Raw genomic sequence first — 230686 nt, forward strand, 5'->3', positions numbered from 1 at the left:
TTTGCGTTGCCCGAAGCAGCGCCTGCCTGGCTGCGTACCCTGATCGACGGGCGCGACGCGGCAGGCGCTTCCGCCGCCCTTTGGAATGCTGTCGAGATTTTCGAGAAGCGCGCCGATGCGCAATTCATGCGTGAGATGGATTTGGCGCTCCCCGTCGAACTGACGCGGGAACAGAACATCGAACTCGTGCGTGCGTTCGTATCGGAACAGATCCTTCCACGCGGCATGGTGGCGGACTGGGCCTATCACGATAGTCCCGGCAATCCGCACATCCATCTGATGACGACGTTGAGGCCGCTCACCGAAGAGGCGTTCGGCCCAAAGCGGATCGCGGTGCTGGACGAAAACGGCAACCCGCTCCGGATCAAATCGAAGCTGCATCCTCGGGGGAAAATCGTCTATCGTTTGTGGGCTGGCGACGACCAGACACTGAATGAATGGCGCGAAGCTTGGGCCGCCCTTCAAAACCTGCATCTCGCCAGACAGGGACTCGACATCCGCGTCGATCACCGCTCCTTCGAGGAACGGGGACTCGATCTGTTGCCAACCTCCAAGATCGGCGTCGGCGCAACACATATCGCGCGTGAGGCAGAAGCCAGGGAGCGTGAGGTCGAGCTCGACCGGTTGCGCCTCTTCGAGGACCAGAGACAGGAATCGGCGAAACGGATTGTACGTCGCCCGGAGATCATCCTCGACATGATCGCGCGCGAACGCAGCGTGTTTGACGAGCGCGATCTGGCAAAGCTCGTGCATCGCTATGTCGACGATCCGGGCACGTTTGCGAACGTCATGGCGCGGCTGATGACGAGCCCCGAATTGGTACGGTTGCTGCGCGAAACGCTAGACTTCGAGACCGGCGAGCGCATGCCGGAAAAGCTTGCCACAAGAACGATGATCCGCACCGAAGCCGACATGGCGCGGCAGGCTTTGCATCTGTCGGGGGAGGAGACTTTTGCCATCTCGAACGACGCGCTTGCGGTCACGTTCCACGAGCATGCCTATCTGCACGACGAGCAACGCGCCGCGGTTGAATACGTCACGGGCGCATCCCGCATCGTGGCGATCGTTGGACTCGCGGGCGCGGGAAAAACCACCGCGTTGAAAGCGGCGCGCGAGGCTTGGGAACGCGAAGGTTTTCGTGTCGTTGGCGGGGCACTCGCCGGCAAGGCCGCCGAAGGCCTGGAGAAGGAAGCGGCAATCCCGGCGCGCACATTGGCGTCATGGGAGCTTCGCTGGGGGAGGGGTACTGACCTTCTCGACGCGAAGACCGTTTTCGTCATGGACGAGGCCGGCATGGTTGCATCGAGGCAGATGGCGCTGTTCGTCAATTCAGTCGCCCGCAGCGGCGCCAAACTCGTGCTGGTCGGCGATGGCGAGCAGCTTCAGCCAATCGAAGCGGGAGCCGCCTTCCGGGCCATCCATGACCGTGTCGGCTATGTCGTGCTCGAAAATGTCCGCCGCCAAAAGCAGGACTGGATGCGCAAAGCGAGCGTGGATTTCGCGCGCGGCAGGACGGGGGATGCGATCAACGCCTATCGCGCCCGTGGCAAAGTTCTCGCCAGCCAAACCAAGGCTGAAGCGATCAAGATGCTGATCGCCGACTGGAACCGCGATTTCGATCCGGTAAAATCGTCGATCATCCTCGCACACCTTCGCCGCGATGTGAGGACGCTGAACGAGCAGGCCCGCGCGGCACTCATCGAGCGCAACTTGATCGGCGAAGGGTTTCAATTTCAGACCGAACAGGGGGCACGCTACTTCGCAGGCGGCGACCAGGTCGTGTTCCTGCGAAACGAGATTTCGCTCGGTGTGAAGAACGGCATGATCGGCCGGGTCGCTGAGGCGAAGCTTGGTCGCATCGTCGTCGAGATCGGCGACGACAAACGCCGGGTTGAGATTGCCCAGGCATTTTATCGGGCTGTCGATCACGGCTACGCGACGACGATCCACAAGTCGCAAGGCGCGACTGTTGATCGGGTAAAGGTGCTGGCCTCGCTCTCGCTCGACAAGCATCTTTCCTATGTTGCCATGACCCGCCATCGCGAGGATGTCGCGCTCTATTACGGGCGCCGATCCTTCGAGAAGGCGGGCGGCCTGATCCCGCTCCTGTCACGCCGCAACGCCAAGGAAACAACGCTCGATTACGCCGGCTCGCGCGAATATCTCGATGCTCTTCGCTATGCGATCAACCGTGGCCTCCACGCGTTCCGTGTCGCCAGAGCCTTGCTCGACGACCAGCTGCGTCTCATCGCACGCGCCAGGGAGAAGGTGGCGAGACTGGGTGTCAAGCTCGCGGCGTTCGCCTCAAGCGTCAGCTTGCGACCGGTCGAACAAGCGTTGGCTCTGAATGCGTCCCGCTCGTCGATCCTGAGACCCGCTTCCACCGTCAACGCGCCCACCTACGTCGTGGAACCACTGCTGCGCGGCGTGACGCTATGGGTGCGATCGATCACTGAGATTGTGAAGGAGAATGCCTTGTCCGAAACGTCAGTGCAGCTGCAATGGCGCGAGGTGTCGGACCGCTTTGCTCAAATCTATCAAGATCCGCATGCGGCCGCGAACGTCATGAAAATCGAGGCGGTGGTCGAGGCGCCCGATCGTCATCGCGCCGTGCTCGATCGACTTGCAGTCAACCCCGAAACCTTCGGCGAGCTGCGCGGTAACGTCGGGCTCTTCGCCTCGAAAGCGCAGAAGCAGGAACGGCAGATGGCGATCGAAGGAGGTGCCGCGCTCAGGGCGGAGATCGAGCGCTACATCCGCCTTAGGTCCGAGGCTTCCAATCGGCTTGAGATCAAGGAAACCGAAGCGCGTCAGCGTGCATCGATCGACATACCAGCGCTGTCCCAGTCCGCGATCGTCGTCATGGAACGGGTGCGCGATGCGATAGACCGCAATGATCTACCGGGTGCGCTCGGCTTCGCACTCGCCGACAGGATGGTCAAGGCCGAGATCGATCGCTTGAATGTCGCCCTCGGCCATCGTTTCGGTGAGCGCGCTTTGCTCGGACTGGACGCACAAAAAATCGAGGGTCCAGCCTATAAGGCGCTGGCAGCGAATATGCCCGCTGCCGACAAGATGAAACTCGCGGAAGCCTGGCCGACGTTGCGAGCGGCACAGCAGCTCGCCGCGCATGAGCGGTCCGTTCAGGCAATCAAGCAGGCGGAAACCGCCAAGCTCGTTCAACGCCCGACCCTTAAACCCGGTTCGTGACGATGCGCCGCCAACGTCGAAACGCTTTCATCATTCTTGGCGCCGGCGCCGCGCTGGTTCTGTCTCTCGCCGCGGCTGGCGGATGGGGTGGGTATCGGCTGAACATGACACCGAGCTATCCGCTTGGCCTCTGGCGGATCAAAGCAATTCAGCACGAGCCGAGAGTAGGTGACATCGTCTTTGTCTGTCCGCCCCAAACGCAGGCCTTCGACCTTGCGGTTGTGCGTGGCTATCTCCCGCGCGGTCTGTGCGCCGGCGGAACCGGTCCGCTGATCAAGACGGTCGCAGCAATCGCCGGACAGGAGATCGTCATCGACGGTCGCGTGTATATCGACGGCAGCCGCCTCGGGAATTCCGAACTTCGCACAGTCGATACCGAGGGCAGGGTCCTCACAGCCTTCGTCGGCGGCGTGGTTCCGACGGGGGATGTCTTCCTTCACTCCAGATATCCAGGTTCATATGACTCGCGCTATTTTGGGCCGATTCCGGTCGACGGCATTCTCGGCCTTGCAAGGCCGATCCTCACCTTCACGCCTTGAAGCGCTGCGTTCGCTTGGGTTCATAACAGGCGGTGTGGTCGCTGGCGCGATCGGCTGGAGCGGAAATCCGCTCGCCCTTCCAGCAGCCATGGCGTTCCCAGGGCTGTGGGCGTTTTCGCCCTCGCGAATGATCGCCGCCTGCGTGTCGGCAGGGTATTTCCTGGCCGCCTCTCGCGGCCTGCCGCAGGGCGCAGCGAACTTCTATGCATCGCAGTTTGTGCTCGGCATCGCGCTTTGGTTTGCTGCATCGCTCGCCTTCGTAGCCGTCCATGCGGTCCTCTGGACGTCGAGCCAGGGCAGGCGACGGGCCTTGCGCTACGCGATCGCTGCGGTGGCGATGAGTATCCCGCCCTTGGGTGTTGTCGGCTGGGCGCATCCGATCACGGCCGCCGGAATTCTGTTTCCAGCATGGGGTTGGTTCGGGCTGGCTGCGGCTGCAATCCTCATGCTCGCCATGACGACAAAGCGATGGTCGATCTCGGCCGCGCTCCTGGCATGTTTTTGGGCCTGGTCCGCCGCGAGTTGGACGCCGCCAAATCCGCCGGAAGGTTGGGTCGGCATAGACACGCATTTCCGAGGTTCTGCCAATCGGTATGCCGACTATACACAGCAGCTTGAGACCATCGCTCTCGCGAAGACGGCGGCCGTGGGCGGGGCAAACGTCGTGGTCCTGCCCGAAAGCGCCGCCGGCCGCTGGACGCCGACCGTCGAACGGCTCTGGGCAAGAGAGCTGACTGGGAGCGGCGCAACTGTCATTGCCGGGGCTGCCGTGATCGACCAAGATGGCTATGACAACGTCATGATGCGGATCTCGGCCGCGAAAAGTGAAATCCTCTATCGTGAGCGCATGCCGGTGCCGATCTCCATGTGGCAGCCATGGCTCGCCTGGATCGGGCAGCGCAGTGGGGCGAGGGCGCATGTCTTTGCCAATCCTGTGGTCGAAATAGAGGGCGTGAAGGTTGCGCCGCTGATCTGCTACGAGCAGCTCATCGTCTGGCCGGTGCTACAATCCATGCTCCATCGCCCGGACATCATCGTCGCGACTGGAAATGGCTGGTGGACGTCAAGCACCAGCATCCTCGCGACCCAGGAGGCGAGCGCACAAGCCTGGGCGTCTCTGTTCGGCTTGGCGATCGTCTTGGCGGTCAATCGCTGACGGAAGACGGCCCCGTCATATCGAGGACTAGTCGATCGCGCTAGGCTACGGCCTTCTTGTCAAGACCCGCCCCATAAGCTATATGACTACTTTGGTCACATGGTTATGAAGATGAAAGAGATTCAGCTCAAAGACGTGAAGGCGACGTTCTCGCATGTTGTCGACGAAGCGGTTGCAGGCGCACCGACGGTTGTCACCCGTCACGGCAAAAGAGAGGCTGTCGTAATCAGCTATGCGGACTACGAGCGCCTTTCCCGTGTGCCATCGCTGGGTTGGCTGCTAACAAACTCGCCCTTGGAGGACGGTGACCTGCCGGCGCGAAGCCGAAAGCCCGCACGGGCTCTGCGTGATCCGGCGTTCTGACGTTGTACCTTCTGGATACGAATGTCGTCAGTTTGCTTGCCCCGTCGAGACGCAGGACACTCTCCGACGAAAGACTCGTTGCCTGGATAGTTGAGCGATCGTCCGATCTTTGGCTGTCCGTCATCACCTCGGCTGAGATCGAGGACGGTATTGCAAACGCTAAGCGAACCGGGGCCACCAAAAAAGCGGCAGCGCTCGCTGAATGGTGGGGAGAAATTCGCCACTACTACCGTAGCCGCATTCTGCCCCTTGATCTTGAGACGGCAACGATAACCGGGCAACTCATGGCAGTCGCCCGCGGAGCTGGCATCTCGCCCGGTTTCGAGGATATCGCGATTGCTGCCACAGCTAAGCAACACGATCTGATCGTGCTCACGGACAATGAAAAGGATTTCAGACCGCTCAGAGTTCGGTATCAGGATCCGTTCGTGGGGCTTCCAGTCTAGCGCAACGTCCCGGATATGGAAGACACGATCACCAGTCGCAATACGGCGATCGTGGGTAAGTAGCTCAGTTTGAAATCTGGCCTTTGAAGTGACGCTATCGCAATGCCATATAGGATCAATGACTGACTCTCCCTATGATGGCTTTCGCTTCGAACACAGCCGTCCCGATATGGGCATGCCCAACGGCGTGCTCAAAGTCCACATTATTGCTGTGGCGCGAAGCCTCGACGAAGCCGAAGCCTTAGCCGGCGATATTTTGCCGGAGCAAGGACTCCGTCTGATCGCTGAAGGTCCGGACGTTCTGAAAGCTGCAAGACTAGTCCATCTGAAAGATGGCGAGGCCAAGGTTCTATGAGCGGCCACCGAAAGCGTTGATGCTTGGCTCTTCCAATAGGTCAGGTTGTATAAGTGTCTGAATAACATAGATTAATTGTAGTTCCATAATGTATGTTATGCAACTTTAAGTAGACTGTTATATTCTCAACCGTGATGCTGGAGTTGTGCGGTTACGCCCAAACTAAAAAGGGCGGCTGATCAGCCGCCCTCGTTCCAATTGCTACAGGCTTTGATCAGCCCTGGCGCCAAACCACCTTGCCTTCACTGACGCCAACGGACTTCCGTATTCCATGGGACTCATAGGTCACTGTCTCAGTTGGACCGGAGGCCGGTGGCCGTGGCTTTCCCACGAGCACGCTATCTTTGCTGACACCCACATTGGAGGGTGCTGCAGACCCTAGGTATTTAGCTTTAAGGACTTCACTGGAAGGCATAACCGCATCCGCCGAAATCCTCGTAAAGCTATCCCGCTGAACGGAAGGGCCCGACACACGGGTCCACCCCTTCATGGCCTGATCGGCCTTGGTATCGTCGAGCTTTTCCTTTTTCGAGGCCATAGCTGAGTTCCTTTCACTAGACCCATTTTACCACGCCAAGCCAAGGCATGTAAATTGTCGGTATATCTTACGCTCGATTGCAACGTGATATGGCTGTGACAACCCATGCGGTAATGCGGCTAGATAGGCCTTTCGGGCATTATATAGGGCGGTTGCGGGAGGGTCGCCAGCATTTATCCGCGTCCAAAAGGCCTTGTGCATTGGTGCTCCAAAACAATCCTCGCCTTCGCCCGGAGAGTAGTGGGCTCCGGTCGAGCCCACGAAAGCGTTTGCGCCAGATTTCAGCAGGCTCAGAGCCATCGACTGTCCGGGTGTCTTAACTCCCAAGGCCCCGGTCGTTCTGGACGCGAGCTGATCCACGGTCAAAGCGCCCCAGCAACATCCTGCAAAGACGAGTCCAGGGCCCGACGCAGGCAATTTTGAGACATTGATGGCCTCTATCGCGCCCCCGCTTTCTCCCCAGAAACGTGAACCGTCGGCAAAGTCTCCGTGGAGCATGAAATAAAGATTTCGTTTTGCAACGGCGGCTGGGTCGAGGCCCGCCACCACGTCCGGCCCTGATGTAGAGCATAACTCTCGGCCGCCAATCATCGGCCAAATCGCTCGCGCGAAAGGTCGCTCCCTGTTGATGAGCCCGAACCGCCCGGCTTGCGTCGTTTGCGATCCGCCCAGTATTGCTAGCAGCAACTGGGAAGAACGACCATCCGGGATACGCGTCACCGGGACCTCGGCAAGACCATCACCGTCCGTGTCACCGTAGATGTCGTCGCTCCAAACGATGAATTCATCCGGATCATCGCTGACTTGGTTGCCCACGCGGCGACGGAGGTCCGGATCGAGGACATCAACACGCTGCGAGGGCACAACGTCATAGCCCCCTAGTAGAACAACGCCTGGCCTGCCCACAGCATTTTTCCGAACCGCCTCTTCGATCTTACGCTCGCCATCGATGTCCAACAGTCGGTGGCCTGCTGAGACAACCATGCCGATGGCCCTTTGGGCTTCCTGAAGACCGACGTTGGCGGCGAGCTTCTTGCTGTTCGTCACAAAAAGCAGGTCGGGAAGGTGGCGGCCGCCAGCCAACTGCAGGCTTGCTGGGTCTGGCTTGCCATTGACGGGCAAGCCTTCGTCAAAAGGGCCGCGGGACTTTCCTCCAATGGTTATTGGCACCCCTCCGAGCGAAAAGGAAAGCGGCTTGTTCGGCACCTTGACGTAAACGAATTCGAGAAATTCGGGCTCTTGCTCAGTCTCATGTAGGAGGGGTTCTTGTCCTTGCGATTCTCGCACCTCCGGCTGAATGTCGCGGGAGGCATTGGGCGAAAAATCATTAAGTTCGCCTTCGACGGTAAATTTTCCCGACAGCTCGTACTTGATCAAGCCATTGCGGTCTGTGCGCGCAAACTGGATGTCGTCGATCATGTCGGACAAGACCTTGAGCACGCCCTTGTCGGGGTGACCGCCATCGTTGCGGCCTCCCGTGTGGACGAGGAACTTGGGACTACCGATCGCCGCAAGAACCTCTGCGTTAGCGCCATTGTAGCTGGAATGATGGGGTAACTTGAAGAATTGATAGGGACCGGCGTCCGCTATTACGGTGCGCAAGGCCACCATGCTCGACCCAAGCCCGGTCACTTCAGGCTTTGCAAGCTGCATATCGCCGACGAGCAATGTCTTTTGCGGACCCGTTCCTATCGTAAGAATAATGCTTTGGTTGTTGATCGCGGCCCCCTTGCCGGGCCTGTCGAGCAACGCCACTGCGTCCCAGGGAGCTTGACTTAGGGCCCGGTATATTTGGATCGCAGCGTCTGGGCTGTCTGCGCGAAAGCGGCTGCTGAGTTCGTCTTTGGCAGCCTTCGTCGATTTGGAGATGGCCTCGGCGCAGATAAGCAAATGGTCCTGTGTCGGGCCCAGGATGTTCAGGTCAAGATCGCCGAAGGCGGCAACGAGCTCGCCATGATCGTCCCGACCGTAACGGACAACCTTTGTGCCGGCATCTTCGAGCTGACCAAGCATGTCCTTGTATCGCGACTCCAGCGTAGCGGCGTCCGTCAAAAAGTCAGCGAGTTCGGCGGCGTCCATCTGCGAACGGTCCTCCTCGCGCAAGGCCGCAAGGACCCCTTGCAAAGGAAATGACAGCGATGCATCCGAATTCGGGTCATCGCCGATCGCGCGGCCAAATCCTAGCTTCTCGTCTGCTACCAATGCCCATGATGCCTTCAGCATGCCTGAGCTGACCATGTCCGGCAAAGCTCCGATATGGTCAGAATGGCAATGCGTGACAACGAGTAAGCTCACTTCAAACGGTCGCGGCCCCAAGACGGTTTCCAGCTGTTGGGGGATGGACATATACCCCGGCTGACCGTCGAAATCCTTGGAATGGCCGCCATCGATCAGGACTTTCGTGTTGCCACTTGTGACAAGCAGGCAATCTCCATACATCTGATCGCCCATGTCTAGAGCGTAGACCACAATGTCGTCGCTGCGGGCGGGTTTCTTGCGTGGTGCTCGTGCCATCCGTTCCCTCCGATGCTGAATTGCCACAAGGATGACTTTATAATTCTTCTTCCATAAAAGTATACGCTTTGAATTTGAGTTATAAACTTTGCCCCAAATTGAGGCAGATGCGTCTTAGACTCTCGAAGTTCCGGCAAAATCAAGCATGACCAGCCGACCTGTTCAGCGATCGGCGAGAATTTTTTGACACCTCGCCAAATCGATACCCTAGCCGCGGACGAACGGGAAAGGCGAGGGTCCAAGGCCCCTCGCCTGTTTATCAGACAACCCTTGACTGCAGGATGACAGCCTGGAAGACGCGATAGTGTCGCGCTATGAGTTCCATTTGTCGAGCCGGTTGACGGGGCGGCGCGCATTCTTGACGTATGGACAGTATTTTTTGCGTGCGTGCGACGTGAGCTCCATAGGAGCCAGGGTGGCAAGCTTTACGAAAACCGGTTCAACCCGCCTAGCTGTTGAACACACAAGAAGGCCAAAATGGAGGGCGGCACGGACGACTGGGCAATCTTGCGGCTGCAAAAAGTGCTTCGATTGATTTCAGACTGACCCACCGCCCCAAAGACACCTGCCTGGACCGAGTTGACCATCCTTGCTCTGCCACCGACGAACACCGGCGGGCGAGTCATCGGGTAAAAAACCAAATGCCCACCTGCGAGCGCATGGTTCACGACTTGTATGCTCGTGGGAATACCATGTCCTGATCGACCAGAATGTTGAACTTGTAGCCCGGTCGAATTTCGAGTGTCGGCTGGACGTCGATGTTCTTCGAGATCGTGCGCTCGGCCACACGGCCGAAGGTTTCCGCGAACGAACGCCTTGCTGAATTTTCGGCACTGTTTTCGGAGCCGAGTGCGTTGCGATCTTCGGGGATCGCCATGTCGACCCCGGCGCCGATAGCTGCAACCAGGATCGCGGACCCGAATATTTGCAGGTAGTGATTGTTCACCCTGTCCTTGAAGCCGCCGTATCCTTGAGCATCTGTGCCAGCCATGCCGCCGATCTGCAGCGTCGCGCCATTCGGGAAAATGATATCAGTCCACACGACCAGCACCCGCTTTTGGCCGAAGGTGACGCTCGAATCGTATCTGCCGAACAACTTTGCCCCCTGCGGAATGAGCAGGCGATGACCGGTGGCGCTGTCATAGACGTTTTGCGAGACCTGCGCGGCGATGCGTCCCGGCAGATCCGAGTTGACGCCCGTGACCAGCGTGGCGGGAATAACCGAACCTCGCTTGAGCTCATAGGGTGAGAGCTGAGGGACGACCTGGTTTGGCAGGTAGCCGAGATCCTTGATGTCCTGGTTGAAGAACTCGGCCTTTGCGCCCTGGCCGTTCGCGTCGCCCCCGGCTTGGTCGGCAAGACCGGCGCGCATTGCCGCGGCATAGAGATTTGCGGCACTGGCTCCGGACGGGTTGGTTGCGCCAGCATCAGCAGGGTTCTCTTTGACTTGATCCTGTTGACCTTGCCGGCCGATGTTGACGGCGATAGGTGAATCATAAGCTGCATCGTTCGCTTGAACACGAGCCATGCGCTGGCGATGCCGCTCGCGCAGATATTGTTCATCGAGTTCACGATCGAGCCGGGCCCGCCAGATGCGCTCCGGTTCAATCGCCGGCTGCGGCGCGACAACAGTTTCATTTGTCGCCGGCGCCGGCTTGAACGGATTGGCCAGCTGGGCGGTGGTAGGCTGTGACGGTGGCGCCGGTTGGAAGACAGAAGGTTCGACTGGCACATCGATGACGCCATTGGTTACGCCCCGCTTGAGTTGGTCGGCAAAATCGCGCGCGGGCGGAGAATTCGACGCCGAGCCGACGCCATCATCCCCACGAAAGGAGAGGCCCCGGGTCGAGAGCCCATAGATGATGACGCCGAAGAACAGGACGGCGATAACGATTGCCGCGATCACCGGCAACCGGTTGAGGCGCCGGATGCGGCGCGCGCGGTCGCCATCGCCAGGCGTCCTTGGCGAGATATCGAGTGAAGACATTCGATCTCCCTTTCCTAGTTGCGCCGCAGGATGGAGAGCGGGCTCGAAGGCACGGCTCCGGTACCTGTAACCGTGTAGCCACGGCCAAGATCGAACCTTGGCGTCGACAGACGCACGAGCACGCTGCCCTCGAAGCTGTCGACGACGTAAGCGAGTTGAATGAGCTTACTGCTGTCTGCCTTCTGGTCAGGTGTCGCCACCGCATAACCCCAACGTTTCAGGGCGGACAACAGAGCCTTGCTGAAGGGTGAACTGTTGGCCTTGAGGACCACGGTTCCGGTTGCCGGACCGACCAATTCGGCGAGCCTGCTCACCATGTCACCGGCAATGGAATTGGCAGCGGCCTCAGAAAGCTCCGCCTTGTCTGTACTTGCAGTAGGACCGGCCTCACCCGCCGTCTGGCAAGCGCCGATACTGGCGCATATCACCGCGACCCCAGCAATCCGGGCGAGCGATTTGAATGATCCGATCACGCGAAAAGTGGCCATGATCATCCTTCCCGCTTGATGGTGATCTTCTCCTGCTTCCAGCCGACGCCAGAAATCAGAACGGCGCGGTCGACCATGTAGTCGACGACCATCATCGTGCCTTTCACGCGGTAGTTGACGATCCGGTTCTCGCCTCCCGAGACGACGAAGAGGACGGGTGCATCCTGACTGCCAAAGGATGACGGGAACTGGATGTAGGTCTTGGTCCCATCCGAATAGACGCGGGTCGGTTTCCAGCGTGCCCGCCCGCTCGTCCGATAGCCAAAGTTGAGGTTCTCCGCCGGGACGCCGGCGCCCGGAATCGTGCTCGCCTCCATCCGTGTTTTGATTTCGGCGAACTTCTGATTGACGTCCTCTGGATATTCGAACCCAACGCGGGCCATGTACTGGGTCTGGTGTGATTTTAGCTGGATATGATAGGTCCGCCGCGACGTTGTCACGACCATCGACGAGACAAGGTCGGGTTCGGAGGGCTTGACGATCAAATGGACCGACTGGCCGCCGACCGCGCCGGATGTTGCTGGTTCAACCTTCCAACGCACGGTGTCGCCTACCAGGACATCGCGAACAACCTCGCCAGCCTGCAATTCGACGTCACAAACCTGCAGCGGTGAGCAGACAACGGACGGCTGCACCTCGCCAAAAAGGAAGATGACTTTTCCATCGGCGCCCTTGGTCACCAGACCGCGCGAGCCCCGCCACTTCCCGGATATGCTGGTGCCCTTCGTCTCGTTGGCGCTCATGTCTTGAGCCGCTGCGATCGGGGCCCAGATTGACGCCGATGACAGTGCGAGCATAGCGATGCGGGCACCAGCACGCACGAAGGGTGGGATCATGATGAAACCTCAGAGACGTCATAGTTGAGCGGTCCAATCGAAATCGCGGAGATACAATCCGATTGGGTTCAGGCGGATGATTTCCTCATCCTGCGGCGGGGTGAGCGTAACGGTGGCAATGCCGCGAAAACGGCGGGTAGCTGTCTCCTTGCCTTTCCGATCGCGTTCGAATTCGGTCCAGTCGACCTGGTAGCTCTGGTTTGATAGGGCAACGACATTGTTCACCTCGATGGCCACCGTCGCGCTCCTGGCTTTCTCGAACGGCGAATTTCCTCGAAACCAGCTGTTGATCTTTTCCGTAGCGGGATCCGACGTCCGCAGCAGAGCGTAGGTGCGGTCGATGTATTGTTTCTGGACGACCGCATCCGGCGTGATCGACCGGAAGGATGTGATGAAGCCGCCAAGGGTCGCGCGAACGACGCGGGGGTCCGCGTACTCGATCTGCTGCGGATAGCCGGCGACGGCCGCCGCGCCGAGCTTGTCGACCTCGACGATATAGGGCACCAGCTTTACCTGTGAAGCCTGATAGAGCGCATAGGAGAAGCCGATCACCGCCATGGTCATGCCGGTGATGCCGACGATGCGCCACGCGCTCGCAGCCTTCACATAGCTTCCGTAGCGCTCGTTCCATTCCTGACGGGCGGCAAGGTAGGGATTGTCGGGATGGTCGCTTCTGGCCATCTGTGCTGGTCTCGATCCTGTGAGAGGAGGTTATTTCTTGGGGGCCGAGCCGGAGCTACCGGAACCGGGACGTTGTTTGGGCGCCAAGCGACCGGCATCGAGCTTGGCGTTGGCCAAACCGAGTGTTGACGTGCCGTAGGACCCTGGTGCGCCGATCGCCTGTGCCTTTGCGGCGGATGCCAATGCACCGCCTGCCGATCCGACACCTGAGAACACGCCCTTTACTGCCGCGGCACCGAACGATGCGCCCGACTGCCGGGCTTCGGAGTAGGTGGAAGCGCCGGCTCTCGCACCGCCATGGGCAAGAGCAGCAGCGCCAAGACCAGCCGAGGTCGCCTGCCCTCCGTGACGTATCGTTTCCATGCCGCCGGTGACAGAGACGCCCTGGACCACGCCTTGAATTATGTTTGGCACGTACATGGCGATGATGAAGATCACGACTGATATACCGGCGATCGCAAGCGTTGTGATGAACTGGTCCGATGTCGCGGTTGGTGCTTCCGCTAAACCGAGCAGCACCTCGGACCCGATACGGGCTATCATGACCAGGGCCATCAGCTTCATGCCAACCGATAAGGCGTAGACTAGATAGCGAACAGCGAAGTCCTTGGTGAAAGATGAGCCCCCAAGGCCAAGCATGATCATGCCAGCAAGCAAGCCGACATACATCTCGACCATGACCGCAACGAAAATCGCGGCGACAAGGGAGAAAGAGACGACCACCACGATCATGGCGAAGACCGCGGCGATCGCCAGTGCGTTGTCCTCGAACAAGCCGAACTTTGCCTGCTCAGACATCTTTGAAGCGACACGTATGCCGGCGTCGAAGACATTGGCGGGCGACGCTGATCCACCGTTAGCACCTATCTGAAAGAGGCTGTCGACGATTGCTTTGGCGAAGCTTGGACCTCGTTCGAGCACGAACGCGAAAAGCCCAACGAACATGATCCGTCGAACCAGCTCGGCGAACCATAAATCGAGGGAGGCAGCATTTATGGCAAGCCACACCGCGGCGATGCTGATCTCTATGCCAGCCAGGATCCAGAACAGGGAACGGGCGGCATCCATCACAGTCGTTTCCCAATCCTTGGCGGCGGTGACGACGGAGTTCTCCAGCGTTGTTAGCACCGAGCCTTCCTGGGCAAGGGCGGGAGCGCACGCCAACAGTAAAAGGGCAGCGGCGGTTACGGCGACGAACCCGAACTCACGCCTTGATTTCGTTACCATCGCGGCTTCATCTCCTGTCCATTTCGGACATTGCGACCCTGGTCACCGTGAAAGAATTTCTCCAATCGGTTGGGGTGTTCGGCATCCGATGCTGATGGTGTTGTAGGAGACGACGAACCTGTTGCAGGCATCTTGGTTGTCGTCGCCCATGCCCACACAACAATACCTCCCGCGAAGAAACTGAATAGGAACGCGAGGGCCAAACCGAGGTATGGACGGTTGCTCACCAGCGCGGCTCCATGGTCTGGCCGCTGCGAATGTCACGCGTTGGGGCATTGAAGAATTTTTCACGTCGCGCTTGTGCGAGGTCCTTCTCGGCCTGCTCGGACTGCAACCAGGTTCCCATCATCGTCGTTTGTTGAGCCAGCAGTCCGCGCAGCTTTTGGGTTTGAGCGACCTGTTGTGTCGCTATCTGATGGCCAACCTGGAGAGCCTTCATCTGCCCATCAGCCGTCTCCGACATCGAGCGGAGTTGTCGCATTGTGCCCTCCTCGCTGGAGAACTGTTCCGCGGTTAGGTTGGCTCCTTTCAATGTGCCGGCTATGGTGTCGCGGTTGGTATCTGACCAGCTTTGCCACGCGCTCGAAAAGTCCTTTCCTTCCGGCAGATTGGTCTTGAAGTCGGAATAACTCTTGAACCGCTGCTTCAGTACATCGTCGATGTTGCCCATTGAAAAGGCGATCCCCTGCCCCTGGTCCACGACGCCTTGGAGTTTGCGGAGATCGTTCTCGACTTGACCCCAAACCTGGGAAGGAAGTTTCGCCGTATTTTGCAGCATGTTTTCATAGATGCGGATCTGGTTCTGGATCTGCTCGGCAAGCTGCGTGATCTGCGTGACTTGGTTCTGGACTTGCTCGGCCGATTGGCCGACGAGGCCGACGAGTTCTGAATTGTTGAGCAGCTGGGTCCATTCCGTTGCGTTGCCAGTCGCTGCGCCCGCATTGGCAGGGATAGAAGCTACCGACGTTGATGCTACGCTTGCCGCAAGGATCAAGGCCAATGCACCAAGTGAGCTTCGCCGTGCGCGGGCGTTACCTTTGGAGCATAGTGTCGGCATTCTCGATTCCTCTTTGCTTTAGCCAAAAGGCGGGCCAATGCTGGCCGTGAACGTCGCGCAATTCTTGGATGCGCTTGAGGTCGTCCTTGCCGGCAGCGCCGACGAAGGAGAGCGTGACCGGACCAAGTGTCATATCGAACAGTCGGCGCCCTTCGGGTGAGACGACGTAATATTCGCGTTTGGGAAGGGCGGTCGCGACGATCTCGATCTGTCGCTCGTTGAACCCTATCCGTTCGTAGAACTCCCGGGTGCCGCTCTCGCGCGCAGCCCCGTTGGGCAAGCAAATCTTCGTTGGACAGGATTCCTTCAGCACGTCGATGATCCCAGACTGCTCTGCGTCAGAGATCGACTGCGTCGCGAGGATGACCGCGCAATTCGCCTTGCGCAGGACTTTGAGCCACTCCCTAATCTTGCCACGGAACACGGGATGGCCGAGCATCAGCCAGGCCTCGTCGAGGATGATGAGACTGGGCGATCCAGTGAGGCGCTTCTCGATGCGGCGGAACAGGTAGAGCAGAACCGGAATGAGGGTCCGGTCGCCCATATTCATGAGCTGCTCGATCTCGAATGTCTGGAATGACGACAGTGTCAGACCGTCGGCTTCGGCGTCGAGCAGGTGCCCCATCGGACCGTCGACCGTGTAGTGGTGAAGCGCGTCCTTGATCTCCCGCAATTGCACACCTGACAGGAAGTCCGAGAGGGATTTGCCTTCGGACCTCGCCATGAGGCCCAACTGCCGGGATATGGCATTGCGATGCTCTGGCGTAATTTTCACGCCTTGCAGCGCGATCAAGGTCTCGATCCACTCCGCGGCCCAGGCCCGATCGCCGTCGGTTCCGAGCTCCGAAAGTGGGCAGAAGGAGAGCCCCTCTCCTGCCCCGACATCGTGATGATCACCGCCGACAGCGAGCGTCAGCGGCAGCATCGACCTTCCCTTGTCGAACGCGAAGAGCTGTGCGCCCTTGTATCGCCGGAACTGCGCTGCGATCAGGCCGAGCAGCGTCGACTTGCCAGAACCGGTAGGGCCGAAGATCAGGGTGTGACCGACATCGCCGGAGTGAAGGTTGAGCCGGAATGGCGTCGAACCCGATGCGACTTGACACAGTGGCGGGGAATTCTCCGGGTAGAAGGGACAGGGAGCAACAGCACTTCCCGACCATACTGCGTTCAGCGGGATAAGGTCGGCGAGATTGCGCGTGTTGATCAGCGGCTCGCGGATGTTGGCATACCAGTTGCCTGGCAGGCTGCCGAGAAACGCCTCTGTTGCATTGAGCGTCTCGATGCGCGCGCCGAAGCCTTCGGCTTGAACAAGCCGACGCACGGCTTCCGCTTTGTCGCGAAGCCGCCGCTCGTCCTCGTCGAACATGACGATGACCGGGGTGTAGTAGCCGTAGGCGACGAGCTGCGATGACGATTCAGCGATCGCATCCTCAGCCTCGGTGACCATCATGGCGGCATCCTGGTCGATTGATCGGGAGTTCGTCTGAAAAAGCTGGTCGAAGAAAGGGCGCACCTTCTGCTGCCACTTCCTGCGGGTTCGTTCGAGTTTTTGGCGAGCCTCTATTGCGTCGAGGAATACGAAGCGCGACGACCAGCGATAGGTCAGCGGCATTAGGTCGAGCGAGTTGAGGATGCCGGGCCAGCTTTCGGCTGGGAAACCGTCGATCGCCACCACCGCGAGATACCGGTCATCGACCAGTGGCGACAGGCCATGGTGGAAATCGGCCGTCACCAGGAAATCGAGATACATCGGGATCGCCGGCAGCTTGATCGGATGGTTCTCGCCGACGATGCAGAAGCGGACGAACTGCAGGAGTTCGTCATACTTTGCGATCCGGGTCCCGCCGCGCTCGCGTGTTTCCTGCGTGACCATCCGTCTGATTGAAAGCACATTCGCCATGTACTGTTCGAACTCACGGATCGCGCTCCGGAAATATCCCAGCACGGTGTCGGCGAAGCGCTCATTTCGCGAGGCGTCGTCGGAATAGACATACTTGGCTAAGGCCGATTTACTCTTCTCGGCGGGGCGATAGGTGAGGAGGATCGCGTGCTGGCTTTCGAAGTGCCCGCTCTCTGCCTCGAAATGCCTTCGGCGCTCGTCGTCGATGGAGGCGCTCACCGGGTCGGGGAAATGTGCGTCCTCGCGCTGCGGGTAGCTAGTGGTGGGCACGCGCACGGCTTCGACCTGGATCATCCAGCCTGTGCCGAGGCGAGCCAGGATCGCGTTGATCTGGCGCGAAATCTCGTTGCGCTCGAAATCGGTCGAGCTTTCGGAATCCGGCCCGGCAAAGTACCAGCCGGCAAGCAGCGAGCCGTCCTTGAGGAGAAGGATGCCGTTGTCCACGAGACCCGCGTAGGGGAGCAGGTCCGAAAACGATGGACTGGAACTGCGGAATTTCTTGAGCGCAACCATGATCGACGCCGTGCTCAGTATGCCCGCCAGGGCGTCGAGGTCGGCCGGTAGTGCGGCCTGTAGCGGATGTGGCGCGTATAGACGGACCGCATCATGGGATCGGCCTTGGCCATCATCCGAAGTATGCCGACGATGAAGATCCAGATCGCCATGCCAAGCAGCACGGAGAACCAGGTAAGAACGACGAAGATCAGGATGACGCTTGCCAAGCCCGTTACAAGCACGAGCTCCCGGTCCGCGCCGAACATGAGGTTCGGTCGGGAAAGCGCGCGATGGATCCTCACGCGGTGGAGGTGGCTGACACGCTCAGTCATCAGTAGCGGCCGTCGAGAACGTGGACTTCCGTCCATCAACGGTTGCTTCCATGGACGGGCCGACCGATGCGCCGCCGGCGCCGAACAGCCCGACAATCTGCGTCGCGCCCAGAAGGATGCCTGCAACAAGTACGACATAGACCAGCCGTCGTGCGAAATCGTTCAATTCGCCGCCAAAGATCAGCATCGCCCCGGCGATCGCCACGGCTGCCAGTGCAATTGTCCCCGCGACCGGTCCGTTGATCGACTGCTGAATCTGTTGGAGCGGACCTTCCCACGGTAGTCCACCCCCTCCCCCAGCGGCGAATGCTGGTCGGCCGAGTAAGGTAGAAAATCCGATCAATCCATATGCTGCTTTGATCGCTTTACGCGACATGGCGGTGCCCCTCTTCGCTGCCGTGGGATTCGATGCGGTACTGACGGTCGCGGTATCCTTCGATGACCAGCAATTCTCGAACACGGCGGCCCTTTGGCGTTCGTTCGATCGAGATGACCAGGTCAACCGCCTCGCCGATGATTTCTGGCATCGGGTTCGAGCTGACCTCGGCTGTCAGTTGCTCGAGACGCGTCAACGCTGAAAGCGCGCTGTTCGCGTGAATGGTGGCGATGCCGCCGGGGTGGCCGGTATTCCAGGCCTTGAGCAATGTCAGAGCTGCCCCATCACGGACCTCGCCGACGATGATCCGATCCGGCCTCAGACGCATCGTGGATTTGAGGAGCCGGCTCATATCCACGGCGTCCGTCGTATGGAGTGCGACCGCGTTTTCAGCCGCGCATTGGATCTCTGCTGTATCCTCGAGAATGACCAGCCGGTGTTCGGGCGTGAGGCTGACGATCTCGCCAATCACAGCGTTGGTGAGCGTGGTTTTACCTGTTCCTGTGCCGCCGGATACGATGATGTTCATGCGGTTCTCGACGGCGTTGCGGATGACCGAAGCCTGGTACCCGGTCATAATTTTGTCGCGCACGTAACTATCGAGCGGGAACACTCGCGTGGCGCGCTTGCGGATCGTGAAGACCGGCGCTGCGACCACTGGCGACAACAGTCCCTCGAACCGATGGCCGCCGATCGGCAACTCGCCGGAGATGATCGGCCGGTTTGGGGTCACTTCGGTTCCGAGTGCGTGCGCAACCGTGCCGATAATCGTCTCGGCTGCCTGCGGCGCCAGGCTGCCGGCCAGCGTGATCGGTTCGCCGATCCGTTCGACGAATAGTTGGCCATCGGGATTGAGCATGATCTCGACGACGAGCGCATCATCGAGCGAGTTGCAGATCGTGCTGCCCAATGCCTCGAGGAGTTTGCGGACGAGACGATCGTGTGATTGCGACGTGGGCATCGGGATGCGATCTTTTCTGGATGCTATGTGTGATGGCCGATCCTCACGCCGCGAGCGCGAGGTGATTGGTGAATAGTGGTTGGTAGCCCTCCGGCTGGACGCGAAGGGCATTCTCGGGAGTTGCGGGAATGATTCCGGCGATCGCGATGGTGTTTCCAATGGGATGCGGCGCGCCAAGCCGCTTGAACGGCAGACCCGCCCTGCCGAGAATCCTTTCGAAACGAAGGTCGGTGACGGTCGCGACTTCCGTGTAGCCATTGGCCAACGACCATTGCAGAATGCCTGCGAACAGCGCCAACGTCGCCTTGTGGAGTCCTCGGGCCGCATTTTTCATGCCAAGCTCCGTGTCCACGCAGAACCGGGAACTTTCGACCATTCCAGGATGGCAAGGCACCGGGCGGCCATCAAGAAGGATCGGAAACGTTCTGCCCAGCATTGTCGGCCCGGTGCCTGGGAGAAGCCTGGCGCAGCCGACGACAGCGTGTAGATCATCCGTCACGGCGAGGAGGTAGGTCGGATCGAGTGCATCGTACTCGTCGACTTCGCGCCCAGCCTCGACTGTTACAGTCCAGTCGAGGCGCTGCCTGAACACGCGCGCTCGTAGCGCGTGCATTTGATCAATGAGCCTGTTGCCTACGCTGTTTTCGCCGTTCCGGACCTCAACAAGCCGCATGCCTTTTTCTCCGCGTTGCTTCGACGACGCGAAAAAAACAGGGTTCGAGCAGGCGGGCCATTTCGGGTTTCCGAAGGTCGTTCAGGTTGCGAAGGGTCCCCAGCGGATGACTGGTCCTCTAGCGGGGGTTGTATTTTGGAGGTTGATCTCACTCCTTGAACTTGAATAAGAGAACCACCTTATGAGGCTGGGGCAGCACGAAAGGAGAGTTGATGAAGTCTCTGAAGCCACAGTTTGAAACGCTGCGGGACTGGTTGAAATTAGCGCAAGATAAGTCCGCCATTGACCAGGCTTTGCGCAGGTTCGCAAACGCCCAAGGCTATGAATGGTTCACCTATCTTTCAGTCCACGAAGCTGACGTGTACGGCATGTCGAACTATCCGGTGGAGTGGCAGAAGCACTATCTCGACAGCGGACTCGCCAAGGTGGACCCTGTCGTGGAAGCGGTATCCCCGAGACGCGGAGCCTATGCCTGGTCGGAGAACGGGTTGCCCGTTCCCGCAAGAAAGTCTCACCGAATATTCTTTGGCGAAGCCCGAAATTTCGGTATCCGTTCGGGGATCTCTATCCCGATCTTCGACGGGTTCGGAAGGCGTGCCCTCTTCACCTTCTCGTCCCGTGACAGGAAACCGGATACGACGATGCTGGCGGACGGTTACTCCGTTCTGACACTTGGTGCCTTCGTTGATGGCTATCTGCAGAGCCGCAGTGACCATGACCTGATGAGCACAGCGCCCTCCCCTCTAACGAGCTATCAGCTGGAATGCCTGGCGTGGCTCCTGCAGGGCAAGACCAACGACGATATCGCAGCACTGCGCAACGTCAGTCGGCGAGCTGTCGAGTTTCAGTTGCAAAACATCCGTCGGAAGCTCAACGTCGTGACCACCTACCAGGCCCTCGGCATAGCGATAAAGCGCAAGTGGATTTGAGGTTTCGCTCAGATGGCTCCTATCAGGAGGCTCTGCTGCGGGATGATATGCGTGAGCCGCGCCGCCCGAAATCAGACCTGCTTGGCATCGAGCGTGCACAGATTTCCCGCCGTTCATCGGTCTCGTCGCGCAGCCAGGTGTGCGCCGCCTGCACGGCGTCGCCTCCTCGCTGCATATAGTCCAGCGCAAAGCTCACAATGACGGCCAGTTCATCGACGAACGTCGGTCGAAGCGAGATTTGATGCAATCGGTGACGGGTTGTTGCAATCCTCAGAGTTAAGCTAGGATGGTTACAATTCTTCCAGACTATCAAGAAGTAATATGGTATGTTGGCCAAGCAAGGCTACGTAAGCGTGCGTCAAAGCACCTCGGCAAGGTGGAACGGGTCGGCAGTAGCTGAAAACGGGGGGCAAGATGGTCGGCAAACGCGAGGACGCCTGGAAGCTGGGCGCAGGTTGGAACGAAACGTTCCTTTGGTACGCAAAGGCCGTGAACGAGCTAAAGACACGCCCCGTCACGGACAGGACGAGCTGGCGCTATCTCGCCGCGATGCATCAGTTTGACCGCGATCTTTGGGTCGACCTCAAAATCATCGACAAGAAGACGCCGCTTCCACCTGCCAGTGACACCGATGTCGCCTGGAACCAGTGCCAGCATTCCTCCTTCTACTTCCTCCCCTGGCATCGCGGCTATCTCGCGCGCTTTGAGGAAATCATCGCGGCAACCGTCGTCTCGCTTGGCGGAAAAGCTGGCTGGAAACTGCCTTATTGGAATTATCTCGATGCGACCAACCCTAACGCGCGCAAGATACCCGAAGCATTTCTCCTGAAGTTTCTTCCCGATGGCAAGACGCGGAACCCGCTTGAGGATGTTCCGCGCTATGGCCAGAAAGTCCTCGGCCCAGAGCCGAAGCTGCAGATCGATGACATCGACCTGTCTGCGATGGGCGAACCCGATTTCACCGGCTCAGTTAGTTTTGGGGGCAGCAGGACGCTCTTCTCCAATCCCGATATCGGCGTACGGGGCCAACTGGAGAATGCGCCGCATGGTTCGGTCCATGTCCTTGTCGGTGGGGCCCGTCCGGCCAACGCGGGCGAAGGCTTCCTTTCCGCCTTCGAGACGGCCGGACTGGATCCCTTGTTCTGGCTTCACCACTGCAACATAGATAGGCTGTGGGCCGCTTGGATGACCAAGCCTGGGGTTCGGATGGAGGCGGGCAAGCAATGGCTCGACGGTCCGTCCGACCGCGCCTTCGCCGTTCCGAAGGCCGATGGCTCGGGATTGGAAAACTACACGGCGCGCGATACTCTGGCCGGCGGCAAATTCTATCCTGAGTATGACGACCTGCACGCGGGTACCGGTGTTCCGATCCCGCCCATCGGCGGCGTAGCCGTCAGCGTCGCACAAGGACCAGCGGCAATGGCTGAACCAAAGGTCATAGGAGCAAACAGCGAGAAGGTTACGGTCGGCGATAAACCAGTCGAAACTGCCGTGAAGATCGCCCCGGTAGAGGGCAAGGCGATGGTTACAGCCATGGGACCGAATGCGCCCGCAGCGGCCGCGGGCAAGCGGACGTTCCTCAAGTTCGAGAATATCCGCGGCGTGAGCATCGCAGGCGGCCTGAAGGCCTACGTCAATGTTCCGGCCGGCGCCGAAGATGCTCCGCCACAGGATCATGTCGCAGGCAGCGCCGCGCTGTTCGGCCTTGCCAGCGCCTCCAAGGTCGACGGCCAGCATGGCGGCAACGGGCTCACTCTCGTTTTCGACATCTCTGATCTTGCCCGACGCCTTGTTGACAAGGGCGATTTCGATCCCGCGCATCTGCGGGTGAAAATCGTCTCGGCACACGACGGCGGTGACGCGGCCCCAATTACGATCGAACGCGTTAGCGTCCTTCGAGGCTGATGCGGCCGCCCTGCTCTTTTTGTGGCGTAAAGGGGGCTTCGTGCGATTAATGTTGCTGAAAAGCCTGCTCGCGCCGCCCTTCAGGACTCCGGTTTTGGTGGCGGGCGCTGCTCTGGTAATGTCGTCAGCGATCGACATCCACGCGGATATGACGCTTCTGTGTGGAAGCACTGCCGATCATTTGCCATTCGACGCGATCGTCGCCAGCGTGCAGTTCCTGATTGCGACCAATCCACCGGCGATGCTGGCACTGTCGTGGCTTGCGATGCTGGTCGGGATGATGACGCCGCTCATAGCCTTGCCGTTGTTGCATGTCCGTGCCTCCAGCCTCGTCAGCCGACGATGGCGTGCCGCGGCGGCTTTTCTGCTGGGTTATTTCGGCGTTTGGTCTATGGCGGGCATCCCGCTTCTCGCGCTTGCGCTCACGCTTCGCATTCAGGCCGGCAGCGCGTTGGCCGCCTTCATGATGGCGTGCCTGCTGGCGCTGCTGTGGAGCGCAAGCCCGCTGCAAATGGCCGCGCAGAACCGGGCGCACCGGCTGCGGCGTATAGGCCTGTTTGGGCTTGCGGCCGATCGCGACTGTATGGCGTTCGGGGCGGCTCTGGGCGGATGGTGTTTTGCTAGTTGCTGGGCCTGGATGCTGGTTCCGATGTTTGTCTCGCACGGACACATCCCTGCAATGCTCGCAGTCGCCGCCATCGTGATGGCCGAGCGACTGAAAGGCCCCGGACCCTTGCGGTGGCGCGTCCCCGTAGTCTTGGCGGCATCGGTCGCCTGGACAGGACGCGCGATAATCCGCGGCCGGCGTGAAGGGACCTTGGATTATGTCTAGGAAGTGTCTTGCCATCGGAGTCAGCAGTGTCGATCCCGTGGACGCCGCTGCTGACGAATTTCCCTATCTCGATGGAGCCGTCGTCGCCGCAGAGACGATCGGCCAATGGGCGCTCCATTCGGGCTTTGCGGCCTCAGACGTCGTGGTCCTGACCGACAAAGGCGCCAACCGCATCACGGACAGGTCGCTCCAGGATGCGTTCGATCAGCTGGTGCCCGCAGGCACGCAGGTCGACCATTTTGTGTTGGCATTCACCGGTCATGGTCTGACCGGCATCAATGATGACACGACCTACTGGCTGCTCAGCGATTCCCTCGGCCAGGGCTATAATATTTTCGTCGAGGAGTTGCGGCGCCAGCTTTACGCATACGGCATCCAGCACCTAACAATCTTCAGCGATGCGTGTCGTGCCATTGCCAATAGCCGCGATCTTCGTGGCTTATTGCCTCGGCCCGGGGTGCGCAAACGCCACCAACAGCCTGTCGCCGATATCGAGGTCGCGCGTTTCAACGCCTGCCAGGACGCGACAAGTGCTTTCATGGTCCGGGTGCCTGGTGCCGCTGCGCCAGGTAAATGTATCTTCTCGGGCGTTTTGGCCGAGGCCCTGTGGGGTCGCGTACCGGCCGCGTTTGACGGTTCGGTGGTAGACAGTTCCTCGCTCGGCCGCGGGCTTCGGGCCGCAGCCAAGGAACGGGCAACGCAATACAACTTGACACTGGTCCCAGGCGGCAGCGCCTTCTTCGACAAGGTCGTCTACTTCGATCAAGCGTCGCCGCCATTGCCGCCCGATCCTGATCTCGCCCCCTGGCCGCCCACCGAAGATGTGCAGGCTGCCTCAGCCGGTGCTGTCGCAGCTGGAGCCAAGCTGCCGTTAGCTCCGAACGTCTTCAAATCCGTGCTCGAAAACGTGGCAATCCGCACCACCATACTTGGGCCTTCGTTTGGCGAATGCCATCCCGACATCGATACCAGGAAGGCCTTTCCTGGCTTGCCGAAGATTGCAAAGCCGCTCGTCGAAAGCGTGAGTCAGGCGCGCCGGCGTCTAGCCTCGCCAGATGTATCGAATCCGGGCAGGAAAGTGCTTTCAGATCAGGTCGCGGATCAGTTGAAGACGCTGGAAGCGCTCGCTGCCGGCGAGGCTCGCAAGAAGAAGGCCAATACCCTACGCACGTCCTTGGAACGAGCCGCTTTGCCTCCGCGCGACGAAGAAGTGCGCCTCGTCGTCAATGGCGCGGTAAAGCAGATATGGTCTGAAAAACCGATCCATCGGGTTGGTCGCGGAACGAGATCGATTGAGTTTGCGCCTTCCAGTCGCGACGACGAAGGCTTGCGGATGGTTGAATTCGCGGACGGCCTGCTCGCTCCGGTCTGGCTCTATCCCGATCTGGTTTGCACGCTGCTGCGCGACCGCGATGGCGTCGCAGCCATCAGCTATCGTCACGTTTACGGCGGCAACACTGGAACCAGTGTCGCGGCGAGAGCGATCAGCCGGCTGGTGACGGGCGGTCTGTCAGTTGCGGAAGTCGACAGCCTCGCGACCGAACTGAGACATGAGAAGCATGTCAATCCCACGTTGGGCGCAATCGCGGCCTACTGTTACGATGTAACTGGAGATCTGAATTCCGTCCGCCGTATGGCGGCCTACTACGGCCAGAAGGGTCAGGCTGCCCCGTACGACATCGTGTTCCTTGGCATGATCGAGAATAATGGAGAAATGGCCCAGGTGCCTGACGTTCCCAAGGACAGGACCCGTGCTGAGGCTGATGGACCTGTTTGGCTGATGGCCAGGACCAACGCAGTCGATGTCCGTATTGCCGGCCTTTGCCCTTGGCTTCGTCAGGGTTGGGATTATCTCGCCGCACCGGAGGATGCGGAACGGCCGCTCGTCGACGGTCTGGACCGGTTCCGTCCCCATCTCACCCGCTCTGTATTCACCACGTTGGGCAGGATCGGTGGCAGAGCACTCGCCGAAAAATGGCAGTTGATGCCAAATCTACAGGTATAAATTCACCGCGGCATCGCATGGTCTTCCCAGCTGCTCAGCGGAATCTTCGTCGAAGCGTGCCTACAGGTGCTGGCCTCTGTGTTGCTACCAAGTTCCGCGAAAACCGCACACCAGAAACGATAGTCGGCTTGGCGCCCCGTCGAAGTGTGCGATAAAGCGCACGTGCTGCGGCAGTTGTCGCGCTTGAACCATGAGCTCGATAGCTGCTTATACCGTCGCCGGTTCATTGGTCAGTTTCCAGACGGACAGATTGCTGTGTTCGGCTGCGTCAAAGCTGAAGGAATCTGGGCTAACTTTGGCACGCCAACGCCCTCCCGCGGGTTGGTCCGGCGAGGGCAGCGGAGCGCACTACCAGGCCGACCGTTAATGTACTCCCGCCCAAGGGCTTGGCGGGGTCGAGCCTTCAGATCCATACGGTGCCATCATGTATCGGTTGAAAGGCCCTGTGAATGAATGCCATATGGCATTGGCTATTTTGGGGGCGAACTATGAAATGTCTTGGGGCAACCGTATTGGTTTTCTGCGGCATTGCGTCGGCCAGCGGGGCACAGGCTTCCTGCTACGACATCTCGAAAGGCCAGCCGTCGCAGCTGAGTGGCGAACTCTATCGTCGGATACTTCCTGGGCCGCCGAACTACAAGGACGTGCAGGCAGGAGATCAGCCCGAGCCGACCTACTTATTGGAACTGGATGCCGACATCTGCCTTGAGGGCGAGCACTTGGCGGATCCCGAATCCAGTTTCCGCGAAGTCCACGTCGTCCCGATCGGCGGCATGGACGGCGCCATGGCGTCGTTAATCGGACGCCGCGTCACTGTCGGCATCGTTGATCGATGGGCTGCGGAGAACGCACACCACCGAGCCCCACTCATGGCCATTGTCGGGAGCATCGCGCCTGAAGAGGACAATACTGAACAGAACGGCACAGCGGCGACTGTCGTGAGGGCGTTTTACCTGGCCCTCGGGAGTGGGGACGGCAACGAGGCGGCCCGGTATGTCGTTGCTGGAAAGACCGCCAAGGGTCCTCTCTCCGCGGCCGCCCTGAGCGGATTCTACGGAGGGATGCAGGCGCCGCTTAAGCTTCTCGGCATCCGAGCGAAGTCAGAAGACTTGTTCCTCGTCAGCTATTCATTTAGGAAGGGCGCGATCACATGCACCGGCCGCGCCGAAGTGAGGACCGTGAACGAGGGTGGCAAGGACTACATCGAAGGCATAAATGCACTCGACGGCTGCTGATTGATCGGGCGATTGCCCATCTTGCGGAGCTTGCGCTCGCACATCAACGTTGAAGGCTTGGGACACTCCGATCAGAATAGTTTGGCTTATCCCCCACCTGCCTTCGGTTCGGGTTCACTGCTCCGCCGACCCGCAGTGAAGCCAATGAAGTTATTCGTGACTAAGCCATACGTCGATGCGGTAGCGGTCTGATCCTTGCATGGGCAATAGGCCGTCCGCGCGCGTTCCCACTCCGGCGGCGCGAAGGATCGCACGCATCTCCTCCAGCGCCGCTCCGATCCTCCACTCCTCTACGCTCGATGAGGCATAGCCAAGGGCCTTTGGGACCTGCGCGCATTGCGGTGTGGTGCTCCTGTCAAACTGTTCAATTCTGCCCGGTATGAGACGCAATGATTCAAAAACAAATTCGTTGATGGACCTTCGAAGGGAGTCTGCATCGACCGGGGCTCCACTGCAGACATTGATATAGACCCAGCCTATCGGCCTCGGGTCGCCGGGAATTGGCCGATACCTCACCTTGCGACCGCTGATGTCCGGCGGCTGCGCGTGCGCGACTGCGGGTTTGGGCTGGGCGGTGGAAGGCTCCTCGGGCGGGTTTGAGGGAGGACGATAGCCGGCAATCACGTTTCTCGTGGCCGCCATCGAAAGGCGATTATCGCTGGCGGAGCTGACGCTCGCCAAAAGCCGACAAATGCCGCTCACAGACGAGTGGTCAAAACCGATACAGCCAGAACGCGAGGTGCAGAGGGATCGACATGCCTGTAGGGGTGCGATGACCTCCGCGCTGACGCTCCCGTTCAGTGCGGTCCCAGGATACTCGAAGAGCACCGTCGCGGTCTGTGCGCCGATCGGTTGAACCCCAACGAGAAGGGCGAGAGCTGCCAGAGATGAGCCGGCGGCTCCAAGCAGGAGCTCTCGGAAGCCGCCGCGAAAAAAATACGCAAACATGTTTCCTCGGTGCTGTTTCGAGTGCTGCTAACGTCGCCTAATATCTTTTCCTCTGGGTGAAACCCTGCGGGTTCGGCAATATATCCCGCCCCGACCATATCCTGCAGAATTTGCAATTCCAGTTCAAATGCAGGAGGCGCAAAGCGAAATCAGACTCAAACTGGAAACTGTTGATAAACAGGGGAAATACGCAGCCCTCCGTCAGAGGTTAAGCATCTGAGTAGAATCTACTTGAGGGCTCGTTGACACTGGGTTTTTTCCGTCGAAGTATGCCGGCCGGGACGCCGCATGGTTAACGATTTCTTGCGGCTTGGGGAAGGTGCCTAATGGCTCGAGGGGGCAATGTCCACTTCGTTCGTTCAACATCGGCGCGTGCCGACGACGTCTTGGCAATTGCCGGGAAACCGCTGTGGCGCGACTGCGAAACGACATTCGCCCGCATAGATGAGCTGTGCGGGGACAATACGTCGCGCCTGTTCGCCGAACCGAACGCCAAGGAGCAGGAGGGCGGCCGCCTGGTGGTGGCTTGGTTCAGCAGCTTCGACGATGAGCCGAAGCGGCTGGGGGAGCTCGACCGCGCAAAGCGGGCCAGGATCGAATCGATCTTGGCCGCGCGGATAGAGGCGCTTCGTCCGGCGTTAGCGGATCGCGAAATCGGCGAGAGCGTAGGCGCGATGCTCAACGTGGCGGACGAAAATTCCATTGTCGCCGTCGGCGAGAATGCTGTCCTGACCAATTGGGGGATCCTGCCCGAGGAAGCCCGCTCCTCTCGCGGGGCGTTTGTGCGGCACAGCGAGAAGGCAATAGGTCCCTACCTGCCAAGCGGCATATCGCCACGGGTTCCGGGCCAGACGTGGGTTGTAGCCGGTGGTTCCGCCACGGCCGGACTCTCTCCCCCGCGGCGCGCGATTGCGCCAGAGGCGGCAGCAGCACCCACGCAAGAGGCTCAGTCAGCGGCTTCCGCAAGGTACAGGCAGGCTTGGTTTTGGCCAGTCGCCACGCTTTCGCTCGTGTTCGCAGCCGGTCTGATTTACGCGGCTTGGCCAGGCCACCTCGTTTATCCTGAGGCGCTACCTGCTCCACCGACAGCTCCCCTCGTGAACAACGAGGAGGTTAACAGGAGCCTTGAAGAGCGGATCGGCAAGATGAAAGCCGAGCTTGCACAACCTGCATGCGACGCGGATTCCTCTGTTCTCGGTCCTGCACTCCACGACGCCCGACATTCTACGGAAGGCGGCGCTTCAGGGGCCGCCGGTGGACAGGCGCCTGCACCCGCGTCGACACATTCGCTTCTCGCCACGCTGGACTCCGCCACGGTCCTCGTGCTGGCCCCTTCGGCTGACTCGCTCAGCACCGGGAGCGGGTTCTTCGTGAGCCAAAGGGAAATACTGACCAACAATCACGTGGTCGAGGGCGCCGGGGAGACGGTATTCGTCGCCAGCAAGGCGCTTGGGCGCGCGGTTCCTGCCCGCGTTGTCGCGAGATCGGGGGATAGTGAGACCGGAAAGCCGGACTTTGCTCTCCTGCGGGTCGACGAGGCACCTGCCACGGTAACCCCTCTGCCGCTTTCTACGGAAATAGGGAGGCTTGACGGCGTAATTGCAGGAGGCTTTCCATCCTTCGTCATGTCCATGGACAGCACCTATCGAGCGATCCTCAATGGCGATATCACAGGGATCGGCCATCTCGAGATGGTCGTCACGCAGGGCAACGTGATGGCCATGCCTCAAGGCGGGGCGGCGAAGGTCATAACCCATTCGGCGAACATTTCTCCCGGCAATAGCGGAGGTCCCCTTTCTGATGCCTGCGGCCGCGCTGTCGGAGTGAACACCTTCATTGTCCTCGACGGCGAGAACGTTCAGAAGCTGAACTTCTCCCTTGGTGCGAGCGACGCCATCCGATTCCTGGCAGCCAACGGCGTGACGGTGGCCACCGCCGATCAGCCGTGCAACGCGGCTACGGGGATCGCCGCGTCGGCAGGGCCAACGGAAAGCCCTGTCCAATGAGCCAGTTCGTCGCCACCACAACGCTCAGCCTGATGCGTTCCCTCGGGTCTACCGCGGAGCGATCGGTCCATCGGCTTCAGGCAGTGCTGGGACGGGAATTTCCCGGCGGCATAGGGCTCGAACTGGCCGAACCAGTGCCGCGCAAAGACGGCTCGGGGATCGACTGGTATACCGAGCGTGACGAGTCTCTTGTTCGCCTCACGGATCTCCCGCCCGAAACGGCGGCCGTCTACAAGGCGCGCCTGGACCAGTCCGTCCGTGCGGTTCTTCGCGCGGCCGCCGCGCACGAAGCCCGGACCGACCCAGCAGCACGCTCGACGGCCGCCGCTTTGCGCAATGCGGCGACATTCCCCGACGACGAGAACGTATGGGTCTCCGGAGGCTCCGATGGGAGCGGCGGAGTGCTAGTCCTTACGGCATGGGGCTACGAAAAGCATGACGCCGAGACCAGTGGCAGGGGACAGATCGCTGAAGTTGCCCGCGACCGCCCGCCGACGGCGTCTGTTTCGGACAAAGCCACTGAGCGGCCGATGCGGGCTGCCGAGCCTTCCTGGTGGCGGTCGGTAGCTCGAAGGCTTCTTTGGCTTATTCCAATAGCGCTAGCGGGGGCAACCGCATGGTTGCTGCTTCCTGCCTGCGGCCTCATCCTTCCTTTCGGCGTCACCGCCTTCGGAAAGGGCGGAGGCGCTTACTGTGCTCTTTCAGCGCCGCAGCCATCCGTCGATAAAGCCAGCTTGCGAACGCGGGAACTCATGTCGGAAGAAGCGGTGATCGAGGAACAGCTGAGGCGGCATCTGAATTCATGTCAGCCGCCCATTACACAATCAGGGACGCCTGATCCTGCGCAGGAGGCAGACAAGCGCGTCGAAAGCGCAGGCGGCGCAGAAGGTCAGACACAGGTGACGCTCATCTGGAACAACCGGACTGACCTTGACCTTTTCGTGAAGTGCCCAGACGGCGCAATGGTGCTCCTGGACGGTCAGCCGAAATGCGGCGGCGTGCACGACATCGATATGAATCTCAATGGAGAGAACAACAAGCCGGTCGAACACATAACGTGGGCGAATAAGCCTCCGCCCGGGCATTACGAGGTCTATGTGAGGTTATTCGACAAGCGCGCAGATCCGGCCCAGCGTACCGACTTCAACGTCATTCTCAACAATGGTGGGGCCACGCAAAGCTACCCAGGCAGCCTGACCCAAGAATCCCACGATGCGTCGCAGATGAAAGTCACGGAGTTCGATGTTCCATGACAGCACGCCGACGCCAGCCTGACAGGACGACTGAATGCTGACCAACCTCGCCGATTTCAGCGACGGATTTACGCTGGTGCCTGACAGCGGCATCCAGTTCGTCGAGTTCGGGTTCGACTTCGACGCCTCGCCGCGTCTGTCGAGGTCGTTCATCGAGCGGTTGTCGCCGGGCGAAACGGGTTCGGATGGAAAGACACTGATCCGCCTGCTTCCGAACTGGAACGATGACGATCCCGACGCCGACCAACCCCCCTACACCCCAAAAGGCGACGACGTGGTGTACGACATCGCCAAATCGAGGGCGCTCGAGACCTTCCTGGATCGTTGGGTTCCTGTGCCGTTCTTCAAGATCGAGCCGGGAAAAGATCCACTGGGCAACGAAATATACGCCCAAGGCCCGACTGACTGGGTCCGGGTCAGGGTTACAGAGACCCGCAACGCCCATGGCGACCGGAAGGGAACACATAGGGCAATCTTCGCCTTCGACAGCTCGCTCGCGCCCCGCAAGCCCAACCGTCCCTATCTCGCGCCTTGTCCGGAAGATGCGATGCGGACCGAATCGTTCCGTTTCGTCAGCCAACTCCCCGACATCATCTCGTTTCTTTCGCACAAGGTCGACGTTGCGGGACAAGGGCCCGTGGACGCGCAGAAGTGGCTGGATGACTGGCTGAGGGACATTCTTCACTCCTTCAAGAAGCTTCAGAGAAAGGGCAAGGAGCTGAGGCCCGATGACTTTCCTTTCCAGTTCGAACATCTCGCCCGGTACATAACCTTCGTCCAGTTTCTCGCCAGCGTGATCAAGCCCGTTCGCGTCACCCTCATCGACACGGTCAGCGACAACAGGAACGTCCATCCGGTCGACGTCGACCTGGTGCTCGACATCGGGAACTCGCGGTCGTGCGGGCTTCTGATCCAATCGTTCCCCGACGACGTGAATGTCGATCTCAACAACTCCGTAGTCCTGGAGCTACGCGATCTCTCCAAGCCCGAACTCGTCTATCGCGATCCGTTCGAAAGCCAGTGCGAGCTGGTGGCCGGGGAATTCGGCGCGGAAGACATCGCCAGGCGTTCTGGCCGCCCTCGGGCGTTCTTCTGGCCAAGTCTGCTTCGTATTGGGCCCGAAGCCTCGCGCCTTCGCGGAGAGTCGGAAGGCACCGAGGCGGCGACGGGGCTTTCTTCGCCCAAGCGGTATCTGTGGAGTTCCGATCCGGTCCTTCAGGAGTGGAAGTTCCGCTCCGCCTCCCCGGGCCATGCGGGAACGGAGCCGCTGATCGAGCGCTCCATGTATCGCTTCATAAACGACCGCGGAGACGTCCTCGAACAGCTGGAGAGCGACAGGCGCCAGTTCAAACTGAAAGTCAAAGAGAGCGAGCTGCAGACAGCGAGCCGCTTCTGCTTCTCGAGATCGTCCTTCTTCACCTTCATGCTCGTCGAAATCATCGCGCAGGCAATGTCCATGATGAACAATCCTGGCACCCGACGGGAGAGGAGGCTCAAGGATTCTCCACGTCGCCTGCGGAGGATCATCCTGACGATACCGTCAGCCACCCCGATTCAAGAGCAGCGCATTCTACGGTCGCGCGCGGAAGCCGCAGTGAAGCTTCTGTGGTCTCTGTCGGGATGGGGCGACAGTGACAGCGGCATAAACAGCCAGCGTCCGGAAATCCACTGCTCCTGGGACGAAGCGAGTTCGGTACATCTTGTTTATCTGTACGGGGAGGCCGTGCACAAGCTGGGCGGGTCGATCAGGACGCTGTTCGACATGCTCGGCAAGGACCGGGAGAGGCCGAAGACGCTTCCGCGTCCCAAGTCCAAGGAGAAGCTCGAACGTTCCCTGCGCGTCGCCAGCGTCGACGTAGGCGGCGGCACCACCGACCTCATGGTCACGACCTACTTCCAGACCGACAACGTCGCCCTTTTCCCCGACCAGAATTTTCGGGAGGGGTTTCGCATCGCGGGCGACGATCTCCTCAAGGTGGTCATCGAACGGCTCGTAATACCGCGCCTTGAGGAAGGGCTCGCCCAAGCGGGCCTTCCCAGCGCGCGAAACTATCTCAAGGACCGCTTCGCTGGCGACAATCCGAACATGTCCGAGCAGGAAAAACACCTGCGCCGCCAATTCGTGCTGCAGGTCCTGCAGCCCATCGCCATTGCCGTCCTCTCCGAATGCGAAGCCATGCCGGCGACGAGCCGCAAGACCGAAATTCGCAAGGCTGGCAGTTTCTTCGAGACCGGCGGCCGAACGACGGCCGGAGGCGACATCCCAGTGGACGCGCGCATCCTTGGCTACCTCAAGGACAGCATAGGCGCGCTCGGAGCGGGCGAGTTCACGATCGCCGACTGTGACATTGCGGTCGATCCGCTCGCAGTCGAAGAATGCGTCCTGTCGATCTTCGATGGCGTGTTCGACAACATCGCCGAAGCGATCAATCATCTGGACGCTGACGTCGTGCTTCTGACCGGGCGGCCGATGCGCCTGCCGCAGATGATAAGCCTGTTCATGAATAAGATGTCGGTCCTGCCCGATCGCGTCATCCCGATCAAGGACTATCGCGTCGGTACGTGGTATCCGTTCCGAGGCGTCAGCAACACGCACATCGACGACCCAAAGACGACCGCGGTCGTAGGCGCCATGCTCTGCGCTCTCTCAGAACGACAGATTACCAACTTTACCCTCTACTCCCAGTACCTCCGCATGAAGTCGACGGCACGGTACATCGGGCGGCTTCAAGGCAGCTCGTCGCTGCCGGACGAGACCTTGCTTTTCTCAGACATCGACCTCGATGCCGCAACGGCGGAAGCCGAAGCGGAGTTCGATTACCACAGCCCGCTTCGCATCGGCTTCAGGCAGCTTCCACTGGAGCGTTGGGTGGCGACGCCGCTCTACAAGCTGACGACTGCGCAGACGCGGTCTGCGCGCAGCGTACGAAAGCCAGTCCGCGTCACAATCGCGCGAAATGTGCAGGCGCCGGAAGATGATGAGGCGAACGAGATAGCGCTCCTTACGAGCGAGGCGACCCGCGAGGAATTCGTGATCCAGGACGCTGAGGACGCCGACGGCTCTCCGGTCAAACGTATCATGGAGCTGAAGCTTGACACGCTCGCCGTCGAGGCGGGTGACGGCTACTGGCTCGATACCGGAATTATCTCCATCCAGTGAAAGCTGAAGGCATGCGTAAAGACTTGAAGAAGACCTGCGACACGGCGCTGAAATCGGCGCAGGAGGGCCTCGCCTGGATAGGAACCGCCGCAAACGCGGAGCGCGTCGGCAGCACGCGCTCGGGCGCAGAGCAGCAGCTCAGGAAGTCCATCGTCGCCACACGAAAGGCAATGTTGGCTATCGACCGCCCCATGTGCGTGGGGGTGTTTGGCCCCAGCCAGGCTGGCAAGTCCTATCTGGTGTCGGTCTTGGCGCGCAATGGAAGCGCGCCCTTGATGGCCCGCTTTGGCGATCTCGGGCGGGAGGTCGACTTCATCCGGGAGATCAACCCCGGTGGCGATCGCGAGTCAACCGGGCTTGTCACCCGCTTTTCGGTTCGAGAAGAACCAAGTCCGCCCGGCGCGCCCGTTGTGCTGAGGATGCTGAGCGAGACCGACGTTGCCAAGGTGCTGGGCAACAGCTTCTTCCTCGACGGAGACGCGAAGAAACGCGCGCCCCTGACTTCCGACTCAGTCCTGTCCACCCTCGAAAGAGCGAAGAGCCGGGTGATGGCGCAGGCAGCTTCGGATGGCCTTGCCGAGGAGGACGTGTGGGACCTTCAGGAATATTTCGAGAAGCAGTTCGCAGGGTTGTCGAACATCGAGACGCTGGGGGCCTACTGGGAGGAAGCGTCCTTCCTTGCCTCCCGACTTTCCATTGCCGACCGCGGCGACCTTTTTTCCGTGCTATGGGGCGGGCTGCAGGAATTTACCGACCTCTACGTTGAACTTGTCACCGCTCTTGAGAGCCTTCAGTTCGCCAAAGATGCATACTGCCCGGTCGAAGCGCTTGTCCCGCGGGAAAGCAGCATCATCGACGTCGAGACGCTGCGGGGGCTGGGGAAGTCCGGCCAAGACAAGCTGCAGATCAGGCCGATGAAAGGATCGGCGGTTTCGCTGCCACGACCCGTGATCGCTGCATTGGTGGCTGAGCTGCGGATTGCGATATCTGAACAACCATGGCCTTTCTTCGAGCATACCGACCTCCTGGACTTCCCGGGCGCTCGCAGCAGACAGAAGGTGGACCTACAGGCCTTCATCGAGGGCAACCCCGACGCGCTCAAGGAACTCTTCGTCCGCGGCAAGGTCGCCTACCTCTTCGACCGCTACGTGGCGGAGCAGGAGCTCTCGAGCATGCTCCTCTGCATCAAGCCCTCGAACCAAGATGTTGCGACTCTTCCTGACATGATCGACGACTGGATCAGGGCTTCGCACGGGGAAAGCCCGCTCGACCGCACAAGGACCGAGACCGCGCTGTTTCTGGTGCTGACGATGTTCGACATGCACTTCAGTGAAAAGGCCGGCGAGGAGGGACAGAGCCTGTCGGATCGCTTCAGCGCCCGCCTGGGGGCCTCACTGACGCGCTTTTTCGGAAAGGCTCACAAGTGGCCGTTTGAATGGATGCCGGATAAGCCTTTCAACAACTCGTACTGGCTGCGCAACCCAAATTTCAAGGCAGAGTCCCTAATCAAGTACAAGGGCAGCGCCGAGATCGGGATTTTGCCCGACAAGGTTGCCAAGGTCGCCGCCCTGCGGGAGGCCTATCTTGAGGTCAGTGAAGTCCAGCAGCATTTCCGGGAGCCGGCCAAGGCCTTTGACGAGGCCCTCAGGCTGAACGATGGCGGCGTAAGCTATCTGGCGGAGAACCTTGCTGCCATCTGCCGTCCCGACATCAAGTATGGACAGATACGAGGGCGCGTCGGGAACATTGCCCACGATATCCGCCGCGTGCTCGCCCCGTATTTCATAGAAAGTGACATCAACAAGCGCATCGCCGAGCGCCGGGAAGTCTCCGACCAGATTCTCGCCAACCTCACCGATGTCTGGGAGCGAGACCAGTTCGGGACGGCCATGAAGATGTTGCAAATATCCCAGAACGGGATCTCCGAGCATCTTCATATCGAGTATGGGAACCGTCTCAAGCGCCAGAGCCATCCTGACGATGGGGCCGAAGGACGGACCGATGTCGGGACGAAGAAGCGCCAGCCGCCTCCGCGTCCCGGTGCTCCTCCTTTGCCCGGCGCCAAGAAGAAGACGGTTGCGGCAGCAGGTGCCGCCGGAGAATCAGTTTCGCAGAAAGCCCTGCCGCGCGAAGCCTATCTCGCCCGCTCAGCCATCCGGCATTGGACTGACAGCCTTTTCGCCCTCGCAAGAAATGACAACGCGCTGCAGGTCATTGGCTTCGGGCAGGAGTCGGCGAGCGAGCTGGTCGCCGAGCTTACCGCCGCGGCGCGGCGGGTGGGGCTCGAAGAACGCATAGCCGGGGATCTCGCCAAGCTCTCGGGAAGTTCAGTCGAAAGATCAGACATCCTTCTCGAGAAGGCTGGTTTTCTAGCGACGAGCCACATCAACCGTTTCGTCAGCACACTCGGCTTCGACGCGATGCCCGAAAACAAGCGGCCACTCGCTCCAGACGGCACCGAGAACGGAGAAGTCAGAGTGTTTTCTCGTCGCCCGAGCGTCTCCGACTGCGACGGGCTAGGCGTGGAGCGCCGGAATTTCTCCTACCTCGCGCTCTCGGAATGGATGTACGCCTTTCACCAGGTGGTTACCGACAATGTCCTTTCAGGGGAAGGCATCACCATCAACGTCGAGGAGAACGAGCGCCTGAAAGCCATCCTTGACACGCTCGATCAGTCGGTGCCGCTGGTTGGTGCGCCCGTTGGGACTGCTCGATGAAAAAGGTGGCGCTCAAAGTCGGTGAGGACGAGTCGCGCCTGTTCGGGCACGCCCTGATCACATTCCCGCAGGAATTGGGCAGTGCTCCGATGCTGCGTCTGTCGATCATGCGCAAGTCCAAGGATGCTCCCTACCTCGGCGACGCCGGATGGCAGGCGCGTCCGGCGACTGTAGATGCAGCGGTCGTCAGCCGTAGAGCGGATTCAGCCACGGTGGTAGTCGGGCCAGAGGTCTGCGACCAAATCCCGGTTGACCTACAAGTGAGGATCGAGGTCGAAGGCCATGACATTGAGGGGAGCGCCTTCTGGCCGCCGATCCCGCCTAGCCCGGGAGCTTGGTCACAGGAGCTGACCCCTTTCAAGACACCCAATCCTCAGGTCATCGAACGCGAACTCACAGAGGCTCTCGAACAGGCCATTGAGCTACCTCGGATTGTGGATACACAGGAGCAGAACCGTCAGCCCGACCAACCTCCAGTGAAGAGGAGGCGCTACCTATACCTTCTCATCCCGTTGGCGCTGCTTATGGCGGGCGCAGGATACTACATCGCCGACAGCAGGGGTTGGTTCATCAAGCCCGAGACTTTGCTCGCGCGTTTCGAGAAGCTGAAGCTGACGGATACCAACGGCGCTGGACTATTCGCCCTAAGCGACGAGGCTTACCGCGCTGGCGACGGCGGAATCGGCTTGCAAGCGATCAATCTTGCAATGGAGCGGGGCAACAAGGACGCAAAACTTGAGATCGCGCGCTGGTATGATCCAAGCTCCTTCGATCCCGCCAAAGCAGATCGTCCGGACGCGAACAGGGCGGCTCGGGCCTATTTCGAGCTGTCGGTGGAAGGTCAGGCAACGGCAAAGGAACTGCTCCGCTCCCTCTGCGCGAAGAGTGCGAGTTCTCCTCAGGACCCCGGGTTCAGCGGCTTCCTGACGGACACTTACTGCGAAGGGACGCTGGAATAATGGTTGAGAATCAAATGGCCCGGCCATGCGCCGCCTGTGGAACGGTCAGAGGGACAATGGCATGTTGAAGCGCAGCTTGAACAGATATCTCCTGCCCTTCGCAGGACTCCTGGCGGCCGTGGCGGCGGCAATATTGCTGGTCACGCCCATGGCGGGAGCGCAGGAAAATTCCGCCGCGAACGAGCTTTTCAACTACCCGGACACGGTACTTAACGGGATAGTCAGCGCACAATTTTCCAAGCCGATGGAAGAATGCCGAAAACTGTGCGAGGCGCGTTCCGGATGTCAGGGATTCGACCATTCTCAAAAGGATGAGTGCCGCCTTTTCGCCAGCGTGGGAGCCGGACGCGTCAGCGTGGGCTCGACCGCCGCGACGCGCAGTCTGCTTTCGAACTACACCGATCCGACCAATCCTCCGCTTGCAGCGAGGCTGGCGAAGCTCAAGGAGACCGACACTGACGGCCATGAACTCTTCGCCCTGAGTACGGAGGCTTTCAAGCGCGGAGACCGAAGCGTCGGGCTGCAGGCGATCAATCTCGCGATGCAGAGGGGCAACCAGGACGCGAAACTTGAAATGGCGAGATGGTACGATCCAAGGACCTTCGCGCCGGACCGCGTCGACGCGATCGACTCCAACAAGGCGGCGCGTTCGTATTTCGAACTCGCGCTGGAGGGCAATGCGCAAGCCAATACCCTGCTGAGCTCGCTGTGCCTCGACGCCAGCGACACGGGTTCCAATCACGCCAACGCGTACGAGAATTTCCTTCGCACTACATACTGCGAAGGATCGATCAGTCCTTGACCCAGCCGCGCCTTCATATCGGTTTCATGCGTTGGGAAACGGGGACAGCAAGAATGCGGCAGAGGGGTCGTTGGTTGCGCTTGGCCTCGGCGGGAATAGCGTGGTCCGCGCTGCTGCTGGCATTTTTGCTTGTGGTGCCTGGAATTGCTCCGCAGGCCTCAGCGCAGGCGTCAGGTGGAGAATTTCTCGACTATCCAGCGACTGCACTGAGCGGAAGCCCCAGCGCCGAGTTTCGGCGGCCATTGGACGACTGCCGAAAAATCTGCCTAGAGCGTTCGGGCTGCGCCGGCTTCGATCACTCATCCGCAACCAACCTCTGCCGCTTGTTTCCAGCGGTCGCCTCAGCACAATCTGACCCGCTCTCAACCAGCGGCACGCGCCAGCGGATTCCAGGTTACCGTGACCCCGCCAATGCCGAGTCCTGGTACTACGCCTCATTCAGCGGCGTTGACCTGTGGGGCGGCGATCTCGTGTGGAAAGGCATAGATGCGCCTAATGCTGAAAGCTGCTCGGCTCTGTGTGACAGTCGATCCTCCTGCCGCGCCTTCACTTACAATCAGGAGGTGAACCGATGCTTTCTGAAATCGGGCTTCGATTTCGTTCAGTCCTACCCTTTGGGACAGTCCGGCCTCTATTTCAAGGCCAAGCCATCAGCCCCTCCTCCGACCTTAACTGCCGATTGGGAGCTATTCACCACGAGTGGCCTCATTGGAAATGGCATGGAGTCGCCTGCGGTCTCGTACCAGGACTGCTTGCAGAAATGTGAATCGGATAGTGGATGCGGCGGGTTCACTTGGGTCGCCGCGAAACCCAACCGATGTTTTCTGGTCCAGGGAACCAACCTGTATCCGGTGCGAAGAAAAGGCATGACGTCGGCGCGAAAAAACAGCCGGACGGTCACCCCCGACTTTGTACATCCCGTCGCCCCGAGGGACTGAAAAATGCCGCCGCAGATCGCATTTTTCATCGCTATGGCGTGCGCCCTCTTTGGCCTTTGCTCGCCGCTGAAGGCTGACCCAATACCTGGCGCCGGTCCCCCAAACCCTAACCTACATCGCATAATCGAGGACGCTAGGCTGCGTCAGATGATCGGGCAGATGGTGCTGGTTGGCTTCGTTGGTAGCGAGCCGGATGCCGAGGGCTACGCGAGGGTCGTCAGGCAAGCAGAGGAAGGAAAGATCACTGGCGTGATCTATCTGGGGCGCAACATCAACAGCCTGAAGCAAGTGCGGCAATTAAACGAGGGCCTGCAGCGCTTCGCGGCGACCCCGCTGCTCATCGCTGTCGACCAGGAGGGCGGCCGGATCCAAAGGCTCACGGGTGCCATCGGGTTCAAGGAGACGCCGAGCGAGGCGACTGTGGCTAAGTCCATGAGTCCAGACGAGGCCGGCGTGGTTTACCAGAACATGGCTTCCGCTCTCTCGGATTTGGGGTTCAACCTCAATCTGGCTCCGGTCGTCGATGTGAACGTCAACCCGGGAAATCCCATCGTTGGCAAGCTTGGCAGGAGCTTTTCGGCCGATCCGAACACGGTCGAGGCCTACGCGAAGGTCTTCGTGGAAGCGCATCGGGCGAAGGGAGTGCTAACGGCCTTGAAACACTTCCCGGGACACGGTTCGAGCACCAAGGACAGCCATAAGGGCATGGCCGACGTTTCCAAAACTTGGAGCGCCAAGGAACTTCTCCCCTACGAGAACCTGATCGCAGCGGGAGATGCCGACATGGTCATGTCGGCGCATGTGATAAATGACAAGCTGTCCTTTTCGAACGAAATCCCCTCCTCGCTTTCCCGCGCGACGTTGACCGGGCTGCTGCGAGACAAAATGCATTTTAAGGGCGTGGTCATCAGCGACGACATGCAGATGCAGGCCATCACCGACAACGTCACCTTCGAGGAATCAGTGCGCCGAGCCGTTCTGGCAGGGAACGACATCCTAATATTCGCCAACGACAAACAACCAGATCCCTTGGTCCCGGAGAAGGTCGCCGCCCTTTTGGCTGAAGAAGCGCGTAAGGATCCTGAAATGCTCGAGCGGATAGAGAAATCCTATGAAAACGTCATGCGCCTAAAAAGGAAGCTGACACCAGCCGTTTCCGAGGAAACGACCATTGTACAAAAACGGTAGCGCGAGGCTGACCAAGCAAGGAGGAAACATGCTGGCGTACCCGCGAACGTTCGTTGATCGCATTCGGCGTCGGCAATTTAGCGGCAGAACCGTTGGACTACTCCTAGGGTGGGTAGTCACAGTTGCGGCTGGTATTGTTCCGCCGGCCGGCAGTCGGCCCGCGAACGCGCAATCGGCCCAGGAGCTCTTCCGCTACCCGCAGACCTTCCTGAACGGGGCCGTCAGCGCCACGGTCAGCGTGCCGCTTGAGGCCTGCAGCAAGCTTTGTTCCGCGCGATCGGGGTGCACGGGCTTTGACCATTCGTCGGATGGCGGCGTGTGCAGGCTGTTCGCGAGTGTAGCAGGCGCGATGCAAAGCCAAGGACATACGGCCGGCACTCGCAGTTTGGTCATTGGCTATGGTCCGCCAGTCAATCCACCTGCCTCTCTACCGGCTGCAGAGCCGCCGTCGCAGCCTGGCGAACTGGAACAGGAGGCGGTGGCCGTCACCCCACCTCCCGCATCTTTCAGGCGGTTCCTCAACAGGGATCTGAAGAGCAGAGCCGCAGAGACCCGTCAAGCTGATACCGTGGAACAGTGTGAATCCATGTGCCGAGCTGCGGAAACCTGGTGCAGGGCTTTCACTTACGACGCATGGAACCGAAAGTGCTTCCTCAAAGAGCGACAAGGCCAACTCTTGATGAACGCCCGCGCTACTAGCGGCGTTATCTCGGGAGACGACATGCCCCCGGAGTCGAGCGCGGCTCCCTATTTCGAGTATTTTAACGGCAAGGCTTTTTCAGGGAACGGGTTCAGGGTGTTGAGCGCCCGCGCTCGCGACGAGTGCGAACGGGACTGCTCGGCACTGGATCAATGTATCGCTTTCGGATTCACCCAATCTCAGCGCCGTTGCGTCCTTTTCGAACAGCCAGGCGAATATTCAAGCAGTCGTGGGACTGACAGCGGCGCAATACGTCAAGACTGATTGAAATGCGAGCCACAGAGTTTTCAGTCTGACCCTTGACGGCAGGACTGACTGACCCAAAAAAACGGGGCGTATCGAATGTGGCTTTGAGCAAATTGCGATCTGACCGATCGCGCACCTACCGCCCAGGTTTCTTTGCGCGGTGGTTTCCGGCGGGAAAATGGAAGCTGGCCCTAGACCCGAAACTGTCGGGACGTTTCCGGCTGACTCAAGATCGCGAAGTCGAGCTTAGTTGCCTTGACACCGTGTCGATTTCGATCAGCAAGGCCCTTTTGTGGCATGCGGTCGAGATCCGTGCTCGCGGCAGAACAGACACGCTGGCGGCACTATCGGGTAACGCGGCCACACAACTCGCCGCAGACCTTCACGCCTTCATCAACACTCATCTCTTTGGTCTGATTGGTACAGAGAAGAAGCACTTGCTCGATGTCGAAGACAGACTTCGGGAGATCACTGAGGGCAATAGGCAGTATGTTGCCCAGGCGGATCTCGGCAGAGCGATCTCCAGCGTTCCTGGCGCCGTGGCAGCCGCCCTCTCTCACCCGCTTCTCGACCCAAACTTGATGCCTGCGGGGCTTAGGGCATCCCTACCGGCCTCATTCGCCATGATAACCGATCCGGCTGTTCGCCACGCCTACAATGAAGCTTTCGTCAGGTCTGAACTGCAAAAGTTCCAGACATTCTTCGACGACCTCGACGGACGTTCGTTTTCCGACCAACAGCGTGAGGCCTGCATCCGCCTTGAGGACAACAACCTCCTCGTCGCCTCGGCAGGGTCCGGCAAATCCGCGACAATGGTCGGCAAGGTCGCCTACGTCTTGGAGAAGAAGCTCTTTCGGCCTGACGAGATCCTGCTTCTGGCCTACAACAAGAGCGCAGCCGATGAGCTCAAGAGGAGGATCGCCAGCCACCTACAGGTCGCCGAAAACGCGTTGGAGTGCCGCGTCACAACGTTTCATGCGCTTGGGCGCGGAATCATCGAGGAAGTCGAAGGTCGGCCGCCCCAGCTTGCCAACTGGGTGGATCATCCCGGTGGTGAAACGAGGGTCATTGAGGCGATCATCCAGAGCCTTGTAGAGAGTGAACCCGAATTCGCCCGACTGTGGAGCGACCTCCTCGTGGTGCATCCCAAGGCCGACATCCCGGTCGAGGTTTTTGACCTCGAGGCCGACTATCGCCGCTATGTCTCGGATAGCGTCAGGAAGGGCAAGGCCACGATAGGCTCCCTGCCAGGCGTGATCGTGAAATCGTTGCAGGAGCAAAAGATTGCTAACTGGCTTTGGCTGCATTCCGTCAGCTTCGAATATGAACGGCAGATCGCGGTAGAGGAAGATGACGGCGCGGTCCGCCATCTGCATCCCGATTTCTATTATCCCGTGACCGATACTTTGCACGAGCACTTCGCGCTCAACGCAGATGGAACCTCACCTTTCGCCGACTATGCCGAGCACGCCGAGAAAAAACGGCAGGCATATCGCCGTAACAAGATCGATTTCTTCGAGACAACTTCAGCGCAGGCCAGCAACGAGACGCTGATTAGCACGCTCGAATCGGAACTGGAGCAACGCTCCATGCCTTTCGAACGCAAGAGCTACGCCGAAATCACCAAGGCGCTCGATCCTGTGGTGATCAAGCACTATCACCAGCTGATATCTACCTGCCTGAAGCATATACGGGCCAGCCATCTCACCCTCGAAATGCTGCTAGAGCGCGCCAAGACCCTCCGCGACAAGGAGCGTGCAACACTATTCGCCCGCGTGGTTTGGATGATCACGAAGGAATATTCCCGAAAGCTGGACGAATCCCGACGGATCGACTTCGATTCGATGATCGCGGATGCGGGTCGGCTAGTCGAGACCGGCCGATATCAAAGCCCCTACGCCCTGATCCTGGTGGACGAGTTTCAGGACATTTCCGAGCCGCGCGCCAATCTCATCAAGGCTCTCAAACAACAGAAACCGTTCAGCAAGGTGTTCGCGGTTGGAGATGACTGGCAGTCAATCTATCGTTTTGCCGGATCGGACATCACCATCTTCACCCAGTTCGAAGCGAATTTCGGGACTAGCTGGCAGGGTCGCCTCGAACAGACTTATCGCTGCAACCAGCTCATTGCCGAAACGGCGGCAAAGTTCGTTCAGCGGAATCCCGAGCAGATCAAGAAGTCCGTCCACTCGACACGACCGGCCATCTCTCGGTCGATCCGTGTCATTCCCATCGATGGTGAACGCGGCAAGCTGGACTTCGCGGTGGCTTGTCAGCGCCTGCTCGAACGGCTCGACGGTGCTCTGGGCGGCATCGTCACGCTGTGGCGCAGCGAAACGCGCGACAGGCTTAAGGTCCTGGTGCTGTGGCGCTACAACGTCCTGGATCCCTTCGAAGGAAAACCACCTTCCTTTGCCCATATCGAAGTATCTGGGCTGTCGTTTCACCGGGCCAAAGGCCTTGAGGCTGACTACACGGTGCTACTCGATGTGAGCGAGGGCAATTATGGCGTACCAAGCCGTATCGAGGACGATGAACTGCTCAATCTGGTCATTCCTCGCCCCGAGACCTTCGCCTACGCGGAAGAGCGTCGCCTGTTCTACGTGGCGCTGACACGTGCCAGCCGAGGCGTTTATCTGATCACCAATCGCCGTCAGCCATCTCGCTATATCGGTGAGCTTTGCGAGATCGCCAGCGACGAAGTCCGCTTCGAGACGGTCGACGGCGTCGCCCTAAGGCAATGTCCTGCTTGCCTCGTCGGCCAATTGGTAGAACGGCGCAATAAGGACGGATCGATGTTTTGTGGATGCGATCAGTTCCCCGAGTGCAAACACACTGAGCTAGGGGCTGCCGGTGGTTGATAGTCGCGTGCATCGCATGCGCTCCAAATTTATTGGAGTTCCTCGCCCGAGTTACGGTCGAAACTTCGCTAGTTCCCGCACTGCCAACGCAAACAAGTGAAAAGCCCTTAGATCTGTCTTGATCGCAGACTCACAGCTATCCGAGCTCGTGGATCATGACATCGGGCACAACGGACTTGGCGATCTCGCACAGGTGCTGGTGGTGCGTGAGGTAAATCACCTGGCCGGCACTCGCCATCTCCCCGAACAACCGGAAAACTTCCTCGGACCGGAAATGGTCGAAGGTCTCCATGATGTCGTCGGCGATGAACGGAACTGACGGTCGAAACTGTGCGAATTCGTAGTACCCGGCAAGTCTGAGCGCCAGGTAGAGCTGAAAACGCGCGCCCTTTGACAGCGCGTCGGCGACCTTGGATTGCCCGTCCCGCTGCATTGCTATGAGCACTTCCCCACCCTTCACCGGCTGGGTTGTCAGGCCGGAGTACTGGCCGCGTGTCATCAGGGCGAACGCGTCAGACGCCCGCGCCATCATCCCGGAGCGGTGGCGCTCGCGGTAGATGCGCAGAGCGTTCCCGGCCGACATTACTCCCAGTTTTAGCTCGATGTAGCGGACAGCCTTTTCCTCGATCTCCAGAAGGACGGTGCGCCTTTCGGCATCTATGCGGGCCACAGCCGCGTCGCCGCCGATGGCGTCCAGCTTGTCGGTCGCGCGCGTCTGCCGAATGAGCTGCTGTTGTAATGCCTCGTCAAGATCGTGAAGCCGTTGCTCGGCTTCGGCCTTCTCGATCGCAAGGCTGTCGAGATCGACAGCATCCAATGTCGAATGCGCCTGCTCGAACCCATCGACCGCGAGCTCGGACGACACCTGCTCCTCAAGTTCGGCCACGGCTGTGCGCAGGCGGTCCCTGTCGCGCAGCAGTTCGTCGCGTTGCACGACCTCCGCCAACGTGGCCACGCCAAAGACGCTCAGAACCTCGTGTTTTCGCCGCTCATGCGCCGAAACCTCTGCATCGAGGATCTCACGCCCATCCTGTAGGCGCTGCAGGTCATTGACGAGGCTTGCCTTGGCCTCAAGCGTGCGCTCGGCGCGCTCCAGGCGCTCGGCAAGTCGAATCGCCAGCTGTTCAGGTTCGTCGTCGGCCGCCTCACCCGCTTCGGCTGCAACAGCGGCAACCTCGCCCAGGAAATTGTCCCTGTCGGCCTCCATCTTCTCGATACGAAGTTGCATGGCGTCCCGGTCCTGAAGACATTTGGACAGTTCAGCCAATTGATCGAGGACCCCGCCGACGCCGGGCGCCGAGATGCCGCTCTCTAGCCAGGTGCCCTTAAGCGCCTCGGCAACGCCAACTAGCCATTCATCGTCACGCCGCTCTGCGACTTCGATGGCTCGGCGCCTGGCGGCCAAATCCTCTTGCCTTGTGCCGACGGTCTTGAGCGCCTCGGTGCGCTCAGCGTCCACCTTGAATTGCCGTTCAAGGAACAGCTCCGCCACGGCCATGACCGTCTCCAGGCTGTCATCAGGATCCGAGCCGACACCGACGCTCGCCAGCGCACTGCTCAGCTCCACGCGTATTCGGCCTTCCTGATCAACCGCGCGTTCGGTCTTCTTGCGAGAAAGCTCTATCTCCTCCCAGGCCGCTAGCGCATCGCTCCGGGCACCAATGCGATCCTCGATCAGTTCGATCAGCCGTTCGGGGGACGTCTCCGGGATTTCTCCAAGCAGATCTCTTGCGGCTGCAGAAATTTCCGAGAGCAGAGCCTCGCGATCTGAGCTGTTGCGTTCAAGTTGGCTGCGCACATGCGCGATGGTGGCCGAGGTCTCTGCGAGGTTGCGGTTTGTGCTGCGGATATCAACGAGCTCCCGAGCGTTGGCGAGGCGGCCCGCTGTGACGCTGTCGTCTCGATCCAGTGCTGCCGCGAAATCATCCGCCGTTTCCCCAGTCAGGTCATGGCGATGCCTTGCCCACGCCTCGTCCCGGACGCGCCGAATGGCGTTCGCTGCCTCATCGTCGGCGACATCGACCGAGGCTCGAAGGGCTTGCAGCTGCGCCGCAAGCAAGTCGTGATGACCCTGGTGCTCGGCAAGACGTTCGGAAAGAATCCCCCTGCTCTTGCCCTGCTCTGCTGCAAGCGCCTTCCATGCGCGGAGCTGTCCAGCATTCGGAACGGCGACCCTGGCCAACGCCTGAGCATCTCCCGACCAGGGATGCAAGCGTGCAATCGCGGCCTCCCATCGAATTTCACCGGCATCCGCGGCCTCGCGTGCCGCCTTGGTCTCCCCCAGATGCCCGCTGGTCTTTGCCGCCGACAAAGCCGAAACTAGCCTTGCCCTGGCAGGCTCGGGCACCGCCCGTTCCTCGCCGACCCGTTCGCGTGCCGCCTGGAGCGCGTCAGCAGCGGCCGCGGCCTCCTCGCGCGCGACGCGCACGCTGGTAACGATCCCGGATCGCTGCTCGACCATGGCGCGCACCGCGCCGATGGTTGCAGCAGGCAAGAGCAGGTTGGCGGGGTGTGGCTCGGAGGACCTACCAAGCGCGGCAAGGCAGGTCGCTACGGCATTGTCGAGGATTTGCAGCTCCGTCCTGCGACTTGGCAGGTCGAGGCCGGCCGAGACGTGGCGCACCTTGCGGTCGGCCAGGCCGCGAACCCGTTCGGAGATCGCAAGGATCACCGCGTCCACGTCGACGGACGCGATTTTCGTCGTGACCCGCTCGAGCTCGTCAACACTCGCGGATAGCCGCGTTCTCAGACTGGCGTCGGTCTCGATCATGTCGGCAACGCTGCCGGTCCAGGTCCGTGACGGTGAATCGATCTCAGGCAACTCGGCCAGTTGGGCTTCCTTACGTCGGATGTCGGCGAGGATCGGGATCGCGCGAAGATACTTCGCGATTGTATCGAGCCGAGCCGACAGCACCGACCGTTCGGCGATGCTGCGATTGTATTTTTCTGTCGCGTCGAGACGCTCGGCTTCAAGGCTCTCATAAGTCGACGCCAAGGTGTCGATCGCGTCCTTACCGGCCTTCAGTTCCGTAAGCCGCTTCTTGAGCAGCGCAAGCTCGGTTCCGTGTGCCTGCTTGCGATAGAGCCTGTCCGCTTCGGCCTCCAGCACGCTCAATGTATCACTTGCGTGCCCGAGGCCGGCGCTGGCCGTGAACAGCAGCTTGCCCAGGTCGCCGCGCGATTCCAGGATTGATTTTCCACCTGCTTCCAGCGTTTCGTCGTCCAACGAAAACATGGTCTCGTATGAGTCGCGAGAAAGCCCCGCGAGATGGGCTGATATCGCCATTTCGCTGACCGGTTGGCCAGTCGCGTTCAGCAATGAGTTGGCGCGCTGTTTCGTGCGTGTGAACGTGTGCTCCGCGCCGCCGAGTTCGAGCACCCCGCCGATGCGCATAGCGCTGTACTCGTGCAGGAAATTGTAGCGGCTGCGTTCCTCGATACCGAACAGAAGGTCGAGATAGGCCGAAAGCGCGGTCGACTTGCCGGCTTCGTTCAGACCGAAGACGATATGCAGGTCCGGACCGGATTCCGGTTTTGGCCCGAAGTCGATCGTCCTGTCGGTGAACTTGCCATAGCGGACGAGATCAAGTCGCCGGAGCCTCATTGTGATCCACCGGCCTTGAGGCGCGCAGTAACCAGGTCAGCGCCGTTGGCAAGCACCCTGTCGAGGAACAACTCCAGCTCGGCCTCGTCCTTGCCCGCGAAATCACGCCCCTCAGGCGGAAGATCCGCGATCATCTTCTGGACCAACGCCCTCGCCTCGGCACGGAAAGGTTCCGAGCTGGCATCGGCGCGCATGGATTGAGCGAGTTCCAAAATCGGATCAGCGACGCCCTCGGATGCTTCGGCTGCGGCTGGAACAACGCTGAGCTCGAGCTTCTCCACCCATGTGTCCCCCGTCTGTTCCGCGACCTGCTCAGCTTCTGCGAGCAGCAGGTCGCGGTCACGGATCAATGCCCAGGACAAAGGTGACGCCCCAGCCACGCCGAGGCGTATCACGGCATGGCGGGATCTGACGGCCGTCCGGATAGCTTCGAGCGCGGAGCGGACCCGCGCGACGACTTCGGACCATTCCACCGTTTCGGCCAGGTCGACGTTCACCCGCTCGAATTGCGCGATACTGGTCAGCCTCTCCTCGATTTCGACGCTGCGATCGTCTCGTATCGTCACCAGCGTGACGGATTTCTCTCCAGCCTCATTGATGTCCCTGCCCTGCGGAATTCCTGGCATCACCACCGTGCTCGCCCCGGGATGGACTTGGCGGACATGGATGTGCCCAAGTGCCCAGTACTCAAAGCCATGGCTGTGCAGGTCAGCGACGCTGCAGGGGGCATAGACGTCGTGGCCAGGCGATCCAGCCAGGCTCGTATGCATGATGCCGATATTGACCGCGCCTTCACGCGGAGCTGAATACTTGGGGAGCAGACCGTCCGGTGCCTTGGAGCTGGCAAAGCTCAAGCCATGGAACATGACGTCGAGCCCGCCGGCTGTCTGCAGCACTGACTGGGGACGGCCGCCGAAAATCGTGACCGTGTCCGGGAACACGAGCTGTTTCGATATCCGCGACATGGCGTCATGATTGCCACGGATCTTGAAAACCTTGATCCCGGCTTGGTGAAGTCGTGTCATCTGTGACGCCAGAAACCGCGCCGTTTTCATCGACGTCTGGTCGCCATCGTAGAGATCGCCGGCAATGACCAGCGCGTCGGCCCGTTCCGCAAGGCAGAGGTCAACTATGGAGATGAATGCCTGGCGGCTGGCGTCTCCGACAAGTTCGGCAAGGTCGCCGTTTCGCATCGCCAGCGAACGCAGCGGCGAGTCGAGATGAATATCGGCCGTGTGTACGAATCGAAATGCCATTGAGCGGTCTCCGGCTGCGAACATACCGATGTTCGATTGAGGCCCGATAGAAGAATTTCACCGCCCGAGACGGCGAAAAGGCTGCGCGACAAAGCCCCGGTGTATTTAATCGGCTCGGTTCGCTGTGGGGAGCAGGAAACAACGGTCAGGAAAGGCTTCGACTAGTCCTAAGCGTGAAAGACCGAGGAGAGTGGGGTCGTTGTGCCATCGGCATGGCGCAGCGAACGACAGCAGACGATACGGCAAATCCATGCGATGTCGAATTGCCTAGCTGTCACCAATCTGCGCACACTTTTATCTATGCTGAGAATCGGCTCCCAATTACAGCTTAGCGCCTCCGATCTGGTCGGCTACTTGAACTGCGGCCATCTGACCGTTCTTGACCTTCAGGTTGCGGACGGCGCGCTCGAAAAGCCGAAGATCTGGGACCCACTGCTCGAGATTCTGCAGCAGCGCGGGGCCGCGCATGAGGCGGCCTATGTCGATCACCTGCGGGCGTCGGGCCTTGCGGTCGTGGTCATCGAGGGCAAGGGCATAGATAACGGCTCCGTGGCCGCCACGATCGAGGCGATGCGTGCCGGCGCGCAGATCATCGTGCAGGCCGCGCTACGCATGCCGCCGTTCACGGGCCGGGCCGACATCCTCCGGCGCGTCGAGACACCAAGCGATCTTGGCGCCTGGTCCTATGAAGTCATCGACACCAAGCTCGCCCGCGAAACCAGGGGTGGGACGGTGCTGCAGCTCTGCCTCTATTCTGACCTCGTCGGGCACGTGCAGGGGCTCGTGCCAGAATGCGCCTACGTTGTCGCACCGCTCACCGGCTTCGAGCCGGAGGCTTTTCGGGTCAGCGACTATGCCGCCTACTACCGCAATGTACGGGAACGCTTCACTGCGTCCTTGAACGGAGACGTCCGCACCTATCCGGAGCCGGTCGCCCATTGCGACATCTGCCGCTGGCGCGGCCGATGCGACGACCAGCGCCACCAGGACGACCACCTCTCCCTTGTGGCCGGGATCACGGCCGTGCAGCGCGGTGAGCTCGCCGGCCACGACGTGCCCACCATTACAGCACTAGCCGAGCTCCCCCTGCCGCTGCCGTGGAAGCCGGAGCGCGGCGCCGCCTCGTCCTACAATCGCATCCGGGAGCAGGCGCGGATCCAGGTTGCGGGGCGCGCGGCCGGGCGGCTGCTCCATGAAGCCCTGCCGATAGAACCGGGCTTTGGCCTGTGCCGGCTACCGGAGCCGAACGACGGCGATATCTTCTTCGATCTCGAAGGCGACCCCTTCGTCGGCGATGGCGGCCTCGAATATCTCTTCGGCTATGCCTTCAAGGACGCAGAGGGCGCGCTCACCTACGTCGCCGACTGGTGTCTCACGCAGGCCGATGAAAAGGCAGCCTTTGAGCGCTTCGTCGATTTCGTGATCGAGCGGCGAGCGCACCATCCCGGCATGCACATTTATCATTACGCGGCCTATGAGGTGGGCGCGCTCAAACGCCTGATGGGGCGCTACGCCACGCGCGAGGAAGAGATCGACACGCTGCTGCGCAGGCAGGTCCTGGTCGATCTCTACGCGGTGGTCCGCCACGCCATCCGCGCCAGCGTCGAGAGCTATTCCATCAAGAAGCTGGAGCCGCTCTACGAATTCACGCGCGCGGTGTCGCTGGCTGATGCCAATCATGCCTTAAGCAAGGTGCAGGCCCGCCTGGAGCTCGGGGACGCAGACGGCATCAATGCCGACGATAGGGCCGTCGTTGCGGGTTACAATCAAGATGACTGCGTCTCGACGGCGCGGCTTCGTGACTGGCTGGAGCGCCTGCGGACTGACGCGATCGCCTCAGGCGTGGAGGTTCCACGGCCGGCTCCGCCTGGAGAGGATGCTTCCCCGGAGATTACAGCTTGGCAGGCGCGGATCGATACAGTGGTGGCCGTGCTGGCTGAAGGCATTCCGGTGGACCCAGCGGAGCGCAGCACCGAGCAGCAGGCGCTCTACGTGCTGGCGAACGTACTTGACTGGCATCGCCGGGAAGAGAAGGCGATTTGGTGGGAATATTTCCGGCTGGCAGCGCTGTCCGCGGACGAGCTGGAGGACGAGCGGGCAGGCATCGCCGGCCTCGAGTTCGTCGATACCGTGGGCGGAACCGACAAGGCCCCTATCCACCGCTACAGATTTCCCTCGCAGGACGCGGAGTTTCGCGGCGGGGAGGATTTGCGCAGCGTTGGCGGCGAGCGGTTCGGCAAAGTCGAGGCCGTCGACCTGGAACATCGGTTCGTCGACATCAAGAAGCGGGGCGACACTGCCGGTTTTCACCCCGAAGCGATCTTCGCCCATACCTACATCGATACGGCTGTTCTGGCCGAGTCCCTGGTGCGGATCGGCGAGTACGTGGCCGATCATGGCATCGGCGGTCCCGGTGCCTACAAGGCGGCGCGCGATCTGCTGCTGCGGCGGCCGCCCGATGCCGGCGGCGCGGCGCTGCGCCAGCCAAGTGAGAGCCCGGTCGATGCGGCCTGCCGCCTCGTCCCGGCCTTGCAGGGCGTGCTCGCAATCCAGGGACCACCGGGCGCGGGCAAGACCCATACCGGCGCCTACGCGATCCTTGCGCTGGTCAGGGCCGGCCTTCGCGTGGGGGTGACCGCAAACAGCCACAAGGTCATTCGCAACCTGCTCGCAAAGGCCGCCGAGGAAGCAAAGAAGGAAGGCTTCGACCTGCAGTGCCTGCACAAGGTCACGGATGTAGAAGACAATGTCCCGCACCTCACCTTCACGACGAAGAACCCCGAGGCCCTCGGCGCCTTTGCAAGCGGCTACCACGTCCTCGGCGGCACCGGGTTCCTGTGGGCCCGGCCGGATGCGGCCGGACTCGTCGACGTGCTGTTCGTCGATGAGGCCGCGCAGATGTCGCTCGCCAACGTGCTTGCCATATCGCCGGCCTCAGCCAGCCTTGTCCTGCTCGGCGATCCCCAGCAGCTTGAGCAGCCGACGCAGGGGTCGCATCCCGAGGGGACTGAGGTCTCGGCTCTCGATCACCTTCTCGGGGGGCGGCAGACCATTGCCGAGGACCAGGGCCTGTTTCTTGATCAGACCTGGCGCCTCCACCCTGTGACATCTGCCGTTTCACCTCCGAACTGTTCTACGAAAGCCGCCTCCTTCCCCGTCCCGGTCTCGAGAACCAGGCCATCCTGATGGACGGCCCGCTTGGCGGGAGCGGCTTGCGCTATGTCGGGGTGCAGCACAGCGGCAACGCGAATTCCAGCCCGCAGGAGGCCGACCGTATCCGCAGTATTGTGCTGGGGATACTTGCTTCAGGTGCAGGTTGGCGCGACCGCGAGGGCAACGAGGCGTCGCTCACCCCGAAAGACATCCTGGTAATCGCCCCCTATAACGCGCAGGTCTTTGAAATCCAGGCGCGCCTCCCCGGCGCGAAAGTAGGGACGGTTGACAAGTTCCAGGGACAGGAGGCGCCCATCGTGATCTATTCCATCGCGACCTCCAGTCATGGCGACGCCCCGCGTGGCATGGAGTTCCTCTACAGCGCGAACCGCCTCAACGTGGCCATCTCCCGCGCCAAGGCACTGTGCATTCTCGTGGCCAATCCGGACGTGTTCGAGCCGGAATGCCGGACGCCGCGTCAGATGCAGCTTGCTAACGGCTTCTGCCGCTACCTAGAAATGGCCGTTACGGTCGATCCGTAGGTCCTCGCCGGGCGGCATCAATGTCCGGCCAAGCGGTGTCGACGAGGAACATGGGTCGCGATGCGCAGCCTGAATATGAGTTGCGGCTGCAACGAGCCAATTCATGGCCTGGCCGACGCCGATTTGGGCAATTGCGATGCCGTGGCGGCAGAGGGCCAAGACCGGGTCGATGTCCGCTCTCTCTCTCTCTCTCTCTCTCTCTCTCTCTCTCTCTCTCTCTCTCTCTCTCCTCTCTCGTCGCTCCGCATTGGGTTTGAATCGGCCGGACAACACGTGATTACATTCATGCGGGAAGCCGCCCCGTCTTACGAAGTTTCTGGCGCAGCACGGCAAGGGCGGCGTTTGCTGCCGCATCCATGTCATCGTAGCGTCGCGTGGCCCATGTCACCTCAGTATCGCCGGCCAGCTGGTAAAGCCCGCCCCACTTACCGTCGGGGCGGCGAAAAATCTGGACGCGATCGTTGTGCGAGGTCGTGAACTGTTGCCCCTTGGGCGTCTGCCACCAGACCGGATGCTTCAATTCCGAGGCAAGTTGCTCGGCTCGCGCCTGAGCCAGCAAAGTCTTCAGGCGCTCCTTGGCAGTCGTGATTGCCAATTCGACCTCAGCCAGAAAGTCGGACTGCTCAATGTGCTCTAAGATGTAGTCATGATCCTTCGCATCCTTCCCGGCTTCGCGGACGCGACGAGCGACAACTTTGCGCAGCCGTTCCAATGTCGGGATCACTAGCAACGACATCTGGTCGTGACTCCTCGTTCCAACATCGATCTGACCGAGTTGGGTCCGAGCTTTCACCAGTGCTTTATCACGGCGTGCGACACGCTCCGCCGCTCGCTTGCGATCGTCGTCGCGCGCCCTGGCAGCGGCAAGATTGCCTTCCATGTGACCCGCACAGATACAGCCAGCCTCAAGTTCAAGGCCTGCCGGATGCCGCATGATATGGACGAAGCGAATGTGGATCGCCTCGCACATTTCGCAGGTCTTGTGACGGCCTTTGCCCGGACCCAGGTCTCGGACATATGCGCAGGACCAGCCGTTCTTCGGAACGTCCGGGTCCGACCACTTGCCGCAACCACGCGCTACGAGTTCCTGTTCGGGTTCGATCATCTGTTTGCCCCTTCCGATGTATACCACAGGCTGACCAAGCTATGGCGATACCCGAGTTGGCGGGCCTGCGGTGGGCTGACCCACACCATATTGAACGGCCGATAGCATCCTCCAAGGCAGAGTTGCCGACTGGGTAAGTTCGCGTTATGTTCTCGCTTTCCCAGTTGCGGGACGAACCGATTTGACTAAGGTGCGCACGATGGTGGGGTCATCTCCGGAATATTCGCAGAAGCGATCGGGCGCATACTTCACGCCCGATGGCGTGAGTGCGGCATTGGTCGCTTGGGCCTGCCGCAAATCCACCGACCGCCTGATCGATCCCTCGTGCGGGGAGGGTCAATTCTTGGCCCTTCACCGCAACAGTGTCGGCATCGAGCAAAACCCGGTCTCGGCGCACCGTGCGATCGAGCACGCGCCGGGTGCCTTGGTGCACGAGGGCGATTTTTTCACTTGGGCCATCGAAACCCGCGAGCGGTTCGAGTGCGCCGCAGGCAACCCCCCCTTTATTCGGTACCAGACGTTCAAGGGCGATATGCGGCGGCGGGCACTGGATCTGTGTCTTCATCTGGGCGTGCGCTTCAGCGGGCTGTCCTCGTCTTGGGCGCCGTTTATCGTTGCGACCGCCGGCCTGTTGAAGCGCGGAGGCCGCATGGCGTTCGTAGTGCCGGCGGAGATCGGCCACGCGCCCTACGCCGCGCCCCTGCTCGACTATCTCGTAGCGTCATTCTCGATCGTGCAAATCGTCGCAGTGCGCAAGAAGTTGTTCCCGGCGCTCTCGGAGGATTGCTGGCTACTCTATACCGAGGGCTTTGGCGGCAAGGCTGACAAGATCGACCTGACGGTTGTCGACGAGTTCGTGCCGGCAAGGACGCCGCCCAAGCCGACAATGCAGGTCGACGTTGGAGAATGGCGCACCGTCTGGAACCGGCGCCTGCGCCCCTATCTGCTGCCTGCGTCGGTGCGCGGCCTGTATGCTGCTACGCTTGCCGATCCGCACACGCATCGGCTTGCTGATTTCGCGACCGTTGGAATCGGCTATGTCAGCGGCGACAACGACTTCTTTCACCTCAGGCCCTCAGACGCTAAGCGCCTGCGTATCCCGTCCGCATTCCTGCAGCCGTCGCTTCGCAATGGTCGTGCTATGCCGGACAAGCAGATTACCAGGGCCACGGTTGAAGACTGGAAACGCAACGATGATCCGGTGCTGCTGCTGAGACTGACGCGCGATCAGCAGCTTCCGACGGCCGTAAGCAACTATCTCGACAGCAGTGCTGGACGCGAGGCGAGGCAAGGGTACAAGTGCCGCAACCGCGCACCTTGGTATGCGGTGCCTGATGTCCAGATTCCCGACTTCGTGATGAGCTATATGTCGGGGCGCAATGTGAACCTGGTCAGGAACGCCGCTGGCGTATCCTGCACCAACAGCCTCCACGCGATCCGTGTGCGAGACCAGGCACTCGCAAGCAAGCTGTTGCCACAATGGTCGTCGCCCTTCGTAAGGTTGAGCTGCGAACTCGAAGGTCATGCGCTCGGTGGTGGGATGTTGAAACTGGAGCCCCGCGAGGCCGGAAGGATTGTCTTCCCGTCGGCTGCGACAATCCGGAAGACAAATGACGACCAATGGGAAGACGCGATCGGATCGCTCCAGCGCTGGCGGCACTACGCTGATTGACCCTTCCGGTCGGTGGCAAAGGCTTATTGGACAAACAGATCAACTGAATGCGGCAAATGCGAACAAAGTTTGCTATCCGCCGCAACGTGAGAGCTCTTAATGGCCGCCAGACCGTCCGCGAAAACCGAAGCCTGGGTCCTTTTCGATCATATTGTCGCTCACGCGGCGCCTGGGGGCTTGCATAGCAATCCTTGGGTCATCGGCCCAGATGGACAGTTGGGCTTCGAACCGGACTACGAGACACTTGAGCGGTTGCTTGGCGTTCCCCTGCATCTGAAGGCGGCAACCCAATCCGGTGTTCCGGCGCTAGCCCTCGATGTATGGCTGAGCTATGAACTCCGCAGGGCGGGTTTTGAACGAGATCAAGTGTGGCCCAGACCGACAAATCCGCGCATCCTTCCCGCTGCAGTCTCAGCGCTTGTTAACTCGCTACCCAGCAACCTGCGAGCGCAAGTAGCGGATCGCATAGCAAAAAAGACATCGATACCCGGCGTTACCTCATCGTCTGCAGCCATCCTTGGGAAGAATTACCTAAAGCAAGTTGACGTAATTATTACAGATTGGCCAACAGGTCCCGAGTTGCTTGTCTCAACCAAGCGCATGGACTCTTCGTACGGCAAGAACGCCCCAAATCGGATCGAGGAGTCGTACGGCGACGCCAAGAACCTGCGACTGCGGCACCCGCTCGCAGCCCTCGGCTTCGTTTTCGGTGTCCGCTCGGACATCTTGCAGAAGGAGCCCAAGACAGCGGATTGGTTATTCGATCTACTCGTCAAGCTTGGACAAGAGGATGACGCGTACCACGCCACGTGCCTGGTCCTGATGGAATATGCCGACGATGTCTCGCTGCCAGAGGAGCCGATAGAACCACCCCCAGCTGGAATATTGGAACCCGGTCCGGAGCCTGAAGGCGAGGCGGAGGAAGTACCTGCATCAATCCCCGATGCCACGGCCGACCAAATCATCCGGCGTCTTCCGAAGGTGAGAATCCTCAAGGATCGCACTCCGGCGGAACTGGCGCCTGGTCGCTTTCTGGCTGCGATGGTCATGCGGGTCATTGGCACCACACCTGTGAACATGCACGAGGAAGCGCGACGCCGCCGCGCCTCGGTCTTATCCAAGTGATAGCCGGACGCATTCTTAGCACCGATCCTTTCCAGCTGCGACGCCCTGGACCGCTCCTTGTTCTTTCGCCCCTAATCTTGCGTTGGGGCGCGAACGGCGGCGCCCGGCCAACATGATCGGTAGGCTCGACGGGACTTTTGTAGTGCACGACATCCGCCAGTTTCGCATCCGTGTCGACGCGTACGGCATCGAGTGCCTGCGGAACGAACGGATGCCGCGACGCGTGTCATAACAATGATGACGGATCGCCCCCAAATCGACCTCGCCGCCCGGGAAGAGCCGATGCAGCTGGCTTGGCCGACGCCCGGCAATCCCGGTGGGTTTGTTCTGTTCGAAACCCCAGCCGAGTGGCGCACCTTCGTCGAAGGCCTTGGGATCGACGCGCGGACACCCGAAATTGTGCGGGCGAAGTTCGCTCGCGCGCAGACGCTTTACCTGCTGGGCTGGGTGGATTTTGGCTTGGTCAAGGCCGGCGAGCTCGCCGCCCTGATCGCTTTGGAGGTGGCGGTGATGGATCGCTATGGCGCCCAGATATCCAAGGGCAGGCAAAACTTCGCCAGCCTCCTCAAGCACATGGTCGATGCAGACAGCCTGACCGACGCGCAAATCCCGATGGTGACGCGCTGCGGCGGGACGGCGGTGGGCCAACTGACGGGCGTGACGCGTCCGACCCTCGCCGAGCGGAGAAACACTCTAGCCCATGGCGACCCGTTCGAGGGACTGCCGACCGGCGGCCTCCTCGAACTGGTGCGAGACCTCATCAACTTCGCCTATCGCGACTACATAGCTGAGGCGGCGAGACTTGGAGGTTGAGCTGACGCCCTTTCGCTGGAAGAATTGCTATGCCGACGTTTTGACGTCGAAGCACGACCTGACGATCAGTCCTATTTTCGAAGACGTTATCGTGCCGGCGCTCGACACCCCAAAAGAAAGATCGAGGCGCTGAACACCGGTGATTGGCCCTGCGCCGTCTTCGCACGCGCCGACATGAAGGACATGCTGCGCGAGTCAAAGCTTGCCTTCGGCATTGCGATTCAATCGATCTGGGAGCGACAGCTTCGCGCTTAGCCACCGCTATGTCGCTGTTGATAGAGGAGGACCTGGCCATCTCTAGATATAGGTCGCAAAAGCTTGCAAGAATCTAGGAGACGAAAACGGTTCGTATCGCCGAGGATCGGAATGTCGCTCAACACGATTGTCGACGTGCACGTTGGGTAAATACCCTAGGACTACTGGCGATTAATTGTTTTGGGCAACGTAGTTATGTATAAACCTTGTATCTTTCACGCGGTTGAATCGGGTGGAACAATGATTCGATAAGAAAAAAATGCGGGAGGCACGGGGCTTGGTAATCAGCATTCACAATCCAGATCGCTATATGGCGGACTTGCGAACGATCGTCGCGCAAGGTCGAAAGCGTATTGGATTTCTTATTGGCGCGGGTGCAGCAGCCGGCCTGATGGACCCTAGTACCGGCAAGCCCCTTATAGCTGCGGTGCAGGGCCTTACGAAGGATGTACTAACCGCCTTGGAGCCCGACTATGGTGCTGTGATTGCTGCGATACAAGCCGTGCATCCCGGGGCAAATATTGAGACGGTACTGTCTAGGGTTCGATCACTCGCAAACGTGCTGGGAGGCAGTAAAGTAGATGGCCTCGACGGACCGAATTATACAAAATTTAGCCAGCGTATTTGCGACGAGATTGGGTCAGCTGTCAGTGTTAAATTGCCACCTGGGGATACGCCCTACAAAGATCTCGTGAACTGGATTGTCGGAACGGATAGGGATCATCCTGTCGAGGTATTCACAACAAACTATGATTTGCTTCTTGAAGAGGCATTTGAGGCAGCGCACGCTCCTTATTTCGATGGCTTTACGGGAGGGCGAGAGCCTTTTTTCGATCCGGTGAGCGTCGCTACTAATGACCTACCATCTCGCTGGACTCGGCTTTGGAAAGTCCATGGGTCGCTGGGTTGGCAAGCGAACAGCTCTGGCGAGGTCATCCGTACCGGCCTTACGTCTGCCACCCACCTAATTTATCCCGAGCATCTTAAGTACGACCTCACACAGAAAGCACCCTACGCTGCATTGTTTGACCGCCTTCGCGCCTTCTTGACAACCAAAGACACACTCCTGATTTCCGTGGGGTTCTCCTTTGCTGACGCACATGTTGCAGCTCGGGTTGATGAGAGCCTAGCCGCCAATCCATCCGCCAGCTTGTTCGCGTTCCAATACCAGGAACTGGCATCTGAGAAATTTGCCGAAGCACTGGCGGAGAAGCGGCCTAACTTCAGTGTCTATGCGCGGGACAGGGCTATAATCAACGGCGTGGCTGGAGACTGGCGTCCCGGTGACCCGCCGGCCCGTGATTGGGAACCCATACGAAAGACATATTGGGGTTCGGTCGGCGGAGGAAGTCCAAGGTTCCTTCTCGGCGATTTTTCTAGCTTCGCCCGTTTTCTCGTGATGTCACGTTCCGGTCAAGCTCTTGACCCCCCGTCTGCTGTCGCCGTTCCTAGCTCGGTAGTTGGCTCGACTAGTGCAGCAACGCCAGCACCGATTGCGCCATCGGCAGCGTTAGGCTTGACGCCATGACTCCTACAATTCTCGGTTCTGTCGGCGCCGTGACAGGTGCCACGATAAGCGTGAGGCTTGCATCAAGCGTTGCCTCAGGCATCGCCATTATTGGAGGCAGAAGCTATCGCATCGGTCAGGTCGGTAGTTTTGTGCGGATACCGCAAGGCTACCATGATCTGTACGGTATTATTTCTGAAGTTGGTGCCAGCGCTACTCCAGCCGCGCTCATCGACCTGCGCGATCGCGGCGAGAGGTGGATGACCGTACAGCTAGTAGGTGAGATTGTAGAAGCATCTTTTGAACGTGGAATTAGCCAATACCCAAATATCAACGACGACGTGCATCTGGTTACGGAAGACGATTTGGCCATCATCTACGGTGTGGAGACAACCGGACAGGTTGTTGTAGGCCGCCTGGCCAATGCCGAAAGCGTCCCAGTTCGACTGGACCTAGATAAACTACTCACCCGTCACAGTGCCGTCCTAGGCTCAACCGGTTCAGGAAAATCTACTACCGTTGCAAGCTTACTGAGGTCGCTCTCCACACTTGGCAATGAAGGTTTTCCGAATGCCCGAATCCTGCTGCTAGACATACATGGAGAGTACGCTCGCTCCTTTGGTGAGGTGGCAGAAGTTTTTCGGGTCGCGCCACTGCAAGGTGAGAATAGACTAGTCATTCCGTACTGGGCATTACCGCCTTCAGACATCTTAGAGTTTTTGATGGGCAAGTTGGACGATCGGGCGTCGACTGCGATCCTGGACAAGGTTTTCGCGGCCAAGCAAGCACTGGTAGCTGCCGCGCCGGTCGCTGGCGTTGACCCCAGCTCGATGACCGTCGACAGCCCACTCCCCTACAGCCTTCGTCAGCTGTGGTTTGATCTGATCGATCCTGAAGTCAGAACGTGGTCTGACACGGGCAAATCTGTTCGTGCGATATTGGTGGAAGGTGATGCGAGTTCACTGCAGCAGCCCAATTACCAGCCGGCAACCACAAACAACACTGCTCCATACCTGAATAACATAAACGTGCTTGGCATCCGACGTCAGCTGGACAGAATGCGATCTCGGCTTCTGGACAAACGCTTCGAGTTTCTTCTGACTCCAGGTGAGTGGAATCCAGACACAGCTGGTGTCTCAGCTAAAGACCTCGCGGAACTGTTGGAGGGTTGGCTGGGGCACGACAAGCCAATTACCGTGCTAGACCTGTCTGGCATACCCAGCACAGTCCTGGTGCAGCTAATAGGTTCTATCCTGACGATTATCTATGAAGGACTCTTTTGGGGTCGTGAACGCCCCGAGGGGGGTCGTCAGAGACCTCAACTGGTTGTCATGGAAGAGGCGCATCGCTACCTCGGCAAGGATGCTGACAGTCCTGCACGCAATATGGTTCAGAGAATTGTCAAGGAAGGACGCAAGTTCGGCATAGGGGCTATGATCGTCAGCCAACGGCCATCTGAGATCGATGACACCATACTATCGCAATGCGGGACGTTCATTGCCCTGCGTTTGAGCAATAGCGCGGATCGCACTAGGGTACAGGCCGCTCTGCCCGACAACTTGAGCGGCATTGCTGATAGCCTGCCCGTACTCCGAACCGGAGAGGCGATCATAACAGGTGAAGCAGCCAGATTACCTGTACGATGCCGCATCACACTTCCCCCAGCCGACAGCAGACCAAAAAGCGAAGACCCGCAAGTAGCGGCGAGTTGGCGCAAAACGCGCACTCCTGAGGAGTACGAAAGCATGGTGGCATCATGGCGTGCTCAGGACCCGAATTGGACTGCCGACGATGGCCCCGAGGAGAACATAAATGGATAGATCTCCAGTCACATCTGGAAACTTGGCTGAGGTTGGCTATGAGCCTAACTCAGAGACATTGGAGATAATGTTTCGCCACGGAGGAGTGTATCAGTATTATAATTTCCCCAACTTCATGTACGACCGCTTCATTCAATCTGAGTCTCTTGGGACGTTCTTTAACGCCGAAATCAAGGGTCGATTTCCCGAGGCGCGAATTTAGCCTCAGGTGACTAGGCGTTAGCAGCAACTCGTTCCTTTCTCTCGCTTCCCATCCCATCTGCGCTTGCGCCAAGGTGGGGCCATGCCGTCCTACTCTCTGGTACGCCGCCGCCCTCGGCTCTTACGCTCCTCACTGTTTGTGCTCATGAGGCCGTCAAGCGATCAGTCGTTGAGCCATTCGCTCCAGATGCTCGAGGCAAATCTGTGCTGCGCTCTTTTGAAGTACCGCTGTCTGTTCGCCCAACCAGACAAGCGCGTCCTCGCTGATCTCGTAGCGCGTGGAATACCGAGCCTTCACATAAGCTTCGTTCAGCGTGTTGAACCAGGCGCGAACACGCTGTTGGTCGCGTGGCCAGGCCTGGGACAACCGTCGATCCTGGTCCTCAGCCAAGGCCCGCAGAAATGTGAGTTTGTGGGAAGGTGGACTGTAGTTCGTCAGCACGAGCAGTAGCGTTGAATATGTGTGCTCAATCGCCTGATGAAGTTGAAATGCTGCCTCTTTCTGTCGGCCCTGCTTCAGGACGTATTGAAATGTGTCGAGAAACCCTATCGCGCCTGGAAGCCTGCTCTCATAATGTCCTTTGGCATTCTCATAGGCAGCCTTTGGAGTGAGCGGCTTGGGCTCGGCCAGCGGCTCATCGTCGAGTTCGTAGAGGACAATGCCCTCGCGGCGGATGTCGGTGAAGAAGTACTGCCCTTGGCGCAGCGCCGTGTTCACGAAGCGGCGGCTGTGCACGATGAAACTGGTTGGCGTCTTGATGGCGCGATCACGATCGAGCCGATCTTTCGCTTTGTACCAGTAGGCGAAGTCGGCAAGCTTGTTGTTGTTGACGACCACCAGCAGATCGAAATCGCTGCGATAACCCTTCATCGTGAGCGGCTCGTCGACCCAGTCGCCGCGGGCATAGGATCCGAACAGGATGATCTTCAGGATGCGGCCGCTCTTCTTCCAGTCCGCGCTGCTCTCGGCCAGCGCGTCCTCGAATTCGGCATGCAGGATTTCGACCACGCGGGCCAGTTCCTCCTGCTTGTGCTCCGGCAAGTGATCGATGCTGGTTTTCATCCTGGTCGGTTCAAATCTGGTGAACGCAGGAGCGCGTCGAAGGGCTCGTTATAGCAGGCTTGGCTATATGCGAAAGGGTGCCAATGCGGGCTGCGAGCAATTGATTCTGTTGGTTTATGTCACTTTATGCGTCCTGGGATTTTCCAGTGCGTTGGCGACGATCAGGGGCAAGTCCTTGGCGCTGATTCTCTCCACCATTGTGACCAGTGTCATCAGGTCGTTTGTGAGGAAATTGTCGAATTTTGCCAATGCTGGTTGCGCTAGTCGTACGACAAGGTCTTTTCCGTCTGGTGCCGGCGAACCAGCTATATCCTGCAGAGTTTCGATGGCTTTCTGGACCTCGCATTCCTGAAGCTCAATGGCATGGCCGAAATGCGATGCTTTGAACTCGCGCGCCAGCAACGCCAGGGTTAGCGTCTGCAGCTTCCTGGTTCCGACCCAGGGGAATATCAGGACTCCCTCCCCGTGCGCGATGATGGAACGGCGATCCAGCTGCAGGTCCAGGAAAGAACTGCGCGCGTCGTCCAGCAGGCGATTGGCTGCAGGATCGAGATAGGGGTAGGCCTCGTCGGATGCGAGAACCGTGCGCATCGTTGCCACCACGTGATCGTGGATGGCTGCCCCCTTGCCATTGAAATGCGGTGGCTTTCCAGCCCGTGTCGGCTTGACCATGATAACCCGAGCGCGATCGTCGATTTCGATGACTTGCCAGCGGCGTCCGGCAAAAATGATGGTTTCGCCCCGTGCAAGCGGAGAGCTCAGCGGATAGGTGCCGAGCGTGCGTGCATCGTTGATGATCCGGTATTCCCGTTCAGTAGCGAAAACAGCATAGAATTCGTACGATTGCGTGATCTTTTCACCGGTCTCTCCCATCATGAGCAAGCCTTCTGGGGACTGCTCTATCAGCTGGTTTTCAGGCGTGGCCATGCACCGAAGCAATTCGGCAAACAGCGTCCTGTCCACGGCTCGGAACGGGCCGCGCTCACACAACAGTTTCCAGGCGACTGTCGGGCTTACGCCCCCGGTCTGCACGATCAGCGCCATCACTTGATGGAGCAGCGTTGAGAGATGCAGCCCAGCTGGCGATGGCGGTTCGCACCATCCCGCCCGCAGGCACTCAACCATCGCAATCGACTGAACCAGATCGAGGCGAAGCCGGTCAATTGGGTGTCTTCCCTTGCCGACGGCAGGCTCGATGACGAACATGCGCAGCGTTGCGGGCTTTCCGGCCCTGCGGCCGGATCGGCCGAGGCGCTGGCGAAGTGACGAGACCGAAAAACCCGGCCCGATCTGCGCGATTGTCTCAACCTCGCCAATGTCGATTCCGAGTTCCAGCGTGGTGGTCGCGACCGCAGTGGTCGGGCGCGGATCGTCTCGAAGCCGCGCTTCGACCTCCTCGCGCATGGCCCTTGCAAGATTGCCATGATGCGGGAAGAACTCATTTGGAAAGCTCGCTTCGTCGCACATGGAACGCAGCATGTCGGCATAGACCTCGACATTGGCGCGAGATCCGGCAAACAGCAGATTGCTCTGGCCGCGCAGCAGGCGAAACAAATCGACCGCAAGCGTTGCTGGCACCGTCGATTGTTCGAAAAGTTCGGTCGACTTTTCGGGCGGATCGCCATCGTCTGTGGTGACCGTAAGATCGCCCGGGGCGGTGCCGTCCAGCAGATAACCCCGGATCTGCAAACGGACCCCGTTCCCCTCGTCTTCGCCTTCCACGATCGTCACGCTGGCGCCCTTGCCGGGCCGCAGCGCCTCGGCAGCCAGGCTCATGTCGCCGAGTGTTGCTGAAAGCCCTATTCGATCGATGCGGTCTCGCTTGGTCGCGACCTCGATCCTGTTCAGAATCGATTGCAGCTGCATGCCACGCTCAGTGCCGATGAAGGCATGCAACTCATCGATGACCACCGCATCCAAACGCGAAAACATCTGCGCTACCTCACCGCCCCTGCGGACGAGCAACGCCTCCAGCGATTCCGGAGTGATCAGCACGATACCCGAAGGTCGCTTTCGTGCGCGGGTTTTGGCGTCCGCCGACACGTCGCCATGCCATTTGTGCAGGAGAACGCCGCTGCCTTCGCAGAGGCTTTCCAGCCGCCGGTGCTGATCATTGATCAGCGCCTTCAACGGGCTGACATAAAGGATGGCGAACCCATCGGCGCTGCCTGCGTGTTCGGCATACCGGGTCAACAATGGGAGAAAGGCGGCTTCGGTCTTGCCGGCGGCAGTGCGTGCGGAGATCACGACATCGCCGCCCGCGAGGATGACCGGGATAGCTTTTTCCTGCACGTCCCGAAGCGCCGGCCATTTCCGCTGCCATATCCAGCGTCTGACCGGCTCGGAAAGCGCGTCAAATGCGGAGGGTTGCAAGCTCGTCGTCCGCTCCCCCTTCGACGTCGTCGATGGGCAGGTCGCCTCCACCGCCTCGATCTTCCGCGACGTCCAATGCGCCGAGCATGTCTTTCCAATCTGTGCCGGGGTTTTGCTGAAGGATCGCGAGCAGATCGACGAAGGCCTTCACCGTGTTGCGCGGGGTCCGAAAATAGGCCTCGCCGATCCGGTTGGCGCAATGGTCCATGAAGGCGTGGAGTGCCGCGTCCGGAACTAGCCATTTTTCCTGATCGCCCGCCGCGAAGACGTCGCGTAGCCGCTCCAGCAGATGGTAGAGTTCCTCCGGCGTCAGGTTCGGCAGATTGATCACCGGGCCGGAGTAGTCGGCCAGGCCATTGCCCGCAAAACTGTTTCCGGCAAGGCGGGACTGCAAGGCCTCGTAGGAGTAAAGGCCGCGCCGCGTGTCGAGCAGGAATTCCGGCGTCCCGCCCAGAATGAAGCCGATGCCCTGAGTCGTCCCCTGCAGGACATCGTTGAAGATGCGCAGGATCTGTTCGTAATTCTGTTTGCGGGCCTGGGCGCTCTGCAGTTTGTAAAGATTGACGAGTTCGTCGAGACAGACCAACAGGCCGCCAAAACCGGCGAGCCTTGTGAAACGGGCAAGCAATCTCAGGCCATCGTAAAAGGACGCGTCGTCGATGATGGTGCGCACGCCCAGATCGCCTCGCGCCTCTGTCTTAGTCGTGTATTCGCCGCGCAACCACCGCAGCGCGGCGTCCTGCAAATTACTGTTTCCTTCCTCGTAGCCCCGCGCATAGGCAACGATAACATTTGCGAAATCATAGCCACCGACCATCTCGCGAAGATCGCCAAGGCCATCCTTGATGGCGATTTCAATAGTCGTCCCGCCTGAGGAAGCGCGTTCGGAGGCTTTCTGGATGTAGCTTTCCAGAATGTTTCTGAGCGCCCCTCCATCCGGAGCGGTACGGGTCGCAAGGCTGGTGGCGAGCTCGGCATAGAGCGTACGTGCCTGCCCGCCGGTGGCGTGGATGCGGCGATCCGGAGAAAGGTCGGCTTGGCAGACCGCAAGCTTGCGCTGAAGTGCGATCTGCCTGATGAGAAACAGGAAGAAGGTCTTGCCGGCACCATAGGCGCCTATGACGAGACGGATACTCGACCCGCCGTTGCCGATCCGCTCGATGTCCTGGATGAGCGATTCAATCTCGCGCTGGCGCCCCACCTGAATATGCTGGAGACCGATGCGCGGGACCACGCCGGCACGCAAGGCGCTGATGATGGTGTCTCGATCTCTTGGTTTGATAGGTGGAGGTTTTGTCGTCATGCAGACATTCCTTCGACAGAGACGGTAAGCGACGGAGATTGGGGAGTAGCCTCGGAAAACAGGCTGGCGTTGACGATGACAGGAGCCTCGCCATCCAGGACCAGTTCGTCGAAGCGGTCGAGGGACCAATCGTTGATTGCCTGCTTCGCCGCACCGGGCATCAGATCGGCACCGCGCACCAAACGCTCAAAATCCGAAGCCGTCCAGGTTTCCTGCTCAATCAGTTGCGACAGAAGCCACGCATAGCGTCGCTCCAGCCCATCGAAGCGCGCGTCCCCATTGGATGTCTCGATTTCCTCGGTCGCGGGCTGAAGCTCTATTGCCGGCTCTGCCTCGTCCACGAAGATATCGGCAAGGACGCTGGACGTCGTCCGGGTTTCGCGCCGGATCGCTTCGAGACGAGAGATGTCGACAAGCGTCGTAGGCGCCCTGGGAGGCGCCGGCGACACCGGGATGCCCGGCGGTTGGATTCCGGCTGGGATAACAAGGGGAAGATCGTCATTTCCGTCGCGCGGCCTGTTCTGCGGCGCGACACTCCCCTGCAGTCGCGAATATAGCGAGTTTTGGTCCAGATCCATCTGTCTGAACAGCTTCTCGAGCTGCGACACTTCTCGTGGATGGAGGGTCCCGTCTGCCGCAGCGACAGCCACTAATTCATCGGCGAGGTCTTCACGGCGGTCATTTGGCACGTCGCTTATGCGCTTGGTCCAATCCACGACGCGGCTGGCATCGGCGGCGCAGACCTTGATCTCGGCTTTGAGGCGGACGCGTTCGTCCCTTGACAGGCCGGGTGCTCCGTCGACCCTGTCGAAGAGCCTGCGTTCTTCCATGGGGTGGAGCAGACCGTCGGCGAAGGCAATCACCATGCCGAGCATGATTGACAGTTGCATGGGGCGGTAATGCTGGCTCGGTTCGGGATCAGCTTCAGCTTCACGTTCCCGGCCAAAGACCATCGCCATTTCGCTTGGTTTTGCGGACTTGAGGGAAAAGGAAGGGTCGGCGGTATGACCATAGCCAAAGGCTGCCAGAATTGCGGCCAGTTCCTTCTGCTTTGCCCGCGCGGAAATTTTGGTGGGCTCCATCCCTGCCAACTCAGCGAGCTGTTGGATCGATATTAGCCCGTCATCATTCGACAGTTCTCGCAACCGCCTCAACGGCCGGCCAGGAAGCTCTTCAGCATTCTTCACACGCAAACCTAAGGGCAGCTGAGCCACAGCCGCAAGGCTAGGCCTCAGTCCTTCCGTACGGCCCAGCATGCGGCTGTAGTCGTCGAGCCGATCCGTGCAGTCGTCGAAGATCCGGCGGGCACCGCCTATCGGTTCGCTGCGGTTTGTGATGTCCGGCAGGTCTCCGCCAAAGGGGCGAATTGCAAGATCGAACGTCCCGCTGCAGGCACGGTAGTTGACCTTCAGTTTCCGCATTCCGGCGGCCGGAACACGCACGCCTTTTGGATATTGCTTCTCCACCGCTTGCGCGAACAGCTCTCGCAAGAGAGTCTGTGCCCGTCGCGCCGGCGTTCGCACCCGCGTTTCAGGGTCGGCAAGGACGTAGGCCAACAAAAGGTCCGGCTCGATCGCCTCTCCGCTCCGCACCCGCACCCCAAGGGCGACCTTGAGCATTAGCGGGATTTCGTAGCTATTTTCCTCGACCTCCAGATCAAACTTTTCCGGCAACTGAGCCGACTTTAGCTGGTAAGCCGAAAGCAACTCACCAGCATAACGTTTGAACGAGCCATTCCCTCCATATACCTGCAACAGCCGGCGAACCTCGGCAACAACACCATCGGCGTCGGGTGGGCTCTCCTCCAACATGAGGCGGCGTTCGAGACCGTAGAAATAGAGGAACACGTATCCGATATAGGCGTCGGGATCGGATCGCGATCCGGCAAGCCAGTCCAGATACGATTTTCGCGCCGCGGGCGAAATGCTTGAGTAAGACGGCCAGTAGCCCATCGTTTGACCCAGCGGATCGCCGTGAGAGCCCACGGTCAATCTCGGGTTGATCAAGCAGTTCTCTGCGTCGGTTGAACTGCCCTGCCTCGGCAGGTGTTCGCCTACATAGATCATGCCGCCGGGAATGTCGTGGTTTCCCGCTTTTGCTGGTGTATTCGCAGGAATCCAATCTGCCGACTGGCGCGCGGCGGGTGCCGGTCGCACCCGGTCGAACCACCGCGGCTGGTCCGTCCCGGCCGTGTTAGCGCCGCCCTGCCTGGAGACATCCGAGACCTCAGCATTGCGCGATGCGAGCGACACCTCGTTTGTAGTCGGCACCGGGGTGACTTTGGTCTCGATGCTTTGCCAACACGTTTTAGTGGGAAAGGCCGGCAGCCCGGCTGAAGGATTGGCCTCTGATTTGGGTCGTCCGACCGCTTCACCGTGCCGGATGAAATCGTCGACCGCAGCGCTGTGTACCGCAAGAGAAGCGGCAACATCCGCCGGCAGGGCCGGCTTTTGGTCGACTGGTTCCTTCCCAGCACCGTTGGCTGGAACCATGCGATCGGTGGGGCGATTGAGACGATGCCTATCGGTCCTCGCGGGGCGATTGACACTTTGCTCAGGTTCGCTGCGTTTTCTTTCGGATGCCGTTGGAACCGACTCCGCGGCTGAATTTCTTCGGCGTCTCCGAAGGATGAAAAACGCGGCTGCTACCCCTAGCAGGCCCAAATAGATCAAACGCGGCGTTTGGGTCGTTGGCACCTCTCTGATCTTGTTGCGCTCCGATGCCAAACGGTCGGATTTGGCTGAAGCGCCCTCGGCGAGCGCCGGCAAAGGTAGCGCCTGGGCGGCATCGCTACCTGCTTGCCCCCGCTATTTGCCTGTGGAGTTGTCTTCGTTGGAACACCAGGCTGCGTCGGAGGCGGCAGGTGCGCGTCCGTGGCTATTGGCGTCAATGGGCCACGCGTCACCTGGGGTTGCGGAAAAAGTGTGGCTGACGTCGCTGCGTCCAAAGTACCGCTCTGGGGAAGATTGCTCGCCTTCTGAAAGGCCTTCAGCGCACTGATGGACCGGCGTCCCCAAATTCCGTCCGCGGTCCCGAGGTCGTATCCATGTTCAGCAAGGGCCTGTTGAATCTGTCGCGCAGAATATCGGGAATCCTGGGCAGTTGCGGTGTCTGCAACATTTAGAACTGCCGCCAAAGCGACAGCCATTGTCCAATAGAATGGCAACCTCATCCCGTTTGTCCCGCCCTGAGGTTCCGAGCATAGCTGCGATGAGTTCTTTTGAGAACTCTCGCAACTATAATTCCATTTTGAGCGGAAGCGGCAGTTCAACAGAACTTTAGGCCGGCGACTTTTCGTCATCGTGGAATGACCCTTGCGCTGGATCTAACCGTTGCGGACGATTGGTCCAGCGCCAAAGCTATAATGGAGCTCACTGGCATGATCCAGGCTGGCGCTCTTTCGTCTAAAGGAAGGTCACATCAGGATCGGGCTGCCGCGGCTGAAATGGGATCAATCGAACCTGTGGAGATTATCTGCAGTCGATCAGAGCGATGAAGGCGAATCTTTCTATATAATGTCGGAAATAGATGTGGATCGTAGAAAGAAACGCACTATTTGTGCCTTGGCGGTCTGGGGAAATCGAATTCGCTGAAATCAGTCCACACAAAGAGGAAAACTATATGACCACTGCTGCCGAACAAGACGGCCGGCTTGATGCCGTGTCGATAGCCGCCGACATTGTCGCTGCCTATGTGTCGAACAACCCACTGCCGGTTGGAGAGTTGCCGAAACTGATCGGCGATATCCATGCCGCTTTGCAAGGAATCGGCACCGCGCCGGTTGAACCTGTGGTCAAGCAGGAACCGGCAGTATCGATCAGGAAGTCGGTGACGCCCGACTACATTATCTGTCTGGAAGATGGAAAGAAATTCAAATCGCTCAGGCGGCATCTTCAGCAGTTTGATCTGACCCCCGACCAATATCGACAGAAGTGGAATCTGCCGGCCGACTATCCGATGGTCGCGCCGAACTATGCCGCAACCCGCTCGGCCTTGGCCAAAGCAGCAGGGCTCGGCCGAAAGCCGACGATGCCCGCACCCGCCACGGCAGCAAAATCAAAACGAGTTGCTCGTGCGGCAGCAGCGGCGACAATTGCGGCGTCAATCAAATCACCCCCGAAGAAGACGCGCAAGGCACCCGCCAAAACTTGACGCACCGCACCTGACCGAGGGGCTGGCTCTCGCGGGTCGGAACGTGATGAAGCGCTGCCCTCCGGCGTGCTTCGCCGCGGAGATAGATGCCTAGGGGACGGACGGTCGTTGTGGGAATCAATTGCGTTTCGGACTATCGACGCGGTGCGATCATAGGCGTTCTCATGCTGTTGGATCCTGCGAAGGTGCTCCGGCGCCCAGAGAGGCCGGCGCCATACCGGCGTGTGGCGATAGGTGCATATCGCGAGAAGGATGATGCCAAAGGCGCCCGGCTGTACGTATGATGGCTGGCAGAAGTTACGGAGCATGACGCGCTTTCCCCTCGTTGGTAGCTTGTTCCTGGCGGTCGGCTTTCTGTCGGGCAACTTGCCTGCTGTAGCCGAGCCGCTGGTGGGCATTGCATCTGTCGTCGACGGCGACACAATCGAAATTCATGGGCAGCGAATTCGCTTCAATGGCATAGACGCACCGGAGAGTGCTCAGATTTGCTCCGATGCCTCCGGCAGGAAGTATCGTTGCGGCCAGCGGGCATCCCTTGCCTTGGCCGAACTCCTCAAGGCGCATCGCCCAACATCGTGCGTTGAAGTCGACCGCGATCGGTACAGTCGCATAGTCGCCGTCTGCACCGCCGGAGGCATCGATATCGGGGAATGGGTGGTCAAGCAGGGCTATGCGCTTGATTGGCCGAAATATAGCGCTGGCTTCTACGCTCGGGCAGAGAGGGAAGCCAGAACCGCAAAGCGCGGTATGTGGGCCGGCTCATTCGACAAGCCATGGGTTTGGCGCAAGGATCACTAGGAGCTCAGGGATGATCTCCTTCGGCTCGGGGTGGAGCCAATTCAGTTTCGCGGCAGCTTGTGAATCTCCAGTCTTACCGGCCCTCCTCTGTCGCAGCTCGTGCAGAAAAGGGCTCTCTCAACGGAGCTGAACAGTGCACCCTTGCCATATCGCCGGATCAACCCGGCTGGCTTCACCTCGGCATGGTGCGAGCAGTGTTTGCACCAGGCTCGGAGCGTGTGCCATTGGCGCAAATCTCCAAGCGCGACGTCCAACCCTGCGTGAACGCTGCCGTCAATGATGGTCTGCGGCGGCACCCTCACATCCCCCGGCGTGATGATCTTTTCCATGACATGCCGGCTGTTATAGTGGATCAGCAGCATTCCTGGCCGGCGTCGGATGGCGGCCTGCCAGGCCGCCTGGCTCACCATGGCGTCCGGAGACCGGCATATTGTTTCGAGATGGGTTTTCTCCTCCCGGTCCCAAACCTCGATCCGGAAATTGTCCTCCGCCGTCTCTGCCATTTAGAGCCTCGCCTTGTGCCAGGCGCGAGAATAGCCGTTCGAGACCGCGGCCCGCGACAAGGCCAGTTCCCGCTCCAGGTCGATGTTCTTGGCAAGGACATTCAGCAACGCAACCACGGCGTCCCCGCCGGCCGCGGCGATGGCCTGTTGAGCAACCTCTTCCAATTCAGACATAGCTTCGCCGGCGGGCGCGTTCTGCCGCTTTCCCATAGCCCTTTCCTGCTCAGATGGCCCTCAGGAATAAGGAACATATTCCTGTCTCGTCAAGGGCCGCTCCGATAGTTTGTTCCTTTTTCGTTCACCGTAGGCAAAACAGGCGGATCGGGACCATGCAGTCTGCGCACCGCCGTGGCGGAACTATCCGCTTCTCCGTCTGCTGCGCATTCCCACTTTCCCTTTTGACATTCCTGTATGTTTGTGCGACGTACAAACCTTAACTGAGCTCGACTAGAGTCCGGGCGGGCCCGACCTTTGCCAAGGTAAGCAATCGCTCGTCATCGCGGCGAGAACAATGCTTTGGCGGCCCTGAGGCAGAACCGCTGAGCGGTGTGTGTTCACAAGATTAAGGCTTCCATGACCTCTTATGTGATCGGAATAGACGGCGGGGGAACGAGCTGTCGGGCGGCAGTAGCAGGTTCAGACGGTCGTATCCTCGGGCGAGGAAGATCCGGTCCTGCCAACATTCTCTCGGACCCCCAGACGGCTCTGTTGAACATAACCGACGCAGCGCGCGGGGCCTTCAAGCAAGCCGGACTTGATCCCGACGGCATTGCGGCTGCGCGTGCTGTTGTCGGGGCCGCGGGTCACAATGTCGGCGACGCTGTCCATTACGTGAAGCAGCGGCTGCCCTTTATCGCCGCCGAGATCGAGTCCGACGGGCTGATCGCGCTTCAGGGCGCACTTGGTGACAAGGACGGCGCTGTCGCCATTTTGGGGACTGGCACGATCTATATCGCGCGCCAGGGCGAAAAGCTGACTTACACCGGCGGGTGGGGCTTCACTGTCGGCGACCTTGGCAGCGGCGCTCGCCTTGGCCATGCGCTCCTGCAAGAAAGCCTGCTAGCCTATGACGGGGTTCATCGCTCCTCTATGGCAATCGATTCCGTCCTTTCGGACTTCAACAACGACCCGCGAGACATCGTCGAATTTGCCCGACAGGCAAAACCAGGCGAGTTCGGTCGCTATGCGCCGCGAGTATTCGAGTTCGCCGAGCGAGGAGATCGTATTGCGGCACGTCTGCTGAAAGATGCCGCCGGCACAGTCGACGACGTGCTTGACCTGTTGGTCTCACGGGGAACCGATAGGATTTGCCTGCTCGGCGGATTGGCGCCCTCCTATTCTCCCTGGATTGCGTCCCGGCATCGAGCATTGCTGACAGAACCCGAGGGCGATGCACTGTCCGGCGCGGTGGCGCTTGCGGTTGCGCGGTTTTTGCGCTCACCGGGGACGATCGGATGAGCGCCAGGCTCGCTGCGATTCTTCCGCTTGGTGGCTTGGATACCAAAGAAGCCGGGCCGCTGTACCACAGGCTTCGGCTGTCGCTCGAAGAGGCGATCCTGTCGGGCAAACTCCACCATGGCGACGTTCTGTATCCCGAGCGCGCTCTCGCTGATTACGCCAAGGTCAGCCGTGTCACCGTCCGGAAAGCAATCGACCACCTGGTACGCGAAGGTCTGCTTGTGCGCCGTCCTGGTTCAGGGACCTTCGTTGCTCAATTGGCCTCTCAAGCAGATCAGGGCCTGTCGCATATGACCTCTTTGACTGAGGAGATGTTCTGGCGCGGCTCCAACGTTAGGACGGAGTGGATGGAGCGTAGCATCAGCTATCCCTCTCCTGAGGAGATGATGACGCTTGGCCTCTCGGTCGAGGTTCAGGTCGCGCGACTTCACCGGTTGCGCATATGCGATGATCTGCCACTTGCCATCGAGCGCACTTGCATATCTGCAGAATTCCTGCCCGACCCGCTGCGCGTAACCTCATCTATTTATGCTGCGTTCGAAGATGCGCAGGTGCGGCCGGTGCGCGCGATCCAGCGCATTCTCGCGTGCGGCATTCACAACCCCGATGCCTCTGTCCTTGAGGTGGAATGTGGAGCGCCCGGTCTGTTGGCCAAACGGGTCGCCTTTCTTCCTTCAGGCCGACCGATCGAATTTACCTGTTCAGTTTTCCGCGGCGACGCCGGTGGCTTCGTCAGCGAATTCAAGATTTCAGAAACTTGACCAAACGATCTGAGGAAGGCGCCCCCAATGCACCCCAATACGCAAACGAACATGCGGCGAGAAATCGATGAAATTCCCGAGGCTGCTTCCAGGTTGCTAGATCGCTCGGCGAAAGACTTCGCCCGCGTGGGTACGGCCTTGCGCGTCAAAGACCCGGCATTCGTCGTGACGATCGCGCGCGGCTCCTCGGATCATGCCGCGCTGTTCCTGAAGTATGCCATTGAACTCACAGCCAGGCTGCCGGTCGCCTCAGTCGGACCGTCACTGGCGTCGATCTACGGTACCGAGCTGAAGTTAGGCCGGGGCGCTGCCATCGCGATCTCGCAATCCGGCAAAAGCCCCGACATCGTCGCGATGGCTGACGCAGCAACGCGCGCAGGCGCTACTTCGATGGCGCTGACCAATACCCTGCCGTCGCCCATTGCCGATGCCTGCAGCCACGCTTTGGACATTCTGGCCGGCCCAGAAACTGCGGTGGCCGCCACCAAGTCCTACGTCAATTCCATTGTAGCGGGACTTGCGGTGCTGAGTGAATGGACCGCGGATGCTGCTTTGAAACGCGCTGTGGCGGATCTGCCCAAGCACTTCGCGGAGGCGATCAAGCTTGAATGGAACGACTTTGCCGCCGATGTGGGTGATGCCGACTCCATCTTCGTGCTGGGTCGGGGGCCGGCACTGGCGATCGCCGGCGAAGCGGCGCTGAAGTTCAAGGAAACCACGGGCATTCATGCCGAGGCTTATTCTGCTGCGGAAGTGCTGCACGGACCCGTCGCACTGGTCGGCACTCGCTTTCCGGTTCTGGCGCTTGCGGCCCGCGACGCTGCCGAAGCCTCCGTTACCGAGACTGCCGATGCCCTGCATGCGATGGGGGCCATCGTACATACGACTTCGGCACGGGCAACAAATGCAAAGCGCCTCCCCTTCGTCGAGACCGGTCATCCTATCACCGATGCGCTGGTATTGGTCCTGCCGTTTTATGGCTTCGTCGAGGCTTGGTCGCGCGCGCGCGGCAACAACCCCGATGCCCCCGCAAACCTCAAGAAGGTGACAGAGACGAGATGACTGTGAAATCAAGGATCACGGGTGCGCGCATCTTTGACGGCATGCAATGGCATGACGATGCTGCGCTCGTGATCGAGTCAGGCCATGTACGTTCCATCATTCGTGAAGATGCTGGCCTCGACAGCCTGGGGACGATCGACGCGCGCGGGTTGCTATTGGTTGCGGGCTTCATCGACTTGCAGGTCAACGGAGGCGGCGGTGCCCTCTTCAACGAGCAGCCGACGCTTGAGAGCATCCGGCAAATCTGTGCGGCTCATGCGCGCTATGGCACGACGGCATTGCTGCCGACGCTAATCACCGACACACGCGAAACGAAAACCGCAGCGATAAAGGCTGGCCTGGAGGCGAAGGCCGCTGGTATCCCGGGCTTCCTCGGATTGCATCTCGAGGGCCCGCACCTCTCGCTCGCTCGCAAGGGCGCGCACGATCCGGCGCTGATCCGTCCCATGGAAAAGCTGGACCTCGACGAGATGCTCGCTTGTGTGACGCAACTGGGCTGCTTGATGGTGACGGTCGCCCCGGAAAATGCCACCATGGAGCAGGTGAAAGCACTTGCCGATGCCGGCGTGGTCGTCAGCCTTGGTCACACCGATGCCTCCTTCGAGACAAGCAGCACCTTTGCCAAAGCGGGAGCCCGCGCAGTCACGCATTTGTTCAACGCCATGAGCGGCCTTGGTCACCGAGAGCCTGGCGTCGTTGGGGCGGCGCTCGCGACCGGTTCGCTCCATGCTGGAATGATCGCGGATGGCTTCCATATCGACCCGGCGGCGATGGGCATTGCGTTGCGCGCCAAGCAGGGGCCGGCACACATCTTCCTCGTGACCGATGCGATGTCGACGATCGGCACCGATATGGAGCGCTTCTTCCTGAATAGCCGCGAAATCCTGCGCAAGGACGGACGGTTGACCCTGGCCGACGGCACGCTCGCCGGGGCCGACATTGACATGCTTTCCTCCGTCCGCTTCGTGCATGAAAAGCTTGGCCTGCCGATTGAAGAAGCATTTCGGATGGCCTCCGCGTATCCTGCCGACACCATGGGCATCGCCTCGCGGAAGGGTCGACTTATACACGGAGCCGATGCGGACTTTGTGCTTTTGACGCCTGAACTTGAGCTCAACTCGACCTGGATAGGCGGGCGGAAGGTTTTCGACGCGGGCGCTCCCTTCGTCGTTTGAGCCGAGGCCCCTCGACGTTTAAGGCACACGTCCCTCGCCTGGGGAGATCACATGGCTTCTCGCTCAGGTGTCGCCCGTTATGCGGCGCGAGAGGCGCCCTGCCGGTGGGGAGGTGGACCGGCAGGGCGCGCCGCGCAACGTTGCAAGTCGCTGGGAGAGAACCGGCAACGGCGGCGTGATGTTTTCGAACCGTATTAAATTCAGGCCTCTCCGAGGGTGAGATCGTTATTGCTCGCGTACGCAATGCTTGATCCTGCCTAATCCGGCGAGAGACAGCCGCGATTCAAGTGCAAAGCTGCGCTTAGTTTGGCAATAGATGGATCATAAGGCCTCGCAGGCTCTTCTCGCAAAGCCCGGCTATCTCGTCGACGTCGCTTTCGGTGACGATCAGCGGTGGTGAGAAGCCAAGCGTATCACCCATGCAGCGGCAGATCAGGCCGTTCTCGTAAGCGATCTGGTCAAAGGCTGGCCCGGCCTGAAGGGCCGGAGCGAACGGCGCGCGGGTCTCGCGATCGGCAACGATCTCTATGCCGAGCATGAGGCCCGCCCCTCGCACCTGGCCGACAATCGGGAACCTGCCGGAGATGTCGTCGAAATGCCCGCGCAGCCTGGCGCCCAACTTGCGCACATGCTCGACGGCATCCATGTCCTCGTAGATCTTGATCGCTTCCAGCGCGACGGCGACGCCGACCGGGTGCCCCGAATTGGTGAAGCCGTGGCCGAAGGAGCCGCCCCTTTCGTTGAACTGCTTGACCGTTTCATAGATTTTCGGCGCCATGACGACTGCGGAAATCGGGAAATAGGCTGATGACAGGCCTTTTGCCAGGGACATCATGTCCGGCTGCATGCCGACCGTCTCCTTGCCGAACCAGTTGCCGGTGCGTGCGAAGCCGCAGACGATCTCATCATCCAGGCACAGTATGTCGTATTTTTCCAGCACCGCTTGAATTCTGGCGAAATAATCCTTCGGCGGCACGACGATGCCGCCGCCGGCATTGATCGGCTCGGCTATGAAGGCAGCGATCGTGTCGGGGCCTTCGCGCAGGATCAGTTTTTCCAACTCGTCGGCCAGGCGCTGCGAGAATTGCTCCTCGCTCTCGTCCGGCAACATGTTGCGATAGGGATCGGGGCAGAGCGTGTGGACGAAGCCTGCGATCGGCAGGCCGAATTCGCGATGCATGAAGGTTAGGCCGCACATGGAGGCTGCCGCGATTGTCGAGCCATGGAAGGCGCGGTCACGCGCGATCACCTTGCGCTTGGTCGGCTTGCCGCGCACCGTGTGGTAAATCCAGGCGAGCTTCACCATGGTTTCATTGGCTTCGGAGCCGGACGTCGCGAAATAGGCCTTTCCGCCTGCCATGCCCGTCAGTTCCAGCAGCTTCTCGGCCAGATCGACGGCCGGTGCGTGGGTGCGGTTGAAGAAGGTATGGTAGAAGCCAAGCTCGGCATATTGCTTGGTCGCGGCCGCTGCCAGACGCTCGTTGTTGAAGCCCAGCGAAGCGCACCACAGCCCGGCCATGGCGTCGATGTATGGCTTGCCCGCGTCATCAAAAATGCGGATGCCCTCGCCACGCGCAATGATCAGCGGCCCCGTCTCCTCGAAACGCGTGGGGTTCGTTTGTGAATGCAGATGCGCGGCGACATCACGGCCCGCGATCGAATTCGACTTGAGATGCTGGTTCATGGAATCGATCTTTCCTTCAAAGTTCAGGCAAGAAGTTCGCCGCTCTGGCGGTCGAACACGAGAAGATGGTCGGGGTCGATTGCGGCGTGGATGGACGCGCCAGGGCTGAGCCGCACAAAACCGGGAATGCTGGCGACAAGCGTCCCGCCCTGCCAGTCGACAGTGACATGCGTCGTGGGACCCACTGGCTGCACAAGCCGCACGGTTGCAGGCATACCGGCGCCGCCCAACTTGACATGCTCTGGCCTGATGCCGACGTCCACTTGCCGGCCGGGAGCAACGGTGCCGCTCTGAGCGGTGAATGGAAACTCAACCGAGGCGATCCTGCAAGCGACGCCGCCAGCGCCGGAGACGATTTCGCCGGGTGCCAGTTCCATGCGGGGGCTGCCGATGAACGTCGCGACGAAGCGCGTGGCGGGTCGGCTGTAGATCTCTTCCGGCGTTCCGAGCTGCTCGACCCGTCCCTGGTTCATCACCGCGATGCGGTCGGAAATCGACATCGCTTCTTCCTGATCGTGGGTGACGAAGATCGAGGTGACGCCGAGACGCTGGTGGAGCTCCTTGACCTCGGCGCGCATCTTCATCCTCAGGCTGGCGTCGAGGTTGGAGAAAGGCTCGTCGAACAGAAAGATCTTCGGCTCACGCACCAGGGCACGGCCGATCGCGACGCGTTGCTGCTGACCCCCCGAAAGCTGCGACGGCAAGCGGTCGAGCATGCTGGAAAGTTCCAGCGAGCTTGCGACCTTCTCGACGCGCTCGCGGATGCTGTCGGCATCCATGCCGCGCATCTTCAGCGTGAAGCCGATGTTGCGCGCGACATTCATATGCGGATAGAGCGCGTAGTTCTGGAAAACCATGGCGACGTCGCGCTGTACCGGCGACAGGTCGTTGACCCGCCGTCCCGACATCAGGATGTCGCCGGAAGTGACGTCTTCCAGTCCAGCCACCATATTAAGCGTTGTCGTCTTGCCGCAGCCCGAGGCGCCGAGCAGCGTGATGAACTCGCCTTCCGCGATCGCCAGGTTGACATCCCGGCACGCGGTATAGCTGCCGAAGACCTTTGAAATGCTTTTGAGTTCGATGGCGGTCACGTGCGGGATCAACCCTTCATCATGCCATCCGCGAAGCCGCGGATGATCTGGTTGCGGAACAGAATGGCAAGGACAATGACGGGCACGACACAGATGACGGCGGCGGCCATCATCTGCCCGAACACGGTCTGATATTGTCCTGCAAACTGGGCAATCACCAACGGCACCGTTTGTGCGTGCTGGCGCGTCAGGATCAGGGCGAAGAAGAACTCGTTCCAGGCTTCAACGAAAGCGAAGACGGCGGCAGCACTCAGCGGCGGCAACGAGATCGGCAAGATGATGTACCAGAAGGTGGCGACGATTCCCGCCCCATCGACGGCGGCCGCCTTTTCGATACCCGCTGGAATGCCGGCAAAGAAGCCGCGCAGGATCCAGATGACGATCGGGAGATTGAACGACAGATACACCACGCCCAATGACAACACATTGTCGATCAGGCCGAGCTTGCTGATGGCTATGAACAGCGGGATGGCGATGGCGATGCCGGGCAGCATTTGGGTGGCGAGGATCAGGAAGGCGATGCCGTTGGCGCGCGGCACGGGAAGCCTGGCCAGCGCGTAGGCGGCCGGTGCGCCCAGCGACAGGGCGACTGCCGTGGAGAACGTCGACACGATCAAAGAGTTGAGAATGCCGCGGCCAAGGGCTGCCGCCGCGCCGATGACCGTCGCGAAATTGGCAAGCGTGAAATTTTGTGGCGAGAGGTCGGGCGGCTGCTGGATCAACGCGTCCTGCCGCAGCAGGCTCGATATGAGTAGCCAAATGACAGGGCCAGCCGACCAGAAGACGAATACGGCGAGGCCGGCGAAGATACAAGCGCGCCGGAACGGGCCGCCATGCCGCAAGCGGTCAAAGCTCATCGCGTGTCTCCCGCCTTGCGCGGCCACAATATCCACACGTAGAGGGCCGCAAGAATGAACGTCAGTGCGAAGATGACGTTGGCGATCGCCGAGCCATAGCCGAGGTCGAGGAAGTTGAAGGTCACTCGGTATGCGAGGAAGTTGAGCAGCGCGGTGGCGTCGGCCGGCCCGCCGCGAGTCAGCACAAAGACCAGATCGAAGACGCGCAGGGACCAGATGGTCTGCAGCACGATCGCGATGGCCAAGACGCCACGCATCGTTGGCAGCGTTACATGCACGAAGCTCTGCAGCGGCCCCGCGCCGTCCATGTAGGCGGCGCGGTACAGCGATTGCGGCACACGTTGTAGTCCCGCCAGCATGAGCAGGGCAACGAACGGCACCGACTTCCAGACGTCGACGATCAGCAGGAAGTTGAGCGCGTAGAACGGCGTGCCAAGCCAGACCTGGTAGCTGTCGATGATGCCGAGCGATTTCAGTATGCCGTTCAAGACGCCGTAATTGGCGTTGAGGATCCATTTCCACAGGACGGCGTTTGCGACCGGGGCGATCGCCCACGGAATGATCAGCAGGATGCGGAACAATCCCGAGCGGCCCATCGGGTGGTTCAGGAGCAGGGCGACGGCGAGGCTGACCAGGGTGACCAGCACGACCTCCATCGCAGAGAAGTAGGCGGTGTTGAGGGCCGCCTTCCAGAACACGGCGTCCATCAACAGGCGTTGGAAATTGCCTGCTCCAACCCAGCTCTGCTGGATCGCTCCTCCCGTCATCTGCACGCGCTGCAGTGAAAGCAGGATGGAATCGATGATCGGGTAGCCCAGGATCGCCGCGAGCACGATCAGGGCCGGAGCGACGAAGACCATTCCTGTCCTTCGCCGGCGTTGCTCGAATGTGGTTGTCATTGCCCTGCCCGTGGCGCCTGTTCGACTGGCCAGTGATCAGCCGCGACGCTTTACGATTGCCGTCACCGCGTCATGCGCGTCGGCGATGGCCTGGGCCGCAGTCTTCTGGCCCTGAAGCGCCTTTTGCACCTCGGTGCCGACGGCCACTGTCACCTGGTTGTAGTCGGCTGTGACGAAACTGTCGTAGGGGTGCTTTGCCTGCTCTAGAACGACCGCCGCGTTTGGCGCCTTGGCCTGCACTTCCTTGTCGGCCAGGACCGAAAGCCGGATCGGCAGCCAGCCTGAGTCGAGCACCTGACGCTTCTGCACCTCGGGGTCGAGATAAAACTCTATGAGCTGCTGGGCCTTCTCCGGATTCTTGCTTGTCTTGGTGATGGTCCAGGCGTCGGTGCCGTCGATGGATGCACTGCCCGCCGGGCCCGCCGGCAGCACCGCGCTGGCCAACTTGCCAACCACCTTCGACTGGTTGGGATCGTTGCCAGCATTCCACATGAACGGCCAGTTCATCATCATCGAGGCACGACCCGCCAGCAGCACGTTGGTGGCGTCATTGATACTGGCATAGGAGATGGATCCGGGGTCCGTTGACGGCATCAGGTCGACCATGGTCTGCAAGGCTTCGACGCCGGCGTCGCCCTTGAAGATTGGCAAGCCGTCCGCGCCGTACATTTTGCCTCCGGCCTGCTGTAGGAAAACCATCCAGTAGCTGGCAGTGCCGCCGATGCCGGCGGGATCGCCGTAGTTCATGACCAGGCCATGACGCCCGTCGCGGGTGAGCTCTTTGGAATAGGACTTGAACTCGTCCCAGTTCTTTGGCGCTTGCTTGAATCCCGCCTGATCCAGGTGCTCCTTGTTGTAGAACAGGGTCAGCAGCGACAGGGTGAAAACGGTGCCGTACCGTTTGCCGTCCACAGTGACGGTCGAGAAGCTCGATGGCGGCAGGTCATCGACCAGCTGCTTTGGCAAAGTGTCGGCATAAGGCGTCAGGTAAGATTGAAATTCCGGGACCCAGCCGCAATTGTAGACGACATCCCAGGGTGAGGAGCCCGACGCGAAAGCTGTTGCCATGCGGTCATGGAGTTGCGGCCATGCCAGCATTTCGTAGTCGACCGTCACTCCATTAGCAGCCTGCCACTTCGCGAAAGCGTCCTTCGAGAAATTCGCGGCACCGGGCGGTGCCGGGTCCGGTGGCAGCGGCGAAAAGACGTTCAGGGCGGCAGATTGCGCATGGGCTGGCCTGGTCAGGAAACCAGGCATTGTCGCTGCGAGACCCGCTGCTGCTCCTGTGCGCATGAAATTTCGGCGCGTAAAGTTGTCGAACATATCGTGGTTTCCCTTGTTCTCATTTGCTCTACACCTCGGCGAAAGGGAAATTGACGCAGGATCGGCAAGCTGTCAATAATTATTCCGTCATTTTGACTTACTAATGAAAATCATCGGTCAGAAAGGGTTTCATGCTGCTCAGCGCCACCAACATCGTAAAGGCCAAGGTCATCAATCTGTGGGTCGTCTTTGACACCATTCGCACGAGCAGCGGCATTTCGCGTTCGGGCATCGCTGATGCCACCGGCCTGTCGAAGCAGGCCAGCTCAGATCTTGTCGACGAGCTGATTTCGATGAAGTTCGTTCAGGAGACGAAATCCACTCAACGCCGCGTTGGCAAGCCTCCAACGCCGCTTGGCATCAATCCTGACGGTGCCTTTTCGCTGGGCTTCCATGTTGATGTCGGACAGATGTCATCGATCGCCGTGAATCTGGCAGGCGACGTCTTGCACCGCGAAGATCGGCCACTCGATGACCTTGAACCCCAGCGCGCAGTGATCGAACTCGACCTCGCGGCCAAGCGCCTAATGGCAGCGACGAAAATCCCGCACGAACGCTTCCTCGGCATCGGCCTGGCGACGCCCGGACCGTTCGCGGTTGCCGGACTGAGCCCGCCGCGGCTTCCTGGGTGGGACGGCCTTGCCTTGCGCGGACTGCTGCGCGAGGCCACGGGATTTCCCGTGTCGCTGGCCAATGACGGGCAATGCGCCATCATCGCCGAGTGGCGGTTTGGGGAGATTGCGAGGCATATGACGAACTTCGTCTATATCTATTTTGGCATGGGATTGGGCAGCGGGGTGATGATCCATAGTGCGGCATTTGGTGGAGCAAGCGGCAACGCCGGAGAGTTGGGACATCTGACCGTCGTGCCAGGAGGGCACCAATGTATCTGTGGTAAGCGCGGTTGCCTTGAGACCTATGTTTCGGTGGACTCCGCGATGAAACATTTGTCGGCCAAAGGCGCCCATGCGGCAACGATGTCAGACTTTTCTACCCGCTTTGATGCCAGCCACCCTGAAATCCAAAGCTGGATCCAGGAAGGAGTGGAGCCTCTACGCAACGCGATCAACGCTGTCGAGAATCTGTTCGATCCACAAACGATAATGATTGGTGGCAATGCGCCGGACTGGCTGATCAATGCGTTCATGGCGCGCGCCGAGCCGCTGCTGCCATCAGTTGGACGAATTGAAAGAACTTTGCCTCGAATGATGCGGAGTGGCCTTGGCCCCGATGCGGTGGTGCGCGGCGCGGCCGTATTGCCACTTTTAACGACGCTCAATCCGCATTATCGAGAACTCAGTCCATATACCTGACCGGGTATTGTCATGTGCACGGCTGGCAGCGCGCGGGCAAGCCCTGGAGACCCGCTGGACTGACTGTTTCCTGCGGTTTGACGGCACTCGGTTCGTGTTACAAGATGGTGGGCGCCCTCCCCTTCCCGAGATCAGCTTGCAACCGCCACCACGGGTCTGTTACCAATACCGTCGTCGGCTTGCTGTGAACGCTTCCCTGGCGGTTTCGGGCGCTCTCCCGCACGTCCCACCACGATGGCGCGCGAATGCGATCTCTGGCGATCGGCATTCAGTCAGGTAGCGGCTGACCCCGCACGCAAGCGCGCCTGCCGGAGGCGCGCTTGCCTCCGCTGTAGGCAAATACCCTTCAGGCCGCTTCCAGAGACGAATTGGGGTGGCTCGAGCCTTGGACGTTTGCAGCTCGTCTATATGGACGGGCGGCCATTACTTTGATGCGTACACCAACCCCAGCCGGCGAAGCGAGTCCGCCGGCTCTTGAACGGGATGGAACGCCCCCTCCCCCCAAGCCGCTCCGCTGATGGAGCGGTTTTTACTGCCGTAAAAACTGCTCTTTGTGTTAGAAAAAACATGCGTTTAGCCGGAGAATTCCAGTCTCGAACGACAACCTGCTACTATCCGACGAACACAGATCGGCCGCAAGAAAGCCCGCTGGCGCTGTTAACCTTCTGTTAACCTAAAACTTCTTGCCGGGCCTTCCGAATCGGAGCTTAATGGCGCTTGTTGAATAATTTCATCGCAAAAAGCGCCAATTCAGGTTTTCGACGAGAATGAATATCGCCATGCGGCTACCGAGCTTCGAGTTCGATGAGAAGATCCTCGAGCAGGGTGCTGAGATATCACGGCGCCTCAATCAGCTTCGGATGGAGAAGTTCCCCCCCAATGCGGCGAAGACGCTGCGTTCGTTTTCGATGGCAGAAGTAGCTCACTATCTTGGTGTCTCGCAAAACAATCTGAAGCGCCTTCATCTGGAGGGCAAGGGGCCCCTGCCCGAGCAGATCCCATCGGGACGCCGGTCCTACACTGCCCAGCAGATGCTGGAGCTGCGCCATTTCCTGGACCAGCATGGCAGGACCGAGGTCAAGAAGTATGTCCCGCACCGCAAGTCCGGCGACAAGCTCCAGGTCGTTGCCGTCGTCAACTTCAAGGGGGGCAGTGGCAAGACAACGACTGCCGCCCACCTCGCCCAGCATCTGGCCTTGACCGGCCACCGTGTTCTTGCAATCGATCTCGATCCTCAAGCCTCGCTGTCGGCCCTGCATGGGTTCCAGCCGGAACTTGATAACAACCTCTCGCTCTATGAGGCGATCCGTTACGATGACGAGCGCCGCTCGATTGCGGATGTAATCATTCCGACGAATTTTCCCGGTCTCGATATCGTCCCCGCCAATCTCGAGCTGCAGGAATACGAATACGACACGCCGCTCGCCATGCAGGACAAGACGTCCAGTGCCGGGCGCCAGTTCTTCACGCGCATGGCGAAGGCGTTGACGGAGGTCGACGATCGCTATGACGTTGTCGTGGTCGATTGCCCGCCTCAGCTTGGCTATCTGACGTTGACGGCCATGTCGGCGGCGACGTCGGTTCTCATTACAGTTCATCCGCAGATGCTCGACCTGATGTCGATGAGCCAGTTCCTGCTCATGCTCGGCGGCATATTGAAAACCATCAAGGCCGCCGGTGCGGCAATCGAGCTCGATTGGTTTCGATATCTGATTACACGCTACGAGCCGACGGATATCCCGCAGGCGCAGATGGTAGGCTTCATGCAGTCCATGCTTGCCGGCCAGATCCTGGAGAACCCGATGTTGAAGTCGACGGCGATTTCGGACGCGGGTCTCACCAAGCAGACGCTCTACGAGGTGGAGAAGTCGGCCTTTACCCGTTCCACCTACGACCGTGCACTGGAATCCCTCGATGCGGTCAATGCTGAAATCGCGACGCTGATCCATCGTGCGTGGGGGCGGTCATGACGGCAAAGTTTACGGCAGTAAAAAGTGGAGATTTTGCCTGTGAAATCAGATCGCTAACCGCGATTGGAGTCGGTTGAATGGCGCGCAGGGACATTTTCGGCAGTGTGTTGGGCCCTTCGGCGGCAGTGGCTGATGCGAAGGACGTGTCCGGGTATGCCGTTCGCGGGGCGTCGCGCTCCATAATGCAATCTTTCGAGGAGCTCTCCAAGAGCTCGGTCGTGGATCTCGATCCGGCATTTGTGGACACCTCTTTCGTTTCGGATCGCCTGGACGAAGACGATGAGGCGTATCAGGAGTTGCTCGCGGCCATTCGGGAAAGAGGACAGGATTCTCCGATTCTGGTCAGGCCTCATCCCGAGCTCTCCGGTCGCTTTCAAACCGTCTTCGGGCACCGGCGCGTGAAGGTTGCCCGCCAGTTGGGGCGGCCGGTTCGCGCGGTCGTCAAGAAGATGGGCGATGAGGATCATGTCATTGCCCAGGGCCAAGAGAATGCCGCAAGGGCCAATTTGTCCTTCATCGAAAGGACGCTGTTTGCCGACCGCATTCTCAAGCGGGGCCACACGCCCGACACGGTGAAGTCTGCCTTGGCGCTCGATGACACGACCTTCTCGAAGATGCGTTCTGTCACCAGCAACATTCCGGAGCCAGTCATTGTGGCCGTTGGCGCTGCCAAGGCTGTTGGTCGCGACAGATGGTGGCAGCTCGCCAAGCTCATGGAGCATCCAGGTAGCGCGGCCAGGGCGGCCGACTATGTGGCAAGTGCACAGTTCGCGCAGTCAGGCAGCGACGCACGGTTTGCACGTCTTTTCGACTTCATGAGCGCGCCGGCAAAACGCACGCCGGCAGCATCGAAGACACAGGAAAAGGCCTGGGCACCGCACGACAGATCCGTGCGAGCCAAGATCACCGACACAGGAAAAGTGTTCACGCTTGCCCTGAAGGCCAAGGAAGCCTCGCCGTTCGGAGCGTTCATAACCGATAAGCTCGACGAGCTTTTCGAGGCCTTTCGGCAATCGGAAACAGCCAAGAAAACGGGAGACTGAACCGCAAAAGAAAAAGGCCCCCGAACGTCGCCGTCGCGGAAGCCCTTCTCGTCTGTAGCAAGCTGAGAATCGCACTTCCCCGAATCACTGTCAAGAGTCATGGCGCCCTTTCGGCGAGCAGATTTCTTTTGCCTGATTGAAAGGTGAGGGAAATGGAGAGTGGGTTTGCGACGACGCCCTTTGGGCGGCGGCCGATGACGCTTGCCTTGGTGAAAGCCAACACGGCGTCAAGGCAGATACCGGAGGGTTCTGTCGTTGAGAAGTGGCAGGTCTATCGGTGGCTGTGCGAGGGCAAGTCGATTGTTGGCGTGGGCGATCGTGCCCTGGCGGTGCTCAGCGGGCTTTTGACGTTTTATCCAGATGACCAGATCAGCGAGGAAAACGGGTTGATGGTCTTCCCGTCGAACGCACAGCTATCCCTGCGGGCGCACGGCATGGCCGATTCCACACTGCGCAGGAACCTGGCGGAACTGGTGAGTTGCGGTATCATCATCCGCAGGGACAGCCCTAACGGCAAAAGATTTGCCCGCAAAGGGCAGGGCGGAGCCGTGGTGGAGGCCTTCGGCTTCTCCCTAGCCCCGTTGCTCACCAGGGCTGCGGAGTTTCAGCAGGCGGCAGACCAGGTTCGAGCCGACGGCCGGGCGCTCAGACTGATGCGGGAGCGCATCACGCTGCACCGCCGCGACATTCACAAGTTGATCGAGGCCGCTGTCGAGGAGGATGTGCCCGGGGATTGGGGTACGCTCTGGAAGCGCTTCCGCGCCATTGTGGACGCGATTCCTCGCCGGGCTGCCCTCTCGGAGCTGCAGGGGATCGTCTCAGATCTGGTAGAGCTGCACGAGGCGGTCGACAAGATGCTGGAAAGCTTCACGAATGCCAATAATCCTAGCGGCAATGAGTCCCACAATGAGCGGCAGCAATCTGATTCAAACACAGACTCCACTTTTGTATTTGAACCGGCTTTCGAGAAAAGCAGGGCCGAGGCCGAGCCAGCATCTACCCCGGCCGCGCAGCCGAAAGGCTATCCGATTGGACTGGTGTTGCGGGCCTGCCCTGACATTGCGGACTACGCCGTCAGTGGGATAGGCACCTGGCGCGAGTTGATGATCACCGCAGCCCAGGTGCGCGGCTATCTGGGTGTTTCGCCCTCGGCCTATGAGGAGGCCTGCCATGTGATGGGCCAGGAAGTTGCCGCCATGGTGATCGCCTGCATTTTGCAAAGGGCGCAGCATATCAACTCGGCCGGCGGCTATCTGCGCGTGCTGACCGAGAAGGCGAGGGTGGGTGAGTTTTCTGTTGGACCTATGCTCATGGCGGCGCTGAAGGCCAATGGCGCCATCACGAGAATGACCGGATGAGCGTCGGGAGGGCAAGATCGCGGGGTAGCGGCGTAAAGATATGACCGGTGCTGTCGGTGCCTGACGCGTTTCCCACCTGTCGAGGCGTTTGCGGCGCGATCACTGAACGGGTTGGCTTGAAACCGGTCGAGAAATGCCATATCTTTCGCACACGAAATATGACTCCTGATATGGTAGGATGAACACCGTGGGACAGGCACTCAAGATGCCCGAGCAGAATGGGCCTCTCATCTTGTCGTACATGGACCGGAATGGGAAGATTGCGATCGAACAGGTCGCGGACGGCTTTGGCATGTCCAAAGGCCAGTTGGCCCAGACGGCCGGTCTAGCACGCGAGACCCTTTATCGGTCAGAGCGTAGCGCTACGGTAAAGACACAGGGGCGTCTGCGGGAGTTGCTTGAGATTATCAGCCGTGTGACGGATTGGGCGGGCGGCAAGGAGCAGGCGATGGCTTGGTATCGGGCTCAGCCGCTTCCGGCATTTGGGGGCCGCACCGCTGAGGCCCTGGTGAAGGATGGCAAGGCAGCAGCTGTGCGGGATTATCTCGATCACATGGCCGTTGGCGGGTTTGCGTGAGGGTTGGCAAAACCTGCTACCGCGCACACGATCCACGTTGGGCATTCAAACCGACTTCCGGCGAAGGAGCCGCGATCCGAGGCGCCCGCTTCAACCCCAAAGGCGTGCCGGCACTCTATTTGGCACTGTCCATCATGACAGCGATCAAGGAAGCCAACCAAGGCTTCGCACAGCGCATCGATCCGTGCGTGCTTTGTTCCTATGAGATCGATTGTGACGACATCGCAGACCTGACGACGCAAGAGGGGAGGGAGGCATTTTCCGTGACGCTCGAAGAGATGGCCTGTGCCTGGGCGACTGCGCTCAGCAACGGAGAACGTCCAGCGTCCTGGTCCATCTACGACCGGCTGCGGCCTCGAAATATTGCCGGCATCGTGGTCCCAAGTTTCGCGCCAAGCGCCGAGATGGAGGATCGCAACCTCGTCCTCTGGGACTGGGGTCCGGATTTGCCGCACAAGGTAACTGTATTTGACCCGAGCGGCCGGTTGCCGAAGGACCAGCTATCCTGGCGATAACGCACTCTCGGCATCCGAAGGGCAGGGGAGGGGGCTTTCACCTCACAAGCCTGATGCTTTGGTGAGATTGACACGGAAGCGATCGCGTCTGCGTTGATAGCGGCGAGTCATTTCGGCCGACGTATGGCCAAGCTGCTTTTGAACGTAACGCTCGTCGACCTCGGCCGATGAGGCAAGACCGGCGCGCAGGGAATGGCCGGCAAACAGCCTTTCCCGTTCGCCTTCCGACAGGTCACCACGAACCCCGGCTGCGAGCGCGGTGCGTTTGACCAGCCGCGCCACTTCCTGGTCGTTGAGCCGCTCGGACCCGACGGCCTTTCCTTGCCCTGTCACGCGTCGAAACAATGGCCCATGTGCGATGCGCGCGAGTTTCAGCCAAATCTGGAGTGCTACGACCGGGCAGGTCGCGCCCGACGAGCCGCGGCCGATCTCGGCCTCCCGCCAGCCGGTTTTGCCGCGCAGCGTCACCAGCAACCCCTTTTCCAGGATCTCGATCCAGCCCGAAGAATCCTCGGTCTGGTCACGGCCGCAGTCGAGACCGACGATTTCGGAGCGACGCAGGCCGCCGGCGAAACCCAGGAGCAGCATGGCTCGGTCACGCAGACCGCGCAGCGTGCCGCGGTCCAGCGTTTCCAGCATGGCAATCAGGTCTTCAGGCAGAACGGCTTCCTTTTGACGGGGAGGGGAGGCGTGGCTGTTGCGAATGCCGGCCAGCACGGTGGCGATATGCCGGTCCTTTCTGTCCAGCGTCTGGCCGCGCTGAGAAAAATTCCAGGTCAGGGAAGAGAGACGTCGCTCGATTGTGGAGACGGCGTTCGGCTTCTTGTCACCCGTTACCTTACCGGACGCGCAGGCCGTGATGTAAAGGCCGACGACCTGCGGGTTGGGCGGCAACACATCAAGATGCTGTCGGCGTGCCCACCCGCAAAAATGCTTCCAATCGGCGGCGTAGGCGCGGCGAGTGTTGGTTGAATTGGCGGCTTCGACATAGTCGCGGGCGCGATCGGCGAGTTTTTCTAGATGCGCGGGAAGGGGAGGGGCGTTTTGCGACTCGTCGGAAGTCTGCCCCATTTCCATGACGATGCCGACGATGTCGGGCAAATCGTCGGCCGACGCCGTGCTGTGGGACGGCGCTGAGCTCGCCTTAGCGCCATTTTCACGTTTCCGGTCGACGATAGAGGCCATTTTCCATGTATGACAAACAACGAGTGATAATGCAACATTATCATTCGTTCTGCTGACCCGACAGGCTGTGCGTTTGGGTGCGAAAATCATGGTGCAAAGCGCACGAGCGCTTTACCCTCCAAATCATGATTCGCCTCGATCCCGCGACCGCCAGCCCAGCCCCGCCGCCGACCGTGCCCACCTGGGCGCTCGCCACCGGCGCCGCCAGCGACGCCGACGCCGCTTTCCAGGCCGGCGCCGCCTTGGCCGCGCTCGACACCCTTGCCCGGGCGCAAGCCAGCTGGGCCGGGGCCTGGCGGCAGCGGCTGGCGCTTCGTTGTACTGCTGCCAGCATGCGGCTCGCCGGCCGTACAGAGGACGAGGCCGCCTTGCGCGACGCCTGGTACCTGCGCCCGGCCGGCGCCGATCCTGGTCCTGCCGGCGCCATCTATGGCGCCTGGCGGCAGTTGGCCGGGCAGCCGCCCGCCGCTACGCCCGACCGGCTCGAGAAGATACTCGACCAGCTTGGCCTCCATTGGGACGGCGACGCGCTCCCCGACCTTTGCACGCAGATCGAAAAACTCGCGGTACCCCAGCGGTCGGCGCCGTTCGCCGCCGCGGCGATCGCCGCTCACGTCGTCGCCATTCGACCCGACTGCGAGCTTTTTGCCTGGTGGCTCGCCGACCTGGTGCTGGCAAAAAGCCTGCGTTGGCCGCTGCCGCTGCCGCTGCTGATGGCTCAGGCCTTCGGTCCGGCTTCTCGCGATGGGGCCGGCGGCAAGCGCATCCGACCCGCGGACGAGAGTTTTGAGCGGGCGGTGTGCCTGGCGCTGGCGCAGGCGGCGGCGGACGCCTGCCGGCTGGCCGCCGAGCTGGCGCGGCGCGCGGAGCGGCTCATTGCCGTCGCACCGAAGCTCAGGGCAAAGGGGGCAGGCGATGTGATCCAAAGACTGCTCGACGACGACGCCGTCTCCGGCTCGCTGACCACCAAAAACCTGTCGCGTTTTGCGGTGCGGCGCCTGTTCGAGCGGCTGCAAAAACTCGATGCCGTGCGCGAGCTGTCCGGCCGCACCACTTTTCGGCTGTTTGGGTTGTAGCGATGAGCGAAGCGTCCGTCCGCCGCAAGCCGAACGAACAGCCTGTGTTGCTCGACACGGAATTGGACCACCTGCCGCCGGAGCTGCGCTGGCGCGAATGGATGGGCCGCGTCGAAGCGGTGATCTTTGCCGCCAGCGAACCGGTAACACGTAATGTCCTCGCGCGGGTGGTGGGGAAGAACTGCAATCTCGAGCTGATCATCGACGACATCCGCGCCGAGCTCGCCGGGCGCCCCTACGAGCTGGTCGCCGTCGCCGGCGGCTGGCAGCACCGGACCAAGAAAATTTTTGGCGACGCCATCCGCGCCGCCTTCGGCACGGCAGCGGGCGAGGGGGCAAAAGAACTGTCGCAGGCGGAGGCGCTTATCTTGATGTGCATTGCCTATTTCCAGCCGATAACGCGCGCAGAGCTGTCGAGCTTCTTCGGCAAGGAGGTGTCGCGCGATCTGATCGGCGTGCTGCGCGCGCAGGATCTCATTGCCTCGGGGCCGCGCTCGCCGCAGCCGGGCGCGCCCTACACCTATGTGACGACCAAAAATTTTCTGTCGCAGTTCGGGCTCGACACGTTGCGGCAGCTGCCGGATTTCGAGGCGCTTGAGGACGCCGGGTTGCTGTCGAAGGAGAAGCTCCTCGCCGGAAACATCATCCCAGGATTTGCAGATGTCGAAGAAGATGGCGCCAACGGCTTCCTCGACGAATAAATGATCCCGTCACGGCGGGACAACCCAGGTGATCTCGCCGCTTGTCAGATAGACGATTGCGCCACGCACGGCACCGGTCGCAGACAGGTAGTCACGCAGCTGCCGCACATGTGCTTCGCGCACAGCAGGTGCGGGATGGACGTCGGATTTCCAATCGATGGCAGCGTCGACACGGTCTTCGATGATCGCCAAAGCGTCGGCCCGCCCGGCAATAAGGCTCGCCTCGTCGCGCCCCCAGATTGCGATTTCGGGCACAAGGTGAGGCCGCAGTTCGGCAATCTGCGGCAAAGCGAGCCCGCGGAGCGCCGCTGCTCCCATCTCATAAGGATCGGGCTGAGGTTCATCGTCATTTACGTCGGTCACCAATTGATTGAGCAGTTCGCGAGCGCGGTCAAGGCTTGCACCGAGTTCTCCCGCGAGCTCACCGGTAAGAAGCTCTTCCATCAGCTTGTGAAGGATGACGCCGCGGCGGGCGCCGGCACCGACCACCTCGAAATGCTCAATGTGGCTCTCCGAAGTTACGACGCCCTCGAGAGGGTCGCCGAGTCGATCGGCATCATGTTCGCTGGGCCGGCGCCACACTATCGGCGGCGCGCTTTCCTCGACGCACCGTTGCTCGGCGGCAAAAATATCAGAAGACTGCTCGTTGGTCAGAGACGCCGGTGCCGGCATTTCGCGCCGCGCAAAGGACGTAAGGTCCAGCTCAGGAATGTCCAGCTGACGCAGGTCTATCGAGCTGAACCAGGAATCTTTGGACGCCTGGGGGATGTGGGGAAGGATCAGGAGATCCCGTGCTCGCGTGCAAGCCACGTACCAGATACGCTCACGTTGATTGGCATCCTCCAGGCTTTCCGCGGCGCGCGCTGCAGCCAGCTCCGGCGGCGCGACGCCCCCCAGCATCCAGTGCAACGTGTTGTCGGACTGCCGATGCACGAACTGATCCGGCCGGTAGAGTTCGGTCGTCGAATTGACCGGAATGACAATTGGCCACTCCAATCCCTTAGCGCTATGAATGGTGACGATCTCGACGGCATCCTTGGCAGCATCGATGCGTCCTTCCTGCGCCCGGGCCTTGCGCTCCCAATCTTCCTGCAGATCGCGAATGAAAGCGCGCAGGCCAGCGATCGAGTAGCCGCGCGCCCTCTCGATCAATGCGTCGAGGTTGACGAGCGCGCGGGCATTCCTGTTGCGATGTCGCGCTGCCATGATCACGCGAACATTCAGGCGTTCGATGGCCTCCGCCAAAATCAGGCTTGGGGTCACGATTGAGGCGCGCCGACGAAGCCGCTGCAACTCAACGAGAATATCTCTGGCGACAGCATGCTGCACGAGCTCGGGATCCGTCCGCACAGTGAAAAAGCGTTGGCCGTCGGCTTGCTCGACAAGGGCTGAGGTGATGTCCAGCAGTTCCTGTTCGCTCAGGCCCACCAGCGGCCCTCGCATCAGCGCGCCAAAGGCCAGCGTGTCGGAGGAATCCGCCAGGACCCGTAGCAACGCCAGAATGTCCTGCGTTTCCTGCCGCCGCATCAGAGTCTGGCCGGCTTGCGAGGATACCGCGAGGCCGCGCTGCTCAAGCGCGCGCTCGTAACGCCACAGCTCCGTGTGTCCCGGAGAGAGCAGCGCGATGTCGCCGGCCTGCAGCGGAGTGGATGTCTTGTCCGCACGTTTTATCGACACATTGCCGATCAAGGCAGCGCAAATGTCGGCAACGCGCTCGGCTTCGGTCTCGCGAAACATTTCCGCGTAGATGCGACCCTCGGTAGCCACCTCGACGGTGAAGCGGGCGACGCAGGGAAGCGGGTGCGACGCTTCGAAGAGGGTCGGTGCGAGCGCGACATATCGGGGCTGCGAGGGCTTGGCGAAGACCGGCTCGAAGCAGGCGTTGACATGCTCGATGATCGGTTTCAGCGATCGGAAATTAGCGGTGATCTCAAGCACCGCACCCTGATCCTGGCCGTCGATCAGCTGGCGGCAGAGTTCGTAGGCTTCGATGTCGGCGCCGCGAAAGCGATAGATCGCCTGTTTCGGATCGCCGACGAGGAAGAGCGCTCCGGACCGTAGCTCCGACTTCTCCCATTGTCCTGGCCGCGCTTGGGTCGCGGCGATCGAGAACAGGATCTCGTTCTGGATGCCGTCGGTGTCCTGGAACTCATCGACCAGGATGTAGCGATAGCGCTGGCCGATGGCCTGGCGCACCTCGTCATGGTCGCGGACCAGCGAGCGGACGTGAATCAACAGATCGTCGAAATCCAGGACGGCGGCAGCGCGCTTGCGCGCCTGATAGCTTTCCAGCAACTGGTCGAGGGAGGTCGACAGCGAGCACACCAACGTGCTGGCGATATGACCGACGAGCTCGCTCCAGGCGGTGACGACGGTTTCATAAAGCTCCCGGCCATCATTTGAACCGACATCATTGCGGTGAGCGCCGAAGCCCCGCGCAGCCTCATCGTAGGTTTTTAGCTGCAGGCCTTTGCGCTCGAAGAGAAGGCCGGTTCCCGGATCGCAGAGGCGCCACAGGGCTCGGAAACTCTCTTTGCTTGCGAGGCAGTCATGATATCGCTGCGCAAGCCCGCGCAATTCGTGCGCGATGTCGGAAAGCCATTTGTCGGGTTCGGCGCTCGTCTGCCACCGGTCGAAATCGTCGACCGCCTGGACGAAATCAATGTCGGGCCGCGCGCCGGCGGACGGACGGATCGGTTGGGCGTCGGGATGCTTGCGCCGAAGGTTCGCGAGTTCACGGATGAGATCCACCACCTGAAGCGGAATCTCTTCAGCCAATACGACAATCGGGTCGCCTTCCGCGGCATCGGCCGCGAGCCGGTGCGAAAACCACGCCGACAGCTCCGCCATGAATAGATTGTCGGCGACGGTGGCATCGACCACACGGGCGCCGGGGTCGAGCCCGGCCTGGACGCCATGGCTGCGGATGACCGACTGGCAAAATCCGTGAATTGTCGTCGCCGTGAGCTCGTCGAGCCGGGGAAAGGCGACGACAAGCGCCTCGCGCTGCTGCTCCGAAAGGCCCTGCGGAAGAACCGCCTCAATGAACGCGGGAACATCGCCCGCCAGCAGCTTATCGACCGTTTCCCTGATCCGGCGCGCGAGCTGGCTCGCGGCGAGCTCGGTAAAGGTGATGGCAGCGATCTCGCCAGGGTGGCGGCCGGCCGCCAGCATCATCGCCACACGACCGGCCATCAGCGAGGTCTTGCCCGTTCCCGCGGCCGCTTCGACCAACAGGATCGAGGAAAAATCGGTCATGGCCTGGCGCCGGGCCTCCTGATCGGCGAGCGTCATGTCGAGGCACTCCAGAGCTTGTTGAGCGGCTGGTTGGCTGCCCGGAACTCTGAAGCCTTGCGGCGCAGATAAGTCTCGCGATCGGCAGGAAGCGCGAGGCGCATATCGTCGTAATCGGCGTCCTGCTCCCAACGCGGCGCGATCCGGCCGCTGCGCAGGATGGTCATGGCCGCCGACAGAAAACCCGCCGCCTCGCCGACCACCGCATCGAGCTCGTCGCCCTTGAGCTCGAAGATTGCCGGATCGTCGGCGAGATAGACCAGGCGCGCCACCACGGTCCTGACTTCAGGCAGCAGCGCGCGGGCCGCGATCGCATAAAGAACGCGCTGCAGCTCTCGCCCCTGGCCCAACGCAATGCGTTGATGTCTCGGAGGCGGCTTCGCGCTCTTGTAGTCGGTGATCCGAGCGCCATCGCCGGTGGCGCGAATATCGAGCCGATCCATGCGGCCGCCGAACACCAGGCCAGTCTGCTCGATCGGGACCGTGATCGTCGTGTCCCACGGCGCGCCTTCCCCGGCGCCGCCGCCTTGCCCGAACGGCACCTCCGTCCAACTGCGCGTATCGGATCTGACCTGATCATCGGCGGCGAGGCCTCTGGCAGTGCGACGCGCGGCCTCGCTCACCGTATGCCGCCACAGGATGGGTGGCGGAACGGAACGCTGTAGTGGCCATGCGTGCAGGATCGCCGTCGACGCTTCGGCGATCGCGGCTTCGATCTCATCGGCGCTGGCGCGCGCAAATCCCGGCGTCGGCTCGAGCGCTATGATTGCGCCGCTGATCAGCTCATGAACCAGTTCGCCAAAGGAGGCCGCACCGAGCTGCAGCGGGTCGGATAGGAACCGGACAGAGCGCCAGCCCAGAGCGTAACGCCAGACGAACCCGAGCGGATCTCGCAACAGCCTCTGGAGCGATGTCGTCGACTGAACCCGCGTCAAGGCCCTCTCAATCGCCGGATGATTGGCTCCTGAAAGGCCGTCATGCAGCGTCAATATCGAAGGCCGTTGCCAGTTGCGCCAGCAAAGCTGGCTTTGGCGAACATGGGCGAGTTGGCCGGCCTCGCGGGGTCTCGCCAAAAGCCGGTCCGCTTCGCTGAAAGCATGTTCCGGAATGCGATCGCGCTTGTACACGATCTCTGCCGAAGGCCAGAGCGAGCTGGGTGACAGAACGCCGCCCTTGGGGTTGCGCAGCGAGCGGGACAAGACGAGTTGTTCATGGGTGTGCGCCTGGATGACCTCGAAATGGCGCCGGTCGCGCTCGGCGACCCCCACGGGATGAAGCCTGCGGCGGTCGACCAAATGGTGCGGCAGCAGCGGGTCGTCGTTTTCCGAACGCGGCCAGGATCGGCTGGTGAGGCCGAGCAGCCGCGTGTACGGGCGCGGACATGCGGCCAGTTGCGATGCGGGGCACCAGACGACGCTGTTGGCCGGATCACGCTGGTCGGCGACGCGCAGCGCTTGCAACGAGAGCGCGATGGCTTGTGCCGGGGCGCTTCGCAGAGCCTCCTCCCACATCGCCAGGCTGGCGCCGCTTAGCAACCGCGCTCCGGCCTCTGCCGCTATGTCGGCGCTGCGCGCGAGGAGTTCGAGAACGGGAAGCAGGATTTGCTCGGCCAATTCGCCGTCGTCTCGCCGCGGCCTCGCCGCGGCCAGAACTTCTCGCCACTGATCGAGGCTGCGCAAGCCGGCGCTTCGCGGGATTGCGGCGAACCAGTCCGGCGGCAGCCGGCTGGCGAACGGGTGCGCGGGGAGGCGCCGGATCAAGCGCCAGACCCGTTCCTGGTTGAGCCCGTTTGCGAGAATGTCGGCCAGGGCGGCACAGGCCTGGCCCTCCGGCGTGCTCAAAGCGGGCACCCCATGAGAGAAATGCAACGGCAATCCGGCACTTCTCGCATAGGCCAGAAAGTGAACGTCCCAGTCCTGTGTCGAAGTCGCGGCGATCGCGATGTCTCGCGCTTGCACCTTTCCGGTCGCCAGCAACTGCCGAGTCCAGCGCAGCGCCTCGATAACCTCCGACTTCGGGTCCGCGCTCGCCTCGGCGGATTTACGGACCGGAGTAGTCGCAGCCCTTCTTTGGATCGACCCTCTAAACCATGCGTGCTCGGCAGGCGCCGGCAGTTCCCAAGTGATGTCGGTGACGCGAGCGAGGTCATTGAGAAGAGACATCCAAAGCGGATCGACGTCCACCACTCCCGAAAGCGTGACCGGACCCAGCAGGCTACGCGCACGATCGATCCGCCTGGCGGCTGCATCACGAAGATCGCGCGGCAGCATATGCGCGGGTGGGATGTGATCGCGAACGTAGGTCTCGACGCGATGAAGATCGTCAAACCTCGGCACCTCGCCTGCCAATGACGACAGATCGAGATCCGCCCGCCAGGCGCAATCGAGCGCGTGCAGGACCGCACGCGGCATCCCCGGCAACGCCGCCACCATTCCGATATCGCCAAAGCTTTCGGAAGCCAGCGCGGCCTGGATTGCCGGATAGAGAACATCGGTGCCGGCAGGTGTGGCAAAACCACCAACCAGCCGCGCCGCAAGCAGAGGCAGAGTTACGATCTCGCGACCGATCGCTCCGTCCCGCGCCGCAGCGGCGCGGGCGCTGCGAAGCGCCAACATACCATCGACGACATAAGTGGAGCGACTCGGCATCGTGTTTTCGTGTTGTTGTTCCAACAGGGCACTGTGATCGCCCAAGATCACCGGCTATTGAAGCTTAGGCAAAGAAAAACTTCGGGCATTGGGGACGGAAATGCGGCTGAGCAAGCTGAGCATCAGGAATTTTAGGAACTTCCATTCGATCGACGTCGCGCTGGCCGGCAATGTCGTACTGCTCGGCGAGAACCGTGTTGGCAAGAGCAATCTGCTCTTCGCCATTCAGCTCATCCTCGATCCGACCCTGCCCGATTCGGCACGGCAACTGAAGCTCACCGATTTCTGGGATGGCGGGCCGGCCGACTATACCGCGCCCATCGAGGTGCATCTGGAAATCTCCGATTTCGCCACGGACATGGCGCTGACCGCGCTGTTGACCGATTTCCGGGCGCCCCATGATCCGACGATCGCACAGCTTAGTTATGTCTTTCGCAAGAGGTCGGACGTTACGGGCCCGCCGCAATCCAGCGCCGACTGCGAGTTCCTGGTCTTCGGTGGTGGCGATGAAACGCGATCGCTGCCGAGCAAAGTGCGCCGCCGCATTACGATCGATCTGCTCGACGCCTTGCGCGACGCCGAAGGCCAGCTCGGTAGCTGGCGAGCCTCTCCGCTGCGCCATCTCCTCGAAGAGGCCGTCTCGGGCATTAGCCGCCCCGAACTCGACGCCGTGGCGGCCGAGCTCGACAAAGCGAGCAAGGCGCTTGAAACCTTTCCGACCATCAAGACGCTTGAAGATGAACTGCGCGCCGGTATCGCCTACCTGTCCGGAAAGGCGCATGACATCGACGCCCGTTTGAGATTCGCGCCCGCCGACCCGCTTCGCCTTTTCCGGGCTATCGCGATGTACATCGACGGCGGCAAGCGCGGCATCGCGGAGGCCAGCCTCGGATCGGCGAACGTTGCTCTGCTGGCACTGAAGCTTGCGGAATTCGCGTGGCGCCGGAAGAAGAACGAACGCAATTTCTCGCTGCTGTGCATCGAGGAGCCGGAAGCCCATCTTCACCCGCACCTGCAGCGATCGGTTTTTTCCAAGCTGCTTGGTAATGCCGAGGCCGCTCAGGCCATGATAGTCACTAGCCACTCGCCCACCCTGGCTGCGGTCGCCCCGTTGCGGTCACTCGTCCAGCTGAAGAGGAGAGGGGGCGCGACGCAGGCATTCTCATTGGCGCATCTTCCGGTGACACCCGACGAGCTTGACGATCTCGAGAACTATCTCGACGCGACACGCGCCGAGTTGCTGTTCGCGCGTGGCGCCATCTTAGTCGAGGGCGATGCGGAAGAGGCGCTCATGCCCGTCTTCGCGTCGTCCCTCGGCCATTCGCTTGACGATCTCGGTATCACCGTCTGCAACGTCGCCGGCACGAACTTCCGCCCCTATGTCAAGCTCGCCGAGGCGCTGGCGCTGCCCTATTGCGTCATCACTGACTGGGATCCTCTGGACGGCACCAAACCGCCTCTCGGCAAGAAACGCACTATGGATCTCTGGGCAGACATGCTCACCATCCGCGGCAAGCCCCCACTGACGCCGGCGCAACTGGCGGAGTGGGAGGGAAAGGACTATGCGGCATTCAGTGCCGGTGCGATGACGACCAGCGTCTTTCTCAACGATCGGACCTTCGAAGTCTCCGTCGCCAACACGCCCGCCCTGTTGGGCCCGCTCCTCGACATCCTCAGCGACCAGGATTTCGGGTCCGTGCGGACCAAGCGAATTGCCGACTGGCGTGCAGGCACGCCAGTCGGTGCCGAGCAGCTGCTCGCGATGGTTGGAAGCGTCGGCAAGGGACGACTCGGTGCCCGGCTGGCGAAAAAAGCCGCTGGTCTCCCACCGCCCCCCTACATCGCCGCCGCGCTCGCCGCGCTCGTCACGCTGGTCTCCAATGCTTAGCGACCGGGCCCTTGTTCAGGCGTTGGCTGACCTAAAGGGCAACCCGGAGCAGGCGGCCGCGGTCGTGGAGAAGCGTCATTGCGTAGTGCTGGCCGGTCCGGGGAGCGGGAAGACCAAGACGCTGACGACGGCGATGGCGCGCGGGCTGATCCAAGATATTCCCGAACCGCGTGGTGTTGCCTGTATTACCTACAACAACGACTGCGCGATCGAACTGGAAACGCGGCTCGCCCGCCTCGGGATCACGCCGGGCGACCGCGCTTTCATCGGCACCGTGCACAGTTTCGCGCTGAGCCAGGTTATCAGCCCCTACGCGCGTTGCGTACCCATTGGGCTTCCGGCAGACTTCAAGGTCGCAAGCAAGTCGCAGATGAAAGCGACGGTCGAAACGGCCTACAGGAACTCGATCGGCGGGTACGGCAACCCGGACGACCGATGGAAGTTCGCTTCGGAAAAGCGCCTTCGCGATGTCGACCGCACGCGGCCTGAATGGCGAGGACACAATCCGGAGCTGGCCGATTTCATCGAAGCGTACGAGGCGGAACTGCACCGGCAAGGCTTGATCGACTTCGACGACATGCCCCTGATCGCCTATCGCATGATCAAGGAAAATGGCTGGATTCGCGACGCGCTTCGCGCTCGCTTTCCTATATTGTTTGTGGACGAATACCAGGACCTGGGCCACGCGCTGCATGAACTCGTCCTGGTGCTCTGCTTCGAAGGCGGAATTCGGCTCTTCGCGGTCGGCGACACCGACCAATCGATCTACGCCTTCGCCGGCGCCAATCCCGAATTGCTCGAAAGCCTGACGCGCCGGCCCGATGTGCGTACGATCAGGCTTCGCTTCAACTATCGATCCGGTGCAAAGATCATCCGCGCGTCGCTCGGCGCGCTTGGCGAGGAGCGCGACTATCATGGCATCGACGGCGCGCCCGACGGCGATCTGAACTTCTGGCCGGTTCCCTACGGACACGACAATCAGGCTGAAGCGGTCGCCAACACGATCATTCCCAAGCTTGTGGAGCAAGGGTTCGAGCTCGGAACAATCGCGGTTCTTTATCGGGCCGCCTGGCTCGGGGACAAGGTGGCGGCCGCCTTGAAAGAGGCGGGGATCCCTTTTGTCCGGACCGACATGAATGCGCTGGTCAAGCGAAGTTCCCGGCTGGCGCGCTTCATCGAGGAGTGCGCTCGCTGGATCACCGGCGGCTGGCGCGATGCCGAACCGCCATACGCGCGGTTGCTGTCGCAAGCGCTGACGCTGGTCTATGGGCGCCACGCCAGCGAACGCGAGGAGCAGGAGTTGTCCGTGCAACTCATGGAGTTTCTCAACGCCTCGCTCGCAAGCGTCGAGACGACCCACGTCTGGCTCCAGCGCTTTTCTCGTGAACTTGTTACGCCGTGGCGCAACATTGCGCGCAACTCCGAACAGGAATGGGACGTCTGTGGGGAAATGATCGCCAACACCGATCCGGCCCGAGACCTCGATCTTCCCCTCGCGCACTTCGCCGGGCGGGTCGAGGGATCAGGTCGCGTCAACCTGAGCACCCTGCATAGCGCCAAAGGCAGGGAGTTCGATGCGGTCATCGTGTATGGAGTAAACGCTTCCGACATTCCGAGCCCGCGCGACGAGCAGACTCCCGCGAGCCTTCGTGAGGCCAGGCGCTTGTTTTACGTCGGAGTGACGCGCCCGAAAAAACACCTCAGCCTGGTCTATCAGGAACACCACCACTCACCATGGGTCTTCGAGCTTTACCAGCGAAGTCAGCAGGATTGAATCCCGAGTAAATCGGCGTAGTCAACCAGCTCCTCATCCGAGCTGTGCCCCTATCCTGGCGGCCGATCTTCAGCCTGACGTTCAACATGCTCGACCTTGTCTAAATCACTCGGGTATATGTCTGTCCGTCGATAACCCGTTGCACTTGCTCACGGTTCCGTGCGCCTATCCGTTCGGCGATGGTCTCAGCTGTATGGACCTTCGCAAGCTCCCGAATAGCCCGGACCTGCTCAACAGAGAGGCGGTCGTCTCGGCCGCAAATCTGGGCGACGGCCCAGGCGTCGTCCTTCCATTTTTCCGAGACCCAAGGGGCAGGAAGTCCCTTGCGGGGATGGTCACGTAACCAGTTTTCGAGAATACTGTCGCGCTCATCGGGCAGCGGCACGACTCGATCACCCAGCATGCCATTTTCACGAAGATATCGCAGACCCGACTTGCCTCCCGGGATCATATTGAGGCGCCGTTGGTCGTGCCAATGTCCATCCACCAGCCATTCTTCCGTGGCATAGAGCCGTTCGATATCATCGGTGATCGCCATGACCTTGTGGTGGATGTAGGTCACACGGCCAGCGTCTGTCTCTTCGCGAAGCTTTCGGTGAAACAGCAAGGGGCTACCGGTCTCCATCGCTCGTCGATGTTCCGCCCAGCGCTTCTGCCAGCTACGGGTCGTGACGCCGACATAGAAGAACCCATCGTCGGGATAAGACGATCCTGAACCGAAGATGTGCTGATAGAGAACGAAGCTCTTTCTTGGAAACGATTCCGGAGCCAGAAGGAGATGCGCTGGCCCCGAGAAGACCTGACTTGGATTCTTCACGCCGGGGATATGGGCGGAGAAATCCCGGCGCGCCGCAGCTGCCAGCAGTGCCTGATCCTCAACGACATCAAGACGAATTGTCGGGCTAAGGGCAAGTTCGTTCTCCGCAAGAGCGTGACCCGAAAGAAACTGATCGGAACCCACCATCCGGTGTCCGAGCCTGACCTTCATCGGGGGTGCGATGAATATCGGCATGTCGCCGAGCGCAACAAAGTGGACGACCGGAATGAGCTGACCCGGTTTCACCCGTATCACCCCGCCTTTGCGCTTGGCCATTCCCAGCCAGAGTGCGCCATACTCCGATCGACACCATTGGCGCAGCAAGGTCTCAACCTCGTGAAACCGGCGATGCATCGGTTTTGGCGCGAGATGCTCCCACCAGGCGCGATTGATCGAGACCACAAAACCTCCATTTCAATTGGTTTATGACGTCTGCTGAAACCGGACTTCTCCGATAAGGACCGCCATTCGCGCTAAGTTCATGACGATCACCATGACGACTGTTTCGACGGTCGGTCGCCGCACGCCGGCCCGCCATGGGCTTGCTCGACGCTCAGGTCAGAAGGACAGACGAGCGATGATCTTCGCTGGCCTCACTGCTCGGATCGAAGGTATTACGGCTTCTGGTACTTGGAAGGTCCTCAGGTTCTGAGCTTTGGATGTGGAGCCCGGTATCGCTGCCTCTGCGGAAGCAATGTCTTTTGCACTCACCTGCAGCGACTTGCAGGCTCCCTTCCCGTCCCAAAGATTCTTGGCAACCGCGCTTCCCACCGCCGCCGTGATGGCAGTGGGTGCGACATCGTTCGGCGCGACTTGGCGCGTCGCGATCAACGCCTTGATTGCCTCACCGAGGATCGCAGCGGAGTCGTCGAAGCCAACCCCGCGAACTTGATCGAACCTCTTCTCCGTGCTCCCGTCAACGATGCAGTGATGCGCAATGAAGATCCAGTCGTGGATCATGTAGGCTGGGGCGTAGCCCCAAGGCGACAGCCCTTTGAAGACCTGCGCGATCTTCGGGATTGAGCCGCCGTCCGTGTACATGAGGCCCGGCTTGATCGTGCTTCCTGGTGCTGCCGGATCTGCCCTGTGGAAGATCAAGGGATCCTGAGGGTCGGGCACGAACAGGAAACTCCCGTCACCGGAACTGTTGCCCTCACCGACCCACATCACGAACAAGCTGCCGGATATCTCACCGGTGGTAAGCTTCTGGTAGTCTATGGAGCTGCAGCCAGCTGCCGTTGCAACTGCGAGCGCGATCACGCTCGTAAAGAAGCGACCTGCAAATCGCCGAGACAGGCGGATCTGATCGCTGAACGCATTGTGCCGCATCGTTCCACCTCGGTCGAATAGGGTGCTGATGGTATGAGACGCTGCCAAAGGAACGGACGAAGTCAGAGAAAACCGACCCAGTGGCTCTCGGCGACAATCGAGATTGGCAACCCCTCGTCGCGCCAGGCGGTCGCTTTGAAAATCTTGTCGCCAAACGATGAGTGCTTCCAAGACTCCGTGGCGTAGGCACCGATCACGAGCACGTCGGTCTTTTGCGTCAAACTGCCGGCGCGGCCGCCACGATCCGCTATGGCCTGCTCGCAGTATTTTCGCTGGCCATAATTGAACGTCCCGGTGAAACAGTATGACCGACCTTCAAAGGTCAAATTCGGAGGCGGATTGCAAAGGGGCAGGGTGGTCGGCTTCAACACTTCCCCGAGTTCGAAATCTCGGTTCGAGAAGCTGTTCAACGTATCGAGAAGTTCGGTGTGTTCATCGGCATCGAGCACCCCGTCCGCAAGGATTTCATTGACCCGTCGGTACAAGGTCCGGACGATCGGCTGATCGCTAATCTCGACATTGGCGGCCAGCCACTTTTGAAGGAACTCGACTTCTGCCTTGTTGATACTTCCGTCTGCAGCGAGGCCGCGCGCTAACCCAATCAACTCATCGATCTGCCGCGAAGAAATACGATCGCCGCCGACGCGGTTGTAAAACTTGTCATCCATGGACCCCTCCCTAGCAAAGCGTCTCGCACGCTACCCCGTCACCATCCCTATCTAGTTTGCGGCCCCACGCACAGTTGTGCAGGTACCATTGGGCGTCTTCGCAGGAGCTGATTTGCGAGCAGTATCGCCGGGGCTCGCACGAAAGGCCGCCGCTTTGCGCGACCAGCTTGCGACTGATGATGCCGAGCGGCTGGCTCGACGGCGCAGCCCCGTCGCCATGCGATGCGCGCCAGTCCCAAGGCGCGTCGAACTTGCCAACCCATAGACCAAGTCTCGCCGCCTTGGCCTTGGCCTGCTGCGGCGCGTAGGCGCCGTTGCTGTAGTGCGGCCAATCGAGCGCCTGGCCATGCTCTACCATCCACGCCGCCACGCTGGCGCCGTCGGCGCGCCGGCAGTCGCCGACGAAGCGGTGATAGCGATCCCAAGTCACAAAGATGCATGCCAACGGCCTAGAGGCCGCGAGGAAGCTATCCAGCGCTTCGGCGGATCGCAGACCGCATGGATACTCGAAGCCCTTGGCGTCGTCGCAATATTGCTTTCTCTCTGGCGCATCGATCCCGTTGAACCGAATGCGCTGGCCGCGGATCTCAATCGTGTCACCGTCAATGACGGACGCCACGCCGGTCATGGGGGCGGGCTTTGGCTCGATCCAGCTCGAAGGGGTCAAGTCGGGCAAGCGGTCACTGTGCATCATGACCGTCTGAGCAGCTAAGGCACCGACTGCAGCAGCGGTGACGAAAATCAACCGTCGCGGGACACTTGCCCGCCGCAGTGCACGAGAGCGTTTTGCTCCAGTGCGCTTGCGCCAGCGATCAGAACGATTGTCGTAACGAGACCTATCCACACACTATCTCCCCAAGCGGGAGAATGCTCCTAAATGTAGCAGAGGTCTAGTGAAGCCTATTTGCTGAGGATTCCCTTAGGAGATCACGGTTTCACTTGCCCTAGCGCAACAAGTGTCAGGCCGAGCCGAGGCTCGTTCCGAAGCCAATATGCTCTAGCTTAGGAACTGCCGCAGCATTGTGTGGAGTCGTGGGCTATTAGTTATTGTCTTCGACCGGCGCACTTGGGCCATTTTATGTGCCATGGGTGTGCCCTCCGTTGACCGTGAGAAGCTCGCAGGAATCGAGATGGCCTTCAAGATCGCTTGGCCCCTGCCAACAGGTGTTTTGCGTCTCGTTGGGCTACGTAATCGGCGTCAGCATTCCTGAGGATGCGAGCGAGCTGCGATCGTGGCGACCCGTTTGATCAGCCACAATGTTTAGTCTGGATAACCCCTCCGGACAATGGATCGCGGCGTACGCGGGTCCGATTTCGACGGCAGCTTTGCGCCTCGAAGCCGGGCCTAGAGGCCAGCTTTGCCTATTCCGAAAGCCGACGTTGCAGGCGACCGCTCGGGGAGGTCGCCGTCGCGCCGCACGCGGTCATTTTCAACCTTGCGATTGAATGGCTACTTTGGCCGGTTTAACAGATGTGGGTAGCCGTCCGCCTGCTGGCTTCGATGGGCGTTGTACGCTAAATGCAATGCAATGGCGGTTGTACAAAAGGTGACACCGGCGCTGATAAAGAAGACAACGCTCAAACCTGCTCGATCGGCAGCCCATCCCAACGCCGGGCTTCCTAGAGCCATCGCGACATCCAGAAAGGCCGTGTAGATGCCCATCGCCAAGCCGCGGTTTTCCGGAGATGTGCCACCAACCGCCTCCACGCCAAGCCCGGGGTAGACCAGGGAGTAGCCTAGGCCCGCCAGCGCGGCTCCGAAGGAAGCAAGCACACTGCTTCGTGCCAACCCGATGAGCAGAAGCCCGGCTGACTGCACCAGCACGAACAGCAGGGCGATCTTTGCACCGCCGTATCTGTCAGGCAAATGACCGCAGACCACACGCGCTGCGATCAGCGCCGCTCCACACGCCGTAAATCCAACCCAGACCGGTCGCCAATGATTGTCGGTATACAGAAGGGAGCTGAAGGCAAGGATTGAGCAGTAGCCGACACTGGCGAGTGCCGCACCAACGCCTGGCAGCCATACCGCGCCAAAAACTGCTCTAAAATCGGATTTTCTCTGCCGCAGTTGTGTCCGAGGGTTTGGCGCTCGCATCAGCAATCCCAATACAAGCAACGGCAATAATGTGGTCAGCAGTCCTATCGCCGCAAAACCGTAGGCGGTGAACAGCATGGTTCCGAAAGGTCCGCTGAAGGCCAATGCCGCGAACATCGCAGTGCCAACCCATGCAATGACTTTCCCGGAATGCCCGGCATCCACGAGTGCCAGGCCCCAGGCCACGCCGCCTGTGATGATGAAGCTCTCGGCACCGCCGAGCACTGCGCGTCCGACGACGAGGATCGAGACGGAGAGAACGGGCGAATTCGCGACGGCAAGGACACAAGATAGAACAACCCGGCAGCCGCTGCGGTAACCAGCCCCAGCAGAACGGCTCGTTTTCCTCCGTTCTCGTCGGCAAAGGAACCCGACCACACGCGTGAAACCAGTGACGCCGCGAACTGCGTTCCTGCCACCATGCCGACAATGACGCTACCGAATCCCAGATTGTGGCTGACGTGCAGCGGAAGCACAGGCAATGCTGCGCCGATGACAACAAACCCGGCCAACACCGCTGCCATGGGGGCCAGCAGGCTAACAGCGACCGAACGCACTGGTGTTGACGATGTCGGCAGGTGTGTCATTTTCGGAAGCAATCTGATGACCTTGTTTGCGGGGCTTCGGTTCGGATCACCAAGGTTGGTTGGCGGGCCCGACCGTGAACTCGTTGATCGTGGTGTCTTCCGGTGCGTCAATGGCGAACGCAACCACGTCAGCGATCCGATCGGGCGAGATTCCGTATTTGTCATAGGTATTCTGCATCGCGGTGGCCGTTCCTTCGTCGCTGATCGTTTCAAGCAGTTCCGTGTTGATCGCCGCCGGATAGATGGTCGCGGTGCGGATGTTAGTCCCTTCCATGGCGGACTCCATGCGCAGCACTTCCATGAAGTCGCGCACGAACCATTTCGTGCCTCCGTAGACCGCGCCGTTCGGGTAGGCCTTGAGCCCGGCGACTGAAGAGGTGGCGATGATGTGTCCGGATTTGCGTGCTAGGAACTCCGGCAGCACCGCGGCGACGCCGTTCAGGACGCCCTTGACGTTCACGTCGACCATCTGGTGCCAGTCGTCGGTCTTCAGTGCCGATAGTGGCGAGATCGGCATGAGGCCGGCGTTCAGGAACATGACATCGACGCGGCCGAACGCGTTCCTGGCCAACTCGACGATAGCGTCATTGTCGGACTGCTTCGTCACGTCCAGTTCCTTGTAGGCCGCCTGACCGCCGTTGTTCGCGATCTCGTCGGCGATCTGCTTCAGCCTATCGGCGCGCCGCGCGCCAAGGACGACCTTGGCGCCTTTGCTCGCTAGCAGCTTCGCGGTTGCTTCGCCGATGCCTGACGATGCTCCGGTGATGATTACGACCTTGTCCTTGATCATGGCAGTTCTCCAAAGTTGATGGTTTGATTTCTCAAGCGCCGTATTGTGCGTCAGTCACATGCTCCATCCAGTCGACGACCTTGCCGTCCTTAACCTCCTGGAGGGCGATATGAGCCATGGCGGTTTCCGCTGACGCGCCGTGCCAGTGCTTTTCGCCCGGGCCGAACCAGACAACGTCGCCGGGACGGATTTCTTCGATCGGGCCGCCTTCGCGCTGGACGCGGCCGAGCCCGGAGACGACGATCAACGTCTGACCAAGCGGATGAGTATGCCAGGCTGTGCGCGCGCTCGGCTCAAAGGTCACCTGAGCGCCTTGGACTCGCGCGGCGTCGAAGGGGTTGAAGAGCGGATCGATCCGCACCGTGCCGGTGAACCAGTCCGCCGGGCCTTTGCCGGAAGGCCTCGTGCCTGCGCGAAGAATGTCCATAACTGATCTCCCTTGTGTCCTCAGATGCGTTCGATGCGGAGCGAGAACTCGCCGCGCACATGCAGGGCCTGCTCGCCCCCGTCGAAGCGGCCGAGCCTGATCAGCCCGGGGTGGCGGTAGTCCTCGTAGAACATCGCCAGGTTGCCCCACGGCATGAAATAGCAGAGGTCATAGGGCTGCTCGTTGGCGAACGGACCGCTTCCCTCCTCGGTTAGCTTGCGCGGCAGATAGGCGATCTTCTCGTTATGCGCGTAGTCCTCGATCTTGAGGTCCAGCGGCAGCATGGAGAATAAGTCGCGCGCCGACGGATTGTCGTAGAGCGTGGCGGTCATGGTGCGGCCGTTAAAAGTCATCCTTATCGTCATGTCGGTGGGCTCCTGGCTGGCTGAGGCCTTGCCCTCTTGGCTGGCGGCTGCGCGCGGCAAGGCCGTCACCGCGAGCGCGGCGCCGAGCAGTGTCCGGCGGCTGAGCGTCGCATGCTCGATGATCATTGCGAGGATCTCCGGGCCATATGCCATGCGGCGAAGGCGGCAAGCCCCGATCCGCAGAGCAACACCGAGCCAAAAGTGAACGCTCCCCACCAGCCGACCGTATCGAAGAGCGTGCCGCCGATGGCGGCGCCCCCGGTGATTGCGAGCTGGATGACGGCGACCTGCAGCCCGCCGCCAGCCTCCGCGTCGTCCGGCAACGTGCGGCTGAGCCACGTGCCCCAACCAACGGGCGCGGCCGTGCCGAAGAAACCCCAGGCAACGAGCAGCAGCGCTGTGGGAACTGGCGAGGCACCGAGGGCGACGAGCGCAACTGCTAGCGCGGCCATGACCAGCGGGATGACTATGAGAATGCCGAACAGGCGCGTCCGCAAAAGCCGGCCGACGCACCAGGTACCGAGGACCCCCGCCAGCCCCATCGCCAGCAGGATCGCCGAAAGCGCGGCGATATCAAGCCGGGTGACGCTCTCGAGGAAGGGGCGCAGATAGGTGAAAAGCGCGAACTGGCCCATGAACAGCATCATGATCGAGGCCATGCCGATGGCGACTGCAAGACGGCCCAGCAGCGCCAGCGGATTGCCTGGACGTTTCCTTTGGCGCGGGGGCAGCGCTGGGAGGCTGATCCACTGCCAGACCAGCGCCAGCAGACCGAGCGGCACGACGAGAAAGAAAACGCCGCGCCAGCCGATATAGGCGCCAAGAAAGCTACCCACCGGTGCGGCAATCGTGGCGGCAATGGCATTGCCAGCGTTCAGCATGGCGAGGCCTTTTGGAACCATGTCTTGCGGCATCAGGCGCATGACGATCGCGGTCGACATCGACCAGAAGCCGCCGATCGCGATTCCGAGCAGCGCGCGGCCAACCATGAGAAACGCGTAATTCGGCGCAAAGGTGACAGCGAGCCCGGAGACGATGAGGAGAAGGGTAAAGCCGGTCACGACCAGCCGGCGGTCTATCCGGTGCGTGAGGCCGGCGACCAGCAGGCTGGTCACGACGGCGAAAGCACCCGAAATCGAGATCGCCTGTCCGGTGCGGCCCGCGGTGATACCGAGATCGGCCGCGATCGGGGAGAGCAGGCTGACCGGGATGAATTCCGAAGCAATAAGCACGAAGACGCACAACGACATCGAGAGCACCGCTCCCCATGCGGCGCGGTCTTCGAGGGACCTTGTGTCGTAGGTCGTTTCCATAATTGGCATCCTTGCAAGGCGACCGGGAGCGGATCAGCCGCCATCCCCGTCGCCATGCCCGGAATATATCGACGCGGAACCCATTCTATTAGACTGAGGAATTCGCATGGACTTATCTGCTTGTGATATAAATGCCGTTGGAGGTGACCTATGCAGCGCGATGGCATGAAGGATCTTCTGTGGTTCGTGGCGGTCGCCCAGGAACGCAGCTTTACCAGGGCGGCGGCCAAGCTCGGAACCTCGCAGTCGACTCTGAGCTCGACGATCAAGGAGTTGGAAGCTCGTCTTGGCGTCCGCCTGCTGACGCGCACGACGCGGAGCGTTGCCCCGACCGAGGCCGGCGAGCGACTTTTCCAATCTCTTGGCCCGCGCTTCGACGAAATCGAGGCCGACCTTGCAGCCTGGTGGCCTTTCGCGACAAACCCTCCGGAACGGTCCGCATCACGCTGTCCGACCATGCGCTCCAGACGACTGTCTGGCCGAAGCTGCAGCCCGTGCTTGGCGACTATCCCGACGTGCGCGTCGAGCTCTACAGCGACAACGGCATGAAGAACATTGTGGAGGAGCGCTTTGACGCAGGCGTGCGGCTCGGCGAGAGCATCGACAGGGATATGATCGCGGTGCGGATCGGTCCGGATTGGAGGCTCGTGGCCGTGGCTTCGCCGGAGTACTTTGCCCACCATCCGGTGCCAACCACACCCCAGGATCTGGTCGATCATGACTGCATAAACATGCGACAGGCGACTTTCGGCGGATTGTATGCCTGGGAATTCGCCAGGGATGGGCGCGACCTTCGCGTGCGGGTGGAAGGCCAACTCACCTTCAATTCGTCCATACCCATGATCGAGGCTGCGATACGCGGTTGCGGGATCGCCTATGTCCCGGAAAATCTCGTAAGCCACCACATCGCCAGCGGACGCCTCAGGCTCGTGCTTGACGATTGGAGTCCGCCATTTGCGGGCTATCACCTTTATTACCCGAGCAGGCGGCAGCTCTCGCCTGCGATGGCGGTGATCGTCGAGGCACTCCGCCATCGCATCTGACCCCAACCAAGCCACTCCTCGCTGGTTTGCTGAGGGGACGATGCGGGTGGCGACGTTCCACCGCAGATCGCGGAGGCCTTCACCGTTCAGATCTTGCGACAGCAACGATCATCACCCAGCCAACTTTGAGCTTGTTTGCGATGGCTGCTCCAGGCAGTTTCGCCCTGACACCGGACAGTTCGTTCAACGGCCGAGGAGCGGCCGGTGTCGAATCAAGAAAGCTGGCGCAGATCCAGCTTGATCGGCCTCTCGGCCTTCTGAGAAAAGCGCAGACCTTGTTGCATTGGCCGCTGGATCGCCGATCGCGCTATCGACCAAGCCCTCGCGAACTAAGGTAAGGCCCGTTCGGCTCCTGCAAAATGGGGACTTCTCGCCGACATCGACGCCAAGGGCACTTGCGCCTTCGTAAAGCGTTCTCCTGGCAGAGATGCGGTGAGGTGCGGCGCCATGATCATGAAGAGAACGGATGGGTCGAGTTCCAATGACGATGTCCCAACGGGCGCATCGGCTTTGTTCCCCTATGACAGGATCACCGTCGAACGCTTCCGGAAGAGTTTTCCCCGGGCCCGTTGGAGCGATGAACTCAAGGCCTGGTTTGTCCCGGGGAAGACCGCCGCTCGGCGCTTCAATCGTTGGCTGGAGCAAGAATTAGCCGGATCGAACGTGCATGCTGACAGCATGGGACGCGACGCCTACGCCTTCGATCCTATCGTTTCCAAGTATCTGCTCGTGCACCAGGATCGGCTGGAGGTGCAAACACCATATTCTCGCTCGGTGGTAAACACGATGCGCGACGTGCCGTTTGCGTCTTGGGATCCCGACAGGCGCGCTTGGACAGTGCCTTTTCGCTCCTACGAACAACTGCATCGACGCTGGGCGGAAATCGAGGCGGCCGCCATTCGCAACGAGCCCGAAGCGCGAAAGCAGCGCGCGGCGCAGAGGCGGGGGTCTCCGCAAGACCTGGCGTCACGCGCACGTGCTATAGAACGCCGCCGCAGGCGCTATCCGCTCGACCCCGCCGATCTTCCACCTTTTGGCCGGCCCGTAATGACACGAAGCTTTGGTGTCGTCGTCTTCGACGGATGCGATGGTGAGTCCGTCGACGGCGAGATACTTCGTTCCCACTACTCCGACCTTCCAGACCACCATAATTATGTCTGGGGGCAATGGCGTCCCGCCGACCTCGATGAGCTCATCAAGACCTGGCCCTCGCGATCCAAGACGAAGATCGATGGAACAGTTTGGTGGCAGCCGACTCTCGACGATTTGAGGGCCGCAAGAAAGATGGCTCGCGCATTGGAGAGAAGGCGGACGCGGCTGCGAACAATTACCCGCCGTTGATGCTCTGCTCGATCTGCCGGGCCGAGGCTAGGATGCCGTCAAAGCTTGGCGGGGTGCCGAAGATCATCGCAGTCGTGTTGGCGTAGTCGCGCGCAAGCGCATCGACCATCTTGGTCGCGGGCTCGATCGCAAAGGTCCCCGGCACTGCCGAGGCAAGATCATAGTCCGGCCGATCGAAAAACATGCGCGCATGACGCACGCAGTCGGCGCCGAGATCGAGGTCGGCCAGCGCGGTCTTGCCGGTTTCCGACTGCATGAGACAGTGCAGGTCGTAGTAGTGGCGCGAAACCCGCTGCCCCGCCTGCCGCAATTCACCGCGCCGCTCATACCAGCGACGCAGTCCATGAGCGATCACTACCTTGTCCCAGAAGGTGCGCGTCGCTTCGATCGTGGTGACGTCCGGGACGGCGAGCTCAATGCCGGCCGCGTCACCGGCCACATAGGGCGTTATCGTCAGCGGCCCGTGGGGATCGAGCGCTGATTTTGCGCCGGATTCGAGACGTATCGCCGGTCGGACATAAGCCCCATCGCCCGGTTCCACCTCGGGATACCAAAGCAGCAGGGTCTGCCCATCAGGATCGGCATCGTCAATTTCCACGCGACCCGCCCCGTCGGTCACGTCCGCCAACTGGGCGGCGAGGAACGCATTGAGCGGGCCGGTAATATAGGCGCGACAGGCATCTCGGATCGCGTCCAGTTTGGCGCGGCGCTTCTTGTTTGACAGCGCTTCGAGCTCTTCGACCGACGCCGGCTCCTCGAGGTCATCACGGAACACCGTGACGTCGATATCCTCGGAATAGCGCTTGATGAGGTCATAACCCTTCGACAGCGACGTGCCGCCCTTGAACAGCAGCCGCGGCTCTCCTGCCGGCCGTTCGTGATAAAGCGCGTTGAGCGTCCAGCAGACCCAGAAGTCCTTTTCGACGTTTCCGACCGGGGCGCCAATACGGTTTGCCGTGGCGAGGAATAGATCGAGCCGGTCCCGTGGCGGTGCGGCAATAATCTGACGGTAGGCGGCGGTCGTCATGGCTTGCCCTCCGGCCCAGCGGTTGAGCTGAGGAGTTGGCGCAGGAACTCCTGCATCCAGATCGGCACGGCGGAAAGACCGGCGCGCAGATCTTCGCGGATCGCCTCGCCGTGCTTGGGATCGGAAAGCAGGCGGCGCAATATGGTCGCGATCCGCTTGCGCTCGCTGTCCTGGGTCAGCATGTCCTGCATCCAATGTAGCGCTTGGACGACCCGCATCCCCGGCCGATCCGCCCAATAGAGACGACTCGGCGCGGCGTATTTGAAGTGGATTTCCTGGCTGCCGAGTTTGATCGGCTTCAATCTCGCATCGACCAGCACCTCGATCCGCGCTGGTACGGCCGTCGTAAGCCCAAGATCGTTGGCGGCCGTCATGCCATCGATGACGGCGCGCGCGTTGTCGCGGCGTGTCACCGCCCGGATCACGGCGCGATAGTCCGGCACGGTGGCGCGACCGGTCAGAGTATTGGTCCGCGGGCGGTCATAGAGACCGCGGTCGATCCGGCGAAGCTCTTGAGCCGCAGCCAATCGCTGCAGGGTCTTGTCCACCGCGGCGCGCGCGCCGAGATCGGCAAAGTCGCCCGGGGTCCAGACCTCCTCCGGCTTGGACTCGATGCGCGCGAGCACGCGGGAGCGAATATCGGTGTCGTGTTCGACCGGCGTCATGTCCGAAATATGCGACAATTTTCGGACATAGGCAAGAGGATGACGTCCGAAGAATGCTACAAACTTCGGACACGGGCGCGAAGTCTGGAGCCACAGTCGCTCAAACTCGGGCTACTCAAGCTCGATCCATGCCGGCGCATGATCGCTCGGCTTCTCCCACCCACGCGTATCAACATCCACCCCCGCACCGCGAAGCTTGGGCGACAACGAGGGACTGACCAGCAGATGGTCCATTCGCAAGCCAGAACTCTTGTCGTAGCCGCCGCCGTATGAGTGATTCCAATACGTGTAGACTCCTTTTTCAGGATGGATGCGCCTGACCGCATCGATCCAGCCATCCTCGAGCATCTCGGCATAGGCTTGGCGACTCTCGGGAAAGTAAACCGCATCGCCGATCCATCGTCGCGGGACGACGGCATCAATCGGAGTTGGGACGACATTATAGTCGCCGCACAGCACTGTCAGGGCGCCCTCCTGGAGAAGAGTTTGGCCGTAGCCGATCAGACGGTCGAACCAGCGCAACTTGTAGTCAAACTTGGGACCCGGGGCGGGATTTCCGTTTGGCAGGTAAAGACAGCCGACAACGAGCCCGCTGACCTCCGCCTCGATATAGCGGCTATGGCTGTCGTCAGGGTCGCCAGGGAGCCCGCGTCGGCGCTCGATCGGGTCAGCTCCGCGAGCCAGGATAGCGACGCCGTTGTAGGATTTCTGGCCGTGCCAGATTGCACCATAGCCAGCGTCGCCGATCGCCTCGGCCGGAAATTTCTCGTCCGAGGTTTTGAGTTCTTGAAGACAGACGACGTCATAGCGCGTGGCCTTTAGCCAAGCGATGAGGACCGGCAGGCGACCATTGACGCCGTTTACATTGAACGTGGCAACCCGGAACATCTAGCCCGATGCCGTGGTTCAGTTCTTAACTAGCTTATCCTCGACCTTCTTGCGGCTGTTCCCGACCGATTTCACGGCTGACTTCACCTCGGCCTTGCTCGCTCCGGTCTTACCCGCCTCGTATTTCACTTCATGATCCTGTCCACCAGCGACCTTCGCGCGGTCCTGGTTGCGTCCACGTGTTGTTGTATTGGGCATTTCATCCTCCAAAAGATTGCCATTCCAGACCCAACAACGCAGCCAGACTCTTCCGGTTCAATGTCTCGAAATGCCGATTTGGAACCGAATCCCATTCAGGGTATTGAATCGAGCCATGTATTCGAGTTCCGCATGCCGGCCGTAGAGGCCGCCCTCAGCAAAAAGCGCCCTCGGCGCCGGGACTCAGAATCTACCCCGAAGTACCCCCCGCCTCGGTTTCGCCCTTTCCAACTCTGCACGCTGACAGACGCCATACCCGTGGGCAGCAATTGGCTGTTCGAAATGAAGTTCGACGGCTACCGCGCCCAGGTCGCCATCGCCGGCCCGGAGGTCGTGGTCTACACGCGCAACGGCCACGACTGGACCCGCCAGTTCAAGGTGATCCTGCCGCCGCTTCAAGCACTGGCCAAGGGCTCGGCGCTCGTCGACGGCGAGATCGTCGCCATCGACAGCCAGGGCCGCACCAACTTCTCGATGCTGAAGACCGGCATTGCCGCGGGCATGCCGCTCAAGTTCTACGCCTTTGACCTGCTGGAAATGAACGGCGAGGATCTGTCCGGCCGGCCCCTGCTCGAGCGCAAGGAACGGCTTGCGGAACTGCTGGGCGAGAGGGACCCGGACGACAGCCTGCAGTTTTCCGGCCACATCGCCGACAACGGCAAAAAGGTCTTCGACACCATGTGCGCCGGCGGCCACGAGGGCATCATCGCCAAGCGCGCGGACAGTCGCTATGTCGGCGACCGCACCGACAGCTGGCTCAAGATCAAGTGCACGAAACGACAGGAGTTTGTCGTTGGCGGTTACCGGCCAAGCGACACCGGCCGCGGCATGGCCTCGCTGATCCTGGGCACCTATGAGAACGGCAAGCTGATCTACCGCGGCCGCGTCGGCACTGGCTTCACCGAGGCAATGCGCAAGTCTATTCTGGCGCAGTTGGAAAAGCGGCTTCTGGACAGGCCTGCCTTCGCATCCGTGCCGCGCGATATCGCGCGTCGCGCCAGGTGGGTGAAGCCCGAACTCGTAGCCGAGGTTGCCTATTCCGAAGTGACACCAGATGGCAGTCTGCGCCATCCAAGCTTTCAAGGCATGCGCGAAGACAAGCGCGCCGACCAGGTGGTGATGGAAATGCCCATCGCGACCACCGCTACGGCCAATCTCGATCCCGCCATGGGCAAGGAGATCGCACGCGCGGTTGGCGTGACCCTGACCCATCCCGACAAGGTCATGTATCCAGGCACAGAGGTGACCAAGGCGACGCTCGCCGCCTATTACGCTGCGGTCGCCGAGAAGATGTTGCCGCATATCCAGGATCGGCCCTTGTCGCTCGTCCGCGACACCGATGGCGACCTGCAGCAGACCTTTTTTCAGAAGCACAAGCTACCTGGCATGCCCAAGGCCATCCATGATGGTGGGTTAGAGAAGATGTCGGGCAAGGAAAGCCGCATCCTCTGGGTCGATGACCTGGCCGGGTTGATCGGCGGCGTTCAGATGAACGTGCTCGAGTTCCACGTCTGGGGTAGCCTGCGCCAGCAGCCTGACCTGCCGCACCGCATGATCTTCGACATCGACCCCGACGAGGGCCTGGGCTTTGGCGACGTCCAGCAGGCCGCGCTCGACATCCGCGGGGTTCTGGAGGCCCTCGGCCTCCAATCCTGGCCGCTGGTGTCCGGCGGCAAGGGCGTGCATGTCGTCGTTCCGCTCGTCCCCGAAGCTGACTGGGAGGAGGTCAAAGGCTTCTGCCAAGATTTCGCCGAACTGCTGGCCCGTACCGATCCGTCCCGCTTCGTCGCGAACATGAGCAAGGCCAGGCGCAAGGGCCGTATGTTCATCGACTATCTGCGCAACGGGCAGGGCTCCACGGCAATCTGCCCCTGGTCGACCCGAGCGCGGGCCGGCGCCTCCTGCGCGGTCCCCGTAACCTGGGAAGAGTTGCCAACGCTCACAAGTGCCAATGCGTTTGACGTTTTTGCCGCTGCGGCGAGGGCTCAAGGGCCGGATGCCTGGGATGGGTATTTCGAGGTCGAGCAGACGCTTACGGACCGTATGCGCAAAGCGGTTCAGTAGCCGACCAGCTCGGTCTGGATCGCATCAAAACAGTCCTAGCTGATCCGCAATCGGGACGCTGTCCCTGCCTTCCAAAGATGACAGTGTCACACCCAGCAAGCGGATGCCCTTCGCGGTCGGGAACAGGTCGGCGAGCTGGCTCTGTGCCACCTCAAGCATTTCATTGGCCCCCAGCACGAGCCTTGGAAGGGTACGGCTGCGTGTTACCTGCTGGAAATCGGTGAACTTCACCTTCAGCGTCACCGTCCTGCCGGAAAGGTGCTTGGCTTCGCAATGGCGCCAAACCTTTTCGGCCAGCGGTGCCAGCTCGGCGCGCGCCGCATCAAGGGCAAAGATATCGACCGCAAAGGTATCTTCGGCGCCGACGGATTTCCGCGGACGGTCGGGCTGAACCGACCGCTCATCAATCCCCCGGGCGATCTGATAATACCAGATTCCCGACTTGCCGAAATGTTGCTGCAGGAAAGCTAGTGGCTTCTCGCGCAGATCGGCACCCGTCTCTATGCCCAACCTCTCCATCTTCGCGGCAGTCGCCGGCCCCACGCCGTGGAACTTCTTTACCGGCAGCCTAGCCACGAAGTCAGGCCCCATCGTCGGCGTGATGAGCGCCTGGCCGTTGGGCTTATTGAGGTCGCTCGCAATCTTGGCCAGGAATTTGCAATAGGAGATCCCCGCCGAGGCGTTGAGCCCGGTCACCTCCTTGATCCGGGCGCGGATCAGCGTTGCCATCTCGGTTGCAAAGGGGATGTGCTGCTTGTTTTGCGTTACGTCGAGATAAGCCTCGTCCAACGACAGTGGCTCAATCAGGTCCGTATGCTCGGCGAAGATCTGGTGAATCTGTCCCGAGACCGCCCGATAGACGTCGAAGCGCGGTGTGACAAAGATCAGCTCGGGGCAGCGACGCTTGGCAGTGACAGATGGCAGTGCCGACCGTACCCCAAAGGCGCGCGCTTCGTAGCTTGCTGCCGCCACGACGCCACGAGCGGCTGAACCACCGACCGCCACGGGCTTGCCTCTGAGCTCAGGATTGTCGCGCTGCTCGACCGAAGCGTAAAACGCATCCATATCCACGTGGATGATCTTGCGCAAAACGGCAGGCTCCGTCGGCGCCTCCACCTCCCGATCATCGTCCCCTATCGCACTCACTGCGCCCACTCTCCGAACACCGCCATGTCGTCAGACCGCAACTCGATCGAGCGCAGTCTGCAATCAACTCTCGAAGCGGCGCAACGAGTCGGATTGACTCAGGAGGGCCAAAGAGAACAAATAAGGAACATACCAGCCCCGAAATCCATTGGGAAGACTGTTTGAGAGTGATTTGTCCATGGGTCAGCCGGCCGAAAGCCCTGCTATCGCTGCGCTTCGCGAGCAAGTCGCGCGCCTCGAAGGCGAGCCGACGCGCAACCGCGCAACGCTTCCTTTCGGCGTGCCGGCGATCGACAAAGCGCTGCCGGAGGAGGGCTGGCGCTCGGGGCGCTGCATGAGGTTGCTGGTGGCCGCAACGGGGCGATCGATGGTGCGGCGGCTGCGCTCTTTGCCGCCGGCATAGCAGCGCGCGCCAAGGGCAAGGTGCTCTGGTGTGTCACCCGGTAGGATCTCTTTGCGCCCGCGCTCGCCCAAGCCGGGTTACTGCCCGGTCGCGTCGTCTATGTCGAGGCCGGCGACGAGGCCGCTGTGCTCGCCTGCTTCGAGGAGGGGCTTCGTCATGGCGGCCTAGGGGCCGTCGTCGCCGAACTGGCCCGTCTCTCCATGACCGCCTCCCGCCGCCTGCAGCTTGCCGCCGAAACCTCGGGCGCCATCGGCATCGCCATCCGCCGCTGGCGACGGCAAACCGAAGCGACCGATTTTGGACAACCAACGGCCGCGGTCACCCGCTGGCGGGTCACCGCGCTTCCCTCCCGCCCCTTGCCGGCCCCCGGCGTCGGCCGTGCTCGCTGGCAGCTGGAGCTGATCCGGGTCCGGGCTGGTGAAAGCGCCGATTTTGAAGTGGAAGCCTGCGATGCCAAGGGTCGTCTCGCTCTTTTTTCCGGCTTGGCCGACCGATCGTCTGCGGCGCGCACTGGGCCAGTCCGCGCCATCGGCTGAAACCCCGATCGTCATGCTGGGCCGGCAGGGAAACCGGCGGCTCGTGCTGGCCGCCGATGCAGCGGCCCGCGCCGCCGGTCTGCGCGTCGGCATGCCGCCGAGTAAGGCCCAGGTCCTGGTGCCGGGGCTGCAGAGCTTCGATCTTGATCCGGCGGGCGACGCCGAGGCTCTCGATAGAATGGCGCTCTGGTCGCTGCGCTACGCGCCGATCGTCGCCGCCGATCCACCCGATGGCCTCATCATCGACACCACCGGCGCCGACCACCTCCATGGCGGCGAGGACGCGATGCTTTCGGGGCTGGTATCGCGCATCGCGACGTCGGGCATCGAGGCTCGTGCGGCCGTTGCCGATACCTGGGGCGCTGCCCATGCCTGCGCGCGGTTTCTCGCTCGCCCCACCTTCGTCGCGCCGGCCGGCCAAGCCGGAGCGATCGTGCGTGACCTCCCCATCAGCGCGCTGCGTCTTCCACCCGACATCGTCGAAGGCCTCCATACGCTGGGTTTCGAACGGATCAGCGAAGTTGAAGCCGCTCCCCGGGCTTCCCTCACGCTGCGTTTCGGCCCCGAACTCGGCCGCCGCCACGACCAGGCCGTGGGCGGTCGCAGCGAACCCTTCGAGCCCATCCGCTCGCCCGAACTGGTTGCGGTTCGTCGCGCCTTTGGCGAGCCGATCAGCGCCGCCGAGACGATCGCCCGCTATGCCGGCAAACTCGTCGTGATGCTCTGCGAAGGACTCGAGGCCAAGGGGCTCGGCGCGCGCCGGCTCGACCTGCTGTTTCATCGCGTCGACAATCGCATTGAGGCCGTTCGCGTTGGCACCGCGGTGCCGGTGCGCGATGTCAAACGGCTGACCCGTCTCCTGACCGACCGGATCGAAACTGTGGATCCCGGCTTCGGCATCGAACTGATGACGCTGACCGCCACACTCGCCGAGCCTTTCGGCGCCAAGCAGATCATCTCTTCGCTGGTCGAGGAGCCGGAGCCGGACATCAGCGATCTCATCGACGTGCTTGCCAACCGGATCGGCGAGCAAGGCCTCTATCGCTTCGCGCCGGTCGAAAGCGATGTGCCCGAACGCTCCGTCCGACGCATTGCCCCGACCGCCGCCGATGACGGCACGAGTTGGTCCAGCGACTGGCCTCGACCGCCGCGTCTGTTGACCCATCCCGAACCCATCGAGACGATGGCGTTGCTGCCCGACCATCCGCCGGTCTGGTTCAGTTGGCGCGGCATCCGCCGCCGCGTCACGCGCGCTGACGGTCCCGAGCGCGTGTTCGGTGAATGGTGGCGGCGCGATGCCGAAGTGATCGCGGTCCGGGACTATTTCCAGGTCGAGGACGAGGCCGGTGACCGCTTCTGGATTTACCGCGCCGGCGATGGCGAGGATCCCGAGACCGGCTCGCACAAATGGTTCCTGCATGGGGTCTTCGCATGACCAACCCGCGCTATGCCGAATTGCAGGTAACCAGCCACTTCTCGTTCCTGCGCGGCGCCAGCTCGTGCGACGACCTCTTCGCCCAGGCGGCGGCGCTCCGCATCGACGCTCTGGCGGTTGGCGATCGCAATTCGCTGGCCGGTATCGTGCGGGCACATCAGGCCGCCAAGGATACTGGCGTCAGGCTCATCGTCGGCTGTCGCCTCGATCTGATCGACGGCATGTCCCTGCTCGTCTTTCCCACCGATCGTCCCGCCTATTCCCGGCTGTGCCGGCTGCTGACCCTTGGCAAGAAGCGCGGTGGCAAGGCGAAATGCCACCTCGAATGGAGCGATCTGGCTGATTATGCCGATGGCTTGATCGCCGTCCTGGTCCCCGATCATGCGGACGATACCTGTGCCCTGCAGCTGCGGCGCCTGCGGGAAACCTTCAGCACCCGCGCTTACCTGGCGCTGACCCTGCGCCGCCGACCCAATGACCAGATCCGGCTGCATGAGCTTTCCAACCTCGCCACCCAAATGCGTGTGCCGACGGTCGTGACGAACGACGTTCTGTTCCACGAACCCGGCCGGCGCATCCTCCAGGACGTGGTGACCGCCATTCGCCACAACATCACCATCGATGAGTTGGGGTTTCGGCGCGAGCGCCATGCCGACCGCTACCTCAAGCCCCCCGAGGAAATGGCGCGACTGTTTTCGCGCTACCCGGAAGCCGTCGCGCGCACCGTCGAGATCATGCGGCTATGCCGGTTCTCCCTCGACGAACTCGCCTACCAATACCCCGAGGAGAAGATGCTGCCCGGGCTAACGGCACAGCAGGCGCTTGAACAACTCACCTGGGAAGGCGCGGAGCGGCGCTATCCGGAGGGCGTGCCGGACAAGGTGGTGGCGCTCATCAAGCACGAGCTGCGCCTGATCGAGATCTTGCAATACGCGCCGTACTTTCTGACGGTGAACGCCATCGTGCACTTCGCGCGCACCAAGGACATCCTGTGCCAAGGTCGAGGCTCGGCCGCCAATTCAGCCGTCTGCTATGTGCTGGGCATCACCAGCATCGATCCCGAGCGTAACAATCTCGTCTTCGAGCGCTTCGTCTCGCAGGAGCGCAAGGAACCCCCCGATATCGATGTCGACTTTGAGCATGAACGGCGCGAGATCGTCATGCAGTGGGTCTACGAGACCTATGGCCGCGACCACAGCGCGCTGTGCTCGACCGTAGTGCGCTATCACACCAAAGGCGCCGTCCGGGACATCGGCAAGGCCCTCGGACTGCCCGAGGACGTGACCAAGATGCTGTCGTCGCAGGTCTGGGGCCATGGCGAGGGCATCGACGAGACCCGCGCCCGAGAACTCAACTTCAACCTCGCCGATCGGCGGCTGCGGCTGACCCTCGAACTCGCACAGCAGCTCGAGGGCACGCCCAGGCACCTGTCGCAGCATCCCGGTGGTTTCGTTCTGACCAATGACCGGCTCGATGACCTCGTCCCCATCGAGCCGGCCCGCATGGTCGACCGCCAGGTCATCGAATGGGACAAGGACGATATCGACATCCTCAAATTCATGAAGGTCGACGTCCTCGCGCTCGGCATGCTCACCTGCATGAAGCGCAGCTTCGACCTCTTGGCCGAGCACAAGGGCATGACCCTCGACCTGGCCACCATCCCGGCCGAAGACCCGGCGACCTACGCCATGATCCGCAAGGCGGACACGATCGGGGTCTTTCAGATCGAAAGCCGTGCCCAGATGTCAATGCTGCCCCGCATCAAGCCGCGCACCTTCTATGACCTCGTCGTCGAGGTGGCCATCGTGCGACCAGGTCCAATCCAAGGCGACATGGTCCACCCCTATCTGCGCCGCCGGGAGGGCAAGGAGCCGGTCGAGTTCCCGACACCCGAGCTCGAGCGCGTGCTCGGCAAGACCCTTGGCGTCCCTCTGTTCCAGGAACAGGCAATGCAGGTCGCCATGGTCTGCGCCGGTTTTTCCGCCGGCGAGGCCGACCAGTTGCGGCGCGCCATGGCGACCTTCAAGCATACGGGTGGGGTCAGCAAGTTCCACGACAAGCTGATCGGCGGCATGATCGCCAATGGCTATACGCCTGAATTTGCCGCCACCACCTTCAAGCAGCTTGAGGGCTTTGGCAGCTATGGTTTCCCCGAGAGCCACGCCGCCAGTTTCGCGCTCATCGCCTATGCCTCGAGCTGGATGAAATGCCATCATCCGGATGTCTTCTGCTGCGCGCTGCTCAATTCGCAACCGATGGGCTTTTACCTGCCGGCCCAGATCGTGCGCGACGCCCAAGCCCATGGCGTCGAGATCCGACCCGTCTGTATCAATGCCAGCCGCTGGGGCTGCGCGCTTGAACCGATTTGCGAGGAAGGACGCTTCGCCGTCCGCCTTGGTTTGCGTCTGGTCAAGGGACTGGCCAATGTCGACGCGGCCGCCATCGTAACGGCCAGGACCGACGAGCCATTCGCCTCGATCGACGATCTTTGGCAGCGCGCCGGCGTGCCGGCGGCCTCACTCGTGCAACTGGCCGAGGCCGATGCCTTCCGTCCTGGCCTGGGCTTGGCGCGGCGCGAAGCCCTATGGGCGCTCAAGGGACTACGCGATGAGCCCCTGCCGCTCTTTGCCGCCGCTTCGGCGCGTGAACGGCAGACCGTCTCGGAAATTCACGAGCCTGCCGTGGCGCTACGGCCGATGACGACTGGAAGGGAGGTTGTTGAGGACTATGGCCACGTTGGTCTCACCCTGCGCAATCATCCGCTCTCGTTCTTGCGGACCGACCTTACCCGGCGTCGCATCGTCACCTGCACCGAGGCGATGCAGGCCCGCGACGGTCGCTGGCTGGAGGCGGCGGGCCTGGTTCTCGTCCGCCAGCGACCCGGCTCGGCCAAAGGCGTGATGTTTCTGACCATGGAGGATGAGACCGGCGCGGCCAATGTCGTGGTCTGGGTCACGGTGTTCGAGAAATTCCGCCGGGTGCTGCTTTCCTCCTCGATGCTCGCCGTCCGCGGCAAGATTCAGCGTGAGGGTGACGTGGTCCACCTCGTCGCCCACCAACTGACCGACCTCTCTGGGGAACTCGCCAGTGTGGGCAATCGCGAGACGCCGTTTCCGATTCCCCATGGCCGGGGCGACGAAGCCCATCATGGTGGGCCCGGAATCGATCCTCGCAGCTTGCCGAAGGGTCTGCGGCCACGGGACCTCGTCGATCCAACGCTGCAGGTCGAGCCAATCAAGGTGAAGACACGGGACTTCCGATAGTGCTCGCATCGTCCGCTCAGCGGTAAACGCAAAAGCGCCGTCTGAGATGGGGTGGAAAGCGGTCGCCAATGGTCAGTGACCATCGACCGCTTCGCGCCCCAACTCGGCCATTCGAGATGGCGATGCTTTCTGCGAAAGCGGTCGATCGGCTTTAGTCTTGTTTGGTGTCGACGACACAATTGTCCGAGAGACCCGACGACCGCTCGGAAACACTACGCCCTGCGTCGCCTGCAGACCGATCGCATTGACCTGTATCAGGTTCACCGCCCGGGGCCGGACACCGACGTCGAGAAAACCTTTTCCATGGGCCAGTTGCCCGGCATTTCGTTTGAACACTGTTTAAGGCGCTCGATCATCCAACGGCCTGCGGGTCCCGGAGGTGCGGCGATTGGGTAGATGGCCGATATCGGCAGCTTGAGTCCCCCCCGTGGTATATCTTGGATCGAAAGTTCAACAAGCCGCCCCTCGGCGATGTCCTTCCCGACGACGTGGAGCGGCATGCCACCCCAACCGAGGCCGCTGATGAGAAAGGCGTGCTTGGCAAACAGGTCAGCCAAACGCCAGGTTGAAGGCGATATGACTGCGATCTCCCGCCCGGCCGAGAGATCGGATCGATCAGTGAGCACCAGTTGAACGTGTTGCGCCAGTTCATCCCGCGGAATGAGGCCACCATACCCCGCGAGCGGATGGCTTGCAGCCGCGACCATGACAAAGTCAACGCTGGTGACGCGCTCGGCCACAAGGCCAGAGGGCAGTACTGGCAAAGATCCAACGATGCCGAAGCTCGCGCGACCATCCAAGACGGGTTGCACCGCGCCGCCGAGGGCCTCGACCAGTAGCCGCAAAGGCGTGGCCGGGAATTGTCCGCGAAACTCGTGAGCGACCTCGGCAATCGCGGAGATCGGAAAGAAGACGTCGATCACCGCAGCCAGCTCCGCCTCCAGCCCGCCTGATATTCCCTTCGCGCGTGCCTTCATACCATCAACGCCGGAAACGACAGCCCGCGCGTCGGCAAGAAGGACACCACCTTCGGTCGTCAGGCGCGGATATCGAGCGCTGCGGTCGAAAAGCGTGACACCAAGCTGCGTTTCCAAGTTGGCCATGGTTTCGCTGACGGCGGACTGGGTTCGCCTGAGGCGCCGGGCTGCAGCAGAGAAGCTTCCTTCGTCAGCTGCGGCAACAAAAGTCCGCAACTGGTCAAGAGAAACACCATCAAGCACGTTGTGTCTTTCTATCGAATTAACCGATGGATTCCATGAAGATATGCAGGCTGCCCCTATTTATGCAGGCTGCGACCGGCACGTCAACGCTCGCCGATACAATCGTTGGCGGCAAAGCGAGCCGGCAAAACTGAAAATGCCCACGGGACGCTTCTACGTCTAAAACCATCGGCTATGCCGATGGATAGTATCGTAACATACCGGCTTTCCCGGCACGTACGCACATGGCATTTACGATCCTTAGACGCGATCAAGAACGAACCCTGAGCCTAACCGATTGGTGGTGCAACACATTCCGCCTCTGAAAGCCATGCAGGATGTCATCACGGGACCTCAACGTCCTTCTTGAGATGAAAATTGCGCTGTTGGAGCGAGATCACTGCGCGACAGCTCCGAGTTGAAACTCTGCAATGGAGGCCGGCAATGACTGTTACGAGTGCCCTGCCAGACCTGGCGGTGGAACATTTGATCGTTCCGCCTGTTCGCGATCTGGGTGATGGGTTCAAGGTTCGCCGTGCGCTCCCATCCCCACAGCGCCGCACGGTTGGTCCCTTCATTTTCCTCGATCATTTCGGACCAGTGGTGTTTCGAGAAGGGGCTGGCCTGAATGTTCGTCCCCATCCCCATATCGGCCTGTCGACCCTCACCTACCTGCTCGAAGGCGAAATGGTTCATCGAGACAGCATCGGGAGCGTTGAGACGGTCCGCCCCGGTGACGTGAACTGGATGACGGCGGGCAGCGGCATCGTCCACTCCGAGCGCTCACCCGCGAAGTTGCAGGCTCAAGGTGGAACGATGTTCGGCCAGCAAATCTGGGTCGCCTTGCCCAAGGCGCTCGAAGAAATGCAGCCGGGTTTCTCCAATCACGCCAACGGCACTCTGCCTAGGCTCCAGGCCGAGGGAGCCTCGCTCACCGTCGTTGCGGGCAGTGCGTTCGGAGAACGCTCGCCGGTGCCGGTCTATTCGGACCTGATGTATGTCGACGCTGTGCTCAAGCCTGGCGCGCGGTTGCAAGTGCCCACGGAGCATATTGAGCGGGCGGTGTTTGTCGTCTCTGGCGAGATTGAAATCGCCGGCCAGACAGGAAGATTCGGCGAAGCGCAGTTTGTCGTCTTCAAGCCTGGCGCGGAGATCATCGTGAGCACACGCGGCGGAGCGCATCTGATGCTGGTCGGCGGCGAACCTTTTCCCGAGCAGCGTCACATCTACTGGAACTTCGTTTCGAGCTCCAAGGACCGGATCGAGCAGGCCAAGGACGACTGGCGGCAGGGCCGCTTCCCCGAAGTCGCTGGCGAAACGGAGTTCATTCCGTTGCCGCCGGAGCCGCCGCGGGTCGAGTCTGCCGGCTCATGACCTCGCAAGGTGGCACGATGGAAATCGGTATCGACAAGTTTCGCCGCAATTTTTCTGGCATGCCTCGGGTAGAGCGCCGCAGCGCGGTGGACATCCAGAATGCATTCCGGGCGGCCAAGGTGGTCATGGCGGTGTCTGATACTGGATCAGTCCACAGTCATTGGCGAGAAACGGCTTGAGTTGGCAGTCGTGGTCGAGCGCGCGCCTCTTCAGTACTCATCTTAAAAATATCAATCGATCGGAGAAGTAAATGAAGCGCAGAGAGATACTTATTGCCGGCGCTGCAGCCGGCGCAGCGACATTGCTGACGACGCCGACGACAGCGGTAGCTGCCGCCGCCGCAGGCAGCACATCCAGTTCCAAAACCAAAGGAAATGACATGACATCAAACAAGTGGATGATTGACCCGAACGATGCTGTATTGCTGCTGATAGATCATCAGAGCGGCTTGTTCCAGTTGGTCCGTGATATGGAGTACAGGGAACTCCGCAACAACGTAACTGCTCTTGCGAAGGTAGCGAAGATCGCGAAGATCCCGACCGTTGTAACGGCATCGGTTCCCGAAGGTGCCAATGGTCCGACCATTCCCGAGATCCTTCAGAGCAACCCCGATGCGGTGTACGTTCCACGCAGCGGCCCCATCAACGCGTGGGATCACCGCCCCTTTGTCGAAGCCATCGAGAAGACCAAGCGGAAGACACTGCTGATCGCGGGCACTCTCACCAGCATTTGCATGGTGTTTCCTGCACTGAAAGCCCTCGAGGCTGGGTACAAAGTGTTCTGCATTGTGGATGCATCGGGCAATTGGTCGAAGATGGCGACCGACATATCCATTGCCCGGGTCACGCAGGCGGGCGCGATGCCGATTGACACATTCGCGGCGATTACAGAGGTGATGCACACTTGGGACCGCCCAGACGCGATGGATTTCGCCAAGGTCTTTGTCGACCACGTCGAACCGGCATATGGCGCGTTGTTTGAAAGCTATTACGCGGCACAGAAGGCCGCGAAATAGGTCTAGGCAAAAACTGGACCTGGGCCACCTGGCGACAGGTGGCTCCCCAGTCTTCACTTGGGGGAAGCTGCGGAAAAGCTAGATGCGAAACGGCAGCTATTCAGGGTTGCTCACCGCAAGCGGACGGTTCGCTTTCGGCCAGTTGCCGCCATTTCTGAACTCCCACACTTTGGCTTTTCCAGCGCTAAACTGGCCTTGGGCGATGAATGGAAACGGTCAGATGTTCCGGGTGTGTGCTCAAAAAGTCGCATAAATGGCAGACTGGAACGGCAACACCGACGTCGCTGTCTTGTAGTTTTGTCGGGCAGCATGGTAATTCGAAAGCTTGCACACTGTCTATCAAGGCGACGGTTTCGCGTCCCCGCCGAGTGCAGATCGCGAATACATTTGGCTTGACATCCACCTTTGCTTTATCCGGCATCTCCTCGCAGTAGCCTCAATGGACATTCGCTGCGTAACCCACCAGCTCGGCGTAGGCACGGGTGATTGCGTCGTCTACGCGTGCTTCAACCATCGGTCGAAACGGTGACCGATTTCCATAGCTCGATTTCTTGCTTCAGGCGCTCAATCCGATCCGACACGAATCCGAGGGCGTCGCTACCTAGCAGCAGTTGCGGCGGAGGGCTGTCCGATTCGACCAGACGCAGAACCGCCGCCGCGAGCTTGTTGGGATCGCCCAGTTGCCTGCCGCTCTTGGCCTGCCGGGCCTGCCGTATGGGATCGAACAGCGCGTCGTAGTCCGCAATCGACCGTCCGGTCCTGACCATCGATCGCCCGGCCCAGTCCGTCCGAAACGAGCCGGGGCACAAGGCCGTCACATGAACGCCGAACGGCGCCATCTCCGCACGCATGACCTCAGAAATCCCCTGAAGGGCGAATTTGCTTCCGCAATAATAGGCGATGCCGGGCATGGTGATCATGCCCCCCATCGATGTCACGTTGACGATGAAGCCGCCACGTCTTTCACGGAAGCGCGGCAGGAAAGCCTTGGCGACCGCGACCGCGCCGAAGACGTTCACGTCGAACTGGCGCCGCATCTCCTCGACAGGCGACTCCTCTAATATGCCCTCATGGCCGTAGCCGGCATTGTTGATGAGGACGTCGACGGGGCCATGATCGTCTTCGGCCTGCCGGACGATACCGGCGATGCGGTCGAATTCGGTCACGTCGCAGAGGACGGCGCGCATCCCCGGCAAGCGTTGGGCCATGTCTGCGCGCGCCTGCTCCGAGCGGACCGTGCCCAGGACCTTGTGGCCCTCGCAGCTGGCGGCGGCCGCGATTGCGAAACCGAAACCGGAATTTGCACCGGTGATGAAGAAAGTTTTGCGCTGCATGCTGGCCTGTCCTGTTGATCGATCGATGTCCTTGACCGATAATATTCAAGCAGGCGGGCATCCATCGCTGAAGCTCTGAATCTCTTGCCAAATCCTATGAGAGGGGAGAAATGCCGTCGAAACGTCGCGACCTCGTGGAACTGGCCGGTCATCATGCTCCCCGTCAGGGATACAACGCGACGCCGCTTCATGGCGTCCGCATTCTCAGGAGCGAGGCGGTCCTTCAAGACGTTCCCGTGCTCTACAAGCCGGGCGCGGCATTCGTTCTGCAGGGCCGCAAGCAGGGCGTGCTCGACGGCGAGATCTATCTCTACGACGAAGAGCACTACCTGGCGGTGTCGGTGCCGGTGCCGTTCCGGATGGAATCGGTGGCAAGTCCCGAGCGGCCGCTGCTCGCGGTGTATGTCGAGTTCGACATGCACATGGCCGCCGAGATCGCCTCGGACGTCGAGACGAGGCGCTCGGACACGCCCGCCAGCAGGATGAGAGGCCTGGTATCGAGCCGGATGGCCCCTGACATCGAGGATGTCGTGCTGCGCATGCTGCGGGCTCTATGCGATCCCGTCGAGCTTGCGGTTCTGGGAGCCGGCATCCTGCGCGAGCTGCATTATCGGGTGCTCGTCGGCCCGCAGGGCGGTGCGATGATCTCGGCCCTGCAGCAGCGGGGCAGGTCCGGCAGGATCGTGCAAAGCCTCGTCCGCCTGCGCGAGAGCTACGGCTCCGGTATCTCGGTCGGCGCGCTGGCAACCGAAGCGGGCATGAGCGTTCCTTCCTACCACGTCCATTTCAAAACCCTGACCGGAAGCACGCCGATACAATATCTGAAGGCGATGCGGCTCCACGAGGCGCGGCTGATGATCGCGCGCCAGGACAGGACGATTGCGGAAGTCGCGGCATCGGTCGGCTACGCCAGCCCTGCCCAGTTCAGCCGCGATTTCCGCCGGCACTTCCGGCGCACGGCTTCCGAGGAGGCCGAGTGGGTTCGCCGGCATCTCGGCGAGCTTGCCTGATCGTCTTGGCCGGCGGTGGCGGCGCGTCCGGCTTGCGGGCGCGCTGCCGGTCGTTCGTTTCCGCGCCGGCGAGATGGATCAGCCACTTTCGCCGACAATCCTGCCGAGATTCGCGAAGAACCGGCCGGCCAGTTTCTTCCGTAGCGTCTTTCGTTCTTTGAGAAGCGCACGTCGGACCCACTTTCCATTCCACTCTAGAACGGTGTGGTCAAGCCTCTGTCCAAGGCTGCCTAGTGGTATAGGAGGCAAATCAAGTATCTACAGCGAACATCCGGGCGTTCACTTGTTTCGACAGCTTTTGTTCTGTCCCCAACATGTTATCTATCGGAAACTAGAGAAGTCAGGCCATCTCTGGGCTACGCTCCAGAGCGAGCTTCCTTGCAGTTGATGCGACAAGGCCAGCACCATGTCCTCTCGGCCGAAACGACCGATGAGTTGTACTCCGACGGGAAGACCTTCATGCCTCCAAAGTGGCAGACTTGCGGCTGGCTGCCCTGAGGCGTTCACTACTGCCAAAAACGGAGTAAGCTCGCCAGCCTTGCGCCGGAAACCGCGAAAATCAGCCTCTTCGGTTGAAATGATCCCTAGCGTCGGTGGAAGGGTCGTAAGACTGGGGGAAAGAACAAGATCGTATCCGTCGATCATCGCGGCCATCATCCGGCCGGTAGCGTGCAGCCTATCGACGGCCGCGATATAGTCAGCTGCAGTAGTGCGTCTACCGATGAAGTAGCCGTCCAGAATAGCTGGCTCAAGCTCATCCGGTCTTGGATCGCGGCCTAACGCCGAAAGCTTTACACCGACGGAAAGTGCGACGTTAGAAGCCATGACGGTAATGATGGCATTGACGAAGGCATGATAGTCGAACTCCGGTGGGTCGATGGCGATGATCTCATGGCCAAACGACGCACAAAGCTCGGCCGATTTTCGTACGGCCTCCCGGCAAGGCTCGTCCACCGGCAGACCCCATGGATCCTCCCAGACGGCGATCCGTAGGGGGCGCTCTAAAGATAGGTCTAGACCCGCTTCGAAGCTGTTGCCGGGTGGAGCTGCGTAGGGCGCGCCGGTCTCCATTCCCGCGATGAGGTCGAGAGTGCGCGCCGTGTCGCGTACTGTACGAGTCAAGACGCCATCGCAGGCAAGTCCGCCCCAACCTTCGCCACGAAAAGGGCCAAGCGGAACGCGGCCGCGGGACGGCTTGAGGCCGAAAACGCCGCAGGACGATGCGGGAACGCGAATAGACCCACCGCCGTCGCTGCCATGCGCCACCGGGACAACGCCGGCCGCCACGGCGACGGCAGCTCCGCCGGACGATCCGCCGGACGAACGCGTCGGGTCGAAAGGATTGCGGGTGGGGCCGCCATTTCGGCGCGCCTCCGTCGTCGGCGCCATGCAAAGTTCAGGCACCGTAGAGCGCGCAAACGAGATGAAGCCCGCATCGCGGAACCGCTTTACGAGGGTCGCGTCGCTTTGGGCCTTCGTCGCCTCGAAGAGCGAAGACCCGATGCTGGTCGGCAAGTCCGTCGAGGGGAGGCCGGAATCCTTCAGGAGGAACGGCAGGCCACTGAATGTGCCGGCAATCACCTCATGGCGGAAAGCCTTCGCCAAAGCCCCCTCGTAATCCTTGTAGGAGAGCATGTTGGTGACGGCATCGACGCGTTCGGCCGCCTCTATCGCGATCCGCATCAGGTCCGGCGCGCTGACATCGCCATTGGCCAGAAGTGCGGCAAGAGCGATGCCGTCCCTGGACCGGTACTCTTCGAAATTCATGACATCTCCGTTTCAGGGGAAGCCGTCTTCCTTCGGGCAGCCTTCTAAGGGTGAAAAAAGATTACTTTTCGGACTTGCTCCAGGCCTCCGCGACCTGATGTCCCTGTGCGAACCACACACCGGGGAAGGTTTTTACCCACTGGATGAATTCTCTGAGCAGCGCGATGCGGGACGGCCGGCCGATGACCTGCGGGTGCATCGTCAGATTGAAGAGCCCGCCCCAGCGGTAGATTTCGTGGAACTCATCCTGCCATACCTTCAGAATATGGTCGTTAGTGACGATTGTGCGCGGCGCGCGCACGGAAAATAGCGCGAACGGCGCGTCATCCAGGCTCCAGTGAACCGGAAGCTCGATCGGACCTTCTGTCCCGTCATCGAGCCTATGCCGATAGGGGTTGATGGTGTCCATGAAGGAGCTGTCGTAGAAAAAGCCGTAACGCTTCAGGAGGCCGATCATATGCGGCGAGGTCTCCCAGGCCGGCGATCGATAACCGGTTGGAACGATCCCCACCGTCTTTTTTAGGGCCTCCAGGCCCTTGATGAGGATTTCCTCCTCCCGTTCCGGCTGGTCGGGGTCGACCCATTCATGCAGGTAACCGTGATGGCCGACTTCGTGGCCTCTGGCGACGATCATTTCCAGGCGGGCGGTGTGTCTTTCGGCAGTCCATCCGGGCACAAAGAAGCTTCCCCGCACACCGGCATCTTCCAGGGTTTCGAGGATCATCGGAACGCCGACCTTGGCGCCATAGACGCCTTGCGACAGCGTCCCCGGCCGGCGCGCATTATCGGCATCCCGCGATAGCCAGAGGGTTTCGGCATCGAAATCGAAGGAGAGCATGACTGCAACGCGATGGCCGTCGGGCCATTTGACAGGACCGAAATGTTCCATCTCTCTACTCCTCAGAATGTGCCTCGCGACGAGAGCCAGCCGCCGTCGACGGCAATGATCTGACCATTGACGAAGGACGCCTGATCGGAACCAAGGAAAGCGATCACTTCGGCCACCTCCGTAGGATCGCCGATCCGTCGCAACGGCGTTCCGGCGATCATCGCGCTGCGGTACTCGGCATCCTTGTCGATCTTGTCGCGGGTCATCGCGGTGAGGATGCAGCCGGGTGCGACGGCATTTACCCGGATCCCTTCCGGACCGAGTTCCGCGCTCAATTGCCGTGTCAACTGCGAGATGCCGCCCTTGCTGGCGGCGTAGGCGGTGGTGCCCACGCGCCCGACCTCGCCAAAAACGGATGCGAGGTTGACAATCGCGCCGCCGGGCCGGCGCAGCAACGGCAGCAGTTCCCGCGTCAGCCGGATGACGGAGCGTAGATTGGTGCTCAGGATCCGGTCCAGCAGGGCGTCATCGGTTTCGGCGATGCGTTTCGAGCCGCCGACGCCGGCGCAATTGACCAGGAGATCCAGTCCGCCGAGCACGCTGGCCGCATCGGCGATCCGCTTTGGTGCCGCCTCGTGGGCGAGATCGGCGGCGACAACGGTTACGGCAACGCCGCCGAGCTCGGATACGTCTCGGTCGACCGCCACGACGGAGGTGCCGCGCGCGATGAGCAGATCGAGTGTCGCGCGGCCGATGCCGCTGTTGGCGCCGGTAACGACAGCTGTCTTGCCCTCAAAGCTATGCAAGGCGACCTCCATCGACCGGCAGCGAAACGCCGGTCGTATAGGATGCGGCGTCGCTGGCTAGATAGAGCACGGCCTGAGTCACCTCGTTCGCCTCCCCGAAACGTTTCATCGGATGAAGATCCTGATACATCTGCCGGCGCATTTCCGCTTCTGCTCCGGCCGCCGCGAAGTTCTGCTCCAGCATCGGCGACGAGATCGAGCCGGGGCAGACGGAATTGACGCGTATGCCTTCCTCGGCGAGCGATAACGCAAGGCTGCGGGTAAGCAGCGCCACGGCTCCCTTGGTCGTCGAATAGGCACCGAGCGCACGCGAACCGGTCAGGCCGGCTGTCGAGCCATAGGTCACAATACATCCCTTGCGATGCCGCAGCGCGGCCAGGGTGAGCTGCACGGCAAGCAATGTGCCGCGCACATTGAGCGACAGCATCTGGTCGAACTCTTCCGGATCGACTTCCAGGAGCGGCTTGCCGCTGCCAAGGGTCCCGCCGGCGGTCACCAGTACGTCTATACCCGACGCCAGATCCATGCCGTCCCAGGCTTGCCGCATGTCGGAAACGGACGTGAGGTCGCAGCGGACCGCAATGGCCGATCTGCCGATCGCGGTGCTGAGTTCGCCAAGCCTCGCCTCGTCGCGATCGACAAGGTAGAGGCGCCCTGCGCCTTCGCGGGCAAATGCCTGCGACAGATCGGCGCCGAGACTGCCGGCCGCGCCGGTGATCAGCACCGTTTTCCCGGCAAACCGCCTCACGATTGTCCTTTCCCGAGATAAAATTCGCGCAGTTCCTCGACCTTGAGATCGGGACCATTCTTGCGCGAATAGGCGAAACGGCCTTCACGTAGGATATGCACCTCGTCGGCGAGTTCGAGCGCCATCGAGACATTCTGTTCGACGAGAAGCATGGTCAGGCCGCGCGCTCTCAGCTTGCGGATGATGTCGGAAATCTCGCCTACCACCTTCGGTGCGAGCGCTGCCGAAGGTTCGTCGAGCAGCAGCATGCTCGGCCGTGCCATCAATGCGCGACCCAGCGACAGCATCTGCCGCTCGCCACCGGACAGAAGTCCGGCCGGTGCCTTGTAACGGGCCTTGAGGCGGGGAAATTCGGCATAGACCATCTCGACGTCTTCGGCGATGCCGGGCTTATCCTTGCGCCGGTGATAGGCGCCGACGGTGATATTCTCATGCACGCTCAGGCCGCCGAGGACTTCCTTGCCCTGGGGCACGAGACATAAGCCCGCCGCTGCCATGGCATGGGCGCCCTTGCCGTCGATCCGCTTGCCGTCGAGCAGGATTTCTCCGCTCGTCGGCTTCACGAGGCCGGTGAGCGTTTTGAGCGCCGTCGACTTGCCTGTCCCGTTGCTGCCAAGAATCGCACTCAGCCCGCCCTTGGGTACGGTGAAGTCGAGACCGTAAAGGATTTGAACTTTGCCGTATCCGGCATCGATACTTTTGCACTCAAGCATGGGAAGACCGCCCCAATCCGATATAAGCTTCGATGACCTTGGGGTCCTGAACGACGACGTCCGGCTTGCCGTCTGCAACTTTTTGTCCGTAATCGAGGACGACAACCCTGTCGCAAACTGATTGAACGACGCGCATGACGTGCTCGACAAGCAGGATCGTGACGCCGAATTCGTCGCGCATGCGGCCGATCATCTCGATGAGCCGATCGACGTTGATCGGCGAAAGGCCGGCTGCCGGTTCATCCAGAATGAAGATACGCGGGTTCGTGGCGAGGCCGCGCGCCAGTTCGACCATGCGCTGCTGACCGATCGAAAGATCGGTGGCGAGCTTCTGGGCGTACTTCTCCATCTCGAACAAGGCCAGCATGTCGCGCGCCTTGCAAGCCGCCTTTTCGTGCCAGGCCATAGCATTGCGACGGTTCAGGAAGGATGACATATATCCGGGGCCAGATTGCTCCTGCAGCGCCAACACGATGTTCCGCTCAACCGTCAGGCTCTGGAACAGCCTGATCATCTGGAAGGTGCGGACCACCCCGTGTCTTGCAACGACATGCGGTGCGGCGCCGGTAAAATCCTTGCCGTCGATCAGCACGCGACCGCTGGTCGGCGCAAGAACGCCGGTCAAAAGATTGACCACGGTCGATTTGCCCGAGCCGTTTGGACCGATCAGACCGACGATCTCGCCTTCGTTGACGGAAAAGTCGAACGCATTCAGCGCCACTATCCCCTGGAAGTTCTTGGTGAGTGCTTCAGCCGTGATCATCGGAGACATGTTTTTCTGTTCGCCCGTCATTTTGCTCTCCAACGAGAGAACTTGCCCGCGAGCCCCTGCGGAGCAAACATCGTGACCAGGATCAGCACGCCGCCGTAAAAGATGTGCTTGTAGTCGGCAAGGATCGAAAGCAGCTCCGGCAGTGCGGTCAGCAGCACTGCACCGAGAATTGGACCCCAGAAACCTCCGCGGCCGCCAAGAACGACCATGGCCACGATCGATGCCGAAGCGAGAACGGTATAATCGTCAGGCGTCACGCCGCGTATGTGATAAGCCAGAAGGACGCCCGCGCCGCCCGCGAACGCCGACGATATTGCCAATGCGACAAGTTTGACGACCTTTGTATTGATGCCGATCGTCCGCGCCAGGGTCTCGTCGTCGCGGATCGCCTGCAAGGCATTTCCTAAGCGCGATAGCGTGAGAAAGCGGATCGCGATCAGGCAGATCACGGCAATCGCCAGGACCAGGTAGAAATATGACGATAGCGTGGTGAAGCCTGCGACTGGTTCGACTTCGATCCCATATTGTCCGCCGGTGAAATCGGTCCACTGCGACAGGACGAGATAGACGATGGTCTGGAATGCGATTGTCATGATCGCCAGGAAATGTCCTTGTGCCCGCAGGAGCGGCAGGCCGAGCAGGAAGCCGAACAGGCCTGCGACGATCATTCCGAGCGGCAGATTGACCCAGAACGTGGTTCCGAAGTCCCGGCCGAGGATGGCAGCGGTATAGGCCCCAATTCCAAGGAAGGCGGCATGGGCGAAGGAAAAGAGGCCCGTCCAGCCCATGACAATGTCGAGGCTGCTGGCCAGGATGACGTAGATGCACACGACGATGGCGATATTAATCGCGTATCCGCCGCCGAACACCGACGATACGATGGCAAGCGTCGCCGCAGCGGCGAGAATGGGAAAAATCGTACGCACGTCAGGACCGATCCATCTTCACGCCGAAGAGGCCTTGCGGACGTATGGTCAGGACGCCCATCACGAAGATGAAGCCGACGATGTCGCGCAGTCCATTGCCGAGATAGCCGGTGACGAGGGATTCGACGATGCCCAAAGCGAGGCCCGCGATGATCGCACCCTCGATGCTCCCCATGCCGGCCAGAACCACGATCACGAAGGCTTTCATGACGATCAGGCTGCCGGCATTTGGCTGAACCGTGAAGACAGTCGCCATAAGCGCGCCGGCCAGTCCGGCAAGAGCCGTGCCGATGGCAAAGGTCACCACGCCGACACGACGGACATCGATGCCGCAAATCCGTGCCACGGTCGCATTCTCCGACATGGCCCGAAGCGACAGGCCGACCCATGTGTATTTCAGCACCACAAGCAGGGCGATTACCGTGACGGCTGCGAATGCCACGATCGCAAGACGCTCGCTGGTCAGGAAGATGTCGCCGATCTGAATGGCGCCACGTGGCAGGCCGCTCCTGGCAAGCATCGGTTCCGGTCCGGCAATCTTGAGAACGACGTTCTGCAGCAGGATCGACAGCCCGAAAGACGCGATAATGACGTTTGTCGGATCCTTCTTGGCGATCGGCATGAAGATAGCGCGCTCGACGAACCAGCCCAACATCCCCATCGCAACGATAACGAGCATGATCGAGGGCAGGGGGCCGATGCCCAGGACCTGGGTACCGACCACGGCCACGTAGCCGCCGAGCATATAGAATTCGCCATGGGCGAAGTTGACGATTTTAAGGATACCAAAGATGAGCGTCAGGCCGAGCGCGACGAGTACATAGCTCGATCCCACGACAACTCCGTTGGCCAGGAATTGCTGGAAAAGTATCAAAGGTGGAAATCCCTGTCCGGGCGTGAATGAAAGAAGCGGCTCCAGGGGGCGGAATCTCGCCTCGCGAAGCCGTCACTGCTGCTCAGTCGAAGGGAAGCCATTCGCGCTTGCCATTCTTGACAATTGCAAGGCCCACCTTGAACTCGACGCTGCCCTTGTCGTCGAACTTTGCCGTCGTCCCGTCCGGTCCCTGGGTCAGCGGGAAGTCCGTCATTTTGAGCAATTGCTTTTGCATCGCGGCACCGTCCGGCTTGCCTGCGCGGCGCGCCGCCTCGATAAGAAGGCCCATGGAATCGAAGCCGATGGCGCTGTAGACGTCAGGCTCTTTGTTGTAGGCGGCCCGGAATTCCTTGGCGAATTCTGCGCCATGCCTGTTCGGCGTGCTGGGTTCGAACATCGAAGATACGGCGAAGCCTTCCGACGCCGGACCGGCAAGTTCGATCAACTTGTCGCTCATCATCGAACCCGATCCGACGATTTGCGTCTGAACGCCGAGCTCGTCGGCCTGCTTGATGATCTGGGCGCCTGAATCCATCAGGCCGGCGATATAAACGGCCGAGGGCGACTGGGCGCGAACGTTGGTCAACGATGAATAGAAATCCTTGTCGCCCGGATTGTATGCCTCCAAGGCAACGATCTTGCCGCCGATAGCCTCAAAGTTCGACTTGAATTCGTCGGCCAGCGATTTGCCGTAAATGGAGTTTTCGTAGAGCACCGCCACCGTCTTCGCATTCAGCTTGTTGAGCGTGTCGGAGGCGGTCTGCTTGGCCTGGGTCCTGCTGCCGGGAAAGGCGCGGAAGAACCATGGGTCTTGGGCTGTATTGGCATCGGTTACGGCCGAAGAGGTCGAACCGGCCGAGATCATCGGTACCTTGTATTCCTTGGCGACCTTGCTTTCAGCCGCAGCGACGGCACTAACATAGGTGCCGCTGATGCCGACGACGCCGTCCTGCTCGATGAGCTTGCGGACCGCGGTTACACCCTTGGTCGGGTTGCCTTCGTCGTCCTCGATGAACACCTTGACGTCCTGATCGAAGACGCCGCCTTTCTGATTTGCCTGCTTGACGGCAAACTCGATGCCTTCGCGGATCGATGTGCCGGCAAGCGAAGCCGGGCCGGACAGCGGTAGTGAAACGCCCAGATTCAGCTGTTCTGCAAACGCTGCGGATATCGCGACGGACGAGATCATTACGGAAAGTCCAGCGGCAGCAGCCGCCTTTGCACAGATAGCCATGTTCACCTCTTTTGTCGGTTGCCGCAATTTTTTATATTGTAATGCGATATGATTTATCTTATTATGGTATTGTTGGACCGTCAAGCGGCGATCCTGTGGAGGGGTACACTCGGTGAGCGACGACGATTCATTGTTCGTGAAATCGCTGGGCAAAGCATTTCAGCTGCTCGAGGTGTTCGAGAAGAGTGGCGACGGCGGACGCCTGACACACAAGGAAATGAAACGGCTAACCGGGCTGGATGCCAGCACGATCCAGCGCATGTCCCATACGCTGGTCAAACTCGGATATCTCGAGCGCGGGCAGAACCGCACCTACGCCCTGGGCAAAAAGTTTCTGCATTTCACCTTCGAGTATCTGCGCCATTCGCAGACAATCCAGCGCGCCAGCCCGATCCTCATGGATCTTCAGAACGAAACGGGGGAGCGTGTCGACCTCAGTCTCTTCGAGAATGTTGAAATCGTTTATGCGCTTCGCCGGCAATCGAAGCGTGAGACCTTCTTCGCTACACTGACTGGTCGACGCGTTCCGTCGTTTGCCGCGTCCGGCGGGCGGGCGGTGATGTCCCATCTGCCGCGCGATGTCGTAGAAGACATTATCGACAGATCGGCTCTCGTCCCGCAGTCGCCGAAGACGGTCACGTCGCGAAGCGAGATCCTTGCGGAGATCGATAAAGCCCGCGAACTTGGTTATGCATTATGCGTAGAGCAGATGCTGATCGGCGAAATCGTGCTTGCATCGGCGATTTTCGACGAACGCAACGCGCCGATTGGCGCGGTGCATATCGCCGGTTCGCTGTCGGACTGGAATGCCGACTCTTTCTGTCGCAAACATGCGCCGTTGGCTATTTCGGCCGCGCGGATGATTTCGAACCGGTCCTGATCCCGGTGGTGTGTGCGGGCGGCGGCGTCAGAACGTCGCCGGCGTATTGATCCAGATCAGGGTTGTCTGACCGTCGGAGAGATTGCGCCAGGAATGCGGTCTCTTGCTCTCGAAATAGAAACTGTCTCCGGTGCGCAGTTCAAAGAACTGGTCGCCGTCGAGCACGACCTGCAGCTTTCCCGCCAGCACGAAGATGAATTCTTCTCCCTCGTGACGATAGGAGCCTTCGCTGGAGGCGCCAGGCGCAAGGTCGAAACGATGACATTCCATCTGCCGCCGACCCGGGACGAGCGCATGGATGGTGACGCCTGACGAGGTCGTCGGCCACGTCGCCCATTCGCCGCTCCGCACCAACGATGCGCTTTCTTCCTGCCCCTGCTGCCCGCTGAGATCGGCGACCGTCGTCCCGAGGTGTTTTGCGACATCGTGCAGCGCCGTGATAGAGATTCCCTGCGACGTCCGCTCGAAAGTCGACAGCTGCGACAAGGAGGTCCCCGTCGCACGCGCTACTGTTTCCAAGGTCTGCCGGGCCTGCCGTCGCAGGCTCCTGACCTTCATCCCGATCGGCATGTCGTCGCCAGCTGCATTGCCCTGCAAGGCGAGGCGTGATTCCGGCTCGTCCTTCAGCCCTTCTTTGATGGCTGCCGGATTGAGACCTTTTTCGCTTCGCATCCAGGCAATCGTCTGCAGCCGCTCGATGAGCTCGGCATCATAGAGTCGCTGCCCCGAGGGCGTGCGGATCGGTTCGACCAGCCCCTGCTGTTCCCACAGCCTGAGTGTCGAGGGGGAAACGCCGGCGCTGCGCGCCGCTTCGGCAATTTTCAGAGGATTCTTTTGCATATCCCGTGGGCAGGTTCGGCCAAGTGAAATTTTTCTAGCGGGCATAAGACGCATCTTGCAAGCCTACAGAAAAAATGTAGATATTTTTTTGACTCGGACGTTTTCGTCTCCTCAACAACCAGTCTTCCGCTTTTAAGGGATTGCTTCATGCACAATGTCGAACTTGCAGACCGCCGCTGCGACGCCATTTCGCGCGGCGTCGGTGTCACCACGCAGGTCTATGCGAAGCGCGCCGAAAATGCGGAGATCTGGGATGTCGAAGGCCGCCGCTATATTGATTTCGCCGCCGGCATCGCTGTGGTCAACACGGGACATCGGCACCCCAAGGTCATCGCTGCGGTCAAGGACCAGCTCGACCATTTCACTCATACCTGCCATCAAGTGGTTCCCTACGAGAATTATGTGCGCCTGGCAGAGCGGCTGAACAAAGCCGTTCCGGGCAACTTCAAGAAGAAGACCGTGTTCGTCACGACAGGTGCGGAAGCTGTGGAAAATGCGATCAAGATCGCCCGCGCCGCGACCAACCGATCGGCGATCGTCGCCTTCACTGGCGCCTTCCACGGCCGCACGTTCATGGGCATGGCGCTGACCGGCAAAGTGGTCCCCTACAAAGTCGGTTTCGGCGCTATGCTGCCGGATGTCTATCATGTGCCTTTCCCGGTCGAACTGCATGGCTACACGGCCGATGTTTCGCTCACCGCGCTCGACAAGCTGTTCAAGGCGGATGTCGATCCCAATCGTGTGGCGGCATTTATCGTCGAACCCGTTCAGGGCGAGGGCGGCTTTTACGAGGTGCCGAAGGCGTTCATGCAGAAGCTGCGCGAGATTGCCGACAAGCACGGCATCCTGCTGATCGCCGATGAGGTGCAGACCGGCTTCTCGCGCACGGGCAAACTGTTTGCCATGGAACATCATGGCGTGGTGGCAGACATCACCACCATGGCCAAGGGGCTTGGCGGCGGCTTCCCCATCGCAGCCGTGACCGGCCGCGCCGAGCTGATGGACGCTCCGGGGCCGGGCGGGCTGGGCGGCACCTATGGCGGCAATCCGATCGGCGTCGCCGCCGCCAATGCCGTTCTCGACGTGATCGAGGAAGAGGGCCTCAACGACCGGGCGACGTTGCTTGGCAACCGGCTGAAGCAGCGCCTGCAGTCGCTTGCCGACGCCGTGCCGCAGATCGCAGACATTCGCGGGCCGGGTTTCATGAACGCCGTCGAATTCAACGTGCCAGGCGGCAAAATGCCAAATGCCGAGTTCACCAACAAGGTGCGCGAAAAGGCGCTAGCCCAGGGGCTTATCCTGCTCACCTGCGGCGTTTATGGCAACGTCATCCGTTTCCTCGCGCCGCTGACCATCCGGGATGGGGTGTTTTCCGAAGCGCTCGACATCCTGGAGCAAACCTTGCGTGAATGCGCCAAGGAGGCGTGACAGTGAGCATTTCCAACACTTTGCTTGCACGTTTGAAGGACCCCTCGCTGGTTACTGACAAGGCCCTGATCGCCGGTGAATGGTTGTCGGGTGCCGATTGCGGCAAGTCCTTTGACGTCATCAATCCCTCGACCGGTGAAGTTATCGCGACCCTGCCGGACATGGGTCGCGCGGAGGCGGCCCGCGCGGTGGATGCTGCCTACAAGGCGCAGAAGGACTGGGCAAAAAAGACGGCCAAGGACAGAGCCGCGATCCTTCGCAGGCTCTACGATCTGATGCTCGCCAATGCCGACGATCTTGCCGCCATCCTGACCATGGAAATGGGCAAGCCGCTGGCCGAGGCGCGCGGAGAAATCCTCTACGGGGCCTCTTATGTCGAATGGTTCGGCGAAGAGGCCAAGCGCGTCTATGGCGATACGGTCCCTGGCCACCAGCAGGACAAGCGGATCATCGTCCTCAAGCAGCCGGTTGGCGTCGTCGCGGCGATCACGCCGTGGAATTTCCCGAATGCGATGCTGGCGCGTAAGTTCGCGCCGGCTGTCGCTGCCGGTTGCGCCATGGTGTCGAAGCCTGCGGCCGAGACGCCGCTTTCGGCGCTGTCGCTGGCGCTGCTGGCGCAACGCGCCGGTGTGCCGTCCGGCGTCTTCAGCGTCGTCACCTCGACCGATTCCTCGTCCATCGGAAAGGAATTCACCGAGAACGCCAAGGTGCGCAAACTGACTTTCACCGGCTCGACCGGCGTCGGCAAGATCCTGATGCGTCAGGGTGCAGAGCAGATCATGAAACTTGGTCTCGAGCTCGGCGGCAATGCGCCGTTCATCGTTTTCGACGATGCCGATCTCGATGCGGCGGTCGAAGGTGCGATGGTGTCGAAATACCGCAACAACGGCCAGACCTGCGTCTGCGCCAACCGGCTCTACGTGCAGGCTGGCGTCTACGACGTGTTTGCCGAAAAGCTGGCGGCTAAGGTTGCTGCGCTCAAGGTCGGAGACGGTTTCGAGGACGGCGTCAACGCCGGCCCACTCATCACCCGGAAGGCCGTGGAGAAGGTGGAAGAGCATATCGCCGATGCCCTTTCCAAGGGCGCCAGCATCACTCTGGGCGGCAAGCCCGCCGACCGGGCGGGTTTGTTCTTCCAGCCGACCATCCTGACCGGCGTGACGTCAGACATGAAGGTTGCGCGCGAGGAAACCTTTGGACCGGTTGCGCCGCTGTTCAAGTTCGAGACCGAGGACGAGGTGATCGAAATGGCCAACAACACCGAATTCGGGCTTGCCTCCTATTTTTATGCCAAGGACCTGTCGAAGGTGTTCCGCGTCGCCGAGGCGCTTGAATACGGAATGGTCGGCATCAACACCGGCCTGATCTCCAACGAGACGGCGCCTTTCGGCGGCATCAAGCAATCCGGCCAAGGCCGCGAAGGCTCGAAATATGGTCTCGAGGACTATCTGGAGATCAAATATCTTTGCCTCTCGATCGAAGGATAAGGGCTGACCCGCTCATTGCTCACCTCCTGAACACGGCAACGGCCGACACCGAAATGTTGGCATGAAAACCTCGTCGTCCGGTCGATGGCAGCCAGCGATGGACAGGAAGGACGACGGCTGTAGACCGCCTATCTCGACTCCAACAAAACCAGCGTGATGGAGCTGATCAGACCACCTTCCGCCACTGGTTTGGAGCGCGAATTTGAGCCCGACGGCTTTGTCGCCATGGTGGATGAAGAGCCGGTCGGCTTGTGCGGTAAATCCAGCGTCGAAAGGCGTGGTCGACCAAGAACGATTGTTATCTGCAGGAGCTCGATGTCGATCTCGAGGGCCGAAGCACGGTCTCGAGAGGACCCTCATGGAACCGGTCTATGCAAAAGGTCGACGAACCTAGCATACGCCAGCGTATTTGCGCGCGATCGGTCATGGAGGCTGCACGCCGTGGCACTGTGCCTCTTGGTCAGCCAATAAACGTCGGGCCAGCTTACGAGCACGCGCACCACGCGCCATGCCCATAACCAATCGCGATCCACGCGTTTGGAGGTCGTCGAACTCGCGATCAGCGCAAAGTTCGCCAGCAGGTGTTTCGCTGGCCTAGGCGCCACGGCTTGCGATCCATGAGCGTGCTTATGTTAGATTTTCAACTATCGTGTTGACAGAAGTTATCAATATCACATAAACGTCTGCCTCATGCCGAAAGGCACAAGAGAAGATTTCGGGAGGAGAACAAGATGGATTTCTTCAGCGGAGCCCGCACGCGGGCTGCGGGCGCGGTGTTGCACGGGGCTGTCTTCGTCGCGATGGGCTTGTGTTGGGCCGGTCCGGCCCTCGCCGACGATGTCATCCGCGTCGTTTCGCCTTACCAGACTACAACGCTCGATCCGATGCGCTCCGCGGCGGCCGGCAACATCGAAACCTACGGCCAGCTTTATTCGCGACTGCTGCGCCGCAACTTCGAAACCGGCGCGCTGGAGCCAGGGCTGGCCGAGAAATGGGAGATCTCGCCGGACGGCAAGACATACACTTTTCATCTGCGCGATGCCCAGTTCTCGGACGGTTCGCCGATCACGGCTGCCGACGTCGCCTTCAGCCTAGACCGTATCCGCAGCGACAAGAAATCGGCTTATCCTGCGCCGCTGGGCGCCGTGGAATCGGTGACCGTGGCGGATGCGAAAACCGTGGTGATCACCCTCAAGTCGGCCTTTGCGCCGTTCCTCGGCAATGCTGAAATCTGGAACATGGGCGTCGTCTCGAAAGCCGATGTGGAGAAGCGCGGCGAGGAGGCGGCTTTCGCCACGGTCCCAGTTACCTCCGGCCCCTATGAGGTCAAGCAGTGGAAGCCGAACGAGAAGCTCATTCTCGAACCCAATCCGCACTACTGGCGCAAGGGCTATCCGAAGTCGGATGCCACGGTTGAACTGATCGAGATCGCATCGCCCGAAACCCGTATCGCCATGCTGAAGGCCGGCGAGATCGACGTGGTGCGCGCGGTGCCGTGGACGCAGATCGACGAGCTAAAGGCGACCGAGACTGTGGATATGCGGCTCGAGCCTTCGACCACCATCTACATGATCCTGCTCGACCACAAGCGCGAGCCCTTCTCCAATCTGAAGGCGCGCCAGGCGGCCGGCATGGCGATCGACAACAAGGCCATGACCGCGGCGATCACGCGTGGCTATGCCGAACCGGCCAACACCACGCTGCCGGGCAGTATCGATTTCCATGACAAGGATTATCCGGGCATTCCGCACGACCCCGCCAAGGCAAAGGCACTACTGGCCGAATCCGGCATGGTGGGCCGCGAGGTAAAGATCCTGGCGACCGCCGATGCGCCGTCGCAGCAGACGGCACTGCTGATCCAGGCTCAATGGCAGGCGATCGGGTTGAAGCCGGTGATCGTCAATGTCGATAGCGGCGCCTGGTGGGATGCCACCGGCAAGGGCGATTACGACGCTGCTGCCAATTGGTGGTACAACGAGACTACCGATCCTGACCTTGCCGTGCGCTGGGCCGTGTGCGGATCCTGCGGCTCGAACTCCTACAGCACCTTCTATGCCAACCCGAAGGTGGACACGCTCGTGGAGCAGGGCACCAAGGAGGCCGACCAGGCCAAGCGCGCGGAAATATACAAGGAGATCCAGAAGATCACCACCGAAGAGGTCGCGCAGATCCCCCTCTATTACGCGCCGAATGCGGTTGCCTATTCCAAGCGTCTCCAGGGTCTCAAGCTGACGCCCGCGCTGCAATGGACGCTGGAAGAAACCTCCCTCGGCCATTGAGCCGCCTCAAGCGCGCCCCGCGACAGCGGTGCGCCCTTGACGCTCGAACCGGAGAACCGGATTGTCCCTTCTGCAACTCATCGCGCGGCGCCTGCTGCAATTGATCGGTGTGCTTGCCGGTATCAGCCTGGTGACGTTCCTGCTCGTGCACATGGCCCCCGGCGATCCTGCGCGGCTTCTTGCCGGGGAGCGGGCAAGTGCTGAAACCATAGCGGCGATCCGCTCGCAATATGGGCTGGACCTGCCGCTCTGGCGGCAGTTCCTGACCTATCTCGCAAACTTGCTTTCGGGTGATATCGGCCTGTCGCTGCGCTTTCAGCGGCCGGTCAGCCAGCTTATCGAACAATTCATGTGGCCGACATTGTTCCTGACCGTCTATGTCATTTCCCTCGCCGTCCCGCCGACGGTCGCGCTAGCCATCCTCGGTGCGCGCCGGCCCGGCGGCGTCGCCGACCAGATCATTCGTCTGGTGGGTATTGCGGGCCTCACCATTCCGGTGTTCTGGCTGGGCATAATGATGTCGCGCTTCTTCGGCGTTAGCCTCGGCTGGTTCCCGGTGTCGGGCTATGGCACGGGTTTCACCGGGCATCTACACCACCTCTTCCTGCCTGCGGTGTCGACGGCCATCTGGCTGGTCCCGGTTCTAACGCAGAGCCTGCGCGCCGCCCTCATCGAGAAGACGACGGCCGATTTCGTCACGGCCGCGCGGGCGCAGGGCGCCACGGAACGGCAGATCTTCTGGCAGACGATGCTGCCGAACGCCGTGCTGCCGACGCTTAACCTGCTCGGCGTCATGGTGGCCTTCATGATCGGTGGCGCGATTATCGTCGAAACCGTCTATGCGGTGCCGGGCCTCGGCACGTTGATGGTCAACGCGCTGCTTGGACGCGACTACTACGTCGTGCAGGGGCTGACTCTGGTCTTCGCAGTCTCGACCGTCCTGATCACGTTGCTGGTGGATTTGCTGAGCGCCTTCATCGATCCGCGCGTCCGGTTCTGAGGAGATCGCACATGGCTGAAAGCCCCGTTCTGGCACAGACCGCGCCCTCCATCCGCATCACGCCCACCATGCTGGTGGCGCTCGTCGTCCTGTTCGGCTGGCTGGCGCTGGCGCTGGCGGCCCAGGTGATCGCGCCCTATGACCCCGATGCCATCGACATCATGAACATGCTCTCGCCGCCGAGTGCCGCCCATTTATTCGGCACGGATCAGGTCGGCCGCGACGTCCTCTCGCGGGTTCTCTTCGCAAGCCGCGTCGATCTGCTGCTGTGCGTGGCCGGCGTGCTTCCACCGCTGCTGATCGGCACGACCATCGGGCTGCTGAGCGGCTATTTCGGTGGTGTGGTCGATAACGTGTTCATGCGCATCTACGACCTCACTGTCGCGTTCCCCTTCTTCGTCCTGGTGCTGGCCATCGTCGGCGTGCTGGGGCCGGGACTTCTCAACTTCATCCTGGCGCTGACGCTTGTGGGCTGGGTCAGCTACGCGCGCCTGGTGCGGGCGCAGGTGCTGACGATCCGGGAGAGCGAGTATATCCAGGCAGCCAAGTGCCTCGGCTATTCGCCGGCGGCCATCCTCGCCCGTCATGTGCTTCCTAACGCAATAGGGCCCGTCATCGCCTACGCGGTCAGTGATGCGGTGCTCGTCATGCTGGCCGGCGCGAGCTTTGGCTTCCTTGGCCTGGGTGCGCAGCCGCCAGTTGCCGAGTGGGGCGTCATGATCGCCGACGGACAGGCATTCGTGCAGCAAGCCTGGTGGATATGCCTGTTCCCCGGTCTGGCCGCGATTTCGCTCGGCCTCGGCTTTGCCTTGCTGGGTGACGGGCTGGGGCAGATACATCGCGGGGGAGCGACGGCATGAGCCGGCTGGACACCGGCAAGCCGCCGCTGCTCGACGTCAAGGACCTCTCCGTCAACTTCGGCGGCTTTGCGGCGGTCAAGAACGTTTCGTTCGCGCTCCAGGCGGGAGAGATTCTCGGCATCGTCGGTGAAAGTGGTTCAGGCAAGTCCGTCACGTGCCGTGCGGTGATGCGGCTGCTGACAGGAGCGGCGCGCGCCGTTGGTACGGTGGCACTCGAAGGGCAGGATCTTCTGGCGCTTGGGGAGGAAGAACTGTGCGCCATTCGCGGCCGCGACATCGGCATGATTTTCCAGAACCCGGCATCGCATCTCAACCCGCTGCGCAGCATTGGCCAGCAGGTCGCGGCGCCTATGATCCGACATCTCGGCATCGGCAAACGCGAAGGTCTGCTGCGCGCGGTCAAGCTGCTGGAGGACGTCGGTATCCACGAACCAGAAAAGCGTGCGCGTTCCTACCCACATGAATTTTCGGGCGGTATGAAACAGCGGGCGATGATCGCCGCCGCCATCGGCTGCCAACCAAAGCTGCTTATCGCCGACGAGCCGACGACTGCGCTCGACGTCACCGTGCAGGCCCGCATTCTTGAGCTGCTCAAGGAGCTAAACCGCAAGACCGGGTTGGCGATGATCCTCATTTCGCACGATCTCGGCGTCGTTGCGGATATCTGCTCGCGCGTCGTGGTCATGCGCAATGGCGAGGTGGTGGAGCAGGGGCCGATGGACGACGTCATCAACCGGCCGCGCCATGCCTATACAAGACTGCTGATCGAATCCCAGCCCGGCCGCAAGAGCTATGGCACGGCAGGCAGCCCGGATCGGAAAACATCGCTGCTTCGCGTCGAAAATCTTTCGGTGACATTCCCCGCCGGGCAGGGCTTGCTCGGCGGCTTGGGAAGCAGCAATTCCTTCCGCGCCCTCGACGGCGTCGATCTGGAGATCAACACGGGCGAAACGGTCGGCATTGTCGGCGAAAGCGGTTCGGGCAAGAGCACGCTCGCCCGATCGATCATTCGCCTGAACACGCCAAGCAGCGGTGCGATCCGTCTGGACGGGCAGGATGTCAGGGCGCTCCGCGGCGAAGCGCTGACCGCCTTCCGCCGCCGCGTGCAGATGGTGTTCCAGAGCCCGTACGATTCGCTAAATCCACGTCTGACGATCGCCGAGGCCGTCGCGGAGCCGATCTGGCGGCACGGCATTGCGGACCGACAAACGGCGCGGAAAGAAGCCGATGCGTTGCTGGAGATGGTGGAATTGCCGAGCAGCCTGCGCGATCGCAAGCCGCAGCAGCTTTCCGGCGGCCAATGCCAGCGCGTTGGCCTTGCACGGGCTCTGGCGCTGAAGCCGCAGCTTCTCATCGCGGACGAAATCACCTCGGCCCTCGATGTCACGACGCAGGCGCAGATCCTGGAACTGCTCGTGCGGCTCCAGCGCCAGCGCTCGCTGACGCTGCTCTACATCTCGCACGATCTTGCCGTGGTGAGCAGCCTTTGCCAGCGCGTCTATGTCTTCAAGGCCGGTCGCGTCGTTGAGCAAGGCGGGGCGCAACAGGTTCTGTCGAAACCGCAGGATCCCTATACGCAGGCGCTGGTCGGTTCGCTGGCCAGACTGCCAACGACCCGGACGATCCCCCTTTCACAAGGGGCAGCGACACATGCGACTTGATGAATATGCAGCCCACGACGGAACTAGCCTCGCCCGCCTGCTGGCAGAAGGAAAGGTCACGCCGAGGGAACTTGGCCGATGCGTCGAACAGGCCGTCGCGGCGGTGAACCCTGCGCTGAACGCCGTCATCGAACTCTATCCGGACGCGCTGGAAAGCCTGCCGGAGGGCGCGTCCGCCACCCCCTTCGGCGGCATTCCCACCCTCACCAAGGATTTTCCGGTCGAGGCGGGCCGGCCCGCCGAGTTCGGCAGCCGCCTTGCACAGGGTTTCAGCGCCGGTCACGATGCCGTCTACTGGACGCGTTTGCGCAAGGGCGGACTGGTCAATGCCGGGCGCACGGCCAGTTCCGAATTCGGCGTGCCGGCGGCGACGGAATCGCCGCTCTATGGCGCCACCCGAAATCCGTGGAACCCGCAACGCGGCGTTGCCGGCTCCAGCGGCGGGGCGGCGGCCGCGGTTGCTGCGGGTATCGTGCCTTTCGCCCAGGGCAGCGACGGCGGCGGATCGATCCGCAACCCGGCCGCGTTCTGCGGCTTGATCGGTTTGAAACCTTCACGCGGGCGCATTACCGGCGCGCCGACCGCGAATGCCCCGCTTCTGGGATTGGCGACGGCCTTCATGCTGACGCGCTCTGTGCGCGATACGGCCGTGCTGCTCGACTTGTGCCATGGTCCCGACGCCGGCGACGGCTATGAAATCGCACCGCCAGCGGGCACCTATCGTGATGCCATGCAGCGCCCGCCGCTAGGGCTGCGGATTGCGCTGTGTACAAAGTCATGGTCGGGCATTCAGCTCGATGCGGAGGTTGCGGCAGCAACAAGGTCTGCCGCGGAACGGTTCGTATTGCTTGGTCACCACGTCGAGGAAGCATCACCGGACTTCGACTATGCCGCCTTCCTCCATGCGCAGAAGGTCATCTGGGCGGCGGATGCGGCCGCGCATATGCCGGCCATGGCGCGGCTTATGAACCGCTCGCTGGAGGAAGCGCTTGGCACAAGCGTATATGCTCTTTATCGCTGGGGGCTCTGCATCAGCGGCGCACAGCTTATCGATGCGCTTGCCGCCTATGATCGCGTGACCCGGCAAGTCGGGCGCTTCCTTGCCGGATATGATCTCTTGCTGACGCCGACCAGCGCCATGCTGCCGGAACCGATCGGCACCTTCGATCCCAATCGCGCCGGCATCGACGCAGATGGCGTGTTCGACGACCTGGCGCCGAAGGAGGCCTTCACGGCGCTGTTCAATGCCACAGGACAGCCCGCGATATCCCTGCCGCTCGGGCGCAGTTGCGATGGCCTGCCCATAGGCATCCAGATCGTGGCCCGCTTTGGGCGGGAGGACCTGCTGCTTGCGGCTGCGCGGCAAATCGAAGAAGAGGTAGAAAGCGCCCCCGGCATCTGGGGACAGGGGCGTCCGGCCATTCACGCCGGCAACTTCTAGGAGTCTGTCACTGTGGCGAAGGCACAAGGCGGCAAGGATACCGCGGGATCGAACGGCGTCGAGGAGAAGATCGACATCGAAGCGATCCTGCGCGACCGCATGTCCGGGTTTTCGCCCTCGGAGCAAAGCCTTGCGGGCTATATCTTGGACAACATACAGATATTGCCCTTCGAGACCGGCAGCAGCATTGCGCAGGCGGTCGGCGTCAGCGAGATGACCGTCACGCGGTTCGTTCGCGGTCTTGGCTTCGAGAACCTGCGCGCCCTCAAGAAACGATTGCGCGTGGCGGTTACGGAGAAGGACAGCGAAATCGACGACTACATGGCCCGCTTTCAGATGCGCGAAGGGCGGCATCAAATGCTGCAGGAAAGCCTGCGGCTGGAGCTGGATGCCATCGTGAAGGCCTATGCCTTGACCACGTCCGAAGTGTGGGATGAGGCGGCGAGCCTGCTTGTGAAGGCGCGCACCATCTATGTCGTCGGTTTCCAAGCCTCGAAGGGCCTGGCGCTTGATTTCGCCAGCCGCCTGCTCTGGGCGCGTTCCAACGTTATTTTCATCGACAACGCCTCGGGCACGTTCGGCGAGATCATCAATGCAGATCCCAAGCACAGCGCCGTCGTCCTCGTTGACACTGCCTCCTACGCCACGCGCGGCATCAAGCTGTTGGAGAAGCTGAAATCGATGGACATGCCGCTGGTCATCGTCACCGACAAGTTCAGCCACTGGGCCTTTGCCTATACACGCTTGGTCTTCGAGGCGCATACGCATGTGAAAACCTTCTGGGATTCCACGGCAAGCCTCAGTGTCGTGCTCAATCTGCTCATCGATGCCGTTGCCACCAAACTCGGGCCGAAGGCCAAGCGCAACTTCGCCATGATGAGCGACATGGGTACCCTTTTTGGAGAATTCGTCGGCGGCAGCTATCTGCGCCGTAGCGACTGATCCATTCCAAACCGCACACGAGAGCATGCATGAGCAGTATCCCGCCATTCCGTGACCCGACTGCACCCAGCAATTCTGTCGTTCCAAGGCAAGAATGGGACCGCGCGCCTTGGAACCGCTGGACCTTCCAGCATGTCCGGGACCTGCTGCCGACCACGCAGGTCTGGCGCGGAGCAGGGCCGGCAAGCCTGCTGCAGGCCGATCTGCGGGAAATCGATGCCATTCCCTTCATGGCGGAGGGGCAGGCCTACACCGTTGGCAGCTTCCTCGACACGAGCTATGCCGATGGCCTCCTGGTGCTCCATGGCGGCAAGATCGTCGCCGAGCGCTACCTGAACGGTATGACACCGCATTCCCAGCACCTGTCGCAATCGGTCGCCAAGTCGGTTGTAGGCACCGTGGCAGGCATCCTGATCGACCGCGGAGTGGTCGATCCGGCCGCGTCCCTGACACACTATCTGCCGGAGCTGGAGGCGACGGCCTATCGCGGCGCGACCGTCCAGCACGTGCTCGACATGACCAGCGGCGTGTTCTTCGACGAGAGCTATACCGCGCTCGATTCCCACATGGCGCAGCTGGACGCCGCCAGCGGCTGGAAGGATCGTAGGAGCCCGAAATGGCCCGCCAGCGTCTGGGACCTGATCCTGTCCTTGAAGAATCTGGAGTGCCCGCACGGTTCCGCCTTCCGCTACCGCTCGATCGAGACGGATGTCCTGTCCTTCGTTCTACAGCGCGCCGCCGCCACCCCGCTTGGAGAACTCGTCAGCCGTGAATTGTGGGCGCCGATGGGGGCGGAAGAAGACGCCTATTTCACCGTGGACGCTGCCGGCTATGCTCTAGGTGACGGCGGGTTCAATGCGACTCTTCGCGACTATGCTCGTTTCGCCTTGCTGCATCTTCGCGCGGGCGAGGTCGACGGCCGGCGTATCGTGTCGAGCGAGTGGATTGCCGGGACACGGTTCGGTGCTGATCCGACGCGCTTCGGCGGCATATATCAGGAGGTTCTTCCCGGCGGGGCCTATCACAACCAGTTCTGGATCGAGGATACCGCACGCGGCGTCTATATGGCCCGCGGCGTCTTCGGACAACTCATCTACATCGACCCGGTGGCGGATTTCGCGGCGGTTGTCCTGTCGAGCTGGCCGGAATTCGTCAGCACGGCGAGGATGCGGACAGCGCTGGCGGCGGTCAGGGCTATCCGAGGGGCGCTGGCGTCGTAGCGAGCTGGCGCTCCCCGCAGCCGCGCTGGCGCTCGCCCTGGTCGGGTAGCGGGGTGCGGTTGGACGTGCCGGCCCGCTTGGGGACATGGTGGTTCGACGCCAGTCGAGCGTGAAATCTTGTCCCGACGCGCGAATTCATAGAATTGGAGCAGATCAACAAGTATAGTGTTGTAGGATTCGGGGGGAAGAAATGGCCGAACTTGGGCTTTTGGAATGGGCTGATAAGCAGCATGACTGGATCAGGGATGCCTTGAGAAGACACGCGGCGCGGCCAGGCTTCAACCTCGAGCAGGAGGATAAGGCCGATGTAGCGGCTGGGGTTCGTCACGTTGGTGGATTTACCGTCGATCTGCCAGACTGCTCTCCGATCTCGGCGGAGCATTTGAGGGCCAACCGTTCGAACGAGCCACGCGCGGTGCTTTGCTCGCTAGGCCCCGTCAAGCATTTGAACCGCCTCGCCGAAGAGCAGCAACTGCGTTTCGCCACGGATGGCATCACCATTGTCTACGGCGACAATGGAAGCGGAAAGAGCGGCTATTGCCGGATCGCGAAGAAGCTTTGCCGTAGCCTGACGGCGGATGATCTTCTTGGCAACGTGTTCGAGATCGGCGCCAAACCGCCAGCCGAGGTGCTTGTGCGGTTTCTCGAAGAGGGTGCTACGGAACCGACCCCCATCACCTGGAAGGACGGAACGCTGCCGCCCGCGTCAATTGCGCGGATTTCGGTTTTCGATTCCGCGAACGCTCGCCTCTACGTCGACAAGCAAAACCGTATCGGTTTTTTGCCTGCAGCCATCGCGCTTCTCGAAAGCCATGGACGTCACCGCGGCGAGCTTGAGGCCGACTTCCGGGAAGAAATCAAAGCGATCGAAAAGAGCCTAAAGACACCACTACCAGGTGGGTACACGGCTGGCGGCGCAATCGCAAAGCTGCTTGCTCGTCTGGAAATCAAGTCAAAGGACATGATGCCGTCCGCCGCTGAAATCAAAAATCTCGCGGCGCTCTCACCGCAGGAGATCGTTGATCTTGCTGGTCTCGAACAGGCTCTGGCAAGCGATCCTTCAACGATGGCCACAAAGCGTCGCCGCGCCAAGGTGGCCTTGGGGAAACTGCTAACAGCATCTGAACAGATCGACGCGGCGCTTTCAGTGGCAGCCGTCGACAACTATCGCAATCTTTGTGCAGCCGCCGATTCTACAGCGCAGGCGGCGCAACTTGCAGCTTCGGGCGCCTTCGTGACCATGCCGTTGAGCGGCGTTGGGCTTTCTCCCTGGCGGCTTATGTTCGATCATGCGCGCGTCTATGCAGCGAGCGTCAGCGGCATCGATCATCAGCACCTGCCAGATCAGGAAGGCGATCGTTGTATGCTGTGCCAGGAGCCGATGACGGCCGACGCCGCGGCGCGCGTGCGGTCCTTCAATGACTTCGTAACGGGCGCCGCAAACAAGGCGGCGCGAGTCGCAGCAGTTGCCCATGAAGAAGCCCTGGGCCAACTCAAGGGACTTGCCATTGCGACCGGAGAGACGATTGAGGCAGCTCTCGGAGAGTTTGGCGATCTGTCCGCCGCACGCAAGGCGATGGTGGCGCTGATCGCGGCATATTATGTCGCCGCAGGCAAAAGGCGTGATGGCATTGTCGCTGCGGCTGCGGCTGCGGTGTCCGAGTTCGCGCTGTTTCCGCAACTTGCAGCGCCAGTTGCATCGAAAATCCGAACAGAGGCGGAGGCTCTAGAGGCCGAAGCGCAGACGGACGACAAGGCAGCGGCCGACGACGGGAATCGCGCTGCCGATCGAGCTCGTCGCGATACACTCAAGGACCGGAAAAAGCTGGGCGAGGACCTCACCATCGTTCTCGCGCGCCTGGCGGACCTTGAAGAGCGACGCAAGCTACTCTCATGCTGCGACGCTGTCGAAACAGGCTCGGTGTCTCGGCAGATGACGTCGCTTCGACGAAGCCTTGTCATGGAGAATCTCGAAAAGCGGGTCGTAGCCGAGATTGAGGCCCTGGCGTTAACGCACATCCCGTTCGCAGTTAATGATCGTAGTCAAGATGGGCAGAGCTATTTCGAGGTTGGGCTCAACGCGGCGAGAGCTATCCCAAACAGCAAGGTCTTAAGTGAAGGAGAGCAGCGCGCGCTTGCGCTGGCCTGCTTTCTAGCCGAGGTCGGAGGAGACACATCGCGTCAAGGCATGATCATCGACGACCCTGTATCGTCTCTCGACCATGTTCGGATCAGGCGGGTCGCGGCAAGGCTGGTGAAAGAAGCGGCCACAGGACGTCAAGTCATCATTTTCACGCATAATCTTTTGTTCTTCAATGAGGTGATTGACGCCGCTGCGCAGGCCAATCCGCCGGTTCCGCTTATTCGAAACTACATCAATAAGTCCGAATCTGCCGGCTTTGGCTTGATCAGCGAAACTGACGAGCCGTGGATCGCACAATCCGTCACGAAGCGCATCGATACTCTCAAGACGCGCCTGAAGAGCTTCGACGGCGCCACTGATTTCACCACTGATGCTTGGCGAAGGTCAGCGAAGGACTTCTACACCGATCTTCGGGAAACCTGGGAGAGGCTCGTTGAAGAAATACTGCTCGGTAAGGTCGTCGAGCGATTTAACAGCGATGTCAAAACGCAGAGCCTGAAGGGTGTCGTGGTTGAGGATGAAGACCACAAGCGAATCTATTGGGCCATGAAGCGAGTTTCGGAACGTTCCGGACATGACATGGCGGCCGCCAAGGCCATCCCAATTCCAACACCAGCCGATATGAAGGGCGATCTTGATGGGATCGACCAATATCGTGTCGACACTATCAAGCGGAAGAAGGATGCCGAAAAGCGGCGAATTGAGCTTGAGCAGCCTCCCAAGGCGACCATGCTCTAGCTTGACCTGTTGACGCGGCGATCCGTGAGCCTTGTCGCCTGGTCTAGATGACCACCTTCAGGTGACTCGATAGCACCAAACCTGCTGCCCCTCGCAATGCCGTATGGCCCTCGCCAATACCGTTCACCGTGATGGAAATTTCCTGGTTTGGTCTCATCATCACCAGTTGTTCGACATGCTGCCTGACGCGTTCTGCAGCCGCTTGGCCGCCGCCCGCGACGTCGCCATGCAGGACATAGGAGTTAAGAGATAGCGTCTGCTGCAGGTTGACGATTCCGAAAGCTACATTTCGCGTGTAGCGGTCGAGGAGGGCATCTGCCGCCTTCGATCCGTCTGCCGCCTCGTTCACAAGACGCGCGCATGTGATGTTGCCCGGGTCCCGCAACCCTAGCCGGCCAGCCTCTCGTCGTAGCCAAGGCAAGGCAGCCACCGTTTCCCAGCAGCCGCGTTTACCGCAATTGCAGGCCTCGCCATCGATTTGAACGACGGAATGGCCAAGTTCGCCGCCAGAGCCGGCAAGCCCGCGATAAACCTTCCCCTCGATATAGAAGGCTCCTCCCAGAACCTCCCCGGTGTAGATCGCCGCGAAGGTCTGCAGTCCGCGCCCAGGTCCAAACCATCGGTCGCCTACAAGCAAGGCCCGGGGGTGGTGATCAATGACGACCGGTAGCGAGAAATGTTCCTGCAAAAGGTCTACCAGGGGCACTCCCGTCAAAACAGGCGCGAGATTTACGGCAAGGATTACGCCATTGTCGCTGTCGATCATCCCCGCGGACGCAACACCAATCCCAAACGGTGCTTGAGGCGCTTGTGAAAGCGTGGACGAAAGCGTTTCCTTGATGACCGACAGGAAGGTATCCCGGTGGCCAAAAGGATCGAAATCGGCTTTCCTGTGCGCTTGGATTTCCCCAGTCAGTGTTACAAGGCACGTCTGGATCTTACCGGGCAGAAGGAGCACCGCTCCGAGCATGGGTGCATCAGGATTGAAGAAGAGCGGCCGGGCGGGCTTGCCTCCTTTGACGTCCGAAGGGGCTGCGTCCCCTTCTACCAGGAGTTTCTCCTCAATCATCGGCTGAACGATGCCGGTTATCGTCGTACGGTTCACCCCTGCAAGACGTGCCAAGTCTACACGGCTTTTAGGCCCATTGTCATACAAAGCCTGCAACACGCGCCCGCGATTGATGGCACCGAGAGTCAATTGGGAGATAAGGGTCACGTTGGTGCCTGTCTCCCCGGCCCCGATGTCTTTGGAAGGCGTGCGGCGGCCCAATGAGTAGGAGGGCTGGTTCTCGAATTTCAACTGACAACTCCAATTTAGCCCGTTGTACGCTGCCGCGTTTTGCCCGACCAGATAGCTTGGCCTTTCGGAAGCCGCGTTTTCAAATTTTGGCGCCAAAATACGCCTTGCTAATTTTCATTATGTCGGCCTATTGACCGTATCATAGGTTTGTGCGAAGTACAAACTAACTGCTGAAAAGGGCAGACGAGGGACGACGATCGCGAGCATGGCACAAACATGGCCGGATCGGACGAGAGCAACTGGAGGAGTGTCTAATGCCGATTGATATCGCAAACATATCGCGCCGCAACATGCTGAAAACCGTTTCCGCCGCAGCTCTCCTGGCCGGCGTCGGGACCCTGTCTGCGCCCCGGCGCGCCGCCGCACAAGACGCCAACTCGGTGCGCGTCCTGTCGGTTGAAGACCCGTTCTTCTTTGCAATGAAAGCGATGGTTCCCGAATACGAAAAGGAAACCGGCATCAAGGTCGAATTGGAAAGCCTTTCCTATGATGCGCTGCAGTCGCGGCTTGTGTCCTCCTTTGTTGCCAAAACGTCCGATGCCGACGTCATTGTTGTCGACCAGATGTGGCTTGGGCAGTATCTCGACAACGGTTGGATCGTGTCGCTCAGCGATTTCATCGCCAAGGATGGCGATATCGATCTTTCGGACTTCATCCCCGAGGTACTCTATTCGTGCAACATGTGGCGCGGACAGATCGGGACTTTGCCGATCGCGGCCTATGCGCAGGGCGTCATGTATCGCAAGGACATGTTCGACGAGTTTGGTCTTGCCGCACCGCCGACGCAGACGTCGGAAGACTGGACCTGGACGAAGTACGTCGACACCTTGCAGTCGCTGGAAGGCAAGTCCTTCGGCGGGCAACCGGTCTTTCCGACGGTGGTTTGCGGATCGCAGCCTTCGCCGATTGTCCACATGTTTACCCAGCTCTCTGTGAGCCACGGCGCGAACTGGTTCAAATCGTTCCCGGCCGCTCCCTGGGACTTTGCCCCGCAACTGACAGACCAAGCCTGGATCAAATCCGTCGATATCTATCGTCAGCTCTACAAGCTCTCGCCGCCTGAGGCGATCAATTACGTGTGGTTCGACGCCGGAACGCGCTTCGCCAAGGGCGATGTCGGCATGTTCTACTGGTGGACGCCATATTTCTACCTGATCAAGAACTCCGGCTACATGACCGGCAAGAAGTCCGACGTCATGGACAAGTATGCGACGGCGGCTCTGCCGAAGGCGGAGGGTGTGCCTCAGACTGTCAGCGTAGGCGGTTACAGCCTGGGTATTCCTTCCAGCTCTGAGCGGCAGGACGCAGGCTACGCCTTCATCAAGTGGGCAACGTCGAAGGCGACCCAGAAGAAAATGGCTCTTTGGCCGGATCTCAACTACCAGTTCTCCGACTTCGCCCGTGCTTCACTTTATGAGGATGAGGAGGTGAAGGCTGTTTATCCCTACCTCGATGTTCAGTATTCAATGATGAAGCAAGGCAACGGCAAGATCACGCGACCGCCCGTCCCTGGTTATACGGCGATTGAAAGCGTGCTGGGCCTCACATTGAACCAGCTCCTCACCGGGACGGAGGATCCAAAGACTGCCCTTGAGCGGACCAACAGCCTGTTTGAGAGCATCCTGAAGGGCAATCTCATGATCCCATATCAAAAGGAAAGCTTTGCCGACACCTTGGATGGTGCCAAGGCCCTGATCGGCAAGCTTGGCAAGAAGTAATACAGTTCTCCTCGTGCCGGCGCGGCAGTGCTCGCGCCGGCGAAACGGGTGAAAAAGAACTGGATCCTGGCAATGCCCTCTACGACCATTCGTTCGCCGCTTGCCCTCGGACCTGGCAAGAAGAGCTTTGTCCGCAAAAATCTGCCCTACCTGCTCATTGCGCCTTCAGTCGTAATGCTGCTTGCGCTGATTGCTTACCCCTTGCTGTTCGCACTGAGGTCGAGCTTCTACTTCTGGAACCTGCAGATCGGACCGCAGCCGCTCGCCTTCGTCGGCTTCGAAAACTATGTTCAGGCCTTCAATGCCTTCGATTTCCGCGCCTCGCTTGGCAACACGCTGATCTTGTCAACAATGGGCACGGCAATTGAGTTTGGACTGGGACTGACGATCGCTTTGGTCCTGCTCAAGGCCCTGCCTGGCATGAACGTCGTGCGTGCCCTGTTGATCTTGCCGACGACGATTGCCCCAATAGTTGTCGGCTTTCTGTTCCGCTATCTCTACGATCCCGGCGGCGGCCTGCTGGTCTGGGTGCTCCAGGCTTTGTGGCTGCCCGTCCCTGCGCAGGGAATACTCGGGTCACCGTCCACGGCGCTCGCCGCCATTCTGTTCGTCGACATCTGGCAGTGGACACCCTTCTTTGCCATCGTGCTCTACGCCAGCCTGCTGGCTGTCCCCGACGAGATCATCGAGGCCGCGCGGCTGGATCGCGCTTCGCCCTGGACGATTCTGTTTCGGATCAAGCTGCCGCTCATCAAGCGCACCGCGATTATCATCGTCATGCTGCGCTTCATGCAAATATTCAACACGTTCGATACAGTGCTCGTATTGACACGCGGCGGACCGGGCACGTCCACGCGCACCCTGGGCTACTCGCTTTACGAGCAGGGTCTCGTGAATTTCAACATCGGTCTCGTCAGTGCAATGACGTGGATCACGGTGCTGATCGTCAACATCATTGTCGCCCTGTACGTCTTCGTCGCCTTTCGCAATGAGGAGTGGTGACATGACGCGTCGCCGAACCAGTTTCTACACAGCGGCAACCTACGCTGCCGGCCTTCTCTTCCTGGCCATTTTTGTCGGGCCGATTTTGTGGTTCATCGCTCTTGCGATCCGCCCGGCCGAGACGGCCTTCACAATGCCGCCTTCATTATCCTTCGAGCCCAATCTCGACGCGTTCCGGCATATTCTCGTCGATCCAGGCACCAACGCGCCTCAACTGGCGAATAGCCTGATCGTTGCCATTGGCGCGGTGTTGCTCAATCTGCCTTTCTCGGTGCCAGCCGCCTATGCACTGTCTCGCTTCAAGCTGCGCGGCAAGAAGAACATCATGTTGTGGTACCTCGGCCTTCTCATGGCCCCGCCGATCGCGTTCCTGATTCCGTATTTCATTTTGATCACGCGTATAGGACTCCAAGGCTCTTACTTTTCCATGGTCTTGGTCCTGCAGACGCTGACGATCCCGTTTTCCGTGTGGCTGATGAAAAGCTTCATCGATGAGGTGCCGGCGGAATTGGAAGAAGCCGCCCGCGTCGACGGCGCCCGCTGGTACACGATCATGTGGCGCATCACGCTCCCCATCGTTCGTCCCGGGATCATCGTGACGTCCATGTTTGCATTCGTGTTTGCATGGAACAATGCCGCCTTTCCGCTGGTCTTGAGTTCGCGCTCGACCGCCACCCTTCCGATCGGAACACTTGGCTACTTCGCTACCAGCGGGGTGACATGGAATTACATCGCCGCCGCTGCCGTCCTGGCAATGATCCCGCCGATGATAATCTTCCTTGTTTTCGATCGATACGTCGTACGAGGCCTCACCTTCGGCTCGGTGAAAGGCTGACCTTCCCTTGTTTGAATTGGAGTAAATGGAAATGAGCAAATTGCGCATGGGCGTCATCGGCGCGGGCCTTTGGGGCAACAATCACGCCCACACTTTCAAGGTGTTGCCGGAAACCGAGCTGATCGGCGTCTGCGACCTCGACGAGGGCAGGGCTCTCAAAATGAAGGACACCTTCGGGGCGGCTCGGGCGTTCACCGATTACATGAAGCTGATTTCCAGTGACGATATCGATGCGATATCGGTAGCAACACCGGATTTTACTCATGCGCCGATCGTTCTCGCGGCACTCAAGGCCGGCAAGCATGTTCTCAGCGAAAAGCCACTGGCCACGACGGTGAAGGAAGCCGAGGAGATCGCCGAGGCTGCCGCCAGGTCTTCGGGCAAGCTGATGGTGGACTTTCACAACCGTGTAAATCCCATTCTCACCCAAGTTCGCGACATGATCCAGGACGGCCAGATTGGTCTTGCCAAGCATGGGAACGCGCGTCTTTCCAACACCACGTTTGTGCCTTTTGAAATGCTGAGCTGGGCCGCGAAGTCTTCTGCGCTGTGGTTCCTGGGCAGCCATCTCGTCGATGTCTTGCGCTTCATTCTCGCTGACGAAGTCGTGCGCGTCTATTCGGTCGCTCGCTCGGGCACACTGTCTGGCCGCGGCGTGGACACGAAGGATTTCCACGTATCGATCCTCGAATTCTGCAAGGGAACGGTTGTGACCATGGAAAACAGCTGGATTCTGTCGCGAGACAATCCTTCCCTGGTTGACTTCAAGATCGAGTTCGTCGGCGAAAAGGGCCAGATCCAGGCCGATCCCACCCACAATGGCGGCCTGCGTCGCATTGGGGAGGGAGGTTTGAAGTACAACGACTATATCGGCATAACCCCGACCGGCGAGACCCGCATCGGTGGCTTTGTGCTCGAATCCATTGCCCGCTTCGTGGACAGCGTGATGCGCGGTGCTCCATTGCTGGCCGATGCACAGGATGGTCTGGCAAACACCCGGATCTTGGCGGCGATCGAGGAGTCTGTCGCCAGCGGCAAGGCTGTAAACCTCGCCAGCGCCGGAGCCTGAACACACATAGGGTTTTCTGTCTCACGGGACGGCTGGCCTCGCCCACTGATGCTGCGGAGTAGTTTTATGGCGTCCATGACCTTTGACGGAGTTGGCAAGACGTACCCGGACGGGACCGTTGCCGTCGCCAACGTAAGCTTTGCGATCGCCGACGGAGAATTCGTGGTCTTGGTCGGCCCGTCGGGTTGCGGCAAGTCAACCTTGCTGAGAATGGCGGCGGGCCTCGAAACCCTCAATAGCGGCCGACTCCTGATGGGTGACAACGATGTCACCGAAGACGACCCGCAGGATCGGGATATAGCCATGGTGTTCCAAAACTATGCGCTTTATCCGCATATGACCGTTTATGAAAACATGGCGTTCGGCTTGCAACAGCGCAAAATGCCGAAGCAAGAGATCGACAAGCTGGTGCGGGTTGCCGCCGAAATGCTCGATCTAACTCGCCACCTGGGGCGCAAGCCAGGTGCCTTGTCCGGCGGCCAGCGCCAACGTGTCGCCATGGGCCGTGCCATTGTTCGCCATCCCATGGCTTTCCTGATGGATGAGCCTTTGTCCAATCTTGATGCGAAGCTTCGCGTGCAAATGCGAGGTGAGCTCAAGCTGCTCAATCAGCGCCTGGGTGTTACGACGCTCTATGTAACGCATGATCAGGTCGAGGCCATGACCATGGGAGACCGCGTTGCGGTGCTCAAGCCGGTTCGCGATGGCCTGGAAAGCAATCTTCAGCAGCTCGACACACCGCAAATGCTGTACGACAAACCAGTCAATCTGTTTGTCGCCGGCTTTATTGGCTCCCCGGCCATGAATTTCGTGCGCATCGAGCTCGAGGGAGAGGCCGGAGCCCCGATCGCCACAATAGTAGGCACAAGCATATCCTTTCCTGTGTCCGCCGGGCCGGCACTGTCCAGCTTTATCGGCCGACAGGTCATTGCTGGAATTCGCCCCGAAATGTTCCAGGTTTGTGCCCAACATGAGGCGTTGTTCAACGAGAAGATCCCGGTTGCAGAAGCACTTGGGGCCGATACGTTCATTTTTTTCGACATCACGTCCCCTCCTGTGAACGTCAACGATGCGGAAGACACCGAAGACTTCCCGCACAAGGGTAAGAACCGACTTGTGGCGCGGATCCCTCCGGCCTTGACGCCCGCTCCCAATCAGCGCCTGGCTCTGACTGTCGACAAGGAGAAGCTGCATTGGTTCGACCCGGTGACGGGCGCCGCAATCCGTGACTGATCGACCACACAAAACATCCCCCAGCTAGGGATCTACCCTTTCTCTTGCCCTCCCAGGCACCCTGGCTGTCGTCGAACACGAGTTCGGCGGCAGCCATTTTTAAAAAACTCGGACATGAACGATCCCACCCTGAACATCTATTCCCGGGAGCGACACTGGCTTGGAGCAGTGGCTTGCGAAACTAGTTTGTGGGCAAGTGATTGCCGTCATGGCCGCCTTTGGCGCCTCGACTTTGTTGAGGATGCCAAGCGGTTTTGTGAGGTCGCGTGCATTGGCCGGTTGGCCCCCACGGGATCCGGTTTTTAGTGAAATAGGATGAGTACATGGGGAGGCACGAATGAACGTTGAGGTTTTCAGCAGCCCCATCTTCGTGAAGCGAGCGGCCTATCTCGTGCAAGAGATTGCCAGTCTTGCAGACGCTATCGACTTCCTCGAAGAGTGGCCTGAAGATCGCAGGGACCAGGCCCATGAAACCGCCCTTCAGGCATGTCATGAGGCCTATGGTGGAAATGCATCGGTAAGCGCTGCCTGCAATGCCCTTATCGGCTTTGCCAAGCGTGCCGCCGTATTGGAGGATCCAACCGCTGCTATGCAATTGATCGCTGCGTGCAAGACGGGCAGTGGAAAAATGTAGGCGTAGGCTCTTACGAAGTATGCGATACCACCACAGGCGCGAGGCAGCGCAGATCGTGATCGCCTGGGCAGCGATCACGTTTGGGGCCGGAACCCGACCGAAATTTCGGCTGCAGATACCAGTGCGGGCAAAGGCCTGTCGCCAGCGCTGGAGGGGGAGTGATGATGGGCTTGAACAGATTTGAGAGGCCTGTCGTTGTCCAGGTCGGCCGTCATGGCGCGGAGCGTATTGTGGTCGACGTCAATGATGCGGCCACTATCCTGCTGCGGGATCTCCATCGTCAGACCGCGAAGCGCAAGGTGGCAATGGACGCCTGTCTGCAGGTGTTGCGAGGGGAGGCCCATCCACCGGCCGCTCGGCGAGCTTTCGTCGCAGCCGCGATTGAAGCAAAGATTCTACGCAGCGATTGAAGGCCAGAGCGGGCGCCGAAGGGCAGATTTCAGCACAGTTGATTTTTGATCACCCATCGATAGCTGCTTTTTGCGCCATACACCCGGCGAGAATGGTGGTGGATATTCTTTGGAGAGCGGATCCTTGAAGTAGCTTGTGCAATCCGCCCCCCCGGAGTGGAAAAATCCCTCAGGCCGACAGAATCGGCGTGAGCATTCATGCGGCAGTCCAGCTCGCGGCGCGGATCGGGGCACTACCAAACAGATATGTCCCGAAATGAATGCGACGTTGCCCGGTGCGCTGGAGCAAACCCGCTTCCGTCGTCGATCACTCCTTCTATGGAGTCAAACGCGGCAGAGACCTTGCGCATGCGTCAGGACAGATCACGCCGCAGACTAGGGTGATGAGGAAACGGAAGGGCGAATCGATAAACCCCTGGGGCATCTCGATGCGGGCATCCATCTGCTTTTCGAATTGACGGTAGCACTGCAGAAAATGGTTCCGTCGGGACGGTCGCGTTCCCGATGCGGCATCCACACCGGTCGCGCCCGTGATTGACAGCGAAAAACCCGCCACTCTTGGGGGCAAGAGTGGCGGGCTTTTCAGAGCTACTCGAACTGGATACGCGTTCACCCTGACATTAGTTGTGGTTAATTAAGGCACCATTAACATGCGAGATCTGGCCATCTAATTGATCCGAATGCAACACGCGGTCGGCTCCGAGATGCCGGCCCAAATCGCTGTCCTCGTCCCCACGGTTTCGATGTCCAGCTGACGACTTCCAGTCTCGGTCCAGGACGATGAAATGAGGGGCAGCGACGGCGGCTGGGAACGACGTGCGCGTCAAACGCGCCGGTGGGGATGGGTCGTTCATTTGTCGAGGGGGCAAACTAACAGTTCTGCGGTTCAAGGCACCGTCTGCCGCCGTAGAATCGCCGATGGCCAAGAGCCATGCTCAGCCTGCTGGCAAGCCACGGAGCCGCGCTTGAGGCGCGGTTTATTCCGATCGCAGCGTGTATTTCCATCCTGTTCCTTGGCCATGGCGACACGGGCACCTTTGGACTGGCCGATACTCTCGAGAGAAGCTTGGTAGGCAGGGTCAGCCTCGGACAATCAAGGCTCACGGTAGTCGAGGCCGATATCGAGGACCGGCGCGCTATGGGTCAACCAGCCCACGGAGATCAGATCGACACCTGTCGCGGCGACGGCCGGCGCCGTCGTCGGGGTTATGCTACCAGACGCCTCGGTTATCGCCCGGCCGGCAACCATAGCCACCGCCAGACGAAGCTCGTCCAGCGACATATTGTCGAGCAGCACGGCGTCGGGGGCGAGCGCCAGGACCTCTTCCAACTGGGCCAGCGTGTCGACCTCGACTTCGATCTTGACGAGATGGCCGACGCTGCTTCGAGCCCGCTCGATAGCTGGACGAATCCCGCCGGCAATCGCGATGTGGTTGTCCTTGATCATGATCGCGTCGTCGAGGCCGAAACGGTGATTGGAGCCGCCACCGGCACGCACCGCGTATTTTTCGACGGCTCGTAGACCGGGCGTCGTCTTGCGGGTGCACACGACCTTTGCGCCGTAGCCGCGGACCGACGCGACTAGCGATGCCGTCGCCGTGGCGAGGCCACTCGACGACGGTCAGGTTCGTCGATCTTGCATCCGGTCAGCGCGATGGTGAGCCGCTAAAGAAGGTGGATGGTTTTCGTTACGCTGCCGGATCATTGCCTTGAAGGCACGAACCATTGGCGAGCGGGTTTTGCGGAAGCCGTCAAGCGTGGCTACCTCACCGACAGCCCTGGGATTGTGAGTAGAGATCCCTTGCCGATCATTCCTACAAGCATGTCACAAGGCCCTCCGGCCCTTGGAGCAATGAGGTGGCGAACTAGTGAACAGGGGTTACATATGCCACCGGCTGGTGTGTGGATAATCAGCGCTGGCGTCTTGCCGATCACTCCACCCGGCGCGCACTCTCACAGCCATGGCGGCGGAGCATGTTGAATTGGTCTTGTTTGAGCAGTCACTCGGCAACATCGAGGGCCTCAATCGGCCGTTCGGGGATCGCGTGGCAGACGCCGCGGAAAAGACCGCAGGGTCGGTTCTGTTCGATGTTCGTGTCGACGGCGATATCTGCGTTCAGCGGATGGCTGCGATTGGATATGGCGTGACCGGCACAGCGATAATCGTGATGGAGAAGAACGGACACCTAAAATGCGCATCGATAGGCGGAGACACCGCTCATTTGGTGGCGGAACTGGCTACCTGGAACGCGTCTCCGCTCAATGAGCAAGCGAGGGTCGACTGCCGCGGAACGGCCAGCATGCTTTTGGCGAAGCTCCGTAGCTCAGGTCACTTCGGCCGTCGCTAGTGCAAGTTCACGGAGAGTATCTGGAAATCCGACCAGCAGTGACGTGCTCGCCCAAGGCTGGGTCTCAGCCGGGGTTCATGCCTCTGGCGCAGCACCTATGGCAGGCGCCGCTTCCGGGTGACCTACGGCATCCCCATTGTCGCGGGACTGATGTACCGAGACTCCGTCGAGTTCTATGAACTCAAGCATTCCCTGCAAGTTCGCCGTTTAGCGCTCATTCCAGGAACGGGTGGAGCAGGGCGCTTTCGTGGCGCACCCAGTGCGGAGATCGAGATCGGCATCAAATCCGACGCCATGACTGTAATGTATCCAGGTGATGGCCAGGAAGAGCTGCCCAAGGGTGTTCAGGGCGGCCTCGATGGCGCGCGCTCAGCGCTACGTCGTCAGGGCAAATGGTGAAAGCACACTTTTGCCAAACGCGGCGCGCGTTGAGCTCGCGCCCGGCGATGTTGTTCGCGGCATAGATTGCTCGGGCGGTGGCTACGGTTCACCTCTGATCACGAGCGCGTACTCAATGACGTCCTCGAACTCTACGGGACGGCAGAACGCGCCGCTGACATCTATGGCGTGATGTTTGAGCTACCCTGTCCGCGATGGCATTACGAAAGAGAAACGGAAGGCGCTCGCGCGTTCAGTCTCATCCGTGCGGGGTTTCTCTCCTCGGTCAGTTCGCTTGCAAAATGCCTCGGAAAGTTCGGTTCTCGCCATCGCCATGTTGTCGGTTTTTGGCCTCATCTGACGCTTGCTGCTTAGTCCTGGATGGAAAGGAGAAGCTTGCCTGCACCCGGCCCATTACAACCATGGTTTTAAGTCCTTGCTCGTAATGTCGAGATTGGAATTGCAGCCCCGCAGGCCGGTAAAAAGCATGGCGGCGAATGAGCGGACGAGCGCGACAAGGTCGCTTGGCCGACCTGCGGTCGACCTCAGACCCAGGGCGGGTTTGGTCTGTTTTGGTTGTAGCCCACCTCCGCAGATCGATTGCTGCCCCATGCTTGCACTTGTCTGCACTGAAGGTGACGAACGCGCCGCCCTTGTAGTGGCCCTTTCCAGCTGAGCACCTGGGCAGCTTTGCCACGCTCCCGCTGCGCTCCGATGATGTCCATTTCCATTTCCTCGAAGCATTTAACCTTGCGCCAGGCGGTCGTTGGGCTGCTGCAATAGGCACTTTCCCTAAGCTTCGAAACCATCCCTCAAGACCGGCCTTGTCGACCAGGTGGTAAACGGCGTCGCCAGTGCCAGGCATCGCTTCGCTGAGTTGAATGTGACCGCCCGAGAGGATCATCTCTTATAGGATCTCGCGGCGGTCTTCCGTCGGCATCGCGCGCAATCATGGCCATTCAGGAACAAGAGATCGACCCGACGAGGCACACACCCGGTGATGGCCGCCGCCGATGGATCACCGCTAGAAAATTCATGACCAACCAAAGGTTTTCCAACATGGCAACGTCATAGCTCTGGGAGCATACGGCTGCGAGGGCAGATCAATGACATTTGCCGATTTTTCTTTCTACCTATTCACCGGTCTCAACGGAATACGCATAACGTCATACCTACCTCAGATGATAGCGGTCGCGCGGGACAGGAATGGCGCGTCGGCGATCTCTTACGCCACTTGGGCGATGTGGGTGACCGCAAATGGTTCGACAGGTCTGTACGCGCTGGTCAATCTGCATGACCCAGTGATGGCCGCGATCAATGTCATGAATGCCGGCTGCTGCCTGGTGGTCATCGCACTGACAGCATCCAAGCGCCGACGAAGTCGGTTCGACGCACATCCATTTGGAGTGATGAGGCCAATAGCAAGGAACTCGGGCCACTCTGAGTTGACGTTCACGCCTCAAAAGTCGCATAAGTTTGCTGACATCAACGGCGCCAATCTGCCGATAGTTTTGCCCATGCCGAATTTAGACGCAACTTGCCGTACAGCTCCTGAGACGGCTCTGCCTCAGAATCGAATGGCGACAGCCGTGGCTTAATAAGAGCTTGGGCATCGGGGTGTTCGCATGAGGGCCTCTATACAGATTCTTGTCCTTATGGCCGTGGCTTTCATGGTTCTCGTGGACAGTGTGTCGGCCCAGAATCATGGGAATCCGGCACGCCTCGGAGATGGGCATTGGCGCGAATTGGCCGCACAGCGCATTGCAGATGAATCCGTCGATTTTGCTGTCGCGGGCGATGAAGCATTTAGGTACCTCCAGCAGGAGTTTGCCGACAAAGCGGGTACGGCGTTGACCGCAGCGATCAAGCGCGCTCGTACCGAGCGTGCGGGCCTGTCCACAATCAAGGATGCTGCCGGACGGACCCTCGCCATCCGCTTCGATGACGGCAAGGCGGGAAAGCTCGACACAGGACCGATCCCGATTAATCGGGTCAGGCAACTTCTTGAGTACGATGAGTCACTGGCGTTTATCGTGCCGGACAAGAATGGTGGGTTTCTCTATGTCATCCGCCCCGACGGAGCCGTGTTCTTCTCCTTGCCGCCTGAGCCCGATCCGGGGCGGTTGGCCGCGACCCTGCGGTGCATGGCGGCGGCAAGAGTGGATCCTGCCTGCGGCTCTGCAGCGAAGCTGAAGGTGCAGGCCACGATGAGCGATGTGTCAAGAGGCGCCACTTCCCTTACTCCTGCCGATACCACGGCCTTTGATCTCGACGCCTCCTACGAGATATTCGCTCGTCTCTTCCCTGCCGATGCACTCGCCTATCTCAAATCCCGCGATGGAGTTGAGACGCAGAACAACAAGCTGATCATCGTCTCCTCAAAAGAGTTGCTGGGCCTTCCTTGGCACCTTCTGGTCACCGAGCGGCCGGATGACTGGATGCGCGATCCGCAATATCAGGTGGAGGCCAACAAGAAAGCGGCATGGCTGTTCAAGAGCTTCAGCTCGGTTTCCGTGCTACCCGACCTGGCCTCGCTGGAAGCTCTGCGCGGCGAGCGATGGGTTCATTCCGGCCTGGACACGCCGTTCCTGGGCATTGCCGACCCCCTTATCGGTCGCTCGGCCGCTGAGAGAAACGCACCGCCGGCCAAATGCACCAACGACCAAACCCTGGCTTTGGCTTCCGGTGTTGAACGGGAACGTCGCGCGGTTGTCGATCCCGGCGTTCGTGTGATGGAAACGTCTTCGGGAGGGCAGGCCTATGCCGATGTTGAGGCCATCCGCAACCTGCCGCGCCTCGTCGACACACGATGTGAAGTTGAAAGCGCTCAATGGGGATCGGGAGGGGGATCCTTCGAGCCATCATCGCGAACCCTGCTTTTCGGTGCGGACGCGACGGAGACCCGCCTCAAGCAAATGAATATCAGCGGTGAACTGGCTCTCTACCGGGCCATACATTTTGCCACGCACGGGCTGGTGGGCGGTCAACTCGGTGTTGGTGAATCGGGGCTGATCTTGTCTCCTCCCGACAATGCCTCGGAATTGGACGATGGAGTGCTGACCGCGCCGGAAATAGCGTCCTTGCGGCTGAACGCCGATCTGGTGATCCTGTCGGCTTGCGATACAGCAGCAGGCGGGAGAGGAGCAACCGAACCGCTGTCGGGCCTTGCCAGCGCGTTTTTTGCGGCCGGCGCGCATACCCTGATCGTCTCATCCTGGCCCGTTTATTCGAAGGCGGCGACGGACCTGATGACCAGTGTGTCCACAATCAGCATGAGCGATCCGTTGGCGCGCTCGCCCGGAGAGGCACTGTCAAAGGCGATGTCGCGGATGCTGGCGTCCGCCAACAACGAGTTCACTGCGAGCCCAGCGTATTGGGCGCCGTTCTTTGTCGTCGGCGATCCGCGTCTTGTAGACGATATGATATTCAAGGACGCAGGCCCGGAAGGGGCGCCTGATACCGTTACGGCCACACGTAACGGGATGGCCAATGGCGATGGAAAAGAGGCCAGATAGCTTCAACGGACCAAGACCTTTGTTCGCTTCCTTTCAGTGATCGGCGGCCGGGCGGATTACATCCTGAATTATTGCCGCAAAAGTGTTGAAGCGGTCATCGTCCGGCCCGTCATACCTCGGATCAGTGGCGACTGTTTACAACCAGCGAGGTGCCGCAGAAACCGATAGCCCACATGCCGCGAGCTGGCAGCTGACGGCTTCTCACGTTCGTTTGAATAGACCCCTTTACGGGTTGAATACTTCACCACTTACGATTATTAATACCATTTTAAGGGTCTGTAACCGTATTCGATTTCGCTCCAATGCAGCTTGCTACCGAGGGCATCGTGAAGTCCACTCGTTGGGCTGAGGGATACTCATCGCGACACCTCTCCCGATTGGGCCGAAGTTTGCAGGGGAATTTTCCCGAATAATCAAGAAAACGCAAAACGTCTGCTGGGCGACATCTGCGGTTTCGCGGAGCGCCTGCCGCAGTGGCGCAACCGTGCGGCCGAGTTCAAAATTCCGCAAGAGGTGATCGATTTAGCAATGATCCGATGCGATGAGGTCGCCAGCAATGTCCTGGCTGGTTCTTCCGACGAGATCACAGCGCCAGCTACATAAGGGCGGACGACGATGCCAAGATGGAAGAAGCCAAGTAAGGCAGAGATCAGCACGCTACGCGCCCTCCTTCGTCAAAAAGCCGAAGCAGGCGAGTTGCGATTTCCTGATGCCGTGGCGGAAATCCGGAGGTCACTTGGCCTGACGCAGGAGCAATTCGCCGAGATCACAGGGACTACGAAACGTCAGATAGCCGAGATTGAGACAGGCAAGGCCAATCCGACGGTGGAGACGCTACAGAGGATTGCCGGGTTGTTTGGATTCAGCCTTGGCTTTGTTCCGCGCAAGTCTTCGGAAATGCAGGTGCCCAAGATGTGACCTTGGGCGTTGTGACGTTGTTGAATGTGGCCGCGTGAGGCTGACACCGCGCTTTTCAGCCATGGCCGTGAACTCACGGCTTTCCACACGGCCATGCGAAGTGTCTGATCGGCCCCCACCTTCGGCAGCGTCGGGATGGTCGTGGTTCAGCCTTGCAAGGGCAGCGTGCGGTCTTCGCCGTTTGAGTGTTGCGTAAGCATTGCTGACGACAGCTTTTGACCGACTGCCAAGGCCTTGAACGGACGAGGACCACTTCGCAGTCGAGCGCTCGTGCGAGCTCAACCAGACTCGAAAGCCTGAGGCCGGTGCCTCCCTATCGATCTTCGAGACATGGCTTTGCGGCACGCCCCTGCGAAATGCTGAGGTCGCGTTGGCTCAACCACTCTGCTGGCGGGCGTTGCGCAGGGCAATTCTCCGCTAGCAAAAGGACCGCAAAGACGCCATCATGCAACAAAAATTGCGAGGATGCTAATTGTGAAAGAGAAGCTTGGAGCTCCCAGGGATTACGAGGAACTCATCCGTGTGATCCACGACCGGTACGACGAAATGAGCAAGTCATACCAGAAGATAGCGGTCTATCTGACGCAAAACCCCAATGATGTTGCAGTCCGATCCGTAAACGCGATCGGTGAGACCTCAGGCGTACACGCCTCAAGTTTTGTGCGTTTTGCCCAAGCCCTTGGCTATGAGGGGTTCAAGGATCTTCAAACCCTGTTCCAGAAGCGCTTGTCGACCGCTGCGCCGGGCTTCGAAGCACGCATCAAGGCGCTCGAGACGGAACTGGGGGGACGCAAGGATTGCAGCGAAGCCGGATTTTTGCATGACCTTGTCGTGCGGGACATCGCCTCTCTAAGAGAGATGCTCACGGATATTCCGGCCGAAAAATTGGCCGAAGCGGTGAAGCTGCTTGAGAAAGCCGACGTCATCTACCTGCTGGGACAGTTGCGCTCCGCGCCAGTCGTTGAGCTGCTTCGCTATATATTGACCATGTTGGGGAAGCGCTGCGTTCTGCTCGATCCCGGCGGCGGGCTTGCGACGCATATGGCGCGTGCAATTCGAAAAAGCGATGTGCTGTTCGCCGTGTCGTTCCGCTTCTATGCAAATGAGGTGGTGAACATAGTGGAAGACGCGGCGGGGCGCGGCATACCCATCGTGGCCATCTCTGACAGCACTTTGTCGCCGCTAGCCAAAAGTGCAAGTGTTCTCTTCGCCGTGCCTGAGCACGAATACACCTTCTCCAGGTCGCTGGCTGCTCCAATGTGCCTTGCTCAGGCTCTCACAGTGGCATTAGCCGCCAGACTTCAGAACAATGCAGTCAGTCCCCGTATCCCAACGGTTACCGCGGAGTAGGGCGGTAGGACGCAGTGCCGCCTTTCGTCAGCGGATGATGCGAGCCGTTTAATCCGTCTCGGCCATCATCAGTGATGTTGCTGCCGATCATTTGCAGGGCCTCATTTTTCTCCTTAAAGCCGAACGGTACCACCGCCCACTCCGGTCGAACCGGAGGTGATGGTCGTCAGCATCAACCTGAGTTCCTCGACATGGGCAGCCATAGCCACTTCTGCGTGAATGTGCTGCGCGCCGACCAGATCGAGATTGCCGACCGCTTCGCCGGACGCGGGGGCGTCAAGGGATCGGCGCGTTACGAGGGCGCTCGCTGGTCCAGCCATGCAACCGGCGCGCTGGCGCTCGAAGGTGCGCTTACCGAGGTCGACTGCACGGTCGAAGATACGATTGTTCGCCACAGCCACGCGCTGATCCTCGGCAGCTTCCGGCATGTGGTGAGTCGAGAGCCTGGCCCGGCATTGATCTATCACCACGGCGCATACGGATCGTCGTAGACGCCTGTTTGCTATACTAGGGGCGCAGTGATCCCAAGCGTTCGACACCACAAGGGCGTTGGTGCCTCGAAGAGAAAGAGAAAAGGCCAGGCAGGTTTCGGCCAACACCAAAGTCCCGCACACGAGAGCTCAATCGGCCGCCAATCGTTACAAATGTCGCCGTTAAACTCTATTATCAAGTCGAAAGTTCAGTCCTCTACTGAGTAGCTGGAGGCTGCCATGACACGCCGCAACTCCTGATGGCCGACCTTGGCCATCCTCAGGGGCGGGCTCTTCACGGGATCCTGTTCGGCCTCAACCACGAACCAGCCTTCATAGCCGTGGAAAGCCAGGCGCTTCACGATTGCCTCGAAATCCAGAGATCCGTCACCCGGCACGGTGAAGGCGCCCTTGACCACAGCATCGAGAAAGCTTTCGCGCGTGCGATCGAGGCTTTCGATGACATGCTGGCGCACATCCTTGGTGTGGACGTGCGAAATCCGGCCGTGGTGCTTGTCGATGACGCGCAGCACATCGCCGCCGGCGAATGCCATATGCCCGGCATCGTAAAGCAGCGGCAAAGCCTCCCCGGAATGGTTCATCAACTGATCCACCTCGGCCTCGGTCTCGATCGCCGCCCCCATGTGATGGTGATAGGCAATCGGCATGCCTTCGCCGGCGCACCACTCGGCGAATGCGGTCAGCTTCCGGCCGTAGGTGTTGGTCTCCTCCTGCGACAGCCGGCGCTTGGTGGCGAGTGGCGCTGTGCGGTCGCCCTGTATTGAGCCTGCGGTTTCGCCATACACGATGCAGGGAGCGTTGACGGCCTTGAAAAGTGCCATCTGCTTGGCGATACGATCCTTCTCGGTCGCGATGTCGCCATCGAGAAGCAGGCCCGAAAACCAGCCGCCGCAAACGCTCATGCCCTGCTGCTTCAGGATCGGCTCCAGCACCTTTGCCTCCATGGGGAACCGGCGGCCGGTCTCCATGCCGGTGAAGCCGGCTTCGCGCGCTTGCCGCAGGCACTCCTCCAACGACACGTCATCGCTCAGTTCGGGAAGGTCGTCGTTCCACCATGCGATCGGCGCGATGCCGAGTTTGGCTTTCATTCTTCATCTCCAAGGGAAGCTTCGCCGGGGAAAAAGGCCGGAACAATTCGAAGGGAGGTTCGAATCGTTCCGGCTGGGGGCGCAATGGGGGCGCCGAACGTGATCAGATGCCAACGCGTTGCCTTTTGCGGCCTTCCGTTTGGGACGTGCGCGCCTCTTCGACCTCCGGCCGCTCGCTGATTTCAGGCACACCGACATCCCACCACGCGTCGCCTGGCGTCCAGGTGAAGGCGTCCGTGACAATGCTGATGACGGTGGTGCGGTCGGCTGTCTTGGCCCAATCCAGCGCCTGGCCGAGATCGGCTAGGCTCTCGACATGGCGCGTCAAGGCGCCCATCGCTTCAGCGTGCTTGGCAAAGTCGACGCCGAAGGGCTCCTTCACCCGGCAATCCCTGATCAGATTGTTGAATGAGGCGCCGCCCTTGCCGTTCTGCAGCCGGTTGATGACGGCATAGCCGCCATTATCGCACACGATGATGATCATCTTGTGCCCGGCAAGAACCGAAGAGTAGATGTCGGAGTTCATCATCATATACGTACCGTCGCCGATCATGACGATCGGGGTCCGGGTCGGATCAGCCATCGCCGCACCCCACCCGGCTGCGATCTCGTAGCCCATGCAGGAGAAGCCGAATTCGCAATCGAAGGTGTTGGGCTCCTTGACGCGCCAGTTCTTCATCACTTCGCCGGGCAGCCCGCCGGCGGCCGTGATGAGCAGGTCGCGCTCGCCAGCCTTGGCATTCACCACCCCGACGACTTGCGCGTAGGTCGGCACAGGGTCGTTGGTTGGCTTCTGGAAGGTATCAAGCATGGTGTTCCACTTGGCGAATTCGGTGCGCCCCTTCCTGGTCCATTCGGGATTGGCCTGCCAGGCGCCAAGCGTGTCATCGAGTTCGCGCAGCGTTTCCAGCGCATCGCCGACCACCGGCAAGGCCCGATGCTTGGTCGCGTCCCAGCGCGCGGCATTGATCGACACGAACTTGGCATCCGGGGCGAATGCGCTCCATGAGCCGGTGGTGAAATCCATCAGCCTGGTTCCGACCGCCAGCACGACATCTGCTTGAGCAGCCAATGCATTTGCCGAGGTCGAGCCCACAATCCCGATCGGGCCGACATGTGCGGGATGGTCGTGCGAGACGGTGCCCTTGCCAGCGATGGTCTCGGCCAGCGGTATCCCGCGTTTTTCGGCCATATGGGCGAGCACTTTGCCGGCGTCGGAATAGCGCACGCCGCCACCCGAAATGATGAGTGGCCGCTTCGCATTGCGCAAAACGCGAATGGCCTCCGCCAACCGGTCCCGGTCTGGGCGTGCGCGGGGAATTGAATGGACGGTCCGCTCGAAAAAGGCCGCGGGATACTCCCAGGCGATTTCCTGGACATCCTGAGGCAAGGCGATGAACGCCGGACCGCAATCGGCCGGATCGAGCAGCACGGCGAGGGCCTGTGGCAGCGACGACAGGATCTGCTCGGGATGGACGATACGGTCCCAGTAGCGGGTTACCGCCTTAAAGGCATCGTTGACGTTGATGGTGGGGTCCCCGAAATGCTCGACCTGCTGCATGACCGGGTCGGGTCTGCGATTGACGAAGGTGTCGCCCGACAGGAGAAGCACGGGCAGCCGGTTCGAGTGGGCCACGCCAGCAGCCGTCACCATGTTCAGCGCCCCTGGGCCGATCGAGGTCGCCGCCACCATGATTTGTCTGCGTTGCCTTGCCTTGGCAAAGCCAATCGCGGCGAGCGCCATCGATTGCTCGTTTTGCCCCCGCCAGGTCGGAAGCACATCCTTCACCGCTTCGAGTGCTTCTGAAAGACAGGTGACGTTGCCGTGACCGAAGATGGCGAATACGCCCGGAAAGAGCGGCAGCTGCTCGCCGTCGATGACGATGAACTGGTTGCACAGATAGCGCACCAGCGCCTGTGCCACGGTCAGACGGACTGTTGCCATCATCTCACTCCTCCCTCGTATGATTTTTTCATTTCTACAGAATGAATATTGACAAATCAACCGTTCTGCAATGGTTATTGCGGGACTGAGGGAGGGTGGCAGTTTTGCTGTCTTTGATGTGCCCGATGACGAGCGCCGCTGCTGATGATGGTGGAGGCGTGAAGGTAGACGGAAGGTGCTCCCGCCAATGCAAGCAAGGTAGATCCATGTACCAAGACTTTGGATTGTTCATCAACGGCCAGTGGCGCGCCGCCGAGGGCAGGGGAACGACATCGGTCGTGAGCCCGGTGACCGAAGAGCCAGTAGGCGACGCCCCGGTCGCGACGCGTGCCGATACCGAGGAGGCGCTTGAAAGTGCCGCTCGCGGTCTATTGGCCTGGAGAGGCCGCACCGGCTTCGAGCGGGCTGAGGTCCTGCATGCCGTCGCCGACGAAATGAGCCGCCGCAAGGCGGAAGGCGCACGCATGATCTCGACCGAGACCGGCAAGCCGATCGCGCAGTCGGAGCGCGAATGGAGCCTCGCTGTCGACCAGTTCCGCTGGTACGCCGAAGAGGCTCGGCGCATCTATGGGCGCGTCGTCGAAAGCCGCGTTCCCGGAGGTCGTTTCGAGGTCCTGCACGAGCCGATAGGGACCGTCGCGGCCTTCACGGCCTGGAACTTTCCCGCCGCCCTCGTTGCCCGCAAGGTCGCCCCTGCGCTCGCTGCCGGATGCTCGATCATCGTGCGCCCATCAAGCCAGACGCCCGGCACAGCCATGGTTATTGTCGACTGCATTCGCGCCGGCAACCTTCCCGCCGGCACGGTCAGTCTCGTGGTTGGCCCAACCGGCACGACCTATGCGCCGATCATGGCCTCGCCGCAGGTCCGCAAGGTGTCTCTCACCGGGTCGACCCGTGTCGGCCAGCAAATGATCCGCGATGCCGCCGACACGGTGAAGAAAGTGTCGATGGAGCTTGGCGGCAACGCGCCGCTGATCGTGTTCGACGATGCCGACCTGGAGGCCGCCCTCAACGTTTCGGTGCCGACCAAATACGCCAATGCGGGCCAGGTCTGCGTCACACCCGACCGCTTCTTCGTGCACGACAGCATTCACGACGCCTTCGTCGACGGCTTCGTGCAGCGCACCAAGGCGTTGAAGCTGGGAAATGGACTGGACCCTTCCGTCCAGATGGGGCCGCTCATAAATGCCAATCGTCTGGCCGTTATCGAGAGCATCATCGCCGAGGCCGAGAATGCGGGCGCCAGGATCGTTGCTGGCGGGCGGCGTGCGAGCGCCTTCAACGACGGTTATTTCCATGAACCCACGGTGCTGGTCGATGTCAGCGACGAGATGCCGGTGTTCTCACAAGAGAATTTCGGGCCGATCGCTGCCGTCACCCGGTTCACCTCCGATGACGAGGTGCTTGAGCGCGCCAACGCTTCCGACATGGGACTGTCCGCCTATGCCTTCACGCGCAACCCCAAACGCGCCCGTCGCGCGGTCGCCGAGCTCAAATCGGGCATGGTCGGCATCAACAGCTTTGCGCTGGCGGCATCCGAAGCGCCCTTCGGCGGCACGAGATATTCGGGCATGGGCCGCGAAGGCGGCCTCGAAGGTATCGGCGACTACCTCGATACCAAGCTCGCCCAAATCGTATTTTAACGGAGGCTGGATTGATCAAGAACAAGCTCAAACAGATCTGGGCCGCTGGCCAGCCTACCGTCAACGGCTGGCTGTCGATCGGCAACCCCTTCACGGCCGAGATCATGGCCGCGCAGGGCTATGACAGCCTCAGCATCGACCTCCAGCATGGCGCGCTCGACTATTCGATGCTTCTGCCGATGTTCCAGGCCATGCGCGCCTCTGGCGTCGTGCCAATGGCGCGCGTGCCCTGGCTGGAGCCGGGCATCGTCATGAAGGTGCTGGATGCCGGCGCCTATGGCGTGATCTGCCCGATGGTCAACACACCGCAACAGGCGGCGCAATTCGTCAGCTATCTGCGCTATCCGCCGGCCGGTCAGCGCAGTTTCGGGCCCACCCGCGCCAACTTTTCGGCCGGCGCGAACTACGCCGCGGAAGCCAATGACGAAATCCTGGCCCTCGCTATGGTCGAGACCGCCGAGGCGATGCGCAATCTCGAGGCGATTGTTGCAACGCCTGGGCTGGACGGGGTCTATGTCGGCCCCGCGGATCTGACATTCAGCTTGCACCAGGGCCGGCTTGCCCCCGCCTTCGACCGCGAGGAGCCGGAGATGATCGAGGCTTTGCAGACCATAGTGGCGGCCTGCAAGAAGTTCGGCAAGCGTTCGGCACTGCATTGCGGCACGCCCGATTATGCCGCGCGGGCCGTCGCATGGGGCTACGACATGACAACCGTGTCCGGGGATTCGCGTCTGCTTGCCGCGGCGGCCTTGCACAGTGTGTCACGCTTTCGCGACCTGACCGGCCAGAACGTGGCCGCGACCCCGTCGGGCAAAGGAACCTATTGATGCCACATGTCCTGGTCGCCGGCAGGCTCCATCCAAGTGGCATTGCCCTTCTCGATGCCGCCCCAGACGTCACCTACGACTACGTTGAGGACGTGTCAGAGCCGAGCTACGCGCCCCTGGTCGATCGGGCCGAGGGGCTTGTCCTTCGCACACAGCCCTTGTCTGGTGCGACAGTCGCCCGTGCGAGGAAACTCAGGATCGTCTCACGCCATGGCGTTGGTTATGACGCCGTCGACCTGCCGTCGCTCAACAGCCGTGGCATCGCGCTGGCGATCGTCGGTGACGTCAATTCGGTGTCGGTGGCCGAGCACGCGATGATGCTCCTGCTGGCGGCAAGCAAGCGGCTTGTCCGTGCTGACAGGGCCCTGCGCGACGGCAACTGGGGCTGGCGCAACAGCCTTGAGGCACAGGAACTCTTCGGCAAGCGGCTGCTGATCATCGGCTATGGCCGCATCGGTCGGCATCTGGCGCGCATGGCCGCCGCATTTGGTATGGAGGTGCGGGCGCACGATCCTTTGCTGTACCAAAAGGGCTGGCCAGCCGGGTCTGTTATTTCGCAGGGCGACCTTGCGCAGGGACTGGCATGGGCCGACGCCGTTTCGGTCAACGTGCCCAAAGCCGACGAGCCGGTCATCGGCGCTGACGAGATCGCTGTGATGAAACGCGGGGCGATCCTGATCAACACCGCTCGCGGCGGTGTGGTGGATGAAGCGGCACTGGGCGTGGCCTTGCGCGACGGCCGCATCGGCGCGGCCGGTCTTGATGTGTTCGACGATGAACCGCCCGCGCTCGAGCACGCGCTCTTTGGTCTGGACCAGGTGATACTGACGCCCCACATCGCCGGCCTGACTGCGGAGTGTGGAGAGAGGATGGCCATCTCGTCGGTACAGAATGTACTGGATTTCTTCGCCGGCAAGATCGACCGGTCGCTTGTGGTCAACAATGCCCGGCTCAACGGCAGGTGAGCGGCTCGACAAGGGTGACCGCGCCAGTCCGGCGAGCAGCTCGCTCTCAGGCAGTCTGTGGCGGTACGACCAATTCATTTCGGTAAATGCCGGACACGCTGAAATTTCAGGCAGCACGACACACAAGTCCCTTGCAGGAACATCCCTCCAGCCATCCACGAGGTGCATCCTTGGCTCATAAAAATACCCGCCCAACTGTCGCTGACATTCGCGCCATGAAGGCGCGAGGGCACAAGATCTCAATGCTTTACGTCACAACGCTGGATGAGGCTGCAGCTGCCGCCGAGGCCGGAATCCATTTGCTGTCGATCGAGGGCCGCTTCTTTTCTCCCGCAATGCGCGAGGCCGCTGGGCACTGCTTCGTGCAGGTCGGACTGCCATTTGGTTCCTCCGGAACAGTCGAGGGCAACAGACTCGTCACTGCGGAGGATTATCTTCGCGCCGCCTTTCACTTTGCCGCGATGGGAGGCGACTGCTTCTATTGTGCGGCCTCCTACGACATTCAAAAGGTGCTTTGCGACAACCGGGTGCCGATCGTTGCCCATGTCGGTCTTGTCCCAACCCACATCACCTGGACGGGCTTTCGTGCCGTCGGCAAGACGGCCTCGGAAGCCTTGATGATATGGCGGCAGGTAAAGCAACTTGAAAGCGTGGGTTGCTTCGGGGCTGAGCTCGAGGTCGTGCCGGATCGGCTTGGCGAATTCATTTCAAGAAACACTTCGATGATCATGCTCGGCATGGGAGCCGGACCGGGCGCTGACGCCCAGTATCTGTTCGCCGAAGATGTTTTAGGCCATACGGAAGGCCACAAGCCGCGTCATGCGAAAACCTACCGCAACTTTGCAGCCGAATATGCTCGGCTTCAGCAAGAGCGGATCGCGGCTTTCAAGGAGTTCGTCACTGACGTTGACGCCGGTGCTTACCCGGCCCCGAACCACAATGTCGCGATGCAGGAGAGCGAATATGTCCAGTTCGTGGAGCAGGTCAACCTTTGAGCGCGGGGTTTGAAGGTTCACGCCGCCGCCATGCTGGTTCGCTTGCCTGCCGCCCATGCGGTGCGGAAACTTGTGCGCCTCAGGTGTGATATTGGATGAGTGCTTTTCTCAATACGAAATCGCGATCTCGCATAAGCTCCGCCGCCGGAAAGGTGGGGTGCGAGCTGCCGAAGCAGGTCAGGTCCATTGCGATCAATGTCCACCCTGACCACGTCGCCGCCTTCGACACGGGCCCCCGATATCAAGCTGCCAAGGAATATCATGTCCAACTTTGCTCTTCGTGTGAAATGCCGCTCAACCAGGGGGATCGTTGCCGCCATTTCCACTTTCCTGGCAGATCAGACCTGTAACATCACCGACAGTGCCCAGTTCGACGATGTCGACACCGGAAATTTCTTCATGCGGGTCAGCTTTCGCTCCGAAGGCGATCGCGGCCTTGAAGACCTCAGGACAGGGTTCGAAGCGATTGCGTCCGCTTTTGGCATGGAGGCACAGTTCTTCGACGAGGCCATCAAGCGCAAGGTCATCATCATGGTCTCGCGCTTCGGGCACTGCCTTAACGATCTGCTTTATCGCTGGCGTATCGGTGCTCTTCCAATCGATATCGTGGCGGTGATTTCCAACCATATGGAGTACCAAAAGGTCGTTGTGAATCACGATATTCCATTCCATTGCATCGCGATGAGGAAGGACAACAAGCTCCAGGCCGAGGCGCAGCAGATGCGCATTGTGGAGGAAACGGGCGCCGAGCTGGTCGTGCTGGCCCGATATATGCAGGTCCTGTCAGACGACATGTGCCGGACCATGTCGGGCCGGATCATCAACATCCACCACTCGTTCCTGCCTTCGTTCAAGGGCGCGAACCCTTACAAACAGGCTTACGAGCGGGGGGTGAAACTGATCGGCGCCACATCGCACTACGTGACCGGTGACTTGGACGAAGGCCCAATCATCGAGCAAGATACGGTGCGCGTGACCCATGCTCAATCCAACGAGGACTATGTCAGCCTCGGCCGCGACGTCGAGGCTCAAGTCCTCGCCCGCGCCATCCATGCCCACATTCACGGACGCGTTTTTCTCAATGGCAACAAGACGGTCGTCTTTCCGCCGTCGCCGGGTTCTTATGCTTCGGAGCGAATGGGATGACCGCACGCAAGGTTGGTTTATGGGGGACTGAATGAGTCTCGGAATCGGCATTATCGGTGCCGGCGTCATGGGCGCCGACCATGCCCGCATTCTCGCCACTCAGGTCGGCGGCGCCAAACTCGTAGCCATTTCAGACCCCGACGAGGCGCGCGCTTGCGAGGTCGCGCGTACCCACGAAGCGCACCGTTATTTCACTGACGGCTTTGCCCTTGTCGAGGATCCGGCGGTTGAGGCCGTGATTGTCGCTTCCCCCGATCATACCCATGCCGGAATGGTGCTGGCCTGCCTGCGAGCCGGCAAACCCGTGCTGTGCGAGAAGCCGCTTGCGCCCACGGTGGCCGAATGCCGCGAATTGATCGAAGCCGAGCACCGTGCAGGTCGCCGCATGATCCAGGTCGGGTTCATGCGGCGGTTCGATCCCGCTTATGCAGCAATGAGCGCAACACTTTCCTCGGGGCGGCTGGGACGCCCGCTGCTCATGCATTGCGCCCACCGCAACGTCGCGGCACCAGGTTTTTTTACGCCTGAGATGTCTATTGCAAATGCCGCGGTGCACGAATTCGACATCGTGCGGTGGCTGCTGGGTGTCGAGGCCGTTGCGGTCACTGCCCTCCAATCAGCCAGCAAGGCCAGCGCAACGCTGCGCGATCCTATCCTGCTGCTTCTCGAAATGCTTAATGGCGTGATGGTCGACATCGAGCTCTTCATGAACGCCGGCTATGGCTATGACATCCGCGCTGAACTGGTCTGCGAAAACGGCACCGTCGAGCTTGGCCGGCCCGCGCCGAACCTCGTGCGCAATGAAGGCGGGGAGGCGCGCATGTTCCCCGGTGACTGGCGTGGCCGCTTCAGCGATGCCTATCGCCTCCAACTCCAGGCCTGGATAGGGAACCTTGGCGGCAAGACGCAAAGCGGCGCAGGCGCGCTCGATGGCTATGTCGCGACCCTGATCGCGCAAGCAGCCCTTCGTTCGCTTGCCAGCGGCGCGCGCGAGGAGATCGCGCCGGACGCATCCCTCTCGGGATAGGAGGCGGCGCCCTTATCTTGATCCGTGCAAACAGGGCGCATGCCGCCGACGGGAAAGATTTTCAATGTATGTTGCAAAGGTTTTGTATTAGAAATTTCTGTTGCAAGAAGATGTCGTTTGTGATTTCCTCATAGCTGGCTCTGAGCCGACAAATGCCTCGACGGAGGTCCGCCATAACGAGCGGGATTCGGGGCGTCTCTGGGAGGAACTTGAATGCAAATCAGCAAAGCAATTGGCGCGACCATCGCGCTGTCGATGATGCTTGGCCTGGCGCCGGCGGCCCGTGCGGCCGATGCCGATCACAAGGACGAATGGTCGAAGATCAACATCCTGTTCGTGCCCTGGTCGCAGTCCTCCAACCCATTCTTCGAGGCGGTCATCAGCGGCGCCAAGGATGCTGCCGCCCAGCAGGGCGTCAACCTCGACGTCCAGTTCGGCGAGGAAGACCAGCAGCACCAGCTTGGCATCCTGGAGACCGGCATTGCCAACAAGGTCACGGGCATCGCCGTCAACATCTCCGATGACAATGCCTATATCGACGTCCTGTGCAACGCCATGAAGCAGAACATTCCGGTCGTTACCTTCAACATCGATGACTCCCGCCACGGCGCGGCGGGCTCCACGTGCCGGCTGGCCTTCATGGGCCAGAACTTCGCCGATGCCGGCTACGTGCTGGGCAAGCGCATGATCGAGGAGCATCATCTGAAGAAGGGCGACGTCGTGTTCACGCCCGTCGAGGCACCTCAAGCGACCTACGCCGTGCAGCGCCATGCCGGCGTGCAGAAGGCCCTGGAAGAGATCGGTGCGACATCCGAGATCCTCGGGACTGGCAACGACCACGCCCAGGCACTCAATCTGATGACCCAGTACCTGCTGGGTCATCCCAACACCGCCGCCGTGGTCGGCCTTGGCCAAACGCCCACCAGCCAAGCCGTTCAGGCAATCAAGGACGCGGGCCTCAAGATCCCGGCCGCGGGCTTCGACGTTTCCAAGGAAATTCTCGACAACATCGCCAACGGCGAACTTACCGCAGCGGTTGATCAGCAGCCCTACAGCCAGGGCTACTACGCCGTGACCGAGCTTGCCCTCTATCTGAAATACGGTCTCTACCCCTCGGAGATGGATACGGGCGGCAAGGGCCTCATAGACAAGACCAACTATAAGCTTGCCGAGAAATGGGCCGGTCCCGTCCGCTAGACCAAGGTTGACGCTTCCGGCGGCCCTCGCGGCTGCCGGCGGCAGGACCCATTCAACGTGAGGGCAAGATGACACTGACCCAGTCCGACCATATCCGAAAGGCCATCGCGGCGCGGGCCAAGCGCCCGCTGACCATCAAGCTCGGCGACTGGATCCGCGATCGCCCCGAAGGCGGCATTGCGGTCATGTTCATCCTGGTGCAGATCGTCTGTATCATCGCTGCCCTGCTGTTCCCGGATTCCTTTCGCTACCTGGTGCCGGCCAACATCTCTGTCACGCTGAAGTCGATCGCCGTGCCCGGCATCATGGCCCTGGGTGTCGGCATCCTGATGATCGCGGGCGAGTACGACCTTTCGGTGGGCGCGCAATATTCGCTGCTGTCGATCATTTGCGCGGAGGTCTCGAACCATTTCATGGGTGACATCGCCGCCGATCCCAGCAGCGCGCTAGCGCCGTTCATGGGCTTGGCGTTCGCTTTGGCTCTGGGCGTGCTGATCGGTATCGTGCACGCCTTCATCACGTTGAAGTTCAACATACCTTCGTTCATCACCACGCTGGGTGGCATGCTGTTTTGGAAGGGAACGACGCTGTTTGTCCATGGCTCATCGGCGTTGCGCTTCAAGCCGACCGAACCGTTCGCTACCCTGTTTGGCGGCGAGGTCGGCGTCGTTCATGCCTCGATGATCTGGTTTCTCGTCTTTGCCGTGATCTTTTATTTTCTCCTCCACCATCATCGGCTGGGCAACCACTTCTATGCCGTCGGCGGCAACCGCAACGCCGCCGTCGCCATCGGCATCAATCCGGTGCGCACCAAGACTGTCGCGTTCGCGTTGGCTGGGTTCATGGCCGCTTTCTCGGGTGTCGTGGCGGCGTCGCGCGTCGGCTCCATTCAGCCGGGCGGCGGCCTGGGCATGGAATTGCAGACAATCGCGGCTTGCGTGATCGGCGGCTTTGCCCTGACCGGCGGCCGCGGGTCCATCCTGGGAATTGTGCTGGGGACTGCGCTGGTTTTCACCATTCAGGATGTTTTGCTGCTGCTGCGGGCACCGGCCTTCTATTTCGACATGTTCGTGGGGGCCCTGATTGTGCTGGCGGTTGTCATGAACACCGCGGTCCGCCGGGTGCGAGGCTGAGGAAGGGAAGATGAGTATGCTGAGCAAGGCAGACGCCGACACCGGCACACCGCTCTATGAAGCGCGCAACATCGTCAAGAAATATGGTTCGTTCCTCGCCCTCGACAACATGAATTTCCACATCGGCAGCAACGAGGTCGTGGGACTTCTGGGCGACAATGGCGCTGGCAAATCGACCCTGGTCAAGATGATTTCCGGCATCAATCCTCCGACCTCGGGTGAGATCTACGTCGGCGGCAGGAAGACGGAAATACGCAACCGCGCGGCCTCCGAGGCGGCGGGCATCGAGACGATCTACCAGGACATTGCCCTGGTCGATTCCATGTCGATCAGCCGCAACATCTTCATGGGGCGTGAATTGACCAGGCGCTTCGGCCTCATGGACCATAAGGCAATGCGCGACAAAGCGATCGACATCCTCGGCAGCGCGGTGCAGATCTCTGGCATTGACGACCCCGACAAAGAGGTCGGCTTCCTCTCGGGCGGCCAGAAGCAGGCGGTGGCAATTGCCCGCGCTGTCCACTTCAAACGCAACATCCTTCTGCTCGACGAGCCGACCTCAGCGCTGTCGGTCCGCGAGACCGAGCATCTTCTAGCCTATGTACGCGACCTGAAGCGCGACGGCACGTCCAGCGTCCTTGTCACCCACAACCTCTACCACGCCTATATGGTCTGCGACCGTTTCGTCGTGATGAGCCACGGGACCAAGGTCTTCGAAGCCGCCAAGAAGGACACAACCATCGAAGAACTCACCGATCACGTGATTCGCACATAAGGTGCGGATCTCCAGGTCAAGCCGGCAAGGGACGGCCTCTTCCGTCGTTTGAAGCGTGCGACCGAGCGCCCCCTCGATAGCCGAATGGGGGCGGGCCCGGAGCAGGTTCGAATTCGGACTTTGTCCTGGCAGGGGAAGTCGCCGGTTTCAGACAGTAACCAACAGGCCACCTCCTTGCGACGTGGCTCGCACCAACCGGGAGGGGACCGACACATGAGTCTTGTTGCATCCGATGAAACGCGATTTCCACCGATCACGCGCCGGCTCAGGCTGGGCTTTGTCGGGGGCGGGCGCGGCGCCCTGATTGGCCAGGTTCACGCGATGGGCGCGCGCCTCTCCAATCGATGGCAAGCGGTGGCCGGCGCCCTTTCGTCCGACCCGGAAATAGCCCTGGCTTCCGGTCGCGACTGGCTGCTGGAGCGCGTATACACTGACTATAACGAGATGGCACAGCGCGAGGCTGCGCTTGCGGACGGCATCGAGGCGGTCGTCATCTCGACGCCGAACTGGACCCACAAGAACATCGCCGAGGCCTTTTTGAAGAAGGGCATCGACGTGATCTGTGACAAGCCACTCACCACGACGGTCGAGGACGCTCTTGAACTCGTCAGGCTGCAAAAAGACACAGGCCTTGTCGTTGGCGTAACCTATCCCTACACCTCGCACGCCATGGTCAGACAGGCGCGCGAGCTGGTGCTGGCGGGCGAGCTTGGCCGTGTGCGGCAAATCCATGTCGAGTACATGCAGGACTGGGCAACCGAACCGGATGATCCGAACTTCAAGGGAGCCCGATGGCGCCGGGACCCCCAGCGCATGGGTCGTGCCTCGGCGACCAACGACATAGGCACGCATGCTTTCCATCTCGCCCACTTCGTTACAGGCTTGGAAATGGTCGAGTGCCGGGCCGAGTTTCATGTGTGCGGTGCGCCCAAGGCGATGGAGGATACCGCCTTCGTGCAAACTCGCTATGAAGGAGGTGTGCCGGGGACGCTCTGGGTCACGCAGGCCGCCCCAGGCAACTATTGCGGGCTCAGGATCAGGGTCTACGGCGACAAGGCCGGACTTGAATGGGATCAAGAAAAGCCGGAATTCCTCCGGTTCAACAGACTGAACCAGCCAGAGACTGTGTTCGTACGCGGACACGGCGCGGGCATGGTCACGCAAGCCGAGCGTCTCATCACCATGCCACGCGGTCATCCCGAGGCGCTTTCGGATGCCTGGGCCAACCTGTACACCGAGTTTGCCATCGCCATCGAAGCCCGCCGCAACGGACAGTCCGTATCTGCGGGCCTGCTGAACTACCCCAGCGTCGCGGACGGCGCGCGCGGGGTCAAGTTCGTCGATGCCTGTGCCGACAGCCACGAGGCGGGCAGTATCTGGCGCGACTGCAAGCTCGTGATCTGACCACGCTGTGGGAACACACGGCTAGCCGCCGCGACAAAGCTTGAACGAAGGACACTGCAATGCGACTGGGATTGGGCCTGATTGGTTCAGGTTTCATGGGCAGGACCCATGCGTTCGGTTTTACTGCCGTCAATCACGTCTTCGACCTTCCCATCAAGGTCGATCGGGTGGTGCTGGCCGACGTCGACGGTGACCGCGCCAGGCACGCGGCGGCCGCACTCGGTTTTCTCGACTCCACCGATAACTGGAGGGAACTTGTAGCGCGGGACGATGTCCAGATCGTTGACATCACCGCGCCCAACGTTCTTCACAAGGAAATGGCATTGGCCGCGATCGCGGCGGGCAAGCACGTTTACTGCGAGAAGCCGCTTGCTCCGAGCGCTTCCGAGGCATTGGAAATGACGCTTGCCGCAGAGGCGGCCGGCGTCGTCACGGCAGTCGGCTTCAACTACTTGAAAAATCCGATGCTGAAGCTCGCCAAGGAGATCATCGAGAGTGGCGAAATCGGCGAGGTGCGATCTTTCAACGGCATCCACGCGGAAGACTATATGGCGGATGCGCAGGCGCCGTGGACATGGCGGCTCGACCCGGCCGGCGGAGGCGGCGCGCTGGCTGATCTCGGCAGCCACGTGGTGGCGACAGCGCGCTATCTGGTCGGCCCGATCGCCGAGGTGCTGGGCGACGTCAGGACGGTCATAACCGAGCGTCCCGAAGCGTCAGGATCGAAGACAAGCCGCAAGGTTGAGGTGGAAGACATTGGCCGCGCTTTTGTTCGTTTCGAGAACGGAGCTACCGGCTGCATCCAGGCCAATTGGATCGAGACCGGACGCAAGATGCAACACGACTTCGCTGTCTCGGGCTCGCGGGGTGGAATTGGCTTCAGTCAGGAGCGCTTCAATGAGCTCGATCTTTATCTCACGTCAGACGCGAAAGGCCGCAGCGGCTTCCGGAAGATATTCGCCGGACCCGCGCACGAGCCATATGGTGCGTTTTGCGTCGCGCCCGGCCATCAGATAGGCTTCAATGATCTCAAGACCATCGAAGTGCGCGATTTCCTGCGAGCCGTTGCTGGCGAAACGGTCGGGCATGCGGGTTTCCGGGAGGGGCTGGAAGTGCAGCGCACCGTTGAAGCGATCTACCGCTCGGCTAGGGCTGGGACTTGGCGCGATGTTGAATGAGTGTTGGTCGCGCGTGGATTTTGTTGCAACGTCGTTCGCGACCCTACGCGAAGCGGGTATCCATCAAAGCGTGGGATCAAACATCTAGCGGGTGAGTAGCTATCACGCCGCCGCCGATCGCCGTGGAAGGCAATGCCATTCCGCAATACGGGCCAGCCGCCGCCGGCGCGCAAAGACCGATATCCCAAATGGGACATTGACGGACAAGGCCCCAAAAACGTCTGATCCGGGCAAGTCGTCACTCTATTTTCCGGCGGTCCTCCAGATGCCCCGTACCCTCTCGACAAAGCCAAGACAGGACGGGTTTCGCGCGCCTGGCGAATTCGAACCCAAGTCAGGCTGCTGGCTGATCTGGCCGGAGCGACCGGACACATGGCGGCTCGGCGCCAAGCCCGTGCAAAAACTGTTCGTCGATGTCGCCGCGGCGATCGCGCAAAGCGAGCCGGTGACCGTGGCGGCATCCGTTCGCCAGTGGCAGAATGCCAGGGCGCGATTGCCCGGCTATGTGCGCGTCGTGGAAATGTCCACCAACGATTCCTGGCTGCGCGACAGCGGTCCCAATTTCGTCGTCAACGATCATGGCGACGTGCGTGGTGTCGATTGGACCTTCAACGCCTATGGCGGTTTCGACGGCGGCCTCTATGCACCATGGGACCTGGATGATCTGGCGGCGCAAAAGGTGCTCGAAATCGAGAATATGGATCGCTACCGCGCGCCGCTGATCGCCGAGGGCGGTGGGTTGCAGTGCGACGGCCAGGGCACCCTCATCACCACGGAGCAATGCCTGCTCAACCGAAATCGCAACGCCCATCTCGGCAAGGCCGAGGTGGAGCGCCAGCTCGGCGACTATCTCGGTATCGATACGGTCATCTGGCTGCCACGCGGCCTTGCCTTCGACGAGACCGACGGTCATGTCGACGACGTCTGCTGTTTCGTGCGCCCCGGCGCGGTCGTGCTGAGCTGGACCGACAATCGGGATGACCCGCAATATGAGATCGTGCGGGAAGCCGAGGAGGTGCTGCGTTCGGCGCGTGATGCGAAGGGCCGCGCCCTGGAAGTCCATCGACTGCCGCATCCCTTGCCAATCGAGATGACGCTTGAAGAAAGCGACAGCGTGGACCGGCTTGATTCGACCTGGGCACGACCGGCCGGAAACCGCATCGCGGCGAGCTACATCAACTACTATCCGGGCAACAGCGTCGTGGTCGTGCCGCAGTTCGGCTCCGATCTCGATGTGAAGGCCAAGCAAAAGCTGGCCGCGCTGTTTCCAGACCACCGAATAGTCGGCATCGAAAACTCGCGCGAGATCCTGCTCGGCGGCGGCAATGTCGCCTGCATAACCTTGCCGGTCTATGCGCCGCATCGACGTTGACGGATGCCGAAAACCAGAAGCGAAAAGGAGAACACATGCGTGCGCTGATCGTCTCAACCCTGCTTGCCGGGCTCGCTTGCAGCATCTGCGCAAGCGCTGCTTTGGCGGACGCGGAAAAAATCGTCAACGTCTACAACTGGTCCGACTACATCGCGCCGGACACGGCCGAGAAATTCGAGAAGGAGACGGGCATCAAGGTTCGCTACGATGTCTATGATGGCAACGAGGTCCTTGAAACCAAGCTGCTCGCCGGTGGCTCGGGATATGATGTGGTCTACCCTTCAGCCTATCCGTTCCTGAAGAACCAGGTGAAGGCGGGGGCCTTCCGGGAACTCGACATATCGAAGCTTGCAAACCACTCGAAAATCGATCCGCCAGCCCTGGCGCTGATCGCCGGCGCCGACCCGCAGAACCTGCATGCCGTGCCCTATATGGCCGTCACCGACGGCATTGGTTACAACGTCGCCGCAGTCAAGCAACGGCTGCCGGACGCGCCGACAGATTCCTTCGCCATGATCTTCGACGTCGAAATGGTCAAGAAGCTGTCCGATTGCGGGGTGGCCATGATCGATGCGCCTGCTGAAGTCATCCCGATGGCGATGAACTACCTTCACATCAACCCCAAATCGACCAGTCCCGACGACCTCGCCAAGGTCGAAGATCTGATGGGCAAGGTGCGGCCCTACATCCGTTATTTCCATTCGTCGAAATACATCAACGACCTCGCCAACGGCGACATCTGTGTGGTGTTGGGCTGGTCGGGCGACATACTCCAGGCAAGGACCCGTGCGGCGGAATCCGTGAAGAAGCTGGAAATCGCCTATTCCATCCCGAAAGAGGGCACGCTCATCAACTTCGATACGATGGCGGTGCCGAAGGATGCACCGCATCCCTACAACGCACAGGCTTGGATCAATTTCAATCTGCGGCCCGATATCGCCGCGGCCAACTCCAACTATGTCTCCTACGCCAATGCGATACCGGAGTCCCTGCCTCTGATGGACAAGGCAATAGCCAGCGATCCCGGCGTCTTTCCGCCCGATGCCGTCAAGGCCAGGCTGTTCGTGGTCGACAACAGCGACGCAAAGCTGCTGCGGTCGCAAAACCGCATGTGGACGCGCATCGTGACCGGACAATAGAGCAATTCCACCAACACAGTGCGCAGCGGTTTTCCCCGGAAAAAGCCCGCAGCGCTTTCCTCTGGGAATTGCGTCAAAGCAAAAAGACAGAGCCGCGCGGAAGCCGTCAGTCCTGAGCGGCTTCGCGGATGGTCGCCAGCAACTCGACCTGCGAGTGTACGTCGAGCTTGCGATAGATCTGCTTGATGTGGTTGCGGACGGTGCCGGGTGAAATGGCGAGGCTTCGCGCAATGGTCTTGGCGTTGCCGCCATCGATCAGATGCCGTGCAATCTCAGTCTCGCGTCTGCTTAGCCGCGAGTGGGCGTCACCGATTGCGATGCCCTTGTCTCGAGAACCACACAAGTGAAGCAATCTTTGCAGAATGAGCCTTGTCGCGCCACTTGTTGCCAAGGCGATCGCCAGGTCTTGCTCGCCAAAAGGTGCTGCCCCGTTTCGCCGCAGGAAGGTGACGTAGCCAGCGGTCAGCCCGTCGAGATTGAACACGCCGGTAATCTCGTCGAAACTGTCGGAAGGTCCGAAGAATTCGCGATAGTAGGGGGTGCGCTGGAAGTCGCCATTGCGGAGGGCCGATAACGGCAACAGGAAGTCTTGCCTTGTACTGGCGAACCTCTGGAAGAAGGGGTCCTGGCGATACAGTCGTGCATCGTAGTCGCGGTTCCAGCGATCGGGGCCGGCATCGTCGATGGTCAGGGATGTTATGTCGCGACGGTAAAACCCGACATAGGCTCGGTCGGAGCCAAGCAGCCCGCTCGCCGCCGCCGTGAAGCGAGCCGACAATTCTTCGGGCGTCGCGGCCATGGCTGCAGCAGCGACACCGCCGCTCCAGCGCCCAAACTTATCGAGAAAAACGTTCGACTGCATTCCGGGTCACACTAAGGATGATGCCGAAAAGTGTGAAGCGGTTTTCGGACGACATCATGCTCTATCTCCTTGATTTAGAGCCGGATTCAGATTTCAGGTCGATTCGACCTGAAATCATCCGGCTCTAGCTAGGTACTCGGAGGATTGGTTTTGAGTGATGAGCTGCAAGCCAGCGGCAGAGTCCCGGCACCTGTCTGAACAGCTTAAATTCTGGCTCTTATTGTTCAGAATCACATGGAACGGCTAATATTCAAGCTATTTTGTGCTGCCTCTCGTCTGGAACCTTCATCAGGTGGATCGTCTTTCCCCCGCAAAGCGACCCCACTCCGGCTTGCCATTCCCTGAGCATCCTTTCGCCGACCTGAGGGAAACGGGATTCTTCAAAATAAGCTCTCGCCCGTCTCGAAACGTCTGAAAGCGTGTCGCAGGTCTGCTCTATGATCTCCGCTACGCGTCCCGGTCGGAGGTTCGCGCGGGTAACGCCTAGCCGATCGAGCTTCTTTCGGTCGGGCCAAGCAGTGGAGCCATCGAGGGTAAGCGCCATGGCATCGTTCCTGATGTAGGCCCTCGTCGTGATGAGGTCATAAACGGGAGCCAATCCTACCGGACTTTCCGCGTCTTTGTAGACGACGCCGAAATTCTTCAGGTGTGCATCGCCATTGCGGATGGCGCAGTTAATCACGAACAGGCGGAAAGCGGCTTCCAATGACCCGACTGCCTTCTCGGGAGAGGCGAACTCCTTGATCCGCTTGAAGAGCTTTGTTTCGTATCCGCCGTTGTACTTGTCCTTGCTGGTGACGCCGTTCAGCACGCAGAAGTCCTCATATCCGAGGTACAAGCCATCGGTTAGGTCGAATCTCTCGACCACGAGAGCGAAGCCATCCTCGGACAGCCGGAAGTCCGGCACGTCGAGACCGACTTCCCGAGCTGCCATGAGGCAGAAGAACTCGTTTGCCGCCAATTCGGGATATTCGTCGGGGTCCCACATTTTGACGATGTGGGTAGCTCCGCGAATGCTGAGCGACGTCCGTCCGTCCGACTGCTCATCCTCCTCCCTGGCTCGCACCAGCACCTTCGGCTGCACTCCGGCGACCCCTGAATGGATTGCGTATGTTTCCAGGAGTTCATTATAGAGATCGCCCTCCCGGCGGGCGCGCAAAAGATCGTCAATGCTCCGGAAAGGGACATCCTCCACCAGTTCCTCTTCCATGCCGGTGAAGCGGATGCGGCCGATCTGCGACCGACCGACGACGGCCAGCAGGTCGATGTCGTCGAAGCGGCCCAATGCCTTGGCAAAAGCCGTCCGGATCTTCCCTTCAAGGGCTCCCTCGGGCAGGTTCATGTCGAAAATGGGAAGGAGGCCGAACTCCGAATTCCACGATTGGGTTCGCTTCGGCATCGTGAGCGACACGGCGTCACGGTCGTCGGCCTTCACATCGTACACGAAAGTCGAACCGCGCTTGCCGGACCTGTCCAACACGCCGACTGGCTTGCTACCTACCCATACGCGGAGCATCGTCTTCCTCCATGATGTCTTCGAGCGTGGGTCGCTTGTTGTTGAATGTCGTCAGCCGGAAATCCAGTCCTACAATGTTCATAAGCGCGAGCACGCCTTTGAACCCCATGTCGGACACTCTGCCGTTCTCGAGCGCCTCGATCCTTGCCCGACTGACTCCGGAAAGCTCGGCGAGCTTCTCGCGTGTCAGCTTACGCTTTCTCCTGGCGTTCTTGATCTCATTGCCAAGATCGATCAGGTCGATCATATTCGCCTCAGATACTAGCTGTTTAAAGACATTATGAGGATAATAGCTTAAATATTGGCTGGTTTCAACCGCCACGCAAAATCTTGCTGATTATGATCAGCATGCCGAACATTGCTCTTCCTGATCACCACCATCGCGATCATGCCGACGACGAACGCCGAGTCCGGGGCAGGCCGGGTTGTACCAATTATCTCGGGATGTACGTGGTTGAACACGCGTCCGACATCGGCCGCGCGGTGGTTTGGGCCGCTTGCTCGCCATGATCAGCAAGTCGGATCGGGACAGGCACGCCGGTTTGAAGTTGCAATCTGGGTTCGATAACCTGCCGCTTGCTCAATTGGGCGCGATCGCGCGCCGATAGCCAATGGTGCTGGAGCGCCCCATGGCAGTTTGGTCAGATCGCCGCGAGTGGGTTGAGGTCCACGGCTCTTTTGGTTCAGTGAGCCGGCAGGAGGATCCCGTTTTCGGCTGGCCAGGAGACCCAGACCGGGACTGCTTCCGATGCAGCGGCGGCCCCGTTTCGGTGCGCGTTCTGAGACGAGAGGGCGACGGGTTTTTCGACGCCATGGACACTAACGAAGAGATGATTCCTGTCGCCAAGATAGGATTTCGCCACAAGCGAGCCAGACAGGCGGTTCACCGCCTCGGGCGCATTGCGACCGAATTCGATTTTCTCCGGTCTGACCGCAACCACGACGCGCTCACCGGCATTGCTCTTTCTTCCTTTGTTTGGGTCATGTTGAACAAGGATGCGGCCGACGCGTCCGGCATCCACCACCGCATTTGCGCCCTCGAAGCCGAGCAAGGTGCCCGGGAAGAAATTCATCGAGCCGATGAAGGCGGCGACTTCGCGGTTGGCCGGCTGCTCGTAGATGAGAGACGGAGTATCGATCTGTATCACTTCGCCTTTGGAGAGAATGGCGATCCGGTCCGACAACGCCAGGGCTTCCTCCTGATCATGCGTCACGAACACAAATGTGATGCCGACTTTGCGTTGCAGTTCGCGCAGTTCCAACTGCATGTCCTCGCGCAACTGCTTGTCGAGAGCCGAGAGCGGCTCATCGAGCAGCAGCACCCTGGGCTTGCGCGCAAGAGCCCGAGCCAGTGCCACGCGTTGGCGTTGCCCGCCCGACAGTTCATGCGGTTTGCGATGGCCGAGCGAGCCCAGCTGGATCATGGCCAGGGAATCCTTGACAACCTGCGCCTTCTCCTCGCGCGACAACGCCATGGTGCGAAGCCCATAGGCGATATTCTCGGCCACCGTGAGGTGCGGGAAAATCGCGTAGCTCTGGAACACCATGTTGGTTGGGCGGCGGTTTGGTGCAAGCTGCGCGCATGGCTTGCCGTCGATGAAAATCTCGCCTGAGGTCGGCATGTCGAAGCCACCAAGCATGCGCAAAAGCGTGGTCTTGCCGCAGCCGGACGGGCCAAGCAGCGAGAAGAATTCACCAGCCTCGATGTCGAAGGTGATGTTCTTCGTGGCATGGAAATTTCCAAAGACTTTGGAAACGTTGCGGATCGAAACGAGAGGTGTGGTCATGATGGCAAAATCCCTATTGCGGATTCGCGGGCGTTCCGCGACGGCGAACCCATTCCGCCAGCGTCACGAGAACGAAAGAAAAACAAAGGATGCAGGTGCTGAGTGCCAGAACGCCGGGCAGCTTTCCTGGAAAACGCAACTGAGACCAGATGTAGAGCGGCAGCGTGGTTTCGTTGCCGGCAAGGAAGAAGGTCAGCACGAATTCGTCGAGCGACACCGTGAAGGTGAGCAGCAGGCTTGAAACGATGCCGGGCGCAGCAAGTGGCAACACGACGCGAACGAATGTGAAGAACAGGCCTTCGCCGAGGTCCAGGGACACCTCCTCGAGATTGCGGTCGAAGCCCTCGAAGCGAGGCAACATGATCAGGATCGCGAACGGGGTCGTGTAGACGACGTGCGCGATGCCGATGGTCACCAGCGAAAGCTGCAGCCCAACGGTCCCGGACACGATCAAAAGTGCAATACCCATGACGATACCGGGAATGAGCAGGGGCAGCGTCAGTATGCCCGTCAGCGCCGGGCGGCCGGGCAGCGCCGTGCGGCTCAGAGCCTTGGCGGCGAGCGTGCCGAGCACCGTGGAGATCACCGCCGCCGAACTGGAAACCTTCAAACTGTTGCCGAGCGCCTCGACCAGACCGGGTGAACCGGCCATCGCGGAAAACCAGCGCGTGGTGAAGCCGCTGAGCGGAAACGCGATTGCGGTGCTGTCATTGAAGGCGAAGATGATCAAGAACGCCACCGGGGCATAAAGTGCGGCGATGTAGAGCGCGGTATAACCGCCCCAAAGATACGTTTTCCGGCTCATCGGCGTGCCTGCCCGGTCTTGCTGCCCGTTCCCCACAGAATCGCGCAAGCGATGATGGTAACGACGACCATGGTGACGATGGAGATTGCCGCGCCAAGCGGCCAGTTGTTGGCGCGTCCGAACATCGATTGAACGACGTTGCCGATCATCATTCCAGAGGTGCCCCCGACCAGTTGCGGGGTGACGTAGTCGCCAACCGTGGGAATGAAGACCAGCATGCCGGCCGCGATCAGGCCTGGACGCGATAGTGGCAAAAGTACACGCCAGAACGTATACCATGCGCCGTCGCCAAGGTCGTGGGCGGCCTCGATCAGCGAGCGGTCGATCTTTTCAATGCTGATGTAAATGGGCAGCAAAGCGAACGGTGCCCACGCATGGGCCAGCGTGATGATCACCGCATAGGGGTTGTAAAGAAGGATCTCGAGTGGCTGGTGGATGACGCCGAGCCAGATCAGACCCGAATTGATGACGCCGTTATAGCCCAGGATGATCTTCCAGGCGAAGACGCGCAGCAGGTAGCTTGTCCAAAATGGAATGGTGATGACCAGCAGCAGCGTCGTCTTGTGCCTGCCGCCCTTCAGGGCGATGAAGGCAGCCACCGGATAGGACAGCACCAGCACCAGCACCGTCGCCGCCAGCGACACTGCGACCGATTTGGCAAGGATGCCGAGATAGGTCACATTGGCAAAGAATCCAAGGTAGTTCTGCAGCACCCAGCTTCGCTCGACCTCCAAGTCTTTTTGCGTCCAGAAGCTGTAGGCGAAAAGGATGCACAGCGGCACCACAAGTGTGCCGGCGGCGACCAGCAGCGCCGGGCCCAGCAGCAGATATCCACGCGTCGCGTCGCTTCGATGAACCAGGGAATGCAAAAATCCGGATTTGGGGTTCATATCGCTCATCGCTACGTGCTCCGCCAATGCGGGCCGACCGGATGACCCTGTGGCTCGGTTTGAGAGCCCCAGTTCAGCCGTGGGTTCTGCATCGGACAGGCGAGCGCGGCCGGCATGTGGATTTGCCAGCCGCGATCTGCCGGACCCGTTTCGAACAGGACCGAAATCGACGGATCGCTGGACAGCCGGTTGGGGGGCAAGCAACCGGCCGCACCCGCACCGACGATGATGTGGTCCAAATGATCCATCAGTTCGAACCGGGCGCGTGCCTCACATGCCCTGCTTGACTTGCTCAAACATCTGCTGAATGGCGTTCTGGTTCTTCATTGGGACCTGCACGATGCTTTTGGCCAGCAGGTCCGCCGGGTCGCGTGGCAGGTCGAGGCGCTGCAATGTGGCATCATCAACGGCTGCGAAACCGCCAGCCGTCGCGCTGCCGTAGCCGTATTGTGACATGCCGAACGCCCGCGCCTTGCGGTCGAGGTAGGCGTCGATCACCTCATGGGCCAGTTCCTTGTGCGGGGTACCCTTGACGATGGAAAGACCGCCAACCCAGGCCATGATGCCTTGCTTGGGGCGCATATAGCGTACTGGCAGGCCCTGCGCCTTCATCGAAACGTAAGAATCGTTCCAGGTGTTGGCGGCAACTATCTCGCCGGAGGTCAGTGCCTGTTGCAGGGTCGTTGGATCGTTGGAGTAGAAACGCAGCAGCGGCCGCTGCTCGACCAGCGCTGCACGAACCTTGGCGACGTCATCTTCCGACATGTTGTAGGCGTTGACGCCGGCATGCAGTGCAGCAGCACCAACCGCGTCGGCCATGCTGTCCAACGCCGCCAATCGGCCGGAGTATTTCTTGTCCCACAGAATATCCCAGGTGTCGGCCTTTGCGTAGTCCGGCGCCAGATCGGTGCGGACCAGCACGGAGCTGAGTCCCCAGTCGGTTGGCACCCACACCGTTTCGCCATCGATCTGCACGCCGTCGAGACCGCGCAGGCTTGGGAAAATGTCGTCCCAGTTGCTGAGTTTCGAGGTGTCGATCGGTTCCACCAGCCCGGCCTCGTGCCAGCGGCGGATTGTGTAGGATTGCGGATAGACGACATCCGGCTTGAAGCCGCCGCGAACCTTCAGGATTGCCTCGTCCTGATCGCCGAACACGGCAAATTTTGGCGGCACGCCATGCTTGGCAACATAGGTTGGGAAGAAATCTGGCACATCCATCGTCGCCCAGGTGAAGAAGGTCGGCTGTTCCTCATCGGCGGCCGCTGGTCCTCCATAGGCGGTCGATGTGACGACGACTCCCAAGCCGGCCAGGAGGTGGCCGAACTGACGTCTGTTCAGACGGCCGGTGCGTATTGCGTCGAGCATGCGATCATTGTTGTTCACGGCAAGCTTCCTCCAATCCCATGTACCATCTTATGGTATTCCATCTTACGATTTTCATATCGAGCGTGCTTTGTCAATCGACGAGCGCAAGGCAAACGGGTCCCAAAGGAGCGGCCCTAACAAAAATGAGGGGAGGAGGCGGGCACGCGCGCCCAGCGGGCCGCATGTGCGGTTGGGGTCAGCTTTGCTGATTCAAAAGAGTGGCAGCGTCAGGAGAAAATCAGCTGGGACGCAAGGATAGCCGCGCGATGTTCCATGCCTGCTCGACATGGTGTCGGGCGGCGGCTTGGGCCTTGTCGGCGTCACGTGCCCTTATCGCGTTCATGATATCTTCCATCTCGGCGATCGCGGGCCCGCGCCGGTTGGGTGAGGCGATCGTCATCGATCGCAATTGATTGATGCGCACGTTCAATCCTTGCACGATTTCCCAGGCGATAAGCTTTCCTGCGGCAACAAACAAGTTCTCGTAAAAGCGCGATGTTGCCCGCATCACCTCGACGGGAATGCTTGACGCCCAAGCCTTGAGCAGATCCTCATAGGCGCGTTCGAGACCCTCAATCTGTTCGCTGGTGGCCGTGAGCGCGCAGGCGCGCGCCGCTATCCCCTCAAGCAAGGCACGCAATTCGTAGATCTCCTCCGTACGGCTGAGGTCTGGTCGCGCTACCGCGGGCCCGTGCCCTGGAATCATCTGGACCAGGCCCTCGGCCTCCAACTGCCGCAGCACTTCGCGAACCACGGAACGACTGACGCCGAGTTGCTCGCAAAGCGGCCGTTCGACAAGCCGTTCCCCTGGCTGGAACCGAAAATCCATGATCGCTTCACGCATGCGTTCCAGCGCCAGGGTCCGCAGCGTTTTCGTCGAGCGCTCGATGCGAAGTGTGTCGTTCATGAGATGGTCCTTTCGGGAATGAAGAAACCAGATTCGAATAGCTGTTGACAAGGCGCTTTGGCAGATAATAGTATGGTATACCATAAGACGGAATGCGATAAGTTCAGCCTTTACGATTTTCCTGAGGACCTCTATGAGCCCTGCCATTCGAAAGATCGTGACCCACGTCGAGACCACCCTGATCGAGGGGGGCAAGGCGGCTGCAAGGCCGCTGCGGCTGATAGGCGTCGCAGCTGTTTTGGACAACCCATGGGCAGGCAAGGACTTTACCGAGGACTTGTCGCCCGCGATACGGGCCTATGCGCCGGTGCTCGGCGAGTTGCTGACCCGTGAGATTCTTGCCGTCGCCGGTTCCGGCGAGGCGATCGAGGGCTATGGCAAGGCAGCTATTTGCGGCACGGCGGGCGAAATCGAGCACGCCTCGGCGCTCATCCATACCCTGCATTTTGGAAATCACTACCGGCGCGCCGTCGGCGCCAAGACCTACCTTGCCTTCACCAATCTGCGTGGAGGCCCGAACACCTCGATCATGATTCCGCTGATGGACAAGAACGATGAAGGTAGACGCTCTCACTACCTGACCGTGCACTTCCAGATTGCCGATGCGCCGGCGCCCGACGAACTCGTGATCGCGCTCGGCGCTTCGATCGGCGGGCGCCCCCATCACCGTATCGGCGACCGCTACCAGGATCTCAAGGAAGTCGGCGATCTCCATGGCTGAAGGTTTCGTCATGCCGGATCGGGTCCGCGAGAAGTCGCCCGATGGCACGGCTTATATTCGCTCAGGCACTGGCGAGCCGATCCTGTTGATCCATGGGGTCGGCATGAATGCGGCGATCTGGCAGCCTCAGATCGCTTTGCTTGAAAGTCGCTACGACGTAATCGCCATTGACATGCTGGGACATGGTTCCTCGCCACAGCCGCCGGAAGAGGCCAATCTCTCGGACTACGCGAACCAGGTCATCGGCCTTCTCGACCATCTCGGTCTCGAACGCTTGTCGATCGTCGGCCATTCGATGGGTGCCCTTGTCGGCCAGGAAGTGGCGCTTCGTGCCCCTGAACGGGTTCGCAAACTTGTTTCGCTCAATGCCGTATTTCGTCGCCCCCCGGCCTTGGCAGAAGCGGTACGCGCTCGTGCCGCCGACCTTAACGGCCATGCCGATCCTTCCGGCATCGCGGCGACCGTCGCCCGCTGGTTCGGCGATACCGTGTCTGGCGATCAAGCCGAGGCCGCGGCCATGGCCCGTGCCGCGCTTGAGAAGGTCAGCCAGCAAGGCTACGCTCGTACCTATCGCCTTTTTGCGCGGGCAGATGCCGAACATGCCGACAGCCTCCCGCGCCTGGCCATGCCAGCTCTGTTCATGACCGGGTCCGAGGATCGCAACTCATCGCCTACAATGTCAGCCGCGATGGCGCATCTGGCGCCGCGAGGCCAATGCATCGTGCTGGCCGGCGAAAGACACATGATGGCGCTCGCGTCGCCCCAAAAAGTGACGAGCCAGATTGTAGCGTTTCTTGAGACAGACGACGGCGATGGAAAGCCAGGGAGATCAGAAATGGATACCGCCTTCGACGCTACGGAGTTCAGGCGGGCGCTGGGTTCTTTCCTGACCGGCGTCACCATCGTCGCCACAATCGGCCCCGATGGCCAGCCAAGGGGATTCACCGCCAATTCCTTCACCTCAGTCTCGCTCGATCCCCCGCTGGTGCTGGTCTGCATCGCGAAGAAGGCTTACGGGCACCCGGTTTTTTCGGCTTCGAAGAGCTTTTCGATCAACGTCCTGTGCGAGGGCCAGAAGACAGCTTCGGGCATCTTCGCCTCAAAGGCGGCGGACAAGTTCGCGACCGTCGCGTGGCGCTCCGGATCGACCGGCAGCCCGTTGATCGACGGTTCGGCCGCGATCTTCGATTGCGATCTTGATCAACTGATCGATGCCGGCGACCATTCCATCCTGATCGGTCGCGTTCGCGATTTCAGCCATAACGGAGCGCAACCGCTGGGCTATTGCCGCGGTGCCTATGTGAATCTCGGCCTCAGCCAGGAAGCGCTGGCGACGGTGCCGCCCGACATGGAAGTCGGCGCCATCCTGGAGAATGAAGGCCGTGTGCTGTTCTTCGAAACAGCGGATGGGAGCCATGAGCTGCCCCTTGGCCATGGCCTCGGCACCCCGGGCATCGCCAAGAGCCTGAAGGGAAGGCTCGCCGCCCGCGCCATCGACGCCCAGCTCGGGTTTTTGTTCGCGGTCTGGGACGATGCCGGCCAGCCCGCGCGCGCCCATGTCTACTATCTCGGCACGCTCGACAAGGCCTCGTCCAGAGATCCTCAGGCTCGCTTCATCGACATCGACCGGATCTGCGACCTGAAGATCGCTGACCCCGCGGTAAGTTCAATGCTCGCCCGCTATGTTCGCGAGCGGAGGGAGGACGCTTTTGGGGTCTATGTCGGAAATGAAATCGAAGGGGAGGTGCGGCCGCTCGCGCGGCCCGCCCCGGTCGTGCGCCCATCTCCAGACGCAGGTGAATAAAATGAAGTTTTCTCTTTTTGTACACATGGAACGCTCGGATGCGTCAAAGCCTCATGCCGAGCTTATCGACGAGCTCGAGGAACTGGTGCTGATGGCCGAGGGCGCCAGCTTTGAAACCGCCTGGATCGGCGAACATCACGGCATGGAATTCACCATTTCACCTAACCCGTTCATCAACATCGCCTATCTCGGCGCCAAGACGACGCGCATCCGCCTCGGTACCGGAACGGTCATCGCGCCGTTCTGGCATCCGATCAAGCTGGCCGGCGAAGCGGCCATGACCGACGTCATCACTGGCGGTCGGCTCGATATCGGCATCGCGCGCGGCGCCTATTCCTACGAATACCAACGTCTTTTCCCGGGGCTCGACGCCTGGGGTGCCGGTCAGCGGATGCGCGAGATCATCCCCGCCATCAAGGGCCTGTGGGATGGTGACTTCGAGTTGTCCAATGAGTTCTGGTCGTTTCCTCCCACCACCTCGTCGCCCAAGCCGGTGCAAAAGCCGCACCCGCCGATCTGGGTGGCGGCGCGCGATCCCAACTCGCACGACTTTGCCATTTCCAACGGCTGCAACGTCCAGGTGACCCCGCTGGCCTCGGGCGATGGCGAAGTAACGAGCCTGATGGAGCGTTTTAACGCAGCATGTGCCGCGCACCCGGACATGGCGCGGCCGGACATCATGCTGCTGATGCACACATTCGTTGCCGAGGACGCCGCCGATGCCGAGCAGCTGACGAAGGATCTGTCGCACTTCTACTGCCAGTTCGGCGCCTGGTTCCAAAACAAGAAACCGGTGCGCCAGGGCATTCTGGAGCCGCTCACGGAAGATGAGATTGCCGCCATGCCACAGTATGCGCCAGCAAAGATTCGCGAAAACCTGGTCATCGGCGAGCCCGGCGAGGTGATTGGTCGGCTGAAGGCTTATGAGGCACTTGGCTATGATCAGTACTCGATCTGGATCGACAGCGGCCTTGCGCACGAGCGCAAGAAGAAATCACTGCAGCTGTTTATCGACCGGGTAATGCCGGCCTTCACCTGAACCAGAACCGAGCCGGGCCATGACCGCAACCACGTTCAGAAATTTCATCGACGGCCGCTTCGATGCGCCATCGGCGACCTTCGAAAGTCTCGATCCGTCGACCGCAACCGCCTGGGCGACGATGCCGGCGGCGACCGAGGCCGATGTCGATCGCGCCGTTGAAGCCGCTGACCGGGCGTTGCGCTCCGGCGCGTGGGCGGCGATGACGGCAACGGCGCGGGGCAAGCTTTTGGTGCGGCTCGGTGATCTCGTCGTTGCCAACGCCGACCGGCTGGCCGAGCTCGAGACCCGCGATACTGGCAAGATCATTCGCGAGACCCGCGCCCAGATCGCCTATGTCGGCGACTACTATCGTTACTATGGCGGGTTGGCCGACAAGCATGAAGGCACGTTTGTCCCCATCGACAAGGCCGACATGGAGGTGACGATCCGGCCCGAGCCGATCGGCGTCGTCGCCGCCATCGTGCCGTGGAATTCGCAGCTCTTCCTGTCGGCCGTCAAGCTCGGTCCGGCGCTTGCCGCCGGCTGCACCGTCGTTCTCAAAGCGTCAGAAGACGGCCCCGCCCCGCTGCTCGCCTTCGCTGAACTTGTCCATGAGGCAGGCTTCCCTGCTGGGACCGTTAACATCCTGACCGGGTTCGGACACGATTGCGGCCACCGCATGACCAGCCACCCGCTGGTCTCGCGCGTCGCCTTTACCGGAGGCCCATCAACAGCGCGCGCCATCGTCAGGAACACGGTCGCAAATCTTGCCTACACGACGCTCGAACTGGGCGGCAAAAGTCCCGTCGTCGTGTTTGCCGATGCCGATCTCGACAGCGCCGCCAACGCCGTCGTCGCCGGCATCTTCGCCGCCACCGGCCAGAGCTGCGTCGCCGGCTCGCGCCTGCTGATCGAGCGTTCGGTTAAGGACGAATTCCTCGTCCGGCTCAAGCACAAAGCCGAAGCAATCAGGATCGGCGATCCGCAGGATCCCGCAACCGAAATGGGGCCGCTGGCCACGTCGCGACAGCGCGAATGGATCGAAAATGTCGTTACCCAAAGCCTGGCTACGGGTGGGCGACTGATCACCGGCGGCACGCGCGTCGAGGGCAAGCCGGACGGCTTCTATTATGCACCGACGATCATCGAAGCACCCGATCAGAACCTCGCCTGCGTGCGCGAAGAACTGTTCGGTCCGGTGCTGAGCGTGATCGCCTTCGATACCGAAGTCGAGGCGCTCGCGCTTGCCAACGACACGCCGTTCGGCCTGGCGTCCGGCGTCTTCACCACCAATCTTGCCAAGGCCCACCGTATGGCGCGTGGCATCCATGCCGGCGTGGTCTGGATCAACACCTACCGGGCCGTCTCGCCGCTGGTTCCATTTGGCGGCTATGGCCTGTCCGGCCTCGGCCGCGAAGGCGGCATGGACGCGATCCGTGACTACACGCGTTCGAAGTCGGTGTGGATACGCACCTCGGACGACCCGATTCCCGATCCTTTCGTCATGCGGTAGCCGCCGCGGGCCGGGGAAACGCGATCAAGGCGAAAACGCCGGTCGCGAACAGCCAACAACGAAAACAAACAGAGGAGAACGACATGAAACTGATCACCACCGGCATCCTTGCCGGATTTTTCGCAACCACACTTCTGGCAACGACGGCCGCAAGGGCCGAGGACATGGTGTTCACCTCCTGGGGCGGGACGACCCAGGAAGCGCAGACCAAATCCTGGGCCGAACCGTTCACGGCCGCATCCGGCATCAAGGTCATGCAGGACGGTCCGACCGACTATGGCAAGCTGAAGGCGATGGTCGACGCCGGCAGCGTCAACTGGGATGTCGTCGACGTCGAGATGGATTTCGCCATCAAGGCGGCCAAGGATGGCCTGCTGGAGCCGATCGATTTCACTGTGGTGCCGAAGGCCGATCTCGATCCGCGCTTCACCACCGACCATGCCGTCGGCAGCTTCTACTATTCCTTCGTGCTCGCCTGGAACAAGGGCGCGGTGTCGGGCGAACCTGCCGGCTGGGCCGACATGTTCGACACGAAGAAGTTTCCGGGCAAGCGGACTTTCTACAAATGGTCGGCGCCCGGCGTCATCGAGATCGCGCTGCTGGCGGACGGCGTTCCCGCCGACAAGCTCTACCCGCTCGATCTCGACCGCGCCTTCAAGAAGCTCGACACCATCAAGTCCGATATCGTCTGGTGGAGCGGCGGCGCGGAATCGCAGCAGTTGATCGCTTCCGGTGAAGCCGCATTCGGCCAGCTGTGGAACGGTCGCGTCTTCGCGCTTCAGCATGACGAAGCCGATGTCGGCGTGTCCTGGAACCAGAACCTGACGGCGGCCGACGTTCTGGTGGTGCCGAAGGGCGCCAAGAACAAGGATGCGGCGATGAAGTTCCTGGCTGCGGCAAGCAGCCCGGCCGGCCAGGCGAAATTCGCCGCAGCCAGCGGCTATGCGCCCATCAACACCAAGGCCAAGGCCGAAATGGCGGCGGACGTCGTGAAGTCGCTGCCGGACGCCCATGTCGACGGACAGATCAACCTCGACATGAACTACTGGGCCGAGCACCGCGACGAGATCGCCACGCGCTGGTACGCTTGGCAGGCAAAGTAACCGCAACAGAACGGGACGAGGCGGCTCCAGCTGTCTCGCTCCCACAAACAGGTTCCCGCCATGTCGGTCGAAACGCGTCAGAGCTTTGGATCATTCAGGCTGCCGGCAGGCTTAGGTGGCCTGCTGCCGGCGCTGATCCTGATCACGCTCTTCTTCGTCGTCCCGGTGCTGGCCCTTTTGTTGCGCAGCATCACCGAACCCGCTCCCGGCCTGCAGAACTACGCGACGCTGCTGGGTGACGGCACCTATGCTAGGGTGTTCTTCAACACCTTCCTGGTCGCTTCGGTGGTCACTATCGTCACCGTCCTCGTCGCCTTTCCAGTCGCCTGGATGCTGGCGATCATGCCCTCGGCGCTGGCCTCGCTGGTCTTCGGCGTCATCATCCTGTCGATGTGGACCAATCTGCTCACCCGCACCTATGCCTGGATGGTGCTGCTGCAGCGCACCGGTGTCATCAACCGCACGCTGATCGCCACCGGAATCATTGACCAGCCGCTGCCGCTCATCAACAATCTAACCGGCGTCACCATCGGCATGGTCTACATCATGCTGCCCTTCATGATCCTGCCGCTGGTCGGCACGCTGCGGGCGATCGACCCGATGACGCTGCGCGCGGCCGCACTGTGCGGCGCCAGCCCCTTCCAGGCCTTCCGCCGCATCCTCTTGCCGCTCTCGCTGCCCGGCATCGCCGCCGGCGGCCTGATGGTCTTCGTCATGTCGCTCGGATACTTCGTCACGCCGGCACTGCTCGGCGGCACGTCGAACATGATGCTGGCCGAAATGATCGCGCAGATGATCCAGTCGCTGCTCAACTGGGGGCTCGGCAGCGCCGCCGCCTTCATCCTGCTTGTCGTCACCATGGCGCTCTACGCGCTGCAGCTGCGCCTCGTCGGCGCCAGGCGCATGGACGGAGGCGCCTGAGATGCTGCTCGACTATGACCGCATGGGTTGGCTGAAAGTTGCGCTACTCGGCTTCACCGCGCTGGTCGCCGGCTTTCTTCTGTTGCCTGTCGTCTTCATCGTTCTGCTGTCGTTCGGCTCGTCGCGCTGGCTGGCCTTTCCGCCGCCCGGCTGGACGCTCAAATGGTACCAGGAACTGTTTGCCGACCCGGCCTGGCTCGAGGCGGCGCTGACCAGCGCCCGCATCGCCACCATGACGGCGATCCTGTCCGTGGTGATCGGCCTGCTCGCTTCCTTCGCCCTGGTTCGCGGCCGGTTTGCCGGGCGTGAGATCCTGCGCGGCCTGCTGCTGACGCCGATGGTGCTGCCTGTCGTCGTCTTTGCCATCGCCATCTATGCCTTCTTCCTGCGCCTAGGCCTCGGCGGCACCACGATCGGCTTCGTCATCGCCCATACCGTGCTTGCCTTGCCCTTCGCGATCATTCCGATCGCCACGGCGCTCGAAGGCTTTGACAAGTCGATCGAGGATGCCGCGATTGTCTGCGGCGCCAGCCCACTCGAGGCAAAGCTCAGGATCACCTTGCCGTCGATAAGGATCGGCATCTTTTCCGCCGCGATCTTTTCCTTCCTCGCCTCCTGGGACGAGGTCGTGGTGGCGATCTTCATGGCGAGCCCGAGCCTGCAGACCTTGCCGGTCAAGATCTGGGGCAGTCTGCGCTCGGATCTGAGCCCGGTCATCGCCGCCGCCTCCAGCCTGCTGGTCGGTCTGACGCTGGCCCTTATGGTGGTGACGGCGCTGCTGCAACGAAAGGTCAAGACATGACCCAGCCCTTCCTCTCCATCCGCAATCTGCGCAAGGCGTTCGGGGCGATCACTGCCGTGCACGACGTCACCCTCGACATACCCAAAGGCGAGTTCCTGACCTTCCTCGGTCCTTCCGGTTCTGGAAAATCGACGACGCTCTATGCCATCGCCGGCTTCCAGGATCCGAGTTCCGGCGATGTCGAGCTGGAAGGAAAGTCGCTGCTTGCCGTGCCGTCGCACAAGCGCAACATCGGCATGGTTTTCCAGCGCTACACGCTGTTTCCGCATTTGACGGTGGCCGAGAACGTCGCCTTCCCGCTGAGGGTTCGCCGCCGGCCGGAGGCCGAGGTGAAGAAGAAGGTTGCCGACATGCTGGCCCTGGTGCGGCTCGAAAGCTTCGCCGCGCGCTTGCCCGGAGCCCTTTCTGGCGGCCAGCAGCAGCGCGTCGCGCTGGCCCGTGCTCTGGCCTACGATCCGCCGATCCTGTTGATGGACGAGCCTCTGTCGGCGCTCGACAAGAAATTGCGTGAGGAGATCCAGGGCGAGATCCGCCGCATCCATCGCGAGACCGGCGTCACCATCCTTTACGTCACCCACGACCAGGAAGAGGCGCTGCATCTGTCGGACCGGATCGCTTTGTTCCGGGACGGCCGCATCGAGCAGACCGGCACCGGCGAAGACCTTTATCTGCGGCCAGCCACCGATTTCGTCGCCGGTTTTATCGGCAATTCGAATTTCCTCGCCGCCGAACATCTCGACACCAACGATGGCGCGGCAACGATCCGGCTGGCTGATGGCTCTGTGGTATCCGGGGTCAGGGCCAACGGTACATTTGGGAAAGGTCAAAAGACCAGGCTGATGATCCGGCCGGAAGCGTTTGGGATGGAGCGGAGCTCGGCGAGCGCGGAACTCAATGTCGAGATCGTCGACGTCGCCTTCTACGGCGAGCGTCGGCGCATCGTCGCGCGCACCGTCGGCGGCGAGGGGCTCGACATCAGGCCGACCTCGGCCGCCATGCAGGCGCAGGATGTGTCGCCCTGCAGCCGGCAGGTGTTTTTCGATCCGACGGCGGCATTCCTGTTTCCCGCATGACTGCCCTATCGAGAAAGCTCCTGCCGATGACCCTCCCGCCGCTGGCCGACGCGAGCCTCCTTCAACTCCGCTGCCTTGTCGACGGCGAATTTGTCGGGACGCCGCGCGATCCAGTCGAAAATCCGGCCGACGGCACGCTGATCGCGCATGTTCCCCGCTTTGGGATCAAGGAAGTGACCCAGGCAGTGGATGCCGCAAAGCGGGCGTTCACAGGCTGGGCCGACCGCACGGCCAAGGATCGGAGCCGGATTCTGCGGCGCTGGTTCGATCTCATTGTCGAGCACCGCAACGATCTTGCCAGCATCCTGACCGCCGAGCAGGGCAAGCCGCACGCGGAGGCGCTGGGTGAGATCGACTATGCCGCCGCCTATGTTGAATACTATGCCGAGGAAGCCACGCGGATTGCCGGCGAAATCCTCCCCAGTCATCGCACCGACGCCAGGATCCTTGTCTTGCGCCAACCGGTCGGTGTTGTCGCCGCAATTACGCCCTGGAATTTTCCGGCGGCCATGATCACGCGCAAGGTGGCACCCGCGCTGGCCGCAGGTTGCACCGTTGTGGTGAAGCCGGCCCCCGAGACGCCGTTGACCGCATTGTCGCTGGCTGAACTGATGCAGCGTGCCGGCTTTCCAGCCGGCGTGGTCAACGTGATCACTGGGGATGCCGAAGCGATTGGATCGGTGTTGACCTCCCATCCGGCGGTGCGGCTGGTCAGCTTCACCGGCTCAACCAATGTCGGCAAGCTTTTGATGCGCCAGTGCGCCGGCACTGTGAAGAAAGTGGCACTGGAACTCGGCGGCAATGCCCCGTTCATTGTCTTTGCCGATGCCGACCTCGACGCTGCTGTCGAAGGCGCGATGGTGTCGAAATTCCGCAATATGGGCCAGACCTGCGTGTGCACCAACCGGTTCTACGTGCATTGCGACGTCTATGAGGCGTTCGTGGAAAAGCTGACGGCCGCGGTTCAAGCCTTGCGGATAGGGGTGGGAACCGGGAAAGACGTAACACAAGGCCCGTTGATCAACGAAGCGGCGGTGAAAAAGGTCGAGCGCCATGTTGCCGATGCCGTGGCCAAAGGCGGCCGTGTTGTCGTTGGCGGACACCGGCATGCGCTTGGGCGCACTTTCTTCGAACCGACAATCCTGACCGAGGTCAACGACAGCATGGATCTGGCGCAGGAGGAAACCTTTGGCCCGCTTGCACCGGTTTTCCGCTTTGAGAGTGACGAGGAGGTGATTGCCAAGGCCAACGATACCGCGTTCGGTCTCGCCGCGTATTTCTATACCCGGGACGTAGCTCGGGTCTTCCGCGTGGCCGAACGCCTTGAATACGGCATGGTCGGCATCAATTCGGGTGCGATTTCGACAGAACTGGCGCCGTTCGGCGGCATCAAGGAAAGCGGCAATTCGCGTGAGGGGTCGCATCATGGCATCGACGAATATGTCGAGAAAAAATACGCCTTGGTCGGTGTAATGAGCTGAGGCGGGCAGATGGTCGATGTCAATCTTCGCTCGCTGAAGGACTTGAGAGACCTCATCGTTTCGCGGGACATCACTCCCTTGGAAGCGGTTGAAGCCAGTCTTCACCAAATCGAAGTGCAAAACCCGCGCCTGCACGCCTTTCTCACCGTTTGTGAGGCCGAGGCCATGCAGGCTGCTCGACAAGCAGAACGGCTATTGGACAAAGGTGGCCCTTTGCCGCCGCTTCTCGGTGTCCCGATCGCCATAAAGGATGCGGAGGCGACCAAGGGAACCCGCACGACGTTTGGTTCCAAATTCTACGGCAATCATGTTCCCGACAGGGATACAATCCATGTCGAGCGTCTCAGGGCTGCCGGCGCGATTATCGTGGGCAAGACCAACACGCCGGAATTCACGCTGCTCGGCGAAACGACAAACCTGCTTGGACCGGACTGCTCCAACCCGTGCGACCCAAGCAGGACCTCGGGAGGGTCGAGTGGCGGATCGGCCGCAGCCATTGCCGCCGGCATCGTGCCGCTGGCAACCGGAACAGACACCGCCGGCTCGATTACCATTCCGAGTGCATTTTGCGGAACGTTCGGTATCAAGCCCTCGCACCGAGCGATCCCGGTCTGGCCGAACTGGGACGACTGGCCGAGCCTCTACGATGTCGGGCCGATCACCAATTCAGCCCGGGATGCTGCCTTGGCGCTCGACGTGACGGTGGGCTTTGACAGCCGCGATCCATACGCATGTCGCCTCCAGCGCTCGACAGCGTTCACCGACGGTCTCGACAGGCCATTGCCGCGGTTGCGCATCGGCTGGCTGGTTGCGCATCCCGACCTGCCGGTCGAACCGGCATGCCGCGCCGCCGTGCATAAGATCGCAGCGCTGCTCTCGCGTTTGGGACACCATGTCGACGAGGTGTCTCTCCCGATCGAGCCGCCGGGTGAGATCATCGATACCATCGGTTGCGCGTACGAATACGCTAAGCGCGGTTTCCTGCTCGACGAGGACGGCGCCGAGCTTCATCGCGAGACGCGCCACGTGCTGGAACGTGGACGTCACATCACCGCCACTCAACTGCTCAATGCCGGCTATCGGCGGCAAAGGATCAAAAGCGCATTTGAAACCTATTTCGAATCCTTCGACATTCTGCTGGCGCCAGCAACCGCTTGCAGGGCGTTTCCGTTAAGGACGCCGCCAGCGGTCATCGACGGATGTTCGGTTCCCGAGGACTGGACCGGCTTTTCACCTTTCAACATGTACGCCAATCTCACCGGCGGCCCTGTCGCAACCCTCCCGGTATGGTCACCCGAGGACGGTGGCTTGCCCGTCGGGGTTCTGTTTTTTGGCGCTTTCGGAAGGGACGATGTTGTCTTGCAGCTCTGTCACAGCGTTGAGGGCGGCCCTGGTTACTGAAGGTAAGCTCTGCGATCTTCATGCCCTGTCGATCAGGCCTAGACTGGACCAAGGTGGCACGATTCGGATGTTGCCAGCGTCCCGACCATTCGGAGATCGGTTAGGCCTTGACGCTCGCCAGTACCTGACCTGCTTTCTATAAGCAATTTGCGTATGGATCGCCGTGTGCAGCCTGATGACATCGAAATCATTCTTGAGGCTGACATATCGGAGGACCCATGCCTCCTCTTTGATGTTGTCACGCCCGACGGCGTGCTTCAGCTCTTGGGGGGACGTCGAGATGGGCAGCAACCATTTGGTCGTCCGTGACCTCCTATTGGGGGCGATGCTCAGGTCCAGTGGGGTTGGCCCAAATTGCGCAAGCTCGGTCGAGTGATCGCGGAGAAGCTTAATGTCGACTACATTGAAGTTCATGGAGCGGTTCGGACAACGGGTGCGAACCCGGGACGTCGTCCAAGTGTCGTCAGGCTCTCCCGTCCGGCTGAGTCTCAGCTTTCTACACGGCGCGAATACTCCTGAGGCTGCTCGGGTTCTCGTCAAGAGACGGCTGCCGCTGAGGACGGCCCACGCGGTCCTCACAGAGATGGTTGATCAAGGCAAGGCATTCGTGACGGTTCCCTGCGTCGACGACCTTCGGGCACTGAAGGATGAACTCTCGTCCGCAGGAGTGATCGCGAAGGTTCATGCGCCGCGGCCGCTAAGCGTTCGCGAAGTCCGGGATGGCACGAAGCTGTCCCAGGAGGCGTTCTCCGTGAGGTATGGCCTCGATCTGGCAACGCTTCGAAACTGGGAGCAAGGTCGCTCGGAACCGGATGCAGCGGCGAATACTCTCCTTTGGACCATCGCCCGGAATCCGCAGGCAGTCGAAAAATCGCTCGATATGGAGGACGAAGTGGCTGCGCCCTCTACCTAGTCTAAGACTAGGGGGCCATCGGAACGGCCGACACCATCGCGCGGCCCCTCGGTCGCCCACGCGATGGCCGCGGCGGGAATCCACCACGCGGACCTGACGCAGTTGCCGGAATGGTGGGCGTCGTCAACTATTTCGTTTCGACCTTGATATCCAGCGTAGTGCCAGTCTCGTCACCGTTGGCGAAAAACACGTCGGCGACCATGGCCTGACTGGCCTCTTGCTCCACCATCTCGGGGGTCAGTGATCCGCCCTGGGCCTCGAGTTGAGGCAAGTTGTCCGCCATGGTCTTCGCGAATTTGGCTGTTCCGTATTGCGGGCCGCGGACCGCGATCAATCCGCCGTTCTCATCCCCCGAGAGCCCGGTCCCCGGCAACTGCAGGCTGGCACCGACCTGGTTGATGCAGCCCAGTCCAACCCCGCATGGCTTGCCCTTTACGAGCTTGATCCATTTCGGGCCGCCGACCAGGATGGCAAAATACATGATGCCGGCCTTATCGGAACCCACCGCGCTTGCACGCAAGGCGTCGTAGAAGACCCGGTGGGTCAGGCGCCAAGAGCGGACATGCCGGTCGCAATAGTGATCGTGGATGATCGCCGCCTTGACAAAGCTCTCGTCGAAGGGCTTCCCGACAATCGGCTGCGCCCATGGAGGAATGCTGGCGCCATCGGTGATCAGCCCCTTGGCGGCCTGCCAGCCGACACCCTTAGGGTCGATGAAGCCGAAGTCAGCGCCGAGCTCGCAGTGACCGGTGCTTTCGCACCCTGTGGGCGACAATACGAGACTCCCGACGAAATCGGCATGCGCGACCCGCACGCCGGCTAACAGCACCAAGACAATAGACAGTGCCGCATAAGACTTCGCGAGAACGAGCAGGTGTGATAACTGACGCAGGCCGAACATGGGGGCTGTTTTCCTCTGTTATCTACTTACCACGGCGGTGGCGGGAATGGACATGCCATACTGTCTAATTTTTTAATAGGGGGAAATGAATGAGCTGTCTGATTGGTTATGACCTGAACCGCGAGGGTGAAAACTACTCTGCTAAAAACACGGCGCTACGCAACCACATCAAGGCGAAGTATCCGAGGTACTGGGCGCACTTGGATTCTACGTTCATCGTTGTAACAGATCTCACTGCCGAGTTGATCAGGGATGACCTGGTTCCATTCCTCGACGACAACGACGAACTTCTTGTCGTGGAACTCACACACGAAGGCGCGTGGCATGGATTTAGCGAAAGGGCTCGTAGCTGGCTGCTGAAAAACTTGTGACGTGACCCTAATCCAGGCCGTCAAATGGCGCCCTTCGCCGGGCTGTCTTGAGGTTGGTGACACGCAGCAGGCCGAGGCAAATTCCGGATGCTCCCTGAAACAGGGGTCAGTTTCTCGGCGTCAAATTTAATGGCGTCGGTGTCATCGACTGCGAAGGCGTACGAGAAACGAGGCAAGGCGTCGAACGCGGCGCCTTCGCCGACGATTGCGTGTTGCCCATGAACTCGAGCAACATTACGGCGTTGGCGCTTGATGAACGCAAGAGTGGCTCTCCGGTCCCGCGCTATGGCGAGCATCGGAAGTGCATTGCAGACGATAGGTGTTTTCTGGACGTGAAGGCCGAATGGGAGAAGGCGGGCCGACCGGCAATTCAGCGAGGACAACCCGCTCTTTAAAAAACAATGGCGGCTGCAAAACTTGGCCTTGAACAAGCCAGACATCTGAATCGGGGAGCCAACACAACCTGTGTTGCCGCCTGGCAACGGGCAGGCTGTGGTCGGGGAGTTCCCCTATAAACACGGAGGATTTTGGGAAGCTCAACAAATACCTGCTTGGCCGCCTCTTCGACGGAGCCGTGACGGGCATGGGATCAAAAGTGCTCACCGGACGCGAGCTAATTGAACGGATGAAGGGCTGTGTTTCTGGATCAATTGGCTGCCCGAGGAGCGCGCCGCCCTCAACAGCACCCTTGACGGTTCCTTGTGTTGACCCATCAAAGTTGACGCTGCTGCGGCGAAGCGCGGCTATTTCAGTGGGAAGTCTGAAGCAAATTCCCCCATCCCATGTTCACTGGTCTGTGCTTCGGAGGTCGCATAGACAGGCAGACTGGAATTGGTGCAATCGCGAAGTCAGCCCGCACGCTGATCAGCCGTGTTCGCCTCATTCCTCAGCTTTTCAAGCCGTGATCGGCAGATCATTTCGACACGGTCGATCAGGTCGCAGACCCGCTCAGCAAGCCACTGAAGCGCTTCGCGAGTGATCTCGAAGTGCCTTGAATAGCGCGCCTTAACATAAGCCTCGTTGATGATGTTGAACCATGCAACGAAACGCTGCTGGTCGCGGGGCCAAATTTCGGCAAGCTCTTGGGCCTGGTCTTCGGCGAGGCTGCGAAGAAATTTGACGTTATGAGAAGCAGGGCTGTAATTCGTTAGAACCAGCAACACAACAGCATAAGCCTGTTCGATTGATTGGTGGAGGAGAAAAGCTGCTTCTTTGAAGTCGCCCTCTTGTAGATAGAACATCGCACCTTTCGCGAACTTCTTGGAATGAGGCAGCCTGTCTTCGAGGTGTTCGGCTGCTAGTCGGAAGGCATCGGCCGGCTTTGTCGGTGCCGGATTGGCCAGCGGTTCCTCGTCGAGCTCATAGAGGACGATTCCCTCACGACGGATGTCGACAAAGAAGTACTGACCGTCCCTGAGTGCAATGTTCACCTCCCGGCGGGAATGCACAATGAAGCTGACGGGCGTGTTGATTTCGCGCATCAGACGGTCTGCGGCCGTCTGCCAATAGCCGGCGAAATCGGTCAGTTTGCGATTGTTCACCACCACCAGCAGATCGAAATCCGAACGATAGCCCTTCCTGGTATGCGGCTCGTCGACCCAGCCACCACGTGCATAGGATCCGAAAAGTATGATCTTAAGGATGCGCCCACGCTTTTTGAAGTCGGCCGTCCCTCCCTTGAGGGCATCCTCAAACTCCTCGAGGAGCAGCTCAACCGTCTTTCTCAGCTCGCGCTGTTTTGGTGGCGGGAGATTGTCGATGCTGGATTTCATAAACAAGGATCTGTCGTCCATCGGGTATGCTTAGCCGAGACCACGCCTCGAATCCACAGACTGCCTCGTTCGGCTGGATTGAGCAACGCACACGGATCCCCCGATTGCGCTGAACCGCAAGAACGTTACTCTCAGCCGGCGGCGCCCGAGCAATGGGCACGATCGCTTCGCTGATCGACGCATGCAAGCTCAAAGGCGTCGAGTCTCATTCCTACCTCGCTGACATGGCTTTTGGCCAGTTACGATCCGGGTGATCGTAGGATCGACGATCTGCTGCCTTGGCCGACGGCCCTAGGCCGCTGAAAACGTGGCCTGAAAACAGTCAGTCACGATAGCCTGGCCGATCCTGCGGTGCGCCAACACTGCGCGGCAGTTCTCCAAGACCGGTCAATGCGCCTGCGTGTATCGGTGGCATTGTGATTTCGTCGCATTCCGGCAGCAAAAATGACCTTCTGAACCCCCAAAAAAGGGCTACTTGCAGACAAGACGCATGATGGTATCGATGTTGAACTGAAGTCTGGTGTCGAGAGCTTCCCGTGACATCAGATCTCGCTCGTAGATGATGGCGCCCGTAAAGCGGTTGGTGAAGTAGTAGTAGCCGATGGCAGCGATCGTGATGTTTAACTGAACCGGATCAATGCCGGCCCGGAACATGCCTTCCTTGACGCCGCGTACCAGAAGCGTGTCGACCATCGCAACAAGACGTCGGCTGATGTCCTGAACCACCTTGGACTTCTTGAGATGGCGCGCCTTATGCAGATTCTCGCTGTTCACCATGGTGAGGAATTCAGGGTTATCGAGATAATATTTAAAGGTGAATCGAACGAGCTTTTCCAATGCCTCCTTGGGAGCGAGGTGGTCTAGTTCCAGCTTCTGCTCAGCCGTTCGAATATCGACATAGGCGTCTTCGAGAACGCGCTGAAACAGGCTCTCCTTGCTGTCGAAATAATGGTAGATCATGCGTTTGTTGGCTTTCGCGCGAGCAGATATATCGTCCACTCTGGCGCCGCCCAAACCCTTCTTGGCGAATTCCTGCTTGGCGGCCGCGAGTATCCTCTTCTGGGTTGCCTCCGCATCGCGAATTCTTGGCTTCCTTGTCTTCGCCGCCAACATTTTCTTTCCTAACTGGTCCATTTCGAATCCGACATTTGATCATCCCTATCATGCACCAACTGCATTGCGACCAGAGCGGTTGGCGAATTGCCAAATGGCACTCCATACCGGCCAGGAGCCATTCGTCGCGATCGGTTGGGTTCATGGCGAACATCGGCAATCAGCTGCATTTGCGGGGCTTCCTGTGCGCGCTTGCCTCCGAAGTTAAAGGCCAGTTCCAACTAACTCAATAGTTACATAGAGGCATCCCGCAGCGCAACCGGCCGGGTTGCCGATGTTCAGAGGAGCGCCGTCACCTCGCCCGGCGTCCTGTTGACAAGGCGCCACTAAGAAAGTAACTAGATAGTGCGTAATTGTCAGCTGGGTGTGCGTCTTTGCGAGGATGCTCGCTCGAATTTCGAATCCGCTGGGAGAGAGAAAATGTCGTTCATCAAGAAATTTATCGAGCAGGAAACCATCAATCGTCGCAATCTGCTTCTTGCATCGGCCTTCGGGCTTGGCGGTGCTGCGGCACTTCGAACCCTGGGTGCGACCCCGGCGCGGGCGGCCACGGACCCGGCGATCGCCTGGAGCTACCGCGATCGTACCAATCCATACTGGAACTCAATCGTGTCGGGCGGCGAGGCCTTTGTCGAAAGCATAGGCAAGCCAAAGAGCGCACTCGTCAACCTCATCAATGAAGGGTCGAGCGAGAAGTCGCTCGCGGACGTGAAGGCGCTTCTTGGCAAGGAGGGCAGCAACCTCGCGCTTGCCATCGATGCGAACGATGCGCCCAACTGCCGCCCCGTCGTCGAGGCGGTCGCCGCCGCCGGTGCCTATGTATCCACAATCTGGAACAAGACGGACGACCTGCATCCCTGGGATTTTGGCGACAATTACGTGTCGCACATGACCTGGTCGGACGAGGGACCGGCCGAAAAGACCGCCCGCATCCTGTTTGACGCCATGGGCGGCAAGGGTGGCGTCGTTCATCTCGGGGGCATCGCGTCCAACAACCCGGCGATCGAGCGCCTGAACGGTTTGAAGAATGCGCTCAAGGACTATCCTGACATACAGCTGCTCGACGCACAGCCCGCCGACTGGGACACGCAGAAAGCCAACCAGATCATGGCGAGTTTCCTGACCCGATACGGCGATTCTATCAAGGGCGTGCATTGCGCCAACGACACCATCGCCTATGGTGTCATCGAGGCACTACGCGCCGAAGGCATCGAAGGCATGCCGATCGTCTCCTATGACGGCAACCAGCAGGCTGTCGAACTCGTGGCCAAGGGCGAGATCCTGGCGACCGTCTTCACCAATCCCCATTGGGGCGGCGGCATCACAGCAGCACTTGCCTATTATGCGGCGACCGGCGCGTTCAAGCCTTCGGCCGAACCCAAGGAGCATCGCGAATTCTACGGCCCGACCGTCCTTATTACGCAAAAGGACGCGGCAGAGTTCAAGGCGAAGTACCTCGACAGCACGCCCAAATACGACTGGAAGGACTTTTGGGGTCCGGGCAACGGTCAGATCAAATACAAATAATCAACCCGCCGGCGGACGCGCACCGGCAGCGGTGCGTGTCCCCGATCTGGCGACCTGCCATTTGCTTGCGACGGCGCCCGCATTGCCGTCCCTTGCCCGCGGGGGAAGAGCGTGGATAATTTCTTGACCAGGGACAATCTGCAGAAATGGGCACCGCTTCTGGTGCTGCTTGCGCTCGTCCTGTTTTTCTCGCTCGCCAATCCGAACTTCCTCTCCATGCGCAATTTCGCGCGCATTTCCATACTGTCGACACCGTCACTGATGATCGGCATCGGCGTGACCTTCATCATCCTCATGGGGTCGATCGACCTCTCGATGGAAGGTGCCGTCGCGGTCTGTGCAGTGCTGTTTGCGACAATGTTCACCGCATTGGGCGGCAACCTGGCAGGATGGGGATGGCTGGCGATCATCGGCGCGGTGGCTGTCGGAGCCCTGTTCGGCTTGGCCAACGGGCTGGTCCATGTGGTGCTGAAAATACCGTCCTTCATGGCGAGCCTGTCGATGGGATTCGTCGGCATCGGCCTGTCGCTGCTGATCACCGGAGGCGACCGGATCCGCGTCGAGGACCCGCTTTTCCGCTCGCTGCTTACCTATCGGCTGGGGGGCTTTCCGCTGATGGTCTATGTCGCGCTGGCGGCGCTGCTCGTTGCCGGTTTCATCCAGGGACGGACGAAGATCGGGCGCAATTTCTATGCCGTTGGCGGCGGTGAGGATCTCGCCCATGCATCCGGCCTTAACGTGGCCAAGGTGCGCATCATCGGCTTCGCCGTCGCCGGGATCTTCTACGCGCTCGGCGCAATGCTGGCGGTGGCGCAGATCGGCATTGCCGAGACAGTTACCGGACGCAACCTGATGTTCGTCTCCATCACGTCCGTAGTGGTGGGCGGCACCGCGCTCTGGGGAGGCTCCGGCGGCGTGTGGAACACACTTGTCGGCGTCTTGATCGTCAACGTAATCGGCAACGGCATGGTCGTGATGGGATTGCCAAGCTATGTCCAGGACGGTGTGCTCGGCCTGCTCGTCATCATCGCGGTCTATCTGTCGACCGACCGTCGCTCTTTGTCTTTCGTGAAGTGACGCGCCAATGTTCGAGCTTCAGAAAGTCGAGAAGAAATTCCCCGGCGTACATGCGCTGAAAGGCATCGACTTTTCCATCAAGCGCGGCGAGATCGTCGGGCTGGTCGGCGAGAACGGCGCTGGCAAGTCGACGTTGATGAAAGTCATCTACGGTGCCTATCAGCATGATGGCGGGCAGGTACTCGTCGACGGACGGGCGGTGCGCTTCCACAACCCGCGCCAAGCCATGGATATGGGCGTCGGCATGGTGTTCCAGGAGCAGTCGCTCATCCCGAACCTGACCGTCATGGAAAACATCTTCCTCGGATTCGAGCAACAGTTCGTGCGCTTCGGCGTCGTCAACTGGAAGAAGATGGTGACCGCGGCGCGTCGGCAGCTCGACAAGGTCAAGCTTTCGATCGATCCCGCGATGGTCACTTCGAAACTATCCTTCGCGCAGCGCCAGCTGGTCGAACTCGCCAAGGTGCTGACACTGGAAGAGCGTGTTCAGGGTGATCTCGTCATCCTGCTCGACGAACCGACATCGGTGCTGGCCAAGGAGGAAATCGAACTCCTGTTCAGCCTTGTCAGGGACCTGCGCAAGCGCGCCTCCTTCATCTTCGTTTCACATAGGCTGGACGAGGTCATCGAGTTGTCCGACCGCATCTACGTGATGAAAGACGGTGCCGTGGTCGACGTCGTCGATGGCAAGGATGCCGACGTCGCGTCGATCCAGCACAAGATGGTTGGGCGCAACATCAGCAGGCAATACTACCGCGAGGAGAAGCAGAAGCCTTTCAATGCCGCAAAGCCCCTGCTCGAAGTCGACGGGATCAGTCTTGCGGGCCGCTACAAGGATATTTCGCTCAAGCTGCATGCCGGAGAGGTTCTCTGCCTGGTCGGTGTCGAGGGTTCGGGGCGCGAGGCGATCTTGCGCACGATCTTCGGCCTGCAGAAGCCGCATCTCGGCCACGTCACGCTCAAGGGTCAGCGCGTCGAGAATTTCAGCGCCGCGCACGGGGTCGAGTGCGGTATCGGCTACGTGCCGCGTGAGCGCAAGGTGGAAGGCATGGTCGGCGGCATGAGCGTCTACGAGAACATAACGCTGTCACAGATGCGCAAATATTCGAATGCAGGCGTGTTGGAGATCGGCAGGGAAAAGGAGCTGGCCCGCGACTGGATCAAGCGGCTTTCTATCAAGGCGTCCTCGGAGAATGTCGATTGCGCCAATCTCTCCGGCGGCAACCAGCAGAAAGTTGTGCTCGCCAAATGGCGAAGCGGCGGCTCCGACATCATCCTCTTGGACCATCCGACGCGCGGGCTAGACATCGGTGCCAAGGAAGACGTCTACGACATGGTGCGTGCCATGTGCGGCGATGGCGTCGGCATCATCCTGGTCGCCGATACGCTCGAGGAGGCAATCGGGCTCAGCCACACCATCGCCGTCATCAGGGATGGTGAGATCCGCAAATGGTACGACTGTCCGCCGGGCGGAAAGCCGTCTCTCTACGATCTCATCCACTACATGACATGACCCAGGAGCGCGCAATGTCATTTGGTCGGCTAAAGCGGCACTTTCCGTGGATCACGCTGGTGGTGCTGGTGCTCATCGTCGGCACCGTCCACCCGAGTTTCCTGCGGCCGCAAAACCTGATCGAGCTCGCCGGAGACATCGTGCCGCTGTTCATCATGGCGCTTGGCATGACGCTCGTCATCTACATCGGCGGGATCGATCTCTCGGCCCAGTCGGTGGCCAACATGACCACCGTGCTTGCGACCATATCGCTGCCGTTGTTCGGCCTGTTCAGCGGCCTGCTCGTCATCCTGGCAGGGCTGGTGTTCGGCGCGCTTTCCGGCTTCGTGACAACGCGGCTCAAAGTCCCGTCCTTCATTGCCACGCTTGCGGTGGGGGGCCTGGCGCTGTCAGTCGGGCAATATGCTTCCAGCCAGCGCGCTCTCTACATGGACGCTGGCCAACGCGACCGTGCCTTCGGATGGATGGTCGGCAGCGGATGGACCGGCGTGCCGCATGAACTGATCCTGGCCCTCGTTCTGGTCGTGCTTGCTTGGTTCCTGCAGAACCGCACCACGACAGGGCGCGCGCTGAAGGCGATCGGCGCCGGCGAGCCTGCCGCGGTCGCTTCCGGTCTCAAGGTCGAGCGCTACAAGATCCTGGCTTTTGCCTTCTCCGGCATGCTCGCCGCAATTGCCGGGCTGCTCTTCTCCGTCAAGCTCTCCGGCGGTTCGCCCACGCTTGCCGAAGGCTTTCTGCTGCCGGCGATCGTCGCCGTCCTGGTCGGGGGCACGCCACTGACCGGCGGGGTCGGGGGTGTGTTAAACACCTTGGTCGGTGTGCTGATCGTGGCAGTCGTACGCGCCAGCATGCTGTATTTCGGCGTGCCGGCGACAAGCCAGCAGATCGTCTTCGGCATCGTGCTGATCGCCGCGATCGCGTTGACGATCGACCGTTCCAAGATGCGTATCGTGAAGTAGGCCCGGCCATGGAAACGATGAGGGCGGCGGTCCTGGTTGCGCCACGACACTTCGAACTGAGGGAATTGCCTGTCCCGACCTGTGGTCCCGACGAGGTCCTCATCAGTGTCGACCGCTGCGGGATCTGCGGCACAGACATCCATATGTTCAACGGCCATTATGCCATTGAGCGGCTGCCGATCATCCCCGGCCACGAATTCACCGGCACAATCAGCCGGATAGGCGAGAGGGCAGGCCCATTCGTCCTCGGTCAGCGCGTGGTGGCCGACATCAATATCGGCTGCGGCGCATGCTACTACTGCCGCAGGAATGAGGTGCTCAACTGTGCCGAGGTCCGCCAGGTCGGCATCTCGCGCGATGGTGCGTTCGCTGAGTATGTCTCCATTCCAGGCAGGCTGGTCATTCCGGCACCCGACGATGCGCCGCCGCCCATGCTGGCGTTGACCGAGCCGGTCGCCTGCGTCGTGCGCGCCGCGCGGAAGGCGGACGTGCGCTTTGGCCAGTCCGTTGTCGTTCTCGGCGCCGGACCGATAGGCAATCTTCACATCCAGATGATGCGGCTGGTCGGGGCAGCGCCCATCATCGTGGTCGAACTTTCCGCGGAGCGTGCACGGCTCGCCGTGCAGGCAGGCGCCGATGCGGTTGTGAGCGACCCTTCTCAAGTCAAGGAGACCGTGCTTGCCATGACCGGCGGACGCGGCGCCGACATCGTCATCGAAAGCGTCGGCCTGCCGCAGCTCTACGCCCAGGCCTTCGAGCTGATCCGGCCCGGTGGCCACGTTGCCGCCTTCGGCATCACCGGTCCTGGCGACAGAATTCCACTTGCGCTGCTCGACACCGTGCTCAAGGAAAATTCGATCAAGGGATCGGTCGCAGGCATGGGCGAGGACATGCACGACGCCCTGACCTTGCTGCTGCACGGCCGTTTCGATGTCGCGCCCTTCGTGAGCACCACTTATGAACTCGCCGCCATCCAGGAGGCGTTCGAGACACTGAAGGACCGGCCGGGCGTTCTCAAGACGCAGATCGCCATCTGACCAGGTCCGGAATCCAGCGAGCCTCAGGAGAAGACTTATGGACCATCAACCTGCCAATGTTCTGCTGCCGACCAGCCCAAGGACCTTCGGTTTCTTTATTGATGGCAAAGTCGTTGACGCAGGGTCGCGCCCTTATTTCGAGCGGCAGAGTCCAGGGCACGGCGTTGCGGTCACCCGCATCCCGAAATGCACCAGGGACGATCTCGACATGGCTGTCGCCGCAGCGCGCCGGGCCTTCGAGGACGGGCGTTGGTCGCGTATTCCCTCGGTCGAACGGGCGAGCGTGCTGCTGCGAGCCGCGCAGATCATCCGCCGGCGCGCCGAGGAGATCGCCCTTTGGGAAACGCTGGAGAACGGCAAACCGATCAGCCAGGCTCGCGCTGAGGTCGAAGGTTGCGCGGGGATCTTTGAATACGCGGCGGGCGCTGCCCGTACACTGCATGGCGATGCCTTCAACAATCTGGGCGAGCGCCTGTTCGGGCTCGTCACGCGCGAACCTATCGGGGTTGTCGGTCTCATCACGCCTTGGAACTTCCCTTTCCTCATCTTGTGCGAGCGCGTGCCGTTCATTCTCGCCGCCGGCTGCACGATCGTCGCCAAGCCGTCCGAAGTAACCTCGGCAACCACGCTGATCCTTGCCGAAGTGCTGGCGGAAGCCGGCCTGCCGGCAGGCTGCTACAATGTGGTCACCGGATCGGGCAGCACAATCGGCCAGGCGCTGACGGAGCATATGGACATCGACATGCTGTCCTTCACCGGCTCAACGTCCGTGGGCCGGCGGTGCGTTCAGGCGGCCACCGGAAACTTCAAGAAGCTTGGCCTGGAACTCGGCGGCAAGAATCCGCAAATCGTCTTTGCCGATGCCGATCTCGAGGACGCCGCTGATGGGGTCGCCTTCGGTATCGGTTTCAACACCGGTCAGTGCTGCGTCAGCGGCAGCCGGCTGATCGTCGAGCGTTCGGTGGCGCGCGCGTTCGAAGAGATGGTCGCGGCGAAGTTCGCAAAGGTGAAGGTCGGCGACCCGCTTGATCCAGAAACCCAGATCGGCGCCATCACCACGACGGCGCAAAACGACACGATCATGTCCTATATCGCGAAGGGCAGGGCGGAGGGCGCAAGGCTGGTCTGCGGTGGCGACCAGCTCGACTTCGGCCGTGGCCACTACATTGCACCAACCCTGTTCGGCGACGTGACCGGCGACATGGCAATCGCGCGCGACGAGATCTTCGGGCCGGTGCTCGCCATCATGCCGTTCGATACGGTCGAGGAGGCGATCGCCATCGCCAACGACACCGTCTATGGGCTGGCGGCCAGCGTGTGGAGCAAGAACATAGACAAGGCGCTGACGGTAGCTCGACGCGTGCGCGCCGGACGCTTCTGGATCAACACCACGCTTGCAGGCGGTCCGGAACTGCCGTTGGGCGGTTTCAAGCAGTCAGGCTGGGGGCGCGAAGCCGGGATATATGGTGTGGAGGAATACACCCAGATCAAGTCCGTCCATATAGAACTTGGGAAACGTGAGCCTTGGGTGTCGTGACAAGCGAGCGCGGATACGACTTCGTCATCGTTGGCGGCGGCTCGGCGGGCTGCGTGCTGGCCGCGCGTCTGTCGGAAAACCCAGATGCGCGCGTGCTCCTGCTCGAAGCCGGCGGCCGTGACACCAACCCTTACATTCATATGCCGGTCGGCTTTGCCAAGATGACCTCTGGCCCTTTGACCTGGGGGTTGAAGACCGCGCCGCAAAAGCATGCCAACCAGCGCGAGATTCCCTATGCCCAGGCCAAGGTGATCGGCGGGGGATCATCCATCAACGCCGAGGTTTATACACGCGGCCATCCGGCCGACTATAACCGCTGGGCGCATGACCAAGGGGCGGAGGCCTGGTCATTCGCCGACGTGCAGCCCTATTTCCTGCGTTCGGAAGGCAACACAGCGTTTTCGGGGGCGATGCACGGCATCGACGGTCCGCTCGGCGTTTCCAACATTCCGGACCCACAGCCAACGACCCGGGCATTCGTGCAGGCGTGCCAGGAATTCGGCATGCCCTACAATCCCGATTTCAACGGCGCGGCCCAGGAAGGCGCCGGCATCTACCAGACGACCACCAGGAACGCGCGCCGCTGTTCGGCGGCGGTCGGCTATCTCAAGCCAGCCGAAAGCCGTCCCAATTTGACCGTCGAGACCGGATGCCTGGTCGACCGTATCCTGTTCGAAGGCGTTCGGGCGACCGGGGTGGCCTACCGCCGTGGTGGCGAGAGGCGCATAGCGCGCGCAGACAGCGAGGTGCTGGTCACGGCTGGCGCGATCGGCTCGCCAAAGATCATGATGCTGTCGGGCATTGGGGCGGCGGGGCATCTCAAGCAGCACGGCATCGCCGTGGTCCATGACCTGCCTGGTGTGGGTGAGAACCTCACCGATCACTATGGCGTGGACATCGTCGCGGAACTGAAGGGCCCGACCAGTCTCGACAAGTACAACAAGCTTCATTGGATGGTTTGGGCCGGCCTTCAGTACATGCTGTTCAAGAGCGGGCCGGTGACGTCAAACGTCGTCGAGGGCGGCGCGTTCTGGCATAGCGACCGATCTTGCGCCATTCCTGACCTGCAGTTTCATTTCCTGGCCGGTGCCGGCGCCGAGGACGGCGTTCCGAGCGTGCCGTCAGGCTCCGGCATCACGCTCAATTCCTATACGCTGCGGCCGAAAAGCCGCGGCACTGTGCGGCTCCGTTCGTCCGATCCCGCCGACAAGCCCATCGTGGATCCGAACTTTCTTGCCGATCCCGACGATCTGAGGATTGCGGCGGAAGGTGTGCGCGTCAGCCGCGAGATTTTTCGGCAGCCTTCGCTGCAAAAATACATCAAGCACCTGCATCTGCCGGGCGACGACGTCAGGACGCAGAGGGACTATGAGGACTACGCGCGCCGCTATGGCCGCACATCGTACCATCCGACATGCACCTGCAGGATGGGCGTCGACGCCATGGCGGTGGTGGACCCGAAACTGCGGGTGCGGGGGCTGGAAAACATCCGCATCTGCGATTCGTCGGTCATGCCCAGCCTGGTCGGATCAAACACCAATGCCGCGACAATCATGATTGGCGAAAGGGCAGCCGATTTCATCCGCGGCAACAGGTAAGTTGAATCTCCACAAGTCTGTGACGACCGTTCCGGTCATCACTTTTCGGCCGAAGCAGCGAAACGCTCTGGCTGTCCTCGCACGTGGCGCACGACATCCAGAATAAGCCAGACGCCTTCAGTCCCAATCAGGCGCCCACGGAACCAGGTCGGAACCGATGATGCGCTTGTTGGTATGGGTGAGTGCGTCGATGCGCGCCATGTCGACGCTGGAAAGCGTGAAATCCATGATGTCGAAATTCGCGCGGATGTTCTCCGGCTTGGTCGACATGGTGTTCACCGAAACGCCTTTCTGCAAGATCCACCGCAGCACCACCTGGCCGGCGGATTTGTCATAGGCTTTGCCGATCTCAGTGAACTGCGGATATTTGAACACCTCACCACGGGCAACGGAGGTGAAGGACGACAGCGGAATGCCGGTCTCGTTTGCCGCCCCCAGCAGAATATCCTGATTGAGAAGTGGATGAAACTCGACCTGGTTGGTAACGATCGGACCCTCAAGGATATTGCGTGCGTCGCGCATCATTGTGGCGGTAAAATTCGACAAGCCGATGTGCCGTGCCAGGCCTTTGTTCCGCGCGCTCTGGAGCAGCCTCAGGGGCGAAGCGATGTCACCATCAAGCGGTGGCCAATGGAGGAGCAGCGCATCGACATAGTCTAGTCGCAGATCCTTGAGGCTCTTTTCGACCGAGGTCAGGAAGAGCGCTTCAGCGTAGTTGTCGGGATGGACCTTTGTGGTGATACACAGGTCCTGGCGTGGCAGGTCGGTCTGGGCGAGCGCTTCTCCGACCTCGCTTTCATTGCCGTACATCTGGGCTGTGTCAAACGCCCGGTAGCCAACGTCAAGCGCCACGGCGATTGCGGCCATGCAGGCATCGTGGCGCAACGGGAACGTGCCGAATGCCCTCTGGTGGGTCTTCTGGAAAAACATGTTCACGATCTTGCCTCCAGCACCATCGGTTGCCGTTAGTAAATAACTGAATGGTTACTTATATCAATTTGCGCCCCATTGGCAAGATCGCCGGCGGTCAATTGCGAAGGGTTTCGGCGGCGCTCCGCACCGCTGCCGCAGATCGATCTTGACCAAGCGCGGCGATATGATAATAACTAAATAGTTACTTGTTTAATCGGGGCGGGCGGTTCATGTCCAAGATAACCAGCGCGGCAACGGCAGTGAGCGCGATCAACGATGGCGCTATCGTCGCCGTCAATTCGTCGAGCGGGTTGTGCTGTCCCGATTTCGTCCTGAAAGCGCTTGGCGAGCGCTACCGTGAAGAACGTCATCCAGCCCGGCTGACCATGGTGCACCCGATTGCAGCCGGCGACATGTTTGGCACCAAGGGCATCGACCATCTGGCCCAGGACGGCATGATCGACACCATCATCGGTGGATCCTATCCCTCGGGACCATCCTCGGCCGAGCCCCCGCTGATCTGGCAGATGCTCGGCGATGACCGTATCGCCGCCTACAACGTTCCAAGCGGCATCATGTTCGATATCCTGCGTGAAGCGGCCGGCCATCGCCCGGGCGTGATCACCAAGGTCGGCCTTGAAACATTCGTCGATCCCGACCTGGATGGCTGCGCCATGAATGCACGCGCACGGGCCCGGCCAATCGTGCGCAAGATCGAGTTCGAAGGCGATGAATGGCTGTATTTCCCGTCGATCAAGCCCGATGTGGCGATCATCCGGGCAACTACCGCCGACGAACGCGGCAACCTGACATTCGAGCACGAGGGCGCTTATCTCGGCGCGATGGAGCTTGCCCTTGCTGCGCACAATTGCGGCGGGCTGGTGATCGCCCAGGTCAAGCACGTTGCTCAGGCCGGTACCTTGCGCCCGCATGACGTGCGGGTGCCGGGTGTTCTGGTCGACATGATCGTCGAGGATCCCGAGCAGCTGCAGACCACCGCGACGTCCTACGACCCGGCCATCTCAGGCGAATTGTTCAGGCCGCTCGATACCTTCCGGCTGCCTGCATTTGATGCGGCAAAGACGATAGCGCGGCGGGTTGCGATGGAATTGCAACGGGGATGGGTCGTCAACATCGGCTTTGGCATTTCGGCCAACGTGCCACGGATCTTTCTCGAGGAAGGCCGGCATGGCGACGTGACCTGGGTGATCGAGCAGGGCGCGGTCGGCGGTATTCCGCTGCTCGATTTCAAGTTTGGCTGCTCGGCAAACGCCGAAGCGTTCGTCGCCTCGCCGCACCAGTTCACCTATTTTCAGGCGGCGGGCTTCGATGCGTCCTTGCTTTCCTTCCTCCAGATCGGTGCCGACGGATCGGTCAATGTCTCGAAACTATCGGCCCGGCCACACGTCACCGCCGGCGCCGGCGGCTTCGTGGACATCACCGCGCGTGCAAGGAAGATCGTCTTTTCCGGCTATTTCAACGCCGGGGCAAAGCTCTCGGTCAGCAATGGAAAGCTCTCCATCGACAAGGAGGGCAAGGTGGCCAAGCTGGTGCCCTCGGTGGAGCAAGTGTCCTTTTCGGGCAAACGTGCGACGGCGCAAGGACAGGACGTCGCCTATGTCACCGAGCGCTGCGTGCTTCGGCTCATCGATGGCAAGGTCACGGTGGCCGAGGTCGCGCCAGGGATTGATCTGAACCGGGACATCCTTGACCAGGCAGCGTTTCCGCTGGCGGTCGCCGACACCATTCGTCCAATGTCAGCGCATCTTTTCACGCCCGACCGGATGGACGGCCATTTTCGCCTTGCCGCGGCTGCCGAATGATGCCGGAAAGCCGGATCGGCCTTGAGATCGAAGGCCACGTCGCGCTCGTGACGCTCGACCGTGCCGACAAGCGAAACGCGCTGGATGCGGGGATGGTCGACGGACTAGCGACAGCCTGCAGGACCCTGGAGCACGAAGACGCGATCAGGGTCGTGATCCTGACCGGCGCGGGGGACAGAGCCTTTTGCGCCGGCGGCGACATTCGGGCCTGGAGCGGCATGGCGCCGGATGATTTCGGTCGGTTCTGGTTGCGTCAAGGACATGATGCCTTCGCGGCCATTGCCAGGCTCAGGCAGCCGGTGATTGCTGTCCTCAACGGGGATACTTTTGGCGGTGGGCTGGAGCTGGCCGCATGCGCAGACCTCCGGATCGCCGAGTCTCATGCCAAGATCGCGCTGCCGGAAACAGGGCTCGGCATCATTCCGGGTTGGTCGGGCACACAACGCGCATCCCGCCGTTTCGGCGCGCAACTGGTACGGCGCATGGCGCTGTTCGGCGAGGCTTTCGATGCGGACGCCGCACTTCGCCTCGGCATTGTCGATCATGTCGCCGAGAGCGGCACGGGAATGGCCAGGGCGCGGCAGATTGCCGGGCAGGTCTGTGCTCGCGCGCCACTCGCCACCGAACTGACCAAGATGCTGCTCAACGCGGCGGAAGGTGAAGAAACGGAGCGCGTCCTGGAGGCGATGGCCGGCATTGCCGCGGCGCGATCGGAAGAGCTCCAGGAAGGGCTGGCTGCCTTCCGCGAAAAACGATCTGCGCGCTTTTGAAGGCGGTCAACCTGCCCGCCTGAAAAGGTATGGCGCAGACTAAACATGATGACCGGGAGGAGGAGGGGAGATGATCCGCCATTTCGTACTGCTGCGGTTTCGTGCCGATGTAAGCGCCGAAACCAAGTCCGGGCTCTATGAGGAATTGGCTCGTTTGCGCGATCATCTGCCGGGTATTGTCGACTTTCAGTGCGGATCGAATGTCAGCGTGGAAACCGAGCTGATCCGTGGCAACCACGACGCATTCTGGGTCGACTTCGCAGATGAGAATGCGCGCGATGAATATCTTCGCGACCACAAGCATCAGGCGGTTGGTGCACGAATCGTGGCTCACACCATAGGCGGCATTGACGGCGTCACGGTTGTCGATCTTCAATTCTAGGCATTCAGCCGTTGAACCGACGGACCCGCTCGATACGGCCTATCGACAGACCATCAGCTTGTTTTCTCCGGACTGGACCGTTTCTCCGCGCTGGTTCGTGACGAGGAAACGCAGCGTGAGTATCCCCCGCGCCGCATTGCGGGTCTCCCGCTTGTTCTCAATCCCGACGCGTACGCGGATCTCATCATCGGCCAGGACAGGCGCCACGAAAGTCCAGTCCCAGCCCAGCGAAGCGATTGCCCGCAACCCGGCCTGTGCCCGGTTCTTCAGTCCGTCCACCAGTGACAGGACCAGCAATCCATGGGCGACGCGGGCCGGGAAGCCGTGGCGTTCCGCGCCGGCCGCGCTCATATGGATTTCGAAACGGTCGCCGGTCAGTTCGGCGAAGGCGTCGATCATCTGCTCCGTGATGGTGACGGCCCCGGTCTCGTACCAATCGCCGATGGCCACGACACCATAAGACAGGCTTTTTGCCGTCAGCTTGCGGCCCGTGCCGGCCGCAGCCGTCATGCCGGCACCGGGGCATCCTCCCGAATCAGCTTCTTGTGTTTCAGATCCGCCCAGAACGCGGCCGGGATCGGATGGCTGAACCAGGCCAGGTTCTGGGACAACTGCTCCACCGTCCGCGTACCGGCGCAGAAAGACGGTATGGCGGGATGGGCCACGACAAATTGCAGCGCGGCCGCGGGGAGGGGCACATCGTGGTCGCGGCAGACGGTCTCGATCCTCGCGACCTTGGCCATGATCGCCGCGGGCGCGGCTGCGTAATTGTATTTGGCGCCATCGACCGCCCCAGTCGCCAGAATGCCGGAGTTGAAGCCGCCGCCGACGACGACCGCGACATTGCGCTCTTGGCAAAGCGGCAGGAATTCGTTGAGCGCGTCCTGCTCCAGGAGTGTGTATCGCCCCGCCAGCAGGAAGCAGTCGAAGTCGCGTTGCTTGAGCGCTTCGAGGCAAACCTCCCATTCGTTGACGCCGACACCGATCGCCTTGACCAGACCTTCGGAGCGCAGTTTTTCCAGCGCGCGCCAGCAACCGTCCATTGCTTGCCTGAAGATTTCGGGCTGGGCGTCGCCCTGCGTGAACCGATCGATGTCATGGATGAACAGCATGTCGATGTGCTCCAGCCCCAGGCGCTGAAGCGAATCCTCGAACGAGCGCATCGTCCCATCATAGCTGTAGTCGAAGGTCATCTCGTTGGCCGCCGCATTGGTCCACGGCGAAAAGTCAATCTCGGATCGCTTCTTGGCCTTCAGCACGCGTCCGACCTTCGACGCGAGCACGAAATCCGAACGGTCCTTCCAACGCAGGGAATGGCCCACGCGCAGTTCCGAAAGTCCGTGACCATACATGGGGGCGGTATCGTAGAATCGGACGCCCGCGTTCCAAGCATGCTGAACCATCAAATCGGCTGTCGTGTCATCGATCTCCCTGAGAAAGTTCCCGATCGGCGCGGTGCCGAAGGCAAATGCCGTGACGTCGAGATCGACCCGGCCGAATCTGCGCCTGCTGGAAGGCTTCATCCAATTCGCTCCCTTTAGTAACCATCTGGTTATTTTTATCGCAACTTGTCGCGCTGGGCAAGCAGCAGTTGCGCAGGTCTATCGAACGCCACGAGTTTCCGCGCTTGACGGGAGAGCTGCATCCACGTTAGGAGTAACTAGATAGTTACAAGTGATGGATGCGATGCTGATCACAGACACCCAGCGCCAGGTGCGGGACATGGCCCGCCAGTTTGCCGACGAGGTCATCAGGCCTGCCGCCGAGGCTCTTGATCGTGACGAGCGTTTCCCGGTGGAAATCTACGAGCAGATGGGCGCGCTTGGCCTGTTCGGC

The 230686-nt window shown here is 60.7% G+C and carries 189 protein-coding genes and 4 pseudogenes (2 of these 193 running past the window's edge); 117 read left to right on the forward strand and 76 right to left on the reverse strand.

Annotated elements, in window-relative coordinates; translation table 11 throughout:
• From traA to LB569_RS09855, 6 genes are all read left to right on the forward strand, one after another.
• Positions 1 to 3210, forward strand: the 3' portion of a protein-coding gene (gene traA / locus LB569_RS09830; protein ID WP_224692049.1) for a Ti-type conjugative transfer relaxase TraA. It extends 156 nt beyond the left edge of the window; the window shows 3210 of its 3366 coding nt (coding positions 157-3366); its start codon lies off the left edge, out of view; it ends in the stop codon at positions 3208 to 3210.
• 2 nt (positions 3211 to 3212) lie between these two features.
• Positions 3213 to 3749 (forward strand): conjugative transfer signal peptidase TraF, encoded by a 537-nt coding sequence (gene traF, locus LB569_RS09835; RefSeq protein WP_224692298.1) that lies wholly within the window; start codon positions 3213 to 3215, stop codon positions 3747 to 3749.
• Complete coding sequence (locus LB569_RS09840; RefSeq protein WP_224692050.1) at positions 3670 to 4905, forward strand: conjugal transfer protein TraB; 1236 nt, start codon at positions 3670 to 3672, stop codon at positions 4903 to 4905. Before traF ends, LB569_RS09840 begins: the two co-directional genes overlap by 80 nt.
• A 111-nt stretch (positions 4906 to 5016) precedes the next feature.
• Complete coding sequence (locus LB569_RS09845; RefSeq protein WP_140522731.1) at positions 5017 to 5268, forward strand: type II toxin-antitoxin system Phd/YefM family antitoxin; 252 nt, start codon at positions 5017 to 5019, stop codon at positions 5266 to 5268.
• Between the two features lie 2 nt (positions 5269 to 5270).
• The gene (locus LB569_RS09850) at positions 5271 to 5714 is read left to right on the forward strand and encodes a type II toxin-antitoxin system VapC family toxin (protein ID WP_224692051.1); all 444 of its coding nucleotides are present in this window, start codon (positions 5271 to 5273) and stop codon (positions 5712 to 5714) included.
• 118 nt (positions 5715 to 5832) lie between these two features.
• Positions 5833 to 6069, forward strand: a complete 237-nt coding sequence (locus LB569_RS09855; protein ID WP_224692052.1) for a hypothetical protein — start codon at positions 5833 to 5835, stop codon at positions 6067 to 6069.
• A 565-nt stretch (positions 6070 to 6634) separates the two neighbouring features.
• On the opposite strand, the gene LB569_RS09860 is transcribed toward LB569_RS09855, so the two are convergent.
• The 13 genes from LB569_RS09860 to LB569_RS09920 form a co-directional block, all read right to left on the reverse strand.
• Complete coding sequence (locus LB569_RS09860; RefSeq protein ID WP_224692053.1) at positions 6635 to 9121, reverse strand: MBL fold metallo-hydrolase; 2487 nt, start codon at positions 9119 to 9121, stop codon at positions 6635 to 6637.
• Between the two features lie 664 nt (positions 9122 to 9785).
• A complete protein-coding gene (trbI, locus tag LB569_RS09865) occupies positions 9786 to 11108 on the reverse strand; it encodes an IncP-type conjugal transfer protein TrbI (protein ID WP_224692054.1) in 1323 nt (440 codons plus the stop codon).
• Between the two features lie 14 nt (positions 11109 to 11122).
• A complete protein-coding gene (gene trbH, locus LB569_RS09870) occupies positions 11123 to 11596 on the reverse strand; it encodes a conjugal transfer protein TrbH (RefSeq protein WP_224692055.1) in 474 nt (157 codons plus the stop codon).
• Between the two features lie 2 nt (positions 11597 to 11598).
• Positions 11599 to 12432, reverse strand: coding sequence for a P-type conjugative transfer protein TrbG (trbG, locus tag LB569_RS09875; protein ID WP_411970203.1), 834 nt, complete (start codon positions 12430 to 12432; stop codon positions 11599 to 11601).
• Positions 12433 to 12450: 18 nt separating this feature from the next.
• Complete coding sequence (locus LB569_RS09880; RefSeq protein ID WP_224692056.1) at positions 12451 to 13113, reverse strand: conjugal transfer protein TrbF; 663 nt, start codon at positions 13111 to 13113, stop codon at positions 12451 to 12453.
• A gap of 30 nt (positions 13114 to 13143) precedes the next feature.
• The gene (gene trbL, locus LB569_RS09885; protein WP_224692057.1) at positions 13144 to 14340 is read right to left on the reverse strand and encodes a P-type conjugative transfer protein TrbL; all 1197 of its coding nucleotides are present in this window, start codon (positions 14338 to 14340) and stop codon (positions 13144 to 13146) included.
• Positions 14334 to 14567 (reverse strand): entry exclusion protein TrbK, encoded by a 234-nt coding sequence (gene trbK / locus LB569_RS09890; RefSeq protein ID WP_224692058.1) that lies wholly within the window; start codon positions 14565 to 14567, stop codon positions 14334 to 14336. The genes trbL and trbK overlap by 7 nt, the downstream gene beginning before the upstream one ends.
• A complete protein-coding gene (trbJ, locus tag LB569_RS09895; RefSeq protein ID WP_224692059.1) occupies positions 14564 to 15397 on the reverse strand; it encodes a P-type conjugative transfer protein TrbJ in 834 nt (277 codons plus the stop codon). The genes trbK and trbJ overlap by 4 nt, the downstream gene beginning before the upstream one ends.
• A complete protein-coding gene (locus LB569_RS09900; protein WP_224692060.1) occupies positions 15372 to 17810 on the reverse strand; it encodes a conjugal transfer protein TrbE in 2439 nt (812 codons plus the stop codon). Before LB569_RS09900 ends, trbJ begins: the two co-directional genes overlap by 26 nt.
• 14 nt (positions 17811 to 17824) lie before the next feature.
• Complete coding sequence (locus tag LB569_RS09905) at positions 17825 to 18124, reverse strand: conjugal transfer protein TrbD (protein ID WP_224692061.1); 300 nt, start codon at positions 18122 to 18124, stop codon at positions 17825 to 17827.
• On the reverse strand, positions 18117 to 18500 hold the full coding sequence (locus tag LB569_RS09910; protein WP_224692062.1) for a TrbC/VirB2 family protein: 384 nt from the start codon (positions 18498 to 18500) through the stop codon (positions 18117 to 18119). Before LB569_RS09910 ends, LB569_RS09905 begins: the two co-directional genes overlap by 8 nt.
• Complete coding sequence (gene trbB, locus LB569_RS09915) at positions 18490 to 19461, reverse strand: P-type conjugative transfer ATPase TrbB (RefSeq protein ID WP_224692063.1); 972 nt, start codon at positions 19459 to 19461, stop codon at positions 18490 to 18492. The genes LB569_RS09910 and trbB overlap by 11 nt, the downstream gene beginning before the upstream one ends.
• A 43-nt stretch (positions 19462 to 19504) precedes the next feature.
• Positions 19505 to 20134: an acyl-homoserine-lactone synthase gene (locus LB569_RS09920; protein WP_224692064.1), complete on the reverse strand. Its 630-nt coding sequence runs from the start codon at positions 20132 to 20134 to the stop codon at positions 19505 to 19507.
• Positions 20135 to 20346: 212 nt separating this feature from the next.
• Between LB569_RS09920 and LB569_RS09925 the strand changes: the two genes are divergently transcribed.
• The 5 genes from LB569_RS09925 (at position 20347) to LB569_RS09945 (ending at position 27040) form a co-directional block, all read left to right on the forward strand.
• The gene (locus LB569_RS09925) at positions 20347 to 21063 is read left to right on the forward strand and encodes an autoinducer binding domain-containing protein (RefSeq protein ID WP_224692065.1); all 717 of its coding nucleotides are present in this window, start codon (positions 20347 to 20349) and stop codon (positions 21061 to 21063) included.
• Between the two features lie 414 nt (positions 21064 to 21477).
• The gene (locus tag LB569_RS09930) at positions 21478 to 22968 is read left to right on the forward strand and encodes a tyrosinase family protein (RefSeq protein WP_224692066.1); all 1491 of its coding nucleotides are present in this window, start codon (positions 21478 to 21480) and stop codon (positions 22966 to 22968) included.
• A gap of 49 nt (positions 22969 to 23017) precedes the next feature.
• Positions 23018 to 23800: a DUF2182 domain-containing protein gene (locus LB569_RS09935; RefSeq protein ID WP_224692067.1), complete on the forward strand. Its 783-nt coding sequence runs from the start codon at positions 23018 to 23020 to the stop codon at positions 23798 to 23800.
• Positions 23801 to 23837: 37 nt separating this feature from the next.
• Positions 23838 to 25805, forward strand: coding sequence for a hypothetical protein (locus tag LB569_RS09940; RefSeq protein WP_224692068.1), 1968 nt, complete (start codon positions 23838 to 23840; stop codon positions 25803 to 25805).
• 512 nt (positions 25806 to 26317) lie between these two features.
• Positions 26318 to 27040: a hypothetical protein gene (locus tag LB569_RS09945; protein WP_224692069.1), complete on the forward strand. Its 723-nt coding sequence runs from the start codon at positions 26318 to 26320 to the stop codon at positions 27038 to 27040.
• Between the two features lie 150 nt (positions 27041 to 27190).
• On the opposite strand, the gene LB569_RS32015 is transcribed toward LB569_RS09945, so the two are convergent.
• Positions 27191 to 27988, reverse strand: a complete 798-nt coding sequence (locus tag LB569_RS32015) for a PAN domain-containing protein (RefSeq protein WP_411970204.1) — start codon at positions 27986 to 27988, stop codon at positions 27191 to 27193.
• A gap of 326 nt (positions 27989 to 28314) precedes the next feature.
• Between LB569_RS32015 and LB569_RS09950 the strand changes: the two genes are divergently transcribed.
• The 10 genes from LB569_RS09950 to LB569_RS09995 all read left to right on the forward strand — a co-directional run bounded on the left by LB569_RS09950 (position 28315) and on the right by LB569_RS09995 (position 44818).
• A complete protein-coding gene (locus tag LB569_RS09950) occupies positions 28315 to 29994 on the forward strand; it encodes a S1C family serine protease (protein ID WP_224692070.1) in 1680 nt (559 codons plus the stop codon).
• Positions 29991 to 31247, forward strand: a complete 1257-nt coding sequence (locus tag LB569_RS09955) for a hypothetical protein (protein WP_224692071.1) — start codon at positions 29991 to 29993, stop codon at positions 31245 to 31247. The genes LB569_RS09950 and LB569_RS09955 overlap by 4 nt, the downstream gene beginning before the upstream one ends.
• Before the next feature lie 34 nt (positions 31248 to 31281).
• The gene (locus LB569_RS09960) at positions 31282 to 34407 is read left to right on the forward strand and encodes a virulence factor SrfB (protein WP_224692072.1); all 3126 of its coding nucleotides are present in this window, start codon (positions 31282 to 31284) and stop codon (positions 34405 to 34407) included.
• A gap of 11 nt (positions 34408 to 34418) precedes the next feature.
• The gene (locus tag LB569_RS09965; RefSeq protein ID WP_224692073.1) at positions 34419 to 37124 is read left to right on the forward strand and encodes a virulence factor SrfC family protein; all 2706 of its coding nucleotides are present in this window, start codon (positions 34419 to 34421) and stop codon (positions 37122 to 37124) included.
• Positions 37121 to 38083 (forward strand): hypothetical protein, encoded by a 963-nt coding sequence (locus tag LB569_RS09970; RefSeq protein WP_224692074.1) that lies wholly within the window; start codon positions 37121 to 37123, stop codon positions 38081 to 38083. The genes LB569_RS09965 and LB569_RS09970 overlap by 4 nt, the downstream gene beginning before the upstream one ends.
• Before the next feature lie 61 nt (positions 38084 to 38144).
• On the forward strand, positions 38145 to 38885 hold the full coding sequence (locus tag LB569_RS09975) for a PAN domain-containing protein (protein WP_224692075.1): 741 nt from the start codon (positions 38145 to 38147) through the stop codon (positions 38883 to 38885).
• Complete coding sequence (locus tag LB569_RS09980; protein ID WP_224692076.1) at positions 38882 to 39823, forward strand: PAN domain-containing protein; 942 nt, start codon at positions 38882 to 38884, stop codon at positions 39821 to 39823. The genes LB569_RS09975 and LB569_RS09980 overlap by 4 nt, the downstream gene beginning before the upstream one ends.
• Positions 39824 to 39970: 147 nt before the next feature.
• Complete coding sequence (locus LB569_RS09985; RefSeq protein WP_224692077.1) at positions 39971 to 41011, forward strand: glycoside hydrolase family 3 N-terminal domain-containing protein; 1041 nt, start codon at positions 39971 to 39973, stop codon at positions 41009 to 41011.
• 28 nt (positions 41012 to 41039) lie between these two features.
• Complete coding sequence (locus LB569_RS09990; protein ID WP_224692300.1) at positions 41040 to 41975, forward strand: PAN domain-containing protein; 936 nt, start codon at positions 41040 to 41042, stop codon at positions 41973 to 41975.
• Between the two features lie 86 nt (positions 41976 to 42061).
• Entirely contained in the window at positions 42062 to 44818 is a 2757-nt protein-coding gene (locus tag LB569_RS09995) for a UvrD-helicase domain-containing protein (protein WP_263494389.1), read from the forward strand.
• Positions 44819 to 44954: 136 nt separating this feature from the next.
• Here the strand turns inward: LB569_RS09995 and LB569_RS10000 are convergent, their stop codons facing one another.
• Positions 44955 to 48422, reverse strand: coding sequence for an ATP-binding protein (locus LB569_RS10000; protein ID WP_224692078.1), 3468 nt, complete (start codon positions 48420 to 48422; stop codon positions 44955 to 44957).
• Positions 48419 to 49678: an exonuclease SbcCD subunit D gene (locus LB569_RS10005; RefSeq protein ID WP_224692079.1), complete on the reverse strand. Its 1260-nt coding sequence runs from the start codon at positions 49676 to 49678 to the stop codon at positions 48419 to 48421. Before LB569_RS10005 ends, LB569_RS10000 begins: the two co-directional genes overlap by 4 nt.
• A gap of 300 nt (positions 49679 to 49978) precedes the next feature.
• Here LB569_RS10005 and LB569_RS10010 point away from each other — a divergent pair, with 300 nt between their 5' ends.
• Both LB569_RS10010 and LB569_RS10015 read left to right on the forward strand, forming a co-directional pair.
• Positions 49979 to 52864: a TM0106 family RecB-like putative nuclease gene (locus LB569_RS10010; protein ID WP_224692080.1), complete on the forward strand. Its 2886-nt coding sequence runs from the start codon at positions 49979 to 49981 to the stop codon at positions 52862 to 52864.
• Complete coding sequence (locus tag LB569_RS10015) at positions 52807 to 53373, forward strand: DEAD/DEAH box helicase (protein ID WP_263494426.1); 567 nt, start codon at positions 52807 to 52809, stop codon at positions 53371 to 53373. Before LB569_RS10010 ends, LB569_RS10015 begins: the two co-directional genes overlap by 58 nt.
• 283 nt (positions 53374 to 53656) lie before the next feature.
• Here the strand turns inward: LB569_RS10015 and LB569_RS10020 are convergent, their stop codons facing one another.
• On the reverse strand, positions 53657 to 54478 hold the full coding sequence (locus LB569_RS10020) for a hypothetical protein (protein WP_224692081.1): 822 nt from the start codon (positions 54476 to 54478) through the stop codon (positions 53657 to 53659).
• A 190-nt stretch (positions 54479 to 54668) separates the two neighbouring features.
• Here LB569_RS10020 and LB569_RS10025 point away from each other — a divergent pair, with 190 nt between their 5' ends.
• The 6 genes from LB569_RS10025 to LB569_RS32020 all read left to right on the forward strand — a co-directional run bounded on the left by LB569_RS10025 (position 54669) and on the right by LB569_RS32020 (position 61872).
• On the forward strand, positions 54669 to 56150 hold the full coding sequence (locus LB569_RS10025) for an Eco57I restriction-modification methylase domain-containing protein (protein WP_224692303.1): 1482 nt from the start codon (positions 54669 to 54671) through the stop codon (positions 56148 to 56150).
• 99 nt (positions 56151 to 56249) lie between these two features.
• Positions 56250 to 57275: a hypothetical protein gene (locus LB569_RS10030; protein ID WP_224692082.1), complete on the forward strand. Its 1026-nt coding sequence runs from the start codon at positions 56250 to 56252 to the stop codon at positions 57273 to 57275.
• A 234-nt stretch (positions 57276 to 57509) separates the two neighbouring features.
• Positions 57510 to 58088: a hypothetical protein gene (locus LB569_RS10035; protein WP_224692083.1), complete on the forward strand. Its 579-nt coding sequence runs from the start codon at positions 57510 to 57512 to the stop codon at positions 58086 to 58088.
• A gap of 532 nt (positions 58089 to 58620) precedes the next feature.
• Entirely contained in the window at positions 58621 to 59871 is a 1251-nt protein-coding gene (locus LB569_RS10040) for an SIR2 family NAD-dependent protein deacylase (RefSeq protein WP_224692084.1), read from the forward strand.
• Positions 59872 to 59921: 50 nt separating this feature from the next.
• Positions 59922 to 61670, forward strand: coding sequence for an ATP-binding protein (locus tag LB569_RS10045; RefSeq protein ID WP_224692085.1), 1749 nt, complete (start codon positions 59922 to 59924; stop codon positions 61668 to 61670).
• Positions 61663 to 61872, forward strand: a complete 210-nt coding sequence (locus LB569_RS32020) for a KTSC domain-containing protein (protein ID WP_224692086.1) — start codon at positions 61663 to 61665, stop codon at positions 61870 to 61872. The genes LB569_RS10045 and LB569_RS32020 overlap by 8 nt, the downstream gene beginning before the upstream one ends.
• A gap of 153 nt (positions 61873 to 62025) precedes the next feature.
• On the opposite strand, the gene LB569_RS10055 is transcribed toward LB569_RS32020, so the two are convergent.
• From LB569_RS10055 to LB569_RS10075, 5 genes are all read right to left on the reverse strand, one after another.
• Entirely contained in the window at positions 62026 to 62934 is a 909-nt protein-coding gene (locus LB569_RS10055; protein WP_224692087.1) for a nucleotidyltransferase and HEPN domain-containing protein, read from the reverse strand.
• A 114-nt stretch (positions 62935 to 63048) separates the two neighbouring features.
• On the reverse strand, positions 63049 to 65307 hold the full coding sequence (locus tag LB569_RS10060) for a DEAD/DEAH box helicase (protein WP_224692088.1): 2259 nt from the start codon (positions 65305 to 65307) through the stop codon (positions 63049 to 63051).
• Positions 65288 to 66610 carry an ATP-binding protein gene (locus LB569_RS10065; protein ID WP_224692089.1) on the reverse strand — a complete coding sequence of 441 codons (1323 nt, stop codon included), beginning with the start codon at positions 66608 to 66610 and terminating at the stop codon, positions 65288 to 65290. The genes LB569_RS10060 and LB569_RS10065 overlap by 20 nt, the downstream gene beginning before the upstream one ends.
• The gene (locus tag LB569_RS10070; protein ID WP_224692090.1) at positions 66607 to 69378 is read right to left on the reverse strand and encodes a TerB N-terminal domain-containing protein; all 2772 of its coding nucleotides are present in this window, start codon (positions 69376 to 69378) and stop codon (positions 66607 to 66609) included. The genes LB569_RS10065 and LB569_RS10070 overlap by 4 nt, the downstream gene beginning before the upstream one ends.
• A complete protein-coding gene (locus LB569_RS10075) occupies positions 69279 to 69911 on the reverse strand; it encodes a peptidoglycan-binding domain-containing protein (RefSeq protein ID WP_318013103.1) in 633 nt (210 codons plus the stop codon). Before LB569_RS10075 ends, LB569_RS10070 begins: the two co-directional genes overlap by 100 nt.
• 320 nt (positions 69912 to 70231) lie before the next feature.
• On the opposite strand from LB569_RS10075, the gene LB569_RS10080 reads away from it, so the two are divergent.
• Together LB569_RS10080 and LB569_RS10085 are read left to right on the forward strand one after the other, a co-directional pair.
• Positions 70232 to 70762, forward strand: a complete 531-nt coding sequence (locus LB569_RS10080) for a MucR family transcriptional regulator (protein ID WP_224692091.1) — start codon at positions 70232 to 70234, stop codon at positions 70760 to 70762.
• A gap of 306 nt (positions 70763 to 71068) precedes the next feature.
• Positions 71069 to 71560: a thermonuclease family protein gene (locus LB569_RS10085; RefSeq protein ID WP_224692092.1), complete on the forward strand. Its 492-nt coding sequence runs from the start codon at positions 71069 to 71071 to the stop codon at positions 71558 to 71560.
• Between the two features lie 41 nt (positions 71561 to 71601).
• Here LB569_RS10085 and LB569_RS10090 read toward each other — a convergent pair whose 3' ends face one another.
• Positions 71602 to 72063 (reverse strand): hypothetical protein, encoded by a 462-nt coding sequence (locus LB569_RS10090; protein WP_224692093.1) that lies wholly within the window; start codon positions 72061 to 72063, stop codon positions 71602 to 71604.
• Positions 72064 to 72273 (reverse strand): hypothetical protein, encoded by a 210-nt coding sequence (locus LB569_RS10095; protein ID WP_224692094.1) that lies wholly within the window; start codon positions 72271 to 72273, stop codon positions 72064 to 72066. It abuts the gene before it with no gap.
• Positions 72274 to 72636: 363 nt separating this feature from the next.
• Between LB569_RS10095 and LB569_RS10100 the strand changes: the two genes are divergently transcribed.
• From LB569_RS10100 to nagA, 4 genes are read left to right on the forward strand one after another with little or no spacing between them, the layout of a single operon-like run.
• Complete coding sequence (locus LB569_RS10100) at positions 72637 to 73521, forward strand: N-acetylglucosamine kinase (RefSeq protein WP_224692095.1); 885 nt, start codon at positions 72637 to 72639, stop codon at positions 73519 to 73521.
• Positions 73518 to 74282, forward strand: coding sequence for a GntR family transcriptional regulator (locus LB569_RS10105; protein ID WP_224692096.1), 765 nt, complete (start codon positions 73518 to 73520; stop codon positions 74280 to 74282). The genes LB569_RS10100 and LB569_RS10105 overlap by 4 nt, the downstream gene beginning before the upstream one ends.
• Before the next feature lie 27 nt (positions 74283 to 74309).
• A complete protein-coding gene (locus LB569_RS10110) occupies positions 74310 to 75344 on the forward strand; it encodes an SIS domain-containing protein (protein WP_224692097.1) in 1035 nt (344 codons plus the stop codon).
• Positions 75341 to 76519, forward strand: coding sequence for an N-acetylglucosamine-6-phosphate deacetylase (nagA, locus tag LB569_RS10115; RefSeq protein WP_224692098.1), 1179 nt, complete (start codon positions 75341 to 75343; stop codon positions 76517 to 76519). Before LB569_RS10110 ends, nagA begins: the two co-directional genes overlap by 4 nt.
• 301 nt (positions 76520 to 76820) lie before the next feature.
• On the opposite strand, the gene LB569_RS10120 is transcribed toward nagA, so the two are convergent.
• From LB569_RS10120 to LB569_RS10140, 5 genes are all read right to left on the reverse strand, one after another.
• Positions 76821 to 78203, reverse strand: a complete 1383-nt coding sequence (locus tag LB569_RS10120) for an aminotransferase (RefSeq protein ID WP_224692099.1) — start codon at positions 78201 to 78203, stop codon at positions 76821 to 76823.
• A gap of 23 nt (positions 78204 to 78226) precedes the next feature.
• Complete coding sequence (locus LB569_RS10125) at positions 78227 to 79294, reverse strand: ABC transporter ATP-binding protein (RefSeq protein ID WP_224692100.1); 1068 nt, start codon at positions 79292 to 79294, stop codon at positions 78227 to 78229.
• 8 nt (positions 79295 to 79302) lie between these two features.
• Positions 79303 to 80151, reverse strand: coding sequence for a carbohydrate ABC transporter permease (locus LB569_RS10130; protein ID WP_224692101.1), 849 nt, complete (start codon positions 80149 to 80151; stop codon positions 79303 to 79305).
• Positions 80148 to 81011, reverse strand: coding sequence for a carbohydrate ABC transporter permease (locus LB569_RS10135; protein ID WP_224692102.1), 864 nt, complete (start codon positions 81009 to 81011; stop codon positions 80148 to 80150). Before LB569_RS10135 ends, LB569_RS10130 begins: the two co-directional genes overlap by 4 nt.
• A gap of 75 nt (positions 81012 to 81086) precedes the next feature.
• The gene (locus LB569_RS10140) at positions 81087 to 82373 is read right to left on the reverse strand and encodes an ABC transporter substrate-binding protein (RefSeq protein ID WP_224692103.1); all 1287 of its coding nucleotides are present in this window, start codon (positions 82371 to 82373) and stop codon (positions 81087 to 81089) included.
• 131 nt (positions 82374 to 82504) lie between these two features.
• On the opposite strand from LB569_RS10140, the gene LB569_RS10145 reads away from it, so the two are divergent.
• The 6 genes from LB569_RS10145 to LB569_RS10170 all read left to right on the forward strand — a co-directional run bounded on the left by LB569_RS10145 (position 82505) and on the right by LB569_RS10170 (position 89149).
• Positions 82505 to 83686, forward strand: a complete 1182-nt coding sequence (locus LB569_RS10145; RefSeq protein WP_224692104.1) for an ROK family transcriptional regulator — start codon at positions 82505 to 82507, stop codon at positions 83684 to 83686.
• A 767-nt stretch (positions 83687 to 84453) separates the two neighbouring features.
• Positions 84454 to 85656, forward strand: coding sequence for a plasmid partitioning protein RepA (gene repA / locus LB569_RS10150; RefSeq protein ID WP_224692105.1), 1203 nt, complete (start codon positions 84454 to 84456; stop codon positions 85654 to 85656).
• Positions 85657 to 85733: 77 nt separating this feature from the next.
• Positions 85734 to 86699 carry a plasmid partitioning protein RepB gene (gene repB / locus LB569_RS10155; protein ID WP_224692106.1) on the forward strand — a complete coding sequence of 322 codons (966 nt, stop codon included), beginning with the start codon at positions 85734 to 85736 and terminating at the stop codon, positions 86697 to 86699.
• A 152-nt stretch (positions 86700 to 86851) separates the two neighbouring features.
• On the forward strand, positions 86852 to 88057 hold the full coding sequence (repC, locus tag LB569_RS10160; protein WP_224692107.1) for a plasmid replication protein RepC: 1206 nt from the start codon (positions 86852 to 86854) through the stop codon (positions 88055 to 88057).
• Between the two features lie 205 nt (positions 88058 to 88262).
• Complete coding sequence (locus tag LB569_RS10165; protein ID WP_224692305.1) at positions 88263 to 88634, forward strand: MbcA/ParS/Xre antitoxin family protein; 372 nt, start codon at positions 88263 to 88265, stop codon at positions 88632 to 88634.
• Positions 88631 to 89149, forward strand: a complete 519-nt coding sequence (locus tag LB569_RS10170) for an RES family NAD+ phosphorylase (RefSeq protein WP_224692108.1) — start codon at positions 88631 to 88633, stop codon at positions 89147 to 89149. Before LB569_RS10165 ends, LB569_RS10170 begins: the two co-directional genes overlap by 4 nt.
• 42 nt (positions 89150 to 89191) lie before the next feature.
• On the opposite strand, the gene LB569_RS10175 is transcribed toward LB569_RS10170, so the two are convergent.
• A complete protein-coding gene (locus tag LB569_RS10175) occupies positions 89192 to 90334 on the reverse strand; it encodes a site-specific integrase (RefSeq protein WP_224692109.1) in 1143 nt (380 codons plus the stop codon).
• A gap of 125 nt (positions 90335 to 90459) precedes the next feature.
• Between LB569_RS10175 and LB569_RS10180 the strand changes: the two genes are divergently transcribed.
• Positions 90460 to 91410, forward strand: a complete 951-nt coding sequence (locus tag LB569_RS10180) for a DUF1403 family protein (RefSeq protein ID WP_224692110.1) — start codon at positions 90460 to 90462, stop codon at positions 91408 to 91410.
• Positions 91411 to 91412: 2 nt separating this feature from the next.
• The gene (gene scpB, locus LB569_RS10185; RefSeq protein ID WP_224692111.1) at positions 91413 to 92111 is read left to right on the forward strand and encodes an SMC-Scp complex subunit ScpB; all 699 of its coding nucleotides are present in this window, start codon (positions 91413 to 91415) and stop codon (positions 92109 to 92111) included.
• Positions 92112 to 92120: 9 nt separating this feature from the next.
• On the opposite strand, the gene LB569_RS10190 is transcribed toward scpB, so the two are convergent.
• Entirely contained in the window at positions 92121 to 95405 is a 3285-nt protein-coding gene (locus LB569_RS10190; RefSeq protein WP_224692112.1) for a UvrD-helicase domain-containing protein, read from the reverse strand.
• On the reverse strand, positions 95402 to 98098 hold the full coding sequence (locus LB569_RS10195) for a PD-(D/E)XK nuclease family protein (protein ID WP_224692113.1): 2697 nt from the start codon (positions 98096 to 98098) through the stop codon (positions 95402 to 95404). The genes LB569_RS10190 and LB569_RS10195 overlap by 4 nt, the downstream gene beginning before the upstream one ends.
• Before the next feature lie 55 nt (positions 98099 to 98153).
• Here LB569_RS10195 and LB569_RS10200 point away from each other — a divergent pair, with 55 nt between their 5' ends.
• Positions 98154 to 99941, forward strand: a complete 1788-nt coding sequence (locus tag LB569_RS10200; protein WP_224692114.1) for an ATP-dependent nuclease — start codon at positions 98154 to 98156, stop codon at positions 99939 to 99941.
• Entirely contained in the window at positions 99934 to 101715 is a 1782-nt protein-coding gene (locus tag LB569_RS10205; protein ID WP_224692115.1) for an ATP-dependent helicase, read from the forward strand. Before LB569_RS10200 ends, LB569_RS10205 begins: the two co-directional genes overlap by 8 nt.
• 100 nt (positions 101716 to 101815) lie before the next feature.
• On the opposite strand, the gene LB569_RS10210 is transcribed toward LB569_RS10205, so the two are convergent.
• The 9 genes from LB569_RS10210 to LB569_RS10250 all read right to left on the reverse strand — a co-directional run bounded on the left by LB569_RS10210 (position 101816) and on the right by LB569_RS10250 (position 110109).
• A complete protein-coding gene (locus tag LB569_RS10210; RefSeq protein WP_224692116.1) occupies positions 101816 to 102934 on the reverse strand; it encodes a hypothetical protein in 1119 nt (372 codons plus the stop codon).
• A 156-nt stretch (positions 102935 to 103090) separates the two neighbouring features.
• Positions 103091 to 103861 carry a hypothetical protein gene (locus LB569_RS10215; protein ID WP_224692117.1) on the reverse strand — a complete coding sequence of 257 codons (771 nt, stop codon included), beginning with the start codon at positions 103859 to 103861 and terminating at the stop codon, positions 103091 to 103093.
• Between the two features lie 62 nt (positions 103862 to 103923).
• Entirely contained in the window at positions 103924 to 104529 is a 606-nt protein-coding gene (locus LB569_RS10220; RefSeq protein ID WP_095775707.1) for a BRCT domain-containing protein, read from the reverse strand.
• A gap of 10 nt (positions 104530 to 104539) precedes the next feature.
• On the reverse strand, positions 104540 to 105223 hold the full coding sequence (locus tag LB569_RS10225) for a thermonuclease family protein (protein ID WP_224692118.1): 684 nt from the start codon (positions 105221 to 105223) through the stop codon (positions 104540 to 104542).
• Between the two features lie 756 nt (positions 105224 to 105979).
• Positions 105980 to 107005: an MFS transporter gene (locus LB569_RS31925; protein WP_224692119.1), complete on the reverse strand. Its 1026-nt coding sequence runs from the start codon at positions 107003 to 107005 to the stop codon at positions 105980 to 105982.
• Between the two features lie 255 nt (positions 107006 to 107260).
• Positions 107261 to 108004 (reverse strand): SDR family oxidoreductase, encoded by a 744-nt coding sequence (locus LB569_RS10235; protein WP_224692120.1) that lies wholly within the window; start codon positions 108002 to 108004, stop codon positions 107261 to 107263.
• A 31-nt stretch (positions 108005 to 108035) separates the two neighbouring features.
• Positions 108036 to 108431, reverse strand: coding sequence for a cupin domain-containing protein (locus tag LB569_RS10240; RefSeq protein WP_224692121.1), 396 nt, complete (start codon positions 108429 to 108431; stop codon positions 108036 to 108038).
• Between the two features lie 20 nt (positions 108432 to 108451).
• The gene (locus LB569_RS10245; protein WP_224692122.1) at positions 108452 to 108922 is read right to left on the reverse strand and encodes a cyclophilin-like fold protein; all 471 of its coding nucleotides are present in this window, start codon (positions 108920 to 108922) and stop codon (positions 108452 to 108454) included.
• Positions 108919 to 110109 (reverse strand): MFS transporter, encoded by a 1191-nt coding sequence (locus tag LB569_RS10250; RefSeq protein WP_224692123.1) that lies wholly within the window; start codon positions 110107 to 110109, stop codon positions 108919 to 108921. Before LB569_RS10250 ends, LB569_RS10245 begins: the two co-directional genes overlap by 4 nt.
• Positions 110110 to 110259: 150 nt before the next feature.
• On the opposite strand from LB569_RS10250, the pseudogene LB569_RS10255 reads away from it, so the two are divergent.
• Together LB569_RS10255 and LB569_RS10260 are read left to right on the forward strand one after the other, a co-directional pair.
• Positions 110260 to 111152, forward strand: a pseudogene (locus LB569_RS10255) (LysR family transcriptional regulator).
• 453 nt (positions 111153 to 111605) lie between these two features.
• Positions 111606 to 112493 carry a hypothetical protein gene (locus LB569_RS10260; protein WP_411970209.1) on the forward strand — a complete coding sequence of 296 codons (888 nt, stop codon included), beginning with the start codon at positions 111606 to 111608 and terminating at the stop codon, positions 112491 to 112493.
• Here LB569_RS10260 and LB569_RS10265 read toward each other — a convergent pair.
• From LB569_RS10265 to LB569_RS10280, 4 genes are all read right to left on the reverse strand, one after another.
• The gene (locus LB569_RS10265) at positions 112480 to 113520 is read right to left on the reverse strand and encodes a nucleotidyl transferase AbiEii/AbiGii toxin family protein (RefSeq protein ID WP_224692125.1); all 1041 of its coding nucleotides are present in this window, start codon (positions 113518 to 113520) and stop codon (positions 112480 to 112482) included. The genes LB569_RS10260 and LB569_RS10265 overlap by 14 nt on opposite strands.
• Positions 113517 to 114185, reverse strand: coding sequence for a DUF6088 family protein (locus tag LB569_RS10270; RefSeq protein WP_224692126.1), 669 nt, complete (start codon positions 114183 to 114185; stop codon positions 113517 to 113519). The genes LB569_RS10265 and LB569_RS10270 overlap by 4 nt, the downstream gene beginning before the upstream one ends.
• A gap of 111 nt (positions 114186 to 114296) precedes the next feature.
• A complete protein-coding gene (gene xth / locus LB569_RS10275) occupies positions 114297 to 115073 on the reverse strand; it encodes an exodeoxyribonuclease III (RefSeq protein WP_224692127.1) in 777 nt (258 codons plus the stop codon).
• Positions 115074 to 115091: 18 nt separating this feature from the next.
• Positions 115092 to 115271 carry a DUF3606 domain-containing protein gene (locus tag LB569_RS10280; RefSeq protein ID WP_224692128.1) on the reverse strand — a complete coding sequence of 60 codons (180 nt, stop codon included), beginning with the start codon at positions 115269 to 115271 and terminating at the stop codon, positions 115092 to 115094.
• On the opposite strand from LB569_RS10280, the gene ligD reads away from it, so the two are divergent.
• Positions 115206 to 117335, forward strand: coding sequence for a DNA ligase D (gene ligD, locus LB569_RS10285; protein WP_224692129.1), 2130 nt, complete (start codon positions 115206 to 115208; stop codon positions 117333 to 117335). The two genes, LB569_RS10280 and ligD, sit on opposite strands and share 66 nt — an antisense overlap.
• A 24-nt stretch (positions 117336 to 117359) precedes the next feature.
• On the opposite strand, the gene dinB is transcribed toward ligD, so the two are convergent.
• On the reverse strand, positions 117360 to 118481 hold the full coding sequence (gene dinB / locus LB569_RS10290) for a DNA polymerase IV (RefSeq protein ID WP_411970205.1): 1122 nt from the start codon (positions 118479 to 118481) through the stop codon (positions 117360 to 117362).
• 178 nt (positions 118482 to 118659) lie between these two features.
• Here dinB and LB569_RS10295 point away from each other — a divergent pair.
• From LB569_RS10295 to LB569_RS32025, 4 genes and pseudogenes are all read left to right on the forward strand, one after another.
• Positions 118660 to 119420, forward strand: a pseudogene (locus LB569_RS10295) (ImuA family protein).
• Positions 119335 to 120855, forward strand: coding sequence for a Y-family DNA polymerase (locus LB569_RS10300; protein WP_224692131.1), 1521 nt, complete (start codon positions 119335 to 119337; stop codon positions 120853 to 120855). The pseudogene LB569_RS10295 and the gene LB569_RS10300 overlap by 86 nt, the downstream one beginning before the upstream one ends.
• Complete coding sequence (locus tag LB569_RS10305; protein WP_224692132.1) at positions 120852 to 124118, forward strand: error-prone DNA polymerase; 3267 nt, start codon at positions 120852 to 120854, stop codon at positions 124116 to 124118. Before LB569_RS10300 ends, LB569_RS10305 begins: the two co-directional genes overlap by 4 nt.
• A 75-nt stretch (positions 124119 to 124193) precedes the next feature.
• Positions 124194 to 124382 (forward strand): annotated as a pseudogene (locus tag LB569_RS32025) (hypothetical protein); the annotation flags it as partial.
• Here LB569_RS32025 and LB569_RS10310 read toward each other — a convergent pair.
• Positions 124379 to 125338, reverse strand: coding sequence for a LysR family transcriptional regulator (locus LB569_RS10310; RefSeq protein WP_224692133.1), 960 nt, complete (start codon positions 125336 to 125338; stop codon positions 124379 to 124381). The pseudogene LB569_RS32025 and the gene LB569_RS10310 sit on opposite strands and share 4 nt — an antisense overlap.
• Before the next feature lie 423 nt (positions 125339 to 125761).
• Here LB569_RS10310 and LB569_RS10315 point away from each other — a divergent pair, with 423 nt between their 5' ends.
• From LB569_RS10315 to LB569_RS10325, 3 genes are all read left to right on the forward strand, one after another.
• A complete protein-coding gene (locus LB569_RS10315) occupies positions 125762 to 126691 on the forward strand; it encodes a pirin family protein (RefSeq protein WP_224692134.1) in 930 nt (309 codons plus the stop codon).
• A gap of 17 nt (positions 126692 to 126708) precedes the next feature.
• Positions 126709 to 126870, forward strand: coding sequence for a hypothetical protein (locus LB569_RS10320; RefSeq protein ID WP_224692135.1), 162 nt, complete (start codon positions 126709 to 126711; stop codon positions 126868 to 126870).
• A 71-nt stretch (positions 126871 to 126941) separates the two neighbouring features.
• Positions 126942 to 127706, forward strand: coding sequence for an isochorismatase family protein (locus tag LB569_RS10325; RefSeq protein WP_224692136.1), 765 nt, complete (start codon positions 126942 to 126944; stop codon positions 127704 to 127706).
• A 506-nt stretch (positions 127707 to 128212) separates the two neighbouring features.
• On the opposite strand, the gene LB569_RS10330 is transcribed toward LB569_RS10325, so the two are convergent.
• Positions 128213 to 129040 carry an oxidoreductase gene (locus LB569_RS10330; protein WP_224692137.1) on the reverse strand — a complete coding sequence of 276 codons (828 nt, stop codon included), beginning with the start codon at positions 129038 to 129040 and terminating at the stop codon, positions 128213 to 128215.
• Between the two features lie 110 nt (positions 129041 to 129150).
• On the opposite strand from LB569_RS10330, the gene LB569_RS10335 reads away from it, so the two are divergent.
• The gene (locus tag LB569_RS10335; protein ID WP_318013104.1) at positions 129151 to 130050 is read left to right on the forward strand and encodes an AraC family transcriptional regulator; all 900 of its coding nucleotides are present in this window, start codon (positions 129151 to 129153) and stop codon (positions 130048 to 130050) included.
• A 321-nt stretch (positions 130051 to 130371) separates the two neighbouring features.
• Here the strand turns inward: LB569_RS10335 and LB569_RS10340 are convergent, their stop codons facing one another.
• From LB569_RS10340 to LB569_RS10380, 9 genes are all read right to left on the reverse strand, one after another.
• A complete protein-coding gene (locus tag LB569_RS10340; RefSeq protein ID WP_224692138.1) occupies positions 130372 to 131817 on the reverse strand; it encodes an amidase in 1446 nt (481 codons plus the stop codon).
• Between the two features lie 61 nt (positions 131818 to 131878).
• Entirely contained in the window at positions 131879 to 132706 is an 828-nt protein-coding gene (locus tag LB569_RS10345) for a polysaccharide deacetylase family protein (protein WP_224692139.1), read from the reverse strand.
• An 11-nt stretch (positions 132707 to 132717) separates the two neighbouring features.
• Entirely contained in the window at positions 132718 to 133452 is a 735-nt protein-coding gene (locus tag LB569_RS10350) for an SDR family NAD(P)-dependent oxidoreductase (RefSeq protein ID WP_224692140.1), read from the reverse strand.
• Positions 133445 to 134200: an SDR family NAD(P)-dependent oxidoreductase gene (locus LB569_RS10355; RefSeq protein ID WP_224692141.1), complete on the reverse strand. Its 756-nt coding sequence runs from the start codon at positions 134198 to 134200 to the stop codon at positions 133445 to 133447. The genes LB569_RS10350 and LB569_RS10355 overlap by 8 nt, the downstream gene beginning before the upstream one ends.
• Positions 134197 to 134913 (reverse strand): ABC transporter ATP-binding protein, encoded by a 717-nt coding sequence (locus LB569_RS10360; RefSeq protein ID WP_224692142.1) that lies wholly within the window; start codon positions 134911 to 134913, stop codon positions 134197 to 134199. Before LB569_RS10360 ends, LB569_RS10355 begins: the two co-directional genes overlap by 4 nt.
• On the reverse strand, positions 134906 to 135706 hold the full coding sequence (locus tag LB569_RS10365; protein ID WP_224692143.1) for an ABC transporter ATP-binding protein: 801 nt from the start codon (positions 135704 to 135706) through the stop codon (positions 134906 to 134908). The genes LB569_RS10360 and LB569_RS10365 overlap by 8 nt, the downstream gene beginning before the upstream one ends.
• A complete protein-coding gene (locus tag LB569_RS10370; RefSeq protein WP_224692144.1) occupies positions 135703 to 136554 on the reverse strand; it encodes a branched-chain amino acid ABC transporter permease in 852 nt (283 codons plus the stop codon). The genes LB569_RS10365 and LB569_RS10370 overlap by 4 nt, the downstream gene beginning before the upstream one ends.
• Positions 136555 to 136612: 58 nt before the next feature.
• Entirely contained in the window at positions 136613 to 137485 is an 873-nt protein-coding gene (locus LB569_RS10375; RefSeq protein ID WP_224692145.1) for a branched-chain amino acid ABC transporter permease, read from the reverse strand.
• 82 nt (positions 137486 to 137567) lie between these two features.
• Positions 137568 to 138872 (reverse strand): ABC transporter substrate-binding protein, encoded by a 1305-nt coding sequence (locus LB569_RS10380; RefSeq protein ID WP_224692146.1) that lies wholly within the window; start codon positions 138870 to 138872, stop codon positions 137568 to 137570.
• On the opposite strand from LB569_RS10380, the gene LB569_RS10385 reads away from it, so the two are divergent.
• The gene (locus tag LB569_RS10385; RefSeq protein WP_224692147.1) at positions 138832 to 139599 is read left to right on the forward strand and encodes an IclR family transcriptional regulator; all 768 of its coding nucleotides are present in this window, start codon (positions 138832 to 138834) and stop codon (positions 139597 to 139599) included. The genes LB569_RS10380 and LB569_RS10385 overlap by 41 nt on opposite strands.
• A gap of 27 nt (positions 139600 to 139626) precedes the next feature.
• Here LB569_RS10385 and LB569_RS10390 read toward each other — a convergent pair whose 3' ends face one another.
• Complete coding sequence (locus tag LB569_RS10390; RefSeq protein ID WP_224692306.1) at positions 139627 to 140439, reverse strand: cupin domain-containing protein; 813 nt, start codon at positions 140437 to 140439, stop codon at positions 139627 to 139629.
• Between the two features lie 147 nt (positions 140440 to 140586).
• Here LB569_RS10390 and LB569_RS10395 point away from each other — a divergent pair, with 147 nt between their 5' ends.
• The 10 genes from LB569_RS10395 (at position 140587) to LB569_RS10440 (ending at position 155638) form a co-directional block, all read left to right on the forward strand.
• The gene (locus tag LB569_RS10395) at positions 140587 to 141867 is read left to right on the forward strand and encodes a 4-aminobutyrate--2-oxoglutarate transaminase (protein WP_224692148.1); all 1281 of its coding nucleotides are present in this window, start codon (positions 140587 to 140589) and stop codon (positions 141865 to 141867) included.
• Between the two features lie 2 nt (positions 141868 to 141869).
• Positions 141870 to 143354, forward strand: a complete 1485-nt coding sequence (locus tag LB569_RS10400) for an NAD-dependent succinate-semialdehyde dehydrogenase (protein WP_224692149.1) — start codon at positions 141870 to 141872, stop codon at positions 143352 to 143354.
• A gap of 731 nt (positions 143355 to 144085) precedes the next feature.
• Entirely contained in the window at positions 144086 to 145633 is a 1548-nt protein-coding gene (locus LB569_RS10405) for an ABC transporter substrate-binding protein (RefSeq protein ID WP_224692150.1), read from the forward strand.
• A gap of 61 nt (positions 145634 to 145694) precedes the next feature.
• On the forward strand, positions 145695 to 146633 hold the full coding sequence (locus LB569_RS10410; protein ID WP_224692151.1) for an ABC transporter permease: 939 nt from the start codon (positions 145695 to 145697) through the stop codon (positions 146631 to 146633).
• Positions 146634 to 146644: 11 nt separating this feature from the next.
• Entirely contained in the window at positions 146645 to 147493 is an 849-nt protein-coding gene (locus LB569_RS10415; RefSeq protein WP_224692152.1) for an ABC transporter permease, read from the forward strand.
• On the forward strand, positions 147490 to 149154 hold the full coding sequence (locus LB569_RS10420) for a dipeptide ABC transporter ATP-binding protein (protein WP_224692153.1): 1665 nt from the start codon (positions 147490 to 147492) through the stop codon (positions 149152 to 149154). The genes LB569_RS10415 and LB569_RS10420 overlap by 4 nt, the downstream gene beginning before the upstream one ends.
• Positions 149144 to 150595, forward strand: a complete 1452-nt coding sequence (locus tag LB569_RS10425; protein ID WP_224692154.1) for an amidase — start codon at positions 149144 to 149146, stop codon at positions 150593 to 150595. Before LB569_RS10420 ends, LB569_RS10425 begins: the two co-directional genes overlap by 11 nt.
• Before the next feature lie 12 nt (positions 150596 to 150607).
• Positions 150608 to 151537, forward strand: a complete 930-nt coding sequence (locus LB569_RS10430) for a MurR/RpiR family transcriptional regulator (RefSeq protein ID WP_224692155.1) — start codon at positions 150608 to 150610, stop codon at positions 151535 to 151537.
• 29 nt (positions 151538 to 151566) lie between these two features.
• Positions 151567 to 152757, forward strand: coding sequence for a serine hydrolase domain-containing protein (locus LB569_RS10435; protein ID WP_224692156.1), 1191 nt, complete (start codon positions 151567 to 151569; stop codon positions 152755 to 152757).
• Positions 152758 to 152947: 190 nt separating this feature from the next.
• Entirely contained in the window at positions 152948 to 155638 is a 2691-nt protein-coding gene (locus tag LB569_RS10440) for an AAA family ATPase (RefSeq protein WP_224692157.1), read from the forward strand.
• 43 nt (positions 155639 to 155681) lie between these two features.
• Here LB569_RS10440 and LB569_RS10445 read toward each other — a convergent pair whose 3' ends face one another.
• A complete protein-coding gene (locus tag LB569_RS10445) occupies positions 155682 to 156938 on the reverse strand; it encodes an ROK family transcriptional regulator (RefSeq protein WP_224692158.1) in 1257 nt (418 codons plus the stop codon).
• Positions 156939 to 157192: 254 nt separating this feature from the next.
• Here LB569_RS10445 and LB569_RS10450 point away from each other — a divergent pair, with 254 nt between their 5' ends.
• From LB569_RS10450 to LB569_RS10480, 7 genes are all read left to right on the forward strand, one after another.
• The gene (locus LB569_RS10450) at positions 157193 to 158656 is read left to right on the forward strand and encodes an ABC transporter substrate-binding protein (RefSeq protein ID WP_224692159.1); all 1464 of its coding nucleotides are present in this window, start codon (positions 157193 to 157195) and stop codon (positions 158654 to 158656) included.
• Between the two features lie 72 nt (positions 158657 to 158728).
• Positions 158729 to 159658, forward strand: coding sequence for a carbohydrate ABC transporter permease (locus tag LB569_RS10455; protein WP_224692307.1), 930 nt, complete (start codon positions 158729 to 158731; stop codon positions 159656 to 159658).
• A 1-nt stretch (position 159659) separates the two neighbouring features.
• Positions 159660 to 160493: a carbohydrate ABC transporter permease gene (locus LB569_RS10460; protein ID WP_224692160.1), complete on the forward strand. Its 834-nt coding sequence runs from the start codon at positions 159660 to 159662 to the stop codon at positions 160491 to 160493.
• A 31-nt stretch (positions 160494 to 160524) separates the two neighbouring features.
• Positions 160525 to 161562 (forward strand): Gfo/Idh/MocA family protein, encoded by a 1038-nt coding sequence (locus LB569_RS10465; RefSeq protein ID WP_224692161.1) that lies wholly within the window; start codon positions 160525 to 160527, stop codon positions 161560 to 161562.
• A gap of 66 nt (positions 161563 to 161628) precedes the next feature.
• Positions 161629 to 162795, forward strand: a complete 1167-nt coding sequence (locus LB569_RS10470; protein WP_224692162.1) for an ABC transporter ATP-binding protein — start codon at positions 161629 to 161631, stop codon at positions 162793 to 162795.
• A gap of 337 nt (positions 162796 to 163132) precedes the next feature.
• On the forward strand, positions 163133 to 163429 hold the full coding sequence (locus LB569_RS10475; RefSeq protein ID WP_224692163.1) for a DUF982 domain-containing protein: 297 nt from the start codon (positions 163133 to 163135) through the stop codon (positions 163427 to 163429).
• 161 nt (positions 163430 to 163590) lie between these two features.
• Positions 163591 to 163839 carry a DUF982 domain-containing protein gene (locus tag LB569_RS10480; RefSeq protein WP_224692164.1) on the forward strand — a complete coding sequence of 83 codons (249 nt, stop codon included), beginning with the start codon at positions 163591 to 163593 and terminating at the stop codon, positions 163837 to 163839.
• A 1093-nt stretch (positions 163840 to 164932) separates the two neighbouring features.
• Here LB569_RS10480 and nadC read toward each other — a convergent pair.
• Positions 164933 to 165451, reverse strand: a pseudogene (gene nadC, locus LB569_RS10485) (carboxylating nicotinate-nucleotide diphosphorylase); the annotation flags it as partial.
• A 349-nt stretch (positions 165452 to 165800) separates the two neighbouring features.
• Here nadC and LB569_RS10490 point away from each other — a divergent pair.
• The 7 genes from LB569_RS10490 to LB569_RS10520 all read left to right on the forward strand — a co-directional run bounded on the left by LB569_RS10490 (position 165801) and on the right by LB569_RS10520 (position 172839).
• Entirely contained in the window at positions 165801 to 166187 is a 387-nt protein-coding gene (locus tag LB569_RS10490; protein WP_411970206.1) for a hypothetical protein, read from the forward strand.
• Between the two features lie 117 nt (positions 166188 to 166304).
• The gene (locus LB569_RS10495) at positions 166305 to 166586 is read left to right on the forward strand and encodes a hydantoinase B/oxoprolinase family protein (protein ID WP_224692166.1); all 282 of its coding nucleotides are present in this window, start codon (positions 166305 to 166307) and stop codon (positions 166584 to 166586) included.
• Between the two features lie 1085 nt (positions 166587 to 167671).
• On the forward strand, positions 167672 to 168163 hold the full coding sequence (locus LB569_RS10500) for a hypothetical protein (RefSeq protein ID WP_224692167.1): 492 nt from the start codon (positions 167672 to 167674) through the stop codon (positions 168161 to 168163).
• 27 nt (positions 168164 to 168190) lie between these two features.
• A complete protein-coding gene (locus LB569_RS10505; protein WP_224692168.1) occupies positions 168191 to 170080 on the forward strand; it encodes a CHAT domain-containing protein in 1890 nt (629 codons plus the stop codon).
• A 615-nt stretch (positions 170081 to 170695) separates the two neighbouring features.
• A complete protein-coding gene (locus tag LB569_RS10510) occupies positions 170696 to 170998 on the forward strand; it encodes a helix-turn-helix domain-containing protein (protein ID WP_224692169.1) in 303 nt (100 codons plus the stop codon).
• A gap of 474 nt (positions 170999 to 171472) precedes the next feature.
• Complete coding sequence (locus tag LB569_RS10515; protein ID WP_224692170.1) at positions 171473 to 172348, forward strand: MurR/RpiR family transcriptional regulator; 876 nt, start codon at positions 171473 to 171475, stop codon at positions 172346 to 172348.
• A gap of 74 nt (positions 172349 to 172422) precedes the next feature.
• Positions 172423 to 172839, forward strand: a complete 417-nt coding sequence (locus tag LB569_RS10520; RefSeq protein ID WP_224692171.1) for a flavin reductase family protein — start codon at positions 172423 to 172425, stop codon at positions 172837 to 172839.
• A 188-nt stretch (positions 172840 to 173027) separates the two neighbouring features.
• On the opposite strand, the gene iolE is transcribed toward LB569_RS10520, so the two are convergent.
• Positions 173028 to 173927 carry a myo-inosose-2 dehydratase gene (iolE, locus tag LB569_RS10525; RefSeq protein WP_224692172.1) on the reverse strand — a complete coding sequence of 300 codons (900 nt, stop codon included), beginning with the start codon at positions 173925 to 173927 and terminating at the stop codon, positions 173028 to 173030.
• Positions 173928 to 174030: 103 nt separating this feature from the next.
• Positions 174031 to 175872 carry a 3D-(3,5/4)-trihydroxycyclohexane-1,2-dione acylhydrolase (decyclizing) gene (gene iolD / locus LB569_RS10530; protein ID WP_224692308.1) on the reverse strand — a complete coding sequence of 614 codons (1842 nt, stop codon included), beginning with the start codon at positions 175870 to 175872 and terminating at the stop codon, positions 174031 to 174033.
• 206 nt (positions 175873 to 176078) lie between these two features.
• Here iolD and LB569_RS10535 point away from each other — a divergent pair, with 206 nt between their 5' ends.
• The 13 genes from LB569_RS10535 to LB569_RS10595 all read left to right on the forward strand — a co-directional run bounded on the left by LB569_RS10535 (position 176079) and on the right by LB569_RS10595 (position 190673).
• A complete protein-coding gene (locus LB569_RS10535) occupies positions 176079 to 177515 on the forward strand; it encodes an NAD-dependent succinate-semialdehyde dehydrogenase (RefSeq protein ID WP_224692173.1) in 1437 nt (478 codons plus the stop codon).
• Between the two features lie 11 nt (positions 177516 to 177526).
• Positions 177527 to 178342: an HpcH/HpaI aldolase family protein gene (locus LB569_RS10540; RefSeq protein ID WP_224692174.1), complete on the forward strand. Its 816-nt coding sequence runs from the start codon at positions 177527 to 177529 to the stop codon at positions 178340 to 178342.
• Entirely contained in the window at positions 178342 to 179307 is a 966-nt protein-coding gene (locus LB569_RS10545; RefSeq protein ID WP_224692175.1) for a hydroxyacid dehydrogenase, read from the forward strand. The genes LB569_RS10540 and LB569_RS10545 overlap by 1 nt, the downstream gene beginning before the upstream one ends.
• Positions 179308 to 179522: 215 nt before the next feature.
• Positions 179523 to 180302, forward strand: a complete 780-nt coding sequence (locus LB569_RS10550; protein ID WP_411970210.1) for a 3-methyl-2-oxobutanoate hydroxymethyltransferase — start codon at positions 179523 to 179525, stop codon at positions 180300 to 180302.
• 261 nt (positions 180303 to 180563) lie between these two features.
• Positions 180564 to 181448 carry a formyltetrahydrofolate deformylase gene (gene purU, locus LB569_RS10555; protein WP_224692177.1) on the forward strand — a complete coding sequence of 295 codons (885 nt, stop codon included), beginning with the start codon at positions 180564 to 180566 and terminating at the stop codon, positions 181446 to 181448.
• 31 nt (positions 181449 to 181479) lie between these two features.
• Complete coding sequence (locus LB569_RS10560; RefSeq protein WP_224692178.1) at positions 181480 to 182475, forward strand: Gfo/Idh/MocA family oxidoreductase; 996 nt, start codon at positions 181480 to 181482, stop codon at positions 182473 to 182475.
• Positions 182476 to 182688: 213 nt separating this feature from the next.
• Entirely contained in the window at positions 182689 to 183672 is a 984-nt protein-coding gene (locus LB569_RS10565; RefSeq protein WP_224692179.1) for a substrate-binding domain-containing protein, read from the forward strand.
• Between the two features lie 185 nt (positions 183673 to 183857).
• Entirely contained in the window at positions 183858 to 184805 is a 948-nt protein-coding gene (locus tag LB569_RS10570) for an ABC transporter permease (RefSeq protein WP_224692180.1), read from the forward strand.
• A 10-nt stretch (positions 184806 to 184815) separates the two neighbouring features.
• Entirely contained in the window at positions 184816 to 185580 is a 765-nt protein-coding gene (locus LB569_RS10575) for an ATP-binding cassette domain-containing protein (RefSeq protein WP_224692181.1), read from the forward strand.
• Between the two features lie 213 nt (positions 185581 to 185793).
• Positions 185794 to 186984, forward strand: a complete 1191-nt coding sequence (locus LB569_RS10580; protein WP_224692182.1) for a Gfo/Idh/MocA family protein — start codon at positions 185794 to 185796, stop codon at positions 186982 to 186984.
• A 59-nt stretch (positions 186985 to 187043) separates the two neighbouring features.
• Positions 187044 to 188162 carry a Gfo/Idh/MocA family protein gene (locus LB569_RS10585; RefSeq protein WP_224692183.1) on the forward strand — a complete coding sequence of 373 codons (1119 nt, stop codon included), beginning with the start codon at positions 187044 to 187046 and terminating at the stop codon, positions 188160 to 188162.
• A gap of 265 nt (positions 188163 to 188427) precedes the next feature.
• A complete protein-coding gene (gene aguA, locus LB569_RS10590; protein WP_224692184.1) occupies positions 188428 to 189534 on the forward strand; it encodes an agmatine deiminase in 1107 nt (368 codons plus the stop codon).
• Between the two features lie 35 nt (positions 189535 to 189569).
• Positions 189570 to 190673, forward strand: coding sequence for a polyamine ABC transporter substrate-binding protein (locus tag LB569_RS10595; RefSeq protein WP_224692185.1), 1104 nt, complete (start codon positions 189570 to 189572; stop codon positions 190671 to 190673).
• Positions 190674 to 190779: 106 nt separating this feature from the next.
• On the opposite strand, the gene LB569_RS10600 is transcribed toward LB569_RS10595, so the two are convergent.
• From LB569_RS10600 to LB569_RS10640, 8 genes are all read right to left on the reverse strand, one after another.
• The gene (locus tag LB569_RS10600) at positions 190780 to 191472 is read right to left on the reverse strand and encodes a helix-turn-helix transcriptional regulator (RefSeq protein WP_224692186.1); all 693 of its coding nucleotides are present in this window, start codon (positions 191470 to 191472) and stop codon (positions 190780 to 190782) included.
• A 313-nt stretch (positions 191473 to 191785) separates the two neighbouring features.
• Positions 191786 to 193051, reverse strand: a complete 1266-nt coding sequence (locus LB569_RS10605; RefSeq protein WP_224692187.1) for a type II toxin-antitoxin system HipA family toxin — start codon at positions 193049 to 193051, stop codon at positions 191786 to 191788.
• Positions 193029 to 193298 carry a helix-turn-helix domain-containing protein gene (locus LB569_RS10610; protein WP_224692188.1) on the reverse strand — a complete coding sequence of 90 codons (270 nt, stop codon included), beginning with the start codon at positions 193296 to 193298 and terminating at the stop codon, positions 193029 to 193031. The genes LB569_RS10605 and LB569_RS10610 overlap by 23 nt, the downstream gene beginning before the upstream one ends.
• 436 nt (positions 193299 to 193734) lie before the next feature.
• A complete protein-coding gene (locus LB569_RS10615) occupies positions 193735 to 194838 on the reverse strand; it encodes an ABC transporter ATP-binding protein (RefSeq protein WP_224692189.1) in 1104 nt (367 codons plus the stop codon).
• A 13-nt stretch (positions 194839 to 194851) separates the two neighbouring features.
• Positions 194852 to 195691, reverse strand: a complete 840-nt coding sequence (locus LB569_RS10620) for an ABC transporter permease (protein WP_224692190.1) — start codon at positions 195689 to 195691, stop codon at positions 194852 to 194854.
• A complete protein-coding gene (locus tag LB569_RS10625) occupies positions 195640 to 196737 on the reverse strand; it encodes an ABC transporter permease (protein ID WP_263494402.1) in 1098 nt (365 codons plus the stop codon). The genes LB569_RS10620 and LB569_RS10625 overlap by 52 nt, the downstream gene beginning before the upstream one ends.
• A 66-nt stretch (positions 196738 to 196803) precedes the next feature.
• On the reverse strand, positions 196804 to 197916 hold the full coding sequence (locus tag LB569_RS10635; protein ID WP_224692193.1) for a PotD/PotF family extracellular solute-binding protein: 1113 nt from the start codon (positions 197914 to 197916) through the stop codon (positions 196804 to 196806).
• Between the two features lie 220 nt (positions 197917 to 198136).
• Positions 198137 to 198805 (reverse strand): GntR family transcriptional regulator, encoded by a 669-nt coding sequence (locus LB569_RS10640; RefSeq protein WP_224692194.1) that lies wholly within the window; start codon positions 198803 to 198805, stop codon positions 198137 to 198139.
• 133 nt (positions 198806 to 198938) lie between these two features.
• On the opposite strand from LB569_RS10640, the gene LB569_RS10645 reads away from it, so the two are divergent.
• The 11 genes from LB569_RS10645 (at position 198939) to LB569_RS10695 (ending at position 211558) form a co-directional block, all read left to right on the forward strand.
• Positions 198939 to 199526, forward strand: coding sequence for an amino acid synthesis family protein (locus LB569_RS10645; RefSeq protein WP_224692195.1), 588 nt, complete (start codon positions 198939 to 198941; stop codon positions 199524 to 199526).
• 103 nt (positions 199527 to 199629) lie between these two features.
• On the forward strand, positions 199630 to 201330 hold the full coding sequence (locus tag LB569_RS10650; RefSeq protein WP_318013108.1) for an alpha/beta fold hydrolase: 1701 nt from the start codon (positions 199630 to 199632) through the stop codon (positions 201328 to 201330).
• A 1-nt stretch (position 201331) separates the two neighbouring features.
• Positions 201332 to 202369 carry an LLM class flavin-dependent oxidoreductase gene (locus tag LB569_RS10655; protein ID WP_224692309.1) on the forward strand — a complete coding sequence of 346 codons (1038 nt, stop codon included), beginning with the start codon at positions 201332 to 201334 and terminating at the stop codon, positions 202367 to 202369.
• 19 nt (positions 202370 to 202388) lie between these two features.
• Positions 202389 to 203864, forward strand: a complete 1476-nt coding sequence (locus tag LB569_RS10660; protein WP_224692197.1) for an aldehyde dehydrogenase — start codon at positions 202389 to 202391, stop codon at positions 203862 to 203864.
• Positions 203865 to 203947: 83 nt separating this feature from the next.
• Positions 203948 to 204967, forward strand: a complete 1020-nt coding sequence (locus tag LB569_RS10665; RefSeq protein WP_224692198.1) for an ABC transporter substrate-binding protein — start codon at positions 203948 to 203950, stop codon at positions 204965 to 204967.
• A gap of 60 nt (positions 204968 to 205027) precedes the next feature.
• A complete protein-coding gene (locus LB569_RS10670; RefSeq protein WP_224692199.1) occupies positions 205028 to 205888 on the forward strand; it encodes an ABC transporter permease in 861 nt (286 codons plus the stop codon).
• Position 205889: 1 nt separating this feature from the next.
• Positions 205890 to 206690 carry an ABC transporter permease gene (locus LB569_RS10675; RefSeq protein ID WP_224692200.1) on the forward strand — a complete coding sequence of 267 codons (801 nt, stop codon included), beginning with the start codon at positions 205890 to 205892 and terminating at the stop codon, positions 206688 to 206690.
• Positions 206687 to 207763, forward strand: a complete 1077-nt coding sequence (locus LB569_RS10680) for an ABC transporter ATP-binding protein (RefSeq protein ID WP_224692201.1) — start codon at positions 206687 to 206689, stop codon at positions 207761 to 207763. Before LB569_RS10675 ends, LB569_RS10680 begins: the two co-directional genes overlap by 4 nt.
• A gap of 26 nt (positions 207764 to 207789) precedes the next feature.
• Positions 207790 to 209244 (forward strand): NAD-dependent succinate-semialdehyde dehydrogenase, encoded by a 1455-nt coding sequence (locus LB569_RS10685; protein WP_224692202.1) that lies wholly within the window; start codon positions 207790 to 207792, stop codon positions 209242 to 209244.
• A 9-nt stretch (positions 209245 to 209253) separates the two neighbouring features.
• Positions 209254 to 210645 (forward strand): amidase, encoded by a 1392-nt coding sequence (locus LB569_RS10690; protein ID WP_224692203.1) that lies wholly within the window; start codon positions 209254 to 209256, stop codon positions 210643 to 210645.
• 391 nt (positions 210646 to 211036) lie between these two features.
• Entirely contained in the window at positions 211037 to 211558 is a 522-nt protein-coding gene (locus LB569_RS10695; protein WP_224692204.1) for a helix-turn-helix domain-containing protein, read from the forward strand.
• Positions 211559 to 211685: 127 nt separating this feature from the next.
• Here LB569_RS10695 and LB569_RS10700 read toward each other — a convergent pair whose 3' ends face one another.
• Complete coding sequence (locus LB569_RS10700) at positions 211686 to 212459, reverse strand: DUF1353 domain-containing protein (RefSeq protein WP_224692205.1); 774 nt, start codon at positions 212457 to 212459, stop codon at positions 211686 to 211688.
• A gap of 89 nt (positions 212460 to 212548) precedes the next feature.
• On the opposite strand from LB569_RS10700, the gene LB569_RS10705 reads away from it, so the two are divergent.
• Positions 212549 to 212830: a hypothetical protein gene (locus LB569_RS10705; RefSeq protein WP_224692206.1), complete on the forward strand. Its 282-nt coding sequence runs from the start codon at positions 212549 to 212551 to the stop codon at positions 212828 to 212830.
• Positions 212831 to 213678: 848 nt separating this feature from the next.
• Here LB569_RS10705 and LB569_RS10710 read toward each other — a convergent pair.
• Both LB569_RS10710 and LB569_RS10715 read right to left on the reverse strand, forming a co-directional pair.
• Positions 213679 to 214602, reverse strand: a complete 924-nt coding sequence (locus tag LB569_RS10710) for a nucleotidyltransferase and HEPN domain-containing protein (protein ID WP_224692310.1) — start codon at positions 214600 to 214602, stop codon at positions 213679 to 213681.
• A gap of 471 nt (positions 214603 to 215073) precedes the next feature.
• The gene (locus LB569_RS10715; protein WP_224692207.1) at positions 215074 to 215715 is read right to left on the reverse strand and encodes a TetR/AcrR family transcriptional regulator; all 642 of its coding nucleotides are present in this window, start codon (positions 215713 to 215715) and stop codon (positions 215074 to 215076) included.
• A 420-nt stretch (positions 215716 to 216135) separates the two neighbouring features.
• On the opposite strand from LB569_RS10715, the gene LB569_RS10720 reads away from it, so the two are divergent.
• From LB569_RS10720 to LB569_RS10750, 7 genes are all read left to right on the forward strand, one after another.
• On the forward strand, positions 216136 to 217242 hold the full coding sequence (locus LB569_RS10720) for a sugar ABC transporter substrate-binding protein (protein ID WP_224692208.1): 1107 nt from the start codon (positions 216136 to 216138) through the stop codon (positions 217240 to 217242).
• 123 nt (positions 217243 to 217365) lie between these two features.
• The gene (locus tag LB569_RS10725) at positions 217366 to 218319 is read left to right on the forward strand and encodes an ABC transporter permease (protein ID WP_224692209.1); all 954 of its coding nucleotides are present in this window, start codon (positions 217366 to 217368) and stop codon (positions 218317 to 218319) included.
• Between the two features lie 7 nt (positions 218320 to 218326).
• The gene (locus tag LB569_RS10730) at positions 218327 to 219832 is read left to right on the forward strand and encodes a sugar ABC transporter ATP-binding protein (protein ID WP_224692210.1); all 1506 of its coding nucleotides are present in this window, start codon (positions 218327 to 218329) and stop codon (positions 219830 to 219832) included.
• Between the two features lie 14 nt (positions 219833 to 219846).
• Positions 219847 to 220791, forward strand: coding sequence for an ABC transporter permease (locus tag LB569_RS10735; RefSeq protein ID WP_224692211.1), 945 nt, complete (start codon positions 219847 to 219849; stop codon positions 220789 to 220791).
• A gap of 17 nt (positions 220792 to 220808) precedes the next feature.
• Positions 220809 to 221828 (forward strand): zinc-dependent alcohol dehydrogenase, encoded by a 1020-nt coding sequence (locus LB569_RS10740; protein ID WP_224692212.1) that lies wholly within the window; start codon positions 220809 to 220811, stop codon positions 221826 to 221828.
• 37 nt (positions 221829 to 221865) lie between these two features.
• Positions 221866 to 223365, forward strand: a complete 1500-nt coding sequence (locus LB569_RS10745; RefSeq protein ID WP_224692213.1) for an aldehyde dehydrogenase family protein — start codon at positions 221866 to 221868, stop codon at positions 223363 to 223365.
• Positions 223362 to 224963 (forward strand): GMC family oxidoreductase, encoded by a 1602-nt coding sequence (locus LB569_RS10750; RefSeq protein ID WP_411970211.1) that lies wholly within the window; start codon positions 223362 to 223364, stop codon positions 224961 to 224963. Before LB569_RS10745 ends, LB569_RS10750 begins: the two co-directional genes overlap by 4 nt.
• Before the next feature lie 117 nt (positions 224964 to 225080).
• Here the strand turns inward: LB569_RS10750 and LB569_RS10755 are convergent, their stop codons facing one another.
• Positions 225081 to 225830, reverse strand: coding sequence for an aldo/keto reductase (locus LB569_RS10755; protein WP_263494404.1), 750 nt, complete (start codon positions 225828 to 225830; stop codon positions 225081 to 225083).
• Positions 225831 to 226105: 275 nt separating this feature from the next.
• Between LB569_RS10755 and LB569_RS10760 the strand changes: the two genes are divergently transcribed.
• The 3 genes from LB569_RS10760 to LB569_RS10770 all read left to right on the forward strand — a co-directional run bounded on the left by LB569_RS10760 (position 226106) and on the right by LB569_RS10770 (position 228850).
• Positions 226106 to 227698, forward strand: a complete 1593-nt coding sequence (locus tag LB569_RS10760; protein WP_224692215.1) for an acyl CoA:acetate/3-ketoacid CoA transferase — start codon at positions 226106 to 226108, stop codon at positions 227696 to 227698.
• Entirely contained in the window at positions 227698 to 228468 is a 771-nt protein-coding gene (locus tag LB569_RS10765; protein WP_224692312.1) for an enoyl-CoA hydratase/isomerase family protein, read from the forward strand. Before LB569_RS10760 ends, LB569_RS10765 begins: the two co-directional genes overlap by 1 nt.
• A 70-nt stretch (positions 228469 to 228538) precedes the next feature.
• Positions 228539 to 228850 (forward strand): Dabb family protein, encoded by a 312-nt coding sequence (locus LB569_RS10770; RefSeq protein ID WP_224692216.1) that lies wholly within the window; start codon positions 228539 to 228541, stop codon positions 228848 to 228850.
• Between the two features lie 39 nt (positions 228851 to 228889).
• On the opposite strand, the gene LB569_RS10775 is transcribed toward LB569_RS10770, so the two are convergent.
• Both LB569_RS10775 and LB569_RS10780 read right to left on the reverse strand, forming a co-directional pair.
• Positions 228890 to 229360: a MaoC family dehydratase gene (locus LB569_RS10775; protein WP_224692217.1), complete on the reverse strand. Its 471-nt coding sequence runs from the start codon at positions 229358 to 229360 to the stop codon at positions 228890 to 228892.
• Positions 229357 to 230373 (reverse strand): aldo/keto reductase, encoded by a 1017-nt coding sequence (locus LB569_RS10780; RefSeq protein ID WP_224692218.1) that lies wholly within the window; start codon positions 230371 to 230373, stop codon positions 229357 to 229359. Before LB569_RS10780 ends, LB569_RS10775 begins: the two co-directional genes overlap by 4 nt.
• 163 nt (positions 230374 to 230536) lie before the next feature.
• Here LB569_RS10780 and LB569_RS10785 point away from each other — a divergent pair, with 163 nt between their 5' ends.
• Positions 230537 to 230686 carry the beginning of an acyl-CoA dehydrogenase family protein gene (locus tag LB569_RS10785; protein ID WP_224692219.1) on the forward strand. It continues 996 nt past the right edge of the window, so only the first 150 of its 1146 coding nucleotides appear in the window; its start codon is at positions 230537 to 230539; the stop codon falls past the right edge of the window.

Origin of the sequence: Mesorhizobium sp. BH1-1-4, from assembly GCF_020165665.1 — a bacterium.
Classification (GTDB): domain Bacteria; phylum Pseudomonadota; class Alphaproteobacteria; order Rhizobiales; family Rhizobiaceae; genus Mesorhizobium.

Bases quoted from the DNA above. Each gene is read 5' to 3' on its own strand.
- traF (WP_224692298.1), top strand. From the start codon at position 3,213: ATGCGCCGCCAACGTCGAAACGCTTTCATCATTCTTGGCGCCGGCGCC.
- LB569_RS09840 (WP_224692050.1), top strand. From the start codon at position 3,670: ATGACTCGCGCTATTTTGGGCCGATTCCGGTCGACGGCATTCTCGGCC.
- LB569_RS09845 (WP_140522731.1), top strand. From the start codon at position 5,017: ATGAAAGAGATTCAGCTCAAAGACGTGAAGGCGACGTTCTCGCATGTT.
- LB569_RS09855 (WP_224692052.1), top strand. From the start codon at position 5,833: ATGACTGACTCTCCCTATGATGGCTTTCGCTTCGAACACAGCCGTCCC.
- LB569_RS09860 (WP_224692053.1), bottom strand. From the start codon at position 9,121: ATGGCACGAGCACCACGCAAGAAACCCGCCCGCAGCGACGACATTGTG.
- trbI (WP_224692054.1), bottom strand. From the start codon at position 11,108: ATGTCTTCACTCGATATCTCGCCAAGGACGCCTGGCGATGGCGACCGC.
- trbH (WP_224692055.1), bottom strand. From the start codon at position 11,596: ATGGCCACTTTTCGCGTGATCGGATCATTCAAATCGCTCGCCCGGATT.
- trbG (WP_411970203.1), bottom strand. From the start codon at position 12,432: ATGATCCCACCCTTCGTGCGTGCTGGTGCCCGCATCGCTATGCTCGCA.
- LB569_RS09880 (WP_224692056.1), bottom strand. From the start codon at position 13,113: ATGGCCAGAAGCGACCATCCCGACAATCCCTACCTTGCCGCCCGTCAG.
- trbL (WP_224692057.1), bottom strand. From the start codon at position 14,340: ATGGTAACGAAATCAAGGCGTGAGTTCGGGTTCGTCGCCGTAACCGCC.
- trbJ (WP_224692059.1), bottom strand. From the start codon at position 15,397: ATGCCGACACTATGCTCCAAAGGTAACGCCCGCGCACGGCGAAGCTCA.
- LB569_RS09900 (WP_224692060.1), bottom strand. From the start codon at position 17,810: ATGGTTGCGCTCAAGAAATTCCGCAGTTCCAGTCCATCGTTTTCGGAC.
- LB569_RS09905 (WP_224692061.1), bottom strand. From the start codon at position 18,124: ATGACTGAGCGTGTCAGCCACCTCCACCGCGTGAGGATCCATCGCGCG.
- LB569_RS09910 (WP_224692062.1), bottom strand. From the start codon at position 18,500: ATGTCGCGTAAAGCGATCAAAGCAGCATATGGATTGATCGGATTTTCT.
- trbB (WP_224692063.1), bottom strand. From the start codon at position 19,461: ATGCCCACGTCGCAATCACACGATCGTCTCGTCCGCAAACTCCTCGAG.
- LB569_RS09920 (WP_224692064.1), bottom strand. From the start codon at position 20,134: ATGCGGCTTGTTGAGGTCCGGAACGGCGAAAACAGCGTAGGCAACAGG.
- LB569_RS09925 (WP_224692065.1), top strand. From the start codon at position 20,347: ATGAAGTCTCTGAAGCCACAGTTTGAAACGCTGCGGGACTGGTTGAAA.
- LB569_RS09930 (WP_224692066.1), top strand. From the start codon at position 21,478: ATGGTCGGCAAACGCGAGGACGCCTGGAAGCTGGGCGCAGGTTGGAAC.
- LB569_RS09935 (WP_224692067.1), top strand. From the start codon at position 23,018: ATGTTGCTGAAAAGCCTGCTCGCGCCGCCCTTCAGGACTCCGGTTTTG.
- LB569_RS32015 (WP_411970204.1), bottom strand. From the start codon at position 27,988: ATGTTTGCGTATTTTTTTCGCGGCGGCTTCCGAGAGCTCCTGCTTGGA.
- LB569_RS09950 (WP_224692070.1), top strand. From the start codon at position 28,315: ATGGCTCGAGGGGGCAATGTCCACTTCGTTCGTTCAACATCGGCGCGT.
- LB569_RS09955 (WP_224692071.1), top strand. From the start codon at position 29,991: ATGAGCCAGTTCGTCGCCACCACAACGCTCAGCCTGATGCGTTCCCTC.
- LB569_RS09960 (WP_224692072.1), top strand. From the start codon at position 31,282: ATGCTGACCAACCTCGCCGATTTCAGCGACGGATTTACGCTGGTGCCT.
- LB569_RS09965 (WP_224692073.1), top strand. From the start codon at position 34,419: ATGCGTAAAGACTTGAAGAAGACCTGCGACACGGCGCTGAAATCGGCG.
- LB569_RS09970 (WP_224692074.1), top strand. From the start codon at position 37,121: ATGAAAAAGGTGGCGCTCAAAGTCGGTGAGGACGAGTCGCGCCTGTTC.
- LB569_RS09975 (WP_224692075.1), top strand. From the start codon at position 38,145: ATGTTGAAGCGCAGCTTGAACAGATATCTCCTGCCCTTCGCAGGACTC.
- LB569_RS09985 (WP_224692077.1), top strand. From the start codon at position 39,971: ATGATCGGGCAGATGGTGCTGGTTGGCTTCGTTGGTAGCGAGCCGGAT.
- LB569_RS09990 (WP_224692300.1), top strand. From the start codon at position 41,040: ATGCTGGCGTACCCGCGAACGTTCGTTGATCGCATTCGGCGTCGGCAA.
- LB569_RS10000 (WP_224692078.1), bottom strand. From the start codon at position 48,422: ATGAGGCTCCGGCGACTTGATCTCGTCCGCTATGGCAAGTTCACCGAC.
- LB569_RS10005 (WP_224692079.1), bottom strand. From the start codon at position 49,678: ATGGCATTTCGATTCGTACACACGGCCGATATTCATCTCGACTCGCCG.
- LB569_RS10010 (WP_224692080.1), top strand. From the start codon at position 49,979: ATGCTGAGAATCGGCTCCCAATTACAGCTTAGCGCCTCCGATCTGGTC.
- LB569_RS10020 (WP_224692081.1), bottom strand. From the start codon at position 54,478: ATGATCGAACCCGAACAGGAACTCGTAGCGCGTGGTTGCGGCAAGTGG.
- LB569_RS10030 (WP_224692082.1), top strand. From the start codon at position 56,250: ATGGCCGCCAGACCGTCCGCGAAAACCGAAGCCTGGGTCCTTTTCGAT.
- LB569_RS10035 (WP_224692083.1), top strand. From the start codon at position 57,510: ATGATGACGGATCGCCCCCAAATCGACCTCGCCGCCCGGGAAGAGCCG.
- LB569_RS32020 (WP_224692086.1), top strand. From the start codon at position 61,663: ATGGATAGATCTCCAGTCACATCTGGAAACTTGGCTGAGGTTGGCTAT.
- LB569_RS10055 (WP_224692087.1), bottom strand. From the start codon at position 62,934: ATGAAAACCAGCATCGATCACTTGCCGGAGCACAAGCAGGAGGAACTG.
- LB569_RS10065 (WP_224692089.1), bottom strand. From the start codon at position 66,610: ATGACGACAAAACCTCCACCTATCAAACCAAGAGATCGAGACACCATC.
- LB569_RS10075 (WP_318013103.1), bottom strand. From the start codon at position 69,911: ATGACGAAAAGTCGCCGGCCTAAAGTTCTGTTGAACTGCCGCTTCCGC.
- LB569_RS10080 (WP_224692091.1), top strand. From the start codon at position 70,232: ATGACCACTGCTGCCGAACAAGACGGCCGGCTTGATGCCGTGTCGATA.
- LB569_RS10085 (WP_224692092.1), top strand. From the start codon at position 71,069: ATGACGCGCTTTCCCCTCGTTGGTAGCTTGTTCCTGGCGGTCGGCTTT.
- LB569_RS10090 (WP_224692093.1), bottom strand. From the start codon at position 72,063: ATGGCAGAGACGGCGGAGGACAATTTCCGGATCGAGGTTTGGGACCGG.
- LB569_RS10095 (WP_224692094.1), bottom strand. From the start codon at position 72,273: ATGGGAAAGCGGCAGAACGCGCCCGCCGGCGAAGCTATGTCTGAATTG.
- LB569_RS10100 (WP_224692095.1), top strand. From the start codon at position 72,637: ATGACCTCTTATGTGATCGGAATAGACGGCGGGGGAACGAGCTGTCGG.
- LB569_RS10105 (WP_224692096.1), top strand. From the start codon at position 73,518: ATGAGCGCCAGGCTCGCTGCGATTCTTCCGCTTGGTGGCTTGGATACC.
- LB569_RS10110 (WP_224692097.1), top strand. From the start codon at position 74,310: ATGCACCCCAATACGCAAACGAACATGCGGCGAGAAATCGATGAAATT.
- nagA (WP_224692098.1), top strand. From the start codon at position 75,341: ATGACTGTGAAATCAAGGATCACGGGTGCGCGCATCTTTGACGGCATG.
- LB569_RS10120 (WP_224692099.1), bottom strand. From the start codon at position 78,203: ATGAACCAGCATCTCAAGTCGAATTCGATCGCGGGCCGTGATGTCGCC.
- LB569_RS10130 (WP_224692101.1), bottom strand. From the start codon at position 80,151: ATGAGCTTTGACCGCTTGCGGCATGGCGGCCCGTTCCGGCGCGCTTGT.
- LB569_RS10135 (WP_224692102.1), bottom strand. From the start codon at position 81,011: ATGGTCTTCGTCGCTCCGGCCCTGATCGTGCTCGCGGCGATCCTGGGC.
- LB569_RS10140 (WP_224692103.1), bottom strand. From the start codon at position 82,373: ATGTTCGACAACTTTACGCGCCGAAATTTCATGCGCACAGGAGCAGCA.
- LB569_RS10145 (WP_224692104.1), top strand. From the start codon at position 82,505: ATGCTGCTCAGCGCCACCAACATCGTAAAGGCCAAGGTCATCAATCTG.
- repA (WP_224692105.1), top strand. From the start codon at position 84,454: ATGAATATCGCCATGCGGCTACCGAGCTTCGAGTTCGATGAGAAGATC.
- repB (WP_224692106.1), top strand. From the start codon at position 85,734: ATGGCGCGCAGGGACATTTTCGGCAGTGTGTTGGGCCCTTCGGCGGCA.
- repC (WP_224692107.1), top strand. From the start codon at position 86,852: ATGGAGAGTGGGTTTGCGACGACGCCCTTTGGGCGGCGGCCGATGACG.
- LB569_RS10165 (WP_224692305.1), top strand. From the start codon at position 88,263: ATGCCCGAGCAGAATGGGCCTCTCATCTTGTCGTACATGGACCGGAAT.
- LB569_RS10175 (WP_224692109.1), bottom strand. From the start codon at position 90,334: ATGGCCTCTATCGTCGACCGGAAACGTGAAAATGGCGCTAAGGCGAGC.
- LB569_RS10180 (WP_224692110.1), top strand. From the start codon at position 90,460: ATGATTCGCCTCGATCCCGCGACCGCCAGCCCAGCCCCGCCGCCGACC.
- scpB (WP_224692111.1), top strand. From the start codon at position 91,413: ATGAGCGAAGCGTCCGTCCGCCGCAAGCCGAACGAACAGCCTGTGTTG.
- LB569_RS10190 (WP_224692112.1), bottom strand. From the start codon at position 95,405: ATGACGCTCGCCGATCAGGAGGCCCGGCGCCAGGCCATGACCGATTTT.
- LB569_RS10200 (WP_224692114.1), top strand. From the start codon at position 98,154: ATGCGGCTGAGCAAGCTGAGCATCAGGAATTTTAGGAACTTCCATTCG.
- LB569_RS10205 (WP_224692115.1), top strand. From the start codon at position 99,934: ATGCTTAGCGACCGGGCCCTTGTTCAGGCGTTGGCTGACCTAAAGGGC.
- LB569_RS10215 (WP_224692117.1), bottom strand. From the start codon at position 103,861: ATGCGGCACAATGCGTTCAGCGATCAGATCCGCCTGTCTCGGCGATTT.
- LB569_RS10220 (WP_095775707.1), bottom strand. From the start codon at position 104,529: ATGGATGACAAGTTTTACAACCGCGTCGGCGGCGATCGTATTTCTTCG.
- LB569_RS10225 (WP_224692118.1), bottom strand. From the start codon at position 105,223: ATGATGCACAGTGACCGCTTGCCCGACTTGACCCCTTCGAGCTGGATC.
- LB569_RS10235 (WP_224692120.1), bottom strand. From the start codon at position 108,004: ATGATCAAGGACAAGGTCGTAATCATCACCGGAGCATCGTCAGGCATC.
- LB569_RS10240 (WP_224692121.1), bottom strand. From the start codon at position 108,431: ATGGACATTCTTCGCGCAGGCACGAGGCCTTCCGGCAAAGGCCCGGCG.
- LB569_RS10245 (WP_224692122.1), bottom strand. From the start codon at position 108,922: ATGATCATCGAGCATGCGACGCTCAGCCGCCGGACACTGCTCGGCGCC.
- LB569_RS10250 (WP_224692123.1), bottom strand. From the start codon at position 110,109: ATGGAAACGACCTACGACACAAGGTCCCTCGAAGACCGCGCCGCATGG.
- LB569_RS10260 (WP_411970209.1), top strand. From the start codon at position 111,606: ATGAAGAGAACGGATGGGTCGAGTTCCAATGACGATGTCCCAACGGGC.
- LB569_RS10265 (WP_224692125.1), bottom strand. From the start codon at position 113,520: ATGACGACCGCCGCCTACCGTCAGATTATTGCCGCACCGCCACGGGAC.
- LB569_RS10270 (WP_224692126.1), bottom strand. From the start codon at position 114,185: ATGACGCCGGTCGAACACGACACCGATATTCGCTCCCGCGTGCTCGCG.
- xth (WP_224692127.1), bottom strand. From the start codon at position 115,073: ATGTTCCGGGTTGCCACGTTCAATGTAAACGGCGTCAATGGTCGCCTG.
- ligD (WP_224692129.1), top strand. From the start codon at position 115,206: ATGATCCTGTCCACCAGCGACCTTCGCGCGGTCCTGGTTGCGTCCACG.
- LB569_RS10280 (WP_224692128.1), bottom strand. From the start codon at position 115,271: ATGCCCAATACAACAACACGTGGACGCAACCAGGACCGCGCGAAGGTC.
- LB569_RS10300 (WP_224692131.1), top strand. From the start codon at position 119,335: ATGCCAAGGGTCGTCTCGCTCTTTTTTCCGGCTTGGCCGACCGATCGT.
- LB569_RS10305 (WP_224692132.1), top strand. From the start codon at position 120,852: ATGACCAACCCGCGCTATGCCGAATTGCAGGTAACCAGCCACTTCTCG.
- LB569_RS10315 (WP_224692134.1), top strand. From the start codon at position 125,762: ATGACTGTTACGAGTGCCCTGCCAGACCTGGCGGTGGAACATTTGATC.
- LB569_RS10320 (WP_224692135.1), top strand. From the start codon at position 126,709: ATGGAAATCGGTATCGACAAGTTTCGCCGCAATTTTTCTGGCATGCCT.
- LB569_RS10325 (WP_224692136.1), top strand. From the start codon at position 126,942: ATGAAGCGCAGAGAGATACTTATTGCCGGCGCTGCAGCCGGCGCAGCG.
- LB569_RS10330 (WP_224692137.1), bottom strand. From the start codon at position 129,040: ATGCAGCGCAAAACTTTCTTCATCACCGGTGCAAATTCCGGTTTCGGT.
- LB569_RS10335 (WP_318013104.1), top strand. From the start codon at position 129,151: ATGCCGTCGAAACGTCGCGACCTCGTGGAACTGGCCGGTCATCATGCT.
- LB569_RS10340 (WP_224692138.1), bottom strand. From the start codon at position 131,817: ATGAATTTCGAAGAGTACCGGTCCAGGGACGGCATCGCTCTTGCCGCA.
- LB569_RS10345 (WP_224692139.1), bottom strand. From the start codon at position 132,706: ATGGAACATTTCGGTCCTGTCAAATGGCCCGACGGCCATCGCGTTGCA.
- LB569_RS10360 (WP_224692142.1), bottom strand. From the start codon at position 134,913: ATGCTTGAGTGCAAAAGTATCGATGCCGGATACGGCAAAGTTCAAATC.
- LB569_RS10365 (WP_224692143.1), bottom strand. From the start codon at position 135,706: ATGACGGGCGAACAGAAAAACATGTCTCCGATGATCACGGCTGAAGCA.
- LB569_RS10390 (WP_224692306.1), bottom strand. From the start codon at position 140,439: ATGCAAAAGAATCCTCTGAAAATTGCCGAAGCGGCGCGCAGCGCCGGC.
- LB569_RS10395 (WP_224692148.1), top strand. From the start codon at position 140,587: ATGCACAATGTCGAACTTGCAGACCGCCGCTGCGACGCCATTTCGCGC.
- LB569_RS10405 (WP_224692150.1), top strand. From the start codon at position 144,086: ATGGATTTCTTCAGCGGAGCCCGCACGCGGGCTGCGGGCGCGGTGTTG.
- LB569_RS10415 (WP_224692152.1), top strand. From the start codon at position 146,645: ATGGCTGAAAGCCCCGTTCTGGCACAGACCGCGCCCTCCATCCGCATC.
- LB569_RS10420 (WP_224692153.1), top strand. From the start codon at position 147,490: ATGAGCCGGCTGGACACCGGCAAGCCGCCGCTGCTCGACGTCAAGGAC.
- LB569_RS10425 (WP_224692154.1), top strand. From the start codon at position 149,144: ATGCGACTTGATGAATATGCAGCCCACGACGGAACTAGCCTCGCCCGC.
- LB569_RS10435 (WP_224692156.1), top strand. From the start codon at position 151,567: ATGAGCAGTATCCCGCCATTCCGTGACCCGACTGCACCCAGCAATTCT.
- LB569_RS10440 (WP_224692157.1), top strand. From the start codon at position 152,948: ATGGCCGAACTTGGGCTTTTGGAATGGGCTGATAAGCAGCATGACTGG.
- LB569_RS10450 (WP_224692159.1), top strand. From the start codon at position 157,193: ATGCCGATTGATATCGCAAACATATCGCGCCGCAACATGCTGAAAACC.
- LB569_RS10455 (WP_224692307.1), top strand. From the start codon at position 158,729: ATGCCCTCTACGACCATTCGTTCGCCGCTTGCCCTCGGACCTGGCAAG.
- LB569_RS10460 (WP_224692160.1), top strand. From the start codon at position 159,660: ATGACGCGTCGCCGAACCAGTTTCTACACAGCGGCAACCTACGCTGCC.
- LB569_RS10465 (WP_224692161.1), top strand. From the start codon at position 160,525: ATGAGCAAATTGCGCATGGGCGTCATCGGCGCGGGCCTTTGGGGCAAC.
- LB569_RS10470 (WP_224692162.1), top strand. From the start codon at position 161,629: ATGGCGTCCATGACCTTTGACGGAGTTGGCAAGACGTACCCGGACGGG.
- LB569_RS10475 (WP_224692163.1), top strand. From the start codon at position 163,133: ATGAACGTTGAGGTTTTCAGCAGCCCCATCTTCGTGAAGCGAGCGGCC.
- LB569_RS10480 (WP_224692164.1), top strand. From the start codon at position 163,591: ATGATGGGCTTGAACAGATTTGAGAGGCCTGTCGTTGTCCAGGTCGGC.
- LB569_RS10490 (WP_411970206.1), top strand. From the start codon at position 165,801: ATGGCGGCGGAGCATGTTGAATTGGTCTTGTTTGAGCAGTCACTCGGC.
- LB569_RS10500 (WP_224692167.1), top strand. From the start codon at position 167,672: ATGACATTTGCCGATTTTTCTTTCTACCTATTCACCGGTCTCAACGGA.
- LB569_RS10505 (WP_224692168.1), top strand. From the start codon at position 168,191: ATGAGGGCCTCTATACAGATTCTTGTCCTTATGGCCGTGGCTTTCATG.
- LB569_RS10510 (WP_224692169.1), top strand. From the start codon at position 170,696: ATGCCAAGATGGAAGAAGCCAAGTAAGGCAGAGATCAGCACGCTACGC.
- LB569_RS10520 (WP_224692171.1), top strand. From the start codon at position 172,423: ATGTTGCTGCCGATCATTTGCAGGGCCTCATTTTTCTCCTTAAAGCCG.
- iolE (WP_224692172.1), bottom strand. From the start codon at position 173,927: ATGAAAGCCAAACTCGGCATCGCGCCGATCGCATGGTGGAACGACGAC.
- iolD (WP_224692308.1), bottom strand. From the start codon at position 175,872: ATGGCAACAGTCCGTCTGACCGTGGCACAGGCGCTGGTGCGCTATCTG.
- LB569_RS10535 (WP_224692173.1), top strand. From the start codon at position 176,079: ATGTACCAAGACTTTGGATTGTTCATCAACGGCCAGTGGCGCGCCGCC.
- LB569_RS10545 (WP_224692175.1), top strand. From the start codon at position 178,342: ATGCCACATGTCCTGGTCGCCGGCAGGCTCCATCCAAGTGGCATTGCC.
- LB569_RS10550 (WP_411970210.1), top strand. From the start codon at position 179,523: ATGAAGGCGCGAGGGCACAAGATCTCAATGCTTTACGTCACAACGCTG.
- purU (WP_224692177.1), top strand. From the start codon at position 180,564: ATGTCCAACTTTGCTCTTCGTGTGAAATGCCGCTCAACCAGGGGGATC.
- LB569_RS10560 (WP_224692178.1), top strand. From the start codon at position 181,480: ATGAGTCTCGGAATCGGCATTATCGGTGCCGGCGTCATGGGCGCCGAC.
- LB569_RS10565 (WP_224692179.1), top strand. From the start codon at position 182,689: ATGCAAATCAGCAAAGCAATTGGCGCGACCATCGCGCTGTCGATGATG.
- LB569_RS10570 (WP_224692180.1), top strand. From the start codon at position 183,858: ATGTTCATCCTGGTGCAGATCGTCTGTATCATCGCTGCCCTGCTGTTC.
- LB569_RS10575 (WP_224692181.1), top strand. From the start codon at position 184,816: ATGAGTATGCTGAGCAAGGCAGACGCCGACACCGGCACACCGCTCTAT.
- LB569_RS10580 (WP_224692182.1), top strand. From the start codon at position 185,794: ATGAGTCTTGTTGCATCCGATGAAACGCGATTTCCACCGATCACGCGC.
- LB569_RS10585 (WP_224692183.1), top strand. From the start codon at position 187,044: ATGCGACTGGGATTGGGCCTGATTGGTTCAGGTTTCATGGGCAGGACC.
- aguA (WP_224692184.1), top strand. From the start codon at position 188,428: ATGCCCCGTACCCTCTCGACAAAGCCAAGACAGGACGGGTTTCGCGCG.
- LB569_RS10595 (WP_224692185.1), top strand. From the start codon at position 189,570: ATGCGTGCGCTGATCGTCTCAACCCTGCTTGCCGGGCTCGCTTGCAGC.
- LB569_RS10600 (WP_224692186.1), bottom strand. From the start codon at position 191,472: ATGGCCGCGACGCCCGAAGAATTGTCGGCTCGCTTCACGGCGGCGGCG.
- LB569_RS10605 (WP_224692187.1), bottom strand. From the start codon at position 193,051: ATGCTCCGCGTATGGGTAGGTAGCAAGCCAGTCGGCGTGTTGGACAGG.
- LB569_RS10610 (WP_224692188.1), bottom strand. From the start codon at position 193,298: ATGATCGACCTGATCGATCTTGGCAATGAGATCAAGAACGCCAGGAGA.
- LB569_RS10615 (WP_224692189.1), bottom strand. From the start codon at position 194,838: ATGACCACACCTCTCGTTTCGATCCGCAACGTTTCCAAAGTCTTTGGA.
- LB569_RS10640 (WP_224692194.1), bottom strand. From the start codon at position 198,805: ATGAACGACACACTTCGCATCGAGCGCTCGACGAAAACGCTGCGGACC.
- LB569_RS10645 (WP_224692195.1), top strand. From the start codon at position 198,939: ATGAGCCCTGCCATTCGAAAGATCGTGACCCACGTCGAGACCACCCTG.
- LB569_RS10650 (WP_318013108.1), top strand. From the start codon at position 199,630: ATGAATGCGGCGATCTGGCAGCCTCAGATCGCTTTGCTTGAAAGTCGC.
- LB569_RS10655 (WP_224692309.1), top strand. From the start codon at position 201,332: ATGAAGTTTTCTCTTTTTGTACACATGGAACGCTCGGATGCGTCAAAG.
- LB569_RS10660 (WP_224692197.1), top strand. From the start codon at position 202,389: ATGACCGCAACCACGTTCAGAAATTTCATCGACGGCCGCTTCGATGCG.
- LB569_RS10665 (WP_224692198.1), top strand. From the start codon at position 203,948: ATGAAACTGATCACCACCGGCATCCTTGCCGGATTTTTCGCAACCACA.
- LB569_RS10670 (WP_224692199.1), top strand. From the start codon at position 205,028: ATGTCGGTCGAAACGCGTCAGAGCTTTGGATCATTCAGGCTGCCGGCA.
- LB569_RS10675 (WP_224692200.1), top strand. From the start codon at position 205,890: ATGCTGCTCGACTATGACCGCATGGGTTGGCTGAAAGTTGCGCTACTC.
- LB569_RS10680 (WP_224692201.1), top strand. From the start codon at position 206,687: ATGACCCAGCCCTTCCTCTCCATCCGCAATCTGCGCAAGGCGTTCGGG.
- LB569_RS10685 (WP_224692202.1), top strand. From the start codon at position 207,790: ATGACCCTCCCGCCGCTGGCCGACGCGAGCCTCCTTCAACTCCGCTGC.
- LB569_RS10690 (WP_224692203.1), top strand. From the start codon at position 209,254: ATGGTCGATGTCAATCTTCGCTCGCTGAAGGACTTGAGAGACCTCATC.
- LB569_RS10695 (WP_224692204.1), top strand. From the start codon at position 211,037: ATGTCGACTACATTGAAGTTCATGGAGCGGTTCGGACAACGGGTGCGA.
- LB569_RS10700 (WP_224692205.1), bottom strand. From the start codon at position 212,459: ATGTTCGGCCTGCGTCAGTTATCACACCTGCTCGTTCTCGCGAAGTCT.
- LB569_RS10705 (WP_224692206.1), top strand. From the start codon at position 212,549: ATGAGCTGTCTGATTGGTTATGACCTGAACCGCGAGGGTGAAAACTAC.
- LB569_RS10710 (WP_224692310.1), bottom strand. From the start codon at position 214,602: ATGAAATCCAGCATCGACAATCTCCCGCCACCAAAACAGCGCGAGCTG.
- LB569_RS10715 (WP_224692207.1), bottom strand. From the start codon at position 215,715: ATGTTGGCGGCGAAGACAAGGAAGCCAAGAATTCGCGATGCGGAGGCA.
- LB569_RS10720 (WP_224692208.1), top strand. From the start codon at position 216,136: ATGTCGTTCATCAAGAAATTTATCGAGCAGGAAACCATCAATCGTCGC.
- LB569_RS10730 (WP_224692210.1), top strand. From the start codon at position 218,327: ATGTTCGAGCTTCAGAAAGTCGAGAAGAAATTCCCCGGCGTACATGCG.
- LB569_RS10735 (WP_224692211.1), top strand. From the start codon at position 219,847: ATGTCATTTGGTCGGCTAAAGCGGCACTTTCCGTGGATCACGCTGGTG.
- LB569_RS10740 (WP_224692212.1), top strand. From the start codon at position 220,809: ATGAGGGCGGCGGTCCTGGTTGCGCCACGACACTTCGAACTGAGGGAA.
- LB569_RS10745 (WP_224692213.1), top strand. From the start codon at position 221,866: ATGGACCATCAACCTGCCAATGTTCTGCTGCCGACCAGCCCAAGGACC.
- LB569_RS10755 (WP_263494404.1), bottom strand. From the start codon at position 225,830: ATGGCCGCAATCGCCGTGGCGCTTGACGTTGGCTACCGGGCGTTTGAC.
- LB569_RS10760 (WP_224692215.1), top strand. From the start codon at position 226,106: ATGTCCAAGATAACCAGCGCGGCAACGGCAGTGAGCGCGATCAACGAT.
- LB569_RS10765 (WP_224692312.1), top strand. From the start codon at position 227,698: ATGCCGGAAAGCCGGATCGGCCTTGAGATCGAAGGCCACGTCGCGCTC.
- LB569_RS10770 (WP_224692216.1), top strand. From the start codon at position 228,539: ATGATCCGCCATTTCGTACTGCTGCGGTTTCGTGCCGATGTAAGCGCC.
- LB569_RS10775 (WP_224692217.1), bottom strand. From the start codon at position 229,360: ATGACGGCTGCGGCCGGCACGGGCCGCAAGCTGACGGCAAAAAGCCTG.
- LB569_RS10780 (WP_224692218.1), bottom strand. From the start codon at position 230,373: ATGAAGCCTTCCAGCAGGCGCAGATTCGGCCGGGTCGATCTCGACGTC.